Source organism: Clostridium sp. AM42-4 (assembly GCF_003480105.1).
In the GTDB taxonomy this organism is placed as follows: Bacteria; Bacillota; Clostridia; order Lachnospirales; family Lachnospiraceae; genus Brotaphodocola.
This window is the reverse complement of record NZ_QUIK01000003.1, coordinates 92560-284897: the sequence shown is the minus strand read 5'-3', so window position 1 is coordinate 284897 and position 192338 is coordinate 92560. Positions and strand designations below refer to the sequence as shown.

Sequence of the window (192338 nt, the reverse complement as noted above, 5' to 3'; positions counted from 1 at the left end):
TACGCAAAGATGAAAGCAGAGGGTTACGGATATCTTCTGTATCTGTTCGAGGAATGAGTTCGCATAATATCAACCAATATATCACTGCTTCTTATTCCTGTCTTCAAGATATTGCGACAGACTGTAGTAAAGCTCACCTGCACATCCGCGGGTGTGCTCTGCTGCCGTCATGGAATTTAAAATGGCCTCCTGTTCTGCTTCTGCAGCGGCAAGAAACGCCCGGTTTATAATCTGTTCCGGAATAGCCTGAATTTGAAGCAGTTTCTCTTTTTCGTTGGATGGGATCCGGTTTGCTGTGGTAAAGCCGATCATGACCTCACCGCTTCCATGTCCGCTATAGCCGCCCGTGCGGGCAATACCTACGCCGGTTCTCCGAAGAATACGCTTCAGCTGACGGCTGGTCAGCGGAAGATCCGTAGCCAGAATACTCATGATAGAACCCTTGTCTTCTTCCGATGCTGCCATATCATCCTTTTCCTGCTTCCAGTCCAGAATCTTTGCACCGACAACCTCTCCATTTAACACAAAATCCTCTGTTGCTCCAAAATTTGACTGGACCAGCACTCCAATGGTATATTCTGTTTCTCCAATACGGATCACACGGGAAGCAGAGCCAATACCACCCTTCAGGCCATAGCAGAGCGTTCCTGCTCCGGCTCCCACATCTCCCTCTTCAAAATCATCGGAGGCAGACGCAAAGGCACGGCGGACCTCTGCTGTTCCCACTGCCCGCTTTTGAATCTGATTAATGCGGCAGTCATTGCACTCGCCCACTACCGGATTGATGCTCATGGGATCCAGACCATCCTGCTTACACTGTTCCACCACGATATCCACAATGGCATCCCATACCTTTCCTACATTTAAGGTATTCGTCAGGGCAATCGGGGTCTCCAGCGTTCCCAGTTCTTCTATCTGAACCAGTCCGGCACTTTTTCCAAATCCATTGTGAACATAAGCTGCTGCAATATATTTCTTTGCAAATGCATTGTCCCAGCCGGGAAGGATCACCGTCACTCCGGTATGATTTTCTTCTGTTTTTACCGTGCAGTGTCCGACCCTTACCCCCGGCACATCCGTAATCTTATTTCGTTTTCCGGTCTGTAGGCGTCCAGGCACAAGACCAAAGTCCCGGATTCGTTTTCTCTCCATGTCATTCTTCCTCTCTGCTTTTTATCAGGAAGTGCCACAGCAGATCATTTCCCGATTTCACTTAAATATTTATCGCGCAGCTTCTGGATCAGTTCCGGATTCTTCATACCGACAGTCCTTTTGTTTAACTCCATGGCACGCATGCTCGGATGGCTGGTACTGGTCACCAGGATCTCATCTGCGGTGTAGAGCTCTTCCAGGGTAAATGCACGCTCCTCTACCGGGATTCCCAGCTCACCGCAGTAGCCAGCTTTGCTGCACTTTCATTCTTCTACAGTACAGATCGCACTGTCATGAAATCCGTATATGTCTTTGCTGTAAGTATACAATGGAGATTTTTAAAAGTAAATAGTTGTGCCAAACGAACCTTGAAGCTTTACGGGCTTTAGCGGCTCAATGTCAGCGGCAGCGTGCGAACAGCGTAGATCGTGAGAAACATGACCAGAATTGAAATAGGGCTACCGCAATCCCACTGGCTTTTTGAGAAAAGCTATAGGTGATAGTGACTTTTTTATCATTTTGTATTATAATTTCCTATGGAAACATCGAAAGAAGGATAAACCATGACAAGCAAAGAATTATTATATGTAAAAACGGTAGCAGACGAAAAAAATATATCCCGGGCGGCCAAAAAGCTCTTCATTGCCCAGCCATCCTTAAGCCAGTCGATTCAGAGGATTGAGGATTCCGTTGGCGTACCCTTGTTCAACCGGACAGCCGGAGGACTCACACTGACCTTTGCCGGGGAACGCTATTACCACATGGCTGTCCAGGTATTAAAGATCTATCAGGATTTTGAAATGGAAGTCAGCGACATCAATAACCTGAAAACCGGCAAGATTCATCTGGGAACGACAAATCATTTGGGGACGCTGGCTTTGTCGAAAATTTTGCCTAGATTCTGTGACTTATGCTCTAATATTGAGTTGACCATATCCGAAGAAAATTCTTCCAGATTAGAGCAGATGCTCATGTCAGGTGAACTGGATTTTGCAATTATGCATACACCAGCAGACATTCGAACCCAGCCACAATTCAATTTTGACATTATGAGGCGTGATCCCTTCGTAATTGCGCTTTCTCCGACACACCCGCTGATTGAGAAAGCCGAGCCAAAGGAAGGTTACCCTTATCCAGTTCTGGATGTCCGTCTCCTAAAAAACGAATCATTTCTGATGCTCCACAAATCACAGCGTATTCGTCAGATTACCGATGAAGTACTTCAGTGTGCCGGAATCTTACGCCCCAAAATCCCACTGACACTGCGTAATTTCGAAACCGCTCAGCTCCTTGCAGCACAAGGTCTTGGTGTTACATTTGTACCATTGGAATATTCTCAGATTACATCAGAAGAATATCACCCTACGCTCTTATCCATTGATAATAAGTACCAAGCCTATTGGGATATGTGCATTACTTCTTTGAAAGACGGCTTCCTGTCAAAAGCAGACCAGCTCTTCATTCGCATTGCCAAAGAAGAACTGTCCTGAAGACGGCCTTGCCCGTCTTTTTACTTATTATTTTCCAATTTCGCTTAAATATTTGGTAATCTTTCCATTATAATATGCCAGATTTTTCATTTTCTCCATTGTTTTTTCTTATTTTCAATTTGACATTAAGTATACAATGCGGATTTCCAAAAGTAACTAGTTGTGGTAAACTAGAGGAGAATCATGCAGTAACATGCATCAAAAAAACATTACACGCAAGAATATAACAGGGAGGCATCATGTTCTATGGAAAAAATCAAAATGACCACACCGCTTGTCGAAATGGATGGCGATGAAATGGCCGCAATTCTTTGGAAAGAAACCAGAGAGAAGCTGGTTCTTCCTTTTGTAGATCTCATGGTCGATTACTACGATCTCAGTATCCGCAACCGTGACCGTACCGACGACCAGGTTACTGTGGACTCCGCCAACGCTGCCAACAAATACGGTGTTTCCGTGAAGTGTGCCACCATCACACCAAACCTGGAGCGTATGCAGGAATATCAGTTAAAGAAAATGTGGAAAAGCCCAAATGCAACCATTCGTTCCATTATGGATGGCACCGTATTTCGCGCCCCAATCCTGATTAAAGGCATTGAACCGTATATCAAGACCTGGACGAAGCCAATCACCCTGGCCCGTCATGCGTATGGCGATCTTTACCGCGCTTCTGAAATGAAAATCGACCAGCCCGGCAAATGTGAACTGGTCTTTACTGCTGAAGACGGAACTGAAACCAGAGAACTGATCCATAACTTTACCTCTCCGGGCATTGCACAGGGTATCCACAATCTTGACGCATCCATTCGCAGCTTTGCGCGCTGCTGCATGACTTACGCGCTGGATGTCAAACAGGATCTGATTTTTTCTGCAAAAGACACCATTTCCAAAGTTTATGACCGGAACTTCCGCGAAATCTTCAAAGACGTCTTTATGAGCGAATTTATGGAAGCCTTTGAGAAAGCCGGAATCACATATCAATACTGCCTAATCGATGACGCAATATCCCGTGCCGTTAAAAATCAAGGCGGCTATGTATGGGCGTGCCAGAACTACGATGGCGATGTCATGAGTGATATGCTTGCAACTGCCTATGGTTCTGCCGCAATGATGACTTCCGTTCTGGTATCCCCAAATGGCAAATACGAGTATGAAGCCGCTCACGGAACCGTACGCCGCCATTACTACCGCTATCTGGAAGGCGGAGTAGCCTCCACGAATCCGCTTGCAATCATTATGGCCTGGGCCAGTGCTCTGGAAAAACGCGGAGAACTGGACCAAAACAAAGAGCTGGAAAACTTTGGCCGCCAGTTAAAAGCAACTGCAATAGAGACCGTCGAAGACGGTATTATGACCGCAGACTTAAAAAATGTCACAACGATCAAAAATCCACGGATTGTAACCGGACTTGTGTTCATTGCAACCGTTCAGGAACGGCTTATGGCACTGTACAAATAACAAAATATCGAATTACAATCAAACAGGAGGCTAATCAAAGAAATAATTAGCCTCCTGTTCCATTCAGATCATCTTACAAATTGAATTTTTGTTTCATCAGATCGATCAGAAAACGCTCTGCCCGCCCGAGATACATATCCTCCTTATACACTGCGTTGACACTCCAAAATTCCGGTGTCACTGAAAAATCATAACAATTGAAACGCTCCATTCCGCCAAGTGCATCTATTGCCCGTTGCGGAACAATTGCCACGCCCAATCCCGCTGCAGCCAATTGAACAGCTGAAATACAGCTGGATAGTTCTATCATAATCTTGGGATCGATGCCATATTGCCGCAACACAAGATCTGTCTTTTTACGAATCGCATGGCCTTTTTTAAGCATAACAAATGGAAGATTTGCCATCTTGCTCAGATTCACGCACCTGTTTTTCCTCTTACCTTCTGTCATATTCAAGACACTCGACTCATCAAGAAACATATCTTCTGTAAGCATGCTTCCTTCCGCCACCAGCAGAAGCTGCTCCCGATAAATAGATTCTGCTTTCAATCCAACCGGAAGTTCTCCCTGGCTGCGTGGAATTACGTAAAAGCTGATATCATCCCGCAGAATTGCCTGAAGAAGTTCATCGGACTTTGCCTCCATCACCTGCAATTCAATCCCAGGATACTGCTTCTTAAATTCCGGGATCACTGCCGGAAGCATATAACCAGCCCGTTCGGTTGGCATACCAAAATTAATGCGGCCTTTTTCTCCAAGTCCTGCATCGATCAATTCCTTTCGCAGATTATCACTCATGAGCAGAATCTTTCTTGCTGTCTCCACATATTTCTCTCCGGCATATGTGATCGTAAGAGGCGAAGTTCCACGATCGAATAATTTCACGCCAACATCCTGCTCTACCTTAGAAACAATATGGCTCAGGGAGGGCTGTGATATATAAAGCTTGCGTGCCGCAGCCGTGATACTGCGGCAATCCGCAACCGTTGTGATATAGAGCATTTCGCGAAAATCCATACGATTCCTCCTGATGTACAAGGTTCTTCCCTGTCTTATCGGCTATATTATATCTATTTTTTGAGATTTTCGCAATGTTTGCTTAGCTTCGGTAATAATTAATCAGACAACCGGATAACAAAATTTTTCTCTCATTCTCTGTTAAAGTATCTAATGTACAGAAAATTTCTTTTTTTACATCGCCGGTTACTGCATCCAATAGCTGCACCTTCACCGGATTTTTGCATTCCGAAATGACCTGTTCAACCTCCCGGATAAGCAGATAGCTTCCAACCGGGATTTCCAGCTTTTCTTCTGTTCGCAGAGGAAGAAGTCCCCAGTTGATCAGATTGGAACGGTAGCGCTTGGTTGCATATTCATTTGCCAGATTCGCAAATCCGCCCAAAACCTTCTGACAGCTTGCTGCCTGTTCTCTGGAAGATCCATCTCCAATCTTGTCGCTGACCATCAGGCTTCCAAAGGTAATGTCCGAAGCCGGGCAGCCGAGTGTTTTTGTGAGTTTTTCCAGCAGAGCATCAAATTCCACATCTCCTGTCTGCACTGGGCGTGCCTGTCCGCTTGAAAACTGTTCTCTCCGCTTTGTTTCCAGTGACCGGATTGCCTTCGCACGCCCTACATACTCAGGATCACGGCTGATCATAGTATATTCCGAAATTTTTTCCGGATTTGACCGGAACGACGACGCCTCACCGGACGGAACCAGTTCATCGGTAGTAACCGAACCATGATAAGAGCCTGCTGTCTTTAACAGTAAATGCTTTGTCAATGGCTGCATCTTCGGCCAGTCTGCGATATTTGGTCCCATCGTCAGTTCTACGGTATCGTCACCCTTTTCGAAATTGTTAAATATCTGATTCTCATAAATTTTTGCATCGAAATGGTGCTTCAGAGTCCTGTATTCTACGTCCAGATCAGTTGCTGCCGTCAGTTTACCGCCGTTTCTTACCGTAGCTGCAATGGAGCGGGCGTCCATCAGGCAGGCACAGGCCATCTGCCCCTGTCCCGGTTTGGAGCCCTCGCGGTTCGGGTAGTTTCTCGTCATATGGCGGATGCTGACCTGATTGTTGGCCGGAACATCTGTCACGCCAAAACACGGACCGCAGATGCACGGACGCAGCGTTGCGCCGCTGACTGCCAGTTCTCCGGCGATTCCCTGTTTCATAAGATCTGCCATAACAGGAAGGCTGGCCGGGTTGATACCCAGATTTAAACCACTTCCCGGAATGCCATAACCCTTTAAAATATCCGCCATAGCCACAATATTTTCAAACAAACCACCGCTGCAGCCGCTGACCAGGGCCTGATCGACATAAAACTCGCCATTCCTCATATGAGACTGAATGGAGAACGGCTCACCGTGATTTCCTTTGATCTTGTTTCCGGCTTCTTCCACTTCACGGATCACCTCCGGCATCCGCTCTTTAAACTCGCGGATTGGCATGGCATTGCTTGGATGGAAGGGCAGCGCAATCATACATTCTACACTGGAAAGATCAATCTCGATCAGTCCATCATAGTACGCCCCTGTCTCCGGCTGCATTTTGCGGTAAGCGTCGCCGCGTCCATGACCTGTCAGAAATTCTTCCGTCTTTTCATCAGTACACCAGATACTGGAAAGTGCTGCGCTCTCGGTTGTCATGACATCAATTCCCATTCGGTATTCCATGCTCAGATTCAATACCCCGTCTCCGACAAACTCCAATACCTTATTTTTATTAAAGTTGTTCTGGAAGGTTGCCGCGATCAGTGCCAGGGCCACATCCTGCGGTCCCACACCAGGTCTTGGTGTTCCGGTCAGCTTCACAGCCAGAACCGGCGGATAAGCAATATCATAAGTACGGCCAAGCAGTTGTTTCGCTACTTCACCGCCGCCCTCTCCAATTCCCATTGTGCCAAGTGCACCATAGCGGGAATGGCTGTCCGAGCCAAGGATCATTCTGCCGCCGCCTGCCATCATCTCACGCATGTACTGATGAAGGACTGCGCGGTATGGTGGGACAAAAATACCGCCATATTTTTTCGCGTTTCCAAGGCCGAATACATGATCATCCTCATTGATCGTTCCGCCCACCGCACAGAGGGTGTGGTGACAGTTTGATAATACATACGGCACTGGGAACTTTTTAATCCCGCTTGCTCTTGCTGTCTGCAGAATGTTTACGTAGTTGTTGTCCGGCGATACCAATGCATCAAACTTCAATTGAAGCCGATCCATATTATCACTGTGATTATGTGATTTTAATACCTGGTAAGCCATCGTCTTCGTTTTTCCTTCGGCCTGCAATGCTGCATCTTCTGTTGCAGCAAAACTGCCATCAGCAGAAAGCACAACTCCTTGATTTATTAAAGTTACCATTTCCTCATCCTCCGATTTTTGGTTAAAAAACTGCCGCAAAATGCTATTTTGCACACTTTGCGGCATTTTCATTTATCTGGAAAAGCTAACAATTTCTATTTTCGGATATACAGAGTTCCATCCATAATACGACGTGCAGTTCTCTGAACACCTACACTCGGCAATTTCAGTTCTCCATTTTCCTCTTTCAGTTCCGGAACCATGGTCATAATTCCACTCGGATGACCAATGCGTACACTTTCTGCATTGCCAACGCTGCGGAGTAGCTTTTCTACCACAGAGCCCTTCATCGCTGCTGCTACACTGATTGCGCTTGCAGAAGTCAAAGGACACGCTTTATGGCACTTAAATACGGAAATTACTCTTGCACATACATCCATATCTTCTGCATGAACCTCTGCTCCGGAAATATCAGTGTAGGATTTCGGAACAGTCACAAATCCAACCTTCGGTACCGCCGGGCTGTTTTCTGTAGCATCTTTTAAATCCTTTGCAAATCCCATTTTGCAGCACGCAACACCACGGATCTTCTCTAACAGATCAGATACCTCTTTATTTCCATTCACTTCTTCCGGAAGTTCTGTTCCTGTCATACCGATATCTTCCGCCTTTACCAGAACCATTGGATTGGATACATCCAAAATCGTTGCCTCGATTTGACCAAACCCAGGAATATCTAATGTTTCCACACAAGTTCCGGTCGGAAGCAGCTTACCGGTTTTTGCACCTGCCGGATTTAAAAACTTCACGTTCAGCTCCGCAGCTGTTCCATCTACACCGGCAATCGCACAATTTCCCTCCTGTGCAAAGGTCTTTGTCTCTGGATCGATCGGAACCGTCACATCGATGTATTTGTCCGTATTGCGGTTTAACATATGAACCGTAGTAACTGGCTCTGTAATTGCCACCATTCCTTCTTCCACTGCAAACGGTCCTACAGCAGCAGTCATGTTGCCGCAGTTTGATTTATAATCCACCTGATTCTTGCCAACAATGACCTGACCAACCAGATACTCTACATCAATGCCTGGTTCTTCACTTTTCCAGACAATGACAATTTTATTATTGGAAGAAACCGTGCCGCCCATGCCATCAATCTGCTTTGGATCCGGATTTCCCATTGCCTGAAGGAAAATGCTGTCCCACTCGTCCCGGTTTTCAGGAAGATCTTCTTTATGAAACATACAACCCTTGCTGGTACCGCCACGCATAAATACTGTCTTAAACGTTCTCATATTATTTCTCCTCCATTTCTTTTAACTGCTTCTGCAGGTGACGCAGCTGACCTCCGGAAAGAATAACCTCCAGTTCATTGTCAGACAATTCCAGTTTTGCCTTAAAGGAATTTCCCTTTGTCAGATCCTTGATCGTCACTTCTCTTGTTTTCATCTGATCCAGCAGACCATCCACTTCCAGTTCATCCAGCTGGTCCAATTTGTCGTAATCTGCCGGGTCTGCAAATACCATCGGAATAATGCCATGATTAATCAGGTTGCCTTTATGGATGCGCGCAATACTCTTTGCAATTATCATCTTGACGCCCAGATACATCGGGTTGATGGCTGCATGCTCACGGGAAGAACCCTGTCCATAGTTTTCTCCGCCGATAATAATGCTCTTGCCCATTGCCTTTGCGCGGGCCGCAAATTCCGGATCATAGCGATGATAGCAATACTGGCTCATAAGCGGAATGTTCGAACGCATACTGGAAAACTCTGCACTGGCCGGGGTGATATCGTCGGTTGTAATATTATCTACAGTCTTTAAGCTGATCTGTGCTTTTAAATGCTGCTCTGGCGCATCCGGGATTGGAAGCGGCTGGATGTTCGGTCCACGCACGATTTCGACCTTCTTTGCTTCTTCCTCCGGAAGCGGCTCAATGATCATGGAATCATCTACCGGGAACTCCTCCGGTTCTTTTACTTCTGCCAGAATAGCCAGATCACTTCCCAGAATATCCTCCGCGCTTGCAAAGGTACCAGTGATTGCGGTTGCTGCTGCACTCTCCGGGCTTACCAGATAAATTTCCGCGGTCGGATTGCCTGCTCGCCCCTTAAAGTTTCGGTTCGAGGTGCGGACTGCAACTCCTTTGGTTGCCGGTGACTGTCCAATCGCACAACATGGTCCGCACGCCAGTTCCAGAAGTCTTACACCAGCGTCGAGAAGCATATCAATATAACCGTCACGCATCAGAAGCTTGTAAATCTGTTTTGAGGAGATCGCACAGGTACAGCTCACATCTTCATTCACATGTCTGCCCTTGAATACCAGTGCTGCTTTTGCAATATCTGAATAGCTGGAATTGGTACAGCTTCCGATAAATACCTGCTGCACCTTTTTCTTTTCCACATCCTTTAACGGAATAACATTGTCCGGCTGATGTGGGCATGCACAAAGCGGAACCAGATCACTTAAGTTCAGCTCTATTTCACCATCGTACTCAGCATCTTCATCCGGCAGAATTTCCGTAAACTCTTCTTCTCTTTTCTCAGCCTTCAAAAATTTTCTTACCTGCTCGTCCGCCGGGAAAATGGAAGTGGTTGCTCCCATCTCCGCGCCCATGTTGGTGATGCTGGCACGCTCAGACACGCTTAAGGTGGCTGCGCCCGGTCCCACATACTCAAAGACCTTTCCGAGACCGCCCTTGATGCCGACACGGCGCAGCATTTCCAGAATGACTTCCTTCGCATTGCAGCCAGGCTGTAAATGACCGGTCAGATTCACCTTGATAATCTGCGGCATCTTTAAACGCATGGGAACACCCGTCATTGCCGTTGCGATATCCATGCCGCCGACGCCGATACACAGCATACCGATGGAACCGCCGTGGGGAGTATGGCTGTCGCCGCCCATTAAGAGCTTGCCCGGAGCACCAAACCGAGCTACCTGAACTGCATGGCAGATACCATTACCCGGTCTGGATACATGGACACCATAGCGTTTTGCTACGGACTGCAAATATATATGATCATCCGGAGTTTTATTGTCCAGATACAACAAGTTATGATCCAGATAGCTGACGCTGCATTCTGTACGGATCCGGTCCAGTCCTACCTGTTCAAACGCAAGGTATGTCATAACTGCATTGATATCGTGAGTCAGAGTCTGATCTACTTTCAGAAGAATTTCCTCTCCCGGAACCATATCAGACGGTGCTGCCAGATGTGTAGATAAAATTTTTTTTGTAATGTTCATCCCCATGTGAATCCTCTCCTTTGCTTTTCCTTTTTTACTTTTTCAGCATTTTTGTAAAAACCTTACCTGTATGATTCATCTCAGCCAGTGTGTACTGCTGCATTTCAATTTTTTTCAGCGCGCGCTCTATAACAGCTTCTGCTTCTTCCTGAGAAATAACACAGACTCCATTGACATCTCCGATTACAATATCTCCCGGTTTTACACTGACACCTCCGCAACTGACTGGAACATTGATCGCTCCCAAACCGTTTTTTGCTGCAGTCCCGCAGGTAAGTCCTTTGGCATAAACCGGAAAGTCAGCCTCTTTGCAGCCCTCCAGATCCCGAAAAGCTCCATCGATCACGACACCCTCTGCCTTTAAAAGTCCTGCACAGATACTCCGGTGATCCCCCCAATAGGAACAGTCGCAATTGCCTTTTCCGGCAATTACCAGCACATCTCCTTCCTGAAGTTCCAAGATCGCATCGGAAACAATACTTCCCTCTCCGCTCGGTACATCGACAGTCACCGCCGGTCCGACAATTTTTTTACTGCCGATCCATGGTTTGATCCGGTAATCCATCGAATGATACAAACCTGCGCCATCGCAGATCTCAGGAGTTGTAAACGTCCGCAAACGCTCAATCAGCTCTCTGGATGGCCTGGTAAATTGTGTATATTTTGTCAATTCATTCATGTGCTATCCCCCTTCTGTATTTTCATTATAAGTCTTGATATTTCATAAGTAAAATACATGATTTTGCATAGATATCATATTCTTTTTTCTATAGAGAATAGAGGGGCCATAAAAAAATAGCAAACGGACATCTGCATTCTGGTCTATCCGTCAGATTACAAATGTCCGTGTTCCGTTTACTCGATTCCAAGCATTCTTCCCGGGTTTTTCTTTGTCATGACATCAATTTCTTCCTGACTGAATCCACTGTCATACAGATAATCAATATATCCTGCAATGGTATTGTACCATTCTGGATTCTGCATCTGTCCGCCATCTGTAGAAACAATAAAATGCTCACATCCGATTTCTTTCATATGAGCCACATTGTCCGGGAGATTTTTTTTATATACACCGCCACCAATTGGCTGAGCATATACCTTTTCCAAAAGAACATCGTAATCCTTCACGATACGTTTTTCTTCTTCCAGACTCATACCAACAATGTGGAACTCCGGATGCGTTACAATGATTTTTTTCACGCCTGCATTTCTTGCAGCTTCTACCACAGTAAAAATTTCAGATGGTGAGATATGACCTGTTCCTAAAGCAACGTCATAATCCTTCACTAGCTGAAACACATCCTTTAACGGTTCTACGATTTTTCCATCCTTTACAACAGAGACGAAATGCTCTTTGTTTTCTTTTCTGCAATGATTTTCTGCTGTCATGGTTGGTAAAAAGATTTCCTTCGCACCTAATTTGATGGAAGCTTCTACGGCCCACGGATTGATACCACCAACCGGCAGATTCATAACCAGACTGCCAAACATCTGAAAATCTGAATCCGGATATTTTTCCTGCCGAATCTTATTGACCAATGTTGCGCGGTCTGCTGTAGGTACCATGTGCGATTTAATCACAATTGCTCTCACGCCACGTTCCACTGCAGCTTCCATTAACTGCAGATCATCCAGCTTTCTCTGGCGGATATCCGGTGCAGAATGAATATGCATATCAATAATTCCCGTCAAACGTCCCATAACCTTAGCCTCCGTAATTATGAATTTTATTTTTTTATGTAGCAAAGGCAGGGTCCGCGGATCAGACCACAAACTCTGCCTTTGTTATTTCTTTGTTATTTCTTTTTTAATACAAAACTGTACTTATGCTGCAGCCGCTTTCTTTGTAAAGCCTCCAGCCATCACATAGCTTACTGCACAAATAATGATACCTACAACAGAAGCGATCATGCTTGGTGTGAACATGCATACACCACCCAGGAACATAATCAAACGGATAATCATGTTCATATCTTTCTTCAGATAACCCGCAATGGAAATACCCATAAAGAATACACCAATCACTGCAGTTACCGTGCAGATTACGATATCGCTTACGCCACCATTCAGCATCAGAGCTTCATCATAAGCAAAGGTGAACGGAACCAGGAATGCCGGAATTGCAAGCAGTACGGAAAGGAATCCTGTCTTAAGCCAGTTGGAATCCGCAATACCGGATGCAAGAAATACTGCTGCACAAACCGGAGGTGTAATTGCACCAATCGTGGAGAAGTAGAATACGAACAAGTGCGCCACCAAATCCGGAAGACCGAGTGTGATCAGGGCCGGTGCAAGGATGGATGCTGCGAGAACATATGCTGCTGTCGGCGGAAGACCCATACCAAGGATAAAGCATACTACCATGGAAAGTACCAGACATGGGAACAGATGTCCCTGACCGATGGATACGATCATGGAAGATAATTTTACGCCAAAACCAGTCTGAGAAATCAGCGCGATAGAAATCTGGGCTCCAGCTAACAGGCCTGCCATGCTTAAAATGCTTCCTGCGCCTTCTGTACATACATCCATGCACAGTTTTCCTGTCTTCTTAACAGCATCTGCATCTTTCTGAATAAAGTAGCAGATTGCGGCAGTTGCAACACCAATGATGGTTGCCCAGAAAGCTGCTTTGGTAACTGTATAGCCCATAGCCAGGAATCCAACGAAAACACCAAGCGGGATAAAGATAATTGCAAGCTCAATCTTGCCAAGTTTTGCCTCCACACCTCTACCCTTAATGCCAAGGCGTTTACTGATATAATGAATTGCAACAAAAGCGCCAAGATAATACAGGATTGCAGGCAGTAATGCTGCTTTTGCAATGCTCATATATGGAACGCCAATCAGCTGTGCCATAATGAATGCTGCAGAACCCATGATCGGAGGCATCAACTGACCGCCGCAGGAACCCACTGCACTGATTGCAGCGGACCACTCTTTGTCGTAACCCTCATCCTTCATCATCGGGATGGTAAAGGTACCAGTAGCAACAACGTTTGCCATTGCGGAACCAGAAATCATTCCAAACAGACCAGATGCGATCAGCGCAACCTTGCCAGGACCGCCGGTTGCCTTACCGGTCAGCTTCTGAGCAATGTGAATAAAAGTCTGGGAACCGCCAGTGATAGAAAGAACTGCGCCAAAAATACCGAACATAGCCAGCATACCAGCAGACAGACCAACCATCTGACCCCAGATACCGTTTGTGGTATGATACAGCATCCAGAATACCTGATTAAATGTAAAGTTTTTATGTGCCCAGGTACCAGGGAACAACTGTCCTCTCATTGCATAGAACAGGAAGAAAATAGCCATGATCGGGAATGTAAGACCTACTGCCCGGCGGCTTGCTTCCAGAATCAGAATAACCAGAATAACTGCAAAAACTTTATCTGCAGTGCTGATCCACTGAGACGGATCCCACAGAATCTTGTCATAAATCGTAATCAGATATCCGGTGCAGACCAGGCAGAGAATGCAACATATAATATCATAAATCGGCACATGATCCATTGCTACACCCTTTTTGATCGGCTTGCGGATATAAATCATTCCAAGTACGAAGAACAGGTGCACGCTTCGCTGAACGATATCCGGGAATACGCCAAAACCTGCCGTATAGATCTGAAAAAGCACCAGTGCGACAGACATGAACGTAATGAAGTGTTTCCAGAATCCATTAAGTTTTCTCATGTTATCTCTCCTTAAAGTGGTCGCAGCTCTTAAAAAGAGCTGCGATCATTTATTTTTGGTATCAAATTGCATTACTGAACCGGGACATATTCCTCTGGAATTAACTCTTCTGGTACATCTACGCCAATCTCGGTCAGATACTGAACGGTGCCTGCATGTAACGGAATGGAGGAAGACAGAGTCAGCTCTACAAGATCGTTCTCTGCGCCAACCGGATATGCTGCCTGCCATTTTTCTTTTGCATCTTCGAATACAGCCTTACATACATTGTAACCATCCTGCTGGGAAACTGCGGTAGTGGTCTGACATCCCTGCGGAGTACCAACGGTATGTACGTCATGATCAACACCATCATAGGTGCCTGCCGGGATATCAACTTCAATCAGGTATGGATATTTCTCACGAATCTTTGCGATCTCGTCCTCGGAGAGGTCAATGATATCGATCGGGATAGATGCATCAAGCTGCATAACGTAGGAATCTACCACCGGTCCAAGTTTTACAGTACCAACGATCTCGCGGTTTGCATAAGCATCTGCGGAGTCACTCTGGCTTGCTGTGAAGTAATCCGGTGCACAGTCAAACAGGTCACAGATGTTTTTGAAAATGCTCTCTGCAGAAGTACCGGTACCGCCCGGACAGAACTTCTTACCCTTTAAATCAGCCAGTTTTGTGATTCCGGAGTCTTTGCTCACGCACATCATCTCGCCGGTAACCTCATAGTAGAAAAGCATACGGGAATCTTTGCTCGGCTGTCCTTCAAAGCTTCCGATACCGTTGTAGCTCTCATAGTCAGTAGCAGATACGGAGTTTCCAAGATCTGCGTCACCATTTCTCACTGCCTTGGTAATTGCAACTGCACCCTGTCCTTCAGATACTGTGATCTTGTACTGTGGGAATACGCTCGGGATACCTTCGCCAATGGATACCCAGAACGGATATAATGCAGAGCTTGACGGGCATGCCATAACGGTCCAAAAAACATCTTCTGCTTTTTCACCGCTTGCCGCAGCTGCTTTGGTTTCTGCTGCACCCCCGTTGGCAGCCGGTGCCTGAGTTTCAGACGAGCTGGAGCTTCCTCCACCACATCCGGTCAGAGCTGCTGCTGCCATTGCTGTTGCCATCATAACTGATAATGCTTTTTTCATGTAACATTCCCTCCACATTGTATAATTTGTTTGTTTTTCTTAAAAATTTGTATTTGCAACTTGTGACTTTATTATACTTTTTATGATGAACTTTTTCAAATACATAATTTCTATGAATGGTATAGTCAAAATGATATAAAGAAAACATTAATTTCTTTATTATTCTATATATTAGTCAATCGCAGCATAAAATTTTCAAAATCATACAGAACGAAGTTCCGATACCATCTCAATATTGTGCAGATATTCCATAGTTTCCTCTGCTTTTGTTTCATCCATGACTCGAAGCAAAATACCCTTGATCTTAGCGGTGAGCTGTTGTGTCGTAAGGGGATTATCCGTACTGCCCGAAGCGTCTGGTATGGTTGCCTCATGCCTGCTGCCGTCCTTTAAGTACGCCACGACCCGACATCCCCAATGATCCGGGTAGCGACTGGTAAATGTATCATCCGTAATTACCTTTACATGGCTCAGAAGTTCCTGAACCTTGGGATCATCAATTTTATCCTGTGTAAATTCTTCCAGCGTTACTCTTCCATATAAAAGAGCAGTGGCTACTGTAAATGGTGTTGAGAACTTTGCCTCCACAGCCTTGGTTGGATGAATACTTCCGTCGCTCATACCGCACTGCTTGTTTCCGACCAGATAGGTATATACCTCAATATGATCAATCTGTTCAGGCCGTACTCCATCATGTTCCATCAGATAAAGAGAAGCATCGATGGTGCAATGTGTACTGCGGCAACAAGGATATGGTTTATTATCCATATATTTTACTTCCCAAATGGTTCCAAGGTTTGCAGATACCTTGCTAACATCGTATCCGTTTGACATAGCTGCAAGCATTCCGCCATCTTCTGTTGTTAACACATGTTCCGGTCCTGTCATCCCTGCCTTTGCAAGATACGCACATTTGGCTCCTGTGCATGCTGCCGTTGCCGGATTCAAAATCTTGCAGCTTGCGCCATCACCCAGAAATGCCCAGGTTCCACCAGCTTCCTGTGCTGCCATACCCATAGCATATACAATCTCATCCTCGCTCAGATTCAAGAGCTTTGCGCATGCTGCAGCAGCACCAATAACACCAGCCGTAGAAGTTGCATGCCATCCCAGATTTCTGTGAGCAGACACCCCTAATGCCATTCCGATTCTGGCTGTGACTTCATACCCACATAATTCTGCAAGCAGAAGTTCCTGCCCGTTCTTTTTTTCATACTCCGCCACACTCCATACCGCAGGCGTGACAACCGTTCCAATGTGTGTTTTAGATCTAGTATGCACATCGTCCATCTCCAGTGTATGCCCTTCCAGAGCATTTAAAAACACAGCCTGAAATAAGGATGTTTTTTCTTTCTGCCCCCAGATGCTCACCGTATGGTCATTGCAAAGTTTCGTGAATTCGCGAATGATATTCACATTCTGCTCATTCCTACATGCACCGACTCCAACACCAACTGAGTCAATCAGAACTTTTTTTGTTGTTTCTTTTACATCGTCCGGCACATTTTCCCATTTCAGATCATGCACAAACCTTGCAAGTTCTCTTAATTCTGTCATAGGTAATTCTCCCTTCGTCTGTTTTCATTATTATTGCAAAAAATTGCCATATTGTAAAATATTAAATTTTAATACTTTTCATTGGTTTTTCCTATATATTCTAGCCATTTTAAACAAAATCATAGTTTTTTCATTATTACTCTTATTGATTTTTAGAATTTTACTTTGTTTATTTTTTCAGATATAATCAAACTAACATTGAATGATTGAGGAGGTTTATTTCATGAAGTACGCATATGTTGGCTGCCGCACCACAAAAGAACGCAACGCCAGAGGAAATGGTCTGGTTGTGTATGAAATCTCACCAGAAGGACACTGGACTGAAAAACAGTGTCTCTATACCGAAGCAAATCCAAGCTATCAATGTCTGGATCTGGAAAAGAAATATCTTTACAGCGTCCATGGGGACCTAACACTTGCTTCTTCTTATGAAATTAAGGAAGACGGCACTTTAAAACACTTAAATACCATCGATATCGGTGGAAAAAATCCAGTTGATATTACTGTCGATGCAGAAAACAAGCATGTTATCATCGCGACCCTTCAGGGCGGAACCCTTTATACGGTAAAACGCAACTTGGATGGCTCACTTGGAGAAATTGTTTCCACCTTCACTTATGAAGGAAAAGAAGCCGGCAAGGTTTCTACCGTTCACCAGTGTCTTTGGGATCAAAAGAAAAATTACATTTTTGCCTGTGCGCAGGGTCGCGTAAATGGTTATGGCCAAATGCGTGCATTAAAATACAACCATGAAACGGGCGAACTTACGGAAACTGATCGTTTTATGGCAAGAACCTGGGACGAACCGCGACATGCTGCAATGCATCCAAACAATCGCTGGCTGTACATGTGTGAAGAAAAAGGCGACAAGGTTCTCTACTTCCAGTTTGATGAAAATGCCGGAAAAATGAAAGCACTTCAGGAATTATCCACGGTTCCTGAAACCATTACTTCCTACTCTGACGCCAGTGAGGTTATGATTGATCCAAGCGGAGAATTTGTTCTTGTCTCCAATCGCTACACAGACAGTATTGCTGTATATCACATTGATACACACACTGGTTATTTAAAAAACACCGGATTTTATCCTTGCCTTGGAAAAACACCGCGTTTCTTCTGTTTCGCTCCAAACGGAAAATGTTATATAGCAAACGAGGACAGCGATACCATCATCGAATTTAATTTTGATCCGGTGACTGCTCAGTTGATTCCGACCTTGAATATTATTCCGACCGGAAGCCCGGTTTGTATTACTTTTAAATAAAATATATTTGTATTCTTTGCAACGAAGCGGTCTGGCAGAATTACCAGACCGCTTCGTTATGTTTTGCACAAAACATGTTTAAAATCAATCTTCAAACTCGATCAGCTTATGATAATTTTCTTTCAGCATCCGATCCAGATCTGCCTCTTTCACACCTTTATAGGTCAGGCTCTGCGCAAACATTCTGCTCGTCTCCGGAGCCATGGTTTTTCTTGGATGCCCGGTATCACTTGATATGATCAACTGGTCTGCTCCGCAGCATTCGATTACCTCTTTATAAATGTCCAGAGAAATCGGTGCCGGAATCGGACTAAGCGCATTGCCGGAACAAAACTCCACAAATGCACCAAGATCCACTGCTTCTTTTACCTGTTCTACCGTGCATTTTGGTGGATTAAAAAACGGATGTGTCAAAACTACTTTCTTGCATCCAACCTCGCGTGCCGCACGAATCAACTTCATGGCCTCATCTGCACCTAAATGACTGGTTCCTATGATTGCATCATGCTGATTCACCAATTCCAGTATCTGATAAACCTCCGGAATCAGATTTCCCTGTTCATCCAGAATCGTAATTGGCTTTACCGGATAACTGGTCTTTACATCTGCACCCTGGTGACCATATCCTCCCATCAGTCCGGTTGCCTGATAATGTGCCAGTGAATGATAGGTTGGCATCCAAACCTCAACTGCACCCATTTTCAACGCCACATCGACTGCAGCAGGATTGATTCCACCCACATTCAGATTCAGAACAATTCCTCCGTAGACCCGGATTCCTGGCACCTGATTCTGTGTGTGCCACGCACGAGTCATCGTCGTATCTGCATGACATTTCAATACAATTGCTTTCATCCCTGCATCTCTGCATACCGTTGCGGTCTCCACATCATCAGCAATCCTTGTAAAAATATCCGGTGCGGTATGAATGTGAAGATCACATGCCCCTTTCATGGAAATCATAACTTTTCTCCTCCTTCTATCATATTTGGTATCATATTCACTGCCCGTGGCAGAACAATTACTTTTCTTGGCTTTTTTGTCTCTAATGCCATTTGAATCGCACTCTGCAAATTACCTGCATGCTCCATTTTTACCTGATGCGCCTCGCTTGCAGTCATTCCCTCACTCACCAGAATAATCCGTCCCTTCAGCATACATCTCGCATACATAAATGCTTTGTTACTTCCAATTCCAAACCCTTCCTTCCGATAACGATCAATCACATCCTGTGGAGAGTCAGCACTTCTCATCCAATCTACAAACATCTGTGGAATTCCATTCTTTGCTTCTGCAACAAGAATAAACGTCGTTTCGCCTGGTACACAGATCATCTCCGGAACTGACAACGCTTTTTGACTTTGCCACAGATCAATATCTCTTGGTGCCCCGCCCGGACTGGTAATGATCAGATCCGCACACCCATGCACATCGATCAAATTCTTTTTTCTACAAATCTCCACACCTGCTGCATGCGCTTTTTCCAAATTTCCAGCCACTGCGCCTACAATCTGCTTATGCGGATCCTGTATGACATTCAGCATGAATCCAGCATGCACCATGTTTGCTGCTTCTTTCGCCACTTCATGAAATGGATTGCCATCATAAAACCCAACAGAAGGTTCATAGGGCCGGACTTTCAGAGAATGATGGATTTTTAATGTTTCGAGGCTGACCACTCCTGGAACAATGCTCTTTCGTCCCCCAGAATAACCAGCAGACTGATGTGGCGAGATCAATCCTGTAGTAATGATAAAATCTGCCTCCGCTACAATACGGTCTAAATAGATGGGAACATCCAGCAATTTTGTTGTTCCTACGTAAATGTGATCTCCATCTTCACAGTCATGAACATGAACCTTAAGCTTTTCTTCCAATCCTCCCAACAATTTATGTAACTGTTTCGAATCCGGGCCTTTATGACTTCCGGTAGCAATCACAATCGTGATATTTCCATCTGCAATTTCTTTTCGTTTCAGTCGTGCCCGAATCCGTCCAACCATCTCTGCATTAGGTCCCGGCCGTGTCTGATCGTTTACAAGAATTACAATATTCTGTCCGCTCGCAACCATGTCTTCCAACTTTGGCGATCCAACTGGATGATCCAGCGCATCTTCAATGCACGCTACAACATCTGTCTCTATTTTTTTCTGCGGCGGATCTATAATCTCCACATTCAGATCATCCGGCAATTCTGCCTCCTGATAATGATTCCCATAAGGTATTTTGATCCAGCTCATTTCACACCTCCAAGTTACTTTGATCAGCCTTGTCTTTTTCTGCATTTTATTTTATACTGTCTTTAAATTCGATACAATCTATATTATCATATAGTTATTATAGATATTTTCGATATCGCGGAGGTATTATGGATTTTAAGGAATTAGATTATCTTATTACGCTTGCCGACGAAAAAAATATTTCCAGAGCAGCAGAAAGGCTTTTTATGGCTCAATCCAGTCTGAGTCATTTCATCCGTCAATTAGAATCCGAACTCGGGACAACCCTGTTTATCCGCACACCACGGGGAATTATTCCAACCGCATCCGGAGAACAATTCCTTGTGCATGCCCGCCATATGCTGCAGGAATTCCATATAGCTAAAAATGAACTATGCGAGCTAAATCATCTTGTCAAAGGAACTATCCAATTTGGAATCAGCACTTACCGCGGAGTTTATCTTTTACCAGACATTCTACGGCGTTTTCATACACAATATCCCGGCATTTCTGTATCTATCACAGAAAAAACAAGCCGTCAGCTGGAATATGAAATTCTAAACGGAAATCTTGATATGGCACTACTGTCTCTACCATTTACGGTGCTGAAAGAGGAAGATATCATACTCCGGCGTGCTGATGAAGTAAAACTGATTTGCTCTCCCGATCACCCGATATTAAAAATTGCAGAAAAAGATCCCAAATCCGGCATCGTCGGTATTCCGCTTTCTGCGATTGGAAATTATACATTTGTCTTCAGTCCACCCGATATGGCATTGGGTTACACAGCACGCAAATTATTTCGCGATTACAACATACATCCCATTGCTTATCCAACGGAGTTATCACCGCTGCTTGCCACTGCTGTTGTCCGAAGTGAGAACGCTCTCGCATTTTCATCCGCAGCACTCAGTCATCTGGCACCGGAACTTATTTATTTACCATTACTCCCTGGAAAACACAATATAGAGCTTGGCATTGTTTTTTCACAGAAAGGAGCTACTTCCAAAGCCTGCCAGATTTTTGGTAAGTATTTTGTAGAATAAAACGAATACCCGCAATCAGCTTCATTTTCTGATTACGGGTATCCGTCTTACTGTGACACAAAACAGAGTGATTGTGCTTTTCCAGCACCTGATAGGTCAGGGTTTGTTTCTTGCCTTCTTCAGCAGAAAGCTTTGCAGTCTCCTCTGCGGTTGCGATATGATCGTTATTTACAATATACTGTTTTCTTTCATGTAAGGTTACCATGCGAATATTCTCCTTTCATTTTCCAAACGAATGTGGACCGGTTTTCCGTTTTCCAAATGCATTTTTTACACATTACGCATACAGTAATGGATTTTGTCGGTGCTTCGGGCTGCATCAGTCTCTGACATAAACCCAGCCGTCCATAATCCGTCTTGCGGTACGGGTCACACCGCCCTTGATGACACGCTCGCCGTCCATCTTGACGTCAACTTCCGTCACGCCGCTGGAATGACCAATCTTAATGATATCCTGATCCGGTGCCGGTTTCGCGATCTCGTTGACAATGGTTCCCGGGATTCTTGCTGCTGCCCCGGTTCCGACTGCAACGGTCATCGGATAAGCTTTGTGCAGGGATCCTACGGAAATTGCCCGGCAGCAGATATCCATGGACTCTGTTTTTACTTCGTTTTTGTCCATGTCGGTGTAATCCTGCGGCTCGGAAATGATGGAAACCTTCGGTGCGGAGGTGGATTTCGTTCTTGCGTCCTCCCAGTTCTCTACAAAGCCACATTTCTGTGCAGCGATGCAGCGGATTCGCTCAATGTGCTCCATCACATCTTTATTCTGGTTTAATTCCACCAGCTCGGTTCCCTTGATTCCCAGATCTTTTGCCCGGATAAATACCATCGGGTTAGAGCAGTCCAGTACGGTCACTTCAATCTCGCCATATCCCGGAACATCGAAGATATCACGCTTGTTTCCGGTCGGGAACAGCTTTCCGGTCTTGGAACCAGCCGGGTCTTCAAAGTACATATCGATGCGGGATCCGGTTCCCGGAACCCCCTTGATGACCTCATCGCCGTGTACCATGGCATGTCCGTCTTCTACCCGCACATGCTCCTCGATGATCTTGTTGGTGTTGGTGTTTAATACTCTTACTACGGTAATCGGCTCAACTGGCTTAACCAGTCCTTCATCAATGGCAAACGGTCCGACTGCAGAAGAGATATTGCCGCAGTTTGCGCTTCCATCCACACGCGGGATCACGATATCAACCTGTTTGAAGGTGTAGTTGACATCCACATCCTCCCGGTCAGACGGAGAAATGATGGCAATCTTACTGGTTGAGGAAACCGTTCCTCCCATACCATCGATCTGCTTTACATCCGGTGTTCCCATGACTTTCAGAAAAATCTCATCCCAGAGACTTTTGTCCTCCGGAAGATCCTTCTCATGGAAGAATACTGCCTTGCTTGTGCCGCCGCGCATATACACGCAGGGATATTTTTTCATATACATAACCGACAACTCCTTTCAGATTTCCTACCTGTTTTTTGTTATCTTTACTATACGGCATTTATATCATAATGTAAAATGTCCTGTTTTTATTATTATCAATAACCAGTTGGAATGATCAAAAGGATAACCAGGCATAAATACTTGACCTTGGAACGGTTCCATGGTTTATAATAGAAACAAAAAAATTTTACATAAACGGAGGATTTCAGAGATGAGAAAGAATCACAAGATAAAAGCAGCACTCTTTGCAGGACTTGCAGGAACCATGCTGTTTGGAAGCTGCATGACCGCCTATGCAGCCGGAGTGACCAAAGCTAACGGAAAGCTTTACTACTATCAGGCAGACGGTTCCCTGGCCAACGGCCTGATCCACGACACCGCTTCCGACAAATATTACTATGCGCTCTCCGATGGCAGCCTTGTAACAGGCTGGCTCCATCTGGATCAGGATTACTATTATATGAGCGATGATGGTTCCCTGTGGACCGGCTGGAGAACTATCTCCGGCTCTCGCTACTACTTCTATCCGGAATCCGGCAAATGCGCACTGAACGTGGCTATGCCAATCGGAGACAGCTGGTACTTATTCGGAACCGACGGCAAGATGCAGACCGGTTTCCAGAATGTCAATGGAAACACCTACTACTTTGATCCGTCTACCGGTGTCATGTATGCAGGAACCACCCGCACCATCAACGGTATTTCCTACACCTTCAATGCAAACGGAACCTGTACCACCCATGTGGATACCGCAAACTCCTTCACCATTGGCGATGAGGCAAATAATCAGAACAAAAAACCAAACAGCCAGACCACGCAGGAAACCAGAACCGAAGGCGGTTCCCGTGTTGTAACTGCCGGTTCCAGCAGATATTAGATTCCGATAGCAAAAAAAGGAACATCAACGGGCATATCCCGATGACGTTCCTTTTTTATCTTTCTTTTTTATACAGTCCGGTATCTGTTTCTGTCACGCACTTTCCTGTGTGTCTGCAGTTGTCTCCTGGCCATCTTGTTCTTTCATTTTGCCGATCAGTTTTTTCAGCCCGAACAGGTAATGATCCAGGATCGCCGAAACTATTTCTTCCAGATTTCCGCCCTGGCAGACCTTTAGAAGCTTCTCATGAATCCGGTACTGAATCCCGGTCACATCATTCCGGTTTACAAACAGATTGTAACCGATCACGATATTCCCATAGCTCAAATCTTCCCAGGCTTTTTTCAGCCGCTGAAACGACACCAAATCCATAATCTGTTCATGAAAGCGGTTATCCAGCTCAAACACTTCCCGATAAGCGCTGCAGTCCAGCTGCATCATCTGCTCCAGGATCTGCCGCATCCGCATCAGCGTCTCTTCTGGAAAGGGACTTCCATACAGCTTCACCGCCATCATCTCATAATTTGCCCGCATATAGTAAATTTCATAGATATCTTCCGGTCCGATCTGGCGTACCGAACAGCCGGCATTGCGGGCATATTCTATAAGACCTTCCTCTTCCATCTGGCGCAGGGCCTCACGCACCGGTCCGCGGCTGACACCAAATTCCGAAGCCAGCTCCTGTTCTACAATTCTTTCTCCCGGAACAAGCTCCCCCCGCAGGATCTTCATTCTAATCTCGTCCAGCACGTTTTCTCTTAATGTCCGATAATCCAGTCTGCCCATAATTTTCCTTGCTTTCCGCATTTTCCTTTGTGTCTACGCCGTCATATTGTTTGTGTCATTGTACCACAACGCGTTAAACAAGTAAAGTGGAATTCATACGTTTTTCACGTCTGAAATTCCACCTTATCTGCTAAAGCAATATGTTATTTTTCTGCCTGCTCACGCTTTGCGATCTGAGGAAGGATCAGACCCAGAGCCGTCAGGATTACCGGAGTGATGACATTCAACGCAAAGGTAAACGGATTCTTATCATACATACCAAGGAGACAGCTGGCCGCAGTTACAAAGAAGCACCAGCCGCCAAAGAACTTGGCTACTGCCTGGTTCTTTACGAAACGATACTCCGCTGGAATGCGGTCGATTGCTCCCCGCAGGGCAATGTAGGCCACAAACACCCAAAGATAACGCATCGGCATACAGACAGAGTTTAGCTTGGTCAGCTGGCGAAGCACCGCTGCAGCACCCGGAACAAAGGACTGTACCAGGATAATGGCACCGGAAAGGACAACTACCATCTTGATACCATTGCTGTGAACACCATACTGATTGGTTTTCTTCAGTGCGGATGGGATAAACTGCTGGGTATTCTCGTTCTCAAGAAGCATACGGAGCGGTGCGTCGATGCTTAATACGAGAACAGCAAACTGGCTGACCACATTGCACAGTGCGTAAATGATCAGGAATGTATCCCCGACATGATAATACTGTCCAAGCTTCTGGAAGGCCCAGTAGGAACCGTTTGCTGCATAGTTGTTGAAGCTTTCCTCGCTGGCATTGATGACAGCAGGATCAAACATGCGGGACATCGCAAGGGTGCCGAGGATCGCGCAGATGACAACCATTCCGGCCAGGGCGATCATGCCCTTCGGGAAGCCCTTGCTCGGATTCTCAACCTTGTTTACATACGGTGAGATCTTTTCACATCCGCCCACGGCAAATACTAGGATAGAGATAGATGTCACATATCCTAAATTAAACTGCGGGATAAGTCCTTTCATGGAAAAGTCCGCATGTGTATACTCCGCAGCCGGGTTGATAGCCGGAGCTGCCAGCATCATGAAGATATAGAGCAGGGACATTACAAAGGTCGTGGTACCTGCCAGGGTAAGCATTTTCTTAAGCGGATTTAAACCTCTGCTGGCTACATAGCAGCCGATGAGGAATACCACGAGGGTTGCGATCTGTACCATATGCGTCGGCAGGGTATCGTATGTCTAGGCATTGCGGAACACCGCCCAGCTTAACGCCTTTAAACCGCCGCTGGATTTACTTGCAATGTAGGTGATGTGGCATGCCCAGTAGGTCCAGCCTGCATAGTAGGCAAGCTTTGCATTTGTGGTCTCATGGAGCCAGCCGCTGACACCGCCTCCGGTCTTCTTAAAAGCAGATCCAAGTTCTCCCACCATAAGGGCATACGGAATAAAATACAGTGCAAACATCAAAAGCCAGCTGAAAATAACCTGGACACCGTTGAAATAAACAAATCCGTTTACGATGTTCCCAAAACCCCATACAGTCGAGAATGCCATAAGAGCAAGCGTACCCCATGTAATCTTGTTTTTGTCTGACATGATTCTTCTCCTTTTCATATTTATTCAATCTATTTTATCGTTTTATTTCGGAATTGTAAATAGTTAATTGTCGATTGTTGACAATTTATGTGAGACAATGAAACGTTATCTGTCTTATAAGGATCATATTTTTAGTTTTTACACCAAAAAAGAGCCTGACCATTTCTCCCCTGGGCCAGGCTCTTCTCTTTCTTTTGTTCTGTTTTTTTATCTGCAAATACTCCCTATATTTCCAGACCAGGAGGCTTCCTGCTCTCCTATGACGCCGCGTCCTTCTTTAAAAATCCCAGGATCACACAGCCCACTGCGGAACCGACAGCCACCGCCGCCAGATACATAAGCGGATTGCCGATCGTCGGCAGGACAAACATGCCGCCGTGCGGTGCCCTGAGCGTACATCCGAATGCCATGGACAGACCTCCTGCCACTGCTGCTCCGATCGCACAGGACGGAATCACACGAAGCGGATCCTGAGCTGCGAACGGAATGGCACCCTCTGTAATGAAGGAAAGTCCCATCACGTAGTTTACAATGCCGGACTGGCGTTCTTTCTCGGTAAATTTCTTCTTGAAAAAGGTGGTGCACAGGGCAATGGCGATCGGAGGAACCATACCGCCTGCCATAACAGAGGCCATCACCTCAAAGTTGCCCTCTGCCAGCTGTGCCGTTCCAAATACATAGGCTGCCTTGTTGAACGGACCGCCCATATCGATGGACATCATGCCGCCGAGCAGCATTCCGAGCAGAATACGGCTGGTACCACTCATTCCGTTTAAGAAGGCAGTAAGCGCATCATTGATCATGCCCATATATGGGTTGATAAAGGTGGTCACCACTGCTGCCAGGAAAATACCGATAACCGGATACAGAAGGACCGGCTTAATGCCCTCTAAGGATTTCGGCAGCTTTGAGAACAGCTTTCTTAAACCGAGCACCAGATAACCGCCTGCAAAGCCTGCAAACAATGCTCCTAAAAATCCGGCGTTCACATCGCCGCCTGCCGGGTTTGCGAATGTGCATCCCATCTTCGCGATCAGGCCAGCCACCAGGCCGACTGCAAGGCCAGGACGGTCTGCGATGCTCATGGCAATGAAACCGGCAAGGATCGGAAGCATCATACCGAAGGCCTGCTCACCGATGGTCTTTAAGTATGCTGCAAGCGGTGTATTCTTACCAAAGTTGGAAGGATCAATCGAATAATCATCGAGCAGGAAGGCCAGCGCGATCAGGATTCCGCCGCCGATCACGAACGGAAGCATATGAGATACGCCATTCATCAGGTGCTTATAAATCGTACGTCCGATGCTGTCCTTTCCCTCATCAGAAGTGCTGCTTTCGCCGCCATCCTCCTGATGGTGGTAAACCGGAACACTGCCGCTTACCGCGCGGTTGATCAGCTCCTCTGCCTTATGAATGCCATCTGCGACCGGGACCTGGATCACAGATTTTCCGTTGAAACGCGCCATGCCGACATTCTTGTCCGCGGCCACGATGATAGCCTCAGCAGAGTCGATCTCGGCCTTTGTCAGCACGTTCTGGGCACCACCGGATCCGTCAGTCTCCACCTTAATGGAAACGCCAAGCTTCTTTGCCATATTTTCCAGGCTCTCTGCAGCCATATAGGTGTGAGCAATGCCGGTCGGACAGGCGGTAACTGCCAGAACACGATAACCTGCAGCTTTCTTTTTTTCGTCGTTTTCTTTCTTTTCCTCTGCACCAAATTTTGCGGTCTCCGCATCATCAATCACCTTTAAAAAGGCCTCCTTGGATTCCGCCTTTAACAGTCCTTCCATGAAGTCCGGATTCATCAGCAGTGTGGAAAGTCTGGAAAGTGCTTCCAAATGCACATCCGCGCCCTCCGCCGGTGCCGCGATCATAAACAGGATATTTGCCAAAGAACCGTCAAACGCCTCATAATCAACACCTGCCGGCACCACCATAGCTGCCAGTCCAGGCTCCTTTACTGCCTCCACCTTGGCATGCGGAATTGCAATGCCGCCGCCAATGCCGGTACTGCCAAGTGCTTCTCTTGCAAGGATTCCTTCCTTATATCCGGCCTTGTCCTTCAGCCGTCCTCCGGCCGCCATGAGATCTACCAGCTTGTCAATCGCTTCTTCTTTTGTGGATACAGATACATTCAGTCCAATACTTTCCTGCTTCAGCAATTCTGTAATTCGCATCTTTTTCTCCCCCTATTTTTTATTCAGCTGCGTGAACAGTTCCATGATTTTTTCCCGGCTGCCGATTCCATGCGAAAAGGCAGTCGCTCCTCCGCTGGCCGTGCCAAGCTTTAAGGCATAACCATAATCTCCTGTTTTCAGGTATCCTGCCAGAAAACCGGCTACCATGGAATCCCCTGCTCCTACGGAATTTACTACAGTTCCGCGGCAGACACCCTCTCTGTAAACAGCTCCGTCTTCTGTCAGGAGCACTGCCCCGTCCCCGGCCATAGACACCAGAACATTGCGGGCGCCTAATGCCTGCAGCTCTTTTGCACCTTCCAGGACTTCTTCTTTTGTGGAAAGTGTTCTGCCAAGCATTGCCTCCAGCTCATGGTTATTCGGCTTGATCAGAAACGGATGAAGCGGAAGCACCTCCATCAGAAGCGCTTTCTCCGCATCCACCACGATCTGAATGCCGCGGCCCTGAAGACGTTCCATGATCTCCTTGTAAATGCTGCTGCGGATACTGGACGGGATACTTCCGGAAAGCACCAGAATATCTCCGGCTTTCAGCTCGTTCAGCTGTTCGAACAAAAGCTCCACATTCGTTCCGGTGATGTCCGGCCCCATGCCGTTGATCTCGGTCTCCTCATCTGATTTCATCTTCACATTGATGCGTGACAGACCTTCCTTTACGCGGATAAAGTCAGAATGAAAACCGGCTTTCTGACATCGCCTCACAATCTCCTCTCCGGTAAATCCGGCTACAAACCCAAGAGCTGTACTCTCATAGCCCAGGTTTGCAAGCAGCGCTGAAACATTAATGCCCTTCCCTCCGCAGACCATGGTTTCTTCCTTTGTCCGGTTGATCTGGCCCGGTGCAAAATGATCCACAGCGATCACATAGTCCAGAGCCGGATTAAAGGTTACTGTGTAAATCATATGTCATCTCTCCTTAGTTTTAAGAAAATATATTTCTTATCGTTGAATCAATCATAATATGATTTTTAATTTTCGTCAATAGTGTTTTTTGTGAAACTCATTTTCACGCCAATTTTCAGCATTTAACACAAAAAGATGGTCTCCATATACAGGAATACCATCTTTCTTTTGTGTAATATATCTATGCTATTCTTTCCGTTTTTCCATCTGTTTATCCGCAGAAATTGCTTTTTCATGCCGGCGCACATGACCGGCTGCCGTCGGCATGCCTGCCATCAGGAGAAGATACAGAATTTCCATGACTGCCGTAGCCGCAACACGGGAAAACCAGAACTCCTCGGTAAAGAGCTTTTCCCGGGTGGCCGTGATGATGCGGTAGTCTGCCATCTTTGCCAGCGGAGACTCCGGGTTGTTGGTGATCAGAATGACCGCAGCACCATTTTCTTTCGCGCCTTGCGCAAGAATCTGCAGACGGTTGGAGGTACCAGAGTTGGAAATGATAAGCACCACATCCTCCGGCCCCAGATTAAACGCATAAGCCGTCTGTGCTTCCCAGATTGTTTCTGCCACTGCCGTAATTCCAAGCTGGCTGAATTTGAACGCTCCGTCCAGCGCCACCGGGAGCGTGTTACCCACCGCTGCCAGCTGTACAAGCCGTGCATGCTCCAGCTTTTGTAAAATTGCTTCCAGATTGTCTGTGTCCATCATCCGGACTGTTTCGGTCAGTTCCGCCACCTTATTCGCCAGAATGTTCTTTAACGACTGGTCCAGATCATGACGGTCAATCTCATTGGTGACCTCCTGTTCCCGGTGTGCCTCCTCCAGAAGTTCCCGGGTCAGCGCCAGTTTTAGATCCTGGAATCCCTTAAACCCACAGCGGCGGCAGAACCGGGACACCGTAGCGTCGCTGGTCTGGCTGGCCCTGGCCAGCTCTCCCACCGTCATTCCGGCTGCCTCTGCCTTATGCTCGATCAGAAAATCTGCAATCTTCTTCTCTGCCTCAAAAAAGCTGTCATAAGCCGAACAGATCACAGAGGTTGCATTTCGTGCTTCATTCATTCCATCCACTTCCAATTTCATGTAAATTTGTTTCTTATCTAATACTATAACACAGGCCGTAGAAAAAAGGAACGAAAAATAACGCAGAAAACCTGCCGAAAAAAATCGGCAGGCTTTCTTAAGAAGGGATAGGAACACGAAGACTCGAATTATTTGATCTTATCGATGGTCTCTAACAGGTAATCGGTAAACTCTGCTGCGCTTGCGCCATCCACATCGGTGGTAACCACCTTCTTACGCTCGGTAATGGTGCAGATATCCAGAGCCTTGTCCAGGACTGCCTTGCGGTCAGCATAACCGATGTGAGCCATCAGCATGCCAGCTGCACGGATCAGGGAACACGGATCTGCGTAATCGCCTCTGCCATGGTTGATCAGGAACGGAGCAGTTCCATGGATTGCCTCAAACATCGCATACTTGTTGCCCAGGTTGGAGGAAGAAGCGGTTCCCAGACCTCCCTGATGCTCTGCAGCTACATCGGTTACGATATCGCCATACAGGTTCGGCAGAACCACAACCTCGATGCCCTTGTTGAACTCCGGATCCAGCATCTTTGCACACATTGCATCAACCAGACGCTCCTGGATCTCGATTTCCGGATATTCCTCACCAACCTTGCGGACAGCCTTGATAAAGTTGCCGTCAGCCAGCTTTACAATGTTTGCCTTGGTTACGATGGTCACATTCTTCTTGCCGTTCTTTCTTGCAAATTCGAAGGCAGCTCTTGCAATGCGCTCGCTTCCCTGTTTGGTCTGTACCTTAAAGTCAACCGCCAGGTCATCATTGACCTGAATGCCCTTGTTGCCCCAGATGTACTCACCCTCAATGTTCTCGCGGAAGAAGGTCCAGTCAATGTTCTTGTCCGGAATCTTAATCGGACGGACTGCTGCGAACAGCTCGAGGCCACGGCGCAGCAGGCTGTTTGCGGATACCAGGTTCGGCCACGGCTCGCCGGCACGCGGGGTAACCATAGGTCCTTTGATGAGGACGTTGCATTTTTTGATCTCTTCGAATACATCATCCGGAAGGCTCTGCAGCTTTGCGGCACGGTTCTCAATGGTCATGCCCTCAATCTCGCGGATCTCAATACGGCCGCTTGCGATTTCCGGTGCCAGCAGATCATTTAATACGCGAAGTGCCTGCTTCATGATGATCGGACCAATGCCATCGCCCGGGAGTACACCAATCACGATCTTCTTAAGCTTATCGAAGTCGGTCACCTCGTTATCTGCTTTCATACGCTCAATGCGCTCAAACTCGGACTGGATCAGCTCCCCGAATTTTTCCTGTGCAGCTTTTACGTTCTCTACATTCTTCTCCATGATTTTCCCTCCATGAATGCTCGTTGTTTGTTATGGCTTTATCTTAACATGGAGTTATTCATAGGTAAAATACATAAATCAGCATATCTCATATAGGAATTTTGCATGATGTGTGGTAAACTAAACTACAGAAATATACAAACTATAGCATGACCATACACTGCTGTCGCACCATATGCCAGCCATATCATCCCAGAATATCCGGAGGTTTCTCCATGACACAAAACGAACTGCTCTATATGCTTACCATTGCAGAACACAGAACTATCACAAGAGCTGCACAGGAGCTCTTTATCTCCCAGCCATCTCTCAGCGAATCTTTAAATAAAGTCGAGCAGGAATTTGACACCCGGATCTTTTCGCGTACCCAGGAAGGCCTGGTTCCTACTGCATTCGGAGAGCATTATCTGAAAACTGCAAGAAATATCCTGGACCGATACAGGAAGCTGGAAACCGATCTGGAGGAATACCGCCAGCTGCGTAAGGGAAGCCTGACTTTTGGCATTCCATTCAATCTTGGCGCCTATCTTCTGCCCAGGATCCTTCCTGCTTTCCAGCAGATTTATCCGGACATTACCGTACAGTTTAAAGAAAACAACTCCACGGAACTGGACAAACTGATGCTGTCCGGAAAACTCGATTTTTCTGTCATGCACTACGAAACACCCAATGAAGCCATCCACTATGATCTGTTAGCCGAAGATGACTTCTATCTGGTCATGCCGCTTACGCTTGCCCATAAATACCAATTTCCAGACTACCGCACTTTAAGCATCTACGATCTGAAAGCGTTGGAACAAGAACCTTTCCTCATGGTAGCAAGCAGACAAAAGCTGCGGCAGGTAGCAGACTCGATTCTGTCCCAGCTCTCCATCAAACCCAATATCCGCTATACCACAAAAAATATGGAAACAGCCAAACGCCTGGCTGCTGCCGGTATGGGGATCACCTTTCTCCCGCATTCTTATTTGAATCTTTTTTCCGGTGTTGAAAACCTCGCCTGCTATCCACTGGATCCGTCATTAAACGCATCCTGGAAGCTGGTCATCGGCTACCCAGACGGACGCCCGCTTTCCCGGTGTGCAAAAGAATTTATCCGTTTTCTAAAAGAAAAAATCCAGCCAGACGAAGTGTAATACTTCGCCGATTGGATTTTTTTACAGATATCGGCTTTTCAATCATTTGATGAACTGCTGCCACCATCTATTTTTGCTATATCATCCTATTTTTCTTTTAACTCATCATACATGGAAAGAATCTCTCCCGCCGCCTGAAGGTACAATTCTCCCTCCTGCGTCGGCCGCAGCCCCTCTGGAGTCCGCTTAAAAAGGATAATATCCATATCTTCCTCCACACGGTGCACCGCACGACTTAAGGAAGAAGGATTCTTCCGAAGCAGAACCGCTGCTTTTTGGATACTTCCTGCCTCCGCGATGCATTTCATATAGCGAAGTTCTTTCTCATTCATACACTTTTCCCCAATTCGATCCTGCACTCCAAACAAGATTTCTTTGCACACTAGTTATCCGATCTGGAAAAAGCATTCTTCATCTGACTGCTCAATTCAAACAGAACCTTATCCAGGGTATCTGCCGTCTTTTTCTTTAACATCTGTGCGATCTCACGGTTTGCATCTTCCCGCAGGATCCGGCGTTCTTGTGCATCCTCAGTCTGCTCCATCAGCGCATCGTACTTATGCAGAATTGCATACGCATCCGACTGAACCGCCAGCTGGTAACGCTCCACATGGACAATGGATTTTCCGTAGGAAGCATCGGTCATGGCTGCGATCAGGCGGCTGTTCCAGTAAAAGTTATCAGTAGAAACTTCTTTGGTCGTATTGGCAAGATACTCCGGTGTCTCCGAAACACGTGCATAAAACGGCACCAGTACATTGAATGCGTTTGAGGCAAAGGCCAGCCACTGGATTACAGCCGCATCCTCCGGCTGATCCGGGCGCATCTGGATCACAGCCACAAAGTCATTTCGATTAATGCCAACCGCACGGTATTTGCCGCGCTCCGAAAGATCTCCGCTATGGACATACGGATCATACCGTGTGCCCTGATAATGGGTGGAAAGCACGTATTTAACATCCTCCACGGTCAGCTTTTTCTCCGGCACCAGGCTCCATGGGATATCATCCGACTCTGGGCCATACTCGGCATCTACCCCATCCCAGGTAAAGGTATGTGGATTCAGGCAGCGCTCAATGTACCATGCGCGCGGCGTATTATAAACATGATCGGAATCCGTATGGCTTCCAAATGCATCGCGCGGGCAAAAGATACTTTCCTCATCTAGTCTCAGGTCCAGATGATTTTTTGCAATAAATTCTCTCAAATCCGCAGAGCAAAGATGTTCCTTTTTCGCACCAAACGCATCTTCCAGATCAAATTCATCCATACCAAACTGATTCGGCATCACCACATACCGATCATCCGGAACTTTCTTTGCGATCCAGTGATGCCCTCCAATGGTCTCCAGCCACCAGATCTCATCCTGATCCTGGAATGCAATGCCATTCTTCTCATAGGTTCCGTAGGTCTCCAGAAGACTTCCCAGGCGAAGCACACCTTCCCTAGCACTGTTGATGTAAGGAAGCACCAGATATACAATATCTTCCTCACCGATGCCGCCCGGCACTTCCTCTTTCCCGTCCTCCGCAGGCTGGTATTCCACCAGAGGATCTGCGCCAAGCACCCGGGGATTGGACGTGATGGTCTCAGTGGCAGTCATAGCCACGTTCTTTTCATTTACGCCGCTGGCCGCCCAGATCCCCTTTCCCTTCACCGCGTTCGGCACTGCCGTAAACTGGTACGGATGATCCGGAAGTTCCACTTCCACATGGGACAATACTGAGCAATAGCTACGCTTCTGGTCCTCCGGATGGATCACCACAAATTTTTTCGGGGTGAAATGACCGGATCCGGAATCATCGTTCCGGGCGATCATGGTAGAACCATCATAAGATGCCTGTTTTCCTACAAGAATTGTTGTACAAGCCATGTTTATATCCTCCCTTGACGTCAATTTTTCTATGTAACAATCTTACCGCAGGATACAGAAAAAAACAATGAAAAGACCCGGATAAATCATTTCTGACTTACCAGGGTCCATCGTTAAATTTAATTTTCTGATTTCATTGCAGCAAGCGCATGTAAAATCATGTATTCCGCCTGCTCATATTCCCCTTTTCTCTGCACCGTAAATCCGTGATTGCTGTGGAAAAATCTTCTTGCATAAACCGGAACTCCTTCCTTTAAAAGGCGTCCCGCAAATACCTCTGTTTCATCACAGAACACATCATTATCACAATAGATTAAAACTGTAGGAGGCATTTTCTGAATCTGCGCATCCGTTGCAAATGCAGGGCTGCAGTATACCTCATGGACATCTTCTGGATTCACATACATCTTATTATAAAAATCAGACTTCCATGCCGGAATGCGTGAGTTACTGTCCCCATTACGCTTTTCGATCGCAGGAGTTGCCATATCCAGACCAGGATAATCCAGAATCTGTAAAGACGGAACGAATGCTCCTTTGTCAATCGCCATCAAAACACTAGCAAGCGTCAAGTTTCCACCGGCACTGTGTCCTCCCATAGCAATCCAATTCCGGTCAATATGCAGTTCTTCTGCATGTTCCGCAAAATACTGAAGCACCTCATAACATGCATAAACCTGACCAGGATAACGCATCGCTGGAGACGGAATATAATCAATGTCTGCTATGATACATCCGCTTCTGCTTCCAAAGTTTCTGCAGAACACGATATCCTGATCTCTCCGTCCTTTGATAAACCCACCGCCGTGGACATTAATAAACAGCGCACTTTTCTTTGTTTCCGGCTGATCCTGATACATATGTACCAGAGTCTTTCCGACCGAAGTTTCAATTTCCATATTCCATTCTTTTCTTACATGAAACTGGTTCAATGCTTCCTGACCGAGCGTTTTCCCCGCACCAGAATTGATGATTTCTTCCGCTAGCTTCTGTTCTTCCTGCGATACGTTTAATTCTTTCCATATCTGACTCATTGTTACCCTCCACCTTTCTGCAACTCCAATACCTGATTTTCTTCTGTTTTACAGGAAGAATGAGAAGAAAAATGATGCAATGATCAGCACGATTCCACCGCCTACACGGCTGGAAAGCTGTGCGTAGCTGATCAGATCCAGTCTGTGTGCTGCACCGAGTACTGCGATATCGCCTGATCCACCGCGGTTTGCCATGCAAAGACCGGCTGTAACTGCTGCATCAATCGGATAAAATCCAACCAGTTTGCCAACCAGGGCACTGCCAAGGATGGCTCCTAATACGACTACAAATGCAATCAGCAGATTGGCCGGACTGCAGGCAGATGCCAGCTCTGCCAGGTCAAAATCCACACCCATGCTAACCATGCACATCAGACCAACAACCGATACCATAAAGCCCTGCATATTTTTGGCAGCTGCACGGATATTCGCTGGTACAATGCCAAGTGATGCTAAAATTACCACAAAGATAATGCTGTACGCAAATGTATGGATCTGTGCACCAAGAACAGTCGGAAGAAGCACCTTACTGAATAAACGGCCAACCGCATAAATCGTACCACATAAAAGCAATGCCCCTGTATAATCGACCCGGTCATTTTCTGTTAACGACAGAATTTTTATTTTCTTCCCAGCTGCTTCTTCAGATACCGCAGCTGTCCGCCGCAGGAAATCACCTCTAGCTCACTGTCAGAAAGCTCCAGACGCGCCTTGAATGTCACACCCTTTGTATTGTTGCGCACTTCCACCTCTTTCGTCTGCATCTGCTCTAACAGTCCGTTGATTTCCAGTTCGTCTCCCTGCTCGATCTTGTCGTAATCTGCCGGATCCTCAAAGATCATCGGGATAATGCCATGATTGATCAAGTTGCCCTTGTGGATACGCGCAATGCTCTTTGCGATCACGGCACGTACGCCTAAGTACATCGGGTTGATGGCTGCGTGTTCGCGGGAAGATCCCTGACCATAGTTCTCGCCGCCGATGATGATGCTCTGTCCCATCTCTTTTGCCCTTGCCGCAAACTCTGGATCATAGCGGTGATAACAGTACTGGCTCATAAGCGGGATGTTGGAACGCATGCTGGAGAACTCGGCGCTGGCCGGGGTAATATCATCGGTTGTGATGTTATCCACGGTCTTTAAGCTGACCGGAACACATAGATGCTCAGTTGGCTGCTCCGGGACCGGAAGAAATTTGATGTTCGGCCCTTTTACCACTTCAACTTTCTTTGCCTCTTCCTCCGGAAGCGGTTTGATGATCATGGAATCATCGACCGGATAGACTTCCGGCTCATGAATCTCTGCCAGTTTTGCGACATCTTCGCCCAGAATATCTTCTGCGGTTGCAAAGGTTCCAAGAATGGCAGTTGCTGCCGCACTCTCCGGACTTACCAGATAAATCTCCGCAGTCGGGTTACCGGCGCGTCCCTTGAAGTTCCGGTTGGAGGTTCGCACAGCCACGCCCTTGGTAGCCGGTGACTGGCCGATTGCACAGCACGGGCCGCAGGCGGTCTCCAGGATCCGCACACCGGCATCGATCAGCATCTCCAGATATCCGTCACGCAGCAGCTGCTTATAAACCTGTTTGGAAGAAACCGCGCAAGTGCAGCTCACATCCTCATTGACATGTCTGCCCTGTAATACCAGCGCAACTTTCGCGATATCGGAATAACTTGCATTCGTACAGCTTCCGATGAATACCTGCTGTACTTTTTTCTTCTCCGCATCCTTTAACGGCATCACATTATCTGGCTGATGCGGGCAAGCGATCAGCGGTTCCAGCTCATCCAGGTTGAGCTCCATCTCGCCATCGTATTCGGCATCTGCATCCGGAATCATCTCCACATACTGGTCTTCCCGGCCCTGTGCCCTCATAAATTTGCGCACCTGCTCATCTGCCGGGAAAATGGAAGTGGTCGCGCCCATCTCCGCGCCCATGTTCGTGATAGTCGCACGCTCTGCAACCTCCAAACCTGCAGCACCCTCTCCTACATACTCAAATACTTTTCCAAGGCCGCCCTTGATGCCAACCCGGCGAAGCATCTCCAAGATAATCTCCTTGGCGTTGCAGCCCGGTTTTAAGTGGCCTTTTAAATTAACCTTGATGATCTGCGGCATTTTCAGACGCATCGGAACACCGGTCATTGCCGTTGCCACGTCCATACCACCCACGCCGATGCACAGCATGCCGATGGAACCACCGTGCGGTGTATGGCTGTCACCACCCATGCTCAGCTTGCCCGGAACACCAAATCTCGCTACATGTACCGCATGGCAGATTCCGTTGCCCGGTCTGGAAACATGCACACCATAACGCTTTGCCACAGACTGCAGATAAATGTGGTCATCCGGCGTCTTGTTATCCAGATATAACAGGTTGTGGTCCAGATAGCTCACGCTGGTCTCCACCTGCGTCCGGTCCAGACCAATGGCCTCAAACGCCAGATACGTCATCACCGCATTGATGTCATGTGTCAAAGTCTGATCCACCTTTACATAGATCTCATCGCCCGGATTCATGGCAGACGGCTTTGCCAGATGACTCTCCAGGATTTTTCTTGTCAGATTCTTTCCCATGAAAAAAGTACCCTCCTTAAATGACTCTGGTTACTGTTCATACAACCGCAAACAGTAACTGATTCTCAACTTCTGAGTTCATTATAAGTGGGTACTGATTATAAGTAAAATTTCATTTTGCAAATGAAGCCCATAGCTTTTTCTTATGAGCCTGCATGGTCTCCCGTGCGATGTCCAGAAGTGCCTGTTCCACTTCCCCGATATAGCAGCCTTCCCGGTACAATACCATGACCGGCCACTGAACCGGTGTAACGGAAAGATGATAAACCTCCGCCTCCATGCCACCTTCCATCAGTTCCAGTGTAATCTCCGGAATGATTGCCACGCCAAGCCCCTGGGCAGCCAGACGGTAGGACAGCATATTGCTATGCGATTCAAAAAAGATATTCGGTTTTTTCTCTGCATGCGCGTACAGGACATCCACGCTGGAACGCAACGCATGGCCCTTTTTTAACGTGATGAGCGGCAATTTTGCCACCTCACGCCAGTTCACCACCTTCCTTTCCCGGTCCAGAAAGCAGTTTTCGGAAAGATAGCCTTGCGCAGCCACTAAAACCAGTTCTTCCTGCACAATTTCCACCTGCACCACGTCTTTGATCGGATTCCAGTACGGAAGAAACACAAAATCCACATTACCTGCTTTCAAGTCCGCGATCAGCTGGTTTCCTGGACCCGTAGAAACCTCTACATCAATGCCTGGATAACGGTCCTTTAACGGTTTTAAAATGAGCGGCAGCATATACACGATCCGTTCACTCGGAAACCCGATCCGCAGACGACCTGTCATATGATGGGTGATATCCCGAAGTTCCCGGTTCATCTCATCCATCTGTCCCAGGATCACGTTCGCGCGTTTTACATACTGTTCCCCTGCATAGATCAGCTTCAGCGGATTCGTAGAGCGGTCAAACAGCTTCACTCCCAGATCCTCCTCTACCTTACTGATGTAATTGCTGAGTGCCGGCTGGCTGATGAAAAGCTTCGCCGCCGCTTTCGTAAAGCTTCCGCATTCCGCCACCTGGTTTACGTAGGTGAATTGTCTCAGTTCCATGGAAATCCTCCATTTTTCTTAAAAAATCTTTCTTGTCCTTCTGTTGCCATTGTACCTGTTGTCTGCGATCCTGTCATGCATTTTCTCCATCTCCCGCTCATTTTTTCATAAATCATTTCCACACGCTGTTTTTCTTCGAACGCAAAACGGAGCTGCCTGTTCAGACAGCCCCATTTTGTTCTTACACTTACATAAGGAGTTTTATAGTAGCAGATAAGCCGTAAAACGGTGGGAATCTTATCTGTTTCTATTGAAGTTGATCAGGCAGCCAGCCTTTACGATACTGCGCTCATTCTCGGTCATCGGCTGGATGTAGAGATGAATCTCTTCTGCCTTGCCGTTCTTGATGACATATGCCGGAATATCGGTTAAGTCGCCCTCTAATGCAGTGCGCACATTCGGAACATAGATGTAATCATCTACATCGAACATGGTCGGCTCGCCCTTTAAATGGAACGGAAGCATACCCCAGTTCATGCAGTTGGAACGATAACGCTTGGTTGCGTATTCCTGGGTGATGTTTGCAAGAGCGCCCAGGACTCTCTGACAGGAAGCAGCCTGCTCACGGGCAGAACCATCACCAGGCTTATTTGCGTAGATGGTGGAACCAATCTCAACATCTTCCGCTTTTACCTGTTCCTGACCCGGAATGGTATTGACAACCTTCATTACCTCAGCGATCTCAGCGTTTACAGTACCTGCAAGACGTTCCTGCTCCATAGCCTGAACTGCCTTCGCACGGCCAACATACTCCGGATCACGTCTGGACAGGGTAAACTCAGCCAGTCCTAACGGATTAGAGCGGAAGGAAGAAGTCTCACCGGACGGAATCAGCTCATCGGTGGTGGTTACTTCGTCCAGGATCTTGGAGGAAACCTTTAAAAGGATATTCTCAGAAAGTGCCTCCATCTCTGGCCAGTCTTTGATGTTCGGACCAAAGCGCAGCTCAGAATCTTCCTCTGCCTTGTTGTAACCGTTGTATACTCTTGCTTTGTAAGCGCGATCCTCGTAATTGTACTCCGGAATATCGCCCCAGCAGTCCATAGTCTCTGCTGAAGTCAGCTTACCGCCATTTGCTGCGGTTGCAGCGATGGAGCGTGCATCCATAAGAGCCACTGCGGACATCTGTCCGTTACCCGGCTTGGAACCTTCGCGGTTCGGGAAGTTTCTGGTGGTATGACGGATGGAAAGTGCATTGTTTGCCGGAGTATCGCCAGCGCCGAAGCACGGTCCGCAGAAAGCAGATCGGATGATTGCGCCTGCATCCATCAGGTCTGCTAACAGACCCTTGCGGTCCAAATCAGTGTAAACCGGCTGGGAAGACGGATATACGGACAGGTAGAACTCGCCATCTCCGATATTTTTGCCCTTTAATGCATGGGCAGCCTCTACCACGTTGGTGTAGTTGCCGCCTGCACAGCCTGCGATGATACCCTGCTGTACCTGAAGTTTACCATCTTTGGTAATTTTGTCAAGTAAGGTAAAGTGTGCTCTTCCCTCTGCAATCTGGTCAGCTGCCTTCTCGGTCTCGCGCAGAATGTCTTCGAGATTCTCATACAGGTAATCAATCTCAAAAGCATTAGACGGATGGAACGGCAGTGCGATCATCGGCTTGATGGTGCTTAAGTCGATCTCTACGCAGCCATCGTAATAAGCAACTGCTTCCGGATTCAGCTCCTTGAATTCATCACCGCGGTGATGCTTCTCCAGGAATGCCCTGGTATCATCGTCCGTTCTCCAGATGGAAGACAGGCAAGTGGTCTCGGTGGTCATAACATCCACGCCATTACGGTAGTCAGTAGTCATGGAAGAAACGCCTGGTCCGACGAACTCCATTACTTTATTCTTTACATAGCCATTCTTGTAAACAGCTCCGCAGATAGCCAGTGCGATATCGTGCGGTCCAACGAACGGCTGCGGTTTTCCGGTCAGATAAATAGCGATAACTCCCGGGTAAGCAACATCGTAAGTCTGCTTTAACAGCTGCTTGGACAGCTCACCGCCGCCCTCACCAATGGCCATGGTACCCAGTGCACCGTAACGGGTATGGGAGTCAGAGCCCAGGATCATCTTGCCGCCGCCTGCAAAGCACTCACGCATGTACTGATGGCATACTGCTACGTGCGGCGGAACGAAAAGACCGCCATACTTCTTTGCCGCAGAAAGGCCAAAATAATGATCATCATCATTGATGGTTCCGCCAACTGCACATAAAGAGTTATGGCAGCAGGTTAAAACGTAAGGAAGCGGGAACTTCTCCATTCCTGATGCCCGGGCAGTCTGGATAATACCAACAAAGGTGATATCATGAGACACCATCGCGTCAAATTTGATCTGCAGCTTATCCATGTTATCGGACTGGTTGTGCGCTTTCATGATACCATAAGCAATGGTACCTTTCTTAGCCTCCTCTTTTGCAACCGCTTTTCCGGTCATCTGCTCAACCTTTGCAACCTCTGCCTCCGGAACCAGGGTCTCACCGTTTACGAGATAAACTCCGCCATCGTGTAACTTAACCATACGAACTCTCCTCCTGTGACTGTGTGGTTTATTGTGTCAAAGCCTTTTGATTCCGAATCCATTCTGATTCGTTTCCGGCTTTATTTCCTTTGATGGCTTAATTATGCATCTTTTTTCAGTATTTGTAAAATACTATATATGATATAAAAGTCATAGGTATTTTCTATAGCATTGATTGGCCTGATTGCAGGTTTTCTGTTATCTGAATGCCTGGCCTGTGCTTCTGGTCTGTCAATCCAGTTTCGATCTGCCTAATGATTCTCCAGCCAGCACTTCAGGTCACGCATCTTCATAAGCGCATCCCGCCTTCCAATGTCATACACCTGCTGCAGTTTCTCCGGGCTGCGCTCCAGCCGTCCGATCTTAAGCGGCTCATCCGGACGCAGCACAAAAATCTCACCCATTTTCTCCAGCTCTTCAATCTGCCGCAAACTCTCATTATAGCGCTCATGCCTGTGAGACAGCGCCTCCACAAAGGCCGGATACTTTCGATAGCGGATTTTCGCCATAGCCAGCTGCTCCGGTTCCTTCTGGTATCCCTTCGGCCGGGTCAGGATCACCACATTCTTTGTGAATCCCATCTCTCTGAACTTCATCAGAGGAATGCTGTCCGTGCAGCCGCCATCCAACAGCTTCATCCCTTCTGTCTTCACCAGTCTGGAAACGTATGGAAGGGAGGCCGATGCCCGGATCACATCAATCTGCTTTTTCATATCTGTAATGCGGATATACTCCGGCTTTCCAGTCTCCACATTGCTGCAGACTGCATAAAACTCCGTTTTAGAACGATTGAAGGCATCGTAATCATAAAGATCCAGCTTCTCCGGCAGATCGTGATAGCAAAACTGCACCTCCGCAATGTCTCCGGTCCGGACCAGATTACGCATGCTGATAAACCGGTTATCCCGGATATATTTCTTATAATAACGGATGTTCCGGCCTCTTTGCCCGGACACAAAACTGGAACCATGGATAGCTCCGGCCGAAACTCCGATCACTCCGTCAAAGGAAAGTCCCTGATCCAGAAAAACATCCAGAATACCGTCAGTATACATCCCACGCATCCCGCCGCCCTCTAATACCAGGCCGGTTTTTACGGTGTTTTCAGTAATGTCTGCACCATTGATGCTGCCTGTGCCTTTGATGCTGCCTGTGTCATTCATGCTGCTCATAGATTCTCACTCCATTCTTTTGCCGCGGCCATGCGGGCCTCATACTGACTGTAGAAGTCCCGGCTGGTGTCATAGGGAAGCAGATAAAACCGCTGCAAAATATACATGCTGACGGATTTTGCGAGATCAGGGGATGGTGTTTCGTTTGCGCCATCTGCGCTTGCTTTCGCCGCAGTTTTTCCATCCAACTCTGCGCCGATACGAATCCGCAGCTGTTTCAAAAACGCATGCCAGTCCGCAATATAGGCATCATACCGCTCCATATCCGGCGTATCCATCCACTTGCGGATCTTCACCTTGCTGCGATTTGGTTTTTCGCATTCATGAATCTGCAGAATGTAGCGAAATCCGTCCTCTTCATAATACCGCCCCAAAGGGAACAGCCTGCAGATGCCTGGACGATACGGATGAATACTGCATCGCCCGGCGTCATTCAAAAAGGTACACTGTTCCGAATCCCCCGCCAGCTTCAGATTTGGCAGGATGATTCCGTCCACCACATTCAGTTCCAGATGCCCTGCTAAAAGCTCCTGCAGCGAAACGCCTAAACCACCCGTCAGCCGCCAGACATCATAGGGATCCAGCACAATCGTGTTTCCCATTCCACGGCAACAGGACGAACAACCCGCACAGTCATTGCAGCCCAACTTCGCCATATCATTCAACCCATATAATTTGCCGTCTGAAATCTCCTCCAGACTTACATTTCTAAGCACTCCAAGTTTCCTCCCGATTTTGATTTTCTGCTGCCAATGCTTTCCATTGACTCATTTCATAATATCCGGTCTGCTGCGCCAAAGCTTCACACAGCAAATCCCACTCCGCTTTATCTTGTGCCGCTAATTGTTCTCATCCAGTAATTCCCAATAACGCTCAACCAGAATTCCTTTGTATTCATCCAAATGACTCTGATTTCCCCGTATCAGTGCAGTCAGGACACGCACAGCTTCCTGCACCGCCGCCTCCAGACTCTCTCCGTTTAATAGTTTTCCAGTCATAACTGTAGAAAAAATATCTCCGCTTCCGGCAACCCGGACAGGAAGAAAGGTAAACGGCACACGGAAATACTGTCCGCTTTTGTGGTCATACCCGCAAACCAGATGTTCATCCGTTTCAGAATCCTGCGCGCTGGTAATGACCACCGATTTCCCGGATAACTTGTGCAGCCCGTCAACCAGTTCCCGCAGTTCTGCCGCTGAGGCTCGTTCCCTGCCCGGGCAGATTCCCGTCAGAAAGCCAGCCTCGGTCATATTCGGAACCATCACATCCGAGTAGCTGACCAGCTTTCTCATGGCCGCAACCCGCTCCATGCCGATTCCGTTATAAAGCTTTCCGCCATCTGCCATGATCGGATCTACCATGACAAGACGGCCATTGTCCACATTCTGTATCTCATCCATTCTCGGCTTCCTGCTTCGAATATAATCTCCGATCAGTTCCACCTGCTCCTCCGAAAGTACAAATCCAGTACAGATGCAGTCCGGATCAAAGCCAAGCTCATCCCACACTTTTATCGTATCCCGCATGTAGTCCGTCATGTCCTGAATCCGGAACTTTCCGAAATCCAGCGTATTGGAAACCACCGCAGTGGGAACCTGATAAGGAAAATGCCCCATACGCGAAAACAGCGGCACCATGGCGGCCAGAGCTACCTTACCATAACCCGGAAGGTCGTTAAAAAGAACAATTCGTTTTCCCATTTAAATATTTTCCTCTCTGCGGATCTTTTCAAGAAACCCGCTACATCCAGCCATAACATCAGCAAACGTTGCATCAAAATCCCCCGTATACCAAGGATCTGCCACATCACGCCCACTGCCTGAAAATGTCAACAGTTTAAAAATCTTCTGTTCTTTATCCACCCCACCTGCAATCCGGGTCATGTTCCGTATATTTGCTGTGTCCATGCCGATGAGATAATCATAATACCGGTAATCCTCCGCCGTCATCTGACGCGCATGATGCGGGATCAGCGGAATATGCTCCCGACGCAGCTTATCCACAGTGCCGTAATGCGGCGGATTACCGATTTCCTCACGGCTGGTTGCCGCGGAATTGATTTCAAAATGGGATGCCAGGCCAGCCTGAGTGACCAGGTAGGTGAACACGCTCTCGGCCATTGTGGAACGGCAGATATTGCCGTGACAGACAAATAGTACTTTTATCATTAGTTTAAACTCCTTGAAAACGCTTTCCTTTTATTTTTCTAAAACTCAAAGCAAATCACTTAATGGTCTCCAACTCTCATGAGACATATCCTCGTGATACTTTGTATTATTGATAAATAAATCCTCGTTAATATCTCTTACAAAACCAAAATTAAGTTTATACTTCTCAGCGTACTGTTTGAAAGCAATAAATTTATTACTAACCTGAGCATCCAAATTTTTGCTATGCCCAGCTACTTCCCCACCCTTTGTTTCTATCAGCCACACCTGACCATCAATTGTCTTGACTATATAGTCTGGATAAAATAACCACTGTTTTGAAAATCCATCCAAATAAACAGTACAGAATTTATAGTATTTCTTATGGCCTCTAATAAATTTTGATGGAGATGAAATCTGTCAGCAATCTGCATAGCATCGGGCAATATTTCTTTTATGGCCACTGAATAAGCACTTGCCCGGTCTCGTGTTACCGTTTTTACATGTTTATTTTTACTTAACCATTCTTTTAATGTTTTACCATCACGTCCATCTAAAATTGCCACTGGTTGATGTGTTGTTTCATCTACAATAATTGTCCCATAAGTGTGCCGTTTCTTAAATGCAAAATCATCCACTCCAATAATGCTTCCACATGGAACTTCCGGTTGTGTTACATATCGTTTGGTTAACAATCGGATAATGCTGTCACCACTGGTTTTCAGGTTCATAGAACGACAGATACGAGCACTACCTTCACAGCTTGTTTCCAATGCCAAAGTGCATATAAAATCTTCACAACGCTCTGTCATACGGCTGTAATAATTCAAAAATCCATCAACATTCTCAACAAAAGTTGTAACATCACAGGAAGAATTGTCGCACTGATACTCGTAAACATTTACGATTAAATACGTGGTTCTACCCAAAATCGGAAGATCTTGAAGTTTTCGTTTATAAGTACCATGTTTATGTTCTGAAATCACTCCACACTTGGGACATGTACAGTTTTTTGATTGCACAGAAACATAGATATAAATTTCTTTTTCGTTTTGAATTACTTCTGTGATGCTTATTTCCACAGGGTAAAATTTTTGTAAATCAAGAGCATCTTTCATTTGTTTCAGCTCCTTCCATAATGACAAAATTTCCAAGATAATTCTATCATTTTGGCACTTTTATTTCAATTCTATTTACGGATAATTGCGGAAGAGCCTCGCCACACCGGACTGGCGGCTCTGCCGCACCGTAATATTCACTTTTCGCATGATTTCTCTCATAATTCATTTAAAATTCACAACCAAAGTCATTGAAAAAAGCCTTTACCTTTTCTTTTCCATACTTTTTTTCAACTTCTGGTGTGATATAAATCGTTAATTTTTCTAACGACCTTGTCAATCCTACATATAATCTATTTTTAAAGATAGTTTCCTCTGTCTTTGTTCCTAATAAATAAGCAGCCAAATCAGTTGTCAATATCAGTAGACAATTATTTCCTTCTTGACCTTTAATACTATCAATCGAATTAACATAGACCACTTCTTTTTCATTCTCATTTCTTTCGTCAGGAATTAGATTAATAATTCTTCCATATGCCATTTTATCTTTTAATGGTTCCATCTTAAAAGTTCGATTCATAGCTTCCTGCTTGTCTTTACAACACATATAATTATGTAAAAGCTTTTCGCCCCAATAATAAGACGCTCTCATACATGCCAATTCAGTTATATTTGGATGATTATTTTGCATCACTATAGAAATTTCTTCACAAAGAGCTTCTCTAATATCTTTACTCTTTTCCCGTGTATGCGTTTCATATATACTCTGCCTCTGCGAAACAAATTTAAGATCAAAATTCTCTTCGAGCAACAATTCTGCAATATTTTTATCTGATGCAAAGCATATAACAACTGAACCATTATCTTTTTCAGAATACTGTTTTTCTGCATCTGCAACAATGATATTGGAGATTGCTAAATGGTTTTGTGGGCACCTATGGCAGAGCGTAAAATACTCTACTTCATCCGGATAGGTTGCAGCAAGTTTTCTCAAACACTTATGCCCCTTTAAATCTTGTTTTGGATCTCCCATTAACAAAATTCTAATCCCTAATTTATGCAATGACTCAATAATGTCAAGCATATCACCATCAATATCTTGAGCTTCATCAATGCAAATCGCACCACAATACGACTTAAAATTACTTTTTATAATATTTCTTTTTTCCTTGATTTCTTTTGTATCTTTTGATTTCTTTACTACAACCCACTTAGCTCTTTCTGGAATAACCGTTTGATGCAATACATTTTTATCTTCCAATCTACCAATCGCACCGTTTCTGTATGCAGGTACTCCTGGCAGCTCTGCAACGGAAATTCTTTCATACTGTTTTCCAAACAACAGATAATAATATGGCCTTACAAATTCTTGAAACAAAAAAGAGTGTATTGTACTCACTACAATGTTATCCGGTATACGACCATAATGCTCTTGCAATTTTCCACTTATACATTTAACTGCATTGTTTGTAAATGTGATACAAAATATCTTTTTATGATCTTCTATCTCTGAACGAAATTGGATTATTGTATTAGCCATAGCAGTTGTTTTACCCGCACCTGCACCTGCAATACCTATTCTCATGACTACTCACCCTCCACCATAACTGAAGTTTTCTTCATAAAATCGAGGACATCTTTTATATGCTTTGGCATTTCCAAATCCGGTAAGTCTCCACATTCTATATCTTTACAAATAGTCAACATGTCTGATGCTTTCGCATTTTGCCATGCTTTTTGCATTTCTTCGGAACTCATATCCTTCCAACCTAATGTTTCACCATACTTATCTTTGAGAATAGTATAGTTGTCACCTGTCTTTACGATTTCCGGTTCGAGCGTTTTTTCGTCTGTTGTTCTAACGCAAATAGCTTTCCCATCGTCGTATTTATCATGATCCTTTTTTGCTTTGTCTTGATAATCATAGTCCCGAATGATACCAAGCTTATTGCTTGTACCAGAATTTACTTTCTTCCATATTTCAATAATTTTAGTATATCCTTTATGAAAAGAAATCAACTCGATATCACTTAATTCATTCTTCGAATCCAAATAGGAACGGATCAACATTTCTTCCGAAATACCCTCAAACAAGATGCATTTTTTCGAAAAGAATAATTTAAATAAATCAAAATTTGGATTTTTGGTTAAATAATCCCTTTCCTCTTCTTCAAGCTCCTGCAATAAGGAAAATGCATTACCTTCATGTACAATAACCACATTTTTCAAATCCATTTTGTTAATGAGTTCTGTACTATGAGTAGAATAAAACAATTGTGCAGATTTATTTTTTGAAGCAAAAACCTTCAAAAAACTCGACATTAATCTTATGTTATTTATGCACAAATGAGCTTCCGGCTCTTCAATAGTAAGAATATTTAGTGCCACATCATTCTTCTTTCCCATCAGTGAATTTATCAATACTAATAACAATATAAGGTTCCTGTATCCCAATCCCTGTAATGTAAGTTCGGCATCTGAATAACCCAATCGAATACTATTTAATATCGTTTGCATCGGCGGCATATTAGGTAATATGCTAATATGCTCAAAGAATTCTTTTGCATCCTCAAGTTCTGATTCCTCTTGCCAGTTTATCACATGATCCATTTTACTTACAGTTTTAAGTTCTTCAAAGAAATGGTTATACTCTTTTTCAACTTTTAACTTATCATCATTAGACAATCCCATCTGCAAAACTTTTACAAGCGACTTTGAACCAAGGCGTTCCTTTGTCCTTGAAAATTCATCCCTTTCTGCTTCAAGCGCAGTATATTTATATAATTTTAAGGTATCATACGCAACACTTCCCTTATCCGGTACTGTTATGGAATAAGCATAAAATTCCGTCGGAAGCAAATTCATTTTTACTTTCTTAATAGAAAATTCATCTACCGTTTCTTGCATCAAGACATGCTTTACCAGCTTAAATATTTCCTCTGCTTTTGATGGTTTGTACTCATATCGCAGTCCATACATAAGTTCTCCATTTTCTACTGAATAACTCAAATCTTTTACAAAATAATTTTCTGTAACATCTGCCTTCAATTGTACTTCAACACTAACAACTGGCATTTCTTTGATAAAATCGGAACATTTTATAGTCCCATCAACGATACTTTTCTGATTTTCAATTATGTAATGATAATATTTTTCCTTCGCAGTATCATTTATATCTATCCAAGATAGACTCTTTCCCGAAAAACTTGATTCATCTGTTAGGAAGGGCAAAGTTACTGCTCGTAACAGATTACTTTTTCCACTATTGTTTTCACCTACCAAAACAACAGTCTCTCCCAGACAAATATCTATATCTTTCAAATTTCTATAATTTTTTATGATTAATCGTGAAATTTTCATAGGCTCCTCCTGAATCAACTTACTTATTCCAGAATATTATATCATAAAAAATGGCGAAGTGCTTATCGTAACACTCCGCCGAAAGCCTAACCGATTTGAGCAAAAATGCTTGGTTAGGTCTGCTTTACTATTTTATGCAGTTCTGCTGCATTTATACACTTAAATGTGCTTTCCAATCCGCTGGAAGATTCATTGCTGTAAGACTGACTACACCAATATTATTTTGAATCAGCTTATCAAAAGCATCTACAAATACTGTCCACTCCACATCGGATGAACGCAGATACTTCATCGCCAGTAGGATTTGATACAAACCATTATGTACCGGCGGTGGTGTGACTTTATCTACATCGAGAATTTCTGGTGTGGTATGTATGGTTCGATTATAAATTCTGGAATTATGAGCACACATATTACGCAATACAGAAACACCCTGTATCCATGAAGCAAGCATTTTCTGTGATGGATTTACCAAATTTTCTTTTTTCGATTTATATTGGTAATTAGCCGCTAATATAGAATACGAACTTCCAGTACCTGTTTTCAAATTCTTAATTATCTTCGATAGCGTACCAAATGAAAGAACTTCAACAGCTGCCCATACAGGCACCTCTCCATCATGATTGTCGAAATTATGTTTGATAAACACATCATTAGAGCGAGCAATTTCTGACGCTACAGTGGACATATTCTGCCAATACAGTTTTTTCTCTTTAAAAATCGATGAATCCTGCAAAACAAGTGGTTCTCTGTGTATAAGCAACGCTTCCACTAATCGTACTCTCAAAGCCACCTCGATCTTAGAAATCATTGAAAAAGTTAAAACAGACAATTCCTGATCAAATTGATACAACTTTAAAATATCTTCAAACTTTGTTCCCGAAATATACTTCTTTGTAGCATTATCATATAATTGAAATGAGTATCCACGCAAACGATAAAACCCAACTGACTTTAATGCCTTTTCTACATCCTCACGAGAAGTAATTACCATTCCTGCATCAATATATGATTGTACCTGCTGTGCTATTGTTAATATTTGTTTTGGATATTGATACATAAAACACCCCATAAATAAAAAGTCCCACCGGGTTGCGCATGAAAATCAGAGGCGTGGTGGGTTCTGTTATTATCATTATACAACTTTTATTGCGACTGTCAAGATTCCTTTTTCAAAAAAGAATACAGGCTCCCACTATTTCTTGCAGTACATAATCAATTCCGTTCTTCGTAATTCTTTCTTTCATCATATTTTGACCTCTTTCACAACGTATTTATCATAGCTTGACTTCATCTGTCGTAAAAGTGTCGTAAATTCAAGTCAGATTTTGAAAAATTTCTTGATTTTCAAAGGTTTTCAGCACTATTTTCGTCACTTGCCGTGGCAAATAAAAAGCACTTTTATCATAATCTCTATATTCCTCCATAAGTCTCGAAAACACTGATATTACAGGCTTTTTCCGGCTTTCAGTTTTTCTTCAATTTTTCAACTGTTTGTTAGTCATATTTCTTCTCCGTATTGAGGTATTCTTAAATCAGTATTTCCCATTTTCCATATCTCTTTCCGTCAACTCTACGGATATAATCCTTTTTCTGCAAGGACTCCATAATTCGTTTTACGGTGCTAAGAGATCTTCCTATCTCTGCAGCAAGCTCTTTTTGCTTAATGGACGGATTCTTGTAAATCAATCTCAAAACGGCCAGTTCTTCTAAAGTGCATTCCAAAGTGTCAATTTGAGACTTTGGAACTTTAGGGATGACACTTTGGGAATTATCATGCACACAGTCTATGTGCATATATCTGTTTTTCAGCTCATATTCCGTTCCCAAAATTAAATTGCTGAAGAACATTTCCAAGAACTTTGTTGTAGCATGAATACCATTTTGCAGATCGTTATAATTAGCTCTTACCAAAGCGTTGCGGAAATACCAAGAGTTTTTCTCAAAAGCATCGCTTTTTACTTTGAACCCGAAGGTCTTCATGTATTTGATCATAAAAACAGCCGTTGCTCTGGTGTTTCCTTCACAGAACGGATGAATCTGCCAAATATCCGAAGCAAACCAAACCATCCACCGCTTGCAAGCCGATTGCAGTCTGCCATGCTTCACTCTTTTCAATTTGACCAGGTTCACCCTGTTTGATATATTCTTCCAGTTCAAATTGCCAGTTCTTTTCTTCCGACATAGCTGCACCCCGTTTCCTGCTTAATATACAATCCTAAAATAATCCAAATACGCTTTATACTTATCCTGTGCAGTCAGGCAGGTATCTGTCAGATAGCCTTTTTCGTTGTCCCATTCCTTTAGTCCACGATAATAGAACATCTTCAGATCGTCCTCAATGATGAACGGAACGATATTGTATTTCAGGCACTCCTTAAACATAATCAATCTGCCCACACGGCCGTTGCCATCCTGGAACGGATGGATCCGCTCAAACTTCACATGAAAGTCCAGAATATCTTCAAAGGTCTTTTCTTCTTTGGAGTTATATTCTGTCAGCAAGGCCTTCATTTTATCGGCAACTTCTTCCGGAAGGGCTGTATCCCTGCCGCCGACTTCATTCGGGAATTTCTTATACTCGCCAACAGCAAACCAATCTTTTCTGGAATCACTGGTGCCGTTCTTCAAAAACAAGTGAAGTTCTTTGATGAACTTCTCCGTTAGAGCTGCTTTTGCATGATCAATAATCATATCAATGCAGCGGAAGTGATTTGCTGTTTCAATCACATCATCCACATTCAGCACTTCTTTTTCTACGCCGATGGTGTTGGTTTCAAAAATATATCTGGTTTGATCGTGGGTCAGGCGGCTTCCTTCCATATGGTTAGAATTGTATGTCAAATCAATCTGCGTTTTATGGTAGATCCCACCGGAATATTTACTTACCTTCTGCTCTTTCAGAATATCCAACAGAGTAATTGGTCCTTCTTTTCTTTTGTTGGTACGCTCCGGTTTTTCTGCGTTTTTCGGAATGTTCCATGTCTTGCCGGTAAGAAACGCACCGTTCACACGCCCCTGGGCGCAGTAATTTCTAACACTGCGCTCGGATACATCCCACTTTTTCGCTATCTCAGTAACTGAAAGATATCGCATCTATGATCCTCCGCCATAAAATCTATCAAAAAACTACGTTAATCTATTACATAGTATACCATGTAATCGGCAATAATATCAATGGCATTCAACTGAATTACCTAACTTTTTGCCGATACAGGAAATACTGCTTCCGGATATAGAAAGCCGGACTCCATCGAAAATGAAGTCCGGCAAGGTAAGTCCAGAGTCTGGTAATTAGCCTGTAACTGTTGCACAAATTCTCGGTCTGGATAAATCTCTGCGAATTTTGCCATATACTTCAAATTGCGAACAGAGATACTTTATGACGGTATTTGATACTCTGGTACGGCAACCGGCAGTAGGACAAACAAGAAATTATCTGAAAATATCTTACTGCTGAACGCCTATTGTGCTAAAAAGGCAAACAAAAAGCACCAACAGATTTTACTCTGCTGATGCTCTTTCTTCCTTATAAAATGTGCGGTTTAAGTATCTCCATAATGGAATCTGCAACCAATGATATAAACATTGGCATCATCTATTCTATATACCAATCTGTCTTTATCATTTATGCGGCGGCTCCAAAATCCGGCTAAATCACCTCTTAACGGCTCCGGCTTTCCTATGCCCTCATTACCATTACGGCAAATATCTTCTATGAGCTGATTAATCTTTTTCAGTGTTTTCCTGTCCTCAGTCTGCCAATAAACATAATCTGCCCATCCATTATCAGTAAAAACTTTATTCATCGTCTACCTCAATCAGATCATGCTTTGCAAACTGTCCACGTTCCAACTGTGCTTTGGATTCCATCAGCCAGTCATAATTAGCCTTAGTCCCAAGGATATGCGCATTTTCCATCAGATTATTGTAGCTTTCCTCTGACAGAATTACCACGTTTCTATTATTCTTTCTGGTGACAATCATAGTTTCATAATCATCCGTTACCTGATCCATATAATTTTTCATGTTGTCCCGAAGATTTGAATAATTAACCGCTAACATCATATCACCTCATTTCGTACAATATTCTGTACTCTTATTATAACGTACAATATTCTGTACGTCAATATAGTGTATGCAATCCGAAGTGAAATATTACTGGATCGAGTAGGAGGCGGCTTTCGCCGCCGACCTCTCACACCACCGGACATGCGGTTCCGCATCCGGCGGTTCAGTTAACTTGACACTTTTACAAAGTATGCTTCCGCAGAAAGCAGCCTAAACCGTGCAAGCCGTGCATTTGACATTGCATAGCATACTGTCTCCGTTCTACAAATTCGCGCGTATCCATGTGACCATGCCGCTCTCGTTGCATTTCTTGGTTCAACACCTAATTTTACCAAATTCTTGTATTTATTTTGCGGTGTTTTCCAGTGTTTCCATATACACATTCGGAATCTGTATCGAAGTATCGTATCTATCTTTCTGGTTACTGTAAGAATTGAGCCAATTTTAAAATATCGCCATTGGGAATAGATTGCCGAGCCAAGCAATTTAATGTCCGTGACCTCGTCAATGATACGATTTAGCGCATCACAACTGCTTGCTGCATCGCCATATTTTTCTGAAAAGGCATGGCCGCAATCCATCTGGAATCCCAATGCCTGACAATCATCGGCAAAGTAATGGTCAACCAGCTCTATGTAGCTGATTTTCTGATCTCTAAATTTCTCAATCCACTTTGTGGCGAATAAGTGTACTTGCTCTAAAAACTCCATTGCGGCCTCCTTCCGAATCGGGTTAAAACTCCTCCCAAGTCCGACCGTTCAGATCATTTGCGATTACATCGGTGTTAGGCATTGTTTTATATCCGAACATATCAGCAAGATTGAAGAATTTGCTTTTTTGAATCGGGTTTTTACTGCTTTTTCTAAAGTCCATCGGGTAGAACTTTTCAACGATGAAATATCTATGGCTAATCGTCTGAAGATTATAGCCATAATAATCTGCACGACGGATTGCCTCGTTGATGCGTTCAATCTCATCTGCGGTAGGTTCGGCTCCGCTTTCGGCACGATAAGTCATGCTGCCGTTATTTTCAACTGCGATGATGGTCTTTTTCAGCTTACCAATGGCACGGATACTCTTGTCTTTATACAAGCCGATATATCCATGTTCTGAGAAGTTGCGGGATTCCTGGTCATAGAACAAATCCAAATCCATATTGTCCTGAAAAGTTGTACCGGCTACGATTGCTCTCATCCATTTATAGCCATCTGGTATCAGCTTTTCATCAAAGCAATACTTCTTGAAATCGTCTAAAACGGCAATGATTTCCGTATCTCTGTCGTCAACAATATCCTCCATAGCGTCCACAAGCTGCTCGAATGTCAAATTGACGTGCTTGATCGGATGGATAAGCCGGGTTGCATTTTCGCTATTATACTTTCTCAGTTCAACTGCCAGTTCATCGAACAGTTGCGGCTTCATCGGCTTGGGGTCGAGGGTGAGCAAAACCTTTATATCCTCAGCACCGAACTGCTCCAGATGATTCACAAGCTGCTGCTTATAAAACTGATTGTAGAGCTTTGTTTCCACCACTATTTTGAAGCTCTTTTGGCTGATAACCGCATCCGGAACACTATCGTCACCAACAACCTGCAAATCAAAGGTGATCTCCGGGCTTTCGTCCTCTCCAAGAATAAGACTATTCAGCATAGAAAAGAACTTATCAGCGTTATAGTTATACAAACGAGAGAGCATCAGCATGGTGTTTGAAGTATCCACATTCTCTTTGGAGTGGTATCTCTGAAAATAATGTATCTGCATATCGCACCTCCTAAAACCCATCTGCCGTTTCGTTTGCGTTACCGGGTCAGTTGATAACTCAATTCCAGCAAATGGTTATTTTATATTCGCTTACACCAATCGGCTTTGAAATATCCTTGAGGGAATATTCTGCAACCATATTGTTTTTGACCTTATCCATCAAAGCAATATTATGATACCAGGTAATTTGTGCAAGCACCTCTTGCACAATTTTTCTATCAGAAAAACAGGCGGAAAACTTTGCCATATACTTCAGGTTTCGGACGGAATACCCCTATCTCTCTGGAATAGCTATCTGAATATCATAAGAAAGATTATCAATAAATTTATTTCCCCATGTTTTGTATTCGTTAATAAGCGTTCCAATATCATAATATAGGAGTAGCAAATCCGAATTTGGTGTGTGCTTTATAAATTTTTTCCGATCCACTCAAGTTCGTTCATGGAATCCTTATTTTTTTCAAGTTCATCTCTGGCTGTTGCGTAATATGATTTTTTGAAAAGCATATCCCATGAAAGATATTTTGCCATACAGTCAAACTGCTTATCAGTCAGCTCATACTGGATACTGCCTACGGGAGAACCACCTACAACAATTGTGCCAACTTTTTTGTTTTTTAACTGCAATCCACGGCAGTAGCACTTATCAATGATAAGTTTCAATTGTGCTGACATTCCCCACCAATTGGTCCTATGTCAAGATTTAGTACAAGTTAAAATAAGAAAATTCTCCCCATTTTAACCTGCCAGAAGCTCAGCCTCAGTGTGTATTCTTTCATACACTCGTTCGAATTCGTTTGGCGACATATAGTTGCAATGGCTATGAATTCGTTTCGTATTGTAGAAAGCTTCCAGATATTCAAAAATCAACTGGTATGCCTGCTTATAATCGCGAATTTTAAAACGATTGAGCCATTCACGTTTGATAATAGAATGAAAGGATTCAATGCATGCATTATCCCACGGAAAAGCTTTCTTTGAGTAGCTACGCTGCATATTTTCGGTTGCTTTTTTATATTCCTTTGCAACATATTGGCTGCCACGATCCGAATGGATAATTAATGGTTGATTGATATTCCGGCGAGCTTTGGCTTTGTTTATAGTATCAATCACGCAAGATACTTCCAGTGTTTCTGAAAGCGTCCAGGCTATGATTTTTCTAGAAAATAAATCCATAACACTGGTCAGATAGACAAATCCATCTATTGTCCAGATGTAGGTGATATCCGAACACCAGACTGCATTCGGACGATCAGGATTAAATTGCTCATCAAGGATATTTTGTAATTCAGTGCTGAAATCGGAATCTTTTGTGGTGCTTGTCCATGGTTTGCTCCACTGAGCACGGATCCCCATTTGGCGCATATATGTACCAACGGTTCTTTCCGAAATGACTTCACCAATTTTTCGAAGTTCTACAGTGATTTTCGGAGCACCGTAGTTTTGCTTGGAATCATCATAAATATCCTGTATTTTTGCTTTTACAGCTTCACGACGTTTTTCTGTATCAGAAGGTACATGGTGGAGCCATGCAAGATATCCTGAGTGAGAGACACCTAAAAACTTCAACATTCCGGAGACGGAAACCCGGCGTCCAGCCTTTTTGGCAGCTTCCGTCTTCTCAGACACTTCGAGATAAATGGCTTCCGTCATTTTCCCAGAATGTTGATTGCTTTTTTTAACACATCAAGTGCATCTTGGGCATCACGTAATTCACGCCTGAGACGGGCAATTTCCTTCTGCTCATCAGATGCATAATTACCAGAACCACGAACAGGAATATCACCTGATTCCCGGAAGTCTTTCAGCCACTTTGTTAATGTACTGTAGCCGATGCCAAGATTTTCTGCACATCCACGTACTCCGAGATCTTTGTGATCCTGATAGTACTGGACTGCATCAAGTTTAAATTGTTTGTCATGTTGCTTTGCCATATGAGATCCTCCTTCAGCATGTTTCTATTGTACCATGCTTATGTGTATTTGGAATTTCTCATTTTGGCTTGTACTATTTATATTCTAGCAACATGGGATCTAATATCATCCGAGTAATAGCTTTATAACTCAAAGGGTCTGCCTTTCACCAGACCCTCATTTTCGCCCCTCATGAAAGGCCCTCAAGAACTTTGATTATCCTATTAAAATACTTTTTCTCTTTATTCCGGCTTCCAATTTACATTTAATTGCCTTCTATCCGAAATAAACTGTTTAGCAGCAGCTACTGCATGAGCAATAAATAACTCCAATTTATCATTCACTTTATATATACGACCATTTGATTCTTCTATTCCTGACATTGCATACATTCCATGCCATCCATTTAATCTATACGATCCAAAAGCAACTGCATCTAATGATTATAAGCACTGTTAGATACCCACGAAATTTCGTCCCCATCCGAATGAGCAACTTTATAACATCTCCAAATGTCTGACTTTTGCTCTCTCATAAGAGCGTCTCTTTCTCCTACATCCTGACACTGTATGCTGATTTGGTTATTTTGTCATATGCAACCACCCAGGGTAAGAATAACTTTTGTATGTTTATAACCTTTGTTCTTGTTACTACACTCCATAACAATAAAATAATCATCATCTCTTTCATCCATTACTACAATCCCTTGCGAATACACTGTTTTCCAAAGTGGTTTAACGCCATAATAGCAAGCGACAACCTCATTTGTTGGATTAGGCATGTTCACATCAAAATTATTTTCATCTAACCATGCATGATAATTTTTAATTGCAGGAGGTGGTCCCATTACCAAAAATGATTCCATTATTGCTATTTGAAACTCCATTTCTTCTTGAATATCAATCACATATTTTTCAGTGGGATCAAGTTCATATTCACAATTTAATATCTTTTCTGAATTATTATTTAGTTTGATCTTCTTCATATCCTATACACCTAATATTTTATCCTTCTTTTGGTCTTGTTTCTGCATAAGGTTGATTTTGTGACACAAATTTATCTACATTTAAAAACGCTCTTCCTAACTCATTTAAGCTAAGTATCATCATATATTCAGCTACTTCTCCTGCATGATCAATACTTCGCATTGGTTTTAATTTTCTACGAAATTCTTCAAATGAATCTCCTACAACCAACCATTCACCTTCCTCCTTATCATAATAACAGTGAAGCTCACGCCAAATATTTTTGTCATTTTCCTCAAAGAAATCTTCATCGGCTGAAAAATCTGCCCACGGAAACAACCGTGGGAAAACCTTAGTATATGGTGTAAAAGGAAACCAATATGGATAAGAATATGTTTCTATACTTTTTCCATCATCCACAATTAATTCAGTGTTCCCTCTACCACTACTCTTATGTATCCATTCCATAGAATGGAGCCTAATTCTACCACCCTCTTGAATAATTTGCATAAATTTTTTCTGAGATAGCAAAAAGTTGTAATTTGTTATATGATCTGGTAAATTCGTAAAAGAAAGAAGTTTTTCATTTGATGAACTATTTAAAAAAACTTGCTTCAAAGGAACTTTAACCAAAAAGCCTTTTCCCTTCCCATCATTAGTTCTTTCTATAGTTTCAGCAGTTAGCTTTTGCCAAACACAGATATCATCATCAGGATTATAAAGAACCACAATGCAAGGCAACGTATTCATAGTCCAATAATTGTATTGTCTATTACTAATATCCCTAAAAATTATGCAACCGTCCTTTTTTTCTTTAAACCAACTTGAACCAGACTTTATTTGCAATGCAAGAAGTTGTTTAGACTTACCAGATGCTTCAACAAACTCCATGTGGGCATCAATTCCAACATCATCGACTGGTTGTTCTCGAAACATCCAATTATTACGTTCTGCGATTTCTCCACAATGGCACACGCCTACACGTTCAATTGAATTTGCCATAAATAATCTCCTCTTTATAACAGCCATAAAAGCTTATAAAATTAAAATATCAATATATACCTATTTAACTTATACACAAGCTAATTGAGAACTCTACAAAGTGCGCAGTTTCAAGATTTTCTATATGTTTCTTCTGTGTAATGCAACCACAACCTCACAATGCCCGGTTTGTAGATAGCAAGTATTACACCATCACTGCGCATGTTATATGATCCCTTACTTTCCGCATAAAACCAATAAAAACTGGTTATTAAAAAACCATTTATGTCTATTAAAAATCTTCTATATTATATAGCAACTTATGGACCGTAGTCAAATCGTTGTCATTGACTACGGTTTTTACCGGCTTAATTCAGGGTACTGCAGTGCGCCGTCCTGATCCAAAGTGAATGTAACCGGCTTTGTTGCCGCATACCCTTTTGCATCAAAATAATACCACTTGCCATTGATACACTGCAGGCCGATCAACATCACGCCGTCATGTCCTAGATAACATCTATGGCCCTTGTAATCAGCCCATGTATCGGCAAGCATGTAACCGTTGATATCAAAGCAATACCATTTGTCACCATCCTGCCACCAGGCACCCCGCACACAACGGCCAGTGCCGTCCTCATAGTAGTAGCGCCAACCACCACTCTCCTGCTGCCAGCCGGACTTGACTGCAGCCTGCACCGGAGTCAAAAAGAGCGCCCGCTCCTCCTGGCGGCGCTTGGTGAGCCCGCTCAGCTCTCTGCCGCCCGCCTTGTTATAGGCCAAGATCATGTGTGAGATCTCCGCACGCGTCCGGGCCCCCTGCGCTGTAAGGCCGTCGATACTGCCGATATTGTAAGCAAAACTTACAAGTGCGTCAAACTCGTTTTGTGTCCACTTATACGTACTGTATTTGTCCACCTTTGGGGCATACTTGCGATCAATAGATCTACGCAGCCACTCATCTGCCGTCTCCTGGCTGATGCGCAGCCCCTGGCAAATCGTGGTGCCGGTAATAGCCTTGTCAGCATTGGTGGTGCCATAGCCGATAGTCCAAACGCCGACGGCGTCCTGGTAAGCTGTCAGACGGCAGCCTTCAAATTTCTTGATCAGTTTCAATCCGTTTTCTGAGATTTTCATTTGACATTCCTTTCCGTTAACTCGTTAACGTTAACTTTTGGAATATTGACAAATTAAGAAAAATAGAATATGATGTAGGCAGCTAAGGAATGAGAGAAGATTCCATGTGGCAAAACGAAAACCCCAGAGGGCCCTAATCCTCTGGGGTTTTCTTGTTCGTTACGGTGAACCACGCCGATAGGCTGTTGCTACCTATTTATCTCTGTCCAGCCATTTGCATATGTAGTAGCTAACCACACCTGCTCCGACGGAGACAAGAAATGAGAGAAGAATGTCTACCATGTAGCCCACCTCCTTTCTGCTGGAGGTTCGGCAGCTTCTACATCATATCATATTTTATGCCAATATTCTACATGATTTCTGTTGCGTTTACTTTATTTGCGGGTCACATCATCAAGTTCAATGCCTTCCATGACCGCCCTGGCTTCCAACACCGCGAGGTAATCCGTCATAGCGGTCAGCTGCATATTGTAAGTACTTCTCGGGCATGTCGGCTTAAACGGCAGTGTACCGGCATCCCATTTATCAAGCATGCCGCGCAGGCCATAATATCTGATTGCCAGCTGATTATACTCCGCCTTAAATCTTTCCTTATAATCTGTGCTATTCATTGCGTCCACGGTTTCATTTAATTTCATCATGTTTTCGTCCTCTTTTCTTCTTAATTAATATGAGGGCGGCGCTCCGTCCACCCTGTTGCGATATCGCAATGGCGGCCGTCACCCGGGCCGCCGCGGGAGATATCCGGATCACCTCCTCTCAATGCTTATCGCTGTACCTTGTCCGCTGCCATATCTCGGTCACACGCTCCCATCCGTCCATTGCAACCAACGCTACTATAAAGGCTGCAATCATGCACGCAAAAATTAAATACCAGGTAACCGGCTTTGACAGCCATGCCAACAGCGCCACCAGTGCCGCCGGGCAAAGGACCAGGCTCAGCACAATCACAACCACGGCGGTCGGCACCGGCTTAAAACATGGCATCTCTTTAATCACCTGGGTAATTGCGGATACTAAAAAAGCCATCACTCCGATGGCCACCAGTACATACGCTGCATACTGCAGCACGTCATTCATATTCATTTCTCATCCTCACTTTCAATCTTCAATTCCATACTCTCTGCGCTTGATTCGCCGATCAAGCACCATAGCTTCTTCATCACTCAGAGTCGGCAGCTTTTCACAGGCTTCATATCCGATCTGACAGTCTCCGTTTCCACCAGCCTCCCTGTATGGCTTATAGATGTAATCCAAATTCCGACGCTCCTTTAAAGTAACGCCGCCACGCTGAACAAATTTATCAGTAAGATAAAGCAGCTTGTCATGCCCCAGACCGATGATCATATCATTCTGCGCCTGCTCATGTTTAGATAACGCATTCTTTTTCTGATCATGGCGTGTGATCAGAAACTGGATAAATGCAAAAAGCGCATTTGACCCGATCACTGCGGCAATAACCTGTGATGTATCCAAGTCCATCATCTCCTCTCTTATTCCGGCATCCAAACTATATGCTTGCTATACCGTGTCACCCCGATATTGTACCGTGGCCGCTCCTCATCAAACGCCCGGTACCTGATCCAGTCATCCAGGATGATACCTGCCAGACTCACCGGCATCCACAACACTGTGTACTGCGGGCATATCTGGCCCAGGATGTTGCCCGGTATGCCGCTGTAGTCCCAGACATTCCACCCCAGCCAGAGATTAACCACACAGCCAGTCAGAAACTCTAATGCCGTGATTCCGATCGCGCCGATCCAGACCTGCTGCCATAGCGGCGTATCCCACTGCAGCACCTCATTGATCAGTCCAAGCATGACAAAACACAGGCCGCCCAGGATAAACATAGTCCAGTGGCTCCAGCCCCGCCAGATCAGCTCGATCAGCACATAAAGCGCACCGCCAACGTCAAACAAAAAGCTGTATTTGCAAAACAGTTTAAGCATCCGCATCATCTCCCGCCAGACTCGCAATCTCTAAAAGATATGCTTTGAGGACCTCCGACTGGTACTGCTCCGGCACATCCACACCGTAATAGATCTGCTGCAGCTCATCAGCTGTCTCGCATCCGGCTACCCACATGTTAAGCGCGTTGCAGTAGGTGGTATGGTAGCTGACATGCTGCATGGCAGCCGCGATGATGGTCTGCATGTCTGTCGCACTGTAATACCGACACGGCTTGCCGTCAGAGTGATACTCCAACTGCTCGGCTCCGGTCGCAAGCTGGGCCTGCTTACCAAAGAGGTTAAGCTGATCATGCTCAGTCAGCGCAAAGTGCTCCACGGTGCCGTCTGCCAGTGTTACGCTGATGCCTGCATAAATAATCTGCTCGCAAGCCTGACTGATCTCCTGTTTTTTTGCTGTCTTGAACTCTTTCAGAGTTTCCGGCTTCTTTTCTTCTGGAGCAACTGCATCCACACGTTCTATCAGCTTCCTCATATCTTTCTGAAGGCGCCCGATATCAGACTCAGGCAGGTATGAAAATACCGGTTTCGGATTCTTTGAATCTGTCACATCAATGTATTCCAACATGGCTCCATCTGGCATATCAACAAACATACAAAGAAGCCCCTGCGGAGTTTCTGTTATGCCGTAAGTAACTGACCAGATTTTTCCGGTCGTATCATAAATAACTAACGCTTTCATTATTTTCTCCTATTTTAGCTAGTTGTAGTTTTACGATGTTCTTCGCGTAATGATTGAGACTCGGCATCATGCTAACCGTATACGAGTAATTTGAACAACTGCTGCACGCAGTGTAAAAGCTAGAGACGGTGTAAGAACTTTTTGCAAGTTACTCAGGTCGAATGAATATGTTTTTGCCCCTACAGTTCCATATAACCCATCCTGCCAGATTCTTATAAGTTCTTCACTGCCGTTCTTTAAAGCAAGCCCACCGTTGGTGTTAGTATAAGAGGTAGCTTTGGTTACATTTAATTCAATTATAAGTTTTGAATATCCCGATAAATTATAAGCTTTTCCAGCGGTTATCGTTACAGCATTAGCGGATGTCGTGGTCGATTTTGCTGTAATGTATACCCCATCAAATGACGCCGAAGCATATCCGTTTCCGTTATTCGATACATAGAATCCTGCTGGGTTGGAACCTTTATAATACAAATCCGTTGGATTAGCCACATATCCCTCCCAGGTTCCAGTTACTCCTGCGATAACTTCTCCTTTTTTAATCTTCCCTGCTGTAATACCAAGTGCATTTCGCAGCTGATCCGCGGTACATCGCGCTTCTGGCGCCCATGATGCTCCATTTGACCGATAAACCCCCTCTGGCAGCGCGTTAATAGCGAAATAACTTCCTGTAAATGCAGCTCCACCGTTCTGATATTGTCCACGCTCAGTCAAGGTTCCTGTTACTTTCGCTCCATTCACCCACGCTGTTTTTCCGGATGAAATCTGATTAGCGACAGCTGTTCCGCTCGTCTGCGATGCCAGACTATTGGCCGTAACTGTGCCGCCAGATGTATACCCTGCCGGAATCACCTTGCTCTGTCCACAGTTTAGAGTCCCAGACTGACCACCATTATTCGGCATACTTCCCGCTGCTGCCTCATCCCCAGAGTCCCTGGTGACGGCAGTGTATCCGACAAGCACCTGGGCTTTACTGGCGGTGCAATCATCTGATCCAGTACCGGCACCTCCACCACCTGGAATCCATATCTTTCCCATGTTATTACACTCCTTTCAAGCCGACCGTAATGTCCGTTGTTGGCTGCTTATAAACCTTAAATGTCACACTACCATCTGCAGTTGTGCCGGTTCCAGATGCCAGAATTCCAAAGGCCTTATTGTATGCTTTCTGAGCCGCCAGGTCTGCGCCATCTTCCAGAGCACTCACCAGTATTGGATTATCCTCGGCGGCAACACCATCAACTGCCACGGTCTGCTCATATGGTGCCTCGTCACCGGTCCAAGCATCTGCGGCAAGCGTAAACAGCGTGACGTGATCCTGACGGTTGATGGCTGCGTTGGTCGCGTTGATGTCATTCGCCCCGAAGGGATCTCCTTCCTGGGTGTATGCTGTTTCATCCACAATGCCGGATGTTCCATCCGCGTTTGCTGTAATTCTGTACTTACGGGCGCCGTCATACATGGCGTCCTTGTAATCCGTCTTTAACATAACTCCCCTCCATTTAAAATAAAGGACAGGTGGCGCCGTCCAGTAATCCGGCTTTGAATGTTACTGTACATCAGTCTGCAGGCCTCCTCGATCCGATTCAGTTCTTTCCAGTCGATGAATGGCTGATTTTCATAAAAAGTCTTTCTATCACCAACTGCAAAGGGAAATACTCCGTCACAGATGTGATCCACATTGGACTCGAACCGGTTAATCTCATCCGCATAAAAGCCATAGTCAGAGTAGGATTTATCCTCACCCATATCTTCAAAATCAAAATCCGGCCAGAGGGTAAGCGCCTGCTGCCGGATTTCGTTCAGATTTCCTTTTATGCGGTTGTAATCTTCAATGTTAAAGTAATCACTGGACTGCCAGTCTGTTTTGGGCTGCTGCCACATTGCTCATGTCCCTCCTCGCCTTTATGGTGCCGGACAGGGCGCCATTGAATTTTAATGTGTGTTCATAGATCCGCAAAAGCAGATCCGGAACATATTTGTTTTCCAGGAATGCAATATCATTTGCATCAATCCTCGGTTCCCCTCGATAGGTCAGATCATACTCCCTGTCTGCACGCAGATAATCACCTACCCACTCAGCAAGATCTGCAGCATGCTCCGATGTGGATACCAACGGATTCTCCCACGCTTCAACCGTACCGGTAGGATTCAGCTGCCTGGTCACTACAGCCTGGGTCGCATTGTACTCATACCCGTTGATAATCACTTCTGTTTCCACGTCTCCAGAAAGTTCCACCGTAACATAATACGCTGTGCTGTCGATGATTTTCACACTCTCGTCATCTGTCTCTATTTCATATCCATGCGACGCCGTGTTCAAATAAAAGGTGTGCTCTGTCTCTCCCGCCGGAATCGTTTCTTTCACAAGCTGACGCTTTTCAAGCCCAGGTGCATAAATCGTCCTGGTCATCTGCAGTTCTCTGACTTTTGACAGCTGTGTGCCTTTTGGGGTCTTGGTAAGCTCCTTACCATACGACAGTTCATAGTCCGTGCTGTCTCCAAATGTAACCTGTTTCAAATTCACGCGGTTGTGTGGCGCGCCTTTCATAAATTCAAGTTCCAGCTTATCAAATTCCGGGAACTCATGACTGATTATAGTCACCTCAGTCAGCGAAGCCACTTTATATTCCTCCTGAAGTTCTCCAGACAAATAGGATCTGAAGACCATTTCAGATGGGTAATTTCTACCGAATTCCAATGTGAGGCCGAAGCACTTATAACGCGCTTCCAGGCCGATCACAACCATGGGATTCTCTTCAAATCTCCCGGATTCATCCGCCACAGCTTCCGACACATAGCCCACATCCAAATACTCACCATCCCGCGGCAGGAAGAACTGCTCTGCCGTTGCGACTGTGTGATCTTTTTCTGCCGTGGCATAAGTGCTCTTTTCTGTTGTCTCCAGTACCGATGCTGCCCTGGAAAAATAAACCTCGTTCTCTGAACTTGCTTCCATATCCGGAACAAAACTAGACTTCATGAAAATATTTCCTGATCGGTCCTGATATAAGATACATCGTCCTGCATTGGCAATCAGCTGCAACGCCGCTTTGTGCGTTACCACCGGCATAGGGTTATATACCTTAACATCCATCAGATAATTATCAAGCCAGTATGTGCGGCTGTCTATGCCAGCATCTTCAAATACATCAATCGCAAGGCCATACAAACTGATTCCGTCCGCGTAATATCTGCCGCGCCGGTAGGTCCCATCCATGCCATCAAAACGATCTGTCGCGGTAAAACTCATTTCTTCATCGTCAGCAGACCATTCCCGGAGATAAACTGTGGTGCCCGGCATCCATTCTACGCTGCCGTCATCCAGTTTCTGACCATAAATCACATTGATTTCCTGGCCATTCTCCAAGAAGTTTACCGTACTTTCTTCATTCTCAATGTCATAAGCCCGGTTCTTATTGTCAATGCTAATACTGAAATCAATGGATGGCAGTTCTTCCATAACTGGGCTGATCCGCTCCTTTTTCGTTGATGATAAGATCTTCTGGTTGTCAAAATAAATGCCAATACCCATGGTGATCTTATGAACCCGCAAACGGCTCTGCCCATTTACCATCTTTACCGGCACAATCCGAAGAAAGGTGGCACCCGTGAAGATCTCCTCTGTTACAAAATGCCCTGCGGCATTCCCCGTAATCTCTACTGTGCCATTATCCGATTCAATATTAAAATCCACCGGATATGCCTTTCCAAATTCGATAGTTAAACCCTTGATGTCGTGTTCCACTGGGAAGGGAATCTCCACTACTCCCAGGAGCCCGTCTGTGACTATTCCCTGGTTAAGTACAGCATCCATTCGCTCCCTCGGCAAAAAGTACATACTGCCATCTACGGCGCTGTAATCCTGATCGCAGGTCTCATACAGTTCTTCCACATCATAGTTGTTAAGCGGCCAGGTTAAGTTGCTGTAGTAGGTATACTGCGCCGGCTCCGGCACACTGGCCGATGCCTGAGCTTCCTGATTGATCAAACCAATGCTGACGCGCATATACGAATGATCGCGAAGCTGCTTTTTCATCTCCTGCTTGTACGCATTGCTTACCGCCTGCATTACTCCACCACCCCACAGTCTATGATATTAACCTTACAATCCTGGTACATGGTCGGCAGACCGGACGCATCAAACTGGATCGGCGTTGCCGTCCGGTTTCCAGGATACATCCGGATCGTCCGGAAACAATTATTCACCATATCCGGAATCCGGGCCGTTACCACGAACTTATCGAACTCCTGCAGCATAGCCGCCCAAGTGGCGGCATCCAGAAATTTCCACTGCAGGGAATCAAACTTATACTGATCTCTGCCGACTTTCTGCCCGACAAACTCTCCGTTTGCATTCTTGCCATCGCTAACGTTCGTGGCTACAATCAGGTTGCCGCCAATGTCGGGAGACGGAAACTCCCGACCGTTGATTGTAATTACTGCCATGTTACCGCCTCCTTACGTTGTCTTCAAAGTGTAACCGGATCGTTTTTCCAGATCCGTCAGTTTCTTTTTGATTTCTCTGATATCGATATTGACAGTCAAGTCCATATTTTCAATCAACTCAATAATCTGTTTCAGCAGATCCACCATCATCACAAGATACTGTTCACTCATGCTCGTAGTATCAAGACCCATAGCCCGATCAGCCAGGTTCTGAAGCATCTGAGCATCCGCATAATATGGCTTGCTTGCGCTACCCACTGTTGTCAGCGGCGGTGCTGCATTCTGTGCAATGGCTGCCACCTTGGATACTAACGGAGCCATACAGGATCTCATGCCACTCTGAACGGCATGAGTGATGCCCTGGGTAATCTGCTGGTTATTCGCTACTGCAGCACGTCCGCCCCAACTGCCGACCATCTCCGGAATACCGTTCTCGCGTGCTACGAACATTTGACCAGATGCAGGGAAACCGCCAGAAGCATGTCCCTTTACACCAGGACCGCCAGATGATGAAGATTTTCCGCTACCGACTGTCACCGTTCCATTCGATGTTACGCCACCACCGTCGTCTTCGTCATCTTCTTCGGCTTCTTTCTGGGCTTTTTTGAAGGTGCTCTTGGCCTTATCAATTACAGAATTGAAAGCGCTACCAACAAAATCAGCCGCATCACTCAGCCATTTTTTTATATCCTTCCAGATCTCGTTCATGCCGTCCCAGAGCTTGTTCATGATACCTTTACCAATCTCAAGCATCTCATCCGGCTTAAAGATATCCTTGATATTCTGCCATATCTGTGCAAACCACTCTTTGATTCCAGTCCATTTTTCTTCGATAGTGGCTTTCACAGAATCCCAGATTTCAGAAAGTTTATCACGGATTGCTTCAAAGTTTCCACTGGCCAGCAATCTGATAGCTTCCCACAGTGCAGCGACAAATGCTTTAATGAGATTCCATTTAAGCTGCCATTGCGTAGTTAGCACATCCATCACTGTGATGATAATGGTCTTTACCATCTCAATGGCCGTCTGTACTACTGTCTTTATTGCATTCCAAACAGACTGAGCAAATGTCCTGATACTATTCCAGATTGCTTCCCATTTTGCCTTGATAACATCCAGCGTATCAGAAACAAACTCCTTCACTGCATCAATAGCAGTGCTGATCAGCTCCCGAATTGCATCCCAGATCACAGCCGCATATTCTCTGACCGTATCCCAGTGCTGATACAGTAGGACACCAGCCGAAATCAATGCGGTAATAGCAATGATAACCAGGCCTATCGGACTGGTAAGAAAGGCAATAGCTGCCCCCAATGCCGTTGTTACCGCTGTTGCTATTGCACATACAGCATTCCAGGCCACAGTTGCCGCCGTCATGGCTACCTGCGCCGCAGTATCCGCTATTTTGGCGGCGGTACTGGCTGCAAACTGAGCCACCTGCTGAATAAGTTCTACAAGGACAGAATTGTTGGCCGCACACCATAACTCTGCCGCTGCCGTCTGTGCAGTCTGCGCTGCAGTATCTGCAATCTTTGCAGCTGTGTTAACAGCAAACTGCGCGGCCTGCTTCACAAGAGCTGCTGTTCCAAGCGCCAGATTTACCACAAAATCCTTAGCATACAATGCAACAATTGCCGCAGTCTCCAGCTTATCGGCCAGCAATGCACCGGCATGGGCAACGACAGCTGCTGTGTTCGCCGCAAAGCCAGCTGCCAATCCAGAAAGCATACTCACGGCACTGCCAGCATTAATGATAAATTCGCCAAGCTTTATAACTTCCCAGGCAGCAAAAAATGCAGTGACCGATCCTACAGCTATATCAAAGTTTTCCTGCGATTTTGTAAGCCAATCAACAACAGCCGATAATGCAGTCGTAAACGCATCAAATACGGGCTTCGCAACCGTATCATAAGCCGTATTAAGACCGTCCCACAGACCATCTACCAGTTTTTTCAGCTTATCAAACCATGGCTGCAGTTCATCCAGCAATCCCTGGACACGCTGCTTAATCTGATCGGCATTATCCGTAATCGGCTTCGTAATCAGTTGCAGGATATCCCTCGCAAACTTTCCGCCAAGCTCCGTAACTCCCTGGAACGAAGAACTGAAAATACCAATGATATCCGCCGTAATCTGCTTTGCAGAATCACTCCGGAACACAGAAAAAATATCTGCCACCGCAGAAGAAAAATCTCCTGCAATCCGCGAGATCTCACCACCAATGTTAAACATGGAAATGAGGTAATCCTTAATTCGCTCCGCATTCTGCTGCAGATAAAGATCAATGCCGCCAAGCAGATTATCAGCAATGGTCAGGCCAATAGATGCAACCGAGCCAGATACACGCCCCAGGTTATACGCAAATGTATTCGCAAACTCTTCGGCTGCTTTTTGTATGTCAGAATCAGTTACGATATCTATAAGACTGATTCTGATCCCGTCAATGTGCTTCTGGATATCATCAAATACTGCAGTATCGCCCAGGCCATCCCAGAATCCTTTTACGAGGGAAGATTTTAGCTCATTGAGCTTATCAATGATCCCTTGCAGACGTTTATCCACTTCTTCGGTTCCGTCCGGAAGTGATCCCATGTCAAAATCATCAGCTTCGTATCCACCGCCGGATGCTCCACCACCAGATCCGCTTCTTCCAGAACTATCTGCAGGATTGATGATATTCAACTCATCAATTCCCGTGGACACGCCTTTCATGTCCTTGGCTGCTTTCTTGGCCGCCCCGCCGGCACCGCTCGCTGCTGATCCGGCTTTATCGGCAGCCTTTGCTACCGCTTGTAAAACTGTTTGAACGCCTTTGCCGCATCGCCAGCATTCTTTCCGCCAGACAGCCAATCTTCGTACCACATACCCATTGCGTTTGGGTTTTCTTTGGTCTGAAAATGATACTCCGGATGGTAGTACAACCGGCGAGCGTAAGGTGTGCTGGAAACAAGCGTTACCATGCCGTCATTTGCCCTGCTGTAATCCACAAAGGTTGCATCTTCCTGTAAATGACCGGTATCAAATGGGAATACCTGAGCCTGGATAACTTCTGTATGTAAAGCTTCTCCAGTCAATTCCAAAGCCGTCACCGCCGCCTGTGTCAGCTGCTTAATCCGCGGCATATTCAGCTTTACTGTTGAGCTTACCTGCATCAGACCACCTCCAGGCTGCAGAAGTTTACCGTTCCATCCGGATTCCGGTTCTTGCACCCCTGTTCAATCCGGCGCTCCTGTCCGAAGACCGTCAGTGTGCCACCACTTAAAGACGGCATATCCGGTGCAATATCTCCCGAGAAAAGTGCTGTGCCGGTGATCTGGACCAGCTTTTTCTCTGCAGTCAGGATTGTCTTTGCTCTGTCCTGGAAGTTGCACATCAGGTCATCATCGTACATATACAGCGGTTCTCCCAGGTTGCTCAGCTCCTCAGACTCCAGGTGTACATGGACAGGCGTCTTACAGAGCCTTTTCGGTACCAAACATGGATATTTCATAGCCTCACCTCGCTAAACGGCAGCACAGCCCGGTCTGACACAACATAGCATACACGTCCCGTTTCATCGCAACTCCCTTATCTGTAAAAACATTCCAGGAGCTACCGAACTGGGCCGACACGCCATTGATGCTGTAACTCTGTAGGATCGTGTTGATCTCATCTGCATTCTCGGTTTCAAAGTCCGCCTGCTGGCAAGCCACTTCCCGAATGATGTCCTGTTGGAACTCCGTCAATGCAGAAAATCCCCGGCCCACAATCCGATTGTAGGTCAGGGAATCGATGTGGCGGCAGGCCTGCCGGAGCGCCTTTTTAAGATCTTCTTCCGGCACGATGCCGCCGCCATATTCTTTCTGGTAATATTCCGGTGTTACATATGGCTCGTAGGCCATAAGATCACCTCCGATCACTCGCCGGTATACTCCGTGGTATCCACATCAACGTATACACTGTCCACCTTACCGTCACGGCCGTTCGGGAAGACGAAAACATCAGACAGAGAACGGTTCTGGTACAGGTAGCCGTCACCCTCGGTGTGAGCGCCCGGGTCGAAATAATAGATGCTGGAGATCTTCGGTACGATCTTGCAGGTCTGACCGCAGGCTACAAGCACATTGATCTTGTGAGCACCGGTTACCGGAGTACCGTCTGTAACCTTTTTAAGAGGTGCAAAACCGCCATCTTCCGGCTCCCACTCAAAAGCATCATAAAAGCGCTCATCATCCACAACCTCCATGATCGGCACACCGTCGATGTCGGTCACACGGGTTTCGATTCCCATTCCGCCCTCCGCGATCTGAGTCATCTCAATCTTGCGGGTAAACTCGGTAGACTGCTCCAGAGCATCCATGATAGCGCTGGATACATACATGATCAGGCTGCCGTTTGCCTTGTATCTTCTCAGCTTGCCCTTTGCCAGGATGCCTTTCAGCATACCGAATACCTTTGCTTTAGTGTAGTCGGAAGCCGCAGTCGAAGAATGGTACCCCTCCTCTTTCTGGGCTGCCTGTGCAACCTTGGAGAAGAACAGAGCATCCGTCTCCGGCACTACCTGAGTCATCTCAAAGGTCTTCGAGATGTTCTGGATCGATACGGTTGCATTGGTTTCATCCACATCTGCCTTATCCACCAGGAAAGATACATCGCGGTCATGGGTCAGGGTAAACGGCACATCCTTCTGGGTGTAATTACCCTTGTTCCAGCCACCATTTCTGCTGTGGTTCTTATATCCGGAAGTGGACATCTGAGTGAAGTGGAAAGTCTTCGCATCCAGCCATTTCACGTTACTGGTTACAAACGGGGAAGTTAAAGTTCCCTGCATGAGAATCTCTAATAATTCCGGTTCCCATACCTGTGCATAGTTTAAAGCCATATTATCACCTTATCCTTTCTTTTAGTTCCAGCGATTCCAACGCTTCGTTGGTACGCTTGCCTGTGTCTGTGTTGCCTGCTGGGCCTGTCCGGCCCCAGCGTTGCTGCTTGCAGCCCCTACCTGGACAAATCCGGTAGTACCTGCTGCCTGCGGTTTCAGCCCCGGCACATCCTCCAGCACCTTATTCAGCGCCGCTTTTAATGTCTCTTCATTGATTTTTTCGTCCTGACCTACTACCTGACTGAAATCAGCCAACTTGATCACATACGGGATAGTATTGGCGCTAATACCAAGGGATACCGCCGCCATAGTTGCCGCACTGTTGATCTGCGCCTGCTGTGCTGCTGTCTGCGCCTGTGTTACCTGCGCCTGCATAGCGCCAACATCCGGAGTATTGGCCGCCTTCAGCTGCTTAAAGACTGCAATGGCCTGCTCAACCTCGTCCTGGCTGAGTCCCTGCTGCTTGAAATAGGCTTTCAGTGCAGTGTTTTCCTTGGCTTCCAGGGTGCCATCAAGCATCTGCTGAATCTTTCCGTAGTCAATCGCCGGGGCTGCGCCCTGCTGATTGCTCTGATTCTGCTGTGCCGCCGATGCCCCTGCTGCTCCTGTCTGCTGATTCTGCTGTTCTGTGCCCTGCTGTCCCTGGTTCTGATTTCCTTCTGCCATGATAATGGCCTCCTTTCCATTTTGAGAGTGTCACTCTTACTGCTATCCATTGTCATCGGTGTCACCGGCCGCGCAGAGTTTAGTGCCGTGCTCGCGTTTGGGCATAAAAATAACACGCATTTCTGCGTGCTTACATCTTAATTATTCAGCGGCTCATACGTAGCTCTGAAGATATCAGGCTTACACGGATAAATTTCCCCGGCAATGCCACGAATAATATAATCCCCGACACTGGCTTCATGCACTCCCTCCAATGTCTGAATCATGAATTTCACATCCGGTGTCCCGCCGTTTTTAAACCATGCCGTCTTATTTTTGATAGCCTCAAGAATCCATTCAGAATCATCTTCCTGCTCCAGTCCACTGGAATGCGTCAATTACCACTGGTTTCTTCCTGTACTTCATTTGTTCTCCTTCCTGTTGCGACATCGCAACACTTAAAATGGGTATAAAAATACCACCGGCCTGCTGACTGGTGGTATTAAGCACTTGCTTTTATATGCTTTATTAAGACATTAAGTTCTTCATCTGATAAGGTTTCTATCGGATCTGTATAATTATCATCTTCGATAAGAAATTGCTCGTTGTTATATTCCTCTGATGTCATAGGATCAAATCCAAGCTTTCTGCACACATCATCGTACGTAATCAATCATAACACCTCCATTTCTACGCCAGCCGCACGTATTTCATCGCAAAACGCCTTTAAACTATCCTCAGTATAACCTACCCTACTTATCAAGCTCAGCCAGATGCTCCGTGCAATCATCTACCACCAGATAGCAGTCCTGCTGGATCCAGCCAAGCTGCAGCTTGATGCGGTCCAGAATCCCCAGCTTTTTATAGGCGTCCCAAAAGTTATACAAACAGCTGTGCAGCCGCTTGTACTTGCGTAGCTCTGTGATTGTTGCCTGGTCTGCATTATCTACATAAACATCCTTGGCAAAGCCCCATTCCTTTCTGCAGTGCTCCAGAAATGCAATTAGCTTCACAGCTGTATCGCTCGGCGCAATGGGGTTTTCCAGATCCGCATTGTTGTAAACCTTTTCGGCCAATGTGAATAGCCGCCGATCCGTTGTGATACCCTGGAAGATCATCGCAATGGTGTCTGGAGACTTGGAAGAGTAAGCTGTATCAAGTCCCGCTGTGAACTTCTTCCAGCAAATCCGTTCTGCCTTCACCTCTGATCTCACCCATGCCGCAGTAACAACATGCTTTTTCCGGTCAAAGTTTGGAAACACCAGGCCGGTTGCCTTACCACGCAGCCCCAGGATCTTGTTCTTCCAGATCTTTGTTCCTTTCGGAGTGTTTGCCAGGATCTTATCCAGTTTTTCTTTCGGAAGTCCCAGGTTATGCACAAAAGAAAAGAACCAATGCACCCAGCCAGGCTTTGGCTCTTCTTTCAGTTCATCTTTAATTTCCTGCGGTGTCTCCTGCTCCCATTCTGGAAGCGGCCTGCTGCAGTTGATGTACTCTTTGTACACATCCAGTGACGGATCGTCTGGATTGAGTGTAGCCATTAAGTAGTCGCATCTCATGGCAGCCTCACGGACAAAGTCAATGTCCGCGGTGTTAATCTCATCAATATACAGGCAACCGTACTGACCACCAAGGGCCTTCTGCCACTTTTTCTTGTCACCGTAACCCATGACATAAATAACCTTGTCACCGCCGGATGCGTGGAAAAGGATGTGCGGTATCTTATCGTCCTTGGTACCGTTGCCGTTATACTCAACAAGGACCCCAAAATCATCCACGATTCCAAGGTCCTTGTTGATGATGTTCTTCTCGGCGGTACCTGTATCTTTTGCCGCGATGATATGCAGCTTTTTCGATGACTCAGCAACTTTAAGCATAAACTTAAATAGCCCCACCGTAGTCTTTCCGGCAGCAGTCGTGCCCTCTAGGAATTCAACCGGAGCATCGCACCGAAGAAAGGCTTTATATTTTTCTGACAGTAACAGGCGTTCCGCGCTCACTATCCACCACCTCGCATTTGCTGAATCAGATCATCCAGCTTACTCTGCTCAGATGCCAGACCGGACACCTCAACCTTATCCTTAAACATGCCAAGATGACGGCCCAGAAGCTCCAGAGCCTTCTCCTTGTCATTCAGCTTTAATTCGATACCGAACTTGCCCTCTTTAATCCCGGCAATGGCCCTGATCTGATCCTCGGACAGCTCTTTTGTGTCTGTCAGTACCACGTTACCGTTAATGATCTGCGCAAAGTCTGTGGCTCTGGCAAAGGCAATGGCCGCAAGCTCCTCAATCACTCTGTCCTGGGTGATCTCTGTGCGCTTCTGGCGATCCTGCATGCGCTCTGAGATATAAGCCGCAACCTTAACATTCCTTAACAATCTGGCAGCTGCAGCCGCAGCCACCTCATCATTTTTAACCCGTGGATATGCGACCTTGTAAGCCCGGGTGGCATTCAGGTCGATCAGGTATTCATCTGCAAAAATCTTCTGTTTTTCGGTCATCCGGACTCACCTCGCTTTCTGTTTTTGGGTATAATAAAAGAGCCACACGGGGTGGCCCTTCTGTATTATCAAATTATATGCTTTGGTCCGTCAAATGCAGCATATTTTGCAATCTTTTGTTTTTCTTCATTTCGTATTCTTTCTGCAAACTCTGTTATTTTAGCGCATATCCACATATATGCTGTCGTATCTTCTGTGTAATCTGCTTCAGCATACATGTTAATTCGCCCTTCTACTCGCATCTGTTCAACCTGCTTCATTGCTTTCATATCACCCTTTGGATAAATAGCAAACGTAGCTCCAGCATTTTTATTAACAACAGAAAAGGCTGGGATATCACTTGGACCATCAGCAACATAAATCATGTTTATAAAATGAACTCTTCGCAATTCCTCAGGAATTTTTGTATTCACCTTAACACCTTCGCGTCCGTCTTTACTATTTACGCCTTTATTAATTTCAAACAATGCTCTCGTTTTAGTGGTATTGTCAATCGTAAACCCTATTTCAGAAATACACGGGTCACCTTGATCATCTTGACCTTCAATCAATTCACACCCCCATATGTTTTCCACATATGGCATCACCGAAGATCCTCTTATAATTTGAGACATTCCCGTGCTTACTATGTAATGTTCAACTTTAATATCGTATTCTTTATATATTGGATTATTTTCTATCAAATCCTTTGTTTTCTGAAAAATTTCGGGAATCCCATTATAAAATTTCAGTTTCGAACCAAACTCTTTTAACTTTTCGTTTGTAAGACCCTTAAATTTTCCGGATTTCGCATATTTGATAAATTGGTTCAAATAAATTGTATCCGGATTTACCAATACTCCTTGCTCATCCATATACTTTTTGGGTAGTGCATTTACTTCCTTCCAGAAATCATGCGCGTTAACATTATAATGCTCAAAAATAGGATCTTGCATATATCCATCAACCAGAGTTTTATCAAAATCCCAGACAATTGCAATAATATTTGCCATTTGTAATCCCCCATACATTTTTTCTTTTATCATACCTCAATTTTTGACAAAAGAAAAGCACCCATCTTCCGACAGGCGCTCCAGAAAGGGTATTATCAGATGTACCGACTATTACCAGTATGTCATATATCCGCTATCTGATATCACGGACTCAGGCACGTCACCCAGCATAGGCAACCGCCAAATCGGGACGGAAGGACTCGAACCCTCGACACGCTGGATATAAGCCAGATGATCTGCCAACTGAGCTACGTCCCATTAAGCACGGCCGGGTGTATGGGCCGTGCTGCAGTTTTTTGTGTGGTGACTGCCAACCAAATCCACCGCCAAGCTGTGACACCTGGCGAGAACATCCACATGAGGAGAAAAAGGTAAAATGTGTAATCAGAAGCCGCAAGCTATACGCCTTTGGCTTCATGCTACACTATAACACTTTGAAAACGAACAGTGCGAACAGAATGAACAAACTTTATTTTTCTCCCATAAACCTCGTATATTCCATTCGCACGCCGTCCGCTGTTGCCTTACGTCCCATTCGTATCGCGACATCACTCCATGCCAGTTCCTCAAAAATCCTGTACCGGATAATCCGCTGCATCCGCATGGAAATCGTATTCATCCACGCTTCCACATCTCTCTTGATCCGCTCAGCAGTCTGCAGCCGCTCAACAAGCGTCTCTTCCAAACGATCCAGCTCGCCCGGATCTCTCACGGTCGGATACGCCAGCCCTTCCAGATGATACGTTTGCGCCGTGTATGGAAACTCATGGGCCGATCCTTTGCTTGTGTCTGCCACCATCTGCTTCCGGGCCTTGCGGAGCTTCCGAATCTGCTCCTTCGTCTCCTTGACTTGAGCGCAGGCATCTATGTAGTCTTTTAATATCTGCTTGTCCAATGGATTCACCCCTCTCTCTTATTCCAAAGTTCTGCCACCTACCACCGCCTGCCTCTCTTATCAACTACCGTTACCTTGCCAAGGATCCGGATTCCACTCATCCGGCAAATGATATTCAGCAACCGCCGGAAATCTCTAACTTCTTCCGGTGGCTTGTCTGCCTTCCGGACTGCCCGGCCTGCGGTCGGATCCGGATAGCCCTCTTTGTTCTTATACATTGGCACCTCCAAATTTCAGTTTTCTTTATTCCACCCATTTCCCTGATTAACATTCCACAACTGGTAATCGTAATCAATATCTTCATCTGGTGTGTCATCCGGGTATTCAAATTCTTCTTTCACATCACCGGATACAAAAATTACAATCATCATCTTCTCCTCCAAATCTTAATTTCAGTTTAGCTTTCTTTCTGCTTTGCTTCCACTCTTCTCAAAAACTGGAAGTACTGAGGTTCATCGCGCAGAATTTTTATACTTCCGTCTTCGTCAATGTATACCGCTTCGATATACTTCACTGTTGGCGCATCGTCTCCATCTTCAAATCTGGTCACAAGCACAATTTGCAATACATTGTACACTCTGCCTCTTAATATCATTCTATAGTCTGTCATGTTTATTGGCATCTTTTCATTTCCTCCGAATCTTCTCGCGCCTGCAAAGCCTCATCCTGTGTGCCTGCAAAGCCTCATCCTGTGTGATAAAAAAGTCGCGTCCAATATCCGATACCGGTGTTGACACGTCTCCCCAGTCTGATGTGAGCTGGATATACCACTCCAGTTCTGGATAATCCTCTTCGTAATCTTCCTCATCTTCATCAAACATCCTGCCGATACGGTACCCGATAACAAAATACGGCTCGTACGGATCGTCCGATTTCCAAACACAGCCGCCGATTTCTACAGGCATCTCGAATGTATTTTTAAGACCTGCAGTCTGCTCTTCCAGACGATCAGCAACATCGCTGCATAAATCACTCCATCGTGTCTGGCAGGTCCATACTTTATCGTTTTTATGCTCCTCTGCTAAATATCTCAATCTTTTAATCATCTGTTCTGTTTCCATAATGTTCCTCCAAATCTCAATCTTCTTGATAAATTGCCTGTCCACACATCGGGCAGAAGTGATAGCATATCTTCTTAAAATCTCCATTAAGGTTTTCTGCACCACATGCCGGGCAAACATATTCATCGACATGTATCTCATTTACCTTCATAGGGATCTGTTTGGACAGTGCGTTTAGTATCAAATGCGTTTCCTTTTTATCGATTGTAACTGTACAATCAATTTCTGCTTTTCTGCATGATCTTATATAGCGTACAACTCTGTAAATTTCGTCCACAATCTCTACCTCCAAATCTTAATTTTCATCCAATTCATGAAAATCTGGTTCCCAATCATGCAATTTCATCATCGACACACAACAATGAATTTTCGTGGCACATCCTTCACAGATTTCGCCCAAACTTTCGTTAAATGATATCCTTGGATTTCCTCCATTTGCCTGCAACTGCTGTCTCCAAGTCTCATTGCACGGATCAATTTCTTTTCCACAGATATCACAAAATATTTTTCTCATGACACCCTCCTCCAAATCTTAATTATCCTCGACCTCAAACTCCGCCTCTGCCAGCTTCGCCAGCGCACCATGCAGCCAAATACGCGCCTGATCGTGGATCATCGGCTCATAAAAATCGACCGTAACCGTAAACTCATGATGTGTGTCTGGCTTATTGCTCGGATCCACACCTACTGCAAAAACACCGTTTTTCATTCCAATTCCTCCTTGTATGCCTCCGGCAGCGGCATCCATGCATTAACAAATAATCCAGCACTGCAGCATGTGTCTCCATCGTCGCAACCTTGCAGATACCATGCACCATCACCCTCATCATTTACCTCGTACCGGCCAATAGCCGTGAGAGAAAAGTTTTTGAATGATACAAGCACATAATCTGCTGTCTCCGGCAGCTTCTCAGCCACCGGAATCCACTCATTCTTTTTCATGCACTCCGGCTCCATCCCCGTATTCTCATACTCTGCCAGCCGCTGCACCAACTCATCTTTTTTATTCGGAGACCAGTACCCGCTTTTGATTTCATTTGCTCTTTTATGCGTTAATCTTTCCACTATTTCTTTTCCTCCTCCAACAAGCTAAACGCTGCCAGCATCATCCTGCCGCAAACCGTTGCGCCTTTATATTTTCTCATGATCTCACCAAAGTCTTTCGTGGCGGCTTCCCAGAATCCAGGCTCTAAAGGCCGTCCATGATACTTCAAGTAAAAATTGTAGGAATCGCACCACACACCTTTTGCAAGCGCCGCCTGCTCCTCGATTCTTGTCATAAAATACAGCCTGCCTTTCTATAATGAGTCTTGCGCCGCTTGAACTGGTTTTCACAGAACTGGATGGCATCCACATAGTCATAGCACACAGCATCTGTCTTTCCCTCAGCCTTTCTTGCTATCCGGCCGATTGACTGCGTAACCACTGCATAGTCTTTCTGCGGTGATACCAGAAACAACCGATCCAGGCATGGGATGTCCAGCCCTTCTTTCGCCAGACCGAACGAAGCAAATAGGATTTTCTTCTCCCCGGTCCGCATTTCCTCAATGGCTGCCTCGCGCTCTGCCTTGGCCCGCTTGCTTGTCATGCTTCCGTCGATCATGGCAGACACCGCTTTTAATTCTTCCGGCAGCAGGCTTCGGATGTTGCGCAGCTGCTCCAGTCTGCTTGCCAGGATAAGGCAGGAATGCCCAGTCTGGTTTACCAGATCCTTCACGATCAACTCATTTCTCTTCTGGTTTTCCCCCAGGTATGCAAGCAGATCGTTATAGTTTAGTGTTCCGTCCGTATCCAGACATCCACGGCTGATCTCTGTCCCGGTATCTCGCCGGCATATCCGCACCTTCATGGTCTTGTCTGCCACAGCTGCGTCCGGCACTTTGTAAATGACCGGCCCCAGCACTGCAAATGTGCTTTTTATCATGCCGTCTGACCGATGCACGGTTGCTGACAGCCCATATTTGTGTCTTGCCGCCAGACTGTTCATGACCTTGTAAAACATAGTTACCTGCGTAGGTGATCCGGCCAGCCGATGGCATTCATCCACTATGATCACATCCCATGTCTTCTGGTACCGCTCCAGATCCAGCTTACAAAGAGTCTGGACCGTTGCAAAGGTCATGTGACTGCCGATCTGAACCTTTCCCGCCGTGATCGCGCCAAGGGTTTCCGGCGGAAAATACTGCTCCGCCCTGGCTCTTGATTGCACCAGGAGATCCTGCGTGTGAGTAACCCACAAAACCTTCCGGCTCAATATTGCCGCCAGTGCAATCCCCATTTGTGTTTTTCCAGACCCGCACGGGCTCTGCAGGATTCCGCAGCTAGCGTGCCGCATAGCCTCCACAGCCGTTTCTTGATAGTCGTACAAGGGAACGTTGCCCTGATAGCTTAAAAGCCCGTTATCGGCCAAATGCACGCTTATCCTGTCGTTTTCTGAAAGGAACTGCCGCACCTGTTTTCCCACTCCCGTAGGAAGAATCAGATCAGAGCCATCAATCCGGTACAACCATAAGTATTTCGGTGTGTTTCCAATCCAGAGCCCGCGGCGTTCCCGCTCCCGGTATTGTGGATTAGGAATGATCATGTTTTCCTGCGCCCAATCATTTAATTCTTTTGATGCATCCCGGATGTGGATTTCAGACCCAATCTCCACGACCATTGTTATCACCTGCCCTCGTTACGTTCAATTCGTCCAGCCAGCTCTCCAGTGTTCTGCCGTATGTAGGCATTGCACTTTTGGGAATCCCTTTCCGACCTTCGTTTTTCAAATGCTTCAACACCTGGAAGTCTACCAGATAAACCGGGGCTCCCTGGAAGCGTACCGCAAACATCCCGCGGCTGTTTCCTGTCATGTGGAAAAGCAGCATTGCATTGTACTGGTTCTCCTCCACTCTTCTCAGCTCGAACACATCTTTCTGGCAGTCCTTGCAATCAACCAGGTACGCTTCCCCGTTTCTTGCCGCAACCACATCGCACGGCTGACCGTTTTTATTATCCTGGAAGCGGTGCACCCAGAAGCCTTCTGCTGCCAGCCGTTCGGCAAATTCTCTCTCGAATTTCGTACCGGCTGATTTATTGCTCGTTTTCATCGTTTTCATCTCCTCATCGCTGCGGTCTTACCATTTTCCAGAAATGTCTTTCCAGAATCTTACCTAGAAAATGCCCGCAAGCCCTTATTTTACTTAGGGTCTTACTGTCTTACCTAAAAACCCGGATAATAAGTCTATATTTTTATAAGAGAAAAAAATAATGACGTTTTCCCCCTCGCGTCACGAGACTATATAACAGGTAAGACTGGTAAGACAGGTAAGACCTTACTAAAAAAGCCAATATTTATGCGGCTTCTAGGGTCTTACCAAGGTCTTACCTTTTAAGAAGTAGGTAAGACCTTTTAATCGAAAGGTAATGTTTCCTGCTCATATTTCTCAACCTGCATGAATCCGTCCTTATCCGTTGCATCATCATCCTCCGGCAGATTGAATTTGATATAGCTTGATTTGATTCCATATACCTTCGTCTGATGCACCATTTTCCCTTGCGAATTGCGCACCAGATACCCTTTTTCTGCCCACTTCCGACTCACGGCTGTATAATCGAATCCATTCTGATCTAAGAAGCTTAAAAGCACATCTCGGTTCACAATCAGTTTCCCGTCGTCAATCTTCCCCCAGACCTCGCCTTTATTCAGAGAATTCTCTGCTTTCGGATCTTCAAAACGAACCTGGTACTTTGCCGCCCAGTTTAACACCTGCTGATACGCGCGTTCTGCAATATCTACATCACGCGTACTCTGCAGATATTGCTTCACCTGGACAATCTGCAGCGGCTGCTCCGCCGTAAAAAAGATCTTTACTGCAATTTCATCTGCCAGCAGCATGCAGGCCATAGCCATTGCCTGTTTATCTGTAGTATCCAGCTGGCAAAGCGTCTCAAAGATTTCCCGGTACCGGTCCATGATCTTGCAGGCTTCTGTCTCCTGTATGTACTCGATGAATTTTTTCCCTGCAAAGCCATAATTCTCCTGTACCATGCTGCTCACATAATGGCCATCCGCCACCAGCGGACCATCAATCGCAATTTCAATGACACGGTTCTTGGAACCGCCACCCGAATTCACCTTTGTGATCGGCTCCTCACCTGTGAAGATAAAACTGTTCTTCCAGGTCTTTGTATCTTCCACACCGCCGTATGCCTTCGCACGGCCACGGTCCACACCCTCTGTGATCTGGTAGATCAGCTGGTCGAAATTTCCCTGCCATTTATCTTTTATGGTCTGCAGCTCGTCACCTGCAAACGGAATGCTGCAGAGAAACGCTGCGTTTCGCATGATGGCATTCTTTGTCATGTTCATGGTCTTGACCAGACCGCCCATCCTTGGATTGCCCCAAATGGACATGGCCACCATCAACGCCACTGTTTTTCCTGTGCCGGTCGTGCCCCACAGATGCAGCACAAACGGAAGCACTTTAAGCGGCTCCAGAAGCACGGAAGCAAAGCTTGCAGCCATCATCATACGCAATGGCAGATTCTTCCGCAGGTCGCTGCAAAGAGCCTTCCAGGACTCGAAATCGCCCTTCTCGGACACATTTTTGAAGATTGCTTCGTAATCCATCCCGCCCTCGTAGCGGATATCCTTTTCATATGGAGTAAACGCTGCACCGACCCATCCAAGGCGGTTGATAGACTTCTTTGGCTCCAGTGCCGCCGGATTATACCCCACGCAGTCACTGATATAACGCACCAGACTCTTTGCGTTGTCCGATGTCACTTCGATGCCGTACTGTGACAGCACGTCCACAATCTTATTGGTATTGGCGCAAACAGACCGGTCAACTGTAATCCGCTGCCAGGACGCAGATTTAAAATAAGCCAGTGTGATACGTTCTTCTGATGTATCCACGTTCTTCAGGATCTCAACCGGCATGATCGGATGGCTGCAGGCAACAACCGGGACCTGCTGCATGTTTTTGTCATACCGGACTGTTTTCACGCCCATATCGTTTGCAGTCCACTCTGCGCAGTTAAGCTCCAGCGGCTGATCGGTAAAAGCCGTCTTCTTCCCGGTCTGGCGCATACGCTGGATATAATCAAGCTGGAACTGTTTTAACAGGTTGTTAAACTCCAAGGCACGTTTTATGGTCTTTGCTGCGTTCCGCAGCGCCTCAATGTATTTCTGGCGCTCCACGTTGTCATCAATCTCAAAAATCCGGTAGAATACTTCATCTGGAAATGGATCCATCTTCTCCAATTTTGATATACCAGTCGCTAACTCTTCGTTCGACTTTTCCAATTTCACTCACCGCCTTCCTGTCTGAGTATAGTTGTTCCGGGCACTGATCCAGACAGTCAATCAGATATTCCACATAGGTAATATTTCCAAGTGCCTCATAGAAATGCTCGCTGCGCTCTCTGATTGCCTCACAGAGCAGTCCGCGATACACAACCAGCCATTTCCTTGCATAATACATAAAATCGCGTAATTCGCGTTTTAAACGGTTTCGTTTATCTGCTTCGCGCTTCTCCCGGTACGTCACCGGTTTCTGGATTGGAATCTGGAACGCTGTTGCAAGCTGCTTAGCCGCCTCATAATTGCCAATGCCAAAATAACCGGCTACAAACTTAATCTGATCACCGCCAGCACCGCAGGAGAAGCAGTAATACCCTTTCCCATTCGGATATATCTTCATGGATGGCCGGGTATCGTGATGGAACGGACAGAGACATTTCCCGTTTAAAACATGCAGGCCGCAGTATTCTACGGCCTGCTGCATACTCACTGCATCTTTTACTTTGCTATAAAGCTCCGGATCACATGAACGGGATTCCTTCATCGCCTGCTCCCTCCGGAATATCTACAAAGCCATCCCCTACAGCAGATGGAGTGCCATGGTTAACCGGAGTTGTCTGGCCTACAGGCGGATCCTGTAAAACTTCATCCTCCGGCACCTCTGCCTCGGCCAGACCTGTCACGCTGCGAACCTGGAACAGTTCCGTTACAAATGGGCGGTTACCGTTGGCTGCCTCGTACTGACGGCGGCGGAAAATACCACCAAACTCCTTTCCGACCATCTGCTTCTCGTTGTCGTTCACGTCCCACTGGAAAGTAAAATTATTGGAACGCTCAATGGATGTGATAATACCCTTAAACCAGGAAAGGCCCTTGCCCTCCATGTTCTGTTTGAAGACTCCGCGCCACTTCGCTCCCATCGGGTTCTGCGCCTTATCACTCTCAAACATCTTTTTGTAGAAGTCCTTGTACTCGCCCTTTGCGATATCGTACAGCAAAACAAACTGCAGATTACCATTCTTGGATTCCTGGGTGGTCACCTGCTTAATCACACACACATATTTTCCCTTCGGCAGCTGCTGGAACTCTCCTGTATAAGCTGCTACCTCATCGTATCCTGCCGGTTTCTTAATCATGACTGCTTGTCCTCCTTGGATTTATATTTCTCCCATCCGTAAAAATCGCGGATGGTATCATCAACCAGTTTCAGGTTGTTTTCAATTTCTGGTGCCTCGAACATATCCTCCGGGGTCTTTGTAATATCGGAACCATCTGTAACCGCACGAAAGAAATGATTTCCATTTTCGCTCATGCACCGGATGCAGATTGTAACCATTCCCTCCAAGCAAACCTTACGATCAAGCTGCTTGCCGATCGTTCTAAGTCTGGAAATGCCAAAATCGTCCGTGTCTTCGTGGAACATGATGTATACAATTTTGTCCGGATCCGTCACATCCGTCTTGATCCGCTTCACAAGTCCATACATTGCATCCGCGATATCGTCATACATTTCAAACGACGCGTTGCCCTTTTTGTTGCGGTGCTGTGACATAAACAAATGCGTCATGATATAACCAGCATCATCAATCACATAACTCATAAAGTTTCATCTTGTTTTTCCTCCGCGCCTCGCTTATAATGAGGCTGTAAATTCATTTTTTATTTACTTGATTCCCTGGAAGTTGCAGCTTCCGGGGTTTCTTTTTTCAGGCGCTTGATCTCGGCATCAATCATCGCACGAAGCTCCTCATAAGCGCCCATCTGCTCCGCCGGATCAATCGTCTGACAGACTGCAGTCTTTACAAATCTGACGGTCATCCGCTTCAAAGCGGCATCATCTGTCTCACCGTAGGCATAAAATGTGCCCTCCAGCTTACTGTCAACTCTGCCGCCAGTGATGGCCAGAACGCAATCGCTAATCTCTGTCAACTCACGATTAAACGTAACCTCTACCATGTCCTCACCTCCCTCCTACGCCAATGCTAGAATAATAAACAACCAGAACATAAAACCGGTCGCGCCGCAGAACGCTGCAGCTACAACCATCACATCCACAGCAAGATCTCCCAGCCGGTCAGATAATGGCTTCTCCGGCGCCGGTTCTTCCGCCGGTTCTGTCACCGGGTCACTCTGCACGACCGCATAGCTGAGTGCCTGCGGGTGCTGAGCCTGGATAAAATTAAGCTTCGTCATCGCAACCTCCTTCCCCCGGTTCATATGCCGGATACTGTTCGATAAATTTCTCCAGGTCAGCACCGCGGATCTTGATTGATCCGAGACGCAACCCGATAAGCTGCTTTTCATTCAGCAGTCTGTATACTGCGGACGTATTAACTCGCAGTATCTTCGCTGCCTCTTTTACCGTGTATAACGGTTCGTATGCTCTTACCACTCTGCTCGCCTCCTCTCTTATTCCAGCAGGTCCTCGATTTCTTTTCCGAATGTAATCATTGCGTGGTATAATCTCTTGAATAAGGAGGATTCCACTATGATCATTAACAAAGCCGAAACCAAACTACTGAAATATGTCTACAAACACAAAACAGTATCTTACAAATCTTTAAAACGAAAATTTTCAAAATACCAAAATTTACATGAATCCATTGAAAGCCTTGTATATCATCACTATCTGATTCAAGTTGGTGGGCATCAGAACAATCTCGGCAATCCGATTCCTATCACAGATGAAACCTTGTTTTCTATGGATTCGCTCGGTTCTTCTATCGTTGAAAGTAAACAATGGTTTGATACCGAATATGTTGTAAGCCACATCATTGTCCCGATTGTCCTCGCTGTAATAAGCACGTTGCTTACATTACTCCTAACCAGTGCGCTATCGCCATCCCAACGAACGAACCAAGAAGCCCCATCACAGCAGGAACTCCATATTCAAGAAAAAACTCTTTAATACGCCACACGTCTCTTACCTCTTCTCCTATTCCAGCAGGTCCTCGATTGCGACACCGAGATAATCGGCTACTTTCTGGACTTTGCGAATACCAGGTTCATTGTTATTCCATTTGCAAATGTAACTTCTGGGAAATTCCAAAGCCTGTTCCAACTGCATAATGGTAATGCCTTTCTTTTCGCAAATTTTCTTAATGTTATCGTAAAGCATGTTCTCACCTTCTTTCCTATAATGATTGCGCAAAATTTTGAGAATTATATATTGACTTTATGCGTAAAATATTCTACAATCAGAAGTGCCAACAACTAACTGGAAAACAACGCATTTCGCAAAATCTTGCGCAACTCATATTTTTATTATACACAAGATTTTGCGTATGTCAATAATTAATTGCGCAAAATTTTGAGGTATTAATAGAATGGGATTATACGAACAAATACGAGATGCCGCAAAGGCAAAAGGATATTCGGTCAATAAACTTGAGCAAGAGCTAGGATTTGCTAGAAGTTCCATTAATAAATTCAATAAAAACAAACCGAGTATCGAAAAGCTGCAAAAAATCGCCGATTTTCTTGGCATATCATTGGATTATTTAACTACTGGCGAGAATGCAGCCGAAGGATTTAACACACTTACCGCAAAAGATGAAAAAGATATTGAGAAGATTTTAAATCAAACACGCGAACAACTGCTCACACAGGACGGACTAATGTTTGACGGCGATCCTGCCAGTCCTGAAGCGATAGAATCAATTCTTTCTGCTATGCAGATTGGCATGGAAATGGCGAAGAAAAAGAACAAGGAAAAGTACACACCTAAAAAATACAAAAAGGATTAGCTTATGGATATAAAGAAAAGGGCCAATGCTCTGGCACGAAAGCACAGAAGCAGAGATCCCTTTGAAATCATCCGCGGATTAAATGTTATCGTTGTTTATGCTCCGCTGGTCGGCGTTCGCGGCTTTTACCAATATTTTCAGCGGAATAATATTATCTATATAGATGAGAATCTTCCGAAGCATGTACAACGTTTCGTTTGTGCGCATGAACTCGGTCACATGTTCTTGCATAAAAGCGCAAATGCCATTTTTATGGACACACGAACGCAATTCAACACCCAACGCTATGAAATCGAGGCTAACTACTTTGCGATGTCACTTCTTGTTGGAGATGATATACTTGCTGATTACGAAGAATATACTGTAGATCAAATATCTCATTTATTGGGATACGAAAAAGAATTAATTCAACTGCGATTAAAATAGCCTATGGCGTTTTAATAAAAATCAAAAGAAAAGAGGAACTGGGTATGAAGAAAGTAAAATTATTACTCGCTGCTGGAATTGCGTCTGCTGCTTTTTCTATGACTTCTTTTGCCGGAGAATGGAAGCAAGACACTAATGGTTGGTGGTATCAAAACGATGACGGCAGTTATTCCACCAACACCTGGCAGGAGATTGGCGGAAAACAGTACTATTTTGATGCAAACGGCTATATGCTCCATGACACCACAACTCCTGACGGGAAACAGGTCGGAAGCGATGGCTCGCTTATTGCTGCACCCCTGTTCGATTTTGACATTGAAGATTCCAGGATTACCTATACTGGATGGAAAACAGAACTTGATTATAACGGAGATCTCTGTGTGGTGCTATATTATAATTTCACTAACAAACAATCTGAGCCTCAGGGTGCATACCTTGCTGATTATGGCATTACTGTATACCAGAACGGCGTCGAGTGTGATACCACATGGCTTTCTTACAACAACAAAGATAATAGCTTAGACAATTATAGTAAAAAAATCACACAAGGAACAACCCTTCCAGTTGGAAAGGCTTATAAAATAAAAGATATGAGCGCTTTAACAATCCAGATTAAAGAACTTTGGAATTGGAGTAATCCCAAGTGCCAAACTGTTACATTAAATATTCACTAAGCAACTCTATCATAGACAAAAAGAGGAATCGAATATGAAAAAAGAAAAGCCTACAACCAAGATCTGTAAATATTGCAAAACAGAAATTCCCTTCGATGCAAAAGTGTGCCCACAGTGTCGTAAAAAACAGGGCGGCAGCGGCTGTCTGGTTGCTATAGGCGTTGTTGTAGCAATCGGAGTATTAGGTTCATGCTTCGCAGGAGGCGGCTCTTCCACAGAAACCACTGCTGCCCCAACTGAAGCGGCCTCTGCAGTTGCAACTTCTGAAACCACTGCCGAAGCTACCACCGTTGCAGAATCTGTTGCTAAAACCACTGCTCCAGAGGCAAATGTTCCAACTGAGTACAAATCAGCTTTAAAGAAAGCTGGCACATATTCGGATACCATGCACATGTCCAAAGCCAGATTATATGATCAACTGACTTCTGAATATGGTGAAAAGTTTTCTGCAGAGGCAGCTCAGTACGCTATTGACAATGTAGATGCAGACTGGAACGCCAATGCACTGGCCAACGCTCAGAACTACAACGACACCATGCATATGTCTAAGGCCAGATTGTATGATCAACTTGTATCTGATGCAGGAGAAAAATTTACGGAAGAAGAAGCCCAGTACGCTGTTGATAATGTCAAAGCTGATTGGAATGAAAACGCTCTTGCAACTGCAAAGAACTATCAGGATACTATGGCAATGTCTCCAGAAGCTATCCGCAGCCAGTTGACTTCAGACGCCGGTGAAAAATTCACCGCAGAAGAAGCTGATTATGCAATTTCTCATTTAGAATAATTAATCTAATCTCATAAAATGCAAAACCGCCCGGTACGCCAATACCGAACGGCTTTACATATCTCTTACCAGATTGCTCCGGAAAGAATAATAATTGATTGCACACAAATTATATCATCTCCGAAGCGCTCTGGCAAGGGGCGTATTTTTATACCCATTTTTACCGTTGCGACATCGCAACACCCACACGAAAGGAGAATGATATATGGGACAATTAAGAACAAGGAAACGCGGATCAACCTGGCAATACAGCTTTGAAGCTGCACCGGTGAACGGAAAACGGAAATCTATCTCGAAGGGTGGATTCCGTACCAAGGCTGAGGCTCTGACGGCCGGCACTGCAGCAATGAATGAATATAATTCTTCCGGCCAGTCATTCACACCGTCTGAGCTCAGCGTGTCCGACTATCTGGATTACTGGTTTGATAATTATTGCAAAACGAATTTAAAATACAATACGCAGCTTGGCTATCTGTCTATTATCGAAAACCGGCTGAAGCCGCAGTTCGGTCAGTACCGCTTGAAGTCGCTTAGCACCGCTTCCGTGCAGGAATATGTGAACCAGCTAAAACTCAATGGCTTAGCACGATCTTCTGTGGTTGGCATTTTATCCGTGCTGTCAGCTGCGTATGAATACGCGATTGAACCTTTGCAGTATGTTAAAGAAAACCCCTGCACCAGGGCAAAAATTCCAAAATTCGAAAAACAGCCAAAGGAGCGCGTCATCATCCCTCCGGAAGACTTTAAAAAAATTCTGGAGCGCTTTCCAAGCAGCACGCCTTTCTATCTGCCGCTTATGATCGGATATTATACAGGCCTGCGGATCAGTGAGACCTTTGCACTGTGCTGGAGTGACATTGACTTCGAAAACCGCACCTTATCCGTTACGAAATCCGTGGTAAAACGCAACTATGGGGTTGATGTCAGAAAAGTAATGGAACAAAAGGGAAAGAAAGAAGAAAAATCTGCATGGTATTTCGGAACACCAAAAACGGAGTCATCCGTCCGTACCATTAAATTCGGAGATGCCTTGTATAAGGCTCTGAAACACGCTCAGATCGAGCAGAAAAAGAATCGTCTGCTCTATGGAGAATATTACACAGATCATTATCTGAAACCAGAAAAAGACGAAAAGGGGAATACCATTTACCGGATCATCCCGGTAGAACACAGCATTGATTGCACATTGCAACGCATTGATTTATTATGCTGCCGGGAAAATGGGGAATATGTCAGCACCGACTCTTTCAAATACTGTTCGCGGGTGATCCACCACGAACTGAAATTGGCATTCGACTACCATTCCCTCCGTCACACTCATGCCACCATGCTAATAGAAAATGGTGCTGATATCAAGGATGTCCAGATGCGCCTGGGACATGCTGATATCAACACCACCTTGCAGGTCTACACTCATGCCACCGAAAAAATGGCAGAACGCAGCGTAGAAATCTTTGAAAAAGCTGCCAGTCTTTGACAACATCTCAAAAAAGCGTTGTCAAATCGTAGTCAAATGGGCTTTCGTGGTCGTCCAGAAAGCCCACAAACCCTTATTTTATGCGGGTAAGTCTAACAATAGTTTCCACGTGCCCGGTCTCCGGAAACATGTCCACCGGCCAAGCCCCTTCAGCCTGATACCCCATCTTCTTAAACACGCCCAGATCTCTCGCCAGCGTATCCGGGCCACAGGACACATAAATCACGGTCTTCGCCTTCACAGCTGCCACCGCCTTAATAAACGCCTCGGTACTTCCGGCTCTTGGCGGATCCATGAGGACTACGTCTACGGTGTCGCCGGAGGCAGCCATCTGCATCATGAATTCGGTTGCATCGTTGCAGTAGAAGCGGATGTTTTTGACATCGTTGCATTTTGCGTTCTGAACGGCATCGCGGACAGCGTCGGCGTTCAGTTCTACGCCGATGACTTCTTTTGCCTTGGATGCGGCGATGATGCCGATGGTTCCGATTCCGCAGTAGGCATCCAGTACGCGCTCGTTGCCGGTCAGGCCAGCCAGTTCAATAGCTTTGCCGTACAGGTACTCGGTCTGGACCGGGTTGACCTGGTAGAAGGATTTCGGGGAGATGCGGAATTTGCAGCCGCACAGTTCGTCTTCAATGTAGCCTTTGCCGAACAGAACATGTTCTTTATCCCCCAGTACCATGCTGGTGCCGCGGTTGTTGATGTTCTGGACAATGGTGGTGATCTCCGGGTGTTTCTGGCGCAGGGCCTTGACGAAGTTGTTCTTGGACGGGAATACCGGAGATGCGGTGACCAGTACCACCATGATCTGGCCGCTGGTGAAGCCGCGGCGGATCAGAACATGGCGTAAGAGTCCGTAACCGGTATCTTCATCGTAGGTACGGATTTTGAAGGATTTCAGCATGCCGCGGATGGTGCCGATGATCTCGTCTGCTTTCTGGTCTTCGATCATGCAGGTTTCCACCGGAACGATGTTGTGGGTTTTCTCTTCGTAAACGCCGGAGATGGCTTCGCCCTTGCGGTAGCCGAATACGGCATGTACCTTGTTGCGGTAGTGGAACGGATTGTCCATGCCTTTGATGCCGTGTACTTTGCAGTAGTTTCCAAGAAGCTTCTGCATCTGGCTCTGCTTCATCTGGAGCTGCTCTGGGTATGGCATGTCCAGATACTGGCATCCGCCGCAGCGGTGCGCTACCGGGCACAGACCTTTCTTCTTTGGTGCCTTTTTCTCTTCTGTTGAAGACTGAAGTTTTCCTGATTTCGGGGAATCGACAAATCCACGCTTCGGTTCTGATTTTTTGCCGAAGTTCATAGTATCCTTACGGGCAGATTTTCCGAAACTCTTCTGCGCGGACTTTCCATCTGCTTTTCCGAATTTTTCAACTTTTCCACAAGCAAAATCCCGCGCTGATTTCTGATCTGCATCCTTGCCATCTTTCTTCCTAGCCCGGCTCCAAGCCTCTTTCTGGTCTGTTTTCTGCTCAGAAGATTTTCCGGCCTTTTTCACCTGTTTCTCTCCAACCCACTCTTCAAATTTATCATCCAGACTCCGTCCCTGCTTTCCGGCAGCCGGTTTTTTCTTCCAATTTTCTTTTTTTACATTTCTATCCTGTTTCACAGTACTCAAGCCCCTTGCTTTTTTCTCTAAAATATTTATAATTAATTCCAATTAGTTACTTATATTACATACCTTCAGGAGGAACCCTTATGTCCCATACATCCGATAACAACACACAAGCCGGTGCGTTACACACCGGCGAGGATTCTTTTTATATGGATCCGGTTCTCTACACCGGACGTCCGGCGGACTGCACCGGGCGGCTGGAGAAGGAGATCCGCACCTATGACCTGTTAGATGAGCTCCAGATTCCTTACTGGCGGCTGGATCACGATGCCACCGCCACCATTGACGCCTGCCATGACGTGGATGTCCGGCTGGACATTGAGATCTGCAAGAACCTGTTTCTCTGCAATACCCAGAAAACCGATTTTTACATGCTCATGATGCCGGGCCACAAGAAGTTTAAGACGGCGAAGCTTTCCAAACAGATTGGAAGCGCCCGCCTTTCCTTTGCAAGCTCAGAATTCATGGAGGAATTTCTGAATATCACGCCGGGTTCTGTCAGCGTGCTAGGGCTGATGAATGACAAGAATAACCGTGTGCGGCTGCTCATCGACCAGGATGTGATCGACCACCACACCTTTGTGGGCTGTCATCCATGCATCAACACCTCCAGCTTAAAGCTTTACACGAAGGACATTCTGGAGAAGTTTCTCCCGGCAGTCCATCATGAATATACGATCGTCAATCTTCCATGGGAAGACTGATCTGATTCCATGTCAGAACTGCAGACAAATGGCCAAATCCGATGTCCGGACTGACTGCGCACAGTTTCTGCCATGGACCCAGTTACTCATTTCTTATTTGCTCAGCGGTCTGGTAACTTCTTTCAGCCAGGCCGCTTCTTCTGCGTCCAGATGCGGCGCGATCTTTTCGTATACCTGTGCGTGGTACTCATTGAGCCATGCCAGATCCTGCTCTTCCATCAGAGATACATCCACCGGCTCCAGATCGATCGGCACGTAGGTCAGATACTCGAAGCTTAAGAACTGGCCGTAATCAGTCTTTTCGTCCTTCTTGCAGTAGATCAGGTTCTCTGTGCGGATGCCGTGGCTTCCCTCAATGTAAAGTCCCGGCTCATCGGAGCATACCATGCCCGGCATAAACGGCGCGCTGTCCTGGCGCTCCGGCACTACCCGGTAACGGATGCCGATGGGACGCTCATGCACATTTAACAGATAACCCACGCCATGGCCGGTTCCGTGGTTGAAATCCAGTCCGCGCTTCCAGAACGGTGCCCGCGCTACATAGTCCAGGCTCAGGCCGCTGCAGCCTTCCAGGAATTTCACATGGCCTAGGCGCAGCATGCTCATCAGAACCAGGGTGTAATGCTCTTTTTCTTCATCCGTGACCGGCCCCAGGGCGATGGTACGGGTGATGTCGGTGGTTCCCTCGTAATACTGGCCGCCGGAATCTACCAGGTACAGGCCTCTTGCCTGCAGGCTCGCGCAATGCTCCGGCACGGCATGATAATGGCACAGTGCCGCATTTTTCCCATATGCGGAGATTGTGTTGAAGCTGATATCCAGTGCTCCATGCTCCCGGCGCATCTGATCCAGACGATCAGCCACGCTGCACTCATCCATCGGGATCTTACCGATGTTTTTCTTCAGCCAGTAAATGTATTTGGTCATGACCACACCATCGGTGATGTGGGCCTTTTTCATATTTTCAATCTCGGTCTCATTTTTCTGGGACTTGGCGTACACGGTCGGATTCATCTGATCAATGATCTGGTTCTGGGTCTGCACGCTCTCGTAAATGGCAAAGTTCACACGGCTCTTCTCCAGAAGCACGGTATGGTCTTTCAGCTCCTTTACATCCGCGTAAATGTCATTGTAGGGGCGGATAGTCACGCCCAAGGACTCCAGGTAAGAGCGGACCTCATCGGAGATCACCTGCGGATTCACATAGAAGAACAGGTTCTCCCCGGTTACCATCAGGTAGGACAGCACCACCGGATTGCATGGAATGTCGTTCCCGCGGATATTGAACAGCCAGACAATGTCATCCAGCGTGGTGATGATATGCACATCCGCGTAAGCCTTCTTCATGGCTTCGCGCAGGTTTTTAATCTTCTCGGATGCGGCCTGTCCGGCATATTTCTCTTCCAGGATCCATACCGGCTCTGCGGAAAGCTCCGGGCGGTTTTCCCAGATCTCACCGATCAGATCATGGTCGGAGCAGATGGATGCCTGTTTTCTGGAAAGACGATGCCGCAGGCTTTCCCCTGTCTTGCTGTTGATAACACGGCCATCAAAGCCAAGCACACCATGCTCCGGCATGTGGTCTGCCAGATACTGCTCCACGGTCAAAACTCCGGGCTGGCCCATTTTCATAAGTTCTACGCCACTATCTTTCAATTCTGCTGCCGCCTGCACAAAATAACGGCCATCGGTCCACAAACCGGCCCAGTCCTTCATGATCAGGGCAATACCCGCAGAACCGGTAAAGCCGGTGATGTACTTTCTGCATGCAAAATGCTCCCCCACGTACTCCGACTCATGGAAATCTGCTGTCGGCACCAGATAGGCATCCATATGATAAGTCTCCATCAGTCTGCGGAGACGCGCAATTCTCTCTGTAATTTCGTTCATGTAATTATCCTCACTTTTCATTCTGACGCATGGCATCTGCAATAGCTGCCGCAATGCCTTCACTGTAGGTTGGATGAGCACGCATCGCCAGGGAAAGCTGCTCGGCAGTCAGTCCGTTTGCAATGGCCGTGGCCATTTCTCCGATCATATCCGTAGCTCGTGGACACATCATCTGCGCTCCCACAATGGTATTGGAATATGCCTCAAAGATCAGGCGGATAAAGCCATGCTCCTCTCTGGCAATGATGGATTTTCCGTTTTCTCCCATATCGTAAACGCCACAGCGTACCTTCATGCCAAGTTCTCCGGCCTTCGCCTCCGTGATGCCGACCGTAGCAATCTCCGGCTCAGTATAGATGCAGCTCGGCACGATCGGCAGAGAGACAAACATGCCGTTCGGCACAGCCTCCAGACGAATGGTATGGGGTTTTCCGGCCAGGTTTTCAATGACATAGGTAGCCTGGGCCATAGCCACATGGGCCAGTTGTGTTTTTGCAGAGACATCGCCGATGGCATAGATACCCGGCTCGCTGGTTTCAAAGTCTGCGTTTACCACCGGTCTTCCATGCTCCATCTGCAGGGTCATATCCTCTCCAAGAAGACCTTCCGTGTAAGGTGTTCGTCCCACGGCTACCACGACCTGATTGGTCTTGATCTGGGTAGTCTCATCGGTCAGCAGATGGCGCACGGTGCATACCAGGCCTTCCTCCCGCTGGATCTCCTCCACCATGGCATTGCAGTATACAGTAATGCCCTTTTCCGTGAGCTGTTCCTTTAACGCCTCAGAAACTTCCTCATCCATCGGTCCCAGAAGATGCGGACCCTTTTCTACGATGGTTACCTTGGAGCAGAGTGCCTGGAAAATGGTGGCAAACTCCACGCCAATGACACCGCCGCCCATGATGACGATGCGGTCATAGTTCCAGGTTGGAACCGCCAACAGACGGTCACTGTTGATGACGCCCGGCAGGTTAATGCCCGGAATCTTCGGCATGATCGGCTTCGCACCGGTAGCGATAATGATATTCTTTGCACGAAGATATTCCTTGCCGCTCTCGCCTACTACTTCTATAGTTTTCTCCCGGCGGATGGTCGCCTTTCCCTTTATAAAGGTGATATTATTTTTATCAAACAGCTTCTGGATTTCATCGCGGTACCGACGCACAGAACGCTTCTTGTAATCCTGCATTTTTGCAAAATCAAAGGAGATAAAATCAGTAGAGACACCAAATTCATCCCCGTGCTGCATCATGGAAAAAATATTGGACGCATGAAGCAGCGCCTTGGTGGGGATGCAGCCCCGGTTGATACAGACACCGCCCAACTTATTCTCATCCACCACGGCTACCTTCATGCCGAAGGACGCGCCCTTGATGGCTGCAGTATAGCCGCCCGGTCCTGCCCCGATAATCACCAGATCATAATATGTTGCCATAAATTTGTATTCCTTTCGTTCTGTCACGATTTTCTTTCTGTCATTGTGCCTGCTCTGCAGTTTGCAGCCGCACTTGCCTAAAACAGATGCAGCGCTTCGCAAGCCTTATAAACACCGTCCTCGCCAATGGGCGCGGTAACGTAATCCGCTGCCGCCTTCAGCTGCGGATGCCCATTGCCCATAGCCACGCCGATGCCTGCGGTAGTCACGATCTCATAATCATTCATACTGTCGCCAAAGGCGATCGTGTTCTTTAGCGGGATATTCCAGGCTTTGCAGAGGCGTTTGAGGCCTTCTGCCTTGGAGGCATCCTTTTCAATGATATCGGCCCCTTCCCGGCTGGAAAACAGTGGAAGCTTCAGCATAGGGAATGCCGCCTCCACTTCTTTCGCTCCAGGCTCCCGGCCAATGTAGGCCAGCGTGCGCACCGGCATGTCCAGAAGCTTCCACGGGTCGCGAAACTTCCGGTCCGACATCTGCCAGCGTACCATATCGTGTCGGGTCACACACCAGGGATTGATGAAATAATCGATATCACCCACGGTCATGCCGATGGCGTAATCCTTCCCTTCTGCAAATTGCAGCAGTTCTTCTACCAGTTCCCGCTTCATACAATGTTCATAGATCAGTTCCGAGCCGATGGTGATCTTGTTGCCATTTAAATGGATGATGGCATCCGGCTTCACCTCATCTGCCAGGCCCTCGCTGAACTTGGCATCCATGTCACGGCCGGTAGCGATCACGATATAGTAATTTTTGCGAAGCAGATCCAGCGCTTTGATGGCGCTGTCCGGAATCTTATAATCTGCATGGTTCAGCAGTGTCATGTCCATGTCAAAACTGACGATTCCCTTCATAAATAACTCTCCGTTTTCCTTCTGTAATCGCGGCTGCGAGCAATCCGCCAGCTGCCGGTAATTCTAATACCCATGATAACAAAGTACAGGTGAACTGTAAAGTCCGAAGGGAAGATTTAAAAAATTCTTATACAAATTGCTTTTCAAATTGCTCATTTTCTGATATACTATTATAGTTCGATCGGGGTATGGCGTAGCTTGGTAGCGCGCTCGGCTGGGGGCCGAGAGGTCGCAGGTTCAAATCCTGTTGCCCCGATTCTATAAAAGCATCGGCAGTTTTCTGTCGATGCTTTTTGACTATCATTTTCTTTTCAGTACCTCAATTTTCTTACGCTGTCTCTCCCCCAGTTACCCGCCTGATATGAATCGCAAGAAATCCGGTTTCTTCTTTCGCAAGAACCAGCCGTAGCTCCTGTTCCAGTTTTTTCAAAATCTGCTCAGCCAACGCGTATTCGAATGGAAACTGCTCTTTTGCGTATGCTTCCAGATCAAGATCCGTGCGTTCTCCCTTTCTGGCCCGGGCCAGCATATAGCGGATATGACTCATCAGCCGGTTGTAACCGAGAGAGCCATAAGGAAGCTTCTTTCCGGCTCCTTCCTCGATCATGGTCATACAGACGCCCACCAGACGGGCTGTTTCCAGAGAATCAGCCACATTTTCCTGCGCCAGTCCGGCGTGGATATGCAGGGCGATGAAGCCGGCTTCATCCTCTCCAAGGGCGGTTCCCGTCATCTTTTTTAAGATTTCGCATCCTTTTCTGGCCGCTTCATACTCATCTCCAAATAAGGCTGCAATATCATGCTGAAACGGATTGGGAATTTCTTTTTTCTCTCTGGCCCGTGCTGCTGCCATAGCAATGTGATCTGCCATTGGGATCAGAATATCATGCTGCAGTGGTCCCATCGCCGCTTCTGCCATCTCTATGATTTTTCCGGCTGCTTCGATATAAAGCGGATCAATGCCGTTTACGCGGATCAGCGCCGGCGTTTTTTCGCTCACAAGCTCATAACGGCGGCCTTTTGGAAGTTCTGTCATTCGCTCTCCCGCGCGGTGTCCAAATCCTGCTCCGTTTCCCAGAAGAATCAGCTCCTGACCGCTGGCATCATCCAGCACCAGAATCCCGTTATTGTTCAATACTTTGATTACCCGATACATAAAAAATACCTCCTGCATCTTATGCCTGTCCTGTTATTATACACGACAACCTTAGGATGCAGAAAGTACTTTTTGTTTCGTATGATAAATACTCCCTAAGTTTTTATCTTACTTTCTTATCTGACCAATCAGCTCTAGCCGTTTCACTTGCTTTTCTCCTTCTAAGCTTAAGCTTTCTCCCTCTGTCAGTCCAGTAAAAATAACGATACAGGCATCGCTCACTGCGTGTTCCCGGATATAGGCCGGGTCAAATTCCATGAGCTTATCTCCCTTTTTGATTTTCTGTCCATCACTTACAAATACCGTGAAGCCTTCCCCATTCAGTTTCACAGTATCTACACCGATATGGAGCAGATATTCCGTCCCATCCGCCGCCTTCAGGCCAATCGCATGTTTACTCGGAAATACAAACATAACCTCGCCATCTTCCGGTGCCACAACAGTTCCATTCTCCGGCATAACCAGGTAGCCGTCTCCCATGGCTTTGCTGGCAAATGCCTCGTCCGGTGCCTCCGTGATTGGCTTTAATACGCCCTGGAACGGAGAGTAAAGTTTGTGGATGTTTTCTGCGATGTTCTTGCTCTCTGCCAGATTCACAGATGCTTCGGTTTCCGCAGTCACTTTGGTGCCCATATTCTCTGCACCATCTGTAGCTTCTGCGGTATCCTCCTCATGCTCCTCTGCCAGATAAGCTTCCAGCTCGGATTTGATCACAGTCACCTGCGGTCCGTAAATAATCTGGATTCCCTGCCCTTTTACGATCACGCCTACCGCGCCGGTCGACTTCAACAGCTTTTCATCAACCAGCGACGAGTCTGCGATAGAGCAGCGGAGTCGTGTCGCGCAGCAGTCCACGGAAGTGATATTGTTTCTTCCTCCCATACCCATTGTAATGGCTGCACTCCGGCTGTCTTTACTGTTTTCTGCCTGGCTGCCGCTTTCTCCCTCTTTCGCTTCAGTCCTGCGGGCATTCACATCAGCCTTCGTGTAGAGCTTCGTCTCCTCGTCATCGTCCTCACGTCCCGGTGTTTTCAAATCAAATTTTTTAATCAGAAAACTGAACAAAACGTAATACAGAAGGAAATACACAATTCCTGCTGGAATGATGCGAATCCAGCTGGTTTTCGCATTGCCCTGAAGCACACCGAAAATCACCAGATCCAGAAGACCACCGGAAAATGTAAGACCCACTGCAATGTTCAAAATATGCGCAACCATATAGGCGCTTCCGGCCAGAATCACCTGAACTGCAAACAGCATTGGTGCTACAAACAGGAAAGAGAACTCAATTGGCTCTGTAATTCCAGTAAACATGCAGGCCAGCGCCGCACTTAAAAGCAGACCTCCTGCTGCCTTTTTCTTTTCCGGTTTCGCGCACCGGTACATGGCCAGCGCCGCACCCGGAAGTCCAAAAATCATAAAAATAAACTCACCGGAAAAATACCGGGTAGCATCCGCGCTGAAATGCGTCACATCTGACGAAGCCAGCTGCGCAAAGAAAATGTTCTGGCCGCCCTGAATCAGATTTCCATCCACCATCATGGTGCCGCCTACCGCAGTCTGCCAGAAAGGCATATAAAACACATGATGCAGACCAAACGGGATCAGCGCACGCTTAATGATACCAAAAATCAGGGTTCCGAAATAACCGGTTCCTGTAACCAGACCGCCCAGCGCGAAAATGCCATTCTGGACAGCCGGCCAGATAAAGTACATCAGAATACCGATACCAACGTAAGTAACGGTAGAAATAATCGGTACAAAACGGGAGCCGCCAAAAAATGACAGTGCGTTTGGCAGTTCAATCTTATAAAACCGGTTGTGGAGTGCTGCCACGCCAAGTCCCACAAGAATACCGCCAAATACGCCCATCTGCAGGGTCTGAATACCGCAGACACTGGCAATGGTTCCCTCAAGCACATCCGGCGCAATTGTTCCGTCCGCTAAGACTTTTCCTGCTAATAAAAGCACCGCGTTGATTGATGCATGCATCACAAAAAAAGAAATCATAGCCGAAAGTGCCGCAACCTCTTTTTCCGCCTTCGCCATGCCAATGGCAACACCCACCGCAAAGATGATCGGCAGATTATCAAAAATGACATTTCCTGCCTTGCTCATGATCATAAGCAGTGCATGCAGGATGGTTCCATTACCAAGAATCCCCTGTAAGCCATAGGTTGCAATGGTAGTCTCATTGGTGAAGGAACTTCCAATCCCCAGCAGGAGGCCAGCAACCGGAAGCACCGCAATCGGAAGCATGAAGCTGCGTCCCACTCGCTGAAGCACCCCAAAAATCTTGTCTTTCATGTTCTTTCTCCTTTTTTTCTGAGTATTCAGGTGTGTCTTTCTGACAGTTTTCACATCTCCCAAAAATTCTTCCTGCAAACGCACAAACTTCTTTCCATTTTATATATTTCGCCTGTGCAGAAAAGAAACCTGCTCCTATCAGCATACCCAAAACAATCCGTTTCAGTCGCTTCTGGGAAGTGTGGTTTTATTTGGAAAATGAAAAAGGCATCAACCAAAAGGACATCTCTTCGATGCCCTTTCGGTTAATGCCTGCTTTACCAGTAACACGCCCAAATCTCTGTTATGCTATCAGTATAGGGTGAAATCAGGTATCTGTCAACTGGTTATTTCCCGCACTCCTGTGTTTTGCCATTATTAGTGCTTTGCCGCTGGTCAAAAGCCGGGTTAAAAGCATAGAAATTTTTGCTGTTAAGCTGATCCTGCACATGACGCAAAGTCTCACCAAAACGCTGAAAATGCACCACTTCCCTTGCCCGCAGATAGCGGATTGGGTCACATACTTCCGGATCTTTTACTACACGGAGAATGTTGTCGTAAGTGCTCCGTGCTTTCTGTTCTGCAGCGAGGTCCTCGAATAAATCTGTAATTGGATCACCCTTTGACTGGAATTCACAAGCATTAAACGGAATGCCGCCTGCTGCCTGAGGCCAGATTCCGGTAGTGTGGTCGATATAATATGGACCAAAACCAGAATCTTCAATTTCCTGTGGTGTCAGATTGCGGGTAAGCTGGTGAACGATAGCTGCCACAATTTCCAAATGTGCCAGTTCCTCGGTTCCGATATCAGTCAGGGAAGCTTTCGCTACATCATATGGCATGGCATATCTTTGGGATAGATAACGCATGGATGCACCCATCTCTCCATCTGGTCCACCGTATTGACTCATGATAAACTGTGCCATCTTCGGATTCGGCTGTGAAATTTTTACCGGATACTGCAGTCTTTTTTCATATCTCCACATCAGCGCATTCCTCCTTCCCATGGCCATGGCCCTTGGATCCAGTTCCAGGTATCTGCTTCTGCATTCGCGATCAGGAGCGGGCCATTTTCCTTCTCGTATGCACGGATTGCCTGTTCATTCATGCGCCGTGCATTTTGAAAATATTGCATGGCCATAGGGCATTTTGGATGCGTATCCAGATATAAAGTCGCTTCATCCAGTGCGAAGCCAGTTTCATATACATTCTGCAAAAGCCGGTCATTACATGTGCCCATTATCTGCACCTCCCCATCACAAACGGCAGGTCAAGCTCTGGGAAAATGGTCCCTCGGGTAAGCCCACGTTCTTTGTCATACACCTGGTTCCAGCGCTGTATGGGTGTATACGCCATTGCGACCGGCATATTGCGCAGACACTCTCTTTCTGCATTCGGTGCTGTCACTTGTCTGCTTTCATTGCTCTGGTCCAGCGGGCAGGAAGGTCTGTTGTTTCTTCCTGTTGTATTGAAACCAGAACCCGTATTCACATTTCCGGATGAAAGTGGTTGGTAAGGAATATCCGGCTGCATAGAATGCTGCATGGAACAAGGGCGGGAATTCTCTGCATTTCCGGCAGGCGGCTCAGGCAGATGAGGTCTCTGCATACAGCCGCATCGGTTATTAGAATAATCCATGATGAAAATCCTTTCCAGAGTTTCTAGTATCATCTTATGTGCCACAGAAAAAAGCGGTGCATAAGAATCATGTCACAGTCGCTCCCAGAGGTTGTCACCCTTGTCTCCCTCTGCTCATAAGATACAGTACAAGCAAGAAAAAAGGAGTTTTGATCATGTGTAACTGGAATGGATGCGGAAATAACCGTTGTGGTAACAACTGTGGTGGCTGGAACCGCGGTGGCTGCGGAGGCTGTGGGAACTGTGGTAACAACTGCAGCAGATGTAATAACGGTTGCGGTAATGGCTGCGGAAGATGCGGCAATGACTGGGGATGGAATGGATGGAGCGGCTGCGGAAGTAGCTGCAATAATGGCTGCGGCTGGAATAACTGGGGCTGGGGAAGTTCCTGCGGATGGAACCGAAATACCAGAGAAGCGTTCCAGGATGGATTCCAGGAAGGATATGAAGCCGGATTCCGCGATGGATTCCGGGAAGGACGGGATAAGGACCACAGACCTGGAAGACCCGGGGAAGGAGGTGGACCGGGAGGAAGACCTGGTTTTCCGGGAGATGTAAATGATTCTGGCTGCGGATGCAGCTAAAGCTATCGGACACGCCACAGGTGCATTCTCGCATAGTATTAACCATATAGGACGCTTTTTCCTACTATAAAATAACAAACTCCAGGGGTGTCTTTTTCACCTCTGGAGTTCGCCGTTTTTCATTTCGTGTTTAGTTTCCTTTTTCGTGTTCTTTTTTCAGTTTTTCGTAACAGAATTTGATAATATCTTTTCTCGTTATGATCCCAATGAAAAGTCCCCTGTCATCTACCACCGGAACAAAATTCTGGTTCAATGCGCAGTCGATCATGTCTTCCATCCTGGATTCTGCCGTTACCGGCTTGTAATCTGCCCGCCGTGCAATGGACGCAACCGGGGCATTCTCTGCTTCTTTAAAATCCATCTGGTATTCTTTCCGGATTCCCCAGAGCAGGTCTCCTTCGGTTATGGTTCCGGCATATCTTCCGTCTTTGGATAGCAGCGGAATGGTGGAATAACGGAACCCTTCCATCTTGTCCAGTGCCTGACGCACTGTATCATCTTCATAAATGTGAGCAACCTCGCTCTTTAGAGTCAGAAAAAATAAGATATTCATTGTTCACCTCGTATTGTATTTTCACGGCACGGCCCGCGCTTTGGACCAGACGGGTTTCGTGCATCTTTCTCTTATAAAGTAAGTATAGCAAATAATTTCGACGATTCTATGAACAATTTCTAAATTCTTTCGAAACCAAACACCACAATATCTACAGTCTGAACTGTTTTCTTCATGAAAACAGGATATCGTGCGCATCCCTACTCCAGATAATCCAGCGGATCCACCGTTTTCTCTCCATGGCGCATTTCCAAAAAGACATTGCTTCCTTCAATCGTATAGTATTTGGTTGGCTCTGCCACATAACCAAGGAGTGCCCCGGCTTCCAGGTATTCTCCCTGCACCGCGGTGATTTCTTTTAACTGGCCGCAGGTCACAGTGTAATCGTTTCCGAGATCAAGGACCACATAATCACCGATTTCCTCATTGTTTCCCACTTCCAGGACCCGGGCTGCTGCCGGAGCTTCAACCGGGGTACTGACCTCACTCTGGATCACAAGGCCCGGATTGCATTTGTACTGCTCCAGAGTCGGAAAATAGATGGTCCGGTCCATACTGTAATCCAGAAGGACATTGCCTCTGGCCGGCCACAGCATTTTACTGGTGTCCGCAAAGTCCAGCACCAACGCAGCCGCTGCAATACCACCTGCTCCAGCTTCTCTTGCTTCCGCTTCGGCATTCTCACCACTTCCATTTCCGGAAGCTACCGTACTTTGCCCGTTCGGAGTCTCTGCATTTTTCTCCGGTCCTGCTTCTTTTGCAATGTGTTCCTGTTCTGCGACCGCATTGTCCTGAGCGTTTCCAGCCTTCGCCTGCTGCATTTCTTCCTGTGTACTTTCCGGATCCGGTACTTCGGCATTGGAATTTCCTGCAAGCGGCATCTGATCGTTTGCTTCTTCTGCAAAATATTCGTCCTGCCCCTGCATATCCACATATGGCTTCTGTTCCTGTCCGTTTCCTCTCTGGATCGTAACGACACCTGCTGCGGCAACCATAGTCAGCAGGCCAAGCACCAACATGACCAGGAATAATTTATCCCGGAACATCTGATTCATTTTCTCTTTCACCGTTTATCACCTCGGTAGTAGTTTTGCCAAAGTGCCTTTTCTTATTCAGTGACCAGCGAAATATTTTTATAATAATATTTTAAAATGTCTTCAAAGCTCCATCCTTCTTCCGCCATGGCTTCTGCCCCATGCTGGCTGAGTCCATACCCGTGCCCACGCCCTTTTGTCCGAACGATGATCTGCCCCTGGGATTTCGTGTCAATCGTAAAACATGCGGATGGCAGTTCCAGCGCATACTGCACTTCATCGCCCGTATAAGTTCCCGGTCCGATTTTCATCTGGAGCACATACCCGGCATCATCGCGTTTCACAACCTGGATCTCAGAAGGCAGGCGTGCCTCATCCACTGCCCTGGAATCATTCAGTTTTCCAATCCGTGCTGCAAAATCTGATAGATTAAATGCTGTTTCACTTTCCAATGTTGCAGAATGTCTGTCCTTGTTTTTCTGCTCATCCCACCTGCTCTCTACGGACTGCAGGTATGGATAATCAGCCTCCCCGGTCCTGGTCCGCCCGGCACTGCATTCATGAAATAAAGGCAAAATGTAACGGTCATCATACTTCATAACCATTCCTGCAGTTTCTTTTGCGGCAAGCTTGCAGCGTTCCAGACTCTCTGCCAGCTGTTCCTTCTGATGCACGGTCAGTCCTGCCCCGTCAAATGCTGTCCGGTCACCCAGGTAGTCCAGGTCCAGCTCTTCCTCCTGAATTTCCTCCCGCTCTCCCATTTGACGGTATATGTAAGTTCGGGCAATCACCGCCTGGCATTTCAAAGCCTCCTGACCAAGTTCCGGACTTGCCTGGCAGACTACGACACCCGGCAGATAATCTTCCACCGAAAGATACGTCTTGATACCATAACGTTCCAGAATAACGCGGCGGCTCTGGAACATGTTCCTGCTTTCCTGCTGTGCGGCTGCCAGGGCAGATTCTCCGGAACGATTCGTATTTCCAGATATACCAAGTCTATCTGACTGGCCCGGAATCTTCTGTTCAGCTGGCAGATCTGCTGCTCCCGCCTCCACATCCCCCTGCTCGGCATTATGCGAATTTCCTGTCCAGTCCTGTCCTGCTGCATGCATGCAAAAGAAAGAAAACATCCAGGACACCATAAACAAAGCCGCAAAGATCACTCCAATTTTTCGCATAAAAAATCCCTCCAGATTATTTCTAATCTATGGAGGGATTTCTGATTTTATGCCAGATTTACAGTTCTACCTTCACCTTATCCAGATGCCAGATATCTTTTACGTACTCTTCAATGGTACGGTCGGAACTGAACTTGCCGCTGCATGCGGTATTGAGCATTGCTGCCTTTGCCCACCACTGCTCATCGCGGTATGCCTCGTCTACGCGCTTCTGTGCGTCTGCGTACATCCGGAAGTCTTTCAGGATGAAGTAGGTATCTGCACGGTCGCTGCTCAAGGTATTCAGCAGGGAGTTGTAAATATCACGGAACAGCTCTGGATCGTTCGGTGCATAGTAGCCGTTAATCAGCTGCATCAGCACGCGGCGGATATCCTGGTCGTTGTTGAAGATCTGCATCGGATCGTAGCTGTGGTCGTGCTCCATGCGGATGATATCGTCAGAGGAAGTACCGAAGATGAACGCATTTTCTGCACCAACCTCTTCCACGATCTCAACGTTTGCACCGTCCATGGTTCCCACAGTCAGGGCACCATTCAGCATGAACTTCATGTTACCGGTACCGGATGCCTCTTTACTTGCAGTAGAAATCTGCTCGCTGACATCGGCTGCCGCAAAGATGATCTCTGCGTTGGATACACGGTAATCTTCGATGAAAACAACTTTGATCTTGCCGTTGATGGACTTATCATTGTTGATCACATCTGCTACCGAGTTGATGAGCTTGATGGTCAGCTTTGCTCTCTTGTAGCCTGCTGCTGCCTTTGCACCGAAGATGAAGGTTCTCGGAACCATATCCAGGTTCGGGTTATCCTTCAGCTGGTTGTACAGATACATGACATGCAGGATGTTCATCAGCTGGCGCTTATACTCGTGCAGTCTCTTAACCTGAACATCAAAAATCGAACGCGGATCTACATCGATGCCGTTGTGCTCTTTGATGTATTTTGCCAGACGTACCTTGTTCTGGTACTTGATGTTCATAAACTCGTGCTGGCACTTCTCGTCATCCACATACAGCTTTAATTTGCTGATTACGGAAAGGTCAGTGATCCACTCGTCGCCGATCTTGTCGGTGATCCAGTCTGCCAGAAGCGGGTTTGCATGAAGCAGGAAACGTCTCTGGGTAATGCCGTTGGTCTTGTTGTTGAACTTCTGCGGCATCATCTCGTAGAAATCTTTTAACTCCTGCTTTTCCAGGATCTCGGTGTGCAGTCTTGCTACACCATTTACGGAGAAGCTGCCTGCGATTGCCATATGAGCCATCTTCACCTGACCGTCGTAGACAATGGCCATCTTCGCGATCTTCTCCTGGTTGCCCGGATATTTCTGCTGGATCTCGATGATGAAGCGGCGGTTGATCTCCTCTACGATCTGGTAGATACGCGGAAGCAGTCTGGAGAACAGTTCGATCGGCCATTTTTCCAGTGCCTCTGCCATGATGGTATGGTTGGTGTACGCACAGGTCTTGGTGGTAACATCCCATGCCTCTTCCCAGGTTAAATTGTAATCATCCAGAAGGATACGCATAAGCTCTGCAACTGCTACGGTCGGATGGGTATCGTTTAACTGGAATACGTTCTTCTCGTAGAATTTGCGGATATCATCATGCTTTTCCATGTACTTGCTTACGGCACGCTGTACACTTGCAGAAATGAAGAAGTACTGCTGTTTTAAGCGCAGCTCCTTACCTGCATAGTGGTTATCATTCGGGTAAAGCACATCACAGATGGTCTTTGCCAGGTTCTCCTGCTCCACGGCCTTCTGATAATCACCCTTATCAAAGGAATCCAGGTTGAAGGTGTTGATCGGCTGTGCATCCCAGATACGCAGGGTGTTGACTACGTTATTGCCATAGCCTACAACCGGCAGATCGTACGGAATCGCCATAACAGACTGGTAACCCTCCTGCACGAAATGCTCTCTTCCATTTTCCCATACGGTGCGCACATAACCGCCAAATCTTACCTCAGTCGCATACTCGGAACGGCGTACCTCAAACGGGTTGCCATCCTTTAACCAGTTATCCGGCACCTCGACCTGGTAACCGTTTTCAATTTTCTGTTTGAACATACCATAGTGGTAACGGATGCCGCAGCCATAAGCCGGGTATCCAAGCGTTGCAAGAGAATCCAAAAAGCATGCGGCAAGACGTCCCAGACCACCGTTTCCAAGTGCTGCATCCGGCTCCTGGTCCTCGATCACGTTTAAGTCGAAGCCAAGCTCATCTAAGACTTCCTTCACTTCGTCTCTTGCCATAATGCTGATGATGTTATTGCCCAGCGCACGTCCCATCAAAAACTCCATGGAAAGATAGTAAACGGTCTTTACATCCTTCTTCTCATATTCCTTATGGGTCGCGATCCACTCGTCGATGATGACATCCTTTACCGCATAGGCAACAGCCTGGAACACCTGGTTCGGGGTTGCCTCATCAATGGTGCGGCGGTACAGATTCTTCACGTTATCGACAACGCTCTTTTTAAATGTTTCTTTGTCAAACCCTTTGTTTGCAATGACTTTCATACTGGATCTCCTCTCCTCAGTTGCAGTCTGCCCTTATAAACCTTTTCAGGCCAGGCATGCCAATGCTGCCGCCCATGTGCTGCACGGGTGACAGCATTGCTGTTATATGTTGCGCAAACAGGAAACACCATCGCAGCAACATCTTATACATACCTTATTTTTCGCAGCTGTCATCTGTTGCTTTTTCAACACCCAACATTCCAGTCTCACCGTTAATATTCCACTCTTTTGCGTATCCACTCATCTGTCCAAGGAAAATGTGATCGGCAAGTACTTCACCTTTAATGGTGTCTGCATATTTCTTAAAGATAGCAGCGATCTTATCGTTATTATCCTGATATACATTAATATGATCGGTAACCTCAAAACCTGCTTCTTTTCGCATGGTCTGGATCTTGCTCACAACCTCGCGGACAAAGCCCTCTTCCAGAAGTTCCGGAGTCAGGTTGGTATCCAGGGCTACGGTTACATAGTTGTCACCCTCAGATACATAGCCTTCGGTCTGTGCCATCTCAATCAGGAGGTCCTCTTCGGTCAGAACTACCGGCTCGCCGCCGAAGTCAAACTTCAGTGCGCCCTCTGCCTTTAAGGTATCCATAGCGGCATTTCCGTCGATCTCAGACAGTGCCTTGCGGATATTGCCAAGCTGCTTGCCGTACTTCGGTCCGACGGTCTTAAGCTGCGGCTTGAAGCTGTAGGAAGTGAAGTTTCTCACATCGTCTACAAATTCAACGCTCTTGACATTTAACTCGTCCTCAATGATTTCTACGTAGAAGTCAGACAGCTTGTTCTCAGCCTTGACATACATCTTACCAATCGGCTGGCGGTTCTTGATGTTTGCAGTATTTCTTGCTGCACGGCCGAATACAACAATCTTTAAGACTTCCTCCATATCGGACTCTAACTGCTTGTCGATGAGCTTTTCCTCTACAGCCGGGAAATCGCACAGATGGATACTCTCCGGAGCTGTCTTGTCGATGCTTCTTACCAGGTTCTGGTAGATGTCCTCGGTCATGAACGGAATCATCGGAGCTGCAGCCTTGGAAACCGTTACCAGAGCGGTGTACAGCGTCATGTAAGCATTGATCTTGTCCTGCTCCATGCCCTTTGCCCAGAAACGCTCACGGCTTCTTCTGACATACCAGTTACTCATGTCATCTACGAACTCCTGCAGGGCTCTTGCAGCCTCCGGGATGCGGTAGTTTGCCAGGTTATCATCCACATCTTTGACCATGGAGTTTAACTTGGATAAGAGCCACTTATCCATAACCGGCAGCTTATCGTAATCCAGTGTATACTTGGTTGCGTCGAAGTTATCGATGTTTGCGTAGAGAACAAAGAATGCATAGGTGTTCCACAGGGTACCCATGAACTTTCTCTGGCCTTCCTGCACGGCTTTGCCATGGAAGCGGTTTGGCAGCCACGGTGCGCTGTTGATGTAGAAGTACCAGCGGATCGCATCGGCACCGTAGGTCTCCAGTGCATCGAACGGGTCAACCGCATTACCCTTGGATTTACTCATCTTCTGTCCGTTCTCATCCTGAACATGACCCAGAACGATAACATTCTTGTACGGTGCTTTGTTGAAGATCAGGGTAGAGATCGCAAGCAGGGAATAGAACCAGCCACGGGTCTGGTCTACTGCCTCGGAGATGAAATCTGCCGGGAACTGCTTTTCAAACAGCTCTTTATTCTCGAATGGATAATGATGCTGTGCGAACGGCATGGAACCGGAATCGAACCAGCAGTCAATAACCTCCGGTACACGGTGCATCTGCTTGCCGCACTGCGGGCAGGTGATGGTGACATCGTCGATGAATGGACGATGCAGCTCAACCTCGCCGTTTGCCTCTTTATCCATCTCTTTTGCATATTTCTTAACAACATCTGCGTAGTTCGGGCTCATGGACTTTAACTCTGCCTGGCTTCCGATGGAATGCTGGCAGCCGCACTCACACTCCCAGATGTTAAGCGGGGTGCCCCAGTAACGGTTACGGCTAACGCCCCAGTCCTGAACGTTCTCCAGCCAGTCGCCGAAACGTCCTTTACCAATGCTCTCCGGAATCCAGTTGATGGTGTTGTTGTTGCGGATCAGGTCATCCTTTACAGCCGTCATCTTGATGAACCAGGATTCTCTTGCATAGTAGATCAGAGGTGTGTCGCATCTCCAGCAGTGCGGATAGCTGTGCTCGAAGTTCGGTGCGGAGAATAACAGTCCCTTCTCGTCTAATGCCTTTAATACCAGCGGATCGGCTTTCTTTACAAATACGCCTTCCCACGGAGTCTCTTTGGTCATCTCGCCCTTGGCATCAACCAGCTGTACGAACGGCAGGTCATATTTTCTGCCGACCTTGGAGTCGTCTTCACCGAATGCCGGTGCAATGTGTACGACGCCGGTACCATCGGTCAGAGTTACGTAGTTATCGCATACAACATAGAATGCTTTCTTTTTCTGCTTCTCACAGATTGCAACTGCACAGTCAAACAGCGGCTCGTACTCTTTGTACTCTAAGTCTTTGCCCTTATAGCTCTCTAATACGGTGTACTCACCTTCAAGAACAGTATCGCAAAGTGCTTCTGCCAGGTAGTAGGTATAATCGCCGTTTTTCACCTTTACATAGGTTTCATCCGGGTTTACGCAGAGTGCCACGTTAGACGGCAGGGTCCACGGTGTGGTGGTCCATGCCAGAATGTAAGCATCCTCGCCCTTTACTTTGAAGCGGGCGATCGCGGAACGCTCTTTGACATCTTTATAGCCCTGTGCTACCTCATGGGAGGAAAGCGGGGTACCGCAGCGCGGGCAGTAAGGAACGATCTTGAAACCTTTGTACAGAAGTCCCTTCTCCCAGATCTGCTTTAATGCCCACCACTCAGACTCGATGAAGTCATTGTGATAGGTAACATACGGATTGTCCATGTCTGCCCAGAAACCCACAGTGCCGGAGAATTTCTCCCACATGCCTTTGTATTTCCAGACACTCTCTTTACAGTGCTCGATGAACGGCTCCAGACCATACTGCTCGATCTGCTCTTTGCCGTCCAGGCCCAGCATCTTCTCCACCTCCAGCTCAACCGGAAGTCCGTGGGTATCCCAGCCTGCCTTACGCGGAACCATGCAGCCTTTCATGGTGCGGTAACGCGGGATCATGTCCTTGATGACACGGGTCAGTACGTGGCCGATATGAGGCTTGCCATTTGCGGTAGGCGGACCATCGTAGAAGGTGTAGGTCGGACCCTCTTTTCGGGAATCCATGCTCTTCTGGAAGATGTGCTCATCATCCCAGAACTTTTCAATTTTTTTCTCTCGCTCTACAAAATTCATATTTGTAGGTACTTTCTCATACATGCTTTTCTTTGCCTCCAATCTTTGACGCATGCAGCGGGACATCGTGTGTATAACTATCGAAATGGAATCCGGCTTGCCGGATTCCCGCGCCGAGGTGCGGCTGCTTTGCAGTCATCTGCCTCTGCACCGAGTGCGCATCCCTGCGGAGCGGCTTTTTTTGTATCAGAGGATATCCCTCTGATACAAAAAAAGCCGCTCCCTGCAAACAGGAAACGACACTTCTTGCCACTTTTGACCACCTATTACTGCATACCAACATATGAGTTCCGGTTAACGGCGGAATGCCGGCGGGGCTTACTTGGAAGATTTTATTCTGACACTGTATAAGCAATTTCCGATTGTCTGCACGGTGTGCATCAGCAACCCAAAACAAATGGCAGATTTTCTGTACGTTCAGCCTGCGGCTCGGGAGTGATCTTCGACTGCTGCCTTACTTGCACCGGGCTTCCACCACCCCCGGCTCGCTCGTGCCTCCTGACCGTTGTTTATTGCTGGTCGCTTTCCGGCACCTGCGTTCTATACAGCGCTACTGTCTCCGTCATAGCCTTTTTGATATTACATTCTTTTTCATTATATTGATTTGTCTGGGAATTGTCAAGGTTTCCGCGGCCAGTCGGTTTGTTATTTTCCTGTCAATCGCATTGTTTTTTGAGAAAACTAATGGTATACTACTTATGTTTTACACAAATTTAACCGAAACCAGAAGGAGAACCGGTATGAGCGAACGTAACCTGACCCTGCTCACAGACTTTTACGAACTGACCATGATGCAGGGCTATTTTAAAGAAAAAGATGCAAACGAGACCGTCATTTTTGACGCGTTTTACAGAAACAATCCGGTAGGCTCCGGCTATTCGATCTGCGCTGGTTTGGACCAGGTGATCGACTATGTAAAGAACCTGCATTTTGAAAAAGATGACATTGATTACCTGCGCACTACCGGCATGTTTGAGGAGGATTTTCTCGAGTATCTGAGCAACTTCCATTTCAGCGGTGATATTTACGCGATCCCGGAAGGAAGCGTTATCTTCCCAAGAGAACCACTTGTAAAGATCATTGCCCCGATCATGGAAGCCCAGTTAATCGAAACTGCCCTGTTAAACATCATCAACCATCAGTCCCTGATTGCCACCAAGGCAGCACGCGTCGTCTATGCCGCACAGGGCGATGGAGTTATGGAGTTTGGTCTGCGCCGTGCACAGGGTCCGGATGCCGGTATCTATGGTGCCCGCGCTGCCATGATTGCCGGATGTATCGGTACTTCTAACGTACTCTGTGGAAAGATGTTCGATGTTCCGGTCAAGGGAACCCACGCACACAGCTGGATCATGAGCTTCCCGGACGAGCTGACCGCATTCCGCACCTACGCAAAGCTGTATCCAAATGCCTGCATCCTTCTGGTCGATACTTACGATACCTTAAATTCCGGTATTCCAAATGCCATTAAAGTCTTCACTGAGATGCGCGAAGCCGGCATTCCGTTAACCTTCTACGGAATCCGCTTAGACAGCGGTGACCTGGCTTACCTGTCCAAGAAAGCAAAGAAGATGCTCGATGCAGCCGGATTTTCCGATGCAGTCATCTCCGCTTCCAACGACTTGGACGAGACCCTGATCTCTTCCTTAAAGCTTCAGGGCGCAGCCATCAACTCCTGGGGTGTCGGCACCAACCTGATCACCTCCAAAGACTGCCCATCCTTCGGCGGTGTTTACAAACTGGCTGCGATCCAGGACAAGGCTACCGGAAAATTCATCCCGAAGATCAAGCTTTCCGAAAATGCAGAAAAGATCACCAATCCGGGCAATAAGACCATCCGACGCATCTACGACAAGGAAAATGGCAAGATCATTGCTGACCTGATCTGTCTGGTTGACGAGGAATACGACACCAACAAGTCCCTTCTTCTCTTCGACCCGATTGAGACCTGGAAAAAGACCCACCTGGCACCAGGCAGTTACACCATGCGTGAGATGATGGTTCCGGTCTTCTTAAAAGGTCAGTGTGTCTACGAGTCCCCGAAGGTTATGGATATCCAGAAATACTGCAAGAAAGAACTCTCCACCCTGTGGGAAGAGTCCCTGCGACTGGAATACCCGCACCGCGTGCATGTGGATCTGTCCAAGCCGTTGTGGGATATGAAGAACCAGCTGCTTGACAGCTATCACTATCACGAATAAACAATATCACACAGTAACGAACGAGGGCCGAAAGGTTTCGTCCCCGCCATTCGGCGGGGACGGAACCTTCCGGCCCATTTGTGTTTACTGTGAGATATTGTTACTTTAGATTGTTCCGGTGACGATCAAAGTGCTGACTCCCGAACTGGTGCTCCACTCTCCTGTTTCTGAATTTTGTGTGTAGGTGGCTGCCGGTACGGTTACCGCCCCAGGTACTGTACGAAACATTCCCGTTGTTTCATTGTAGGTGTAATTCGTGGGATCGCTCCAGGCAGTTCCGTTAAAGGTGACAGTCAGATTTCTCAAAACCGGGTCAAAGGTATCGGTTACAGAAACTTCAGTTGTGGAATCTGCCGGGACATTTCCGGTGTTCTGGATGACGAAAGTATAAGTCAGTCTGCCGCATTCTGTGACCGGAACCGGGCTGACGGATTTTGTGATGGAAAGGACTGGCTCTGCCACAGCAGAAACAGTTTCCGATGCGGTAATTCCGCTGACACAGGTTCCCGATACTGTCACAACATTCGTGATTTCTGCTTCAAGCTGCAGCGGCGCGTACGCATTCAGCCGTGTCTCATACACAATCGTGGCATTGCCGCCTGCCGGTACATTCACTCCGGTAATCGTAAGTGGCGGCCCCGCTTCTACGGTCGGTGCTGTCTGGAGCACGCCATTTTGATAATAGCGGATCGTTCCCGCACTATAATCCAACGGAGTACGCGTCGTTGTCCCAAAGGCATAAGTTCCAAGATCATCTGACAGGGTAAGTCCTGTATATTCTGCAGTGCCGGCATTGACAATGCTGATGATATACGTCACGGTTCCTCCCTGCCGGTACGTTTCTTTTACTGCGGTTTTGGTAACCGTCAGTACTTCCTGAATCTCTCCCACAGTAATATTAGAATTGGTTATTTCATTGCCATAACGCAGCTGCGCCTGATTCGTAAAAAATGCCATATGCTGTTGTCTCCTTTTTGTGTGGTTACACTATAACATATGACAGAACCGGAACACTGGTGCAGGGCTTGTATCATACACAGGACTTCTGCTTGACACCTGGTCTGCCAACAGAAGCTTTCTGCAGATACACCGCTACGGATACCTGAAAACATGCGCCGCCGGACGCACACACAGATGCCCCGCGGACTTTGTCATCCGCAGGGCATCCCTATTTGTCTCAAATTGCTTTCATTTTATGAATAAGATCAGTGTACAAAGATCAGGGACAGGATAAATACCACAATGATCGTGGTAATACCCATGACGGCAGTCATACCGGTCTGGCACTTATAAGCATCCTGCGTATCCATATCCGAGAACTGGGATACTACCCAGAAGTAGGAATCGTTTGCATGGGATACGGTCATAGAACCTGCTCCGATGGCCATGATAACCAGAACCTTGGCTAACGGAGATGTGAAACCGAGTGCCGGCATCATCGGTGCGATCATGGCAGAGGTTGTGATCATGGCTACCGTAGAAGCGCCCATTGCTGTCTTTAAGAGTGCTGCAATGATGAATGGCAGGAATACACCCACACCAAGTCCCAGTAACGATGCGCTTAAAGCGTCTGCGATCGGCAGTTTCTGAAGAATGGCACCAAAGGAACCACCTGCACCGGTGATAGCCAGAATGCCTGCAGAGTTGGTAACACCTTCGGTGATCCACTTCAGGGAATTCTGTTTTTCTTCCTTCGGAATCAGGGTCATAGCCAGGAATACTCCAAAGATCAGTGCGATAACCGGGTTACCAATAAAGGAGAAGAAGGCCTTCACTGCGCCATCCCCAAATGGTGCACTCGGGAAATCACCGACGGATTTTAATGCGATCAGAATGATCGGCAGCAGGATTGGGGAAAAGCTGTGCAGAGCACCTGGAAGTTTTCCATACTTTTCCACAAGTTCTTCTACCGTGTACTCCGGATTTGCCGGAATATCGATCTTGCTGGATACCTTATTTGCGTAAATCAGGGCAGAAGCCACAGCCGGAATGGAAATGATCAGACCAACCAGGATGGTCAGTCCAAGATCGGCTTCCAGGGTACCTGCCATAGCGATCGGGCCCGGGGTCGGCGGCACCAGACAATGGGTTGCATATAAGCCACCGGAAAGTGCGGTAGCCATAACTGCCAGGGACACGTTGCTCTGGCTTGCCAGTGCTCTGGAAATCGGGCTTAAGATAACAAAACCGGAATCGCAGAATACCGGGATACCGGTAATATAACCGGTGATACCCATGGTCAGAACACTCTTTTCTTTTCCGACAATCTTCAAAATGGTGTTCGCCATGGTAAGGGCTGCACCAGTCTTTTCCAGAATGGTACCAATGATGGTTCCGGCCAAAATGACAATACCAATGCTGGCCAGAATATTACCAAAACCACTTTTCACGGTGCTGATTACCTCTTCTGTCGGAATTCCACATACAAGACCAACCAAAACCGCAATGACCGTCAGCACCAGAAACGGGTGCATGTTAAATTTCGATATCGCAATGACCATGCATACAACCGCTAAAAATATCACGCCAAAAATAAATAATCCTGACATAAACAATACCTCCTTCTCGCGTTTCGCGATCCATTCTCAAAATTTCATATCGTAACTGACCGGTATCTCCCCAGTTACATCATATCTTATATTCCCGGATCTTTTTCTGATTCCAGGAACATCCGGTATTCGAGAAGCATCCGGATAAAGAATTCCCGCACAAAAGCAGTGTCCGTTTCCATCTCCAGCGTCTGATAAAGCTGCTTCATACGATACAACAGTGTATTCTTATGTACATGCAGCTCTTCTGCCGCCTTTGCAACACTTCCCGCGCACTCATAATACGTCTGTGCAGTGTGAAGCAACTGCTCCGTCTGATTGCTTCCATACTGGATTTCCAGTTTTTCAAACATTTCTTCTGCGGTTCTTCCGCCTTCCTGCATGAGCAGATTTCCAAACAGATACTGCATTTTGCAGGAATGTTCTTCCAGATTCCGGATTTTTCCTCCTTTCCTCTTTTTTAACATAGATACTTCTCTCATACCGTCTGAAACTTCTTTTATCGTTCTGCAGGGACTGCTGACTGTCACATTCCAGGCATCCTCTGCTTTGATCTCATCAAGCAGGCGCTCCAGGCGTTTGTGCATCTCCTGCCTGTCATAATTTCCACCAAGCAGGATCACGTAATCTTCATTTTGAATGCCAAATACGTCCCGTTTCCGGTCAAGAATATTCTTCCAGATCAGATTCTGGATCAGCTGGGAATAATCCTGCAAATGCTTCATGTGGCGTCCGATTGCGGATTCATGAAGAAGAATGACACGGATTGGAAAATCCAGCTGCAAATTCAGCATTCCACAGAGATTTTCAATCATCTCTTTCTGGCTGCTGCCTCCAAATAATAAAAGCCGCAAAAGCTGATTGCGGAGTTCCGCCTCCAGATTCTGCTTTTGTGTCATCTGCAGTTGGGAAAAGCTTTGGGTCACATAGACACGAAGCAGATTCGCGATGCTTTGCACCTCTTCCTCACACCCAAAGATTCCCACCACACCAATGATCCTGTCGTTCAGAAATATCGGCATGTTGTAGCCTTCTTTGGTACCCGGATAACGATACAGATCTTCTTTTTTGATCAGGACCGGTTTTCCTGTCTCCAGAACTTCTGCCGCACCCTGATGAAAATCTCCGATCCGGTGTTTTTCCGTAGAAGCAATGATAACGCCCTTCTGGTCCATGATATTGATTGTGCGCTGACCCACCAGCAAAGAGGTAGCTTCTACAAAATCCTGCGCCAGCTTTGCAAATTCATTCATGCTTCTTCACTCACTTTCCCCGCATATTTCCAGAATCAGCACAACCTTTCCGAAAATCAGCCGAACCCTTTTTCTACAGGTAAATGCAGTCTCCGGCACCAAGATAACAATGTTTCAGTTCCGTTTCCTGACTCATGATTGTCTGAAGCTCTTCTCCCGAGCAATGATTAACTCCAATGAGACCAACCCCCATCTGCTTCATTTTGTCCAGCGTAATGCGGATCCGTTCCCCGTCTGCTTCTACCAGATGCGTTCCTCCGAAAACCGCACGGATTGGTTTTCCAAAACGTTCCTGCACCGTTGTCAGAATGTTCAAAATTCCAGGGTGACTGCATCCGACGATAACAGTCTGCCCATTCGTTCCATCCAGCACCAGGCAGATTTCATCGGAGAAATCATCCTTTTCCCATTTGTCATTCTTGCGCAGTACAAACCGGTCAGGAATTTGTTCAAACTCATAACGTCTCTCAAAATTACCGACCAGATAGCATCCCGGTTCCAATTCCAGATAACCATCGCAGTACCGGTGTTCCAGATTCCGTTCGTTCAGCCAGGCTTCATCAAAACCGCAACCAAGATACGTTGCTTTCAGACCATTCAAAGCGTACTTTTCTGCAAAATACCCTTTCGCTGTATACAACGGACAGGAAAGTCCATGTCTGACAAATTCCGGATATCCACTTGCATGATCATAATGTCCGTGACTCCCCACCGCATAAGATATGTTCTCCAGACCAATGTTCAGCCTGACAGCATTCTCACAGGCAGATTTCCCAGCGCCAAAATCAAACAAAATCTTAGATTTTTCCGTTTCGACTAAAAAAGAAAGACCATGTTCCGCAACCAGGGCTTTGTGCTCGCCCCGTTTATTGTCCATAATCGTCGTCACTTTCACCATCTCACCCCCTTATATTTCCAATTTCATTGTATAAAATAGTATATCACGTTTCCTTCGTTCTGGCATTGTGATTCATCACAATTATCTGACTTATTTTTTACTTTTGTTTTATGGCAGTAATATAAAAAGAAGTTTCTCCTGTTCATGGTTTGTTCATAAAATCGTTACAAACATTCCATATCCAGGAAAAACTTCTTTCATATTTTCTCGATATACTAACATCATCAAATGAAGCTGCCAACTACAATTTGATAAAATTTTTTTCATAATCGCCGGTGAGTTTAAAACTCACCGGCTCCTCCCTTTTTATGGGAATTTTTTATTTCCGTTTTTGAACCAGAAAGCATTCCTGTTCAATTCCCATTTTTTCTTTGATGATGCAGTCTATCAGCTCTTCCATAAGAGGTTCTGTCCCCCTCATGTTTTCCAGCTTTTTCAATGTTTCCGGTTTTATTTTATACCCATATTGCAAGTAACGGTCATACCAGTCTGCATCCATCTGAAGCGGGCGGACCCGAGGACAGATATGTTCGCGGATGTGCCGGAAAATGCGGATGCCGCCGTAATCCAGGTCTCCGGTATGGAAAAATTCCACATCCGGAATTTTTCCAATCAGCTGTCTTAAAAAAGTGCATTCCAACGGAGAAAAAAAGCCATGAGAAAAAACAATCAATGTGTCCGTTTCATATGGCGTGGAAACAAAATTTGCTTTATTCTCCACGGTAATAATCTTTCGGATACTCTGATCCGGCAAAATCCGGGCATAACGGAGTGTGTCGGTTGTTAACACTGTTCCATAAACCTGGTCTCCATAATCGATTTCTTTTCCTTCTAATTCAATCTTTAGATTCCCTTTTATTGCCAATTGCTGCGCATAATCCTCCAGATATACCAAAGATAAAATTTCCCGCTCACTCATGGCGTCATCTGCCTCAGGGTGATATCGGGATAATACAGAAACCACCCGGCTTTTGAGTTTTTCTTCGAAGATCTTGCTTCCGCCAAGCACAGCAATGCTGAACACGCGCTGGTAAAGCGGCTCCCTCTGTTTCTCCAACGCATTCAGACAATCGAAAAGCATTACACCGTATTTATCCAGATCTGCCGGCGTCTTTCCCTGATCCAGGGATGCTTCCAGCTCCTGATAATACTGTCTCAGCCAGTCCGTCTCAGCCTGCTGCATCAGGGAACACAGTGTCTGCTTCTCTTCCTGCAGCCGCTTCCACTTGGGAACAAGGCCAAGCAGCTCATAAAACTGCCCGGTCTTTTCCCTCCGGTAGGTAATCTTTTCAATATCATTTCCATATTCGATCCATTTGATTTTAATAAGACCATCTTGCTCCAATTCCTTTGCTTCCTGCAAAAGATCAGACTTTCCTGCCCGGTCAAAATCCTCCTGTTGGATATTTAAGCTTCGGTTTCCCGATGCTCCTTCCCTCCAGTCTACGCTGCTTTTTTCATTCTGTTCTATAATCTTATGGACCAGATAGCCCGGCTCTTGCCTAGTCTTCATCGTCTTCCTCTGAAATTTCCGGTTTTAATTGTTCAAATTCCGGTTTCTCAAATTCCTGGATGGAAATTGCCTTCTTATTCGGGTTTGCGAATACAAAGATCTTATCGACCGTCTCCAGATAGTTCTGGATCTTGTCGTTGGTCGCACTGATCAGAGCCTGGAAACCCAGTCCGCGAATCAGTTTGATACAGCTCGCCACTTTTTCTGCATCCATCTTGGAAAAAGCCTCATCCAGCACTACCAGGCGGATCGTCGGATTTCGTCTAAGTCCCGGCTTCAGATCAATCTTATAAGCCTGGGCAAAGCTTGCCAGAAGCGCTACATAGAGCGGGTTCTGCCCCTCGCCTCCGGAGTTTTTACGGATCATCTTGCTTAAGCGGATCTTTATGGTCTCGTCCTCATTCTGGATCAGCTGCTGCATATCGAATGAAAGATACGTCCGGTAATCTGCATATTTCTCCATGTTGCGCTTGGCCTCTTCCATCTCCTCCGGAGTTGCATGCTCCGGCGGGATAAAGATGTTGATCAGGTCGTTGATCATGGCACCGTAATGGCTTTCATGCTCCATGGTAAACAGATTCAGCTGATTATCCAGACCAATATCCAAATCCGACGGATTGACTTCCAGCGCATCATCCATGAACATATCATAATATTTGCCGTCATCGCCTTTATTCTTTCCAATATAGAACTGGTAACGGTCTTTACCGAAGTCAAGACGGCTGATGATGCGGTTTAACTCATCCTTGCGCTGCAATGCCTCTTTGATGGCACTGCGGATCTTGTACATGAAATCATCTTTAAAATGCTCGACAGCTGCTTTGGCCTGTTCTGCGGCACGCTTCCGGTATTCCTCCAGGCGGTCACAGGCAAGGTTATCAAGCAGCTTCTGGTATTCCTCATTGCTCTCAGAGCCCAGAGAGAAATTCCGCTGCGGATAAGTGCGCAGATAAGCACTCCGGGTGTCCTGAAGCTTTTGCATTTCTTCTGCCTGCTTCTGCGTTTCCGTCTCCACCTTGGCCTGATAATCGTTACGCATCTGGTCGTAGCGGATCCTTGCACCGCTTTCTTCTTTCGCCGTCAGGATCTCCTGAAGCTTTTCTTCATACTCTGCGCATTCTTCCAGATTCCGCTCTTTTCCCGTAACAATTTCATTGAACTGGAATAGATTTTTGTTCTCCGATTCACAGTTTTCCTGCAGCCGGGCTGACTGGCGCTCTTTTTCCCGCAACATTGCCTTCCGGCTGTCACGCAAATTGTCAAGTGCTGTGCGTTCTTCTACCCAGGCGGCAACATTCTGGCTCTTTAACTGCTCCAAGCGGGCCCGCAAGTCTTTCTGCTCTTCCTGTTTTTCCAGATAAGCTGCCTTATCCTTCTGCCAGCCAAGATAAACCTCCAGCTCCTGGCCCAGTGCCTCATGTCCAAGCACACGTTCCCCATCTGCCAGAAGTGTCTGCAGCGGTTCAAGCTCCTGCTTCATGGTTTCCATGGATTCTTCCAGAAGCCTGATTCTCTGGCGCACACTCTTCTTTCCAATGTATGCCGATTTTGTGTATAGATCTGGGTTAATGTGCTGGATCCGGTAGCTGTGGTACAGAACGCATTCTTTGGTAATACCAATGCGGTGGCTGCGCAGTTCATCCACGCTCTCACATTTGATCACCTTGCCAAGCTGGAAATTGATGTAGGCCTGCGCATAATCGCGGCTTGCTTCTACCTCTTCTGCCAGCGCTCCATCCTGGACCGCCTGTTCATCTGCCATCACACGCTCGGTATCCAGGACCGCAACCCGGTAATATTTCTTCGGATCCAGCTCCTTATAGATTTCCATCGCCGTTTTTGCATACTTCGGCTCTACGGTCAGCAGCAGTTTGTTATTGCCAAGATAACCCTCGACCGCATTACGCCATGCATCATCCCGCACCTCCAAAAGATCGGCAAGCACTTCCACATCGACACTTTTTCCGGTCTTCAAAAACAGCTGCGTTTTCAGGATTTCGCGTACTGCCTCTAATTCCTTCGGATAGGCTTTATTTCCAGCTTTTAACTGTGCCACTTCCTCCTGTGCTTTTTCCAGCTCGCGGTTCAGTTCCCGGATCTGGCTGCGGGCCTCCTGCATCTGGCGCTCTGTTTCTTTCCGCATCTGGGCAAGGTCATCCTGCAGGCGCTTTAATGCTTCTTCGGTGATATCTCCCTTATCAAAAGCCTCAATATCCCACAAAGTCCGGTTTGAAGTGATTTCCTCATCATCCCAGGCATGAAGCTTTTCGGCAGTCTGTTTCCAGCGGGCCTGGCTGCTTCCCAGGTGCTCCACCAGCTCATTCACAGCCTTTAACTGGCTCTTTAATTCTTCATAACCACTGCTTGAAATCTTGCGAAGCAGCTCCTCACTTTGCGCGGTCATATCCCGGATCTCCGTCTCCAGTCCGGCAATTTCCTGGTTAGCTTTTTCATAATCCGCCTTCAGGTTCTGGATCTTTTCCTGGCTTTCCCGGATTTTTCTGCGGTCATTTAAAATATCCAGCTTCTGCGCAAAATACCCATACATTTCTTTATTTTCGCGCACTGCAGTCATCGCTTCATGCTGCGCACAGATCTTCTTCAGGCTCTCGATCTCCCGGCAGGTGTCCTCGATCCGGCGGCGCAGGCGGCCATACTCCGTCACGCTCTGCTGCATGTCCTCAATGTGGATGTTCTGCTCCATGCAGATATATTCCTTCACGAAGTCTTCCAGCTTGATGTTCATGCGGAACGGAATGGCACGCTTGAACAAAAGCGGGAACTTTTCCGCATCCAGACCGCCTAAATAAATATCGTAAAGCTGTTTGCGGAAGCGTTCATTGTGCGAGCCGAAATAGCAGTCTTCTTTTGAAAAATTCGATAATAGCCAGTTTTTCACCTCATCGATGGACATGGTGCGGTCGGACTTACGGTACTCATGGTCCGGCATCGGTCCCTTATGCCAGAAAAACATACGGCTAATCTCATTCGTAGCGGTTTCTACATCAAAGACCACACCCACGCACTGGCAGACCCCGGTATCTGTCTGACGCAGTTCCAGCACAATGGTACTGGAAAAATTCTGGTTCCGTAAATATGAAAAACTATTGTCATCGCCAATGTTGATCATGCCGCGCAGATACTCGATCAGGCTTCGGTCCGAATCATCCGCTGCGGCCTTATTGAAAAATCCGCGGCCATCGGTATTCGCATACAGCACGATCTGCATGGCATCGATCACGGTAGATTTTCCGCTTCCGGAATGACCGGTAAAAAAATTGATCCCGTCATCAAAGGACAGGGTTCTGTGTTTTATGTAATGCCAGTTGTTCAGGCAGATCCTGGACAGGGCTTCAAATCTCTGGTTCTCCATCTTCCTCTTCTCCTTCGCGGAATGTTTCAAGCAGCGCACGGACATCGTCTCCCAGCAAAATGACATTGATGGTCGGATATACCACAAGACGGCTGAAGCCGTCCAGCTCTTCCAGAACATCTAACGGTTCTACAACCTGGTACTTTTTCAGCATTGCCAGACTTCTCCGGATTTCCGACACCGACGGCTGCTTTTTTAATAACCGGTAAGTTCCAAGCTTTTCGTGGATCTCGCTTAAGGTCGTTATGACATTCACCGAAGTAGAGACCGATGACATCTGCTCGTCGTAGATCAGCTTTAAGACCAGCACATACAGCGTAGCCAGCTTCGGCAGCTTCTCTCCCACCACCTGCTCGCCGCGGATGTAAATGAGTCCCATCTGGCTGTTTTCCACTACCTCAATTCCCATAATAGAGAAATACTTCTGGATGAATTCCAGATGCTGGTTGCACTGGTAAAATTCCGGGTTCGTCTGGTAGCGCTTTGTTTTCCGGTCATAGGTCCGCTCCAGCAAAAAGGTCTGCCGGTATAACAGACGGATGCTTTCCGAAACCTGCTCCTGCTCCGAGCTGGAAAGCGTCTCAAAATAATCAATCATTCTTTCTATCCTTTCTCACAAATACCAGTCCCGGATAACGGTAGCCTGCATGCTCCACCATCGGCGCCTCCTGGTCCAGGACGCGGTACGGACTGTCCTTGCGTACCGAATCATCGTATGCAAGCACCAGCTTCTCAAAGTCCTCCAGGGAAGATACGGTGTCACTGGTTACTGTAAATTTCCCATTCACCATCTGATCCAGTACAAAGGAACGGATCTGTTTCCGGCTATATCGGTTCTTCATGCGGTTTAGCTGCAGGATTTCATCCTTAGACAGCTCCACGATTTCCTCCTCCGGCTGTAACTCTGCCGTAAAATCCTGACGGGATTTTCTGCGCTTATATAATGACCGGTCTGAAATGACGGTAAACTGGGAAAAATTCATCTTTGAGGCTGTAAGCGCCAGTTTTTCATCGAATGATTCATCCGGTAAACCAGACAATTCATTTAAGATCTGGATCACCAGCCCCTTCAGGTTGTCCTCCTGGTTCAGGAGGTAATTGAGCCTTGTCACGGTAGCACGGATGTATTTCGTGTGCTCTGTATCCATATTTAAAATGCGGTGCTCGATATCATCAAAGCCACGGTCGATCAGGTCAAGCTGGCTGATAATGTCTTCCGGCGTAATATCCAGCCCTCGCAGCTGCTTATTGCGCACACAAACTGTCTCCAGCCAGGAAGTATCCTGGCGCATCTGGACCAGCCATTTTTTAATATCGGTCTTATACAGATAAAAGTTATCGGAGGTTTTTAAAATGTGATATTTCTTCTGCACGATTTCCTGTACATATCCGTCCAGATGCTCTTTCAAAAGGTCCCCGTAATTTTTCTGTTCCAGAAGGCTGGCGAAGAAACGATCCATATTGTGGAGCATATCCTGCAGCGTCTTATTGAGCTTTCTCGTATTGACCAGAGCGGTTTTCAAGAGAGAAATGTTGCACCTTGGATCGTTCTTGAATGCGAACAGGATTGCATAGACATTCTGGATGTAGACCTGGCTGTCATCCTCATCCTCCCCGGCCAGATGCATAAACGCATCCACAAACACAGCAGCGTAATCCGGAATGACAATGTTCACTGTCATATTGTGGTAATCATCCACCTTCCGGAGCCACCCGGCCTTTAGCAGCCAGTTTAAAATGCGGGTAGAAAGCGGCTCCAGCATATCCAGTTCATCTTCCAGCTCGTCCTGTACCATCACCACGCGGGCCTTCGCAAAATAATCGCTCAGGGTCTGAATGCAGATTTCCCGGCTTAAAAAGTAATTGCTGTACTGGTATTCGTCATTGATCTGCAAAAGCGCGTCAATATAAACCTGCCGGTTTCTGGAACGGAACAGCCCCCAGAACGAATCCGGTATTTCTAAAAACTGATTTGCCATAGTAATTGATTCCTTATTTTTTGTTGCAATGCATAGTCAGTAATTTCACGGAGACTGACTGTGGTTTGTTTCTGTTTGTAATTCATCTCACTATTTATAGAGAATAGGAGAATCCTTGCTACCGTTTGTCGAAAAATGCTGCTGCCCAGGTCATGCCTGCTGCAGCAGCATCTGTTACTTCTCCATGATAAACAAACTTTTATTTATCCTATCGTTGTATCTGAGATTTTGTTCCTGTTCACGCACGGTGCCAACAGCAACTTTTTTCAAAACAATCCTTAAATTTCTAACAGATCACTGAATGCCTTCAATGCTCCATCGGTTTCATGAGCCAGAACACGTTTTGCAAGGACCTTACCAAGCTGTACGCCCTCCTGGTCAAAACTGTTTACATTCCATAAAAAGCCCTGGAACATTACCTTATTCTCGAAGTGTGCAAGCAGTGCGCCAAGAGCACCCGGATTTACCTGCTCACCAATGATGATGCTCGATGGACGTCCGCCCTCAAAGTTTTTATTGCGGTTTTCATCGGCCTTGCCGCATGCAAATGCCATGATCTGTGCTGCCACGTTTGCACAAAGCTTCTGCTGACTGGTGCTGCCCTGAATGACAACATCAGTCTCCATCTGGTTTTTCTTAAAGCCAACGAACTGCAGCGGAACAATGTCAGTTCCCTGATGCAGCAGCTGGTAGAAGGAATGCTGGCCATTGGTTCCAGGCTCACCAAAGATTACCGGTCCGGTCACATAGTTCACCGGCTCGCCAAAACGGTTTACGGACTTACCATTGGACTCCATGTCAAGCTGCTGCAGATGTGCCGGGAAGCGGCTCAGTGCCTGGGAGTACGGAAGCACTGCGGTACACGGATAGCCAAGCACGTTGCGCTCGTATACACCGATCAGTGCGTCTAACATTGCTGCATTCTTCGTTACATCGGTCTCTGTTGCCAGTTTGTCTGCCTCTGCTGCACCCTCTAAAAACTGTGCAAACACCTCCGGTCCGAAAGCCAGGGAGAGAACTGCACCGCCAACTGCGGAGGTAGAGGAATAACGGCCGCCAATATAATCATCCATGAAGAATGCAGCCAGATAATCGCTGCTCTTCGCAAGTGGGGAGGTCTCACTGGTTACTGCGATCATATGCTTCGATGCATCCAGACCTGCATTCTTTAATGCGTCCTTTACGAAAGACTCATTCGTCAGGGTCTCAAGGGTTGTGCCAGACTTGGAAACCAGTACGAAAATAGAATGTGCGACATCGATTCCATGCAGAACTGCTGCTGCATCATCCGGGTCTACATTGCTGATGAATTTTGCTTCCATCTTAAATGTGCCATTCTTCTTTGCCCAGTTTTCCAGCGCCAGATACATTGCTCTCGGTCCAAGGTCACTTCCTCCGATACCGATCTGAACAACCGTGGTAAACTTTTCTCCTGCCGCATTGGTGATCTCACCGCTGTGAACCTTGTTTGCAAACTCAGCAATGCGCTCCTGCTGCTCTTTGTAGAAGGTACGCTTGTCCACACCATCTGCAGTGACTGCGTCACCAAGCTGTCCGCGGGTCATGTGATGCAGTACCAGACGCTTCTCACCGGTATTGATCACCTCACCATTGTAAAGAGCTTTAAATTTCTCTGCCAGCTGAGCCTCTGCAGCCAGCTTCTTTAATGCCTCCAGTACATTGTCATCGACCTGCTTTGCTGCGTAGTGGTAAACAAGTCCCTTTGCCATCGGCACGCTGTATTTTTTCACGCGCTCTGCGCCGTTATCTCCGGTCATAGCCTCCGCAAGGTTTACGCGGGATGCTTTTTCCAGCTCCTGATAGGAAGTAAGAGTGTCCAGGTTGTTCCAGGTAATCATCATGATTCCTCCTTCAATACATTATACTGATCTTCAGCCGATAATTTTCTGTCAATCATGATAATTATACTATTGAATACGGGGGATTTCAAGAGATTTCAAGGATACGCTGTACAACTATAAGATCACCTGTTTGCGCAATGCACGAACAATCTCTCTAAAACTTATGTTTTCCGGCAATATACACTCAGCAAAGTATCACGATGATTCCCTTGAAAATTTTCTTTTCTGTGATATACTGTAAGTTCCTGAATTTTTAATAAAACTCCGATAGTTTTCCTTTCCGGCAGAAAAATATGACAGCCAGGTAAGACAAAACAAGATGAGACACAATCACACAAAGGAAGAGAAAACCATGTTAGGAAAAACACATATGGCAGTTGGAGTTGCCGCATCCATGCTGCTTTTTCAACCAAATACATTACCAGAACTGATTTTTGGAGCCGGGGCAGCGGCAATCGGTTCCGTAATCAGTGATATCGACTGCAGTTCCTCGGAAAGCAGCCGCAGAGCAGACAAGATTATATTTGCAGCAGAAACAATCGTGATCGGAATTGCTGCTGTCGAAGCGCACTGGCATATCGGTCTCTATCAGAAGCTTATGAGCAACAGCTCTGTCAGCCGCATCATCTTAGCATGTGCTGCATTTCTTTCCATATGCGCCTATGGAAAGAAAACACCGCACCGTTCTTTTATGCATTCATTTCTGGCAGGCGGACTCCTTTCCAGTTCCGTAGCCGTATTTCTTCCAATGCTGGTACCTTACTTTGGAGCCGCATTTCTATCCCATCTGGCCCTGGATCTGCTAAACCACAAAGGAGAACAGCTTTTTTACCCTCACCGGAAACGGTTTAGTCTCGGAATCTGCACTGCGTCCGGACTTATCAATAAGGTATTTCTTCTTTGCGGTTCAGTCGTGTCGGCAGGGGTGATATTAAAGCTTTTGACTGGTATGGTGATTGCGGCGCACAGGTAGTGCTGTAAAGCCAGCTTCATTAGCAGTCGCCATTGACCAGCCCTTCTTATTGCTCCTCCAGATGGTCAACATTTCTCTGGTCATGCGCCGTGTAGCGCATAGCTCTTCCATATCCGCCTTTGTGGCGGTAGGACGCATGACCTTTCCTGACATTCGTTTTTGCGCTGACGCCGCCCTGATCACCTTAATCATATTGCTCAATGTCTCGTTGTCTTCTTTTCATTTTTATGGTAGCATTATTTATAGATACAGATGATTACATCAGAAAAGAGAATATAGAAATATTTTAAAGAACTATACTATTGCAGAAAGGAAGTGTTTTTATGCCATTATTGAAAGACCACTACACCGCAGAAGATTACTGGAATCTGTCAGAGGGTGAACGTGCAGAGCTAATTGATGGAAAATTCTACAATATGGCACCGCCAAGTCTTACGCATCAAACTTTATCCATTGAACTTGCATCTACATTTCGTAATTATATAAAATCCAAGGGTGGCTCATGCCGTGCTCTTACAGCTCCATTTGCAGTTAATCTCGACGCCAATGATAAAAACTGGGTTGAGCCGGATGTTATGGTCGTATGCAACAGAGACAAGCTCACAGAACGCAGTTGCATTGGTGCTCCAGATCTGATCATCGAGATTGTATCTCCATCTAGCCGTAAAATAGATTATATCAAAAAGAATGCTTTATACTTAGATGCCGGAGTAAAAGAATACTGGATTGTAGACCCTATGAGAAAAAGCACTTTAGTCTACTGTTACGACGAAGACGCTACACCTATATTCTATCCTTTTGATACCCCTATTGCTGTAGGTATTTATCCCGATTTAAGCATTACTATTGCAGATTTATTACAAACGCCTTGACCAGTAAACCCTCATAAAAAAATTTTCTTCAGAATTTCTCATCCAGAGGGATCGATCTATTGATAATTAGCTTATAAAGCGTAAAACTATCCATCGCTAATCTTCATATGAAAATTTTGAAGAGCAATATTATTGCAGAAAGGAAATGTTTTTATGCCGCTATTAAAAGACTACTACACCGCAGAAGATTACTGGAATCTGCCAGAGGGCGAACGTGCGGAGTTGATCAATGGAAAATTCTACGATATGGCACCACCAAGCCGAATTCATCAGAGGCTGGTCTCTAAATTGACTTCTGCCATTGATCAATACATTTCAGATCACCACGGCTCTTGCGAAGTCTATCCTGCTCCATTTGCTGTCAACCTCGATGCTGATGACAAAGATTGGGTAGAACCGGATGTCTCTGTAATCTGTGATTCAAATAAGCTGACTGATCGTGGATGTTCCGGAGCTCCGGATTTGGTTTTCGAAATTGTATCTCCATCAAGTCGGAAAATGGATTATAACCGAAAAAATACACTCTATTCCGACGCAGGCGTCCGGGAATACTGGATTGTCGATCCAGCAAAAGAACGCGTTACTGTTTACCATTACGAAGAAGATGCAGCACCAGTGATCTACTCCTTTACACAGGATATTCCGGTCGGAATCTATCCGGGACTGACAATTAAAATCAATGATTTACTGTAACTGAAGCGCGTTAAAAAAAGGGACTTTCAGAGCAATCTCTGAAAGTCCCTTTTCGCTTTATTTTAAGCCATTTTCAATTAGAATTTACCAGCGGTAGCTGCTTCCTCGATGGCAACTGCAACTGCAACGGTCATGCCGACCATCGGGTTGTTACCAGCGCCGATCAGACCCATCATCTCAACGTGAGCAGGCACGGAAGAAGAACCTGCGAACTGTGCATCGGAATGCATACGGCCAAGGGTATCAGTCATACCGTAGGAAGCCGGGCCTGCTGCCATGTTGTCCGGATGCAGGGTACGTCCGGTACCACCACCAGAAGCTACGGAGAAGTACTTCTTGCCTGCTTCCAGTCTCTCCTTCTTGTAGGTACCTGCTACCGGATGCTGGAAACGGGTCGGGTTGGTAGAGTTACCGGTGATGGAAACGTCTACGTTCTCTTTCCACATGATTGCAACGCCTTCCGGAACGCTGTTTGCGCCGTAGCAGTTTACTTTTGCACGAAGGCCTTCGGAGTAGGATTTACGGAATACTTCCTTAACCTCGTTGGTGTATGGGTTGTACTCAGTCTCGATGTAGGTGAAGCCGTTGATACGTGCGATGATCTGAGCTGCGTCTTTTCCAAGACCGTTTAAGATAACGCGAAGCGGTTTCTGACGAACTTTGTTTGCTTTCTCAGCGATACCGATTGCGCCCTCTGCTGCTGCGAAGGACTCGTGGCCTGCCAGGAATGCGAAGCACTCGGTCTCCTCTTCCAGAAGCATCTTGCCCAGATTACCATGTCCAAGACCTACTTTACGGGTATCTGCAACGGAACCCGGGATACAGAATGCCTGAAGGCCCTCGCCGATTGCTGCTGCTGCCTCAGATGCTTTTCTGCAGCCTTTTTTGATTGCGATTGCTGCGCCTACGGTGTAAGCCCATTTTGCGTTCTCGAAGCAGATCGGCTGAATGCCCTCGATCATTTTGTATACGTCAAGACCTGCGTCTTTGGTGATCTTCTCTGCCTCTTCAATGGAAGCGATGCCATAGCTGTTTAATGCTTCATTGATCTGTTTGATACGTCTCTCATATGATTCAAATAATGCCATGATTATAGTCCTCCTTCTTTACGCCTGTCTCGGGTCGATGATCTTAACTGCATCAGCAACACGGCCATACTGACCTTTTGCCTTCTCCCAAGCGGTGTTCGGATCATCACCCTTCTTGATGAAGTCAGTCATCTTGCCAAGGCTTACGAACTGATAACCAATGATCTGATCGTCTGCATCCAGAGCGATACCGGTTACATAGCCCTCAGCCATCTCCAGGTAACGAGGACCTTTCTTTAAGGTTCCGTACATGGTACCAACCTGGGAACGAAGACCCTTACCTAAGTCCTCCAGGCCAGCGCCGATCGGCAGACCGTCCTCAGAGAATGCACTCTGGGTTCTGCCGTATGCGATCTGTAAGAACAGCTCTCTCATAGCGGTGTTGATTGCGTCACATACCAGGTCGGTGTTCAGAGCTTCCAGAACAGTTAAGCCAGGAAGAATCTCAGCTGCCATTGCAGCGGAGTGGGTCATACCGGAGCATCCGATGGTCTCTACCAGAGCCTCCTGGATAATACCCTCTTTTACGTTCAGGGTCAGCTTGCAGGCACCCTGCTGCGGAGCACACCAGCCCACACCATGGGTCAAACCGGAAATGTCGGAAACCTGTTTGGACTGTACCCATTTTGCTTCTTCCGGGATCGGAGCAGCGCCATGATGAACGCCCTGTGCAACTGTGCACATCTCTTCTACTTCATGTGAATAAATCATGTTAAAACTCCTTTCAACTATGTAATGTCCTGAAAGTACGTGCTAAATGATGCTTCCGAAAATCTGCATTGCCCTGTACCCGGCAACGATATGAGATTGTCAAAAACATCACACCATACTTGATGTTATTTTCTCATAAAAGAGACAAATAGTCCAGTATTTTTTTGTAGAAATTTAAGAGCAGGTGGCACAAAGATTTGTGCCACCTGCTCCTTTTTTAGCATTTTGTCTATTATTTTGTTATTTTTATTTATTGCTTAAGTACTCGTGAATGCCCTTTGCACCGTGCTTTCCTGCTTCCATTGCCAGGATTACGGTTGCTGCACCGGTTACGGCATCGCCGCCTGCGAACACGCCCTCGCGGGAGGTCTGTCCGTTTGCAGCTTCAGCCACGATACATTTGCGCTTATTGATCTCAAGTCCCTCGGTGGTGGAGGAAATGAGTGGGTTCGGGGAGGTGCCAAGAGACATGATGACGGTGTCTACATCCATCACGTACTCAGAACCCGGAATTTCTACCGGGCGGCGTCTTCCGGATGCATCCGGCTCGCCAAGCTCCATCTTCACAACCTTGATGCCCTTAACCCAGTCGTTTTCATCGGTCAGGATCTCTACCGGGTTGGTCAGCAGGTCAAAAATAACGCCCTCTTCTTTTGCGTGGTGTACTTCCTCTACACGCGCCGGAAGCTCTGCCTCGCTGCGGCGGTATACGATATGTACCTCAGCGCCGAGACGCAGTGCGGTTCTTGCAGCATCCATGGCTACGTTTCCGCCGCCGACAACGGCTACCTTCTTGCCTGCAACGATCGGGGTATCGTAATCCTCACGGAATGCTTTCATGAGGTTATTTCTGGTTAAGTACTCATTTGCAGAGAATACGCCGTTTGCGTTCTCGCCCGGGATACCCATGAACTTCGGAAGACCTGCACCGGAACCGATGAAGACTGCCTCAAAGCCCTCTTCGTCCATCAGTTCGTCAATAGTAACGGACTTACCGATAATGACGTCAGTCTCGATCTTAACGCCCAGCTTCTTTACGTTTTCGATCTCAGAGCGGACAACGGTTTCTTTCGGGAGACGGAACTCCGGGATACCGTAGGTCAGTACTCCGCCCGGCTCATGAAGTGCCTCGAAGATGGTGACATCGTAGCCAAGCTTTGCCAGGTCACCTGCACAGGTCAGGCCTGCAGGGCCGGAGCCGACAACTGCAACCTTCTTGCCGTTCTTTACGTCAGATGCTTTCGGAACGAAGCCATTCTCTCTGGACCAGTCTGCCACGAAACGCTCCAGCTTACCGATGGAAATCGGCTCGCCCTTGATGCCGCGGATGCACTGTCCCTCACACTGGCTTTCCTGCGGGCATACACGGCCGCAGACTGCCGGAAGTGCGGAAGACTCTGCAATAACATTTGCTGCAGCCTCAAAGTTTCCAGCCTCCACTTCCTTGATGAATCCAGGAATGTTGATGGAAACCGGGCAACCACCCATGCACTTTGCGTTGTTCTTACACTTTAAGCATCTGGAAGCTTCTTCCATCGCCTCTTCTTTGTTATATCCATAGCACACTTCCTCAAAGTTGGTAGCGCGCACTTTTGCGTCCTGCTCTCTGACAGGAGTTTTCTTTAATACGTCCATTTCTTATCCTCCGATCGCAGACAGCTTTTTGCTGCCTTGCCTAATGAATCCGAATCTGCTTTGGCCTGTCCGCAGCTGTTTGCAGACTTTTTCCGTCACTGTTTGCGCAACGCGTGAACAGTATCTTATTCCGGCTTTCAGCGTTTTTCTATTAGCCGTTGCACTGTCCGCAGCCGCCATGATGGGTGTCGCCCTCGACAGCCTTTAACATCGCTCTGCCCTCTTCGGTCTTGTACATCTGCTGACGCTTCATCGCCTCGTCAAAGTTCACGAGATGACCGTCAAACTCCGGTCCGTCTACACATGCGAACTTCACCTCATCGCCTACGGTTAAGCGGCATGCTCCGCACATACCGGTTCCGTCTACCATGATCGGGTTCATGCTGACGATGGTCGGGATATTCAGCTCTTTAGTCAGTTTGCATACAAATTTCATCATGATCATCGGTCCGATGGCTACGCATACATCGTACTGTTTGCCCTGGTTCTCTACCAGGTCTTTGATCACTTCGGTTACCATGCCCTTGCGCACATAGGAACCGTCATCGGTGGTAATGTAAAGATTTCCAGCCTGCTCCTTCATCATGTCTTCCAGGATCAGAAGATCTTTGTTCTTTGCGCCTACGATTACATCGACATCGATGCCGTGCTGCTTCATCCACTTTACCTGCGGATAAACCGGTGCGGTACCAACGCCGCCTGCAACGAATAAGTATTTGCGTTTCTTTACCTCTTCCAAATCTTCCTTGACAAACTCAGACGGCTGACCAAGCGGTCCGACAAAGTCCTGGAATGCATCGCCTGCTTTTAACTCAGACATTTTTAAGGTAGATGCACCTACGATCTGGAACACGATGGTAACGGTGCCCTTCTCGCGGTCGAAATCGCAAATGGTAAGCGGGATACGCTCTCCCTTCTCATCCATTTTTACAATGACAAATTCTCCCGGCTGACAGGATCTTGCCACTCTCGGAGCTTCCACATCCATCAGGAAAATCTTCTCCGCAAGCTTTTCTGCTTTTAAAATCTTATACATTTCCTTCCTCCTGTTTTGCAATCTGCAAATTCTGTATGCCATCCATGAATATAACTTATTTTCAGACGTGCTAAAAGTATTTTAGCACGTCTGGTTTTGAATAGCAATACATTATTGTTAATAACATAACATATATTATACAGATTTATTTCCTTTTGTACAGTCGATATTCGTAACAAAGGTCAAAATATGTCTGTTCGTCGCTCTCCTCTGCCAGTTCCCACGAATTATCCTGATCTAAGTTCGGGAAGTGCGTGTCTGCTGCATAAGCAAAGTCAATCCAGGTGATCTGCGCTTCCTCGCAAAAAGGCAGGAACTGACGGTAAATGCTTTCTCCGCCGATGATATAAACATCGTCAGAATGATACGATGTAAGCAGGTCCTGCACTTCCTCAAGGCTATGACAGACCGTTGCCCCTTTTACCTGATATGCCGGGTCTGTGCTCAGCACAATGTTGGTCCGGCCATAAAGCGGCTGTCCGCCAGGCAGGCTTTCCAGGGTTTTGCGCCCCATCACGATGACCTTTCCGAGTGTCTGGTCCCGGAACATTTTCTGGTCCTGGGGAATCGATACAAGGAGCTGTCCCTTATTTCCGATCGCCCAGTTTTTATCTACCGCTGCAATCAGTTTCACTTAATCCTCCTCTTCCTCTGCCAGGATCAGTTCTTTTGCGTAAGGCAGTGTCCTGATCCAGTCACAGAAGGTGTGCCATTCATCCAGTTTATGGTTCTTTCTGGCAAAATAAATGTTGATCAGTGTCTCATAGTTTAAAGTGCAGGTCCGCATCTGGTTATAGCTGGACGGCAGAAGCTGGATCATATCATACCAGTACACCTTGTCCTTTGTTTCCACATACTTTAAACGGATGGTTTCCAGATGATCCACGATGGTCTGCATATAGGCTTCACTCTCCGGTGTCAGATGATCGTGGCTGAAATCGTCCAGTTCGAATGGCTTGCTGTGGATCTTATGCATGGTGCTGGTCGAGTTTGCTACTGTGGCCACTTTATAAGTATCGTACTCTTTCCACCAGTACATCGGTGCCGTAATATCGACCGAAACGAACACCTGGCGGATATATTTGCGATGGTCGCTTCCGGCACGGCGCAGACGCTTTGCCAAGCCCAGATCATTCGGGCCAAGCACATAATTTCCGTCTTCGTCATAGAAGCTGTCCATCCGGTCCCAGCTGTTCATGGGATTGCGTGCCCCACGCATGGCATTTTCCAAATTCATGACGCTGGTACGTTCTAATTTAATCATTCTCTATTCCTTCCTTATGGTTTCAACTCAATCGTTCTTGATTATAACAAAGCTGGGATTTCTCGTCAACATCTGCCAGTTCCCGGCTGTTATTTGCCGGGTAGCGGATCACGTCTTCCGGATGGGCCAGAAGGACCCTCTTACCGCCCACATCTCCCGTCAACTTTAACAATTCCTTCCGGTACTCCGGTGCAAACAAGACCGGATTTCCATCTTGTTCTTGCCACGTCACACAGGCAATGCCTTTTCTGTTTTTGCGAAACGCGGATACCAGCCCCTTTATCGTTTCCCCTGTCAGCCACGGCTGGTCGCAGACCGAGAAACAGACTGCATAATGTTCCGGAATCTGCTCCAGCGCAAGATGGATGGAATGCGAAATTCCAAGAATGCTTTCGGTATTTTTCACTGCCTCAAACCCATCCTGTTTCAGATCTTGTAAAATTTCATCATACTGGCTGACTACGATTTTCTTTGCAAAACAGTCTGGCATGACCATATTTACCTCGTCTGCCACATGACGGTACATCGGTTTATCTCCCACCATGATAAGAAGCTTGTTATCTCCATCCCCAAATCTCCGGCTGTCTCCTGCGGCAAGCAGCACCATGGCAACCGGCATATGCGCATAAGGCTGGTACCGATGGTTCAAAATTGCCTCCAGCACACCGCCTCCGATCGATGAAGCTTTGTCCGATACCGTAAAACAATGCTTCACTTCACACCGCGGATCGACATCGCCAGATTTCATACCGGTCGTCACGTTCACTCCGTCCTGCAATAATCCTCGTACCACACCGTCGATCTGAACCTTTACCGGTGTTTCATCCACATATCCGACAATGTCTCCAGCCTTCACTTGTGCGCCAATTTCGACGCATCCACGGAATGTTCCGTCTGCCGGTGCCTTGATCAGACGCTCCAGCCCGTATCCGCCGATCAGGCCAGGAATCCCGGTATTGTGGATGGCACTGCCAGACCAGATGCACCGTCCCAGGTAGTGCCCGCGCTTCGTCTCTACGACGCAGTGGCAATCTTCTCCGGCCGTAAAGCCAGGACCCACGCCAATCACTAGCGGTGCATCTGCCATGTGCGTTCCAAGATTTCGCTTTGCCAGGATGGCATCGACCAGCACATCCGGCTGAAACTCCCGGATGCAGTCTGCATGCTCATCTACCATGACTGCGATATTTCCATTCCCGATTTCTTTTTCTGCCATTTTCACCGAATCACACAGTACTCCGGTGACATCCTCCACCTGCATCCGTCCCAGATACACGGCCGGGGAAAATGCGACTGTGCGCCGCACCGTTGTCGGCACTGCGATTTCCGTCATAAGGATCTGGAATCCGGCACGGTAAAGGCGCAGCGCAATGCCGCTGGCGAGGTCACCGGAGCCCTTGACCAGGACCCTCCCCGTATTTCTGGAAGCTTCCATTATTTTTTCTGTTTTCTTTGTTTCCATCTGATTTTGTTCCCCTCCATTTTATCTTTTTGCTCTGTGCTACCCTTATTTTACCGCAGCTTTATCTTCTCCTGCAGAGCATGTCTCCCTCGTTGTCCGGACGCAGGCCTGCTGCAGCTTTTCCGGAAGTGCATGTACAACCATTTCAGAAAGCCTTCGTTCTCTTTCTGTATCTGCCTGGTTCAGAATGATCCGGTAATACCGGCCCCCTGCTCCCTTCCGGCTTCCCCGCTCATCCATCAGGATCAGTGCAAGATCTTCCGGCTCTATCCGGTCTGACGCGTTCCGTTTCAGCCACGGACCATGCGTTGAAAAGCGAAAGCAGCTGCTTTCAAACGTTTCGCCCAGCGCCGTCAGCCCTGCACATGCCACGACCAGGCCGGTCTGCGGGATCAGTACCGGCTCCGCAGAGGAAGGCACCTTCACTGGCAGACATTTAGAACCATCTGCTTCGATCAGGATCACATCGAACCGGGAAAGCAGCATTTCCATCACCGTCTCTTCTCCCAGATCCTCCGGCATGCAAAGCTTCCCCTCTCCTCCTTCTTTTTCCGTCCGCTTTCCGGCGGCAAGGATTCGTCCTTCCTCCAGCCTGTATTTTTGCCGGTCCGGTTTATCCTGCCCAAAAAGCCCGGACAGTCTTGGAAGTACTACTGTTTCATATTGGTCCGGCTTAAAAATATGGGTACTGGTCGTGACCAGCACTCTGGCGCCCCTGTCTGCCAATTCCCCGGCCAGATCATACATCGTGCTGGTCTTTCCGCCAGCTCCAACCAGGGAGACCACACGCGGCAGACTGTGCCAATCTGCAAAACCAAGTGCCTCCAAAAGGCTCTCCGCTCTCGCAAAACTGTGTTTTTCCGGATCCCAGTATTCCACAAACGGCGCTTTTCTTTGTTGTTTTTGCTCCGCCTGATGCCCGTGTTTTATCTGTTGTTCTGTCTGTTGTTTTCGTTCTATCCATTGATTTTGTTTCATTTTCTGTTTTTGTTCCACTCCCAGATTTTTCAACCGTCCTTGTTCTTTTCCTCTTCCCGTGCTATACTATGGTACTGGATTATTGGCACTACGTGCACTTCAATCGGTAACCGTTAACCCTAACATCATTCTATTACAAACGATCATGAACCCATTCTATCATTTTCGCGCCCTTTCAGACAAGACTTATGACCGGATTCTCTTTTTTTGTGGTCTGTTCCTGCTTTTGACAGAGCTCTACAAGCAATGCTTTTTATATTTTATCATTGACCATGGGCACTATGACTGGTGTTTTTTTCCTTTCCAGCTCTGCAGCCTGCCCATGTATCTGTGTCTTTTACTTCCTGCCTTTAAACCCGGGCCCAAAAAGACAGCGGTCTATACCTTTTTGCAGGACTTCAACCTGCTCGGCGGTCTGGCTGCCCTGATCGTGTCAGATGGTTTTCGCGGTATCCACTGGACGCTGACCCTGCACGGCTATGTATGGCATATGCTTTTAGTATGCATCGGCCTGTTTGTTTTCTGTGGCGGCCGTTCCGACCTGAGCCGGAAGGGCTATCTCCGCACACTTCCACTTTTCTTTCTAAGCTGTGCGGCCGCTTTCCTGATCAACATTCTGGCTCCCGGTCATGGACAGGCCGATATGTTTTATATCTCACCCTACTACCCAAGCACCCAGCCGGTGTTTCATGAAATCGCCCTGTACATCGGCATTATGCCCGCTAATCTGCTCTACCTGCTCACAGTCTGTGTCGGTGCGGCCATTCTTCATGCTTTGTTTTGCAAGGCTTCCGCCTGGCTGCATATTCCACAGTATAAAAACAGATGAATTGTTTACGCAGCGCATGAACCATGACGTGAAAATCCGTGGATGCGCCACTGGCAGCTTCCCGTCAGGCAATGGAAAAAGGTCCCACGCATTTATGCATGAGACCTTTTTTCATTGCTTTGTATATTTCATGATGCTTTGTTTCTCTTAGCCGCTATCCTTTTCCGGATCACAATATAACAGATGATATGTGCCGTAAAGGTAATGACCCAGGTGACCGGATAAGAAATATAAAGCGTGGTCAGTGTCCGATGCATCGCAAAAACCGTAAAGATCCAGATTACACGGAAGAGGCAGGCGCCAGTCAGGGACACCAGCATCGGCACGACAGAATATCCAAGGCCTCTTAATCCGCCTACCATGGTATCCATGATGCCGCACAGAAAATACGTTCCGTTGATGATCCGCATTCGCATCATCCCGTAGGAAATTACCTCTGGATCGGAGGAATAGATCTGTAAAAGCTTTGGTCCGGTCAGCACGGCACCGCCGCCCATGACCACGCCTACCACAATGACTACCCCAAGGCAATACAAAAGGATTCTGGTAACCCGCTTCATCTTCCCAGCTCCGTAGTTCTGGCTGGTAAAACTTAATGCAGTCTGGTATACCGCATTCATCGCATTGTATACAAAGCCCTCCACGTTTGCAGAAGCCGTGCTTCCCGCCATGGCGATGGAACCGAACGAGTTAATAGAGGACTGGATAAGCACATTCGATACGGAGAAGATCGCGCCCTGGAATCCAGCCGGCAGGCCGATCTTTAAGATCAGCTTTACCTTCGACTCTGTCAGTCTCAGCTTCTCCCGGCAAAGACGGTAAGAGGAATCCGAATGAGCTAGGCAGCGCACGATCAGCACAGCGGAAATGCACTCAGATACAACCGTTGCCGTCGCAACACCAGCAACTCCCATAGACAGGGCAATGACAAAAAACAGATTCAGCACCACATTCACCGCACCTGCAAAAAGCAGAAAATAGAGCGGCCTTTTGGTGTCTCCCACCGCCCTTAAGATCGCACTGCCAAAGTTGTAGGTCAGCGTGGCCGGCATGCCAATGAAATAGATTTTCAAATACAGGGCAGCCAGCGGCAATACGTCATCCGGCGTTCCCATCAGTGTCAGCATTGGCCCTGAAAAGCATACGCCGATAAAGATCAGCAATATCCCGCCTGCCAGTGCGATCATCATCGCCGTGTGTACGGTTTCCTCCAGATCCTTGTGCTTCTGGGCACCGGAATACTGGGCCACCAGAACATTCGCACCGATCGACAAGCCCACAAACACGTTGATCATCAGGTTGATCAGCGCTGTGGTAGATCCAACTGCAGCAAGTGATTCCCTGCCCGCAAAATGCCCGACCACAATGATATCAGCGGCATTAAACAACAGCTGTAAGATACCAGAAAGGATCAGTGGTACCGCAAAAGCTATGATCTTTGGGAAAAGCGGTCCGTTGCACATGTCCATTTCATAGGTTTTTCCCCTTTTTTTCGCTGTCTGTTCCATCATTCTTCTCCTATTTCCCTCCAAAAACCTGTATCTCTATTTCTGATTCCTGCAATGCAGGACCTGAATCTTTATAAATAACGGTAGATCAAAAGTGCAACCGCCACACCGATGATACTTGCCATCGTAATGCGGATCGTCAGGCCAAAGGTAATGACCAGAAGCCCGAGATTTAAAACCAGTGGGGTATCCAGCCCAAAGGATTGTCCAAAATTCAACCAGGATAACAGGCTGATCGTCTTCGTTGCTTCCCCGAGAAAACCACCGAGCACGATCCCTGCTAAAAGCAGCAAAAGCAATATCCAGAAATTTTTGTTTTTCATCGTCTGTCCCCTCCATATATATCCTGTAACGCTTCCATACCTTCACAGCTGCAGCAAGGTTACGATTCACGCGCTGCACAAACGCATTACATCTGCTTGCGCACAATCATGTACTCGTCTCCCAGACGGTAATAGGGGCAGTCATAGAATTTATCCTCCATGAAACGTGCCATCTCATCCTCGTCGAGATTTACCTCGCACACATAGCACTCGTAGTCTTCATCATACTCATAATACATACAGCTTTCGCAGCTTCCCTGCTGTTTCTTTTTTTTCATGAATTTATTCCTTTCACGTAACTGTCCGGTTCCTTCGCAGTTACCTTTCACAACATTTACTGCCTCATGCGCCTGCAAAGTTTTTTTCCAGCCGCTTTGTCACATTACGGTTGCACCACAGGGATAAGATGCTTCCAACGCTCCAGCCAAACGGCCAGGACAGCCAGACTCCGGTCACACCCAAAAAAGATGCAAACACAAAAGAAAGCACTACCCTGAGGATCAGATCAGAAAAGGTTGCCAGCATAAATTCCTTCATGGCCCCGGCACCGCGAAGCATTCCGTCGGATGCCAGCTTTAAGGCGATCACCAGGTAAAACGGTGATACAATGCGCAAAAACTGGATACCGGTCTCCATGGCCACAGCACTTTCCTCCTGCATGAACAGAGACATCATCAGACGTCCAAAGCCGAAAAATGCCACAATGAACGGCACCGCCAGAAGAAGTCCCATTCTGACACCACCACGCATTCCCTGCTTTACACGGTCCACCTTTCCGGCTCCGATGTTCTGTGCCGTGAAGCTGGAGATTCCGTTTCCAAGCGTTGTAAAGCTGGTGATCGTAAAGGTATTCAGCTTGATTGCTGCAGAATACCCGGCAATGACAGAGGAGCCGAAGGAGTTGATCAGTCCCTGCACAAAAATATTTCCGATGGATACAAAGCTCTGCTGCAGGATGCTTGGAATCGCGATTCGTGCGATCCGCTTCAGCATATCCATGGAAAAATAAGCAGCCCTTTTCTCTGTTTTTATCTGTTTTAAGCGTCCTGCCATAGTGAATAAGGCCAGAACACAGGCAATTCCCTGGGCTATAAAGGTTGCCCATGCCACACCGGCTACACCCCAGTGCAGCCCCGCCACAAACCAGTAGTCCAGGAAAATATTTCCAAGCGAAGATCCGATCAGGAAATACAACGGTGTTTTGGAATCTCCCAGAGAGGTAAAAATACCGGTTGCCACATTATACAAAAACAGGAACACAAAACCACCGATATAGATTCTTAAATAAAGATCACCCAGACTGAATATATTTTCCGGTGTCTGGATCATGCGCATCAGCGCCCGGCTTCCGAAAAGTCCAAATACGGTCAGTACGACCGACAGCACTGAAGCTGAGATCAGGGTCGTATAGACCGAGGTTTTCATCTGCTCATACCGTTTCGCCCCAAAGAACTGGGATATGACTACGGAACAGCCGATATTGCTTCCAACTGCAATTGCCATAAAGATCATGGTGATAGGATAGGAAGCACCCACTGCTGCCAATGCATCTTCCCCGGCAAACCGGCCGGCAATGACGCTGTCTGCAATGTTATACAGCTGCTGGAAGATCACACTGATAAACATGGGAATGGTAAAGCGCCATAACAGGCTTTGCGGTTTTCCTTCTGTCAGGTCTTTCATCATAATACGTTTTCCTCACATTCCTTTCAATCTAAAGCAGCTTTCGCCCGGATCAGCTCCGGCGCCAAAAGCCGCATCCTTAGAATGCTACCACTTTTTTACAAATTATGCAATTCAGATTTTGCTGTTGCTGCACACGCGTGCGTATCCAGCAGCGGTTTTGGAATATTTTTTTCAGAAAACCTCTCTCATTTTCAGCATGGGATAGCCCGCTGGAGGGTCAGGGAATAAATCCACTTTTCCCGGACCTTCTTACCTGTCATCTGGCTTAAGGCGCGCTCATAATAATCCAGCTGGCGTTTGTAATGCTCCAGAAGGATGCGGCTGCTTCTGGTCTTATCCGTCTTATAATCGACCAGGACCAGCTCTCCGTCTTCCTCAAAATAAGCATCGATGATACCCTGGATCACCACCAGCTCTCCACTGTCCACCGGGCCAACCTCCCTGGCCGGCACTCCCATAACAAACTGCTGCTCCTTGTGAAGCATTCCTGCTGCCTGGGCCTTCGCCATACGTTTTCCCATCCCGGACTGCAGAAATTCCCAGATCATGCCGGTATCGACCAGATTTTTATTTTCCTGCGTATACTGTTTTTCTGCTACAAACTGCTCCAGCCAGTACTCCACATCCTCCTGGCTATGGATCTGGTCAAATGGCAGAAGCTCCAGCGCACGGTGGTACGCCGTTCCCCTTGTGGCACCATCGGATTGTGGCTCAGGCTCTGCCGCCTGGTCTTCTCCGCTGTCCTCCTCCGTCCAGGTAAGCACCGGTGCAAAGGGCTGCTCTGCTTCCTCCTCATCGGTCAGCTGGCCCATCTTTTTTAGTTCTGAGACCGACATTTTCACATGCAGTGTCACATCTGCAGCATGGGGATATGCAAAGCCAAGATGCTGCCCCAGACGTTCTGCAAATTCTGCATCATATGTTTGGTCCAGATCAAGCTTTAAAAGCTGTTCCTTAGCACTTTTTTTCAAAACCTGCTGCTCCAGTTCTTCCCCGATAAAATCTGCCAGCGGGACCTCATCCACCAGGACCCGGAGACCGTTTCCTGTTTTTCCCGTGCACATCAGAATCCAGTCCAGATACGATGCCGCTTCGGAAAGGATCGTGTAAGGGATCTGTCCATCCACAAGCGGGACCTGGCTGTATTTTTCCAGCGTCCTCTGAAGACTTTTATCAGTCCCCGTCATGATCAGCTGTTCCTTGGCGCGGGTCATCGCAACATAGAGGACCCTTAGCTCCTCTCCCATGCTGTCCAGTTCCATTTTTCTGCGCAGGACATTTTTCTTGAGCGTAGAGGTTTTCACACGGTGCTCCACATCCAGATAATCTGTCGCAATGCCAAGCTCCGGATCGATCAGGACTTTTCCATGCACATCCTGTTTGTTAAATTTCTTTCCCATTCCCGCAAGAAAAACAACCGGGAATTCCAGGCCCTTACTTTTATGGATGCTCATGATGCGTACCGTGTTATCTTCCTCGCCCACAACAGAAGCCTCCCCGAAATCAGAATTGTACTTTTTCAGGTTATCGATGTAGCGGATAAAGTGGAACAATCCCTTATAGCTGGTTTTTTCATAAGCTGCCGCTTTTTCTACCAGCATATCCAGATTTGCCCGTCTGGTAGCCCCGGCTGGCATCGCAGATACATAATCATAATACCCAGTCTCCTCATAGAGGCGGTAGATGAGCTCATGGATCGGCAGATAAGAGGCCAGCAGGCGGAAGCGCTCCAGCCTTTCAAAAAAGCCCTTCAGGCCTTCCCAGCACATGGCCGCCGCATAGATACCGCGGTCCTGTCCTTTGTCAGCCTGGCTGCGGTAAGCAGCCATCATCCCGGCAAGCTCCTTATCACTCATTCCAACCACCGGGGATCTGAGTACTGCCGCCAGCGGAATATCCTGCATGGGGTTGTCGATCACCGCCAGCATAGCAAGAACTGTTTCCACCTCCAGCGTATTAAAATACCCCATACGTGACTCCGCATAAGCCGGGATTCCTGCATTCATCAGGACCTGTAAAAGAGTCTCTGTCCATTCCCCCGTGCTGCGCAGCAGGATCACGATGTCCCGGTACTGCGCCGTGCGGTAGCCGCCAGTCCCAGAGAGCTTTTTATCCCATACCAGAAGGCCCTGGTCCGGATCTGTCAGTCTCCGGATCCTGGATGCGATCAACTTCGCCTCCAGCTCCTTTGCAGTGTAATCAGCTGCATCTTCATCCAGGTCTTCAAGGGCCTTTGCCCCTGTATCGACCATAAGAAGCTCCGGGATCCCGCCAGTATGGCTCCCGGCCGGCGGCTCAGCAAAAACCGCTCCGGGATTTAATGCCGCTTCCTTTGTATAACGGATATTTCCCATGTTTTCCGTCATGATCCGGTAGAAGATGTCATTGATCCCCATAAGAACCGAATCGCGGCTTCGGAAATTCTGGTGAAGCTCAATCTTCTGGTCTGGACCATCTGTCTCCGGTTCCAGCGGATACGCCGTATATTTTTCCAAAAAGAGCTCCGGTCTCGCAAGGCGGAAGCGGTAAATACTCTGCTTCACATCACCTACCATAAACACGTTGTGCTGACCAAAGCGTTCCCTCGAAACAGCTCTTAACAGCTCTTCCTGCACCAGATTACTGTCCTGGTATTCATCGACCAGCACCTCCCGGTACTGCATGCTCAGCTCATCGGCTGCATCGGTATAAACCGTTTTTCCATCCTCCCTGCAGATCAGGACCTTTAAGGCCTCATGTTCCAGATCGTTAAAATCTACCAGGTTTTTATCCCGTTTTTTTTCCTGAAACCGCCTTGCAAAGTCCTCTGCCAGATCAAGCAGCATGCCAATTGCTTCCCTGGTACCGCAAAGATCCGCAAACATAGACTCCACAGAATCAAAACAGTACATTTTCTTCATTTCCTTGACTGCTTCCTTTACACGGTTCCTGCAGCCGGTCACATAAGCCTTTTTCTCCGGATCTGCCTCCTTGCTGCGCACCGTTGCAAGACGCCCAAAGCCAGCAGCAAAAAGCCGTTCATGGAAGGCCGGGAAAGCTTCTGCCTCTGCGAGGCCCTTTAGCATATGGACATCTTCTGAAAATGCCGGCTCATAGGCACACAAAAATTCATCCTCCAGACAGATGTCCCTGGCCTCCTCCATCTGGTCTTTTAATTCCATGACCTGGCGCTTTAGATCCTCCATCAGAAAATCCATCCATCTTCCGGATTCCTCATCCGCAAGCTCATTTCTGCAGGCTTCGATCCACTGCTCCGGATAGGGATTACTCTGGGAAAAATCGTAAACCTGCCTAATATAGTCTTCGATTCCTGCATCGGTCTTTCCCTGGGCAAAGGTCTCCACAAAACGCTCAAAGCGGCTGTCACCGGAAGCATAAAATGCTTCCAGAAGTTCTTCCATGACATCTGCCCGCATTAAAAGCAATTCTCCCTCATCCCCGATGCGGAAGGATGGGTCCAGATCCAGCTGGTTGAAATGTTCCCGGATCACATTCAGGCAAAAACTGTCGATCGTCGTGATCTGGGCATGATGGACCAGCGTAGCCTGCATCTGAAGATGCTCATTTTCCGGATGCTCCTTCAGCTTCTGTTCAATCGCTGATGCGATCCGCTCCCGCATTTCTGCGGCTGCCGCATTGGTGAACGTCATGACCAGAAGCTCATCGATCCCCGGCGGATTTTCCCCTTCCGTCACCATACGGATGATGCGTTCTACCAGCACTGCTGTCTTTCCGCTTCCGGCTGCTGCACTGACTAAAAGATTTTTCCCCCGGCTTTCAATGACCTGGCTTTGTTCCCTTGTCCAGTTTACTGCTGTTCCCTGCATATTTCCTCCCAGATCTCCTCTGTTTTTTTCTTTTTCCACCTGTTAAATTCATAGCCGGAGATTTTCCGGTCAAACCCGCACACCGCATGGTACGGACAGTAATCACAGGCTGTTTTTTTCCCATTCTTGTAAGGCTCTACCCCGATCTCTCCATCCAGGATCTCCCGGCCCGCCTCCTTCAGCTTCCGGTGGACAAACTGGCTCAGCCGTTCAAAGCGTTTCCGGTCCGCCACAGAAGATTTCGCTTCCTGCACCTTACCATCTTTTAAGACAACCGGGATCACATCCGATTCCTTTTCAATGGTATGGTCCAGATGCCGCACCGCCTCCAGTTCACTGTTCACCAGGCCGTTCATGCAGAGCTTTTTTAGGATCTGCGCATCAATCTGCTCCTGATCCGGCTCTCCATTTTTGTCTGCCAGCGGATCATCAATGTTATAATAGAGAATTCCTGCCGGCACAATATCCTTTTCCGGATACTGCTTCTTCGCCAGCTCCGTCACCGCATCCATATAAACAACCAGCTGCAGCTGCAGTCCATAATAAAGAGCCAGAAGGTCGAACGAGGTTTTCCCTGATTTATAATCAATGATCTTAACATACACCTTGTCCCTATCCTCGCATACATCCATGCGGTCGATCCGTCCGCGCAGATGCAGCGCCTCCTGGTCTGACAGCGCGATCTTCATCGCCTGAAGGTTATCTGCCGACGAAAAGGATACCTCAAACCCAGCCGGTACAAAATCGCCCTTCTGGATTTGCTGCTGCAGGGCCCACACCGTACGTTTTGCGATCTGCCCGACACGGCGGGTCAGATACTCGTTTCTTGCTGAGCTTTTTAAAATGGTATTTCCATAGCTTCCCGTGACAGCAGCTACGCACTCTTCCACCAGCGCATCCCGTGTCTCATCGCTCATGGTATGCCAGTCATATTCCCGCTCCTTTACCTCGCGGAAGCATAGATCGATCGATTCGTGGAACAGCGTTCCGATATCGGAAAATGCCAGCTCATAGCGTTTCCGCTCTAAAAGCTCCAGACCATACTTGAGAAAATGGCCATATGCACAGGCTGCATACTGCTCCAGGCGTGTCACGCTTCCACTTAAGATATTTCCGTATAAAGCATTGGCCACTGCATGGGAAATTCCCTGTTTCTTATAGACGAAAAAGGCCGCATCCATAAAATGGTGCAGTGCTTCCGCATAGGTTTCTGAGGAAGCAAACCAGCGGTACAATTCCAGAAACTGCTCACTGGTGCTTCCGTCACGGTATGCATTCAGGCCATCTGCAAGCCTTCTCTTTGCCTCCGTCACGGAATAGATCTCCTGGCTGTTCGCACTTTCCTGGTCTTCGAATGGTGCATCCGGGAACATGCCGCGAAGCTCCCCGACCAGAAAAGACGGCCTGCGGCTTTTTCCGTCGGCCCCCGTTCTGGACCACGACAAAATGAGCCGGTCCGATGGCTTTGTCATCATCAGGTACAGGTAAAACCGCTGCTGGAAGCTTTCTTCCCTGGCAGTCGGAGCCAGCTCCATATGGTGGGCTCCCAAAAATTCCCGGTCCCGGTCCGAAAGCAGGCTTCCGGATTCCCCGCGGGATGGTACGATCCCGTCATTAACACCGGCAAAAAAGAGTACCTTAATGTGTGCCAGGCGTGTCCGGGTAATATCTCCCACCACAACCCGGTCTGCCACTGCCGGGATCACACCCACCTTCAGCTCTGCAAAGCCGGCATCCAGGATTTCCAGATACTCCTTCCGGCTTACGCACTCTTCACCCAGAAGATCAGAAAGCCGCTTCAGCATGTCCGTCACAAGTCCATATACCTGGCTGTACTCCTTTGCCAGACGGTGTTCCCCGGTTTTTTCAAAATACTCCTGATAGCTGCTTAACCGTTTTTCCGCCTGGCAGTCCTTTAAAAGCTGCAGCACAGCCGCAGTCATGTCCGCGATCGTAAGGTGCTCCCTGCGGAATGCCTCCTGCATCGCAAGCAAAGGAGCCAGCACCTGGTCTTTAAACTGGTTCAGCTCCGTTATATTTAACTCTCCTACCCCACGGTAGGTATTCTCCCAGACCTCCCGGTACCGTCTGCCGCCGCGGATTCCCATAGCAAGGATATAATTTTCCAGACGGTCCAGCTTCTCCCGCTCCAGGCTTACCAGTCCGGACCGCAAAAAGCGCATCACACTCTCGTAGGAAAAGTCCTGGCGCACAGCCTCCAGTGCTGCGCGGAGCAGCTCCACAAGACTGTTATCCAGAATGCTTTTCTTATCGTCCAGGAAATGCGGGATCCCATTCTGGGTAAACTGGTGTACGATTTCCTTTCCATATCCGGGAAGATCCCCGGTGATCACAGCGATCTCGCGGTAACGCACACCCTTTTCCTGCACCAGCTTCTGGATCTGGTGAACGATCTGGTTTACCTCTCCCGACGGATTGGAGGCCTGCCAGAACGCAATGCTCCCTGCCTCCAGTCTCTCTGGATTTTCTTTTTGCTGGATTCCAGTGTCTCCTTTTTGCTGCACTCCAGCAGCTTCTTTTCCTTCGTTTTGCCTGAGACCATCTGTCTTATATCTGTTTTCTGTCCCATAGCGGAACAGATGCTGCTCCAGCCAGGCAAGCTCCGGGCTTTTTGCAAAGCGCCGGCTTTTCTGGTCTGTCAGTAAAACATCCGGCAGCTTTGGAACCTGGTTTTTCTCCGCAAGCTCCGACAGACGGAATACTACCTGGCGGCTCATATAAAACAGGTTCTGGATTCCCATCTTTCCATAAACCCCTGCATGCGCATCTGCCGTTACCGTCACATAAACCTTCTTTGCATAAACAAGAAATAATTCCGCCAGCCGGTACTGGACCGGGGTAAAGCCTGTATAACCGTCCAGTGCGATCACACTGTTTCTGATCAGCTTTGATTCTGGGAGCAGGCGGCAGAGCACATCCAGCACCTGCTCCGTGGTAATATAGTGTCCTTCAATATATTCCTGAAATCCCTGCTCTACCAGGGCCAGATCCTCCAGCTTCTGTCTTAAAAGCGGTGATTTTGCCTCCGGAGCCATTTCCCGCAGAGCCTCAGGAGTGATCCCGTACTGGTAAAATTCCGACAGCATCGACTTTAACTGTCCGACAAAGCCGGATTTATTTAATTGCCCGCCAAACAGGACGAGCTGGCGCTTCTGGGCAGCTGCCACCTTGCGCAGCACCATAGACTTGCCCATGTCATCCAGAACTGCCAGATTTTCCACTGCCAGCTCCTCAAAAACCCGGTATGCAAGCCGGGCAAAGCTGACAATATCGATATTCATGGTGCCATGGCAAGGATGTCTGGTTACAATGTCCTTCTGGGTCTGCATGGTAAACTGCTCCGGCACGATCAGAAAAAACTGCTGCTTAGAGTGCTCCATGGACAGGCGGATCAGCTCGTCATATAAAAGGGTGGTTTTCCCGGAACCCGCTCCGCCTAAGATCAATTGCAATGCCATGTTGTTTGTCCTTTCCTGTTCATAATCGTTATTTAATCCTTATCAGAATCCGTTCCATCCAGTATAGCATAAAACCCTATTTCTGAGAATAGATTATAGCAAACATCACCGGAGGTCTCCCCATGAGTTCCAAAACAAAAATCGTTGTCCTGCGCATGAAAGAAATTATCTATACTGCGATTTTCATTGGCCTTGGAATTCTTCTGATCCTGCTTCTGCTGGTTATGTTCCGCCCGAAAAAGGAAAGCAGCGCCGCACCTGCAAGCGCACAATACATACCAGGCGTCTATGCCTCCTTCATTACCCTTGGGGCCCAGGAGGTGAACGTAGAGGTAAGCGTGGATGCGAACCGCATCACCTCGGTCACCCTGGTCCCGTTAAGTGATGCGGTTGCGACCATGTACCCGCTGATGCAGCCATCCTTAAATAACCTGACCAGCCAGATCTTAGACAGCCAGTCCCTCGAAAACATATCCTTTCCAGAGGAAACCCGCTACACCTCCCAGGTACTTTTACAGGCCATTAAAAAAGCACTAAAAAAAGCTGCACCCACAGCCTGACCAGCAATCTGGCCAGGCTGCAGATGCAGCTTTCATGCATAATATCTATTTTGTTTTTTCGTTCTCTGAAGCATCGGTCGCTGCCTCTGTGCTTTCCTGCTTCTGCGCGTCGGCTGCTGCCTCCGTGCTTGCATGCTCCGGTACGCCAGTCACTTCTTGCATGCCTTCGTTCTCCAGTGCGTCAGTCACGTCTTCCGTGCCAGCCTGCTCCGGTGCTCCAGCCAGCTGTCCGCTCTGGGCTTCTCCCTCCGGATGGTCCTCCGGCTCCGGGATTCCCTTGCACTTGCGGAAAATCTGCATGAATTCTTTTCCAGTGATCGTCTCTTTTTCAATCAGGAATACGGCGATCTGGTCCATGACATCGCGGTTCTCTGTCAGAAGCCGTTTTGCTTCTTCGTAAGCATCCTTTAAGATCCGCATGACTTCGTCATCGACTGCTGCTGCCGTTGCCTCGCCGCAATCCATGACCACGCGGCCAGACAGGTACTGATCCTGCTGCTTTGCGATTCCCATTAAACCAAATTTTTCGGACATACCGTACTGGGTGATCATAGCCCGGGCGATCCCAGTCGCTTTTTCAATATCATTGGATGCACCTGTTGTCACAGAATCGAACACAATTTCTTCTGCAGCGCGGCCAGCCAGTGCAACTACCATCTGTGCCTGCAACTCTTTTTTACTCTGTAAATACTTTTCTTCCTCTGGAACATTTAAGACATATCCCAGTGCCCCCATGGTTCTCGGCACAATGGTGATCTTCTGGACCGGCTCAGCATCCTTCTGCAAGGCACTGACCAGTGCATGTCCTACCTCATGGTACGAAACAATGCTCCGTTCCTCCCTGCTGAGCACCCGGTCTTTCTTTTCCTTTCCGACCAGAACTACCTCTACAGCCTCAAAAAGGTCCTTCTGGCACACAGCCGCACGGCCATTTTTAACAGCCAGGATTGCAGCCTCATTAATCATATTTGCCAGGTCCGAACCAACCGCACCTGCGGTTGCAAGGGCGATCGCATGCAGATCTACCGTTTCATCCAGGGCTACATTTTTCGCGTGAACCTTTAAGATCTCCACACGGCCCTTGAGATCCGGGCGGTCAACAACGACACGGCGGTCAAAGCGTCCCGGACGGAGAAGTGCCGGATCCAGAACCTCCGGGCGGTTGGTAGCTGCCAAGATCAGAAGACCCTTAGAGGTATCCATACCATCCATCTCGGAAAGAAGCTGGTTTAAGGTCTGCTGCTGCTCTGACTCCCCGCCGCCGCTTCCGCCGCTGCGGCTCCGGCCAATGGAATCGATCTCGTCGATAAAGATGATACACGGGGAGTTCTGCTGTGCCTGCTTAAACAGATTGCGGACACGGGATGCGCCGACGCCGACATACATTTCCATGAAATCCGAACCGGAAAGGAAAAAGAACGGAACCTCCGCCTCACCGGCTACTGCCTTTGCGAGCAATGTCTTACCGGTTCCCGGAGGGCCTACGAGCAGGGCACCCTTTGGCAGCTTCGCACCGATGTGCGTATATTTTCCAGGGTTATGAAGGAAATCCACCAGCTCTACCAGGGATTCCTTCGCCTCGTCTTCTCCAGCTACATCTGCGAAGGTAACACCCGTCTCCTTTTCCATATACATTTTGGCAGTGCTCTTGCCGACCCCGCCCATGCGCTTCATCATAAAATTCATCATGATGACGATCAGTAAAAATGGAAGGACAAAGCTTACCAGGGATTCGATCATGGCCATACCGTCCTGACGCTCCCTGCGGATCTCCACACCGCCGGCAAGCAGCCGGTCTGCCAGTTTATAATCCCGTTCGACCGGTACGGTATAGGTTTTTAAGATCGGGTTGAACTGCTCAGAATCCTCCTTATACTGGATGTCGATCTGGGAATTCTTAATGGTTACGGCCTTTACATCCCCATGCTCTACCTCTGAGATAAATTCGTCGTAGGTGATCTCCTTCTGACTCTTATCGGCCATATAGCCTCTCATAAAGCCTGCGATCGCAAACGTGATAAAAGCTGCGATCAGGACGATCAGAAGCTGGTTTTTTGGAAATTTGCCGTTGCCGTCATTCTTTCCATTGTTGCCGTCCTGCGGCTGCTGACTCTGTTGGTTATCCATAAACGGTCATTCTCCTGTTTTTTATTTAGGCGATAAAATGCCATTTTGCATTTATGAACCATTATAAAGGTAGTTTTCACATAAATCAAGAAAACTCCACTTAAAAAAATAAAGTTTTAAAAAAATGCCTAGATTTTAGCATATCACAGTTGTATAATGATTGAGTTATTTTTTCGAGAAAGAGTTACACACCCCACATAATCCCATATTATAGCAAGGAGGTTTTACCATGCCTGTAAAGTATGTCTTCGTTACCGGCGGCGTTGTTTCCGGCCTCGGTAAAGGTATTACCGCAGCATCCTTAGGACGTCTGCTGAAAGCGCGCGGTTACAAAGTGACCATGCAAAAATTTGACCCCTATATCAACATCGATCCGGGTACCATGAACCCAGTCCAGCACGGTGAAGTGTTCGTCACCGATGACGGTGCCGAAACTGATCTTGACTTAGGACATTACGAGCGCTTCATCGATGAAAGTCTCACCAAAAACTCCAATGTCACCACCGGTAAGGTATACTGGAGTGTTCTCCAGAAGGAACGCCGCGGTGATTTCGGAGGAGGCACGGTCCAGGTCATTCCCCACATTACCAACGAAATCAAGAGCCGCTTCCACCGCAACTTCTCAACCACAGAAACCGAGATCGCCATCATTGAGGTTGGCGGCACCGTCGGCGATATCGAAAGCCAGCCGTTTTTGGAAGCGATCCGCCAGTTCCAGCATGAGGTTGGACATGAGAATGCCATTTTGATCCATGTTACCCTTATTCCTTATTTAAAGGCCTCCGGCGAATTAAAGACCAAGCCGACCCAGGCAAGTGTAAAAGACCTGCAGGCTATGGGAATCTGGCCAGACATTCTGGTATGCCGCAGTGAGCATCCGTTAGATGATGGTCTGCGCAGCAAGATTGCCCTCTTCTGTAACGTACCGAAAACCCATGTACTCCAGAACCTCGATGTAGAGGTACTTTACGAGGCTCCGCTTGCCATGGAGGAGGAACATCTGGCTGAGGTTGCGTGCCAGTGCTTAAACCTGCCATGCCCTGAGCCGGATCTGACAGAATGGCGTGCGATGATTGATGCCTGGAAGCACCCGGAAAAAGAGGTTACCGTTGCCCTGGTCGGAAAATATATCCAGCTCCACGATGCCTACATCTCTGTTGTGGAATCCTTAAAGCACGGCGGCGTGGCAAACCGTGCCAGTGTCAACATCAAATGGATCGACTCCGAGACCGTAACTGCTGAGAATGTAAATGAGCTTCTTGGCGATGTCAGCGGTATTTTAGTCCCTGGCGGTTTTGGCTCCCGCGGCATCGAAGGAAAGATCCTTGCCATCAAATATGCCCGTGAGCATCAGGTTCCGTTCCTTGGCCTTTGCCTTGGCATGCAGCTTTCCATCGTGGAATTTGCCCGCGACGTGATCGGCTACACCGACGCACACAGTGCAGAGTTAGATCCTTCCACGGTTCATCCGGTCATCCACCTGATGCCAGATCAGGATGGTATCGAGGATATCGGCGGCACCTTACGTCTTGGTTCCTACCCGTGTGTCCTGAATAAAGAGTCCAAGGCCTATGCGCTTTATGGCACGGAAACCATTCATGAACGTCACCGTCACCGTTACGAGGTCAATAACGATTACCGCAACGTGCTCCAGGAACACGGCATGATGCTCTCCGGTATTTCCCCGGATGGCCGCATTGTTGAGATGATCGAGCTCCCGGACCACCCATGGTTCGTGGCAACCCAGGCACATCCTGAGTTAAAATCCAGACCGAACCGTCCGCATCCATTGTTCAGGGGCTTTATCGAAGCTTCCTTAAAATATCAGAAATCACAGAATTAACGTTAACCTTTATGCCGCAGAGATCATGGCTGGTCCCTGCGGCATTCTTTGTATTGCTTCACATTGTTTTCCGAACAGACAGTTACCAACACCGATTTTACACATTCCCATTGCAGAAATTTACCAGCATCGTTTTTACACATTCTCATTACAGAAATCGGTACACGTTTCCGCGTTATCTTACATTTTTCTGAAAAATAAGGGAAACCTCTTGAATCCGTGTTTTTGCAAGGTTATACTGGTTTATGAAAAAAACAAAATCCACAATAACCAAAGAAAGGACTTTTTGATCATGAAAATAAAGCGCTATGTAGCTGCAGCTATGGCTGCAGGTGTGTTAAGTACCGTAAGTCTTGCAACCGGCATCACTGCCCTGGCTGCAACCGGCTGGATCCAGAACGGAAATTCCTATGTCTATTACGATGATAATGGCAGCTTACATAAAGGCTGGATCCAGACCAACGACGGCTACTACTATATGGATCTTTCCACCGGCGTTATGACCACCGGCTTAAAAAAGATCAACGATAAATTATACTATTTCGGCTCCAACGGAATCATGCAGACTGGCCTGATCCACGATGCAGCCTCTGACAAATATTATTACGGACAGTCCGATGGTACTCTTGTGATCGGCTGGCTCAATTTAGACGGCAGCTATTACCACATGGACGAAGATGGTTCCCTGGGTACCGGCTGGAAGACCATCAGCGGTTCCAGATACTACTTCGATCCGGCTTCCGGCAAATGCGCACTGAACATTGCAATGCCGATCGACGGAAACTGGTTCCTGTTTGGCGAAGACGGTAAAATGCAGACTGGCTTCCACAACGTAAACGGCGCAACCTACTACTTCGATCCGTCCAACGGCGTTATGGTTGCAGGCACCACCAAAACCATCAGCGGCGTAAGCTACACCTTCAACGCAGACGGAACCTGCACCACTACCCTGTCCGGTATTCCGTCCCATACAACTGGCACCGAGAGCAGCAATAACAGCCAGCAGTCCTCCCAGGAAAGCACTGCAGACGCTGAGAACGGCAGACAGAATGTCATTGTAGCCGGTTCCTCCAGAAGCTAATCACCAGACGCGCCACCGGTATCTCACCGGTATGAATTTGAAATAAAAAAGTGGACACATTTCCCAAGGGATTTTGGTGTCCACTTTTTATTTCATTCTTTTTCCTGCATGAGCTTCCAGCATCCGGGCATACTGCCCATAAAGGAGATGATTTTCATGAAGGATCTTGTTTTGCAAAATCTTGAGCTCGTAAGAAAAGCCCAGAATGAGCCATCCACGCTCCCACCGTCTAAAATGCCAAAAGAGCTGCCGCCGGAAGAACCGGCAGACAGCCCCAAAAAAGCACCTGTGCAGGACCCATACGGAACCGATGACCCGGACACGCTGGATGTCCGCGCCGCTTCCGTTACCGACTGCACCGGCCTGATTCCATCCGGCACCGATTCCAAAGCAGTTCTGGAATCCTATGCAGAGGTATACCATTATCCCGCCGATATTTTCCACGGATAATGCTTCCAAAAATTAATAGCTTCCCTTTTTTAAAAGCTTCCGGAGATACGCAAAGGTCGTCTTCTCCCCGCGCAGCTTTAACATCATCAAGATTTTTTCCAGCTCCGCTTTCGTTTCCGGGTGCATCGCTCTATCCAGATAAGGGCGTTCTCTCTGGTAATAGTCCCATGCAGCCCCATCGGTATAATCTTTGCCCCGGTAAACCTTACATGCTGCGATCCGGTCCATGACCATTTCCACCAGATAATTTACCGGCATTTTCGCCCCGGCAATCCCCTGGCTGGTTTTTGAAAAATCCATCCAGTATTCAAAATGATGCTTGTTCCGGCCCTTGTGGTGGAGCCATGCGGTAGAATAGCCCTTTTCTTCCCGTTCTGCCGCATTCGGGCTGCGGTCTCCCTGGTAATAATGAACACCAGTCAGAAATTCTGCCGGGCTGTACTTTGAGAGATCATGAAGCAGTCCCTGTTTATATAACCCCACACGAAAGCAGTTCTGCATGACCAGCAGCTTATGCTGTGTGATCGTACAAAAATGGTGCCACGCCTTATGCTCCATCCTTAAAACCTCCTAGTCTTTCATGTTTCTTTCCTAACGATTCTGTCGTTTCACCATGATACACCAGCCACGATGCTTCTTAGCGGCTTGCTTTCTCCAGTAAGCCCTTCAGCTCGTCCACTGTAACCGGGTAGTGTTTATTGCAGAAATGACAGTTCATCTCGATGGTCTTACCTTCATCAATCATCTCCTGCAGTTCTTTCTTTCCAATGCTGATCAATGCCTTCTCTATGCGCTCCCTGGAGCAATTGCAGGCAAACTGCGCCGGCATCTTATCCAGGATCTCCAGACCGAAATCACCAAGAATATGTTCCAGGATCATCTCCGGGGTATTGCCTGCATCCAGCAGGGAGGTAATGGAGGTGATCTCCTTTAAGCGGGTCTCCAGGGTAGAAATAACCTCCTCAGAAGCTCCCGGGAGAAGCTGTAAGATAAATCCCCCCGCCTGGCGGACGGTGTTGTCCTTATTCATCAGCACGCCCAGGGCTACGCTGGAAGGAGTCTGCTCAGAGGTTGCAAAATAATAGGTCAGATCCTCCGCGATCTCACTGGTCACCAGAATGGTCTGGCCGACATACGGCTCCTTTAAGCCGATGTCTTTGATCACGCTGAGCACGCCGATACCCAGGGCACCGCCAACATCCAGCTTCCCCTTCTCATTCGGCGGAAGCATAACCTCCGGATGGTAGGCATAGCCCTTCACATCGCCTTTGGAATCTGCCGTCACAGTCAGACCGCCGATCGGACCGTCCCCCTCAATTTTAATGGTGAGAAGATCGTTGGCGCCCTTCATCATAACGCCCATCATGGCACCAGCCGTCAGAAGACGTCCTAACGCTGCGGTTGCCACTGGACTGGTATTGTGCGCCTGACGCGCATATTCAGTTAATTCTCTTGTAGTCGCAGCAAAGGCACGGATCTGTCCCTCGGCCGCAGTTGCTCTGATAATATAGTCTGACATATGTCGTTCCTCCTTTTTATGGATACAATTCCCTTTTTATGGATACAATTCCGGATTTTCTTTTCCGTCCATCTTTATGGGCAACACACATAAGTTATTTTCCGCATTCCCGCACAACAAAATAAACACGGTCACTGTCTTCTCTCGGCGGCTTTCTGGTAAAGGCATCATACACAGCTACAAGCTCCATGCCTGCCTCTTTCACAGCCTCCTTCACCTCGCTGATCGCAAAAGCCTTCTGGTAATGCGTCTCTTCATATTTAGAATACCGCCCATCCTCCTCACGGATAAACAGCGTCAGATCGTACTCATTGACCATTTCCGCTTCATCGAAATAGTTTTCCCAGATGAAGCTGCTTTCTTCCCGGTTCTCTGCAATCGTCTGCTCCCCTAACTGTTCCCGGTATTTGTAGACGGTATTCATATCAAAAATAAATACGCCCTTTGGATCCAGATAGTTGTTTGCAAGCTTTAAGACCTGCACCAGGTCCTCATGATCCTCCAGGTAATTCATGGAATCACAGATACTGACGATGGCGCGGACCGTACCATACAGTTCAAACTCCCGCATATCCTGCTGCAGATATAAAATCTGCTGCGGCTCTTCCATCTCATGCTCCAATGCTATCTCTAGCATCTCCTCGGAAAGATCCACACCGATCATATCGTAGCCCTTTTTTGCAAGAAGCCGCGTCAGCTTTCCGGTACCACATCCAAGATCCAAGACAAGACCATCCGTCACACCGTATTCTTTTAAAAGGCTGGTCACATAATCACACCAGTCCCTGTATGGAATATTGTCCATGAACAGATCGTACACAGACGCAAAACCTGTATATGCCTCCATGCTTCAAACCTCCTTCGAATACTTGTTGCTGCAAGAAGCCGGATTACCGGATTCTCACGCTCACGAATTGGCAGAGGCGTCACTGGCACCTCCCTGATATGCAATGCAAAGAAAAGCAGGAACGTCCAATAGACACTCCTGCTTACCGTTCATCGATTCCTTATGCGTTCTTACCGCAGCACTTTTTGTATTTCTTGCCGCTTCCACACGGACACGGATCGTTCGGGAAAATTTTCTTTTCCTTGCGGATGGTTCCGGAAGCCTTCTGCTGCTTGTAAAGCTCTTTTCTCTTCTCTTCGCTTAAGATGGAGTCCCACTGCGGCAGAGTGTACAGCCATTCTGCTTTTGCCTCTACCATGTTGTAGTAAAGCTTCTCCGGATCGATCTCGATCTTTACCTGGGTGTTCTCATCCATGGTCTCGATCGGGTTCTCATAGCCCTTTAAGCTCTCGTTGATGCCGTCTAAGAAGCCAGTCATGATCAGAACCTCAGTCTGGTACTTATCTGCCAGCTCTTTTACGGTTCCGGAAACAACTTCTGCCGGGTTGCTTAAGATCTGCTCGTAGATACCCTTCTCAATTGTGAAATAGCCAGTCCACAGCTGCTCTCTCTGTTTATCATCTAGACCATTGCCGTAAGCAAGGTTTCTCCAGTTTTCTAATAAGGTTGCCATATTGTATATCCTTCCTTTTTCTATAATCCTGTTCGCACATTAAGGACAACGTGCATATTCCTGATAAGTATATAACATTTCTCAGTATTTTGCAAATCATTTATGCAGAATTTTCAGTCCGGAATGTTCAGAATTTTCAATTCATTTCCTGTTCAAAAAATCTGTCCCTGTAAGCAATGCACTCTTTCACACCTTCCGGTACAGATATTTCGGAATTCCATGCTCCATAGGGCGCTTTGGTTCTCCCTGGATCATCGGCAAAGCATAATCGATGAATGCCTGTGCCACATCACTTCCACCACTGGTGATCCACTCCTGTGGAACCTTTTTTTCCTGGTTGCAGACTTCATTCACATCCACCAGTCGGCACTCCATGCAGTACGGCTCTGCGGTTACCCGTTCAAAGGCTACCATCTGTCCAGTCTTCCCGGATACAGCAGCCCGGACGCCCTCCTGTCCTGCCAGAGCCGCCTCCGTGATATCAGTCTCCGATGCCAGCATGCCACTGCAGCGCTGGCTGACATTCAGCTCCACGGAACGCACCTTGACACCAAAACGGTGCCGGACAAAATTCTCCAGGACCTTACCGCAGCCAGTCAGCATCTTATGGCCAAAATTGTCCACCATGGCTTCATCTCCGTACTCACAGATAAAGGTTCCGGATGCATCGGAAATTCCCTCCGACACGCACACAACTACACTGTTCTGTTTCCCCAGTGCTGCTTTCAGATCCTTTGCAAACTGCTCCAGTTCAAAATCTGCCTCTGGCAGATAGATCAGCACCGGATTGTCTCCCTCGAATTTCCGGGCCAGCACACTGGCTGCCGTAAGCCAGCCGGCATGGCGTCCCATCAGCTCTACAATGGTCACCGCCTTCTGCTGGTACACGGAAGCGTCTAACGCGATCTCCCGCACAGCCGCAGCCACATACTTGGCTGCACTGCCATATCCCGGCGTATGATCCGTCATGATAAGGTCGTTATCGATGGTTTTTGGAATACCGATAAACCGGATATCGCTTCCATGGTGCTTTGCGTACCGGGAAAGCTTGCTGACCGTATCCATGGAATCATTTCCGCCAATATAGAGGAAATATCCGATCTCCATCTGACGGAATTTCTCAAAAACCGTCTCATAAAAGGCATCGGTCAGGTTTTCCGGAAGCTTATAACGGCAGGAGCCTAAAAAGGCTGCCGGGGTCAGCTTTAAAAGCTCCAGATCCTCCCCGGAAAGCTCTGCACCCAGATCCATATAATGATCCTGCAGCAATCCCTCAATTCCATTGATCATGCCGTACACATGACCGATCCCAGGCATCTTCAGCGCTTCCTTCACAACTCCATAAAGACTTGCATTGATCACAGCGGTGGGGCCGCCAGACTGTCCAACTAATAGATTTTTCATTTCTGTCCTCATTTCTGTCTCAATCTGTAACTGATTTCTGGTGTTTCACATGTTTTCTTATTATACGGATATTTGAAAGAATTTGCAACCATGCACTGGATTTTAAAAAAAATTAAGCCCCGGCACATCCAATATGCCGAAGCTTAATAAAAAGGGGAGGATAAGTATTTCTCTTTTCTTTGGTACTACTCCTATTATGTCCTCCCTTTCCTTCTTTATACATCCAATAAAAATTTTTATTGCATTTCCTATTGCAGAAGGCACCTATGACGCATCTGCTGATTCTTTTTCCTCAATCGTTACCCCATCATAAAAATATTTCAGGATTTCTTCATAGTTCACTCCAGTCTTAGCCATGGCCTGTGCCCCGTTCTGGCTCATGCCGACACCATGTCCGTACCCACCGCCGTAAATACGGAACTGTGCGACACCATTCTGATCTGTGCCGACAGCTTCCACAATGAGGAAACCGCTGGGCAGCAGCTCCCAGCCCTCTGAGGTTTTTCCATCACCGCGGTTAATGCTGAGGGAAGAATCGCCAAGGGCACTGCGGATAGCGTTCTGCCCGGTTATGATTCTTTCCCCTTCACTGCCCTTTACCAGAAGCTTCATGGCTACACCGCCCGGCCCACGCTCCGTAACGGAAACATCCGTCACAGTTCCCACTCCGGCTACATGTGCAGCGATCACGTTGCCATTGGTCTTTAAATTCCAGCGGTAAAACGGATAGGAGGCGTCATATGCCGGGAACTCCTTGTTCTTAATAAACTGTGCAAACGCATCTTCGTTTTCAAAGCTTAAGCGGCTTCTGGCGGTCTGAAGGCTCAGGCTCCGCAGATACGGGGTCTGCTCTGGATCACTATCCCAGATTGCTGCATTGGTAGTGGTGCCGCAGGATGTGGAAAAATAATAGGCCGTGACCGGATTTCCGTCATAGTACAACATTTTCCCATAGGTTTCCTGCACCGCCTGCGTTGTTTTTGCATCGGTTTCCACATTATTATAGACCTGAAACTGTGTGCTGTCATCGATCTGGGCGCCGTAGGAGCGGTAGCTGTTGCTCTTCATCTGCATATAGGCATAGGTTCTCGCGCAGACTGCCTGGGCCTTTAAGGCTTCCTTTTCATAGCTGGCTGGCATTTCACTCGGCACCACCTTTTTCAGATAATCCTCCAGAGGCAGTTCGTTGACAAGGACCAGCCCTTCCTCTGTGTCTAAGATTTCCAGCCGCCCGGCATAAGACGGATGCCCCTGCGAGCGGTTTAAGCTGGTCACCGTAAGCTCTGTCCCTGTCTCTGGCTCCAGGATCAGGCGCTGTGCGCTGCAGCTTCCATCCCCGGTGGTTACAGATACCATGCTGCCCGGCTCTAATTCTTTTTCTTCCTCTCCCTGAATTTCTTTTACACTTCCAGGACAGCTGATCTCAACCGTCTGATGCGTTTTATCCTGAAAGCCGTCGCCAAGGATCAGGACACGGATCTGTTTGGCAGTATCCTCCCGTTCCTTGATGACTGCACAGATCATTCCCTTCGCAACCACAAACTCCTGGCTGCTGCTTCCCACCAGGATCTCAGAAAGTGGAAGCCGTTTGACATCGCCGTAGGTTTTTAATACCTTATATTCTGTATCGAGCGGCACACTTCCATAGCCCTCCAGCTCAATGGCATCGTCCCGTACAGAAAGCACCTTTCCGCTGATCCGCTCTTTTTTTAATGATACCTTTGTGATTTTTCCATGCTCCATACTGATATCTGCCAGGTTGCCGGCCAGCTCTTCCGGCTTTTTGCAGCTTTTCTGAAAGGAAAGCTTTCTCTGGATATTACCGATGTATACCATCAGGCTCTGGCTGTCACCATTCAGGATCCAGACATTGCGGTACAGCGTATTCTGGCCCATATCTTTTTTTACATGGATCAGCTCCCCGTCTCTCACCCACACAGACAGTTCGTGATCGACATAAGAATCCAGGGACAGACCATAAAATGTGACCGTGCCTAAGCTTGTATAAGCGGTCCACGCCGGGCAGCCCTGGATATTTTCCGGTGTCCCGTAAACCTTGATGCTTTCCTCCTGCACTGCCCCGTCCTGATCCACAGCCTTTAAAAATGTCTCGTAAAACAGCCACCAAGTATCTTCCGGACATGCTTTATTTTTGCCATGGCGTTTTTCCAGCGCTGATCCTTTTGTATCGGCCGAGGCTTTTTTTGCGATCTGGGCCGCTTCCAGATACGTCAGGGCACCCTCTGCATGCTCCCGGTCCGCAGGCGTATCTGCCTCATCCAGATATCCTGCTTCATATAAATAATCCAGATACGGAACATACCATTCCCCCATGGCATCTGCCGGGAAATGGGATGCGCCGTATTCTTTTTCCCATGCATTCAGCTCTTCCGGTGATATAAGAGCAAGGGCGACTGACTTTGCAGCCGCCGCCCTGGTAATTCCCGATCTATCCGGTTCACAAAAAAGAATGATACCGATCAAGATCAGAACGATCGCCGGAATTCCAAATATCCAACGGATCATATTTCGTTTTCTCATAAATTCCTCTCGCCCTTGATATAAGTCTTTGCAGTTTCATCGATGTGGTCGAGACCATCGTACTCACGGAGTTTCCCAGACAAAGCTTTTTTTCCAAGTCTCCATCTTGTAAACTCTGCCACAAGACGGTAAATAACTGCAAACGTCGGCACTCCGATGATCATTCCGACAAAGCCCCAGAGGCCTCCGAACAGCAGAATGGAAAAGAGCACCCAGAAGCTGGAAAGTCCCGTGGAATCCCCCAGGATCTTTGGTCCCAGGATATTTCCGTCGAACTGCTGCAAAAGCAGGATAAAAATCAGGAAATAAATGCATTTCACCGGATCCGATAACAGGATCAAAAGTGCACTTGGCACCGCCCCGATAAACGGGCCGAAGAACGGCACGACATTGGTAACACCCACGATCACGCTGACAAGCAGAACATACGGCATATTGGCAAAGCCGAGAAGCACAAAGCAGATCAGGCCGATGATCAAAGAATCGAGCAGCTTTCCAATAATGAACCCACCAAATACATGATGCACATACCTTGCTTCTTCCACTATCTTATTCGCAATCTTTAACGGAAATAACCCATAAATGATCATTTTGACCTGGGCACGCAGCTTTTCCTTCATATTAAGAAGATAGATCATGACGATGAGGCCAATGAGGATATCAAATACCGCATTCACGACCAGAACCACTCCGCTGGAGACTCCTCCAATGATCCGGTAGATGTTTGGCACGACCACGTTGGTTAGCCAGTTCTGGAGATAATCGGCTGCTGCTCCATAATGCTGCATCACCTGCTGCTCCAGGTCTGGGTTATCTGCCAAAACCTTTTCCAGCCAGATCTCCAGATTATTGATGTTTGCCGGCAGGGTGTCCATAACCCCGCGGATGCTGTTGATGAGCTGCGGAATCAGCATAGAAATAAGTCCTACCACCACAGCCACCAGAAGTAACAGGCTTGCTACGGTCCCAAGAAAGCCGCCTAAGCTTTTCCGGCTTTTTTCTGCCGGGATCACCTTCTCTGTCAGCTTCATAACTGCCCCCTGTACCCGGTTATAAACCGGTGTCAGCAGATAGGCAAACACTGCCCCATAGATCACCGGTGCCAGGATCTTGGCGATCTTTTTTCCAAGCGCAGCCACGAGTGACCATCGGATCGCTACAAATACAGCAGCGACCAGAAGCAAAAGCACTACCAGTGCTGTAACGCCCCAGCATATATATGTGCGGTACTTATCATTTTTCATGGTATTTTCCTTTCCAATATGTAGTTCCATAACAGAACTGCAAAGCTGCCAGACGCAGGCACTGTTATCATCATCGGACGCGCCACTGGCGCCTCCTCGATAAGCGATGTAATAAAAGCAGCGATTTCTCGCTGCTTATTTCTCTTTTGTAATCCCGAATGTGCCGTTCTTACTTATTGACGCCTAGCAAAGCTAGGTGGGCAACCGCATGCAGGCTTCTGCCTTCCACTCTGTGGAGGCCTGACATCTGCCAGCAGATATAGGAATCCCTTAGTCAGTAATGTAGGTTCAAAATGGGTAAGGTTGTCGAACACTTCAGGAATTACTGTCTTTTTTGTTCTGAACTGATTATACAACATATGGTGCTCTTTTTCAAGTTCCTTTTCAAAACATCCTTGACTTTCCATATTGCCATATTGCATATTGCCCTATTCTTGCTTTTTTCGTTTCATTTTTGTATACTGGGCAAAGAATCCGAAAACAATTTTGTTCGTGTTCGCATGCTGCGCAAACAGCAATGCGTTCATTTAGATGGGAGTATCATTATGTCCGAATACACATCAGCTTATTTTCAGGAACAGATTCATCACTGCCAGCTCTGTCCACGCATGTGCGGGGTTGACCGCACGGTAAAGCAGGGCTTTTGCCAGGCACCGGCCGGTGCCGTTGCTGCCCGGGCTGCCTTGCATTTCTGGGAGGAGCCCTGCATCAGCGGTACCCGGGGAAGCGGCACAGTATTTTTCAGCGGCTGTACGCTGCGCTGCTGCTTCTGCCAAAACTACCGGATCAGCCGCGAGCTGTACGGAAAAGCACTTACCACCCGGGAGCTGGCCGATACCTTTTTGCGGCTGCAGGATCAGGGGGCCAATAACATCAGCCTGGTAACTGCCACCCATTTTCTCCCCTGGATCCTTCCGGCCCTGGATCTGGTCCGGGACCGTCTTTTCATTCCTGTTGTCTATAATTGCGGCGGCTATGAACGGGTAGAAACCATTGACGCCTTAAAGGATTACGTGGATATCTGGCTGCCAGACCTCAAATACGAAAGCTCTGACCTTTCTGCCCGCTATTCTCAGGCTCCGTTCTATTTCCAGACCGCCACAAAAGCCATCTCGCAGATGATCCGGCAGACCGGTGCGCCAAAGCTTCGGACCATACCAGGGGAAGCTGCCCCGGTCATGGAACGCGGTGTGATCATCCGTCATCTTGTACTGCCCGGGCAAAAAGAGGACTCCATCCGCCTGATGCACTGGCTGGCAGATTCCCTGCCACAAAATAGCTTTTATATTAGCCTTATGAGCCAGTATACCCCTTACGAAAAGAACCCACAGTTTCCAGAGCTGAACCGCCGCATCACCAGCTACGAATACCAGAAGGTTGTGGACGCTGCATTGGAGCTGGGGCTCACCCAGGGTTTTATGCAGGAAAAAAGCAGTGCAAAGGAGGAATATACCCCTGCATTTGATTTAGAAGGCCTGTAGATCTGCCGCACGTTCCTGCAGGCTGTCATATGATTCCTGTTCGTGGACACTCAGTACACAGTCCAGATTGCCAGGAAAGATTTTCCATGCATGGCGCCTGTTTACAGACACTCAGTACACGGCCGGCTCCTGCACCAGCAGGGTGAGATACCCGGCCATGCGCAATGTTTTTTCCATCCATGCTGCATTATCCAGATTGAGATAAGCCCCGACCCGCACCTTGTACAGGCCGTCCTGAAAGACCAGAAATGCCGGATAACCTGCTGCCTGCAGCTGACTGAGCAGAGCCTGTGCAAGCTCCTTCTGCCCATAGGCTCCTACCTGGATCTGATAGTATTCCGGCTGTCCTTCCTGTCCGTTCACAGTTTTTAGGATCCCATCTGCAATAGCCTGGGCTGTCTGTTCAAACTGTGCATCAAACCTCTGGTTATCCGCCTCATTGTCGAGGAAGCCAGCCTCAACCAGAACAGCCGGCATCTCCGTTTTCCGGAGGACGATCAGTCCGGGGCGCTCAATCGTTCCCAGATCATTCCAGCCTGCCTGCCTAAGCTCTGTATTGATGTTAGCCGCCAGACGTTCTGCCTCCCCGTCCTTCGAAAAGATCAGAGTCTCTGTCCCGGAAGCTGTCCCGGGAACCGGCATGGCATTTCTATGAAAGGAAACAAAATAATCTGCATCCCAGTTGTTTGCCATCTGGGCCTTCTGAAGCGGCGTCTGGTACACATCCTGCACTCTTGTATAGCCTACATCTACACCATTTTCGCTCAAAATCTGTCCTACTGCCAGAGTCATCCGCAAATTGTCATTTTTCTCCCGGCGTCCCTGATAGACTGCTCCGGGATCTGTTTCCCCGCCATGACCGGCATCCAGGATCACCTTTTTTATTTCTGCCAAAAAAATACTTCCTTTCCATTTTGTATTCTTCTATTACAATATGAAAAGGAAGTAATTCTGGTTCTACCCTTATTCATTACCAGATGGGCTGTCCCAGTCTTTTATACCGCAACTCCACGCGGCCCCACATGCGTGGAAAACACGATCTGTGTGCTGGTTTTTCCAAACTTCTGCAGCTGCCCGATAAAAACATCTAACTCCATGGTACTCTGGAATGCAACCTTTAACAGCATGGAATATGCCCCTGTTACGCAATTGCATTCAAGCACATTCGGAACACTTTCCGCATAGGCATAAAACTGCGGCTTTTCCTCCGGCACTACGTCAAGGTTGATAAACGCGATGATGTGGTATCCAAGCTTCTCCGGATCGATCATTGCATGGTAACCGGCGATCACTCCATCCTTTTCCAGCTTTTCAATCCGGGCAGAAACAGCCGGGGAGGAAAGAAAGGTATTCTCCGCTATGGTCTTTAAGGAAACACGCGCATTATCCTGCAAAAGCTTTAATATTTTTCTGTCAATATCATCCATAATGGTTTTCTCCTCTCAAATTGGTCCCATGATCCTATGAAATCTCCCAGGACGCAATTTCCTATGATGCAAAGAAAAAAGGCGCCCGAACTCTTTGTTCGAACGCCTTCGCTCTCATAACTTAATCATGTTTTGTATCATACCCTTTTACAGCACACTTGTCAATACAAAAATTTAAGAATAAAAACCACTTGTTAAAATCCGAAAGCTACCCAAAAACAAATAACAGCACACTTCCAGCCAGAAATGCCCAGAAGCCAGGTGCCTTCAGACAGGTCACAAGCATCGGCTCCCTACGGAAAACCCAGCCGCTAAACCACGGGATCTGGCGGTAATGCGATGCCAGCAGGATCACCGAGATCACCATACTGACATAGGCAAAAATATTTAAAAAGCCATACCCGAGAAAAGCAAACAGATTTCCTGCCTCTGAGCCCTGGGATAACACCATGGGAAGCACTCCTCCCATGAGATTGATGAGCATATGCAGCGCAATGTTATAGCGGATCCGGCCGGTCGTGCTGTACAGCCAGGCAAAAACCGCACCGAGAACTGCCGCATAAAAAAACTGGTAAAAATTCCCGTGGAACAGGCCAAAAAACAGGCCAGACAAGAGCACTGCTGTTTTCTGCCCGTAAGGGACCAGACGGTCCACCAGATATTTACGGAACACCAGTTCCTCCATAACCGGAGCGATCAGCACTGCCGTTAAAAAGACCATTCCAAGGTCCATCTGACCGATCACATCGGTCACCGGATTGCTGTAATCGGTTCCGCTTATGCTCCCTGCCATTTCCATAAGAATGCTTCCAAGCATATTCCCGATGTAGGTAAGGCCATAGCATAAAACCAGCATCCCCAGAAACTGGCCCATGCTGATCTTCTTTTTTTCTTTCATCTCACAGGACGGGATGCGTCCCATGAGCCAGGCAAACAACGGAAATCCGATTCCGTACATCGCAAATTCTGACACCAGAAGAGCCGCACGCTCAAGCGCACGGCTCTGTCCAAAGATCAGAACAAGCGGCTCTAACAGTGCACCGAAAAAAATCTGTGCTGCCGTAGAGACTGCCAGAAATGCTGTATAAGCCCAGCATATTCTCGATATCTGTCTTCTGGTATCCATAAGATTATACATCCAGCTTGTCGACCTTAGCAGCTCTTGCCTCGACTTCCTTCTTCTGGATATCGCCAGGAGCCTGCTCATAACGGCTGAACTCGTACTCATATAAGCCGATACCGCCGGTCATGGAGCGCAGGTCTGTATTGTAACCAAAGAGCTCGGACATTGGGATGTCTGCCTCAATCACCTGTTTGCCGTGATGATCGGAGTTCATGCCAAGGACACGTCCTCTTCTGCGGTTTAAGTCACCCATAACGTCGCCGGTGAATTTATCCGGGACAGTTACTTTCAAAGATGCAATCGGCTCTAAGAGAACCGGATTTGCATCCATAAAGCCCTTCTTGAATGCCATCATGGCAGCGGTCTTAAATGCCATCTCGGAGGAGTCTACCGGATGGTAAGAACCATCTACCAGGGTTGCCTTTACGCCAACGACCGGATATGCAGCCAGAGGTCCCTTCACGCAGCTCTCTGCAACACCCTTTTCAACTGCCGGGAAGTAGTTCTTCGGAACTGCACCGCCGAAGACTTTCTCTTCAAATACATATGGCTTTTCCAGATCGCCGGACGGCTCAAAGATCATCTTGACGTCGCCGTACTGGCCATGTCCGCCGGACTGCTTCTTATATTTGCCCTGAACCTCTACTTTCTTTCTCAAGGTCTCTCGGAATGCAAATTTCGGCTTGCTCAGCTCGATCTCTACCTTATAGCGGCCTAACAGCTTGCTGACAACCACCTCGAGCTGCTGGTCACCAATGCCGTATAACAGAAGCTGGCGGTTTTCTTTATCGTTCACAGACTTTAAGGTCAGGTCCTCTTCCATCAGCTTTGCCAGTGCGCTGGAAACCTTGTCCTCGTCACCTTTGGTCACGGTCTTATAACGCATGTATGTATACGGAGTGGAGGTCTGCGGTTTGTGGTATACGATCGGTGCGGAACGGAGGGCGATGGTATCGCCGGTCTGGGTCACGCCAAGCTTTGCCACGGCACCGATATCGCCTGCGCGCAGTTCCGATACCTCAATCGTATCCTTACCACGGAGCAGGTACAGCTTGCCGACCTTTTCCTCGGTATCCTTATTGACATTGTAGATGGTGCTGTCCGGTTTTAAGATACCGGTGCAGACCTTCATAAGCGAATATTTACCAATGAACGGGTCTACGATGGTCTTGAACACTCTTGCGGATAAGGAAACCTGGTCGTTGTATTTTGCGGTGAAACGCTCACCGGTGGAAACATCGACACCGATACACTCGAATTTATCCGGGGTCGGAAGGTAACGGTCAATGACCTGTAACAGCGTCTTAAAGCCCTGGCAGTTGATACCGGAGCCCATCAGCACCGGAACAATAGAGCCATCTATCACATGTTCCCGAAGAGCGCCCTGAATTTCTTCCAGTGTAAATTCTTCACCGGAGAAATAGCGCTCCATATATTCCTCACTGGTCTCTGCCACCGCCTCTAAGAGAGCATCTCTGGCAATGCCGAGGTTTTTCTGGGAATAATCAGGAATCTCGCATTCTTCGTAATCGCTTAAATTGGTAAATCGTCTGCCGGCCATTTTGACAACGTTTACATATCCGACAAACTTTTCATTTTCACGGATCGGGAGCTGGAACGGAGCAATGCTTCTGCCGAAGCGTCTCTCTAATTTCAGTACAAGTTCACGGAAGCTTGCATGGTCATCGTCCATGTTGGTGACAAAAATGATGCGTGGCAGTTTGAGCTTATCGCACAGCTCCCATGCCTTTTCCGTGCCGACCTCGATGCCTGCCTTGCAGTTTACAACGATGATCGCTGCATCTGCCACACTGACTGCTTCTTCTACTTCGCCGACGAAGTCAAAATAACCAGGAGTATCCAGGATATTGATCTTCATCATGCCTTCATCGCCCTGATACTCGATCGGGATCAGAGACGTGGAGATGGAAAACTGACGTTTGATTTCTTCCTTGTCGTAGTCGCTGATGGTGTTACCGTCAACAACCTTGCCCATACGCTTGGTGACTCCGGTTACCAGGGCAAGTGCTTCTGCAACCGTCGTCTTGCCGGCCCCGCCGTGGCCAAGTAAAACGACGTTTCGGATCTGTTTTGTACCATAAACGTTCATATGATTCCCTCCTGTACATCAATTTTAGTCTATGACGATATTCTACTAAAAAAGTTTGAAAATTTCAAGTAGAATATACGATTTGCACAAATTATTTTTGGAAAATTTTTCTTTTCGTCTGATACGTCCCTGCTTTTCTGGATTCTTTTCGCTTTTCACTATCGCAGTTTAAAGCAATAAAGCATTGACAACATTTTCATATTATCTTAGAATAGCATTTAGTATTTGCATTACGTATTGGATGTAACGCCGCAGGCGGAATACGGATCCAGTATTATTTCAAGGAGATTCTGACATGAACGACACAACATTTGGATTTATCGGTCTGGGGCTAATCGGCGGCTCGATCGCCAAAGGCATCAAGCGTGCCTGTCCCACAGCCCGGATCATGGCATACATGCGCACCCGCGCAAAGCTGGAGCAGGCGAAAGCCGACGGCATTGTGGATGTTATCTTAGACGGCATTGGGGAGCCTTTAAAGGAATGCGATATCATTTTCCTGTGCACTCCTGTGGAATACAATGCGCAGTACCTGGCACAGATCCGCCCCTTTTTAAAGCCGGGTGCCCTGACCACAGACGTTGGCTCCACAAAGGAAGATATTCATCAGGTTGTCACAAAGCTTGGCATGGAAGAGGTTTTCGTTGGCGGCCACCCGATGGCTGGTTCAGAAAAGACCGGCTATGAAAACGCCACGGATCATCTTCTGGAAAATGCCTATTATATCGTAACCCCTACTGCACATTCTTCCAAAAAAGATACTGACCGCATCGTCGCAGTCGCAAACCTGACCGGTTCCATCCCGATCGTGCTGGACTACCACGAGCATGACCGGATCGTGGCCGCGATCAGCCATCTTCCGCATCTGGTTGCCTCCAGCCTGGTAAACCTGGTCCACGATTCCGACAACAGAGACGAGCTGATGAAGCGTCTTGCTGCAGGCGGATTTAAGGATATCACCCGCATTGCATCCTCTTCCCCGGAAATGTGGGAACAGATCTGCATGACAAACACCGGTAATATCATAAGTATGCTGGAAAACTATATTGCTTCTTTAAACCAGATTCTGGGCTCCTTAAAGGCCAGACAGGGCGAAGACATTTACCATCTTTTTGAGACCTCGCGCACTTACCGCAACTCGATCTCGGAAACACGGCGTGGCTCTGTCACTCCGGAGTACGCCTTTACCGTAGATATCGTGGACGAGCCAGGTGCGATCTCCACCTTATCCTGCATCCTAAGCGCACGCGGCATCAGCATCTGCAACATTGGCATCAACCACAACCGGGAGCAGGGCGACGGTGCTTTAAAGATTGTTTTCTACGATGAAGCAGCCATGCACCAGGCATGGGAACAGCTGAAAAAATATAATTACGAACTGATTCCGAAGCACTAAGCCTTCTAATGGTTTTCTTTTCCTTCACGCTATGTTTTATTTAGAAGGCTTATATTTTAGAAAGCTTATATTTTGGAAGAATCAGGGAAGTGAGGTAATCATTTATGAAATTCACAAAATCAAATGGTCTGCGGGGCGAAGTCACCATTCCGGGCGATAAGTCCATCTCCCACCGCAGCGTCATGTTCGGCTCCCTCGCAAAGGGCATCACAAGGATCACAGGCTTTCTGCAGGGTGCAGACTGCTTATCCACCATAGCATGCTTCCAGAAGATGGGGGTATCCATCGAAAACACCGGCGATACCGTTCTGGTCCACGGAAACGGTCTGCACGGTTTAAAAAAGCCAGATGAGGTTTTAGACTGCGGCAACAGCGGTACCACAACCCGCCTGATCTCCGGCATTCTCTGTGCACAGGATTTTTCCGTAACGCTTACCGGCGATGCCTCCATCCAGAAACGGCCTATGAAACGCATCATGGATCCCTTAAGCCAGATGGGTGCTGACATCCAAAGCATCCATGGAAATGGCTGTGCGCCGCTTGCCATCCACGGAAAGCCGCTGCACGGGATCCACTACCAGTCCCCGGTCGCTTCCGCCCAGGTAAAGTCAGCCATTCTCCTGGCCGGGCTTTACGCCGACGGCGAAACCAGGGTCACAGAGCCATTGCTCTCCCGCAACCATACAGAACTGATGCTAAATGAATTTGGGGCTAATGTGCGCACGGAGGGCACCACCGCTATCATCCAGCCTGCAAGCGAGCTTTTCTCCAAAGAAATCCAGGTTCCGGGCGATATCTCTTCTGCTGCATTTTTCCTCGCGGCAGGACTTATGGTTCCCGGCTCTGAAATCCTTATTAAAAATGTCGGGATCAATCCGACCCGTGACGGCATGATCCGCGTATGCCAGGCTATGGGCGGGGATCTTACCCTCTTAAACAAAAAAGAAAGCGGTGAACCGGTTGCCGATATCCTTGTGCGTTCCTCTTCCCTGCACGGCATGGATATCCACGGTGAGATCATCCCCACCCTGATCGATGAGCTTCCTATGATCGCAGCTATGGCCTGCTTTGCAGAAGGTGACACCATCATCCGTGACGCGGCGGAGCTGAAGGTGAAGGAATCCAACCGCATCGCCGTCATGGTGGAAAGCTTAAGTGCCATGGGCGCTGACGTAGAGGAGACGGAAGACGGCATGATCATACACGGTGGCAAGCCGCTTCACGGTGCCGTCATCGACAGTCATTTAGACCACCGCATTGCCATGACCTTCGCCGTGACTGCCGGTATGGCAGAAGGCGAGACTGAAATTCTCGGCGCAGAATGTGTCAACATCTCCTATCCGGGATTTTACCAGGATCTGGAGAGACTGACCCGGTAGAATTTAACCGGTTCCATCTGTCCTGCGTGCTATCATTTGCCCGGTTACAATCTGCCCGGCATGATATCGGCCGGATCCATATGCATCTTTATTTTCACAGGCCTGCCGCAAACGAAAGCCCGGAAGTATCCGGCTTCGTTTTACGGCAGGTCCGTTTTTTAAGATTCTCTTACAACATTCTTCCAATCTCCCAAATCTTCCAGAAAATAGCTTGGCAAGTTTTTTTCCATGGTCTATAATGGAGCACATCGGGTCATTTCTGCCTTGCAAAATGGCCCTCAAATTTTTAACTTAGGAGAATCTGACCCATGAAAAAAAACGCTTCACGCATGAAGGCCCTGCTCCTTAGCTGTATCTGCGCGGTAACGACAGCCTTTTCTGCCGTTCCTGCCTCTGCTGCCACGGTAGTTGCGGGCGGTTCCTCATCCACAAATAATTCAGCCCTCACCAATGCACCTGGCGAGTACAGCGAGCCGCAGTCCGGCGGAGTTTCCGTAGACAAGCCTTCTGCACCGCCTACCGTCTGGGTAGTCGGCGATTCCACTGCCGCTGCATTTAATGATACAACCTACTATTCCCCGCGTTACGGCTGGGGAACCCAGCTCGGTCTGTACCTGCAGGGGGTAAATATCCAGAACCTTGCCGTATCCGGTACCAGCTCCAAATCCTACTCCGACACTGAGCAGTACCAGCGTCTGCTGCAGGGTGTACAAGCTGGTGACTATGTTCTCATCGGCTTTGGCCACAACGATGAGCGTACCGAGCAGGGCCGCTACTCTAACCCGGCCGGTTCTGTCTCCACCAGCGGTTCCTTCCAGTACAACCTCTATGAAAAGTACATCAAACCGGTAAAAGGCAAACAGGCTAATCCAATCTTAGTAACCCCGATCGTGCGCCGCAATGTAGCAAACAACTACACCGGAGAAGACGGACACATCACCAGCACTAAGAAAAATGAGGAAGGTACCTTCCAGGGCGGCGATTACGCAAAAGCGATCCGCCAGTTAGGTGTCGGCAAGAGTGTTCCGGTCCTGGATCTTACCGCACGCACCAAGGATGTCTATGAACGTCTCGGCGCAGACGGCATCAAGAACCGCCACGCTCAAACATCCAACCGCGATGTCAGCATCGACAACACCCACACCAATCTCTATGGTGCCCAGTGCAATGCCTGGTTCATCGCAGACGAGCTGTTAAAATCAAACTCCGGGCTGAAAAATTATGTTATTTCGAACCCTCAGGTCCCGCAATATGACAATAACTCCATCAATGCAAACTACCATGCACAGAGCTTTACCGCACCAGCCAGTGTGAGCAGCATCTTTTCGACTGTCGGTGACTGGAAACCGACCGTATTCGGAAACATCGATGGATATGAATACTTAAACAGCATGTATTTCTGCCTGCAGGGCAACAGCGATAACTCCATTCACATGGCAGTTGGAACTAATTCCGGTGCCACCAGAACTCAGCAGGTCGGCGGCATTGAGCAGGGCAGCGACGGTATTGCGATGTATTACCGCGAGGTTCCGTCCTCCGCAAACTTTATCCTGTCCGCCGATGTGACCATCAACGCTTATAACGCTTCCGTCTTGAACTCCTTTGGACTGATGGTCCGCGATGACATCTACCTCGACACCGTTGTCAACGATACCCTGGGCGATTATGTTGCAGCCGGACAGCTCCAGCTCTCCTCTGCCTCCCCATGGAACTGCTTTGCAAGAAAGAATGGACAGCTTACCTCCGGCGGTACCGCCTCCCGCGTATACAAAGCCGGTGAGACCGTACACGTAGAGATCCGCAAAGGTCCAGACGGATACACCTGTGTATTCGGTGACAATGCCCCGGTATCCGCAGGCTTTGACTTCCCGCTGACTGCAATCGACTCCGACCATGTTTATGTCGGCATGTTTGTGGCACGCAGCGCAGATGTAACCTTCAAAAACGTAAACTTAGTTTACCAGTAACATCAGCATGAGGCGCGTCTGCGCCTCCCTGATGTCTGACGAAAAGGCCCGGAGCAAAATGCTCCGGGCCTTTTCTGATTTCATTCTGATCTCAAATATTTTATTTGTCTTATCTCTCATCGGTATCCCAGTTGTGGTATACAGCCTGTACATCGTCGTCGTCGTCAAGAAGGTCTAACAGACGGTTCATGTACTTAATGTCGTTTTCGTCGGTCAGCTCAACCCAGGTCTGCGGGATCATGGTAACGTCTGCCTCCAGCATCGGGATGCCCTCTTTCTCAAGAGCCTCACGGACAGCACTGAAATCGTCTGGATCAGTGATCACCTCAAAGCTGTCCTCCTCCTCAGAAAAATCCTCTGCGCCTGCGTCTAATGCCATCATCATTAACTCGTCTGCGTCGAGCTCACACTCTTCCTTGTCGATGATGATCTGGCCCTTCTTGTCGAACATGAAGGATACGCTTCCCTGAGTACCAATGTTACCGTTGCCCTTAGTGAACGCACTTCTTACGTTTGCAGCGGTACGGTTCTTGTTGTCGGTCAGGGTGTCAACGATGACTGCAACACCGCTCGGGCCGTAACCCTCGTAGGTCAGTACCTCGTAGTTTACGGAGTTTGCATCGCCAGCTGCTTTCTTGATACCGCGGTCGATGGTGTCGTTCGGCATGTTGTTTGCTTTTGCTTTTGCGATGACATCGCGAAGCTTGCTGTTGTTTGCCGGATCCGGGCCACCCTCTTTTACTGCTACGGCAAGCTCACGGCCGATCACGGTAAAGATTTTTCCCTTTGCTGCATCGTTTCTTTCTTTTTTGTGCTTAATATTGGCAAATTTAGAATGTCCTGACATAAAATAACGCTCCTTACTTTATACTTTCTCTTTTCGTCCTTGTCCACCTGGAGAAGCTCTATTCCTCTCAGGCGAAAAACATCTTTTCTATTTTAACACTATTTTTCTTCGCTTGCAAGAGTCTGCGGCAATTTTGTAACACGTACTGAATGGATCATCTTATTCTCCACCTTCAGGACGCAGAAGCGGTACCCAAGATACTGGATCTCCGGCTGCTCCTCGTCTCCCGGGATACGGTCCAGACGGGAGATCAGAAGGCCATTGATGGTATCGTAGTTTTCCAGATCCTCCTCCGGGAAGGTAATACCAAGTTCCTCCTGCGCATCCTCAAGAGGCGTCATGCCGCTCATGATCAGCGCATCGCCCTCTCCCCGGACGATGTACTGCTCATCGACATCGTATTCATCTAAGATATTTCCAACGATTTCCTCCAGGATATCCTCCATGGTAACGATCCCGGCGGTCTGTCCATATTCGTCTATAACGATCTCCATATGAATCTTCTGGGACTGCATCTCCTGAAACAGGGAATTGATATTGCGTGTTTCAGGAATAAAATGTGCAGGGCGGAGTACCCCCGGCACATTCGCGATCTCCATGCGGGATTCCTGAAGATTTTCCGCATGAACCAGCACGTCCCGCATATGTACTGTACCAATGATATCGTCCAGATCCTTTCCATAGACCGGATATCTGGAATTGCTGGCCTCCTTTAAGACAAAGCGTGCCGCCTCCTTTAAAGACATAGAGCCATCCAGTGCCACAATGTTTTTGCGGTGGGTCATGATATCCCCGGCCTCTTTGTCATCGAATTCAAAGATATTGGTGATCATCTCAGCCTCGCTGGATTCCAGTACTCCCTGCTCATGTCCTTCATTTACCATAGTCATGATATCTTCTTCCGTTACGTTTTCCTGCCTGGATCTCACATATTTCCACAATGCGTACCCTGCAGCCAGGAAAAGCAAAAGCACACCTGCCAGAATAAGCAGGCGCGAATAGCCATCGTCCATACTGATCTTTCCTATCTCCTTCTTTTCTCTTTCTTTTGTATACACTATACGTTTCTGATTTTACTAGACTTCCCTGTTTTCGTCAATGCCGAACTATGTAACAAGGTTCAGGCTCACCTTTAAGGCCTGGTCCACCTGCTCTAACAGTTCGTTGTCGATATGGCAGATGCGCTCCTTCAGCCGCTGCTTGTCAATGGTCCTAAGCTGTTCTAAAAGGATCACGGAATCCTTGACCATATCGCTCTTTGCTGCCGACAGCTCCACATGGGTCGGCAGCTTTGCTTTATTCATGCGCGATGTAATCGCCGCACAGATTACCGTAGGACTATGCCGGTTTCCAACATCGTTCTGGATGATGAGCACCGGCCGTACACCGCCCTGCTCCGAGCCTACCACTGGCCGCAGGTCTGCATAATAAACATCGCCTCGTCTGATAATCACAGTTTCACACTCCGTCTCTGGTCTTCAAAGGTATTATTGCCCTCTGCCAGGCGGTGTATACGCTGCTTTTCCGTTTTTATTTGATCTGGCAAAAATGCCTGCAGTGACGGATACCTCTCTGTGATTAGTCTATTCCGCAAAACAGTCCATGGTTCCCACAACCCGGCCATTCCGGTAGTAAACACGCGGCACGCGCTTGCCAATATCGCATACCATTTCATAATGGAAGCCGCCGCAGAGCTCAGCCAGCTTTTCCATGGTGATGGTTTCCTGCCCGTCTGTTCCGATCAGGGTGACCGGAGTATCGACGCAGACACCCGGAATGTCCGTTACATCTACCATAAACTGGTCCATGCAGATACGTCCCAGGATCGGGGCACGCTTTCCGCAGATCAGCACATAGCCGCAATTGGACAAACTTCTCGGGTAGCCGTCCCCGTAGCCCACCGGCACAGTAGCGACCCGCATGGTGCGCTCTGTCACATAGGTGCCGCCATAGCTGATCTCTTCACCCGGCCCGATCTCCTTTACATAGGTAACAAAGGATTTTAAGCCAAGCGCCGGCCTTAACGGAACCAAGTCCTTCTGCACGTCATCCGACGGATACATTCCGTAGATTGTGATTCCGGCACGCACATAATTTAAGTTTGCCTGCGGCAGATCGATGATCCCGGCACTGTTGGAGCAATGCTTCATCGGGATCTCAATGCCCCGCTCCTTCAGCAGGTCCGTAAAATGCAGGTACCGCTCCAGCTGCTTTTTGGCAGAGGTCTTCTCTTTTTCATCGGCTCTGGAAAAATGGGTAAATAAGCCCTCCAGCTCAATTCCGGGAAGCCTGCCGATCGCTGCCGCCAGGTCTGCTCCGGCTTCATCAGCCTCCATACCGATCCGGCGCATGCCGGTATCGAGTGCAAGGTGAACCTTTGCCGTCTTATGCAGACGGACTGCCATCTCGGACAGCGGCTTTGCCTGCTCCATGGTAAAAATGGCCGGGCGGATCTCCTCCTCGATCAGCTCCTGGTAGCGGGATGGATGGGTTACTCCCAAAATCAAGATCATTTTGCGGATCCCGTTGCGGCGCAGCAGCATCGCCTCATCTGCTGTTGCGACTGCATAGCCGTCCACATAATGCTCAATGGCCTCTGCCACCGGCACGGAGCCGTGACCGTATGCATCTGTCTTGATGACTCCGATCATCCCTGTTTTCTGGTCAATATTCTGTCTCATGGACTCCATATTAAAAACAATGGCATCTAAATCTACCGGCGCATAAACCCGGGTGTACTGCTTGTGATTCATAATATCCTTTTGTTCCTCATTTCTATCTGTTTTTCCATTATTTCCGGCTATTCTGATGATCTGGTCCTTTTCCAATGCTGTTTGCAAGGTCTGTTGCCAATACTCCGTTGTCTCCCAGCATGGCTGCCGCATATTCCCCGGCCCGGCCATGCAGATAGACTCCAAAGGCAGCCGCCTCTGCACATTCCATGCCGCGGGCTAAAAGGCCGGCGATCACCCCGGTAAGCACGTCACCGGAACCGCCCTTTGCCATGGCACTGCAGCCACTCTGGTTGATCCAGGCATTTCCATCCTTATCGGTTATGACAGTTACCGCATCCTTCAGCACACAGATGGTTCCATACCGCGCGCTGTAGGCTCTTGCCTGCTCTAACGGTTCCTTCTTGATACCGGCTGCCGAAACCGATACCAGACGGCTCATTTCCCCGATGTGGGGCGTTATGATGATATTCTCTGTAAAATAACGTGTCAGGTACGGATGGGATGCCACACAGTTTAAGCCGTCTGCATCGAGCACGATCGGCACATAGGCATCGGAAAGCACCGTCTCCAGAAGATATTCCGTGTATGGTTCCTGCCCCAGGCCCGGTCCCGCCACGATCACATCCGCCCAGGCACAGGCATCCTCCAGGATTTTCTGCATGGTTTCCTCATTGTCAGGATCATAACAGGAAACGATCGCCTCTGGAAGCTGTGTCTGCAGGATCTGGCGGTTTTCTGGCACTGTCAGGACTTTCACAAGTCCCGCACCTGTGCGGTAAGCGCCTAATGCCGAAAAATAAGCTGCCCCGCTCATTCCACGGCTTCCTGCAAGGATCAGCACCTTGCCAAAGGTTCCCTTATTTCCATCCGGCCTGCGCACAGGCAGCTGATTAAGATCCTCCGGGGTCAGGATCTTTGCATCCCATCCCGCTTTTTGAAGGCTGATTTCCGGAAAACCAATATCGGCAACGGTCAGTCTGCCTGCATACTGCTTTCCCGGATAAAGGAGCAGGCCGGTTTTTGCGTAGCCAAAGGTTACCGTCACATCGGCCCTGAAGGCAATGCCCATCACCTCACCGGTACTTCCATGAATCCCGGAGGGCGTGTCTACCGCGATCACGGAAGCATTCCATTTCTGCCTCAGTCTCTCCAGCGTTTCTAAAACCTGTCTGTATGCCCCAGTAATCTCCCTGCCAAGCCCGATTCCAAACAAGGCATCCAGAATGATATCATATGGCTCACTTTCATATGTTTCCTCTGTAACCTGCACAAGCTGCAGCTTTTGCGCGATCCGCTTTTGTGCTTTCATCTCTTCCGAATCGTGCTCCGGGTTTCCCGCAAAGAACAGGCGGACTTCATAGCCGCGCCCCTGCAGGATACGCCCTGCTGCAACCCCGTCTGCACCATTGTTCCCGGTTCCGCAGGCCACCAGGATCCGCGCACGCTTTCCCAGCCCCCGCTCATCTGCCATGCACACTGCTGCCTCTGCAACTGCAAGCGCAGCACGCTCCATAAGGACCATGGACGGGATTCCGATTCCCTGTATGGTATTTTGGTCAACAGCCTTCATCTGCTGTGCCGTTACTGCATAATCCACTATTTCTGCCTCCTTGCAACAGCCACAGAACCTGCCCGCAGCACGCCAAACTGCTGTTTTTGTGCTGCCAAAACAGCAACAGCAAAAGCCGGCAGGCACGATAACTTTCCTTATCCCTGCCTGCCGGCTCTTTTTCATTGCTGCTCACGCGTGCGTGCCCAGCAACGAGATCCTGCCGTTACGCTTCGCTCTGTGCCTTTTTCTTTTCCTCTTCCAGCTTGCGGTCCTGCATGCTGCACACCCGGTAAGACAGGCGCATGAGACTTTCTGAAAGGTGGACGTTCTCAACAACGACGTCTTCCGGTACATTTAAGTCTACATGGGCAAAATTCCAGATTGCCTTGATCCCGGCATTTACCAGACGGTCTGCGATTTCCGGTGCCTTTGTCTTTGGGATCGTCAGTGCCGCCATCTGGACATCGTTATCCTTGATGAACTGCTCCAGATCATCGACACCGCGGATCTCAATACCGCGCACCACAAGACCGATCAGTCTTGGATTGATATCGAACATTCCTTTGATGATAAATCCACGCTTCTCGAAATTTGCGTAATTTGCGATTGCCTGCCCCAAGTTACCGGCACCAATGATGATCAGGTTATGCTGACGGTCGATCCCAAGAATCTTTCCGATCTCTGTATACAGGTATTTCACGTTGTAGCCGTATCCCTGCTGTCCAAACCCACCGAAATTATTTAAGTCCTGACGGATCTGGGAAGCGGTAACCTTCATCCGGGTACTCAGTTCGTTGGATGAGATACGCTCGACACCTGATTCCAAAAGCTCTCCGAGGTAACGGTAATACCGCGGAAGCCTTGTAATAACTGCTTTGGATATCTCTCTGTTTTCCATGCTGCACATCTCCTATACGTAAACTATTGGATTCTATTATAACCGTTTGCGAAATCTATGTCAATGTTCAAACAATTCCTGAACAAAAAATACACAGAAAGCCCTTTACAAGTGCCAAAAACCTATATTATACTTGATAAGTCTTATAGTAGAAAATGTAACGAAATGGAGTTATTTATGATTTTATCATGTAATCACATCAGCAAAGCATTCGGTACAGATGAGATTCTGTCCGAGGTTTCCTTCCATATAGAAGACCAGGAAAAGGCCTCCATTGTCGGGATCAACGGGGCCGGGAAATCCACCCTGCTAAAGATCATCGTAGGCGAGCTTGCCGCCGATTCCGGCGAGGTTGTACTGGCAAAGGGAAAAACGCTCGGTTATCTGGCCCAGCATCAGGATCTGGACAGCAGCCGTACCATCTATGAAGAATTAAAAGAGGTCAAACAGCCCATCATCGACATGGAGCTCGATATCCGCGATCTGGAGATCCGCATGCAGCATGCCACCGGCGAGGAATTAGAACAGATGCTTTCTGCATACAGCCGTTTAAGCCATACCTTTGAGCTGGAAAACGGCTATGCATGGCAGAGCGAGTTAACCGGCGTCTTAAAGGGCCTGGGCTTTACCGAGGATGAATTTAACAAATCTGTCTCCACGCTTTCCGGCGGACAGAAAACCCGTGTTTCCCTTGGTAAGCTCTTACTCTCCCGCCCGGACATCATCCTGCTCGATGAGCCGACCAACCACCTGGATATGGAATCCATCGCTTGGCTGGAGACCTATCTTTTAAACTATAACGGGGCAGTCATCATCGTTGCCCATGACCGGTATTTCTTAAACCGCGTAGTCACAAAGGTCGTGGAGCTCGAGATGGGGCATGCATCGGTTTACCTTGGCAACTACACCGCCTACAGCGAGAAAAAGGCCATGATCCGCGCTGCCCAGATGAAGGCCTGGTTAAACCAGCAGCAGGAGATCAGGCATCAGGAGGAGGTCATTACCAAGTTAAAATCCTTCAACCGCGAAAAGTCCATCAAGCGTGCTGAAAGCCGCGAAAAGATGCTCTCTAAGATCCAGGTTCTGGACAAGCCTGCAGAGATCCAGGACGAGATGCGCATCAGCCTGGAGCCGCATATCGTCAGCGGAAACGATGTCCTTACCGTTCGCGATCTGGACAAATCCTTCGGCAGCACTCACCTGTTCTCCCATGTCGATATGGATATCAAGCGTGGGGAGCGGGTTGCCATCATCGGAAATAACGGAACCGGAAAAACCACTATTTTAAAGATCATCAACGGCCTGCTTCCGGCCGATTCCGGCACGATTACCCTCGGCTCGAAGGTACATATCGGCTATTATGACCAGGAACACCATGTCCTTCATATGGAAAAGACTGTATTTGAGGAGGTTTCAGACGCTTACCCAAATCTGACCAACACCCAGATCCGCAACATTCTTGCCGCATTTTTATTTACCGGTGACGATGTATTTAAGCGTATCTCCGATCTAAGCGGTGGAGAACGCGGACGCGTTTCCCTCGCAAAGCTCATGCTTTCCGAAGCCAATTTTCTCATCCTCGATGAGCCGACCAACCATCTGGACATTACCTCCAAGGAAATTCTGGAAAACGCATTGAAAAACTATACCGGAACCGTGCTTTACGTTTCCCACGACCGTTACTTCATCAACCAGACCGCTACCCGGATCCTGGAGCTGACCGGACAAACCTTCTTGAATTACATTGGCAATTACGATTACTATCTGGAAAAGAAGGATCTGATGAAGGAATTATATGTTGCTCCGGTGCATGCAGGAGCTGCTGACGCATCGCTGGCAGACTCCCAGCATCTTGTGCAAAGGGACCGCGCTATCGGCACTGCTGCCGCAAATGGAAAATTAAAAGCCACCGGTGTCCCGGAGGCACAAAAAGGCACTGCTGAAAGCGAGGTCAAGCTGGACTGGAAGGCACAAAAGGAAGAACAGGCCCGCATCCGCAAGCGCCAGAATGATCTGAAAAAGGTCGAGGATGAGATCCACCGTCTTGAGACACGCGACGGCGAGATCGATGCGCTTCTCTCTCAGGAGGAGGTTTACACCGATGTTGCCCGCCTTGTGGAACTGAATAACGAAAAAGAGTCCCTTAAGCAAAAGCTTGAGGAACTCTATGAGACCTGGGAAGAGCTGGCAGAATGATCTGCCAGCTCCTTTTTCTATCTCTCTTTCCATATTCTCTTTTGCATCCCCTATCGTTTTAGTAGGTTTATCATCCTCGATTGTATGGTTTTTGTCAATACTCACTTCTCATCTTTCTGATGCAGGATTTTCTCCAACTCCTCACACACCTCCGGGAAACCGCGCTGCAGGTCTTCTTTTTTCTCGCCACCCACATAATCGGAAAATAATTTTCCAAAGCAGAATGCTGCATCCGACGCATAATAATCCGGGATTTCCAGAACATCCTCAAGGACCGGACCTGCATTCCAGAATTTCTGCATCATGGTGCTGTCTTCCCGGTAACAGCCCGCCTTATACCCTGCGTACTCCCCAAAAGCCTGCAGGATCGCGTCTGCATCACAGAATTTTGCCTTTTTATAGCGCCGGTCGGTATCATGATGTACATAATAGATACCGGAAGAGGTGGATGGTGCTTCAAAATAGCTTTTTTTCTTATAAAACAGGAACTGCCAGCCATCCTCCACAAACTGGGAAAGCCAGCCGCGCGGAACCTCATACAGATAGTCCGTGATCAAGTCCTTATCCTCTGCATCGGGCCGCTCTGTCCCGATCACACGGATCTCATGGTTCTTTTCCTCCTGTCCGTTCTCCCCAAGAAACTTTAATTCCACATACTGGTTTCTTGCCATATGGCCATTGCTGAAAAAGAAATAGCGTTCCCCGTCAATGTCCCTCTGGCCACCGGTCTGCAGCCAGCCGCGCTCATCGAACCAGTACCATTCTCCCTCATAAAAGAGCCAGCCTGTGTGCAATGTGCCGTCTTCATCCCGGTAGGTCCAGTGGTGGTCCTTTCCATAGCTCCAGTTTTTCCCCCCGCTTCCCGGGGCATCCATTGCCCGGGAAGGAAACAGGGCACCGGCCGAAAGCGCCAAAACAGACACCAGGCATAGTGCGCCCTTCCGAAACCTATGGTTCATCGCGATTCCATCCTTTCTCCATATGCAGCAACGCGTTATTTCTTATAAACAAAAAGGAGGTGCGCTTTTTACAGCGTCACCCCCATTCGAGATCAGATTATGAGCAAGACGATAAGCCGGGTTATGTCGTTGAATGGTCATCTATCTAGACCAGATGTCACCACCTGGTTCAAGCAACCTACCCGAAAGCAGGCGGGCCGCCTTATGCTTTCTGTTCGGTCTTGCTTCGAGTGGGGTTTACATGTGCCCCGTCTGTTACCAGACGGGCGGTAGTCTCTTACACTGCCCTTCCACCCTTACCGGCAAAGCCGGCGGTATATTTCTGTTGCACTGTCCCTGGAGTCACCTCCGCCAGACGTTATCTGGCACCCTGCCCTGTGAAGCCCGGACTTTCCTCTCCCGCAGCCTTTCGTTTCTGCGGCAGCGACCATTTGTCTTACTCAATGTTCCCTATTCTACCATCATTCTGAAATACTGTCAACTATCTCCGGTCCATATCAGACTTTAAAACATCCTCCACCGATAAACTCGCGGATCAGGGAATTATGCGGGATCTCTTCGCTGCTGACACCAAGGAAATAATCCAGGAATTTTAAGAGGCGCTTGGCCTCCACATACTCCGCGCTGTCACGCGGAACGGAAAACAGCACCGGCTCCGCATACTGCTTCAATACTGCAAGCTCATAAACAAGGGCGGAATTGAACATCACATCTGCATCCTCCTGATATGGGAAAATATTATCCTCCTCTCCCTTTCTCACGGAAGGCCACATGCGGATGGTTGCCTGGGCCGAAGCCCCCCTGGTCCTCGCATCCCGCACGATCCGGCGGATCAGGCGCCCGTCTGTGGTCGGGATCCGGTTGTGCTCATCGATGTTTAACTGGGTCAGGGCACTGATATAGATCTTAAATTTGTTTTTCCTCGGCAGGGCGTAGGAAAGCTTTTCATTCAGGCAGTGGATTCCTTCGATCACCAGCACATCATCCGGTCCCAGCGTCAGGTAATCCCCATGATATTCCCGCTCACCCTTGATGAAATTATACTCTGGCAGCTCCACAGTCTTTCCTGCCAGAAGATCTGTCATATTCTGGTTAAACAGTGCGGTATCCAGACATTCCAGAACCTCATAATTGTAGTTGCCGTGTTCATCCTTCGGACTGTCCACGCGGTTTACAAAATAATTATCTACTGCGATCGGGTGAGGCTTCAGGCCCTTTGCCTTTAACTGGATGGAAAGCCTGTGGGAAAATGTGGTCTTTCCCGACGAGGATGGCCCGGCGATCATGACAAGCTTCGTATCCGGACGGACAGCGATCTGCTCAGCGATATCGCCGATCTTTTTCTCCATCAGCGCCTCCTGCATCAGGATCAGCTCGCTGATCTTTCCCTTGCAGATGACATCGTCCAGGGCTCCTACCGTCGGAACTTCCAGCTGTCTTCCCCAGCCCTCGGTCTCGCTTAACACCTCAGCCAGCTTTTCCCGGTCGTGGAATGGTGCCACATGTTCCGGGTCCTGCTGTTCCGGAAGCAGGAGCATGAAACCATCCCGGTACGGGATCAGGTCAAAGTACTTTAAATAACCGGTATTCTGCACCATATAGCCATAATAATAATCCTCAAAGCCGCCTATGCTGTACAGATTTACCCGGGATACCCGGCGGTAATGGAACAGGCGCTCCTTCTCATACATCCGGTGCTTATGAAAGATTTCAATGGCCTCGTCCGTGGTTACGTTCCGCTTCATGATCGGAAGCTTTGCCTCCACATATTCGGTCATCTTCGCTTTGATCCGGTCTGCCAGCTCCTGGTCTTTGGCAAAGTCCCCGTCCGATTCAATAAAAAGGCCATTGGCAATGGCATACTCCACGGAGACCTTCCGGATGTGTTCTGCCCCTGCTACCTCATAAAACGCTTTTAAGAGGATTAGAAGCACACTGCGCTGGTAGGTCTGGATTCCCGGTTTATCCGCAGCCGTTAAAAATTCAATCTTTGTTCCTTCTTTTACTTTCTTATGAAGCTCCTGCAGCTTTCCATCTACCGTAGCCAACAGGATCTCATGGGAAAAACGGCACTGGAATTCTTCTGCCACTTCTTTTAAGAGTGTATCCTCCTGATACTGTTTTTTCTCTCCCAATACACACACGCGAACCATACGCACTCTCCTTTCAAACGATTCCATTCCATCACAGGCTACAGGAGTTATAAGGAATTTCCCACCTATGCATTATATCAGATCACACGGGCCGGAAAATCCGGTGCTGCCTGGAGTACCTCTAGCGTACTGCCCGAAACATTTCTGATATAGTCAGCCATAAACGGGATAAAAATATGCTCCAGCCCATAATGGCCAGCATCCAGGATCGCCATTCCTGATGCCGCTGCATCGATCGCATCGTGATGCCCAATGTCCCCGGTGACCAGCACCTGGACCTTTTTTTCCAGTGCATAGCGGATCATGCTGCCTCCCGCACCTGGAGACACTGCCACGCGGCTGACCGGCTCCTTTACCGCATCGCTTCCGTACATGAGAAGAAACGGCAGGCCAAAGGCTGCTTTTACCCGGTCTGCAAACGCATCCAGCGGCACCGGCGCTTTCAGGCTTCCTGCTTTTCCGATCCCAACCGCTTCGCCGTTTACCTCACCAGTCACCTCAAGCGGTACCCCGTTCAGGATTTCCAGACGGTCCGCTGCCAGATCTGCCATACAGCCTGGCGCTGCATCAAAGTTTGTATGCATGGCAAAGTAAGAAATATCTGCCTGCAGCAGTGTCACGATCCGGCGGCTGATAAAATTCTCATCGTTTACCTGCTTTAACGGCCGGAAGACAAGCGGATGATGGGTAAGAAGAAAGTCTGCCTTCTCCTTTACCGCCTGCTCTACAACCCGGTCCGTGGCATCCAAAGCAACCAGCACCTTCTTAATTTCCTTATCTCCCCGGCCGGCCAGAAACCCTGGGTTATCCCAGTCACAGGCCAGCTCACGCGGGGCCAGCTTCTCCAGCTTTTCAATCAGCTCCCTGCAAAGCATAATACGCCTCCTTTGTCTCTTCCAGTTCCCTTAACAGGCCTTCGGCCCGCTTTTTTGCACCATCTGTATTGCTTAATGACAAATGCTTTAAAAGCTCTTCGCCCTGGGACAGCTCCCGCTCAAGGAAGGCACGCAGGACGGGGTCCTTTTTGCGGATCAGGTCTGCACCGTATCGGTATTCGTACTCATGCGTATAGTGCATGCTTCCCGGGCTTACCTGTAAGATCACATAGTATTTTCCCTCATCGAAAAGCATCTGCTCCTCCAGAATAGAAAAGCCAAGCTCTTCCAGTCCGTGCCGGAACACAGAAAGCTCCGACTGCGGGGAGAGCACATAATGCTTTACACTGTCATACATATGTGCGCCATCCTTTAAAATGCGCAGCATCAGCTCTCCGCCCATCCCGGCGATGATCACGGTATCTGCCTCGCCCGGGGTTAATTCCTTTAAGCCGTCACTCAGCCGTACCTTGATCTGCCCTTCCATATGATATGCCTGAACGTGCTCACTGGCTCTGGCAAGCGGCCCTTTACGCACATCCATGGCAATGACCTGCTTTACGTTTCCACTCTCCACAAGACGGATCGGGACGAATCCATGATCCGTCCCCACATCTGCCACATATCCTTCTGTTACTGCTGCCGCCGTGGCGGCAATCCGTTCCAGTCTGTCTGATAATCGCATCTTACCATATCCTTTATTTCTATAGATTTTTAATCCAGATAATCCTTCAGCTTCCTGCTGCGGCTTGGATGGCGCAGCTTGCGCAATGCCTTCGCCTCGATCTGGCGGATCCGTTCCCGGGTCACATGAAACTGCTTTCCAACCTCCTCCAGGGTTCTCGGCTTGCCGTCATCCAGGCCAAAACGCAGGCGTAATACCTGCTGTTCCCGCTCCGTTAAGGTTTCCAGTGCTTCCATGAGCTGTTCATGGAGCAGGGTGAAGGTTGCCTCTTCCGCCGGGACAGCCACATGGTCATCCTGGATGAAATCGCCCAGATGGCTGTCTTCCTCCTCTCCGATCGGGGTTTCTAACGATACCGGATCCTGGGAGATTTTCCGGATCTCCCGCACACGCTCTACCGGAATTTCCATTTTAGCGGCAATCTCCTCTGCGGTAGGCTCCCGGCCAAGCTCCTGTACAAGCTGCCTGGAGGTACGGATCAGGCGGTTGATGGTTTCTACCATATGCACCGGGATACGGATCGTTCTGGACTGGTCAGCGATCGCACGGGTGATCGCCTGCCGGATCCACCAGGTAGCATAGGTTGAAAATTTATAGCCCTTGCGGTAGTCAAATTTTTCCACAGCCTTGATCAATCCCAGATTTCCCTCCTGGATCAGATCCAGAAACTGCATGCCTCTTCCCACATACTTTTTCGCAATGCTGACCACCAGACGGAGATTTGCCTCTGCCAGACGTTTTTTCGCCGACTGGTCCCCTAATTCCATGCGCTTGGCCAGTTCAATCTCCTGGTCCGTTGTCAGAAGAGGGATCTTTCCGATCTCCTTTAGATACATGCGGACCGGATCCTCCACACTGACACCCTCCGGCACGGACAGATCCAGCTGATTCAGCTCTGCTTCTTCCTCTTTCTCCGCTTCTTCATCCAAAAACAGATCTGGATCGATGTCATCCTCCTCATCTGTCCGGAGGACATCTACTTGGTTGCGGTCCAGAAAATCGTAAATACGGTCCAGCTTTTCCGGATCCAGGATCTCACCCTTGAAAAAATCGAGAATTTCCCGGTTCTCCAGTACATTCTTTTTCTTTCTGGCTTCCTCTAACAGTAATCCCAGCTTCTCTTCAAATGTCTGTGTACGTTCTTCCATATCTATCCGCCCTTTCTCAACTGCAGACCACCGGAAGGAAATGTTTCCGTCCGGTTCTTTCCCTAGTCAATGGATATCTGAAGCGTTTTCAGTGCTGCCTGCTGCCGGATGATTTCCTGGAGCTGTGCAATGTCTGTGGCGCTCCGGCTTGCCTCATCCAGGCTGTTTTTCTTTACTTTCAGCACTGTCTCAGAAAATGCTTTTCGCTGTTCTTCATTATTTAATGAATCCTGCAGACTGGCGTTAAACAAAGCCGCCACCTGCTTATACTGTTCTTCATCGTTGATAAAACGGTTCAGGATTCCCGCCGGATTCAGGCTCCCCTGCTTATGACCGTCAAAAACCATGCAGGCAACCTCGTGATACAGCGGTTCCCGAAAGTCCTCTGCGCTGATGATTCCCTCGATCTTTTCAAACAGCTGGGGACGCTCGATCAGCCAGGTCAGGAGGAGACGCTGGGATCTGCGGATCCCGTCATCCTTTTCCTTCTTCTTTTTGCGCTCCTGTGGATCCCTTCTATCCTCCTCATAGCGTTTTCCGGTAGCCGGTCCAAGCTGGCTGCCCAGACGGTTTACCAGCCTGCGCAGGTCTTCATAAGGGATCATCTGGGCCTGTGCGACCGCCCTGATATAGTTGTCCCGTTCCAGCGCCTCATGAAACTCCAGAAGCTTTCTGGCTGTAGCATTGTAAAAACGGGTTTTCTGTTCCGGGTCCTCTAAGTCGTATTCCCGCTTTAATACGTCGATCTCGTAGAGGAAGCTGTTCTGGGCCGACGCGATCCGCTCCCGGAAAGCATCTGCACCAAGATTCTTTATAAATTCGTCCGGATCCTTATAGGGCTTTAAATTCAGTACCTTTGTGGAGATGCCGGCCTCCTTTAGGATCGGGATTGCACGGAGTGCAGCCTTTATGCCGGCTCCGTCACTGTCGTAGGTCAGGATAACGGTGTCCGTATAGCGCTTTAACAGCACGGCATGCTGGGTTGTAAAGGCAGTTCCTAACGATGCCACTGCATTGGTAAAGCCCGCCTGGTGCATAGCGATCACATCCATGTAGCCCTCACAGGCCAGCATATATTTTTCCCTGCTTGTGCGGGCATAATTCAGGCCATACAGATTCCGGCTCTTATCAAAGATCATCGTCTCCGGCGAGTTTAAGTACTTCGGGGTTCCATCGCCCAGCACGCGCCCGCCAAACCCGATCACACGGTTGTTGACATCCATGATCGGGAACATAACACGGTTCCAGAATTTATCGTAGGTCCCGCGTTCCTCCATAGTCACAAGGCCGCTGTCGCGCAGGATCTCATCGGTATAGCCCTTCGAGCGCAGATACTGGTACAGATCGTTGCTGGTCTTGTTGGAAAAGCCAAGTCCGAAGTGCCGGATGGTATCGTCGGATAATTCCCGCTTCCGGAAATAGTCATAGCCCAGCTTTCCCTGTGGCTGATGGAGCTGGTAATAAAAATAATTTGCCGCCAGCTTATTGATTTCAAGCAATGTCGAACGTTTATCCGCCTTCTCCCGCTCCTCTTTTGAATATTCCACCTCTGGCAAATGGATTCCGGCCCGGTCTGCCAGCACCTTTAATGCCTCCGAGAAGGAATAATTTTCATATTCCATAACAAACGTGATCGCATTGCCCCCGGCTCCACAGCCAAAACAATAATACATCTGCTTCTGTGGTGACACGGAAAACGAAGGGGATTTCTCGTTATGGAACGGACAAAGGCCAAAATAATTTGACCCTTTTTTCTGAAGCTTTACATATCCAGAGATCACATCTACAATATCATTTCTTGTCCGTACCTCTTCTACGACATCTTCCGGATAATACATGAAACTCTGCTCCTTTCGCCTTATCATGGTTATAACAGTAGCCTTTAATGCACCTTCCAGGATTTCGGGATGAACAACTCCTCAAATTTGTCGATGGAATAGCTGTCGCTCATGCCTGCGATATAATCACAGACCACCCGCTCCTTTGGTTCTCCCCGTTTCCGGATCATAAACAGGTATTCCTCAGGCAGCTCAGATGTGTGCTCCAGATAATACCGGTACAAAAATACCAGCAGCTGCTGGGCTCTTCCCTCCTCTGCTTTTGGAACCTTGTTTTCGTACACATTTTCAAACATCCATCCACGAAGTCCCTGCATCGCTTCCTCGATGGCGGGCGACATTTTAATTTCCGGAGCATCCATGCTCTGCAGGATGATATCATGTACCAGAAGATTCAGCCGCTCCCGCACGCTGTGTCCCAGGACATCGGTGTAGCGGGACGGAAGCTGGTCCTCGGTGAAGATTTTTGCCCGGATAGCATCGTCGATATCGTGGTTGATATACGCAATCTTGTCAGAAAGACGCACCACACATCCCTCCAGTGTAGAAGGATGGCCGCTGGTCCTGTGATTCTTGATGCCGTCCCGGACCTCTTTTGTAAGATTCAGCCCTTTTCCATCCTTTTCGAGCACCTCCACGACACGCACACTCTGAAGATAGTGGGCAAACCCATAGGGACAAAGCTCATCCAGGATCCGCTCTCCGGAGTGTCCAAAGGGCGTATGCCCCAGATCGTGTCCGAGGGCAATGGCTTCTGTCAGATCTTCGTTTAGCCGGAGTGCACGGGAAATGGTTCTTGCAATCTGCGCAACCTCCAGTGTATGAGTCAGGCGGGTCCGGTAATGGTCTCCCTCCGGTGCCAGAAACACCTGCGTTTTATGCTTTAATCTGCGAAAAGACTTACAGTGCAGGATCCGGTCGCGGTCACGCTGGTACGCTGTGCGGATGTCGCAAGGCTCTTCCTCGCGGTCACGCCCCTGTGTATCTCTGCTTAAAGCTGCATAGGGACTCAGATAATCTGCTTCCCAGGCTTCTCTCATCTCTCTGATATTCATAAAAGCATTTCCCCCTTTCCAGACTCACAATTATAATAAGTATAACATAATTTCCGAAATTTTCATACTATTTTCCGTTTCAGGGTATGCAAAAAGAGCGAAGAACCAATCGTCCTTCGCTCTGCTCGTGCAGAAGATGGGAGTCGAACCCACAAGGTATTGCTACCACACGGACCTGAACCGTGCGCGTCTGCCAATTCCGCCACTTCTGCGAACCATTGCCCCGATGAACTATTCACCGAACCAACATGTATATTATATCCAACCCATTCTGATTTGTCAACTGATTTTTTAATTTTTATAAAAATTTATTTTTCCGTGAAAACATGCAGAACTATGTGAATTTATTTTTCCCAATCAATCAGCAAATACATAGCCAGCGCTTTATAGCTTCTCGGAGCGTTCTTGTTTCACAGACCTTGATTTCTCATGAAATGAAAAAAGCGAAGAACCAATTGTTCTTCGCTCTGCTC

180 protein-coding genes, 3 tRNA genes, 2 other RNA genes and 2 pseudogenes are annotated in these 192338 nt (G+C 47.6%); 29 read left to right on the top strand and 158 right to left on the bottom strand.

Features of this window, described 5'->3' with window-relative positions:
• Nucleotides 1-81: 81 nt before the first annotated feature.
• On the bottom strand, nucleotides 82-1152 hold the full coding sequence (locus DW922_RS04145; protein WP_118725892.1) for a P1 family peptidase: 1071 nt from the start codon (nucleotides 1150-1152) through the stop codon (nucleotides 82-84).
• A gap of 44 nt (nucleotides 1153-1196) precedes the next feature.
• On the bottom strand, nucleotides 1197-1319 hold the full coding sequence (locus DW922_RS18280; protein ID WP_279221316.1) for a hypothetical protein: 123 nt from the start codon (nucleotides 1317-1319) through the stop codon (nucleotides 1197-1199).
• A gap of 396 nt (nucleotides 1320-1715) precedes the next feature.
• On the opposite strand from DW922_RS18280, the gene DW922_RS04140 reads away from it, so the two are divergent.
• Together DW922_RS04140 and DW922_RS04135 are read left to right on the top strand one after the other, a co-directional pair.
• Complete coding sequence (locus tag DW922_RS04140; protein ID WP_118719663.1) at nucleotides 1716-2642, top strand: LysR family transcriptional regulator; 927 nt, start codon at nucleotides 1716-1718, stop codon at nucleotides 2640-2642.
• A 246-nt stretch (nucleotides 2643-2888) separates the two neighbouring features.
• Entirely contained in the window at nucleotides 2889-4100 is a 1212-nt protein-coding gene (locus DW922_RS04135; RefSeq protein ID WP_118719661.1) for an NADP-dependent isocitrate dehydrogenase, read from the top strand.
• Nucleotides 4101-4173: 73 nt separating this feature from the next.
• On the opposite strand, the gene DW922_RS04130 is transcribed toward DW922_RS04135, so the two are convergent.
• From DW922_RS04130 to DW922_RS04090, 9 genes are all read right to left on the bottom strand, one after another.
• Entirely contained in the window at nucleotides 4174-5118 is a 945-nt protein-coding gene (locus tag DW922_RS04130; protein ID WP_118725891.1) for a LysR family transcriptional regulator, read from the bottom strand.
• Between the two features lie 82 nt (nucleotides 5119-5200).
• Nucleotides 5201-7474 carry a hydratase gene (locus DW922_RS04125; RefSeq protein ID WP_118725890.1) on the bottom strand — a complete coding sequence of 758 codons (2274 nt, stop codon included), beginning with the start codon at nucleotides 7472-7474 and terminating at the stop codon, nucleotides 5201-5203.
• A 95-nt stretch (nucleotides 7475-7569) separates the two neighbouring features.
• Nucleotides 7570-8709: a PrpF domain-containing protein gene (locus DW922_RS04120; protein WP_118719653.1), complete on the bottom strand. Its 1140-nt coding sequence runs from the start codon at nucleotides 8707-8709 to the stop codon at nucleotides 7570-7572.
• A gap of 1 nt (nucleotide 8710) precedes the next feature.
• Nucleotides 8711-10675: an aconitate hydratase gene (locus tag DW922_RS04115; protein WP_118725889.1), complete on the bottom strand. Its 1965-nt coding sequence runs from the start codon at nucleotides 10673-10675 to the stop codon at nucleotides 8711-8713.
• Nucleotides 10676-10703: 28 nt separating this feature from the next.
• Complete coding sequence (locus tag DW922_RS04110; protein ID WP_118725888.1) at nucleotides 10704-11348, bottom strand: RraA family protein; 645 nt, start codon at nucleotides 11346-11348, stop codon at nucleotides 10704-10706.
• A 176-nt stretch (nucleotides 11349-11524) separates the two neighbouring features.
• A complete protein-coding gene (locus tag DW922_RS04105; RefSeq protein WP_118725887.1) occupies nucleotides 11525-12370 on the bottom strand; it encodes a DUF6282 family protein in 846 nt (281 codons plus the stop codon).
• Between the two features lie 123 nt (nucleotides 12371-12493).
• Nucleotides 12494-14365: a TRAP transporter fused permease subunit gene (locus DW922_RS04100; protein WP_118719647.1), complete on the bottom strand. Its 1872-nt coding sequence runs from the start codon at nucleotides 14363-14365 to the stop codon at nucleotides 12494-12496.
• A gap of 71 nt (nucleotides 14366-14436) precedes the next feature.
• Entirely contained in the window at nucleotides 14437-15513 is a 1077-nt protein-coding gene (locus tag DW922_RS04095; protein WP_182436848.1) for a TAXI family TRAP transporter solute-binding subunit, read from the bottom strand.
• A 201-nt stretch (nucleotides 15514-15714) separates the two neighbouring features.
• Complete coding sequence (locus DW922_RS04090; protein ID WP_118725886.1) at nucleotides 15715-17070, bottom strand: MmgE/PrpD family protein; 1356 nt, start codon at nucleotides 17068-17070, stop codon at nucleotides 15715-15717.
• 202 nt (nucleotides 17071-17272) lie between these two features.
• Here DW922_RS04090 and DW922_RS04085 point away from each other — a divergent pair, with 202 nt between their 5' ends.
• The gene (locus DW922_RS04085; RefSeq protein WP_118725885.1) at nucleotides 17273-18334 is read left to right on the top strand and encodes a beta-propeller fold lactonase family protein; all 1062 of its coding nucleotides are present in this window, start codon (nucleotides 17273-17275) and stop codon (nucleotides 18332-18334) included.
• Nucleotides 18335-18418: 84 nt separating this feature from the next.
• Here the strand turns inward: DW922_RS04085 and DW922_RS04080 are convergent, their stop codons facing one another.
• Both DW922_RS04080 and larA read right to left on the bottom strand, forming a co-directional pair.
• Nucleotides 18419-19297, bottom strand: coding sequence for a DUF6282 family protein (locus DW922_RS04080; RefSeq protein ID WP_118725884.1), 879 nt, complete (start codon nucleotides 19295-19297; stop codon nucleotides 18419-18421).
• Nucleotides 19294-20574 carry a nickel-dependent lactate racemase gene (larA, locus tag DW922_RS04075; protein WP_118725883.1) on the bottom strand — a complete coding sequence of 427 codons (1281 nt, stop codon included), beginning with the start codon at nucleotides 20572-20574 and terminating at the stop codon, nucleotides 19294-19296. The genes DW922_RS04080 and larA overlap by 4 nt, the downstream gene beginning before the upstream one ends.
• Before the next feature lie 128 nt (nucleotides 20575-20702).
• Between larA and DW922_RS04070 the strand changes: the two genes are divergently transcribed.
• Nucleotides 20703-21599, top strand: coding sequence for a LysR family transcriptional regulator (locus tag DW922_RS04070; RefSeq protein ID WP_118725882.1), 897 nt, complete (start codon nucleotides 20703-20705; stop codon nucleotides 21597-21599).
• Here the strand turns inward: DW922_RS04070 and DW922_RS04065 are convergent.
• Both DW922_RS04065 and DW922_RS04060 read right to left on the bottom strand, forming a co-directional pair.
• Nucleotides 21553-21804 carry a hypothetical protein gene (locus DW922_RS04065; RefSeq protein WP_118725881.1) on the bottom strand — a complete coding sequence of 84 codons (252 nt, stop codon included), beginning with the start codon at nucleotides 21802-21804 and terminating at the stop codon, nucleotides 21553-21555. The two genes, DW922_RS04070 and DW922_RS04065, sit on opposite strands and share 47 nt — an antisense overlap.
• 114 nt (nucleotides 21805-21918) lie before the next feature.
• On the bottom strand, nucleotides 21919-23043 hold the full coding sequence (locus DW922_RS04060; RefSeq protein WP_118725880.1) for a PrpF domain-containing protein: 1125 nt from the start codon (nucleotides 23041-23043) through the stop codon (nucleotides 21919-21921).
• A 211-nt stretch (nucleotides 23044-23254) separates the two neighbouring features.
• Here DW922_RS04060 and DW922_RS04055 point away from each other — a divergent pair, with 211 nt between their 5' ends.
• A complete protein-coding gene (locus tag DW922_RS04055; protein ID WP_195714996.1) occupies nucleotides 23255-23920 on the top strand; it encodes a hypothetical protein in 666 nt (221 codons plus the stop codon).
• Nucleotides 23921-24013: 93 nt separating this feature from the next.
• On the opposite strand, the gene DW922_RS04050 is transcribed toward DW922_RS04055, so the two are convergent.
• The 6 genes and pseudogenes from DW922_RS04050 to DW922_RS04025 all read right to left on the bottom strand — a co-directional run bounded on the left by DW922_RS04050 (nucleotide 24014) and on the right by DW922_RS04025 (nucleotide 31762).
• The gene (locus tag DW922_RS04050; RefSeq protein ID WP_118725878.1) at nucleotides 24014-24706 is read right to left on the bottom strand and encodes a GntR family transcriptional regulator; all 693 of its coding nucleotides are present in this window, start codon (nucleotides 24704-24706) and stop codon (nucleotides 24014-24016) included.
• Between the two features lie 143 nt (nucleotides 24707-24849).
• Nucleotides 24850-26277: pseudogene (locus DW922_RS04045) on the bottom strand (amino acid permease).
• Nucleotides 26278-26534: 257 nt separating this feature from the next.
• A complete protein-coding gene (locus DW922_RS04040; RefSeq protein WP_118725877.1) occupies nucleotides 26535-28457 on the bottom strand; it encodes a fructose-specific PTS transporter subunit EIIC in 1923 nt (640 codons plus the stop codon).
• A gap of 12 nt (nucleotides 28458-28469) precedes the next feature.
• Nucleotides 28470-29381, bottom strand: a complete 912-nt coding sequence (gene pfkB / locus DW922_RS04035) for a 1-phosphofructokinase (RefSeq protein ID WP_118725876.1) — start codon at nucleotides 29379-29381, stop codon at nucleotides 28470-28472.
• Nucleotides 29382-29567: 186 nt separating this feature from the next.
• Complete coding sequence (locus DW922_RS04030; protein WP_118725907.1) at nucleotides 29568-30440, bottom strand: MurR/RpiR family transcriptional regulator; 873 nt, start codon at nucleotides 30438-30440, stop codon at nucleotides 29568-29570.
• Between the two features lie 149 nt (nucleotides 30441-30589).
• On the bottom strand, nucleotides 30590-31762 hold the full coding sequence (locus tag DW922_RS04025) for an isocitrate/isopropylmalate family dehydrogenase (protein ID WP_118725875.1): 1173 nt from the start codon (nucleotides 31760-31762) through the stop codon (nucleotides 30590-30592).
• Between the two features lie 215 nt (nucleotides 31763-31977).
• Between DW922_RS04025 and DW922_RS04020 the strand changes: the two genes are divergently transcribed.
• The gene (locus tag DW922_RS04020; RefSeq protein WP_195714995.1) at nucleotides 31978-32898 is read left to right on the top strand and encodes a LysR family transcriptional regulator; all 921 of its coding nucleotides are present in this window, start codon (nucleotides 31978-31980) and stop codon (nucleotides 32896-32898) included.
• Nucleotides 32899-32984: 86 nt separating this feature from the next.
• Here the strand turns inward: DW922_RS04020 and DW922_RS04015 are convergent, their stop codons facing one another.
• The 71 genes and pseudogenes from DW922_RS04015 to DW922_RS03690 form a co-directional block, all read right to left on the bottom strand.
• Nucleotides 32985-33230: a LysR family transcriptional regulator gene (locus DW922_RS04015; RefSeq protein WP_118719619.1), complete on the bottom strand. Its 246-nt coding sequence runs from the start codon at nucleotides 33228-33230 to the stop codon at nucleotides 32985-32987.
• A 50-nt stretch (nucleotides 33231-33280) separates the two neighbouring features.
• Nucleotides 33281-34771 carry a C69 family dipeptidase gene (locus DW922_RS04010; protein ID WP_118725873.1) on the bottom strand — a complete coding sequence of 497 codons (1491 nt, stop codon included), beginning with the start codon at nucleotides 34769-34771 and terminating at the stop codon, nucleotides 33281-33283.
• A 119-nt stretch (nucleotides 34772-34890) separates the two neighbouring features.
• Nucleotides 34891-35805 (bottom strand): alpha/beta hydrolase, encoded by a 915-nt coding sequence (locus tag DW922_RS04005; RefSeq protein WP_118725872.1) that lies wholly within the window; start codon nucleotides 35803-35805, stop codon nucleotides 34891-34893.
• Nucleotides 35806-35853: 48 nt separating this feature from the next.
• Nucleotides 35854-36420, bottom strand: coding sequence for a 2-hydroxycarboxylate transporter family protein (locus tag DW922_RS04000; RefSeq protein WP_279221153.1), 567 nt, complete (start codon nucleotides 36418-36420; stop codon nucleotides 35854-35856).
• Between the two features lie 5 nt (nucleotides 36421-36425).
• Nucleotides 36426-38381, bottom strand: a complete 1956-nt coding sequence (locus DW922_RS03995) for an aconitate hydratase (RefSeq protein ID WP_118725870.1) — start codon at nucleotides 38379-38381, stop codon at nucleotides 36426-36428.
• Nucleotides 38382-38493: 112 nt separating this feature from the next.
• A complete protein-coding gene (locus DW922_RS03990; protein WP_118725869.1) occupies nucleotides 38494-39432 on the bottom strand; it encodes a LysR family transcriptional regulator in 939 nt (312 codons plus the stop codon).
• Between the two features lie 237 nt (nucleotides 39433-39669).
• The gene (locus tag DW922_RS03985) at nucleotides 39670-41952 is read right to left on the bottom strand and encodes a hydratase (RefSeq protein ID WP_118725868.1); all 2283 of its coding nucleotides are present in this window, start codon (nucleotides 41950-41952) and stop codon (nucleotides 39670-39672) included.
• A gap of 251 nt (nucleotides 41953-42203) precedes the next feature.
• A complete protein-coding gene (locus DW922_RS03980; RefSeq protein WP_279221315.1) occupies nucleotides 42204-43124 on the bottom strand; it encodes a patatin family protein in 921 nt (306 codons plus the stop codon).
• Nucleotides 43121-43840, bottom strand: coding sequence for a YkgJ family cysteine cluster protein (locus DW922_RS03975; RefSeq protein ID WP_118725867.1), 720 nt, complete (start codon nucleotides 43838-43840; stop codon nucleotides 43121-43123). Before DW922_RS03975 ends, DW922_RS03980 begins: the two co-directional genes overlap by 4 nt.
• Before the next feature lie 123 nt (nucleotides 43841-43963).
• Nucleotides 43964-44824, bottom strand: coding sequence for a PfkB family carbohydrate kinase (locus tag DW922_RS03970; protein WP_118725866.1), 861 nt, complete (start codon nucleotides 44822-44824; stop codon nucleotides 43964-43966).
• Nucleotides 44825-45292 (bottom strand): low molecular weight protein-tyrosine-phosphatase, encoded by a 468-nt coding sequence (locus tag DW922_RS03965; RefSeq protein ID WP_118725865.1) that lies wholly within the window; start codon nucleotides 45290-45292, stop codon nucleotides 44825-44827. It lies immediately after the preceding gene.
• Between the two features lie 287 nt (nucleotides 45293-45579).
• A complete protein-coding gene (locus DW922_RS03955) occupies nucleotides 45580-46389 on the bottom strand; it encodes an ISL3 family transposase (protein ID WP_118725863.1) in 810 nt (269 codons plus the stop codon).
• A 169-nt stretch (nucleotides 46390-46558) separates the two neighbouring features.
• Complete coding sequence (locus tag DW922_RS03950; RefSeq protein WP_118725862.1) at nucleotides 46559-47914, bottom strand: UvrD-helicase domain-containing protein; 1356 nt, start codon at nucleotides 47912-47914, stop codon at nucleotides 46559-46561.
• Between the two features lie 2 nt (nucleotides 47915-47916).
• Nucleotides 47917-49689 (bottom strand): AAA family ATPase, encoded by a 1773-nt coding sequence (locus tag DW922_RS03945; protein WP_118725861.1) that lies wholly within the window; start codon nucleotides 49687-49689, stop codon nucleotides 47917-47919.
• Nucleotides 49690-49840: 151 nt separating this feature from the next.
• Nucleotides 49841-50749, bottom strand: coding sequence for an Abi family protein (locus tag DW922_RS03940; RefSeq protein ID WP_118725860.1), 909 nt, complete (start codon nucleotides 50747-50749; stop codon nucleotides 49841-49843).
• Nucleotides 50750-51219: 470 nt separating this feature from the next.
• On the bottom strand, nucleotides 51220-51684 hold the full coding sequence (locus tag DW922_RS03935) for a winged helix-turn-helix domain-containing protein (protein ID WP_243032024.1): 465 nt from the start codon (nucleotides 51682-51684) through the stop codon (nucleotides 51220-51222).
• Between the two features lie 28 nt (nucleotides 51685-51712).
• Nucleotides 51713-51874, bottom strand: a complete 162-nt coding sequence (locus DW922_RS17905) for a hypothetical protein (RefSeq protein WP_243032022.1) — start codon at nucleotides 51872-51874, stop codon at nucleotides 51713-51715.
• Between the two features lie 20 nt (nucleotides 51875-51894).
• On the bottom strand, nucleotides 51895-52785 hold the full coding sequence (locus DW922_RS03930) for a Fic family protein (RefSeq protein ID WP_118725859.1): 891 nt from the start codon (nucleotides 52783-52785) through the stop codon (nucleotides 51895-51897).
• Nucleotides 52786-53234: 449 nt separating this feature from the next.
• Complete coding sequence (locus DW922_RS03925) at nucleotides 53235-53498, bottom strand: Txe/YoeB family addiction module toxin (protein WP_118533873.1); 264 nt, start codon at nucleotides 53496-53498, stop codon at nucleotides 53235-53237.
• Entirely contained in the window at nucleotides 53491-53757 is a 267-nt protein-coding gene (locus DW922_RS03920) for a type II toxin-antitoxin system prevent-host-death family antitoxin (RefSeq protein ID WP_347560258.1), read from the bottom strand. The genes DW922_RS03925 and DW922_RS03920 overlap by 8 nt, the downstream gene beginning before the upstream one ends.
• Before the next feature lie 170 nt (nucleotides 53758-53927).
• Nucleotides 53928-54470: a hypothetical protein gene (locus tag DW922_RS17560; RefSeq protein WP_118725857.1), complete on the bottom strand. Its 543-nt coding sequence runs from the start codon at nucleotides 54468-54470 to the stop codon at nucleotides 53928-53930.
• Nucleotides 54471-54492: 22 nt separating this feature from the next.
• Nucleotides 54493-55521 (bottom strand): hypothetical protein, encoded by a 1029-nt coding sequence (locus DW922_RS03910; RefSeq protein WP_118725856.1) that lies wholly within the window; start codon nucleotides 55519-55521, stop codon nucleotides 54493-54495.
• Between the two features lie 58 nt (nucleotides 55522-55579).
• Nucleotides 55580-55783: pseudogene (locus tag DW922_RS17900) on the bottom strand (DUF1016 N-terminal domain-containing protein); the annotation flags it as partial.
• A gap of 146 nt (nucleotides 55784-55929) precedes the next feature.
• Nucleotides 55930-56184, bottom strand: coding sequence for a hypothetical protein (locus tag DW922_RS03900; protein ID WP_347560257.1), 255 nt, complete (start codon nucleotides 56182-56184; stop codon nucleotides 55930-55932).
• Nucleotides 56185-56259: 75 nt separating this feature from the next.
• Nucleotides 56260-57174, bottom strand: coding sequence for an IS3 family transposase (locus DW922_RS03895; protein ID WP_118725855.1), 915 nt, complete (start codon nucleotides 57172-57174; stop codon nucleotides 56260-56262).
• Nucleotides 57171-57455 carry a transposase gene (locus DW922_RS03890; protein WP_005612369.1) on the bottom strand — a complete coding sequence of 95 codons (285 nt, stop codon included), beginning with the start codon at nucleotides 57453-57455 and terminating at the stop codon, nucleotides 57171-57173. The genes DW922_RS03895 and DW922_RS03890 overlap by 4 nt, the downstream gene beginning before the upstream one ends.
• Nucleotides 57456-57676: 221 nt before the next feature.
• On the bottom strand, nucleotides 57677-57817 hold the full coding sequence (locus DW922_RS17440) for a hypothetical protein (protein WP_154106741.1): 141 nt from the start codon (nucleotides 57815-57817) through the stop codon (nucleotides 57677-57679).
• 206 nt (nucleotides 57818-58023) lie between these two features.
• Nucleotides 58024-58419 carry a hypothetical protein gene (locus DW922_RS03885; protein WP_118725854.1) on the bottom strand — a complete coding sequence of 132 codons (396 nt, stop codon included), beginning with the start codon at nucleotides 58417-58419 and terminating at the stop codon, nucleotides 58024-58026.
• 19 nt (nucleotides 58420-58438) lie between these two features.
• The gene (locus tag DW922_RS03880) at nucleotides 58439-59401 is read right to left on the bottom strand and encodes a DUF4365 domain-containing protein (RefSeq protein WP_118725853.1); all 963 of its coding nucleotides are present in this window, start codon (nucleotides 59399-59401) and stop codon (nucleotides 58439-58441) included.
• Nucleotides 59402-59740: 339 nt separating this feature from the next.
• A complete protein-coding gene (locus DW922_RS03875) occupies nucleotides 59741-60514 on the bottom strand; it encodes a lysozyme (RefSeq protein ID WP_118725852.1) in 774 nt (257 codons plus the stop codon).
• Nucleotides 60515-60888: 374 nt separating this feature from the next.
• A complete protein-coding gene (locus tag DW922_RS03870; RefSeq protein WP_118725851.1) occupies nucleotides 60889-61155 on the bottom strand; it encodes a hypothetical protein in 267 nt (88 codons plus the stop codon).
• Nucleotides 61156-61273: 118 nt separating this feature from the next.
• On the bottom strand, nucleotides 61274-61600 hold the full coding sequence (locus tag DW922_RS03865; RefSeq protein WP_118725850.1) for a hypothetical protein: 327 nt from the start codon (nucleotides 61598-61600) through the stop codon (nucleotides 61274-61276).
• 15 nt (nucleotides 61601-61615) lie between these two features.
• Complete coding sequence (locus DW922_RS03860; RefSeq protein ID WP_147353357.1) at nucleotides 61616-61990, bottom strand: hypothetical protein; 375 nt, start codon at nucleotides 61988-61990, stop codon at nucleotides 61616-61618.
• Nucleotides 61991-62007: 17 nt separating this feature from the next.
• The gene (locus tag DW922_RS03855) at nucleotides 62008-62472 is read right to left on the bottom strand and encodes a hypothetical protein (RefSeq protein ID WP_118725848.1); all 465 of its coding nucleotides are present in this window, start codon (nucleotides 62470-62472) and stop codon (nucleotides 62008-62010) included.
• Nucleotides 62459-63166 carry a hypothetical protein gene (locus DW922_RS17895; protein WP_243032016.1) on the bottom strand — a complete coding sequence of 236 codons (708 nt, stop codon included), beginning with the start codon at nucleotides 63164-63166 and terminating at the stop codon, nucleotides 62459-62461. Before DW922_RS17895 ends, DW922_RS03855 begins: the two co-directional genes overlap by 14 nt.
• A gap of 66 nt (nucleotides 63167-63232) precedes the next feature.
• Nucleotides 63233-64204 (bottom strand): hypothetical protein, encoded by a 972-nt coding sequence (locus tag DW922_RS03845; RefSeq protein WP_118725847.1) that lies wholly within the window; start codon nucleotides 64202-64204, stop codon nucleotides 63233-63235.
• Between the two features lie 4 nt (nucleotides 64205-64208).
• Complete coding sequence (locus DW922_RS03840; protein WP_118725846.1) at nucleotides 64209-64655, bottom strand: hypothetical protein; 447 nt, start codon at nucleotides 64653-64655, stop codon at nucleotides 64209-64211.
• Nucleotides 64649-65050, bottom strand: a complete 402-nt coding sequence (locus tag DW922_RS03835; RefSeq protein WP_118725845.1) for a hypothetical protein — start codon at nucleotides 65048-65050, stop codon at nucleotides 64649-64651. Before DW922_RS03835 ends, DW922_RS03840 begins: the two co-directional genes overlap by 7 nt.
• On the bottom strand, nucleotides 65013-67238 hold the full coding sequence (locus tag DW922_RS03830; RefSeq protein WP_118725844.1) for a hypothetical protein: 2226 nt from the start codon (nucleotides 67236-67238) through the stop codon (nucleotides 65013-65015). The genes DW922_RS03835 and DW922_RS03830 overlap by 38 nt, the downstream gene beginning before the upstream one ends.
• Nucleotides 67238-67615 (bottom strand): hypothetical protein, encoded by a 378-nt coding sequence (locus DW922_RS03825; RefSeq protein WP_118725843.1) that lies wholly within the window; start codon nucleotides 67613-67615, stop codon nucleotides 67238-67240. The genes DW922_RS03830 and DW922_RS03825 overlap by 1 nt, the downstream gene beginning before the upstream one ends.
• A gap of 12 nt (nucleotides 67616-67627) precedes the next feature.
• A complete protein-coding gene (locus DW922_RS03820) occupies nucleotides 67628-70465 on the bottom strand; it encodes a hypothetical protein (protein ID WP_147353356.1) in 2838 nt (945 codons plus the stop codon).
• Complete coding sequence (locus DW922_RS03815) at nucleotides 70399-70767, bottom strand: hypothetical protein (RefSeq protein WP_118725841.1); 369 nt, start codon at nucleotides 70765-70767, stop codon at nucleotides 70399-70401. The genes DW922_RS03820 and DW922_RS03815 overlap by 67 nt, the downstream gene beginning before the upstream one ends.
• Nucleotides 70767-71105 carry a hypothetical protein gene (locus tag DW922_RS03810; protein ID WP_118725840.1) on the bottom strand — a complete coding sequence of 113 codons (339 nt, stop codon included), beginning with the start codon at nucleotides 71103-71105 and terminating at the stop codon, nucleotides 70767-70769. The genes DW922_RS03815 and DW922_RS03810 overlap by 1 nt, the downstream gene beginning before the upstream one ends.
• Nucleotides 71106-71109: 4 nt before the next feature.
• Nucleotides 71110-71496: a hypothetical protein gene (locus DW922_RS03805; RefSeq protein WP_118725839.1), complete on the bottom strand. Its 387-nt coding sequence runs from the start codon at nucleotides 71494-71496 to the stop codon at nucleotides 71110-71112.
• A gap of 14 nt (nucleotides 71497-71510) precedes the next feature.
• The gene (locus DW922_RS03800; protein ID WP_118725838.1) at nucleotides 71511-72476 is read right to left on the bottom strand and encodes a phage capsid protein; all 966 of its coding nucleotides are present in this window, start codon (nucleotides 72474-72476) and stop codon (nucleotides 71511-71513) included.
• 21 nt (nucleotides 72477-72497) lie between these two features.
• The gene (locus DW922_RS03795; protein ID WP_243032011.1) at nucleotides 72498-73142 is read right to left on the bottom strand and encodes a hypothetical protein; all 645 of its coding nucleotides are present in this window, start codon (nucleotides 73140-73142) and stop codon (nucleotides 72498-72500) included.
• Nucleotides 73143-73279: 137 nt separating this feature from the next.
• Nucleotides 73280-73519: a hypothetical protein gene (locus DW922_RS03790; protein WP_243032009.1), complete on the bottom strand. Its 240-nt coding sequence runs from the start codon at nucleotides 73517-73519 to the stop codon at nucleotides 73280-73282.
• 104 nt (nucleotides 73520-73623) lie between these two features.
• A complete protein-coding gene (locus DW922_RS17435; RefSeq protein ID WP_154106740.1) occupies nucleotides 73624-73794 on the bottom strand; it encodes a hypothetical protein in 171 nt (56 codons plus the stop codon).
• 79 nt (nucleotides 73795-73873) lie between these two features.
• On the bottom strand, nucleotides 73874-75121 hold the full coding sequence (locus DW922_RS03785; RefSeq protein WP_243032008.1) for a terminase: 1248 nt from the start codon (nucleotides 75119-75121) through the stop codon (nucleotides 73874-73876).
• A complete protein-coding gene (locus DW922_RS03780; protein WP_118725837.1) occupies nucleotides 75121-75624 on the bottom strand; it encodes a terminase small subunit in 504 nt (167 codons plus the stop codon). Before DW922_RS03780 ends, DW922_RS03785 begins: the two co-directional genes overlap by 1 nt.
• A 68-nt stretch (nucleotides 75625-75692) precedes the next feature.
• Nucleotides 75693-76616, bottom strand: a complete 924-nt coding sequence (locus DW922_RS03775) for a haloacid dehalogenase-like hydrolase (protein ID WP_118725905.1) — start codon at nucleotides 76614-76616, stop codon at nucleotides 75693-75695.
• A gap of 185 nt (nucleotides 76617-76801) precedes the next feature.
• Nucleotides 76802-76874: transfer RNA gene (locus DW922_RS03770), tRNA-Ile, on the bottom strand.
• Between the two features lie 211 nt (nucleotides 76875-77085).
• The gene (locus DW922_RS03765) at nucleotides 77086-77520 is read right to left on the bottom strand and encodes an RNA polymerase subunit sigma-70 (protein WP_347560256.1); all 435 of its coding nucleotides are present in this window, start codon (nucleotides 77518-77520) and stop codon (nucleotides 77086-77088) included.
• A gap of 29 nt (nucleotides 77521-77549) precedes the next feature.
• Nucleotides 77550-77729, bottom strand: coding sequence for a hypothetical protein (locus tag DW922_RS03760; RefSeq protein ID WP_118725835.1), 180 nt, complete (start codon nucleotides 77727-77729; stop codon nucleotides 77550-77552).
• A gap of 15 nt (nucleotides 77730-77744) precedes the next feature.
• Complete coding sequence (locus tag DW922_RS17430; protein WP_154106739.1) at nucleotides 77745-77882, bottom strand: hypothetical protein; 138 nt, start codon at nucleotides 77880-77882, stop codon at nucleotides 77745-77747.
• 26 nt (nucleotides 77883-77908) lie between these two features.
• Entirely contained in the window at nucleotides 77909-78133 is a 225-nt protein-coding gene (locus DW922_RS03755; RefSeq protein WP_118725834.1) for a hypothetical protein, read from the bottom strand.
• A gap of 4 nt (nucleotides 78134-78137) precedes the next feature.
• Nucleotides 78138-78572, bottom strand: coding sequence for a hypothetical protein (locus DW922_RS17890; RefSeq protein WP_243032007.1), 435 nt, complete (start codon nucleotides 78570-78572; stop codon nucleotides 78138-78140).
• Nucleotides 78573-78588: 16 nt separating this feature from the next.
• On the bottom strand, nucleotides 78589-78849 hold the full coding sequence (locus DW922_RS17370; protein WP_118736078.1) for a hypothetical protein: 261 nt from the start codon (nucleotides 78847-78849) through the stop codon (nucleotides 78589-78591).
• Nucleotides 78850-78867: 18 nt separating this feature from the next.
• Complete coding sequence (locus tag DW922_RS03745; protein WP_118725833.1) at nucleotides 78868-79086, bottom strand: hypothetical protein; 219 nt, start codon at nucleotides 79084-79086, stop codon at nucleotides 78868-78870.
• Nucleotides 79087-79104: 18 nt separating this feature from the next.
• The gene (locus DW922_RS17425) at nucleotides 79105-79281 is read right to left on the bottom strand and encodes a hypothetical protein (protein ID WP_154106738.1); all 177 of its coding nucleotides are present in this window, start codon (nucleotides 79279-79281) and stop codon (nucleotides 79105-79107) included.
• The gene (locus DW922_RS03740) at nucleotides 79278-79637 is read right to left on the bottom strand and encodes a DUF551 domain-containing protein (protein WP_118725832.1); all 360 of its coding nucleotides are present in this window, start codon (nucleotides 79635-79637) and stop codon (nucleotides 79278-79280) included. Before DW922_RS03740 ends, DW922_RS17425 begins: the two co-directional genes overlap by 4 nt.
• Nucleotides 79637-79852 carry a hypothetical protein gene (locus DW922_RS03735; protein WP_118725831.1) on the bottom strand — a complete coding sequence of 72 codons (216 nt, stop codon included), beginning with the start codon at nucleotides 79850-79852 and terminating at the stop codon, nucleotides 79637-79639. The genes DW922_RS03740 and DW922_RS03735 overlap by 1 nt, the downstream gene beginning before the upstream one ends.
• Nucleotides 79849-81231: a DEAD/DEAH box helicase gene (locus DW922_RS03730; RefSeq protein ID WP_118725830.1), complete on the bottom strand. Its 1383-nt coding sequence runs from the start codon at nucleotides 81229-81231 to the stop codon at nucleotides 79849-79851. Before DW922_RS03730 ends, DW922_RS03735 begins: the two co-directional genes overlap by 4 nt.
• A complete protein-coding gene (locus DW922_RS03725; RefSeq protein WP_118725829.1) occupies nucleotides 81209-81661 on the bottom strand; it encodes a Holliday junction resolvase RecU in 453 nt (150 codons plus the stop codon). Before DW922_RS03725 ends, DW922_RS03730 begins: the two co-directional genes overlap by 23 nt.
• 302 nt (nucleotides 81662-81963) lie before the next feature.
• Nucleotides 81964-83811 carry a DUF927 domain-containing protein gene (locus DW922_RS03720; protein ID WP_243032006.1) on the bottom strand — a complete coding sequence of 616 codons (1848 nt, stop codon included), beginning with the start codon at nucleotides 83809-83811 and terminating at the stop codon, nucleotides 81964-81966.
• The gene (locus DW922_RS03715; RefSeq protein WP_243032005.1) at nucleotides 83792-84403 is read right to left on the bottom strand and encodes a CHC2 zinc finger domain-containing protein; all 612 of its coding nucleotides are present in this window, start codon (nucleotides 84401-84403) and stop codon (nucleotides 83792-83794) included. The genes DW922_RS03720 and DW922_RS03715 overlap by 20 nt, the downstream gene beginning before the upstream one ends.
• Entirely contained in the window at nucleotides 84381-84995 is a 615-nt protein-coding gene (locus DW922_RS03710) for a hypothetical protein (RefSeq protein ID WP_118720270.1), read from the bottom strand. The genes DW922_RS03715 and DW922_RS03710 overlap by 23 nt, the downstream gene beginning before the upstream one ends.
• On the bottom strand, nucleotides 84992-85459 hold the full coding sequence (locus DW922_RS03705; protein WP_118725828.1) for a hypothetical protein: 468 nt from the start codon (nucleotides 85457-85459) through the stop codon (nucleotides 84992-84994). The genes DW922_RS03710 and DW922_RS03705 overlap by 4 nt, the downstream gene beginning before the upstream one ends.
• Nucleotides 85460-85518: 59 nt before the next feature.
• Nucleotides 85519-85815 carry a hypothetical protein gene (locus DW922_RS03700; protein WP_118725827.1) on the bottom strand — a complete coding sequence of 99 codons (297 nt, stop codon included), beginning with the start codon at nucleotides 85813-85815 and terminating at the stop codon, nucleotides 85519-85521.
• A 15-nt stretch (nucleotides 85816-85830) separates the two neighbouring features.
• A complete protein-coding gene (locus DW922_RS03695; RefSeq protein WP_118725826.1) occupies nucleotides 85831-86052 on the bottom strand; it encodes a hypothetical protein in 222 nt (73 codons plus the stop codon).
• Nucleotides 86039-86251: a helix-turn-helix domain-containing protein gene (locus DW922_RS03690; protein ID WP_118720256.1), complete on the bottom strand. Its 213-nt coding sequence runs from the start codon at nucleotides 86249-86251 to the stop codon at nucleotides 86039-86041. The genes DW922_RS03695 and DW922_RS03690 overlap by 14 nt, the downstream gene beginning before the upstream one ends.
• Before the next feature lie 96 nt (nucleotides 86252-86347).
• Between DW922_RS03690 and DW922_RS03685 the strand changes: the two genes are divergently transcribed.
• Entirely contained in the window at nucleotides 86348-86767 is a 420-nt protein-coding gene (locus DW922_RS03685) for a hypothetical protein (protein WP_118725825.1), read from the top strand.
• A gap of 27 nt (nucleotides 86768-86794) precedes the next feature.
• Here DW922_RS03685 and DW922_RS03680 read toward each other — a convergent pair whose 3' ends face one another.
• A complete protein-coding gene (locus tag DW922_RS03680; protein WP_118725824.1) occupies nucleotides 86795-86977 on the bottom strand; it encodes a helix-turn-helix transcriptional regulator in 183 nt (60 codons plus the stop codon).
• A 208-nt stretch (nucleotides 86978-87185) separates the two neighbouring features.
• On the opposite strand from DW922_RS03680, the gene DW922_RS03675 reads away from it, so the two are divergent.
• From DW922_RS03675 to DW922_RS03655, 5 genes are all read left to right on the top strand, one after another.
• Nucleotides 87186-87605 carry a helix-turn-helix transcriptional regulator gene (locus DW922_RS03675; RefSeq protein ID WP_118725823.1) on the top strand — a complete coding sequence of 140 codons (420 nt, stop codon included), beginning with the start codon at nucleotides 87186-87188 and terminating at the stop codon, nucleotides 87603-87605.
• A 3-nt stretch (nucleotides 87606-87608) separates the two neighbouring features.
• On the top strand, nucleotides 87609-88031 hold the full coding sequence (locus DW922_RS03670; protein WP_118725822.1) for an ImmA/IrrE family metallo-endopeptidase: 423 nt from the start codon (nucleotides 87609-87611) through the stop codon (nucleotides 88029-88031).
• Between the two features lie 44 nt (nucleotides 88032-88075).
• Nucleotides 88076-88705, top strand: a complete 630-nt coding sequence (locus tag DW922_RS03665) for a DUF5067 domain-containing protein (protein ID WP_118725821.1) — start codon at nucleotides 88076-88078, stop codon at nucleotides 88703-88705.
• Between the two features lie 34 nt (nucleotides 88706-88739).
• Nucleotides 88740-89492: an Ltp family lipoprotein gene (locus DW922_RS03660; protein ID WP_118725820.1), complete on the top strand. Its 753-nt coding sequence runs from the start codon at nucleotides 88740-88742 to the stop codon at nucleotides 89490-89492.
• A 205-nt stretch (nucleotides 89493-89697) separates the two neighbouring features.
• Entirely contained in the window at nucleotides 89698-90969 is a 1272-nt protein-coding gene (locus DW922_RS03655) for a site-specific integrase (RefSeq protein ID WP_118725819.1), read from the top strand.
• Nucleotides 90970-91042: 73 nt separating this feature from the next.
• On the opposite strand, the gene rlmD is transcribed toward DW922_RS03655, so the two are convergent.
• Nucleotides 91043-92284 carry a 23S rRNA (uracil(1939)-C(5))-methyltransferase RlmD gene (gene rlmD, locus DW922_RS03650; protein WP_118725901.1) on the bottom strand — a complete coding sequence of 414 codons (1242 nt, stop codon included), beginning with the start codon at nucleotides 92282-92284 and terminating at the stop codon, nucleotides 91043-91045.
• A gap of 461 nt (nucleotides 92285-92745) precedes the next feature.
• Between rlmD and DW922_RS03645 the strand changes: the two genes are divergently transcribed.
• Nucleotides 92746-93300 carry a prolyl-tRNA synthetase associated domain-containing protein gene (locus tag DW922_RS03645; RefSeq protein WP_347560261.1) on the top strand — a complete coding sequence of 185 codons (555 nt, stop codon included), beginning with the start codon at nucleotides 92746-92748 and terminating at the stop codon, nucleotides 93298-93300.
• Between the two features lie 93 nt (nucleotides 93301-93393).
• On the opposite strand, the gene DW922_RS03640 is transcribed toward DW922_RS03645, so the two are convergent.
• From DW922_RS03640 to DW922_RS03630, 3 genes are all read right to left on the bottom strand, one after another.
• Entirely contained in the window at nucleotides 93394-95190 is a 1797-nt protein-coding gene (locus tag DW922_RS03640; RefSeq protein WP_118725900.1) for an aminopeptidase P family protein, read from the bottom strand.
• 10 nt (nucleotides 95191-95200) lie between these two features.
• Nucleotides 95201-96625 (bottom strand): dihydrolipoyl dehydrogenase, encoded by a 1425-nt coding sequence (lpdA, locus tag DW922_RS03635; protein WP_118725817.1) that lies wholly within the window; start codon nucleotides 96623-96625, stop codon nucleotides 95201-95203.
• Nucleotides 96626-96702: 77 nt separating this feature from the next.
• On the bottom strand, nucleotides 96703-97482 hold the full coding sequence (locus DW922_RS03630; RefSeq protein WP_177304319.1) for an HAD family hydrolase: 780 nt from the start codon (nucleotides 97480-97482) through the stop codon (nucleotides 96703-96705).
• A 182-nt stretch (nucleotides 97483-97664) separates the two neighbouring features.
• Between DW922_RS03630 and DW922_RS03625 the strand changes: the two genes are divergently transcribed.
• Nucleotides 97665-97738 (top strand) — tRNA-Pro (locus DW922_RS03625).
• A 72-nt stretch (nucleotides 97739-97810) separates the two neighbouring features.
• Here DW922_RS03625 and DW922_RS03620 read toward each other — a convergent pair.
• The 5 genes from DW922_RS03620 to DW922_RS03600 form a co-directional block, all read right to left on the bottom strand.
• Nucleotides 97811-98638, bottom strand: coding sequence for a PRD domain-containing protein (locus DW922_RS03620; protein ID WP_118725816.1), 828 nt, complete (start codon nucleotides 98636-98638; stop codon nucleotides 97811-97813).
• A 108-nt stretch (nucleotides 98639-98746) separates the two neighbouring features.
• On the bottom strand, nucleotides 98747-100945 hold the full coding sequence (locus DW922_RS03615) for a PTS transporter subunit IIABC (RefSeq protein ID WP_118725898.1): 2199 nt from the start codon (nucleotides 100943-100945) through the stop codon (nucleotides 98747-98749).
• Nucleotides 100946-101271: 326 nt separating this feature from the next.
• The gene (locus DW922_RS03610) at nucleotides 101272-101910 is read right to left on the bottom strand and encodes a manganese catalase family protein (protein ID WP_118725815.1); all 639 of its coding nucleotides are present in this window, start codon (nucleotides 101908-101910) and stop codon (nucleotides 101272-101274) included.
• Complete coding sequence (locus DW922_RS03605) at nucleotides 101910-102164, bottom strand: spore coat protein CotJB (RefSeq protein ID WP_118725814.1); 255 nt, start codon at nucleotides 102162-102164, stop codon at nucleotides 101910-101912. The genes DW922_RS03610 and DW922_RS03605 overlap by 1 nt, the downstream gene beginning before the upstream one ends.
• Entirely contained in the window at nucleotides 102164-102562 is a 399-nt protein-coding gene (locus DW922_RS03600; RefSeq protein ID WP_243032003.1) for a spore coat associated protein CotJA, read from the bottom strand. The genes DW922_RS03605 and DW922_RS03600 overlap by 1 nt, the downstream gene beginning before the upstream one ends.
• A 168-nt stretch (nucleotides 102563-102730) precedes the next feature.
• Between DW922_RS03600 and DW922_RS03595 the strand changes: the two genes are divergently transcribed.
• Entirely contained in the window at nucleotides 102731-103120 is a 390-nt protein-coding gene (locus DW922_RS03595; protein ID WP_118725813.1) for a hypothetical protein, read from the top strand.
• Between the two features lie 156 nt (nucleotides 103121-103276).
• Here DW922_RS03595 and DW922_RS03590 read toward each other — a convergent pair whose 3' ends face one another.
• The 5 genes from DW922_RS03590 to ileS all read right to left on the bottom strand — a co-directional run bounded on the left by DW922_RS03590 (nucleotide 103277) and on the right by ileS (nucleotide 111784).
• Complete coding sequence (locus tag DW922_RS03590; RefSeq protein WP_118721222.1) at nucleotides 103277-103699, bottom strand: CBS domain-containing protein; 423 nt, start codon at nucleotides 103697-103699, stop codon at nucleotides 103277-103279.
• Nucleotides 103700-103899: 200 nt separating this feature from the next.
• A complete protein-coding gene (locus tag DW922_RS03585; protein WP_118725812.1) occupies nucleotides 103900-104766 on the bottom strand; it encodes a M23 family metallopeptidase in 867 nt (288 codons plus the stop codon).
• A gap of 41 nt (nucleotides 104767-104807) precedes the next feature.
• Nucleotides 104808-105914, bottom strand: coding sequence for a SpoIID/LytB domain-containing protein (locus tag DW922_RS03580; protein ID WP_118725811.1), 1107 nt, complete (start codon nucleotides 105912-105914; stop codon nucleotides 104808-104810).
• Nucleotides 105915-105972: 58 nt separating this feature from the next.
• Nucleotides 105973-108438, bottom strand: a complete 2466-nt coding sequence (locus tag DW922_RS03575) for a glycogen/starch/alpha-glucan phosphorylase (protein WP_118725810.1) — start codon at nucleotides 108436-108438, stop codon at nucleotides 105973-105975.
• Nucleotides 108439-108592: 154 nt separating this feature from the next.
• A complete protein-coding gene (ileS, locus tag DW922_RS03570) occupies nucleotides 108593-111784 on the bottom strand; it encodes an isoleucine--tRNA ligase (RefSeq protein ID WP_118725809.1) in 3192 nt (1063 codons plus the stop codon).
• Between the two features lie 716 nt (nucleotides 111785-112500).
• On the opposite strand from ileS, the gene DW922_RS03560 reads away from it, so the two are divergent.
• A complete protein-coding gene (locus DW922_RS03560; protein WP_118725807.1) occupies nucleotides 112501-113961 on the top strand; it encodes a nicotinate phosphoribosyltransferase in 1461 nt (486 codons plus the stop codon).
• Nucleotides 113962-114066: 105 nt separating this feature from the next.
• Here the strand turns inward: DW922_RS03560 and DW922_RS03555 are convergent, their stop codons facing one another.
• The 9 genes from DW922_RS03555 to DW922_RS03515 all read right to left on the bottom strand — a co-directional run bounded on the left by DW922_RS03555 (nucleotide 114067) and on the right by DW922_RS03515 (nucleotide 127388).
• Entirely contained in the window at nucleotides 114067-114918 is an 852-nt protein-coding gene (locus DW922_RS03555) for a DUF11 domain-containing protein (RefSeq protein WP_118725806.1), read from the bottom strand.
• A gap of 248 nt (nucleotides 114919-115166) precedes the next feature.
• Nucleotides 115167-116510 (bottom strand): GntP family permease, encoded by a 1344-nt coding sequence (locus tag DW922_RS03550; protein WP_118725805.1) that lies wholly within the window; start codon nucleotides 116508-116510, stop codon nucleotides 115167-115169.
• Nucleotides 116511-116596: 86 nt separating this feature from the next.
• Nucleotides 116597-117763 (bottom strand): sugar diacid recognition domain-containing protein, encoded by a 1167-nt coding sequence (locus tag DW922_RS03545; RefSeq protein ID WP_118725804.1) that lies wholly within the window; start codon nucleotides 117761-117763, stop codon nucleotides 116597-116599.
• A gap of 73 nt (nucleotides 117764-117836) precedes the next feature.
• A complete protein-coding gene (locus tag DW922_RS03540; RefSeq protein WP_243032002.1) occupies nucleotides 117837-118661 on the bottom strand; it encodes an MBL fold metallo-hydrolase in 825 nt (274 codons plus the stop codon).
• 319 nt (nucleotides 118662-118980) lie between these two features.
• On the bottom strand, nucleotides 118981-120174 hold the full coding sequence (locus DW922_RS03535) for a Wadjet anti-phage system protein JetD domain-containing protein (RefSeq protein WP_118725803.1): 1194 nt from the start codon (nucleotides 120172-120174) through the stop codon (nucleotides 118981-118983).
• Nucleotides 120164-123547, bottom strand: a complete 3384-nt coding sequence (locus DW922_RS03530) for an SbcC/MukB-like Walker B domain-containing protein (RefSeq protein ID WP_118725802.1) — start codon at nucleotides 123545-123547, stop codon at nucleotides 120164-120166. The genes DW922_RS03535 and DW922_RS03530 overlap by 11 nt, the downstream gene beginning before the upstream one ends.
• A complete protein-coding gene (locus tag DW922_RS03525; RefSeq protein WP_118718390.1) occupies nucleotides 123528-124145 on the bottom strand; it encodes a DUF4194 domain-containing protein in 618 nt (205 codons plus the stop codon). The genes DW922_RS03530 and DW922_RS03525 overlap by 20 nt, the downstream gene beginning before the upstream one ends.
• A complete protein-coding gene (locus tag DW922_RS03520) occupies nucleotides 124138-125526 on the bottom strand; it encodes a Wadjet anti-phage system protein JetA family protein (RefSeq protein ID WP_118725801.1) in 1389 nt (462 codons plus the stop codon). Before DW922_RS03520 ends, DW922_RS03525 begins: the two co-directional genes overlap by 8 nt.
• 278 nt (nucleotides 125527-125804) lie before the next feature.
• Nucleotides 125805-127388, bottom strand: a complete 1584-nt coding sequence (locus DW922_RS03515) for a glucose-6-phosphate isomerase (protein ID WP_347560255.1) — start codon at nucleotides 127386-127388, stop codon at nucleotides 125805-125807.
• Between the two features lie 352 nt (nucleotides 127389-127740).
• Here DW922_RS03515 and DW922_RS03510 point away from each other — a divergent pair, with 352 nt between their 5' ends.
• The 3 genes from DW922_RS03510 (at nucleotide 127741) to DW922_RS03500 (ending at nucleotide 129926) form a co-directional block, all read left to right on the top strand.
• Nucleotides 127741-128361: a metal-dependent hydrolase gene (locus DW922_RS03510; RefSeq protein ID WP_195714993.1), complete on the top strand. Its 621-nt coding sequence runs from the start codon at nucleotides 127741-127743 to the stop codon at nucleotides 128359-128361.
• 323 nt (nucleotides 128362-128684) lie between these two features.
• Nucleotides 128685-129233 (top strand): Uma2 family endonuclease, encoded by a 549-nt coding sequence (locus DW922_RS03505; RefSeq protein WP_118725798.1) that lies wholly within the window; start codon nucleotides 128685-128687, stop codon nucleotides 129231-129233.
• 153 nt (nucleotides 129234-129386) lie between these two features.
• The gene (locus tag DW922_RS03500) at nucleotides 129387-129926 is read left to right on the top strand and encodes a Uma2 family endonuclease (protein WP_118725797.1); all 540 of its coding nucleotides are present in this window, start codon (nucleotides 129387-129389) and stop codon (nucleotides 129924-129926) included.
• Nucleotides 129927-130003: 77 nt separating this feature from the next.
• Here DW922_RS03500 and DW922_RS03495 read toward each other — a convergent pair whose 3' ends face one another.
• The 8 genes from DW922_RS03495 to yqeC form a co-directional block, all read right to left on the bottom strand.
• Nucleotides 130004-131014 carry a GGGtGRT protein gene (locus DW922_RS03495; RefSeq protein WP_118707229.1) on the bottom strand — a complete coding sequence of 337 codons (1011 nt, stop codon included), beginning with the start codon at nucleotides 131012-131014 and terminating at the stop codon, nucleotides 130004-130006.
• 18 nt (nucleotides 131015-131032) lie between these two features.
• Nucleotides 131033-131725 carry a hypothetical protein gene (locus tag DW922_RS03490; protein ID WP_118530060.1) on the bottom strand — a complete coding sequence of 231 codons (693 nt, stop codon included), beginning with the start codon at nucleotides 131723-131725 and terminating at the stop codon, nucleotides 131033-131035.
• A gap of 246 nt (nucleotides 131726-131971) precedes the next feature.
• On the bottom strand, nucleotides 131972-133360 hold the full coding sequence (gltA, locus tag DW922_RS03485) for an NADPH-dependent glutamate synthase (protein ID WP_118543439.1): 1389 nt from the start codon (nucleotides 133358-133360) through the stop codon (nucleotides 131972-131974).
• 151 nt (nucleotides 133361-133511) lie between these two features.
• The gene (locus DW922_RS03480) at nucleotides 133512-134396 is read right to left on the bottom strand and encodes a sulfide/dihydroorotate dehydrogenase-like FAD/NAD-binding protein (protein WP_118543437.1); all 885 of its coding nucleotides are present in this window, start codon (nucleotides 134394-134396) and stop codon (nucleotides 133512-133514) included.
• 145 nt (nucleotides 134397-134541) lie between these two features.
• Nucleotides 134542-135030 (bottom strand): dihydrofolate reductase, encoded by a 489-nt coding sequence (locus tag DW922_RS03475; protein WP_118725796.1) that lies wholly within the window; start codon nucleotides 135028-135030, stop codon nucleotides 134542-134544.
• Nucleotides 135031-135660 carry a hypothetical protein gene (locus tag DW922_RS03470; protein ID WP_118725795.1) on the bottom strand — a complete coding sequence of 210 codons (630 nt, stop codon included), beginning with the start codon at nucleotides 135658-135660 and terminating at the stop codon, nucleotides 135031-135033. It lies immediately after the preceding gene.
• 22 nt (nucleotides 135661-135682) lie between these two features.
• Nucleotides 135683-137122, bottom strand: a complete 1440-nt coding sequence (yqeB, locus tag DW922_RS17555) for a selenium-dependent molybdenum cofactor biosynthesis protein YqeB (protein ID WP_195714992.1) — start codon at nucleotides 137120-137122, stop codon at nucleotides 135683-135685.
• Between the two features lie 45 nt (nucleotides 137123-137167).
• The gene (yqeC, locus tag DW922_RS03460; protein ID WP_195714991.1) at nucleotides 137168-138001 is read right to left on the bottom strand and encodes a selenium cofactor biosynthesis protein YqeC; all 834 of its coding nucleotides are present in this window, start codon (nucleotides 137999-138001) and stop codon (nucleotides 137168-137170) included.
• A gap of 487 nt (nucleotides 138002-138488) precedes the next feature.
• On the opposite strand from yqeC, the gene DW922_RS18375 reads away from it, so the two are divergent.
• The gene (locus DW922_RS18375; protein WP_347560254.1) at nucleotides 138489-138929 is read left to right on the top strand and encodes a hypothetical protein; all 441 of its coding nucleotides are present in this window, start codon (nucleotides 138489-138491) and stop codon (nucleotides 138927-138929) included.
• Nucleotides 138930-139057: 128 nt separating this feature from the next.
• Here the strand turns inward: DW922_RS18375 and DW922_RS03450 are convergent, their stop codons facing one another.
• The 6 genes from DW922_RS03450 to addB form a co-directional block, all read right to left on the bottom strand.
• A complete protein-coding gene (locus DW922_RS03450; protein ID WP_243032000.1) occupies nucleotides 139058-140440 on the bottom strand; it encodes an MATE family efflux transporter in 1383 nt (460 codons plus the stop codon).
• A gap of 68 nt (nucleotides 140441-140508) precedes the next feature.
• Nucleotides 140509-140760: a DUF4321 domain-containing protein gene (locus DW922_RS03445; protein WP_118718401.1), complete on the bottom strand. Its 252-nt coding sequence runs from the start codon at nucleotides 140758-140760 to the stop codon at nucleotides 140509-140511.
• 86 nt (nucleotides 140761-140846) lie between these two features.
• Nucleotides 140847-141038 (bottom strand): DUF6472 family protein, encoded by a 192-nt coding sequence (locus DW922_RS03440; RefSeq protein ID WP_118543430.1) that lies wholly within the window; start codon nucleotides 141036-141038, stop codon nucleotides 140847-140849.
• 64 nt (nucleotides 141039-141102) lie between these two features.
• Nucleotides 141103-142446, bottom strand: a complete 1344-nt coding sequence (locus DW922_RS03435; protein ID WP_118725792.1) for an MATE family efflux transporter — start codon at nucleotides 142444-142446, stop codon at nucleotides 141103-141105.
• A gap of 191 nt (nucleotides 142447-142637) precedes the next feature.
• Complete coding sequence (addA, locus tag DW922_RS03430) at nucleotides 142638-146273, bottom strand: helicase-exonuclease AddAB subunit AddA (RefSeq protein WP_118725791.1); 3636 nt, start codon at nucleotides 146271-146273, stop codon at nucleotides 142638-142640.
• A complete protein-coding gene (gene addB / locus DW922_RS03425; RefSeq protein ID WP_118725790.1) occupies nucleotides 146255-149752 on the bottom strand; it encodes a helicase-exonuclease AddAB subunit AddB in 3498 nt (1165 codons plus the stop codon). The genes addA and addB overlap by 19 nt, the downstream gene beginning before the upstream one ends.
• Nucleotides 149753-149874: 122 nt before the next feature.
• On the opposite strand from addB, the gene DW922_RS03420 reads away from it, so the two are divergent.
• Nucleotides 149875-150312, top strand: coding sequence for a hypothetical protein (locus DW922_RS03420; protein ID WP_118725789.1), 438 nt, complete (start codon nucleotides 149875-149877; stop codon nucleotides 150310-150312).
• Nucleotides 150313-150357: 45 nt separating this feature from the next.
• On the opposite strand, the gene ftsH is transcribed toward DW922_RS03420, so the two are convergent.
• The gene (gene ftsH, locus DW922_RS03415; protein ID WP_118725788.1) at nucleotides 150358-152439 is read right to left on the bottom strand and encodes an ATP-dependent zinc metalloprotease FtsH; all 2082 of its coding nucleotides are present in this window, start codon (nucleotides 152437-152439) and stop codon (nucleotides 150358-150360) included.
• Between the two features lie 229 nt (nucleotides 152440-152668).
• Here ftsH and DW922_RS03410 point away from each other — a divergent pair, with 229 nt between their 5' ends.
• From DW922_RS03410 to DW922_RS03400, 3 genes are all read left to right on the top strand, one after another.
• The gene (locus DW922_RS03410; RefSeq protein ID WP_118725787.1) at nucleotides 152669-154282 is read left to right on the top strand and encodes a CTP synthase; all 1614 of its coding nucleotides are present in this window, start codon (nucleotides 152669-152671) and stop codon (nucleotides 154280-154282) included.
• A gap of 292 nt (nucleotides 154283-154574) precedes the next feature.
• Nucleotides 154575-155363: a hypothetical protein gene (locus DW922_RS03405; RefSeq protein WP_195714990.1), complete on the top strand. Its 789-nt coding sequence runs from the start codon at nucleotides 154575-154577 to the stop codon at nucleotides 155361-155363.
• Between the two features lie 156 nt (nucleotides 155364-155519).
• On the top strand, nucleotides 155520-155813 hold the full coding sequence (locus tag DW922_RS03400; RefSeq protein WP_118718405.1) for a hypothetical protein: 294 nt from the start codon (nucleotides 155520-155522) through the stop codon (nucleotides 155811-155813).
• A 12-nt stretch (nucleotides 155814-155825) separates the two neighbouring features.
• On the opposite strand, the gene DW922_RS03395 is transcribed toward DW922_RS03400, so the two are convergent.
• From DW922_RS03395 to ssrS, 8 genes are all read right to left on the bottom strand, one after another.
• Nucleotides 155826-156371: a DUF5662 family protein gene (locus DW922_RS03395; RefSeq protein ID WP_118718406.1), complete on the bottom strand. Its 546-nt coding sequence runs from the start codon at nucleotides 156369-156371 to the stop codon at nucleotides 155826-155828.
• 79 nt (nucleotides 156372-156450) lie between these two features.
• On the bottom strand, nucleotides 156451-157332 hold the full coding sequence (gene hslO, locus DW922_RS03390) for an Hsp33 family molecular chaperone HslO (RefSeq protein ID WP_118725785.1): 882 nt from the start codon (nucleotides 157330-157332) through the stop codon (nucleotides 156451-156453).
• A 94-nt stretch (nucleotides 157333-157426) separates the two neighbouring features.
• The gene (locus DW922_RS03385; RefSeq protein ID WP_118725784.1) at nucleotides 157427-158179 is read right to left on the bottom strand and encodes a class I SAM-dependent methyltransferase; all 753 of its coding nucleotides are present in this window, start codon (nucleotides 158177-158179) and stop codon (nucleotides 157427-157429) included.
• Nucleotides 158180-158339: 160 nt separating this feature from the next.
• Entirely contained in the window at nucleotides 158340-158852 is a 513-nt protein-coding gene (locus DW922_RS03380; RefSeq protein WP_118718408.1) for an SEC-C metal-binding domain-containing protein, read from the bottom strand.
• A 186-nt stretch (nucleotides 158853-159038) separates the two neighbouring features.
• Nucleotides 159039-160256, bottom strand: coding sequence for a 6-phosphofructokinase (locus tag DW922_RS03375; protein WP_118718409.1), 1218 nt, complete (start codon nucleotides 160254-160256; stop codon nucleotides 159039-159041).
• A 264-nt stretch (nucleotides 160257-160520) separates the two neighbouring features.
• Complete coding sequence (locus DW922_RS03370) at nucleotides 160521-162797, bottom strand: SpoIID/LytB domain-containing protein (protein ID WP_118725783.1); 2277 nt, start codon at nucleotides 162795-162797, stop codon at nucleotides 160521-160523.
• Entirely contained in the window at nucleotides 162794-164041 is a 1248-nt protein-coding gene (locus tag DW922_RS03365) for an AI-2E family transporter (RefSeq protein WP_118718412.1), read from the bottom strand. The genes DW922_RS03370 and DW922_RS03365 overlap by 4 nt, the downstream gene beginning before the upstream one ends.
• A gap of 147 nt (nucleotides 164042-164188) precedes the next feature.
• Nucleotides 164189-164366, bottom strand: a non-coding RNA gene (gene ssrS / locus DW922_RS03360) — 6S RNA.
• Nucleotides 164367-164586: 220 nt separating this feature from the next.
• Between ssrS and DW922_RS03355 the strand changes: the two genes are divergently transcribed.
• On the top strand, nucleotides 164587-165522 hold the full coding sequence (locus tag DW922_RS03355) for a radical SAM protein (RefSeq protein ID WP_118725782.1): 936 nt from the start codon (nucleotides 164587-164589) through the stop codon (nucleotides 165520-165522).
• 111 nt (nucleotides 165523-165633) lie between these two features.
• On the opposite strand, the gene DW922_RS03350 is transcribed toward DW922_RS03355, so the two are convergent.
• From DW922_RS03350 to DW922_RS03335, 4 genes are all read right to left on the bottom strand, one after another.
• Nucleotides 165634-166416 carry an N-acetylmuramoyl-L-alanine amidase gene (locus DW922_RS03350; RefSeq protein WP_118725781.1) on the bottom strand — a complete coding sequence of 261 codons (783 nt, stop codon included), beginning with the start codon at nucleotides 166414-166416 and terminating at the stop codon, nucleotides 165634-165636.
• Between the two features lie 101 nt (nucleotides 166417-166517).
• Complete coding sequence (locus tag DW922_RS03345) at nucleotides 166518-166949, bottom strand: Lrp/AsnC family transcriptional regulator (protein ID WP_118718414.1); 432 nt, start codon at nucleotides 166947-166949, stop codon at nucleotides 166518-166520.
• 208 nt (nucleotides 166950-167157) lie between these two features.
• Nucleotides 167158-168075, bottom strand: coding sequence for a type II CAAX endopeptidase family protein (locus DW922_RS03340; protein WP_182436774.1), 918 nt, complete (start codon nucleotides 168073-168075; stop codon nucleotides 167158-167160).
• 4 nt (nucleotides 168076-168079) lie between these two features.
• On the bottom strand, nucleotides 168080-170182 hold the full coding sequence (locus DW922_RS03335) for an elongation factor G (RefSeq protein WP_118725780.1): 2103 nt from the start codon (nucleotides 170180-170182) through the stop codon (nucleotides 168080-168082).
• Nucleotides 170183-170477: 295 nt separating this feature from the next.
• Here DW922_RS03335 and DW922_RS03330 point away from each other — a divergent pair, with 295 nt between their 5' ends.
• From DW922_RS03330 to DW922_RS03320, 3 genes are all read left to right on the top strand, one after another.
• Nucleotides 170478-171578 (top strand): prephenate dehydrogenase, encoded by a 1101-nt coding sequence (locus tag DW922_RS03330; protein ID WP_118725779.1) that lies wholly within the window; start codon nucleotides 170478-170480, stop codon nucleotides 171576-171578.
• Between the two features lie 104 nt (nucleotides 171579-171682).
• Complete coding sequence (gene aroA, locus DW922_RS03325; RefSeq protein WP_118725778.1) at nucleotides 171683-172957, top strand: 3-phosphoshikimate 1-carboxyvinyltransferase; 1275 nt, start codon at nucleotides 171683-171685, stop codon at nucleotides 172955-172957.
• 308 nt (nucleotides 172958-173265) lie between these two features.
• A complete protein-coding gene (locus DW922_RS03320) occupies nucleotides 173266-174924 on the top strand; it encodes a GDSL-type esterase/lipase family protein (protein ID WP_118725777.1) in 1659 nt (552 codons plus the stop codon).
• 109 nt (nucleotides 174925-175033) lie between these two features.
• Here DW922_RS03320 and DW922_RS03315 read toward each other — a convergent pair whose 3' ends face one another.
• From DW922_RS03315 to DW922_RS03290, 6 genes are all read right to left on the bottom strand, one after another.
• A complete protein-coding gene (locus tag DW922_RS03315; RefSeq protein ID WP_118718422.1) occupies nucleotides 175034-175771 on the bottom strand; it encodes a YebC/PmpR family DNA-binding transcriptional regulator in 738 nt (245 codons plus the stop codon).
• A 98-nt stretch (nucleotides 175772-175869) separates the two neighbouring features.
• The gene (locus tag DW922_RS03310; RefSeq protein WP_118725776.1) at nucleotides 175870-176784 is read right to left on the bottom strand and encodes a hemolysin family protein; all 915 of its coding nucleotides are present in this window, start codon (nucleotides 176782-176784) and stop codon (nucleotides 175870-175872) included.
• A gap of 93 nt (nucleotides 176785-176877) precedes the next feature.
• Complete coding sequence (locus tag DW922_RS03305) at nucleotides 176878-177225, bottom strand: type II toxin-antitoxin system PemK/MazF family toxin (RefSeq protein ID WP_118725775.1); 348 nt, start codon at nucleotides 177223-177225, stop codon at nucleotides 176878-176880.
• Between the two features lie 129 nt (nucleotides 177226-177354).
• Nucleotides 177355-178524: an alanine racemase gene (gene alr, locus DW922_RS03300; RefSeq protein ID WP_118725774.1), complete on the bottom strand. Its 1170-nt coding sequence runs from the start codon at nucleotides 178522-178524 to the stop codon at nucleotides 177355-177357.
• Between the two features lie 37 nt (nucleotides 178525-178561).
• Nucleotides 178562-180103: an NAD(P)H-hydrate dehydratase gene (locus DW922_RS03295; RefSeq protein WP_118718424.1), complete on the bottom strand. Its 1542-nt coding sequence runs from the start codon at nucleotides 180101-180103 to the stop codon at nucleotides 178562-178564.
• A 178-nt stretch (nucleotides 180104-180281) separates the two neighbouring features.
• On the bottom strand, nucleotides 180282-180956 hold the full coding sequence (locus DW922_RS03290) for a redox-sensing transcriptional repressor Rex (protein ID WP_118718425.1): 675 nt from the start codon (nucleotides 180954-180956) through the stop codon (nucleotides 180282-180284).
• Between the two features lie 177 nt (nucleotides 180957-181133).
• Between DW922_RS03290 and abc-f the strand changes: the two genes are divergently transcribed.
• A complete protein-coding gene (gene abc-f / locus DW922_RS03285; protein ID WP_118725773.1) occupies nucleotides 181134-183152 on the top strand; it encodes a ribosomal protection-like ABC-F family protein in 2019 nt (672 codons plus the stop codon).
• A 101-nt stretch (nucleotides 183153-183253) separates the two neighbouring features.
• Here abc-f and DW922_RS03280 read toward each other — a convergent pair whose 3' ends face one another.
• The 9 genes from DW922_RS03280 to DW922_RS03240 form a co-directional block, all read right to left on the bottom strand.
• Complete coding sequence (locus tag DW922_RS03280; RefSeq protein WP_118725772.1) at nucleotides 183254-184111, bottom strand: hypothetical protein; 858 nt, start codon at nucleotides 184109-184111, stop codon at nucleotides 183254-183256.
• A gap of 96 nt (nucleotides 184112-184207) precedes the next feature.
• An RNA gene (gene rnpB / locus DW922_RS03275) (RNase P RNA component class A) lies at nucleotides 184208-184554 on the bottom strand.
• Between the two features lie 54 nt (nucleotides 184555-184608).
• Nucleotides 184609-186264, bottom strand: a complete 1656-nt coding sequence (locus tag DW922_RS03270) for a nucleoside kinase (protein WP_118725771.1) — start codon at nucleotides 186262-186264, stop codon at nucleotides 184609-184611.
• 77 nt (nucleotides 186265-186341) lie between these two features.
• The gene (locus DW922_RS03265; protein WP_118725770.1) at nucleotides 186342-187139 is read right to left on the bottom strand and encodes a Nif3-like dinuclear metal center hexameric protein; all 798 of its coding nucleotides are present in this window, start codon (nucleotides 187137-187139) and stop codon (nucleotides 186342-186344) included.
• Nucleotides 187117-187824, bottom strand: coding sequence for a class I SAM-dependent methyltransferase (locus DW922_RS03260; RefSeq protein WP_118725769.1), 708 nt, complete (start codon nucleotides 187822-187824; stop codon nucleotides 187117-187119). The genes DW922_RS03265 and DW922_RS03260 overlap by 23 nt, the downstream gene beginning before the upstream one ends.
• Nucleotides 187825-187853: 29 nt before the next feature.
• The gene (rpoD, locus tag DW922_RS03255) at nucleotides 187854-188972 is read right to left on the bottom strand and encodes an RNA polymerase sigma factor RpoD (protein ID WP_118718429.1); all 1119 of its coding nucleotides are present in this window, start codon (nucleotides 188970-188972) and stop codon (nucleotides 187854-187856) included.
• Nucleotides 188973-189034: 62 nt separating this feature from the next.
• Entirely contained in the window at nucleotides 189035-190810 is a 1776-nt protein-coding gene (gene dnaG, locus DW922_RS03250) for a DNA primase (RefSeq protein WP_118725768.1), read from the bottom strand.
• 44 nt (nucleotides 190811-190854) lie between these two features.
• On the bottom strand, nucleotides 190855-191865 hold the full coding sequence (locus DW922_RS03245) for a deoxyguanosinetriphosphate triphosphohydrolase (protein ID WP_118725767.1): 1011 nt from the start codon (nucleotides 191863-191865) through the stop codon (nucleotides 190855-190857).
• A 128-nt stretch (nucleotides 191866-191993) separates the two neighbouring features.
• Nucleotides 191994-192077: transfer RNA gene (locus tag DW922_RS03240), tRNA-Leu, on the bottom strand.
• Nucleotides 192078-192338: the final 261 nt, after the last annotated feature.

Bases quoted from the DNA above. Each gene is read 5' to 3' on its own strand.
- DW922_RS04145 (WP_118725892.1), bottom strand. From the start codon at position 1,152: ATGGAGAGAAAACGAATCCGGGACTTTGGTCTTGTGCCTGGACGCCTA.
- DW922_RS04140 (WP_118719663.1), top strand. From the start codon at position 1,716: ATGACAAGCAAAGAATTATTATATGTAAAAACGGTAGCAGACGAAAAA.
- DW922_RS04135 (WP_118719661.1), top strand. From the start codon at position 2,889: ATGGAAAAAATCAAAATGACCACACCGCTTGTCGAAATGGATGGCGAT.
- DW922_RS04130 (WP_118725891.1), bottom strand. From the start codon at position 5,118: ATGGATTTTCGCGAAATGCTCTATATCACAACGGTTGCGGATTGCCGC.
- DW922_RS04125 (WP_118725890.1), bottom strand. From the start codon at position 7,474: ATGGTAACTTTAATAAATCAAGGAGTTGTGCTTTCTGCTGATGGCAGT.
- DW922_RS04120 (WP_118719653.1), bottom strand. From the start codon at position 8,709: ATGAGAACGTTTAAGACAGTATTTATGCGTGGCGGTACCAGCAAGGGT.
- DW922_RS04115 (WP_118725889.1), bottom strand. From the start codon at position 10,675: ATGGGGATGAACATTACAAAAAAAATTTTATCTACACATCTGGCAGCA.
- DW922_RS04110 (WP_118725888.1), bottom strand. From the start codon at position 11,348: ATGAATGAATTGACAAAATATACACAATTTACCAGGCCATCCAGAGAG.
- DW922_RS04105 (WP_118725887.1), bottom strand. From the start codon at position 12,370: ATGGGACGTTTGACGGGAATTATTGATATGCATATTCATTCTGCACCG.
- DW922_RS04100 (WP_118719647.1), bottom strand. From the start codon at position 14,365: ATGAGAAAACTTAATGGATTCTGGAAACACTTCATTACGTTCATGTCT.
- DW922_RS04095 (WP_182436848.1), bottom strand. From the start codon at position 15,513: ATGAAAAAAGCATTATCAGTTATGATGGCAACAGCAATGGCAGCAGCA.
- DW922_RS04090 (WP_118725886.1), bottom strand. From the start codon at position 17,070: ATGACAGAATTAAGAGAACTTGCAAGGTTTGTGCATGATCTGAAATGG.
- DW922_RS04085 (WP_118725885.1), top strand. From the start codon at position 17,273: ATGATTGAGGAGGTTTATTTCATGAAGTACGCATATGTTGGCTGCCGC.
- DW922_RS04080 (WP_118725884.1), bottom strand. From the start codon at position 19,297: ATGATTTCCATGAAAGGGGCATGTGATCTTCACATTCATACCGCACCG.
- larA (WP_118725883.1), bottom strand. From the start codon at position 20,574: ATGAGCTGGATCAAAATACCTTATGGGAATCATTATCAGGAGGCAGAA.
- DW922_RS04070 (WP_118725882.1), top strand. From the start codon at position 20,703: ATGGATTTTAAGGAATTAGATTATCTTATTACGCTTGCCGACGAAAAA.
- DW922_RS04065 (WP_118725881.1), bottom strand. From the start codon at position 21,804: ATGGTAACCTTACATGAAAGAAAACAGTATATTGTAAATAACGATCAT.
- DW922_RS04060 (WP_118725880.1), bottom strand. From the start codon at position 23,043: ATGTATATGAAAAAATATCCCTGCGTGTATATGCGCGGCGGCACAAGC.
- DW922_RS04055 (WP_195714996.1), top strand. From the start codon at position 23,255: ATGAGAAAGAATCACAAGATAAAAGCAGCACTCTTTGCAGGACTTGCA.
- DW922_RS04050 (WP_118725878.1), bottom strand. From the start codon at position 24,706: ATGGGCAGACTGGATTATCGGACATTAAGAGAAAACGTGCTGGACGAG.
- DW922_RS04040 (WP_118725877.1), bottom strand. From the start codon at position 28,457: ATGCGAATTACAGAATTGCTGAAGCAGGAAAGTATTGGACTGAATGTA.
- pfkB (WP_118725876.1), bottom strand. From the start codon at position 29,381: ATGATTTACACAGTAACCTTTAATCCGGCTCTGGACTATGTGATCGCT.
- DW922_RS04030 (WP_118725907.1), bottom strand. From the start codon at position 30,440: ATGAATGAAGCACGAAATGCAACCTCTGTGATCTGTTCGGCTTATGAC.
- DW922_RS04025 (WP_118725875.1), bottom strand. From the start codon at position 31,762: ATGGAGAAGAATGTAGAGAACGTAAAAGCTGCACAGGAAAAATTCGGG.
- DW922_RS04020 (WP_195714995.1), top strand. From the start codon at position 31,978: ATGACACAAAACGAACTGCTCTATATGCTTACCATTGCAGAACACAGA.
- DW922_RS04015 (WP_118719619.1), bottom strand. From the start codon at position 33,230: ATGAATGAGAAAGAACTTCGCTATATGAAATGCATCGCGGAGGCAGGA.
- DW922_RS04010 (WP_118725873.1), bottom strand. From the start codon at position 34,771: ATGGCTTGTACAACAATTCTTGTAGGAAAACAGGCATCTTATGATGGT.
- DW922_RS04005 (WP_118725872.1), bottom strand. From the start codon at position 35,805: ATGAGTCAGATATGGAAAGAATTAAACGTATCGCAGGAAGAACAGAAG.
- DW922_RS03995 (WP_118725870.1), bottom strand. From the start codon at position 38,381: ATGGGAAAGAATCTGACAAGAAAAATCCTGGAGAGTCATCTGGCAAAG.
- DW922_RS03990 (WP_118725869.1), bottom strand. From the start codon at position 39,432: ATGGAACTGAGACAATTCACCTACGTAAACCAGGTGGCGGAATGCGGA.
- DW922_RS03985 (WP_118725868.1), bottom strand. From the start codon at position 41,952: ATGGTTAAGTTACACGATGGCGGAGTTTATCTCGTAAACGGTGAGACC.
- DW922_RS03980 (WP_279221315.1), bottom strand. From the start codon at position 43,124: ATGAGCAGCATGAATGACACAGGCAGCATCAAAGGCACAGGCAGCATC.
- DW922_RS03970 (WP_118725866.1), bottom strand. From the start codon at position 44,824: ATGGGAAAACGAATTGTTCTTTTTAACGACCTTCCGGGTTATGGTAAG.
- DW922_RS03965 (WP_118725865.1), bottom strand. From the start codon at position 45,292: ATGATAAAAGTACTATTTGTCTGTCACGGCAATATCTGCCGTTCCACA.
- DW922_RS03955 (WP_118725863.1), bottom strand. From the start codon at position 46,389: ATGAAAGATGCTCTTGATTTACAAAAATTTTACCCTGTGGAAATAAGC.
- DW922_RS03950 (WP_118725862.1), bottom strand. From the start codon at position 47,914: ATGAGAATAGGTATTGCAGGTGCAGGTGCGGGTAAAACAACTGCTATG.
- DW922_RS03945 (WP_118725861.1), bottom strand. From the start codon at position 49,689: ATGAAAATTTCACGATTAATCATAAAAAATTATAGAAATTTGAAAGAT.
- DW922_RS03940 (WP_118725860.1), bottom strand. From the start codon at position 50,749: ATGTATCAATATCCAAAACAAATATTAACAATAGCACAGCAGGTACAA.
- DW922_RS03935 (WP_243032024.1), bottom strand. From the start codon at position 51,684: ATGATCAAATACATGAAGACCTTCGGGTTCAAAGTAAAAAGCGATGCT.
- DW922_RS17905 (WP_243032022.1), bottom strand. From the start codon at position 51,874: ATGTCGGAAGAAAAGAACTGGCAATTTGAACTGGAAGAATATATCAAA.
- DW922_RS03930 (WP_118725859.1), bottom strand. From the start codon at position 52,785: ATGCGATATCTTTCAGTTACTGAGATAGCGAAAAAGTGGGATGTATCC.
- DW922_RS03925 (WP_118533873.1), bottom strand. From the start codon at position 53,498: ATGAATAAAGTTTTTACTGATAATGGATGGGCAGATTATGTTTATTGG.
- DW922_RS03920 (WP_347560258.1), bottom strand. From the start codon at position 53,757: ATGATGTTAGCGGTTAATTATTCAAATCTTCGGGACAACATGAAAAAT.
- DW922_RS17560 (WP_118725857.1), bottom strand. From the start codon at position 54,470: ATGGAGTTTTTAGAGCAAGTACACTTATTCGCCACAAAGTGGATTGAG.
- DW922_RS03910 (WP_118725856.1), bottom strand. From the start codon at position 55,521: ATGCAGATACATTATTTTCAGAGATACCACTCCAAAGAGAATGTGGAT.
- DW922_RS03895 (WP_118725855.1), bottom strand. From the start codon at position 57,174: ATGACGGAAGCCATTTATCTCGAAGTGTCTGAGAAGACGGAAGCTGCC.
- DW922_RS03890 (WP_005612369.1), bottom strand. From the start codon at position 57,455: ATGGCAAAGCAACATGACAAACAATTTAAACTTGATGCAGTCCAGTAC.
- DW922_RS17440 (WP_154106741.1), bottom strand. From the start codon at position 57,817: ATGTCAGGAATAGAAGAATCAAATGGTCGTATATATAAAGTGAATGAT.
- DW922_RS03885 (WP_118725854.1), bottom strand. From the start codon at position 58,419: ATGAAGAAGATCAAACTAAATAATAATTCAGAAAAGATATTAAATTGT.
- DW922_RS03880 (WP_118725853.1), bottom strand. From the start codon at position 59,401: ATGGCAAATTCAATTGAACGTGTAGGCGTGTGCCATTGTGGAGAAATC.
- DW922_RS03875 (WP_118725852.1), bottom strand. From the start codon at position 60,514: ATGAAAATCTCAGAAAACGGATTGAAACTGATCAAGAAATTTGAAGGC.
- DW922_RS03870 (WP_118725851.1), bottom strand. From the start codon at position 61,155: ATGATGAAATTAAATGAAACCGTGGACGCAATGAATAGCACAGATTAT.
- DW922_RS03865 (WP_118725850.1), bottom strand. From the start codon at position 61,600: ATGAATATGAATGACGTGCTGCAGTATGCAGCGTATGTACTGGTGGCC.
- DW922_RS03855 (WP_118725848.1), bottom strand. From the start codon at position 62,472: ATGCGGATGCTTAAACTGTTTTGCAAATACAGCTTTTTGTTTGACGTT.
- DW922_RS17895 (WP_243032016.1), bottom strand. From the start codon at position 63,166: ATGAAAGCGTTAGTTATTTATGATACGACCGGAAAAATCTGGTCAGTT.
- DW922_RS03845 (WP_118725847.1), bottom strand. From the start codon at position 64,204: ATGGGAAAGATATGGATTCCAGGTGGTGGAGGTGCCGGTACTGGATCA.
- DW922_RS03840 (WP_118725846.1), bottom strand. From the start codon at position 64,655: ATGTTAAAGACGGATTACAAGGACGCCATGTATGACGGCGCCCGTAAG.
- DW922_RS03835 (WP_118725845.1), bottom strand. From the start codon at position 65,050: ATGTGGCAGCAGCCCAAAACAGACTGGCAGTCCAGTGATTACTTTAAC.
- DW922_RS03830 (WP_118725844.1), bottom strand. From the start codon at position 67,238: ATGCAGGCGGTAAGCAATGCGTACAAGCAGGAGATGAAAAAGCAGCTT.
- DW922_RS03825 (WP_118725843.1), bottom strand. From the start codon at position 67,615: ATGGCAGTAATTACAATCAACGGTCGGGAGTTTCCGTCTCCCGACATT.
- DW922_RS03815 (WP_118725841.1), bottom strand. From the start codon at position 70,767: ATGCAGGTAAGCTCAACAGTAAAGCTGAATATGCCGCGGATTAAGCAG.
- DW922_RS03810 (WP_118725840.1), bottom strand. From the start codon at position 71,105: ATGAAATATCCATGTTTGGTACCGAAAAGGCTCTGTAAGACGCCTGTC.
- DW922_RS03805 (WP_118725839.1), bottom strand. From the start codon at position 71,496: ATGGCCTACGAGCCATATGTAACACCGGAATATTACCAGAAAGAATAT.
- DW922_RS03800 (WP_118725838.1), bottom strand. From the start codon at position 72,476: ATGGCTTTAAACTATGCACAGGTATGGGAACCGGAATTATTAGAGATT.
- DW922_RS03795 (WP_243032011.1), bottom strand. From the start codon at position 73,142: ATGGCAGAAGGAAATCAGAACCAGGGACAGCAGGGCACAGAACAGCAG.
- DW922_RS03780 (WP_118725837.1), bottom strand. From the start codon at position 75,624: ATGACCGAAAAACAGAAGATTTTTGCAGATGAATACCTGATCGACCTG.
- DW922_RS03775 (WP_118725905.1), bottom strand. From the start codon at position 76,616: ATGGCAAATATTATTGCAATTGTCTGGGATTTTGATAAAACTCTGGTT.
- DW922_RS03760 (WP_118725835.1), bottom strand. From the start codon at position 77,729: ATGTATAAGAACAAAGAGGGCTATCCGGATCCGACCGCAGGCCGGGCA.
- DW922_RS17430 (WP_154106739.1), bottom strand. From the start codon at position 77,882: ATGATGATTGTAATTTTTGTATCCGGTGATGTGAAAGAAGAATTTGAA.
- DW922_RS03755 (WP_118725834.1), bottom strand. From the start codon at position 78,133: ATGCCAATAAACATGACAGACTATAGAATGATATTAAGAGGCAGAGTG.
- DW922_RS17890 (WP_243032007.1), bottom strand. From the start codon at position 78,572: ATGGAAACAGAACAGATGATTAAAAGATTGAGATATTTAGCAGAGGAG.
- DW922_RS03745 (WP_118725833.1), bottom strand. From the start codon at position 79,086: ATGAGAAAAATATTTTGTGATATCTGTGGAAAAGAAATTGATCCGTGC.
- DW922_RS17425 (WP_154106738.1), bottom strand. From the start codon at position 79,281: ATGAAAAACGGTGTTTTTGCAGTAGGTGTGGATCCGAGCAATAAGCCA.
- DW922_RS03735 (WP_118725831.1), bottom strand. From the start codon at position 79,852: ATGACAAGAATCGAGGAGCAGGCGGCGCTTGCAAAAGGTGTGTGGTGC.
- DW922_RS03730 (WP_118725830.1), bottom strand. From the start codon at position 81,231: ATGGTCGTGGAGATTGGGTCTGAAATCCACATCCGGGATGCATCAAAA.
- DW922_RS03725 (WP_118725829.1), bottom strand. From the start codon at position 81,661: ATGAAAACGAGCAATAAATCAGCCGGTACGAAATTCGAGAGAGAATTT.
- DW922_RS03720 (WP_243032006.1), bottom strand. From the start codon at position 83,811: ATGGATCCATTTCCAGATGAAGTATTCTACCGGATTTTTGAGATTGAT.
- DW922_RS03715 (WP_243032005.1), bottom strand. From the start codon at position 84,403: ATGAAGGAATCCCGTTCATGTGATCCGGAGCTTTATAGCAAAGTAAAA.
- DW922_RS03710 (WP_118720270.1), bottom strand. From the start codon at position 84,995: ATGATTAAGAAACCGGCAGGATACGATGAGGTAGCAGCTTATACAGGA.
- DW922_RS03705 (WP_118725828.1), bottom strand. From the start codon at position 85,459: ATGAGTTATGTGATTGATGATGCTGGTTATATCATGACGCATTTGTTT.
- DW922_RS03700 (WP_118725827.1), bottom strand. From the start codon at position 85,815: ATGGTAGAGGTTACGTTTAATCGTGAGTTGACAGAGATTAGCGATTGC.
- DW922_RS03695 (WP_118725826.1), bottom strand. From the start codon at position 86,052: ATGACGAAGCTTAATTTTATCCAGGCTCAGCACCCGCAGGCACTCAGC.
- DW922_RS03685 (WP_118725825.1), top strand. From the start codon at position 86,348: ATGATCATTAACAAAGCCGAAACCAAACTACTGAAATATGTCTACAAA.
- DW922_RS03680 (WP_118725824.1), bottom strand. From the start codon at position 86,977: ATGCTTTACGATAACATTAAGAAAATTTGCGAAAAGAAAGGCATTACC.
- DW922_RS03675 (WP_118725823.1), top strand. From the start codon at position 87,186: ATGGGATTATACGAACAAATACGAGATGCCGCAAAGGCAAAAGGATAT.
- DW922_RS03670 (WP_118725822.1), top strand. From the start codon at position 87,609: ATGGATATAAAGAAAAGGGCCAATGCTCTGGCACGAAAGCACAGAAGC.
- DW922_RS03665 (WP_118725821.1), top strand. From the start codon at position 88,076: ATGAAGAAAGTAAAATTATTACTCGCTGCTGGAATTGCGTCTGCTGCT.
- DW922_RS03660 (WP_118725820.1), top strand. From the start codon at position 88,740: ATGAAAAAAGAAAAGCCTACAACCAAGATCTGTAAATATTGCAAAACA.
- DW922_RS03655 (WP_118725819.1), top strand. From the start codon at position 89,698: ATGGGACAATTAAGAACAAGGAAACGCGGATCAACCTGGCAATACAGC.
- rlmD (WP_118725901.1), bottom strand. From the start codon at position 92,284: ATGAACTTCGGCAAAAAATCAGAACCGAAGCGTGGATTTGTCGATTCC.
- DW922_RS03645 (WP_347560261.1), top strand. From the start codon at position 92,746: ATGGATCCGGTTCTCTACACCGGACGTCCGGCGGACTGCACCGGGCGG.
- DW922_RS03640 (WP_118725900.1), bottom strand. From the start codon at position 95,190: ATGAACGAAATTACAGAGAGAATTGCGCGTCTCCGCAGACTGATGGAG.
- lpdA (WP_118725817.1), bottom strand. From the start codon at position 96,625: ATGGCAACATATTATGATCTGGTGATTATCGGGGCAGGACCGGGCGGC.
- DW922_RS03630 (WP_177304319.1), bottom strand. From the start codon at position 97,482: ATGAAGGGAATCGTCAGTTTTGACATGGACATGACACTGCTGAACCAT.
- DW922_RS03620 (WP_118725816.1), bottom strand. From the start codon at position 98,638: ATGTATCGGGTAATCAAAGTATTGAACAATAACGGGATTCTGGTGCTG.
- DW922_RS03615 (WP_118725898.1), bottom strand. From the start codon at position 100,945: ATGAAAGACAAGATTTTTGGGGTGCTTCAGCGAGTGGGACGCAGCTTC.
- DW922_RS03610 (WP_118725815.1), bottom strand. From the start codon at position 101,910: ATGTGGAGATATGAAAAAAGACTGCAGTATCCGGTAAAAATTTCACAG.
- DW922_RS03605 (WP_118725814.1), bottom strand. From the start codon at position 102,164: ATGGGCACATGTAATGACCGGCTTTTGCAGAATGTATATGAAACTGGC.
- DW922_RS03600 (WP_243032003.1), bottom strand. From the start codon at position 102,562: ATGGATTATTCTAATAACCGATGCGGCTGTATGCAGAGACCTCATCTG.
- DW922_RS03595 (WP_118725813.1), top strand. From the start codon at position 102,731: ATGGATGCGGAAATAACCGTTGTGGTAACAACTGTGGTGGCTGGAACC.
- DW922_RS03590 (WP_118721222.1), bottom strand. From the start codon at position 103,699: ATGAATATCTTATTTTTTCTGACTCTAAAGAGCGAGGTTGCTCACATT.
- DW922_RS03580 (WP_118725811.1), bottom strand. From the start codon at position 105,914: ATGCGAAAAATTGGAGTGATCTTTGCGGCTTTGTTTATGGTGTCCTGG.
- DW922_RS03575 (WP_118725810.1), bottom strand. From the start codon at position 108,438: ATGAAAGTCATTGCAAACAAAGGGTTTGACAAAGAAACATTTAAAAAG.
- ileS (WP_118725809.1), bottom strand. From the start codon at position 111,784: ATGTATGAGAAAGTACCTACAAATATGAATTTTGTAGAGCGAGAGAAA.
- DW922_RS03560 (WP_118725807.1), top strand. From the start codon at position 112,501: ATGAGCGAACGTAACCTGACCCTGCTCACAGACTTTTACGAACTGACC.
- DW922_RS03555 (WP_118725806.1), bottom strand. From the start codon at position 114,918: ATGGCATTTTTTACGAATCAGGCGCAGCTGCGTTATGGCAATGAAATA.
- DW922_RS03550 (WP_118725805.1), bottom strand. From the start codon at position 116,510: ATGTCAGGATTATTTATTTTTGGCGTGATATTTTTAGCGGTTGTATGC.
- DW922_RS03545 (WP_118725804.1), bottom strand. From the start codon at position 117,763: ATGAATGAATTTGCAAAGCTGGCGCAGGATTTTGTAGAAGCTACCTCT.
- DW922_RS03540 (WP_243032002.1), bottom strand. From the start codon at position 118,661: ATGGTGAAAGTGACGACGATTATGGACAATAAACGGGGCGAGCACAAA.
- DW922_RS03535 (WP_118725803.1), bottom strand. From the start codon at position 120,174: ATGAAGACTAGGCAAGAGCCGGGCTATCTGGTCCATAAGATTATAGAA.
- DW922_RS03530 (WP_118725802.1), bottom strand. From the start codon at position 123,547: ATGGAGAACCAGAGATTTGAAGCCCTGTCCAGGATCTGCCTGAACAAC.
- DW922_RS03525 (WP_118718390.1), bottom strand. From the start codon at position 124,145: ATGATTGATTATTTTGAGACGCTTTCCAGCTCGGAGCAGGAGCAGGTT.
- DW922_RS03520 (WP_118725801.1), bottom strand. From the start codon at position 125,526: ATGGCAAATCAGTTTTTAGAAATACCGGATTCGTTCTGGGGGCTGTTC.
- DW922_RS03515 (WP_347560255.1), bottom strand. From the start codon at position 127,388: ATGATGATTACCTGGAACAACCTGGACACTCTTACTTCCTATCAGGAG.
- DW922_RS03510 (WP_195714993.1), top strand. From the start codon at position 127,741: ATGTTAGGAAAAACACATATGGCAGTTGGAGTTGCCGCATCCATGCTG.
- DW922_RS03505 (WP_118725798.1), top strand. From the start codon at position 128,685: ATGCCATTATTGAAAGACCACTACACCGCAGAAGATTACTGGAATCTG.
- DW922_RS03500 (WP_118725797.1), top strand. From the start codon at position 129,387: ATGCCGCTATTAAAAGACTACTACACCGCAGAAGATTACTGGAATCTG.
- DW922_RS03495 (WP_118707229.1), bottom strand. From the start codon at position 131,014: ATGGCATTATTTGAATCATATGAGAGACGTATCAAACAGATCAATGAA.
- DW922_RS03490 (WP_118530060.1), bottom strand. From the start codon at position 131,725: ATGATTTATTCACATGAAGTAGAAGAGATGTGCACAGTTGCACAGGGC.
- gltA (WP_118543439.1), bottom strand. From the start codon at position 133,360: ATGGACGTATTAAAGAAAACTCCTGTCAGAGAGCAGGACGCAAAAGTG.
- DW922_RS03480 (WP_118543437.1), bottom strand. From the start codon at position 134,396: ATGTATAAGATTTTAAAAGCAGAAAAGCTTGCGGAGAAGATTTTCCTG.
- DW922_RS03470 (WP_118725795.1), bottom strand. From the start codon at position 135,660: ATGATTAAATTAGAACGTACCAGCGTCATGAATTTGGAAAATGCCATG.
- yqeB (WP_195714992.1), bottom strand. From the start codon at position 137,122: ATGGAAACAAAGAAAACAGAAAAAATAATGGAAGCTTCCAGAAATACG.
- DW922_RS03450 (WP_243032000.1), bottom strand. From the start codon at position 140,440: ATGATGGAACAGACAGCGAAAAAAAGGGGAAAAACCTATGAAATGGAC.
- DW922_RS03445 (WP_118718401.1), bottom strand. From the start codon at position 140,760: ATGAAAAACAAAAATTTCTGGATATTGCTTTTGCTGCTTTTAGCAGGG.
- DW922_RS03440 (WP_118543430.1), bottom strand. From the start codon at position 141,038: ATGAAAAAAAAGAAACAGCAGGGAAGCTGCGAAAGCTGTATGTATTAT.
- DW922_RS03435 (WP_118725792.1), bottom strand. From the start codon at position 142,446: ATGATGAAAGACCTGACAGAAGGAAAACCGCAAAGCCTGTTATGGCGC.
- addA (WP_118725791.1), bottom strand. From the start codon at position 146,273: ATGCAGGGAACAGCAGTAAACTGGACAAGGGAACAAAGCCAGGTCATT.
- addB (WP_118725790.1), bottom strand. From the start codon at position 149,752: ATGGCATTGCAATTGATCTTAGGCGGAGCGGGTTCCGGGAAAACCACC.
- DW922_RS03420 (WP_118725789.1), top strand. From the start codon at position 149,875: ATGAGTTCCAAAACAAAAATCGTTGTCCTGCGCATGAAAGAAATTATC.
- ftsH (WP_118725788.1), bottom strand. From the start codon at position 152,439: ATGGATAACCAACAGAGTCAGCAGCCGCAGGACGGCAACAATGGAAAG.
- DW922_RS03410 (WP_118725787.1), top strand. From the start codon at position 152,669: ATGCCTGTAAAGTATGTCTTCGTTACCGGCGGCGTTGTTTCCGGCCTC.
- DW922_RS03405 (WP_195714990.1), top strand. From the start codon at position 154,575: ATGAAAATAAAGCGCTATGTAGCTGCAGCTATGGCTGCAGGTGTGTTA.
- DW922_RS03400 (WP_118718405.1), top strand. From the start codon at position 155,520: ATGAAGGATCTTGTTTTGCAAAATCTTGAGCTCGTAAGAAAAGCCCAG.
- DW922_RS03395 (WP_118718406.1), bottom strand. From the start codon at position 156,371: ATGGAGCATAAGGCGTGGCACCATTTTTGTACGATCACACAGCATAAG.
- hslO (WP_118725785.1), bottom strand. From the start codon at position 157,332: ATGTCAGACTATATTATCAGAGCAACTGCGGCCGAGGGACAGATCCGT.
- DW922_RS03385 (WP_118725784.1), bottom strand. From the start codon at position 158,179: ATGGAGGCATATACAGGTTTTGCGTCTGTGTACGATCTGTTCATGGAC.
- DW922_RS03380 (WP_118718408.1), bottom strand. From the start codon at position 158,852: ATGGCAACCTTATTAGAAAACTGGAGAAACCTTGCTTACGGCAATGGT.
- DW922_RS03375 (WP_118718409.1), bottom strand. From the start codon at position 160,256: ATGAAAAATCTATTAGTTGGACAGTCTGGCGGCCCCACCGCTGTGATC.
- DW922_RS03370 (WP_118725783.1), bottom strand. From the start codon at position 162,797: ATGAGAAAACGAAATATGATCCGTTGGATATTTGGAATTCCGGCGATC.
- DW922_RS03365 (WP_118718412.1), bottom strand. From the start codon at position 164,041: ATGAAAAATGATAAGTACCGCACATATATATGCTGGGGCGTTACAGCA.
- DW922_RS03355 (WP_118725782.1), top strand. From the start codon at position 164,587: ATGTCCGAATACACATCAGCTTATTTTCAGGAACAGATTCATCACTGC.
- DW922_RS03345 (WP_118718414.1), bottom strand. From the start codon at position 166,949: ATGGATGATATTGACAGAAAAATATTAAAGCTTTTGCAGGATAATGCG.
- DW922_RS03340 (WP_182436774.1), bottom strand. From the start codon at position 168,075: ATGGATACCAGAAGACAGATATCGAGAATATGCTGGGCTTATACAGCA.
- DW922_RS03335 (WP_118725780.1), bottom strand. From the start codon at position 170,182: ATGAACGTTTATGGTACAAAACAGATCCGAAACGTCGTTTTACTTGGC.
- DW922_RS03330 (WP_118725779.1), top strand. From the start codon at position 170,478: ATGAACGACACAACATTTGGATTTATCGGTCTGGGGCTAATCGGCGGC.
- aroA (WP_118725778.1), top strand. From the start codon at position 171,683: ATGAAATTCACAAAATCAAATGGTCTGCGGGGCGAAGTCACCATTCCG.
- DW922_RS03320 (WP_118725777.1), top strand. From the start codon at position 173,266: ATGAAAAAAAACGCTTCACGCATGAAGGCCCTGCTCCTTAGCTGTATC.
- DW922_RS03315 (WP_118718422.1), bottom strand. From the start codon at position 175,771: ATGTCAGGACATTCTAAATTTGCCAATATTAAGCACAAAAAAGAAAGA.
- DW922_RS03310 (WP_118725776.1), bottom strand. From the start codon at position 176,784: ATGGACGATGGCTATTCGCGCCTGCTTATTCTGGCAGGTGTGCTTTTG.
- alr (WP_118725774.1), bottom strand. From the start codon at position 178,524: ATGAATCACAAGCAGTACACCCGGGTTTATGCGCCGGTAGATTTAGAT.
- DW922_RS03290 (WP_118718425.1), bottom strand. From the start codon at position 180,956: ATGGAAAACAGAGAGATATCCAAAGCAGTTATTACAAGGCTTCCGCGG.
- abc-f (WP_118725773.1), top strand. From the start codon at position 181,134: ATGATTTTATCATGTAATCACATCAGCAAAGCATTCGGTACAGATGAG.
- DW922_RS03280 (WP_118725772.1), bottom strand. From the start codon at position 184,111: ATGAACCATAGGTTTCGGAAGGGCGCACTATGCCTGGTGTCTGTTTTG.
- DW922_RS03270 (WP_118725771.1), bottom strand. From the start codon at position 186,264: ATGGTTCGCGTGTGTGTATTGGGAGAGAAAAAACAGTATCAGGAGGAT.
- DW922_RS03265 (WP_118725770.1), bottom strand. From the start codon at position 187,139: ATGCTTTGCAGGGAGCTGATTGAAAAGCTGGAGAAGCTGGCCCCGCGT.
- DW922_RS03260 (WP_118725769.1), bottom strand. From the start codon at position 187,824: ATGCGATTATCAGACAGACTGGAACGGATTGCCGCCACGGCGGCAGCA.
- rpoD (WP_118718429.1), bottom strand. From the start codon at position 188,972: ATGGAAGAACGTACACAGACATTTGAAGAGAAGCTGGGATTACTGTTA.
- dnaG (WP_118725768.1), bottom strand. From the start codon at position 190,810: ATGTATTATCCGGAAGATGTCGTAGAAGAGGTACGGACAAGAAATGAT.
- DW922_RS03245 (WP_118725767.1), bottom strand. From the start codon at position 191,865: ATGAATATCAGAGAGATGAGAGAAGCCTGGGAAGCAGATTATCTGAGT.